Annotated in this window: 198 protein-coding genes, 1 pseudogene and 1 riboswitch; of the genes and pseudogenes, 97 read left to right on the forward strand and 102 right to left on the reverse strand. The window is 74.2% G+C overall.

Annotated features, from left to right (window positions below):
- From H505_RS0115130 to H505_RS0115140, 4 genes are all read left to right on the forward strand, one after another.
- A partial coding sequence (locus H505_RS0115130; RefSeq protein ID WP_026402678.1) for a transposase family protein occupies positions 1–311 on the forward strand: 311 nt, incomplete at its 5' end.
- Positions 312–360: 49 nt separating this feature from the next.
- Positions 361–894 (forward strand): hypothetical protein, encoded by a 534-nt coding sequence (locus tag H505_RS49845; protein WP_157433003.1) that lies wholly within the window; start codon positions 361–363, stop codon positions 892–894.
- A 171-nt stretch (positions 895–1,065) separates the two neighbouring features.
- Positions 1,066–1,416 carry a hypothetical protein gene (locus H505_RS0115135; protein WP_157433004.1) on the forward strand — a complete coding sequence of 117 codons (351 nt, stop codon included), beginning with the start codon at positions 1,066–1,068 and terminating at the stop codon, positions 1,414–1,416.
- Positions 1,417–1,622: 206 nt separating this feature from the next.
- Positions 1,623–2,168 carry a dihydrofolate reductase family protein gene (locus tag H505_RS0115140; protein WP_026402680.1) on the forward strand — a complete coding sequence of 182 codons (546 nt, stop codon included), beginning with the start codon at positions 1,623–1,625 and terminating at the stop codon, positions 2,166–2,168.
- Here H505_RS0115140 and H505_RS41965 read toward each other — a convergent pair.
- From H505_RS41965 to H505_RS41975, 6 genes are all read right to left on the reverse strand, one after another.
- Positions 2,156–3,298, reverse strand: a complete 1,143-nt coding sequence (locus H505_RS41965) for a phosphorylase family protein (protein ID WP_051300710.1) — start codon at positions 3,296–3,298, stop codon at positions 2,156–2,158. The two genes, H505_RS0115140 and H505_RS41965, sit on opposite strands and share 13 nt — an antisense overlap.
- A gap of 9 nt (positions 3,299–3,307) precedes the next feature.
- Positions 3,308–3,658, reverse strand: a complete 351-nt coding sequence (locus H505_RS0115150; RefSeq protein WP_026402681.1) for a tetratricopeptide repeat protein — start codon at positions 3,656–3,658, stop codon at positions 3,308–3,310.
- A gap of 62 nt (positions 3,659–3,720) precedes the next feature.
- Entirely contained in the window at positions 3,721–5,454 is a 1,734-nt protein-coding gene (locus H505_RS0115155) for a pyruvate dehydrogenase (protein ID WP_026402682.1), read from the reverse strand.
- A gap of 96 nt (positions 5,455–5,550) precedes the next feature.
- A complete protein-coding gene (locus H505_RS0115160) occupies positions 5,551–5,814 on the reverse strand; it encodes a hypothetical protein (protein ID WP_026402683.1) in 264 nt (87 codons plus the stop codon).
- Positions 5,815–5,838: 24 nt separating this feature from the next.
- Positions 5,839–6,504: a TetR/AcrR family transcriptional regulator gene (locus H505_RS47670; protein WP_051300711.1), complete on the reverse strand. Its 666-nt coding sequence runs from the start codon at positions 6,502–6,504 to the stop codon at positions 5,839–5,841.
- A gap of 70 nt (positions 6,505–6,574) precedes the next feature.
- Positions 6,575–8,047 carry an aminotransferase-like domain-containing protein gene (locus tag H505_RS41975; RefSeq protein ID WP_051300712.1) on the reverse strand — a complete coding sequence of 491 codons (1,473 nt, stop codon included), beginning with the start codon at positions 8,045–8,047 and terminating at the stop codon, positions 6,575–6,577.
- A gap of 119 nt (positions 8,048–8,166) precedes the next feature.
- Between H505_RS41975 and H505_RS41980 the strand changes: the two genes are divergently transcribed.
- The 5 genes from H505_RS41980 to H505_RS41990 all read left to right on the forward strand — a co-directional run bounded on the left by H505_RS41980 (position 8,167) and on the right by H505_RS41990 (position 12,771).
- Positions 8,167–9,420, forward strand: a complete 1,254-nt coding sequence (locus tag H505_RS41980; RefSeq protein WP_034518040.1) for a Tm-1-like ATP-binding domain-containing protein — start codon at positions 8,167–8,169, stop codon at positions 9,418–9,420.
- Positions 9,417–10,232 (forward strand): phosphoenolpyruvate hydrolase family protein, encoded by an 816-nt coding sequence (locus H505_RS0115180; protein ID WP_026402685.1) that lies wholly within the window; start codon positions 9,417–9,419, stop codon positions 10,230–10,232. Before H505_RS41980 ends, H505_RS0115180 begins: the two co-directional genes overlap by 4 nt.
- Before the next feature lie 24 nt (positions 10,233–10,256).
- Positions 10,257–10,685, forward strand: coding sequence for a cupin domain-containing protein (locus H505_RS0115185; RefSeq protein WP_026402686.1), 429 nt, complete (start codon positions 10,257–10,259; stop codon positions 10,683–10,685).
- Positions 10,686–10,846: 161 nt separating this feature from the next.
- Positions 10,847–11,449: an SDR family NAD(P)-dependent oxidoreductase gene (locus H505_RS48970; protein ID WP_245592536.1), complete on the forward strand. Its 603-nt coding sequence runs from the start codon at positions 10,847–10,849 to the stop codon at positions 11,447–11,449.
- A gap of 35 nt (positions 11,450–11,484) precedes the next feature.
- The gene (locus H505_RS41990) at positions 11,485–12,771 is read left to right on the forward strand and encodes an amidohydrolase family protein (protein WP_051300714.1); all 1,287 of its coding nucleotides are present in this window, start codon (positions 11,485–11,487) and stop codon (positions 12,769–12,771) included.
- Between the two features lie 39 nt (positions 12,772–12,810).
- Here H505_RS41990 and H505_RS0115205 read toward each other — a convergent pair whose 3' ends face one another.
- Complete coding sequence (locus H505_RS0115205; RefSeq protein ID WP_026402688.1) at positions 12,811–13,494, reverse strand: IclR family transcriptional regulator; 684 nt, start codon at positions 13,492–13,494, stop codon at positions 12,811–12,813.
- 129 nt (positions 13,495–13,623) lie between these two features.
- Here H505_RS0115205 and H505_RS41995 point away from each other — a divergent pair, with 129 nt between their 5' ends.
- The 9 genes from H505_RS41995 to fahA all read left to right on the forward strand — a co-directional run bounded on the left by H505_RS41995 (position 13,624) and on the right by fahA (position 22,607).
- The gene (locus tag H505_RS41995; protein ID WP_064743641.1) at positions 13,624–14,106 is read left to right on the forward strand and encodes a nuclear transport factor 2 family protein; all 483 of its coding nucleotides are present in this window, start codon (positions 13,624–13,626) and stop codon (positions 14,104–14,106) included.
- Complete coding sequence (locus H505_RS0115215) at positions 14,103–14,930, forward strand: SDR family NAD(P)-dependent oxidoreductase (RefSeq protein ID WP_026402689.1); 828 nt, start codon at positions 14,103–14,105, stop codon at positions 14,928–14,930. Before H505_RS41995 ends, H505_RS0115215 begins: the two co-directional genes overlap by 4 nt.
- Positions 14,923–15,723 carry an SDR family NAD(P)-dependent oxidoreductase gene (locus H505_RS0115220; protein WP_026402690.1) on the forward strand — a complete coding sequence of 267 codons (801 nt, stop codon included), beginning with the start codon at positions 14,923–14,925 and terminating at the stop codon, positions 15,721–15,723. The genes H505_RS0115215 and H505_RS0115220 overlap by 8 nt, the downstream gene beginning before the upstream one ends.
- Positions 15,720–17,180, forward strand: a complete 1,461-nt coding sequence (locus tag H505_RS0115225; protein WP_026402691.1) for an FAD-dependent oxidoreductase — start codon at positions 15,720–15,722, stop codon at positions 17,178–17,180. The genes H505_RS0115220 and H505_RS0115225 overlap by 4 nt, the downstream gene beginning before the upstream one ends.
- A 45-nt stretch (positions 17,181–17,225) precedes the next feature.
- Entirely contained in the window at positions 17,226–18,587 is a 1,362-nt protein-coding gene (locus H505_RS0115230; protein WP_026402692.1) for an MFS transporter, read from the forward strand.
- A gap of 40 nt (positions 18,588–18,627) precedes the next feature.
- Positions 18,628–19,224 (forward strand): MarR family winged helix-turn-helix transcriptional regulator, encoded by a 597-nt coding sequence (locus tag H505_RS42000; RefSeq protein ID WP_051300716.1) that lies wholly within the window; start codon positions 18,628–18,630, stop codon positions 19,222–19,224.
- Between the two features lie 151 nt (positions 19,225–19,375).
- Positions 19,376–20,575 (forward strand): homogentisate 1,2-dioxygenase, encoded by a 1,200-nt coding sequence (locus H505_RS0115240; protein WP_026402693.1) that lies wholly within the window; start codon positions 19,376–19,378, stop codon positions 20,573–20,575.
- Between the two features lie 5 nt (positions 20,576–20,580).
- Positions 20,581–21,438 (forward strand): hypothetical protein, encoded by an 858-nt coding sequence (locus H505_RS0115245; protein ID WP_026402694.1) that lies wholly within the window; start codon positions 20,581–20,583, stop codon positions 21,436–21,438.
- Positions 21,435–22,607: a fumarylacetoacetase gene (gene fahA / locus H505_RS0115250; RefSeq protein WP_026402695.1), complete on the forward strand. Its 1,173-nt coding sequence runs from the start codon at positions 21,435–21,437 to the stop codon at positions 22,605–22,607. The genes H505_RS0115245 and fahA overlap by 4 nt, the downstream gene beginning before the upstream one ends.
- Before the next feature lie 52 nt (positions 22,608–22,659).
- On the opposite strand, the gene fmdA is transcribed toward fahA, so the two are convergent.
- The 3 genes from fmdA to H505_RS0115265 all read right to left on the reverse strand — a co-directional run bounded on the left by fmdA (position 22,660) and on the right by H505_RS0115265 (position 25,398).
- A complete protein-coding gene (gene fmdA, locus H505_RS0115255; RefSeq protein ID WP_026402696.1) occupies positions 22,660–23,907 on the reverse strand; it encodes a formamidase in 1,248 nt (415 codons plus the stop codon).
- 15 nt (positions 23,908–23,922) lie between these two features.
- Positions 23,923–24,201 carry an FmdB family zinc ribbon protein gene (locus H505_RS0115260; protein ID WP_026402697.1) on the reverse strand — a complete coding sequence of 93 codons (279 nt, stop codon included), beginning with the start codon at positions 24,199–24,201 and terminating at the stop codon, positions 23,923–23,925.
- Positions 24,202–24,273: 72 nt separating this feature from the next.
- Positions 24,274–25,398: a CobW family GTP-binding protein gene (locus tag H505_RS0115265; protein ID WP_233617499.1), complete on the reverse strand. Its 1,125-nt coding sequence runs from the start codon at positions 25,396–25,398 to the stop codon at positions 24,274–24,276.
- A 287-nt stretch (positions 25,399–25,685) separates the two neighbouring features.
- On the opposite strand from H505_RS0115265, the gene H505_RS42005 reads away from it, so the two are divergent.
- Positions 25,686–26,906, forward strand: coding sequence for an alpha/beta hydrolase family protein (locus H505_RS42005; protein WP_034518043.1), 1,221 nt, complete (start codon positions 25,686–25,688; stop codon positions 26,904–26,906).
- Between the two features lie 181 nt (positions 26,907–27,087).
- Here the strand turns inward: H505_RS42005 and H505_RS0115275 are convergent, their stop codons facing one another.
- From H505_RS0115275 to H505_RS0115285, 3 genes are all read right to left on the reverse strand, one after another.
- Positions 27,088–28,347 (reverse strand): hypothetical protein, encoded by a 1,260-nt coding sequence (locus tag H505_RS0115275; RefSeq protein ID WP_157433005.1) that lies wholly within the window; start codon positions 28,345–28,347, stop codon positions 27,088–27,090.
- Between the two features lie 43 nt (positions 28,348–28,390).
- Positions 28,391–28,855, reverse strand: a complete 465-nt coding sequence (locus tag H505_RS0115280) for a PPOX class F420-dependent oxidoreductase (RefSeq protein WP_026402700.1) — start codon at positions 28,853–28,855, stop codon at positions 28,391–28,393.
- Between the two features lie 75 nt (positions 28,856–28,930).
- A complete protein-coding gene (locus tag H505_RS0115285; protein WP_034518044.1) occupies positions 28,931–29,392 on the reverse strand; it encodes a nuclear transport factor 2 family protein in 462 nt (153 codons plus the stop codon).
- A 154-nt stretch (positions 29,393–29,546) separates the two neighbouring features.
- Between H505_RS0115285 and H505_RS0115290 the strand changes: the two genes are divergently transcribed.
- A complete protein-coding gene (locus H505_RS0115290) occupies positions 29,547–30,344 on the forward strand; it encodes an SAM-dependent methyltransferase (protein WP_245592528.1) in 798 nt (265 codons plus the stop codon).
- A 4-nt stretch (positions 30,345–30,348) separates the two neighbouring features.
- Here H505_RS0115290 and H505_RS0115295 read toward each other — a convergent pair whose 3' ends face one another.
- Both H505_RS0115295 and H505_RS0115300 read right to left on the reverse strand, forming a co-directional pair.
- On the reverse strand, positions 30,349–31,386 hold the full coding sequence (locus tag H505_RS0115295; protein ID WP_026402703.1) for an NAD(P)-dependent alcohol dehydrogenase: 1,038 nt from the start codon (positions 31,384–31,386) through the stop codon (positions 30,349–30,351).
- A 29-nt stretch (positions 31,387–31,415) separates the two neighbouring features.
- Entirely contained in the window at positions 31,416–32,138 is a 723-nt protein-coding gene (locus tag H505_RS0115300; RefSeq protein ID WP_026402704.1) for an SDR family oxidoreductase, read from the reverse strand.
- A gap of 94 nt (positions 32,139–32,232) precedes the next feature.
- On the opposite strand from H505_RS0115300, the gene H505_RS0115305 reads away from it, so the two are divergent.
- From H505_RS0115305 to H505_RS42010, 3 genes are all read left to right on the forward strand, one after another.
- Positions 32,233–33,072, forward strand: coding sequence for a LysR family transcriptional regulator (locus tag H505_RS0115305; RefSeq protein ID WP_026402705.1), 840 nt, complete (start codon positions 32,233–32,235; stop codon positions 33,070–33,072).
- Positions 33,073–33,144: 72 nt separating this feature from the next.
- Complete coding sequence (locus H505_RS0115310) at positions 33,145–33,477, forward strand: hypothetical protein (RefSeq protein WP_026402706.1); 333 nt, start codon at positions 33,145–33,147, stop codon at positions 33,475–33,477.
- A gap of 20 nt (positions 33,478–33,497) precedes the next feature.
- Positions 33,498–33,800: a hypothetical protein gene (locus H505_RS42010; RefSeq protein WP_051300718.1), complete on the forward strand. Its 303-nt coding sequence runs from the start codon at positions 33,498–33,500 to the stop codon at positions 33,798–33,800.
- 86 nt (positions 33,801–33,886) lie between these two features.
- Here H505_RS42010 and H505_RS0115320 read toward each other — a convergent pair whose 3' ends face one another.
- The 5 genes from H505_RS0115320 to H505_RS0115340 all read right to left on the reverse strand — a co-directional run bounded on the left by H505_RS0115320 (position 33,887) and on the right by H505_RS0115340 (position 36,059).
- Entirely contained in the window at positions 33,887–34,348 is a 462-nt protein-coding gene (locus tag H505_RS0115320) for a pyridoxamine 5'-phosphate oxidase family protein (RefSeq protein WP_026402707.1), read from the reverse strand.
- Positions 34,349–34,420: 72 nt separating this feature from the next.
- The gene (locus H505_RS47680; protein ID WP_157433006.1) at positions 34,421–34,930 is read right to left on the reverse strand and encodes a hypothetical protein; all 510 of its coding nucleotides are present in this window, start codon (positions 34,928–34,930) and stop codon (positions 34,421–34,423) included.
- A 171-nt stretch (positions 34,931–35,101) separates the two neighbouring features.
- Complete coding sequence (locus H505_RS0115330) at positions 35,102–35,377, reverse strand: hypothetical protein (protein ID WP_026402708.1); 276 nt, start codon at positions 35,375–35,377, stop codon at positions 35,102–35,104.
- Positions 35,378–35,409: 32 nt separating this feature from the next.
- Positions 35,410–35,751 (reverse strand): hypothetical protein, encoded by a 342-nt coding sequence (locus H505_RS42020; RefSeq protein ID WP_034518046.1) that lies wholly within the window; start codon positions 35,749–35,751, stop codon positions 35,410–35,412.
- The gene (locus H505_RS0115340; RefSeq protein ID WP_157433007.1) at positions 35,748–36,059 is read right to left on the reverse strand and encodes a hypothetical protein; all 312 of its coding nucleotides are present in this window, start codon (positions 36,057–36,059) and stop codon (positions 35,748–35,750) included. Before H505_RS0115340 ends, H505_RS42020 begins: the two co-directional genes overlap by 4 nt.
- A 213-nt stretch (positions 36,060–36,272) precedes the next feature.
- Here H505_RS0115340 and H505_RS0115345 point away from each other — a divergent pair, with 213 nt between their 5' ends.
- The 3 genes from H505_RS0115345 (at position 36,273) to H505_RS42030 (ending at position 41,492) form a co-directional block, all read left to right on the forward strand.
- Positions 36,273–37,583, forward strand: a complete 1,311-nt coding sequence (locus H505_RS0115345; protein ID WP_026402710.1) for an NsdA family TPR-like regulatory protein — start codon at positions 36,273–36,275, stop codon at positions 37,581–37,583.
- A gap of 2 nt (positions 37,584–37,585) precedes the next feature.
- Positions 37,586–38,128 (forward strand): GNAT family N-acetyltransferase, encoded by a 543-nt coding sequence (locus tag H505_RS42025; protein WP_157433008.1) that lies wholly within the window; start codon positions 37,586–37,588, stop codon positions 38,126–38,128.
- Between the two features lie 103 nt (positions 38,129–38,231).
- Complete coding sequence (locus tag H505_RS42030; RefSeq protein ID WP_051300721.1) at positions 38,232–41,492, forward strand: S8 family serine peptidase; 3,261 nt, start codon at positions 38,232–38,234, stop codon at positions 41,490–41,492.
- Between the two features lie 25 nt (positions 41,493–41,517).
- Here the strand turns inward: H505_RS42030 and H505_RS0115360 are convergent, their stop codons facing one another.
- Genes H505_RS0115360 through H505_RS0115390 form a run of 7 tightly spaced genes read right to left on the reverse strand, consistent with a single transcriptional unit; the run spans position 41,518 to position 47,718 of the window.
- A complete protein-coding gene (locus tag H505_RS0115360) occupies positions 41,518–42,453 on the reverse strand; it encodes a hypothetical protein (protein WP_026402711.1) in 936 nt (311 codons plus the stop codon).
- Entirely contained in the window at positions 42,453–43,016 is a 564-nt protein-coding gene (locus H505_RS0115365) for a PadR family transcriptional regulator (RefSeq protein WP_026402712.1), read from the reverse strand. Before H505_RS0115365 ends, H505_RS0115360 begins: the two co-directional genes overlap by 1 nt.
- A gap of 26 nt (positions 43,017–43,042) precedes the next feature.
- Entirely contained in the window at positions 43,043–43,795 is a 753-nt protein-coding gene (locus H505_RS0115370; protein WP_026402713.1) for an HpcH/HpaI aldolase family protein, read from the reverse strand.
- Complete coding sequence (locus tag H505_RS0115375) at positions 43,792–44,568, reverse strand: SDR family NAD(P)-dependent oxidoreductase (protein WP_026402714.1); 777 nt, start codon at positions 44,566–44,568, stop codon at positions 43,792–43,794. Before H505_RS0115375 ends, H505_RS0115370 begins: the two co-directional genes overlap by 4 nt.
- Positions 44,565–45,893, reverse strand: coding sequence for a histidinol dehydrogenase (gene hisD / locus H505_RS0115380; RefSeq protein WP_026402715.1), 1,329 nt, complete (start codon positions 45,891–45,893; stop codon positions 44,565–44,567). Before hisD (H505_RS0115380) ends, H505_RS0115375 begins: the two co-directional genes overlap by 4 nt.
- On the reverse strand, positions 45,878–46,573 hold the full coding sequence (locus H505_RS0115385; protein ID WP_026402716.1) for an alpha/beta fold hydrolase: 696 nt from the start codon (positions 46,571–46,573) through the stop codon (positions 45,878–45,880). Before H505_RS0115385 ends, hisD (H505_RS0115380) begins: the two co-directional genes overlap by 16 nt.
- On the reverse strand, positions 46,570–47,718 hold the full coding sequence (locus tag H505_RS0115390; RefSeq protein ID WP_034518048.1) for a cupin domain-containing protein: 1,149 nt from the start codon (positions 47,716–47,718) through the stop codon (positions 46,570–46,572). The genes H505_RS0115385 and H505_RS0115390 overlap by 4 nt, the downstream gene beginning before the upstream one ends.
- A 91-nt stretch (positions 47,719–47,809) precedes the next feature.
- Here H505_RS0115390 and H505_RS0115395 point away from each other — a divergent pair, with 91 nt between their 5' ends.
- From H505_RS0115395 to H505_RS0115430, 8 genes are all read left to right on the forward strand, one after another.
- Positions 47,810–48,859 (forward strand): LacI family DNA-binding transcriptional regulator, encoded by a 1,050-nt coding sequence (locus tag H505_RS0115395; RefSeq protein WP_267898597.1) that lies wholly within the window; start codon positions 47,810–47,812, stop codon positions 48,857–48,859.
- 348 nt (positions 48,860–49,207) lie between these two features.
- Positions 49,208–50,173 (forward strand): carbohydrate ABC transporter permease, encoded by a 966-nt coding sequence (locus tag H505_RS0115400; RefSeq protein WP_051300722.1) that lies wholly within the window; start codon positions 49,208–49,210, stop codon positions 50,171–50,173.
- A complete protein-coding gene (locus tag H505_RS0115405) occupies positions 50,170–51,006 on the forward strand; it encodes a carbohydrate ABC transporter permease (RefSeq protein ID WP_051300723.1) in 837 nt (278 codons plus the stop codon). Before H505_RS0115400 ends, H505_RS0115405 begins: the two co-directional genes overlap by 4 nt.
- Positions 51,003–52,388 carry an ABC transporter substrate-binding protein gene (locus H505_RS0115410; protein WP_026402721.1) on the forward strand — a complete coding sequence of 462 codons (1,386 nt, stop codon included), beginning with the start codon at positions 51,003–51,005 and terminating at the stop codon, positions 52,386–52,388. The genes H505_RS0115405 and H505_RS0115410 overlap by 4 nt, the downstream gene beginning before the upstream one ends.
- Positions 52,381–53,418 (forward strand): ester cyclase, encoded by a 1,038-nt coding sequence (locus H505_RS0115415; RefSeq protein WP_245592529.1) that lies wholly within the window; start codon positions 52,381–52,383, stop codon positions 53,416–53,418. The genes H505_RS0115410 and H505_RS0115415 overlap by 8 nt, the downstream gene beginning before the upstream one ends.
- Positions 53,419–53,509: 91 nt before the next feature.
- Positions 53,510–54,826, forward strand: a complete 1,317-nt coding sequence (hisD, locus tag H505_RS0115420; protein WP_026402723.1) for a histidinol dehydrogenase — start codon at positions 53,510–53,512, stop codon at positions 54,824–54,826.
- Between the two features lie 34 nt (positions 54,827–54,860).
- The gene (locus H505_RS0115425) at positions 54,861–56,084 is read left to right on the forward strand and encodes an ester cyclase (protein ID WP_084550275.1); all 1,224 of its coding nucleotides are present in this window, start codon (positions 54,861–54,863) and stop codon (positions 56,082–56,084) included.
- A 22-nt stretch (positions 56,085–56,106) separates the two neighbouring features.
- Positions 56,107–56,901 carry a nitrilase-related carbon-nitrogen hydrolase gene (locus tag H505_RS0115430; protein WP_026402725.1) on the forward strand — a complete coding sequence of 265 codons (795 nt, stop codon included), beginning with the start codon at positions 56,107–56,109 and terminating at the stop codon, positions 56,899–56,901.
- Here the strand turns inward: H505_RS0115430 and H505_RS0115435 are convergent.
- Positions 56,895–57,587: a class I SAM-dependent methyltransferase gene (locus H505_RS0115435; RefSeq protein WP_026402726.1), complete on the reverse strand. Its 693-nt coding sequence runs from the start codon at positions 57,585–57,587 to the stop codon at positions 56,895–56,897. The two genes, H505_RS0115430 and H505_RS0115435, sit on opposite strands and share 7 nt — an antisense overlap.
- A 230-nt stretch (positions 57,588–57,817) precedes the next feature.
- On the opposite strand from H505_RS0115435, the gene H505_RS0115440 reads away from it, so the two are divergent.
- A complete protein-coding gene (locus H505_RS0115440) occupies positions 57,818–58,636 on the forward strand; it encodes a hypothetical protein (protein ID WP_026402727.1) in 819 nt (272 codons plus the stop codon).
- A gap of 73 nt (positions 58,637–58,709) precedes the next feature.
- Here H505_RS0115440 and H505_RS0115445 read toward each other — a convergent pair whose 3' ends face one another.
- Positions 58,710–58,904 carry a DUF6243 family protein gene (locus tag H505_RS0115445; protein ID WP_026402728.1) on the reverse strand — a complete coding sequence of 65 codons (195 nt, stop codon included), beginning with the start codon at positions 58,902–58,904 and terminating at the stop codon, positions 58,710–58,712.
- 230 nt (positions 58,905–59,134) lie between these two features.
- On the opposite strand from H505_RS0115445, the gene H505_RS0115455 reads away from it, so the two are divergent.
- The gene (locus H505_RS0115455) at positions 59,135–60,205 is read left to right on the forward strand and encodes a quinone-dependent dihydroorotate dehydrogenase (RefSeq protein WP_026402729.1); all 1,071 of its coding nucleotides are present in this window, start codon (positions 59,135–59,137) and stop codon (positions 60,203–60,205) included.
- Between the two features lie 39 nt (positions 60,206–60,244).
- Here H505_RS0115455 and H505_RS0115460 read toward each other — a convergent pair whose 3' ends face one another.
- From H505_RS0115460 to H505_RS0115475, 4 genes are all read right to left on the reverse strand, one after another.
- On the reverse strand, positions 60,245–61,693 hold the full coding sequence (locus H505_RS0115460) for a DUF7059 domain-containing protein (RefSeq protein ID WP_026402730.1): 1,449 nt from the start codon (positions 61,691–61,693) through the stop codon (positions 60,245–60,247).
- A gap of 129 nt (positions 61,694–61,822) precedes the next feature.
- Entirely contained in the window at positions 61,823–62,650 is an 828-nt protein-coding gene (locus tag H505_RS0115465; protein ID WP_341849562.1) for an N-acetylmuramoyl-L-alanine amidase, read from the reverse strand.
- A 97-nt stretch (positions 62,651–62,747) separates the two neighbouring features.
- Entirely contained in the window at positions 62,748–62,984 is a 237-nt protein-coding gene (locus tag H505_RS0115470) for a hypothetical protein (protein WP_026402732.1), read from the reverse strand.
- Between the two features lie 216 nt (positions 62,985–63,200).
- A complete protein-coding gene (locus H505_RS0115475; RefSeq protein ID WP_425248253.1) occupies positions 63,201–64,253 on the reverse strand; it encodes a LacI family DNA-binding transcriptional regulator in 1,053 nt (350 codons plus the stop codon).
- Between the two features lie 316 nt (positions 64,254–64,569).
- Here H505_RS0115475 and H505_RS42035 point away from each other — a divergent pair, with 316 nt between their 5' ends.
- Positions 64,570–65,502, forward strand: coding sequence for a TetR/AcrR family transcriptional regulator (locus H505_RS42035; protein WP_245592530.1), 933 nt, complete (start codon positions 64,570–64,572; stop codon positions 65,500–65,502).
- 103 nt (positions 65,503–65,605) lie between these two features.
- Here the strand turns inward: H505_RS42035 and bldC are convergent, their stop codons facing one another.
- The 3 genes from bldC to H505_RS0115490 all read right to left on the reverse strand — a co-directional run bounded on the left by bldC (position 65,606) and on the right by H505_RS0115490 (position 67,022).
- Entirely contained in the window at positions 65,606–65,809 is a 204-nt protein-coding gene (gene bldC / locus H505_RS0115485; protein ID WP_012850682.1) for a developmental transcriptional regulator BldC, read from the reverse strand.
- 99 nt (positions 65,810–65,908) lie between these two features.
- Complete coding sequence (locus H505_RS51045) at positions 65,909–66,094, reverse strand: hypothetical protein (RefSeq protein ID WP_211238474.1); 186 nt, start codon at positions 66,092–66,094, stop codon at positions 65,909–65,911.
- A gap of 22 nt (positions 66,095–66,116) precedes the next feature.
- Positions 66,117–67,022 (reverse strand): DUF8083 family protein, encoded by a 906-nt coding sequence (locus H505_RS0115490; protein ID WP_026402734.1) that lies wholly within the window; start codon positions 67,020–67,022, stop codon positions 66,117–66,119.
- 126 nt (positions 67,023–67,148) lie between these two features.
- Here H505_RS0115490 and H505_RS0115495 point away from each other — a divergent pair, with 126 nt between their 5' ends.
- Positions 67,149–68,231 (forward strand): Leu/Phe/Val dehydrogenase, encoded by a 1,083-nt coding sequence (locus tag H505_RS0115495; protein ID WP_026402735.1) that lies wholly within the window; start codon positions 67,149–67,151, stop codon positions 68,229–68,231.
- A gap of 304 nt (positions 68,232–68,535) precedes the next feature.
- On the forward strand, positions 68,536–68,742 hold the full coding sequence (locus H505_RS0115500; RefSeq protein WP_026402736.1) for a DUF3073 domain-containing protein: 207 nt from the start codon (positions 68,536–68,538) through the stop codon (positions 68,740–68,742).
- Positions 68,743–68,954: 212 nt separating this feature from the next.
- On the opposite strand, the gene purM is transcribed toward H505_RS0115500, so the two are convergent.
- Both purM and purF read right to left on the reverse strand, forming a co-directional pair.
- Positions 68,955–69,980, reverse strand: coding sequence for a phosphoribosylformylglycinamidine cyclo-ligase (gene purM, locus H505_RS0115505; RefSeq protein WP_026402737.1), 1,026 nt, complete (start codon positions 69,978–69,980; stop codon positions 68,955–68,957).
- A complete protein-coding gene (gene purF, locus H505_RS0115510; RefSeq protein WP_026402738.1) occupies positions 69,977–71,431 on the reverse strand; it encodes an amidophosphoribosyltransferase in 1,455 nt (484 codons plus the stop codon). Before purF ends, purM begins: the two co-directional genes overlap by 4 nt.
- 127 nt (positions 71,432–71,558) lie before the next feature.
- Here purF and H505_RS0115515 point away from each other — a divergent pair, with 127 nt between their 5' ends.
- Complete coding sequence (locus tag H505_RS0115515) at positions 71,559–71,939, forward strand: hypothetical protein (protein WP_034518111.1); 381 nt, start codon at positions 71,559–71,561, stop codon at positions 71,937–71,939.
- Positions 71,940–71,960: 21 nt separating this feature from the next.
- Here H505_RS0115515 and H505_RS0115520 read toward each other — a convergent pair whose 3' ends face one another.
- Positions 71,961–72,599 carry a LamG domain-containing protein gene (locus H505_RS0115520; RefSeq protein WP_026402740.1) on the reverse strand — a complete coding sequence of 213 codons (639 nt, stop codon included), beginning with the start codon at positions 72,597–72,599 and terminating at the stop codon, positions 71,961–71,963.
- 83 nt (positions 72,600–72,682) lie between these two features.
- Positions 72,683–73,117, reverse strand: a complete 435-nt coding sequence (locus tag H505_RS0115525) for a sterol carrier family protein (protein ID WP_026402741.1) — start codon at positions 73,115–73,117, stop codon at positions 72,683–72,685.
- A gap of 246 nt (positions 73,118–73,363) precedes the next feature.
- Between H505_RS0115525 and H505_RS47685 the strand changes: the two genes are divergently transcribed.
- The 3 genes from H505_RS47685 to H505_RS0115540 all read left to right on the forward strand — a co-directional run bounded on the left by H505_RS47685 (position 73,364) and on the right by H505_RS0115540 (position 77,014).
- A complete protein-coding gene (locus H505_RS47685) occupies positions 73,364–75,286 on the forward strand; it encodes a serine/threonine protein kinase (RefSeq protein WP_051300724.1) in 1,923 nt (640 codons plus the stop codon).
- 153 nt (positions 75,287–75,439) lie between these two features.
- Positions 75,440–76,402 carry a coiled-coil domain-containing protein gene (locus H505_RS0115535; RefSeq protein WP_026402742.1) on the forward strand — a complete coding sequence of 321 codons (963 nt, stop codon included), beginning with the start codon at positions 75,440–75,442 and terminating at the stop codon, positions 76,400–76,402.
- 18 nt (positions 76,403–76,420) lie between these two features.
- Complete coding sequence (locus H505_RS0115540; RefSeq protein ID WP_034518050.1) at positions 76,421–77,014, forward strand: HD domain-containing protein; 594 nt, start codon at positions 76,421–76,423, stop codon at positions 77,012–77,014.
- Positions 77,015–77,027: 13 nt separating this feature from the next.
- Here the strand turns inward: H505_RS0115540 and H505_RS0115545 are convergent, their stop codons facing one another.
- From H505_RS0115545 to purS, 6 genes are all read right to left on the reverse strand, one after another.
- Complete coding sequence (locus H505_RS0115545) at positions 77,028–77,846, reverse strand: MerR family DNA-binding transcriptional regulator (RefSeq protein WP_157433009.1); 819 nt, start codon at positions 77,844–77,846, stop codon at positions 77,028–77,030.
- A gap of 52 nt (positions 77,847–77,898) precedes the next feature.
- Entirely contained in the window at positions 77,899–78,528 is a 630-nt protein-coding gene (locus H505_RS42045) for a DUF6461 domain-containing protein (RefSeq protein ID WP_034518051.1), read from the reverse strand.
- A 78-nt stretch (positions 78,529–78,606) separates the two neighbouring features.
- On the reverse strand, positions 78,607–80,796 hold the full coding sequence (gene purL / locus H505_RS0115555; protein WP_211238478.1) for a phosphoribosylformylglycinamidine synthase subunit PurL: 2,190 nt from the start codon (positions 80,794–80,796) through the stop codon (positions 78,607–78,609).
- A gap of 1,532 nt (positions 80,797–82,328) precedes the next feature.
- Positions 82,329–83,009: a phosphoribosylformylglycinamidine synthase subunit PurQ gene (gene purQ / locus H505_RS0115560; RefSeq protein ID WP_026402746.1), complete on the reverse strand. Its 681-nt coding sequence runs from the start codon at positions 83,007–83,009 to the stop codon at positions 82,329–82,331.
- Positions 83,010–83,107: 98 nt separating this feature from the next.
- Positions 83,108–83,554 (reverse strand): ATP-binding protein, encoded by a 447-nt coding sequence (locus H505_RS0115565; protein ID WP_026402747.1) that lies wholly within the window; start codon positions 83,552–83,554, stop codon positions 83,108–83,110.
- A gap of 219 nt (positions 83,555–83,773) precedes the next feature.
- Positions 83,774–84,016 carry a phosphoribosylformylglycinamidine synthase subunit PurS gene (purS, locus tag H505_RS0115570; protein ID WP_026402748.1) on the reverse strand — a complete coding sequence of 81 codons (243 nt, stop codon included), beginning with the start codon at positions 84,014–84,016 and terminating at the stop codon, positions 83,774–83,776.
- Positions 84,017–84,117: 101 nt separating this feature from the next.
- Here purS and H505_RS0115575 point away from each other — a divergent pair, with 101 nt between their 5' ends.
- From H505_RS0115575 to H505_RS0115590, 4 genes are all read left to right on the forward strand, one after another.
- A complete protein-coding gene (locus tag H505_RS0115575) occupies positions 84,118–85,737 on the forward strand; it encodes a hypothetical protein (RefSeq protein WP_026402749.1) in 1,620 nt (539 codons plus the stop codon).
- 212 nt (positions 85,738–85,949) lie between these two features.
- Positions 85,950–87,083, forward strand: coding sequence for a pyruvate dehydrogenase (acetyl-transferring) E1 component subunit alpha (pdhA, locus tag H505_RS0115580; protein WP_026402750.1), 1,134 nt, complete (start codon positions 85,950–85,952; stop codon positions 87,081–87,083).
- Positions 87,080–88,063, forward strand: a complete 984-nt coding sequence (locus tag H505_RS0115585) for an alpha-ketoacid dehydrogenase subunit beta (protein ID WP_026402751.1) — start codon at positions 87,080–87,082, stop codon at positions 88,061–88,063. Before pdhA ends, H505_RS0115585 begins: the two co-directional genes overlap by 4 nt.
- A 5-nt stretch (positions 88,064–88,068) precedes the next feature.
- Positions 88,069–89,442, forward strand: coding sequence for a dihydrolipoamide acetyltransferase family protein (locus H505_RS0115590; protein WP_034518115.1), 1,374 nt, complete (start codon positions 88,069–88,071; stop codon positions 89,440–89,442).
- Between the two features lie 227 nt (positions 89,443–89,669).
- Here H505_RS0115590 and H505_RS0115595 read toward each other — a convergent pair whose 3' ends face one another.
- From H505_RS0115595 to H505_RS0115625, 7 genes are all read right to left on the reverse strand, one after another.
- Complete coding sequence (locus H505_RS0115595; protein WP_026402753.1) at positions 89,670–90,500, reverse strand: ABC transporter ATP-binding protein; 831 nt, start codon at positions 90,498–90,500, stop codon at positions 89,670–89,672.
- The gene (locus tag H505_RS0115600) at positions 90,497–91,555 is read right to left on the reverse strand and encodes a FecCD family ABC transporter permease (protein ID WP_026402754.1); all 1,059 of its coding nucleotides are present in this window, start codon (positions 91,553–91,555) and stop codon (positions 90,497–90,499) included. The genes H505_RS0115595 and H505_RS0115600 overlap by 4 nt, the downstream gene beginning before the upstream one ends.
- The gene (locus H505_RS0115605; RefSeq protein ID WP_026402755.1) at positions 91,552–92,595 is read right to left on the reverse strand and encodes a FecCD family ABC transporter permease; all 1,044 of its coding nucleotides are present in this window, start codon (positions 92,593–92,595) and stop codon (positions 91,552–91,554) included. Before H505_RS0115605 ends, H505_RS0115600 begins: the two co-directional genes overlap by 4 nt.
- Positions 92,592–93,623, reverse strand: a complete 1,032-nt coding sequence (locus H505_RS0115610; RefSeq protein ID WP_245592531.1) for an iron-siderophore ABC transporter substrate-binding protein — start codon at positions 93,621–93,623, stop codon at positions 92,592–92,594. Before H505_RS0115610 ends, H505_RS0115605 begins: the two co-directional genes overlap by 4 nt.
- Before the next feature lie 134 nt (positions 93,624–93,757).
- Positions 93,758–94,549 (reverse strand): AraC family transcriptional regulator, encoded by a 792-nt coding sequence (locus H505_RS0115615; protein WP_026402757.1) that lies wholly within the window; start codon positions 94,547–94,549, stop codon positions 93,758–93,760.
- A 35-nt stretch (positions 94,550–94,584) separates the two neighbouring features.
- Positions 94,585–96,042: an OmpA family protein gene (locus H505_RS47690; protein ID WP_051300725.1), complete on the reverse strand. Its 1,458-nt coding sequence runs from the start codon at positions 96,040–96,042 to the stop codon at positions 94,585–94,587.
- Between the two features lie 175 nt (positions 96,043–96,217).
- Positions 96,218–98,053 carry an acyl-CoA dehydrogenase gene (locus H505_RS0115625; RefSeq protein ID WP_026402758.1) on the reverse strand — a complete coding sequence of 612 codons (1,836 nt, stop codon included), beginning with the start codon at positions 98,051–98,053 and terminating at the stop codon, positions 96,218–96,220.
- 515 nt (positions 98,054–98,568) lie between these two features.
- On the opposite strand from H505_RS0115625, the gene H505_RS42055 reads away from it, so the two are divergent.
- The 10 genes from H505_RS42055 to H505_RS0115675 all read left to right on the forward strand — a co-directional run bounded on the left by H505_RS42055 (position 98,569) and on the right by H505_RS0115675 (position 111,912).
- A complete protein-coding gene (locus H505_RS42055; protein ID WP_211238475.1) occupies positions 98,569–99,837 on the forward strand; it encodes a glycosyltransferase family 2 protein in 1,269 nt (422 codons plus the stop codon).
- Position 99,838: 1 nt separating this feature from the next.
- Positions 99,839–102,313: a right-handed parallel beta-helix repeat-containing protein gene (locus tag H505_RS42060; protein ID WP_157433010.1), complete on the forward strand. Its 2,475-nt coding sequence runs from the start codon at positions 99,839–99,841 to the stop codon at positions 102,311–102,313.
- A gap of 7 nt (positions 102,314–102,320) precedes the next feature.
- The gene (locus H505_RS42065) at positions 102,321–104,348 is read left to right on the forward strand and encodes a right-handed parallel beta-helix repeat-containing protein (protein WP_051300727.1); all 2,028 of its coding nucleotides are present in this window, start codon (positions 102,321–102,323) and stop codon (positions 104,346–104,348) included.
- Positions 104,349–104,428: 80 nt separating this feature from the next.
- The gene (locus tag H505_RS42070) at positions 104,429–105,586 is read left to right on the forward strand and encodes a right-handed parallel beta-helix repeat-containing protein (RefSeq protein WP_084550278.1); all 1,158 of its coding nucleotides are present in this window, start codon (positions 104,429–104,431) and stop codon (positions 105,584–105,586) included.
- 39 nt (positions 105,587–105,625) lie between these two features.
- Positions 105,626–106,759, forward strand: a complete 1,134-nt coding sequence (locus tag H505_RS0115650; protein WP_157433011.1) for a right-handed parallel beta-helix repeat-containing protein — start codon at positions 105,626–105,628, stop codon at positions 106,757–106,759.
- 78 nt (positions 106,760–106,837) lie between these two features.
- The gene (locus H505_RS0115655) at positions 106,838–108,166 is read left to right on the forward strand and encodes a UDP-glucose dehydrogenase family protein (RefSeq protein ID WP_026402760.1); all 1,329 of its coding nucleotides are present in this window, start codon (positions 106,838–106,840) and stop codon (positions 108,164–108,166) included.
- An 86-nt stretch (positions 108,167–108,252) separates the two neighbouring features.
- Positions 108,253–108,321, forward strand: a riboswitch (guanidine-III (ykkC-III) riboswitch).
- Positions 108,322–108,351: 30 nt separating this feature from the next.
- Complete coding sequence (locus H505_RS0115660) at positions 108,352–108,675, forward strand: DMT family transporter (protein WP_026402761.1); 324 nt, start codon at positions 108,352–108,354, stop codon at positions 108,673–108,675.
- 145 nt (positions 108,676–108,820) lie between these two features.
- On the forward strand, positions 108,821–109,606 hold the full coding sequence (locus tag H505_RS0115665) for a sporulation protein (RefSeq protein ID WP_026402762.1): 786 nt from the start codon (positions 108,821–108,823) through the stop codon (positions 109,604–109,606).
- An 80-nt stretch (positions 109,607–109,686) separates the two neighbouring features.
- The gene (locus H505_RS0115670) at positions 109,687–111,144 is read left to right on the forward strand and encodes a hypothetical protein (protein ID WP_034518057.1); all 1,458 of its coding nucleotides are present in this window, start codon (positions 109,687–109,689) and stop codon (positions 111,142–111,144) included.
- Between the two features lie 21 nt (positions 111,145–111,165).
- A complete protein-coding gene (locus H505_RS0115675; RefSeq protein WP_026402764.1) occupies positions 111,166–111,912 on the forward strand; it encodes an SDR family oxidoreductase in 747 nt (248 codons plus the stop codon).
- Here H505_RS0115675 and H505_RS42075 read toward each other — a convergent pair.
- Together H505_RS42075 and H505_RS52385 are read right to left on the reverse strand one after the other, a co-directional pair.
- Positions 111,893–112,612 carry a response regulator gene (locus tag H505_RS42075; RefSeq protein WP_051300728.1) on the reverse strand — a complete coding sequence of 240 codons (720 nt, stop codon included), beginning with the start codon at positions 112,610–112,612 and terminating at the stop codon, positions 111,893–111,895. The genes H505_RS0115675 and H505_RS42075 overlap by 20 nt on opposite strands.
- Positions 112,609–113,871, reverse strand: a complete 1,263-nt coding sequence (locus tag H505_RS52385; RefSeq protein WP_051300729.1) for a sensor histidine kinase — start codon at positions 113,869–113,871, stop codon at positions 112,609–112,611. Before H505_RS52385 ends, H505_RS42075 begins: the two co-directional genes overlap by 4 nt.
- Before the next feature lie 798 nt (positions 113,872–114,669).
- On the opposite strand from H505_RS52385, the pseudogene H505_RS51660 reads away from it, so the two are divergent.
- A pseudogene (locus H505_RS51660) lies at positions 114,670–115,170 on the forward strand (DUF418 domain-containing protein); the annotation flags it as partial.
- 25 nt (positions 115,171–115,195) lie between these two features.
- Here H505_RS51660 and H505_RS51665 read toward each other — a convergent pair.
- Positions 115,196–115,837 (reverse strand): rhomboid family intramembrane serine protease, encoded by a 642-nt coding sequence (locus H505_RS51665; protein ID WP_034518060.1) that lies wholly within the window; start codon positions 115,835–115,837, stop codon positions 115,196–115,198.
- A 108-nt stretch (positions 115,838–115,945) separates the two neighbouring features.
- Between H505_RS51665 and H505_RS0115700 the strand changes: the two genes are divergently transcribed.
- Positions 115,946–116,872, forward strand: coding sequence for an NADPH:quinone oxidoreductase family protein (locus H505_RS0115700; RefSeq protein ID WP_026402765.1), 927 nt, complete (start codon positions 115,946–115,948; stop codon positions 116,870–116,872).
- A gap of 24 nt (positions 116,873–116,896) precedes the next feature.
- On the opposite strand, the gene H505_RS0115705 is transcribed toward H505_RS0115700, so the two are convergent.
- Positions 116,897–117,349, reverse strand: a complete 453-nt coding sequence (locus H505_RS0115705; protein WP_026402766.1) for a GNAT family N-acetyltransferase — start codon at positions 117,347–117,349, stop codon at positions 116,897–116,899.
- Between the two features lie 162 nt (positions 117,350–117,511).
- On the opposite strand from H505_RS0115705, the gene H505_RS0115710 reads away from it, so the two are divergent.
- Positions 117,512–117,841, forward strand: a complete 330-nt coding sequence (locus H505_RS0115710) for a WhiB family transcriptional regulator (protein ID WP_026402767.1) — start codon at positions 117,512–117,514, stop codon at positions 117,839–117,841.
- Between the two features lie 14 nt (positions 117,842–117,855).
- Here H505_RS0115710 and H505_RS0115715 read toward each other — a convergent pair whose 3' ends face one another.
- The 3 genes from H505_RS0115715 to H505_RS0115725 form a co-directional block, all read right to left on the reverse strand.
- Positions 117,856–118,773, reverse strand: coding sequence for a sulfite exporter TauE/SafE family protein (locus tag H505_RS0115715; RefSeq protein WP_026402768.1), 918 nt, complete (start codon positions 118,771–118,773; stop codon positions 117,856–117,858).
- Between the two features lie 105 nt (positions 118,774–118,878).
- Entirely contained in the window at positions 118,879–119,352 is a 474-nt protein-coding gene (locus H505_RS0115720; protein ID WP_051300730.1) for a hypothetical protein, read from the reverse strand.
- 49 nt (positions 119,353–119,401) lie between these two features.
- On the reverse strand, positions 119,402–119,812 hold the full coding sequence (locus H505_RS0115725; protein WP_026402770.1) for an ester cyclase: 411 nt from the start codon (positions 119,810–119,812) through the stop codon (positions 119,402–119,404).
- A gap of 163 nt (positions 119,813–119,975) precedes the next feature.
- Between H505_RS0115725 and H505_RS0115730 the strand changes: the two genes are divergently transcribed.
- Entirely contained in the window at positions 119,976–121,469 is a 1,494-nt protein-coding gene (locus H505_RS0115730) for a CYTH and CHAD domain-containing protein (RefSeq protein WP_026402771.1), read from the forward strand.
- 21 nt (positions 121,470–121,490) lie between these two features.
- Here the strand turns inward: H505_RS0115730 and H505_RS0115735 are convergent, their stop codons facing one another.
- Positions 121,491–122,480 (reverse strand): NUDIX hydrolase, encoded by a 990-nt coding sequence (locus H505_RS0115735; RefSeq protein WP_245592532.1) that lies wholly within the window; start codon positions 122,478–122,480, stop codon positions 121,491–121,493.
- Complete coding sequence (locus tag H505_RS0115740; protein WP_425248254.1) at positions 122,473–122,817, reverse strand: hypothetical protein; 345 nt, start codon at positions 122,815–122,817, stop codon at positions 122,473–122,475. Before H505_RS0115740 ends, H505_RS0115735 begins: the two co-directional genes overlap by 8 nt.
- Between H505_RS0115740 and H505_RS42095 the strand changes: the two genes are divergently transcribed.
- The 6 genes from H505_RS42095 to H505_RS0115770 all read left to right on the forward strand — a co-directional run bounded on the left by H505_RS42095 (position 122,702) and on the right by H505_RS0115770 (position 127,960).
- The gene (locus H505_RS42095; RefSeq protein ID WP_157433012.1) at positions 122,702–123,319 is read left to right on the forward strand and encodes a PP2C family protein-serine/threonine phosphatase; all 618 of its coding nucleotides are present in this window, start codon (positions 122,702–122,704) and stop codon (positions 123,317–123,319) included. The two genes, H505_RS0115740 and H505_RS42095, sit on opposite strands and share 116 nt — an antisense overlap.
- Complete coding sequence (locus tag H505_RS42100; RefSeq protein ID WP_064743643.1) at positions 123,316–125,214, forward strand: sensor histidine kinase; 1,899 nt, start codon at positions 123,316–123,318, stop codon at positions 125,212–125,214. Before H505_RS42095 ends, H505_RS42100 begins: the two co-directional genes overlap by 4 nt.
- Positions 125,207–125,644, forward strand: a complete 438-nt coding sequence (locus tag H505_RS0115755; protein ID WP_125617381.1) for a response regulator — start codon at positions 125,207–125,209, stop codon at positions 125,642–125,644. Before H505_RS42100 ends, H505_RS0115755 begins: the two co-directional genes overlap by 8 nt.
- A gap of 118 nt (positions 125,645–125,762) precedes the next feature.
- Positions 125,763–126,233, forward strand: coding sequence for a MarR family transcriptional regulator (locus H505_RS0115760; RefSeq protein WP_026402775.1), 471 nt, complete (start codon positions 125,763–125,765; stop codon positions 126,231–126,233).
- 216 nt (positions 126,234–126,449) lie between these two features.
- Positions 126,450–127,259, forward strand: coding sequence for a L,D-transpeptidase (locus H505_RS0115765; protein ID WP_084550280.1), 810 nt, complete (start codon positions 126,450–126,452; stop codon positions 127,257–127,259).
- A 29-nt stretch (positions 127,260–127,288) separates the two neighbouring features.
- Positions 127,289–127,960: a choice-of-anchor P family protein gene (locus H505_RS0115770; RefSeq protein WP_026402777.1), complete on the forward strand. Its 672-nt coding sequence runs from the start codon at positions 127,289–127,291 to the stop codon at positions 127,958–127,960.
- Between the two features lie 97 nt (positions 127,961–128,057).
- Here H505_RS0115770 and H505_RS42105 read toward each other — a convergent pair whose 3' ends face one another.
- Positions 128,058–128,492: an ATP-binding protein gene (locus H505_RS42105; RefSeq protein WP_245592533.1), complete on the reverse strand. Its 435-nt coding sequence runs from the start codon at positions 128,490–128,492 to the stop codon at positions 128,058–128,060.
- A 249-nt stretch (positions 128,493–128,741) separates the two neighbouring features.
- Here H505_RS42105 and H505_RS50605 point away from each other — a divergent pair, with 249 nt between their 5' ends.
- Positions 128,742–128,948: a cell division protein SepF gene (locus tag H505_RS50605; RefSeq protein ID WP_026402778.1), complete on the forward strand. Its 207-nt coding sequence runs from the start codon at positions 128,742–128,744 to the stop codon at positions 128,946–128,948.
- Between the two features lie 95 nt (positions 128,949–129,043).
- Here H505_RS50605 and H505_RS0115785 read toward each other — a convergent pair whose 3' ends face one another.
- The 5 genes from H505_RS0115785 to H505_RS42110 are packed head-to-tail and all read right to left on the reverse strand — an operon-like array spanning position 129,044 to position 134,012.
- Complete coding sequence (locus H505_RS0115785) at positions 129,044–130,084, reverse strand: SMP-30/gluconolactonase/LRE family protein (RefSeq protein WP_211238476.1); 1,041 nt, start codon at positions 130,082–130,084, stop codon at positions 129,044–129,046.
- Positions 130,081–131,259, reverse strand: a complete 1,179-nt coding sequence (locus H505_RS0115790; protein WP_026402780.1) for an acyl-CoA dehydrogenase family protein — start codon at positions 131,257–131,259, stop codon at positions 130,081–130,083. Before H505_RS0115790 ends, H505_RS0115785 begins: the two co-directional genes overlap by 4 nt.
- Entirely contained in the window at positions 131,259–131,900 is a 642-nt protein-coding gene (locus H505_RS0115795) for a carboxymuconolactone decarboxylase family protein (protein ID WP_026402781.1), read from the reverse strand. Before H505_RS0115795 ends, H505_RS0115790 begins: the two co-directional genes overlap by 1 nt.
- Positions 131,884–132,456 carry a VOC family protein gene (locus tag H505_RS0115800; protein WP_026402782.1) on the reverse strand — a complete coding sequence of 191 codons (573 nt, stop codon included), beginning with the start codon at positions 132,454–132,456 and terminating at the stop codon, positions 131,884–131,886. Before H505_RS0115800 ends, H505_RS0115795 begins: the two co-directional genes overlap by 17 nt.
- Positions 132,453–134,012 (reverse strand): AMP-binding protein, encoded by a 1,560-nt coding sequence (locus H505_RS42110; RefSeq protein ID WP_051300732.1) that lies wholly within the window; start codon positions 134,010–134,012, stop codon positions 132,453–132,455. The genes H505_RS0115800 and H505_RS42110 overlap by 4 nt, the downstream gene beginning before the upstream one ends.
- A gap of 138 nt (positions 134,013–134,150) precedes the next feature.
- Between H505_RS42110 and H505_RS0115810 the strand changes: the two genes are divergently transcribed.
- Genes H505_RS0115810 through H505_RS0115820 form a run of 3 tightly spaced genes read left to right on the forward strand, consistent with a single transcriptional unit; the run spans position 134,151 to position 136,558 of the window.
- A complete protein-coding gene (locus tag H505_RS0115810) occupies positions 134,151–134,786 on the forward strand; it encodes a TetR/AcrR family transcriptional regulator (RefSeq protein WP_034518070.1) in 636 nt (211 codons plus the stop codon).
- A 9-nt stretch (positions 134,787–134,795) separates the two neighbouring features.
- Positions 134,796–135,242, forward strand: a complete 447-nt coding sequence (locus H505_RS42115) for a nuclear transport factor 2 family protein (RefSeq protein ID WP_051300733.1) — start codon at positions 134,796–134,798, stop codon at positions 135,240–135,242.
- A complete protein-coding gene (locus H505_RS0115820; protein WP_026402784.1) occupies positions 135,239–136,558 on the forward strand; it encodes a phosphotransferase family protein in 1,320 nt (439 codons plus the stop codon). Before H505_RS42115 ends, H505_RS0115820 begins: the two co-directional genes overlap by 4 nt.
- A gap of 39 nt (positions 136,559–136,597) precedes the next feature.
- Here H505_RS0115820 and H505_RS0115825 read toward each other — a convergent pair whose 3' ends face one another.
- Positions 136,598–137,275: an HD domain-containing protein gene (locus H505_RS0115825; RefSeq protein WP_026402785.1), complete on the reverse strand. Its 678-nt coding sequence runs from the start codon at positions 137,273–137,275 to the stop codon at positions 136,598–136,600.
- Positions 137,276–137,404: 129 nt separating this feature from the next.
- Between H505_RS0115825 and H505_RS0115830 the strand changes: the two genes are divergently transcribed.
- From H505_RS0115830 to H505_RS42120, 4 genes are all read left to right on the forward strand, one after another.
- Entirely contained in the window at positions 137,405–137,743 is a 339-nt protein-coding gene (locus tag H505_RS0115830) for a PadR family transcriptional regulator (protein ID WP_026402786.1), read from the forward strand.
- Complete coding sequence (locus H505_RS0115835) at positions 137,740–138,666, forward strand: HAAS signaling domain-containing protein (RefSeq protein ID WP_026402787.1); 927 nt, start codon at positions 137,740–137,742, stop codon at positions 138,664–138,666. Before H505_RS0115830 ends, H505_RS0115835 begins: the two co-directional genes overlap by 4 nt.
- 215 nt (positions 138,667–138,881) lie before the next feature.
- A complete protein-coding gene (gene cynS / locus H505_RS0115840; protein ID WP_026402788.1) occupies positions 138,882–139,331 on the forward strand; it encodes a cyanase in 450 nt (149 codons plus the stop codon).
- 190 nt (positions 139,332–139,521) lie between these two features.
- A complete protein-coding gene (locus H505_RS42120) occupies positions 139,522–140,457 on the forward strand; it encodes a formate/nitrite transporter family protein (protein WP_084550283.1) in 936 nt (311 codons plus the stop codon).
- Between the two features lie 82 nt (positions 140,458–140,539).
- Here the strand turns inward: H505_RS42120 and H505_RS0115850 are convergent, their stop codons facing one another.
- Both H505_RS0115850 and H505_RS0115855 read right to left on the reverse strand, forming a co-directional pair.
- The gene (locus H505_RS0115850) at positions 140,540–140,902 is read right to left on the reverse strand and encodes a hypothetical protein (protein WP_026402789.1); all 363 of its coding nucleotides are present in this window, start codon (positions 140,900–140,902) and stop codon (positions 140,540–140,542) included.
- Positions 140,903–140,972: 70 nt separating this feature from the next.
- The gene (locus tag H505_RS0115855) at positions 140,973–143,183 is read right to left on the reverse strand and encodes an MMPL family transporter (RefSeq protein WP_084550284.1); all 2,211 of its coding nucleotides are present in this window, start codon (positions 143,181–143,183) and stop codon (positions 140,973–140,975) included.
- Positions 143,184–143,318: 135 nt separating this feature from the next.
- On the opposite strand from H505_RS0115855, the gene H505_RS42125 reads away from it, so the two are divergent.
- On the forward strand, positions 143,319–143,981 hold the full coding sequence (locus H505_RS42125) for a TetR/AcrR family transcriptional regulator (protein WP_034518072.1): 663 nt from the start codon (positions 143,319–143,321) through the stop codon (positions 143,979–143,981).
- Positions 143,982–144,013: 32 nt separating this feature from the next.
- Here the strand turns inward: H505_RS42125 and H505_RS0115865 are convergent, their stop codons facing one another.
- Positions 144,014–144,946 carry a hydroxymethylglutaryl-CoA lyase gene (locus H505_RS0115865; protein WP_051300735.1) on the reverse strand — a complete coding sequence of 311 codons (933 nt, stop codon included), beginning with the start codon at positions 144,944–144,946 and terminating at the stop codon, positions 144,014–144,016.
- A gap of 17 nt (positions 144,947–144,963) precedes the next feature.
- Here H505_RS0115865 and H505_RS0115870 point away from each other — a divergent pair, with 17 nt between their 5' ends.
- From H505_RS0115870 to H505_RS0115895, 6 genes are all read left to right on the forward strand, one after another.
- On the forward strand, positions 144,964–145,614 hold the full coding sequence (locus tag H505_RS0115870) for a GntR family transcriptional regulator (protein ID WP_026402792.1): 651 nt from the start codon (positions 144,964–144,966) through the stop codon (positions 145,612–145,614).
- Positions 145,598–146,785 carry a CaiB/BaiF CoA transferase family protein gene (locus H505_RS0115875; RefSeq protein WP_026402793.1) on the forward strand — a complete coding sequence of 396 codons (1,188 nt, stop codon included), beginning with the start codon at positions 145,598–145,600 and terminating at the stop codon, positions 146,783–146,785. The genes H505_RS0115870 and H505_RS0115875 overlap by 17 nt, the downstream gene beginning before the upstream one ends.
- 192 nt (positions 146,786–146,977) lie before the next feature.
- Positions 146,978–147,985: a DUF418 domain-containing protein gene (locus H505_RS0115880; protein ID WP_026402794.1), complete on the forward strand. Its 1,008-nt coding sequence runs from the start codon at positions 146,978–146,980 to the stop codon at positions 147,983–147,985.
- A gap of 77 nt (positions 147,986–148,062) precedes the next feature.
- A complete protein-coding gene (locus H505_RS0115885; protein ID WP_026402795.1) occupies positions 148,063–148,269 on the forward strand; it encodes a DUF4287 domain-containing protein in 207 nt (68 codons plus the stop codon).
- 45 nt (positions 148,270–148,314) lie between these two features.
- Positions 148,315–149,268: a daunorubicin resistance protein DrrA family ABC transporter ATP-binding protein gene (locus H505_RS0115890; RefSeq protein ID WP_026402796.1), complete on the forward strand. Its 954-nt coding sequence runs from the start codon at positions 148,315–148,317 to the stop codon at positions 149,266–149,268.
- On the forward strand, positions 149,265–150,080 hold the full coding sequence (locus H505_RS0115895; protein WP_026402797.1) for an ABC transporter permease: 816 nt from the start codon (positions 149,265–149,267) through the stop codon (positions 150,078–150,080). The genes H505_RS0115890 and H505_RS0115895 overlap by 4 nt, the downstream gene beginning before the upstream one ends.
- Here the strand turns inward: H505_RS0115895 and H505_RS0115900 are convergent.
- From H505_RS0115900 to H505_RS0115945, 10 genes are all read right to left on the reverse strand, one after another.
- Complete coding sequence (locus H505_RS0115900; RefSeq protein ID WP_026402798.1) at positions 150,062–153,100, reverse strand: ATP-binding protein; 3,039 nt, start codon at positions 153,098–153,100, stop codon at positions 150,062–150,064. The genes H505_RS0115895 and H505_RS0115900 overlap by 19 nt on opposite strands.
- A 128-nt stretch (positions 153,101–153,228) precedes the next feature.
- Positions 153,229–153,978 carry an ATP-binding protein gene (locus H505_RS47695; RefSeq protein WP_051300736.1) on the reverse strand — a complete coding sequence of 250 codons (750 nt, stop codon included), beginning with the start codon at positions 153,976–153,978 and terminating at the stop codon, positions 153,229–153,231.
- A 455-nt stretch (positions 153,979–154,433) separates the two neighbouring features.
- Positions 154,434–154,631 (reverse strand): DUF397 domain-containing protein, encoded by a 198-nt coding sequence (locus tag H505_RS0115910; RefSeq protein ID WP_026402799.1) that lies wholly within the window; start codon positions 154,629–154,631, stop codon positions 154,434–154,436.
- 16 nt (positions 154,632–154,647) lie between these two features.
- Positions 154,648–155,499 carry a helix-turn-helix domain-containing protein gene (locus H505_RS0115915; protein ID WP_026402800.1) on the reverse strand — a complete coding sequence of 284 codons (852 nt, stop codon included), beginning with the start codon at positions 155,497–155,499 and terminating at the stop codon, positions 154,648–154,650.
- A 71-nt stretch (positions 155,500–155,570) separates the two neighbouring features.
- Positions 155,571–155,795, reverse strand: a complete 225-nt coding sequence (locus H505_RS0115920; RefSeq protein ID WP_158642465.1) for a DUF397 domain-containing protein — start codon at positions 155,793–155,795, stop codon at positions 155,571–155,573.
- A gap of 43 nt (positions 155,796–155,838) precedes the next feature.
- A complete protein-coding gene (locus H505_RS42135; RefSeq protein WP_051300738.1) occupies positions 155,839–156,663 on the reverse strand; it encodes an SAM-dependent methyltransferase in 825 nt (274 codons plus the stop codon).
- A 362-nt stretch (positions 156,664–157,025) separates the two neighbouring features.
- Complete coding sequence (locus H505_RS0115930) at positions 157,026–158,522, reverse strand: ABC transporter ATP-binding protein (protein WP_026402802.1); 1,497 nt, start codon at positions 158,520–158,522, stop codon at positions 157,026–157,028.
- Positions 158,516–159,382: an ABC transporter permease gene (locus H505_RS0115935; RefSeq protein WP_026402803.1), complete on the reverse strand. Its 867-nt coding sequence runs from the start codon at positions 159,380–159,382 to the stop codon at positions 158,516–158,518. Before H505_RS0115935 ends, H505_RS0115930 begins: the two co-directional genes overlap by 7 nt.
- Positions 159,372–160,391, reverse strand: a complete 1,020-nt coding sequence (locus H505_RS42140) for an ABC transporter permease (protein WP_051300739.1) — start codon at positions 160,389–160,391, stop codon at positions 159,372–159,374. Before H505_RS42140 ends, H505_RS0115935 begins: the two co-directional genes overlap by 11 nt.
- Complete coding sequence (locus H505_RS0115945) at positions 160,392–161,954, reverse strand: ABC transporter substrate-binding protein (RefSeq protein ID WP_233617903.1); 1,563 nt, start codon at positions 161,952–161,954, stop codon at positions 160,392–160,394.
- A gap of 33 nt (positions 161,955–161,987) precedes the next feature.
- Here H505_RS0115945 and H505_RS42145 point away from each other — a divergent pair, with 33 nt between their 5' ends.
- On the forward strand, positions 161,988–162,704 hold the full coding sequence (locus H505_RS42145) for an LLM class flavin-dependent oxidoreductase (RefSeq protein WP_084550286.1): 717 nt from the start codon (positions 161,988–161,990) through the stop codon (positions 162,702–162,704).
- A 101-nt stretch (positions 162,705–162,805) separates the two neighbouring features.
- Here H505_RS42145 and H505_RS42150 read toward each other — a convergent pair whose 3' ends face one another.
- The gene (locus H505_RS42150; RefSeq protein WP_051300740.1) at positions 162,806–165,160 is read right to left on the reverse strand and encodes an AfsR/SARP family transcriptional regulator; all 2,355 of its coding nucleotides are present in this window, start codon (positions 165,158–165,160) and stop codon (positions 162,806–162,808) included.
- Between the two features lie 99 nt (positions 165,161–165,259).
- Here H505_RS42150 and H505_RS0115960 point away from each other — a divergent pair, with 99 nt between their 5' ends.
- From H505_RS0115960 to H505_RS42155, 3 genes are all read left to right on the forward strand, one after another.
- Positions 165,260–166,774 carry an MFS transporter gene (locus H505_RS0115960; protein ID WP_026402805.1) on the forward strand — a complete coding sequence of 505 codons (1,515 nt, stop codon included), beginning with the start codon at positions 165,260–165,262 and terminating at the stop codon, positions 166,772–166,774.
- A gap of 142 nt (positions 166,775–166,916) precedes the next feature.
- On the forward strand, positions 166,917–167,591 hold the full coding sequence (locus H505_RS0115965) for a Crp/Fnr family transcriptional regulator (RefSeq protein ID WP_026402806.1): 675 nt from the start codon (positions 166,917–166,919) through the stop codon (positions 167,589–167,591).
- Between the two features lie 23 nt (positions 167,592–167,614).
- Complete coding sequence (locus H505_RS42155; RefSeq protein ID WP_051300741.1) at positions 167,615–168,151, forward strand: hypothetical protein; 537 nt, start codon at positions 167,615–167,617, stop codon at positions 168,149–168,151.
- Between the two features lie 262 nt (positions 168,152–168,413).
- On the opposite strand, the gene H505_RS0115980 is transcribed toward H505_RS42155, so the two are convergent.
- Together H505_RS0115980 and fbaA are read right to left on the reverse strand one after the other, a co-directional pair.
- A complete protein-coding gene (locus H505_RS0115980) occupies positions 168,414–168,863 on the reverse strand; it encodes a winged helix-turn-helix transcriptional regulator (protein WP_026402807.1) in 450 nt (149 codons plus the stop codon).
- A gap of 87 nt (positions 168,864–168,950) precedes the next feature.
- Positions 168,951–169,973: a class II fructose-bisphosphate aldolase gene (gene fbaA / locus H505_RS0115985; protein WP_026402808.1), complete on the reverse strand. Its 1,023-nt coding sequence runs from the start codon at positions 169,971–169,973 to the stop codon at positions 168,951–168,953.
- A 503-nt stretch (positions 169,974–170,476) separates the two neighbouring features.
- On the opposite strand from fbaA, the gene H505_RS0115990 reads away from it, so the two are divergent.
- Positions 170,477–170,863, forward strand: coding sequence for a RodZ domain-containing protein (locus H505_RS0115990; RefSeq protein ID WP_064743648.1), 387 nt, complete (start codon positions 170,477–170,479; stop codon positions 170,861–170,863).
- Positions 170,864–170,872: 9 nt separating this feature from the next.
- On the opposite strand, the gene pyrE is transcribed toward H505_RS0115990, so the two are convergent.
- Complete coding sequence (pyrE, locus tag H505_RS0115995; protein ID WP_026402810.1) at positions 170,873–171,409, reverse strand: orotate phosphoribosyltransferase; 537 nt, start codon at positions 171,407–171,409, stop codon at positions 170,873–170,875.
- 69 nt (positions 171,410–171,478) lie between these two features.
- Between pyrE and H505_RS0116000 the strand changes: the two genes are divergently transcribed.
- Positions 171,479–172,006: a hypothetical protein gene (locus H505_RS0116000; RefSeq protein WP_026402811.1), complete on the forward strand. Its 528-nt coding sequence runs from the start codon at positions 171,479–171,481 to the stop codon at positions 172,004–172,006.
- A gap of 87 nt (positions 172,007–172,093) precedes the next feature.
- Positions 172,094–172,819, forward strand: coding sequence for a hypothetical protein (locus H505_RS0116005; protein WP_026402812.1), 726 nt, complete (start codon positions 172,094–172,096; stop codon positions 172,817–172,819).
- Between the two features lie 21 nt (positions 172,820–172,840).
- Here H505_RS0116005 and H505_RS0116010 read toward each other — a convergent pair whose 3' ends face one another.
- From H505_RS0116010 to H505_RS0116030, 5 genes are all read right to left on the reverse strand, one after another.
- Complete coding sequence (locus H505_RS0116010) at positions 172,841–173,488, reverse strand: tetratricopeptide repeat protein (protein ID WP_026402813.1); 648 nt, start codon at positions 173,486–173,488, stop codon at positions 172,841–172,843.
- A gap of 80 nt (positions 173,489–173,568) precedes the next feature.
- The gene (locus H505_RS0116015) at positions 173,569–175,176 is read right to left on the reverse strand and encodes an NYN domain-containing protein (RefSeq protein WP_026402814.1); all 1,608 of its coding nucleotides are present in this window, start codon (positions 175,174–175,176) and stop codon (positions 173,569–173,571) included.
- Between the two features lie 420 nt (positions 175,177–175,596).
- Positions 175,597–176,964, reverse strand: a complete 1,368-nt coding sequence (locus tag H505_RS42160) for a sigma-70 family RNA polymerase sigma factor (protein WP_169528830.1) — start codon at positions 176,962–176,964, stop codon at positions 175,597–175,599.
- A gap of 270 nt (positions 176,965–177,234) precedes the next feature.
- Positions 177,235–178,851, reverse strand: coding sequence for an alkaline phosphatase D family protein (locus tag H505_RS0116025; protein ID WP_026402815.1), 1,617 nt, complete (start codon positions 178,849–178,851; stop codon positions 177,235–177,237).
- Between the two features lie 129 nt (positions 178,852–178,980).
- The gene (locus tag H505_RS0116030; RefSeq protein ID WP_125613275.1) at positions 178,981–179,979 is read right to left on the reverse strand and encodes an NAD-dependent epimerase/dehydratase family protein; all 999 of its coding nucleotides are present in this window, start codon (positions 179,977–179,979) and stop codon (positions 178,981–178,983) included.
- A 98-nt stretch (positions 179,980–180,077) separates the two neighbouring features.
- On the opposite strand from H505_RS0116030, the gene H505_RS0116035 reads away from it, so the two are divergent.
- Positions 180,078–180,752 carry a hypothetical protein gene (locus tag H505_RS0116035; RefSeq protein WP_026402817.1) on the forward strand — a complete coding sequence of 225 codons (675 nt, stop codon included), beginning with the start codon at positions 180,078–180,080 and terminating at the stop codon, positions 180,750–180,752.
- Positions 180,753–180,759: 7 nt separating this feature from the next.
- Here the strand turns inward: H505_RS0116035 and H505_RS47700 are convergent, their stop codons facing one another.
- The 5 genes from H505_RS47700 to H505_RS0116060 form a co-directional block, all read right to left on the reverse strand.
- Positions 180,760–182,223 carry a DUF4303 domain-containing protein gene (locus tag H505_RS47700; RefSeq protein WP_169528831.1) on the reverse strand — a complete coding sequence of 488 codons (1,464 nt, stop codon included), beginning with the start codon at positions 182,221–182,223 and terminating at the stop codon, positions 180,760–180,762.
- A 233-nt stretch (positions 182,224–182,456) separates the two neighbouring features.
- Entirely contained in the window at positions 182,457–183,068 is a 612-nt protein-coding gene (locus tag H505_RS42170; RefSeq protein ID WP_051300747.1) for a Dps family protein, read from the reverse strand.
- Between the two features lie 156 nt (positions 183,069–183,224).
- The gene (locus tag H505_RS0116050; RefSeq protein ID WP_026402818.1) at positions 183,225–183,809 is read right to left on the reverse strand and encodes a TMEM165/GDT1 family protein; all 585 of its coding nucleotides are present in this window, start codon (positions 183,807–183,809) and stop codon (positions 183,225–183,227) included.
- A gap of 327 nt (positions 183,810–184,136) precedes the next feature.
- Positions 184,137–184,796, reverse strand: coding sequence for a response regulator (locus tag H505_RS0116055; RefSeq protein ID WP_026402819.1), 660 nt, complete (start codon positions 184,794–184,796; stop codon positions 184,137–184,139).
- Positions 184,784–186,058: a sensor histidine kinase gene (locus H505_RS0116060; RefSeq protein ID WP_034518075.1), complete on the reverse strand. Its 1,275-nt coding sequence runs from the start codon at positions 186,056–186,058 to the stop codon at positions 184,784–184,786. Before H505_RS0116060 ends, H505_RS0116055 begins: the two co-directional genes overlap by 13 nt.
- Positions 186,059–186,224: 166 nt before the next feature.
- Between H505_RS0116060 and H505_RS0116065 the strand changes: the two genes are divergently transcribed.
- The gene (locus H505_RS0116065; RefSeq protein WP_026402821.1) at positions 186,225–186,428 is read left to right on the forward strand and encodes a hypothetical protein; all 204 of its coding nucleotides are present in this window, start codon (positions 186,225–186,227) and stop codon (positions 186,426–186,428) included.
- 76 nt (positions 186,429–186,504) lie between these two features.
- On the opposite strand, the gene H505_RS52390 is transcribed toward H505_RS0116065, so the two are convergent.
- On the reverse strand, positions 186,505–191,100 hold the full coding sequence (locus H505_RS52390; RefSeq protein WP_051300748.1) for a cation-translocating P-type ATPase: 4,596 nt from the start codon (positions 191,098–191,100) through the stop codon (positions 186,505–186,507).
- Positions 191,101–191,284: 184 nt separating this feature from the next.
- Between H505_RS52390 and H505_RS0116075 the strand changes: the two genes are divergently transcribed.
- Genes H505_RS0116075 through H505_RS0116085 form a run of 3 tightly spaced genes read left to right on the forward strand, consistent with a single transcriptional unit; the run spans position 191,285 to position 194,613 of the window.
- The gene (locus H505_RS0116075) at positions 191,285–193,249 is read left to right on the forward strand and encodes an ABC transporter ATP-binding protein (protein WP_026402822.1); all 1,965 of its coding nucleotides are present in this window, start codon (positions 191,285–191,287) and stop codon (positions 193,247–193,249) included.
- 46 nt (positions 193,250–193,295) lie between these two features.
- On the forward strand, positions 193,296–194,258 hold the full coding sequence (locus H505_RS0116080; RefSeq protein ID WP_026402823.1) for a YbgA family protein: 963 nt from the start codon (positions 193,296–193,298) through the stop codon (positions 194,256–194,258).
- A 16-nt stretch (positions 194,259–194,274) separates the two neighbouring features.
- The gene (locus H505_RS0116085) at positions 194,275–194,613 is read left to right on the forward strand and encodes a hypothetical protein (RefSeq protein WP_026402824.1); all 339 of its coding nucleotides are present in this window, start codon (positions 194,275–194,277) and stop codon (positions 194,611–194,613) included.
- A gap of 7 nt (positions 194,614–194,620) precedes the next feature.
- On the opposite strand, the gene H505_RS0116090 is transcribed toward H505_RS0116085, so the two are convergent.
- The 3 genes from H505_RS0116090 to H505_RS0116100 all read right to left on the reverse strand — a co-directional run bounded on the left by H505_RS0116090 (position 194,621) and on the right by H505_RS0116100 (position 196,723).
- The gene (locus H505_RS0116090) at positions 194,621–195,121 is read right to left on the reverse strand and encodes a protein-tyrosine phosphatase family protein (protein WP_026402825.1); all 501 of its coding nucleotides are present in this window, start codon (positions 195,119–195,121) and stop codon (positions 194,621–194,623) included.
- 112 nt (positions 195,122–195,233) lie between these two features.
- Positions 195,234–196,247 carry a TY-Chap domain-containing protein gene (locus H505_RS0116095; protein WP_026402826.1) on the reverse strand — a complete coding sequence of 338 codons (1,014 nt, stop codon included), beginning with the start codon at positions 196,245–196,247 and terminating at the stop codon, positions 195,234–195,236.
- Between the two features lie 44 nt (positions 196,248–196,291).
- Positions 196,292–196,723 carry a gamma-glutamylcyclotransferase family protein gene (locus tag H505_RS0116100; protein WP_341849563.1) on the reverse strand — a complete coding sequence of 144 codons (432 nt, stop codon included), beginning with the start codon at positions 196,721–196,723 and terminating at the stop codon, positions 196,292–196,294.
- Between the two features lie 38 nt (positions 196,724–196,761).
- On the opposite strand from H505_RS0116100, the gene H505_RS49850 reads away from it, so the two are divergent.
- Positions 196,762–197,268, forward strand: a complete 507-nt coding sequence (locus tag H505_RS49850) for a hypothetical protein (RefSeq protein WP_157433014.1) — start codon at positions 196,762–196,764, stop codon at positions 197,266–197,268.
- 11 nt (positions 197,269–197,279) lie between these two features.
- Here the strand turns inward: H505_RS49850 and H505_RS49855 are convergent, their stop codons facing one another.
- Complete coding sequence (locus H505_RS49855) at positions 197,280–197,885, reverse strand: hypothetical protein (protein ID WP_157433015.1); 606 nt, start codon at positions 197,883–197,885, stop codon at positions 197,280–197,282.
- A gap of 1,476 nt (positions 197,886–199,361) precedes the next feature.
- Here H505_RS49855 and H505_RS42180 point away from each other — a divergent pair.
- Complete coding sequence (locus H505_RS42180; protein WP_051300749.1) at positions 199,362–199,580, forward strand: hypothetical protein; 219 nt, start codon at positions 199,362–199,364, stop codon at positions 199,578–199,580.
- Between the two features lie 130 nt (positions 199,581–199,710).
- On the forward strand, positions 199,711–200,505 hold the full coding sequence (locus H505_RS42185; RefSeq protein WP_245592535.1) for a hypothetical protein: 795 nt from the start codon (positions 199,711–199,713) through the stop codon (positions 200,503–200,505).
- Positions 200,506–201,125: 620 nt separating this feature from the next.
- Here the strand turns inward: H505_RS42185 and H505_RS0116125 are convergent.
- On the reverse strand, positions 201,126–201,397 hold a 272-nt coding region (locus tag H505_RS0116125), incomplete at its 5' end, for an integrase core domain-containing protein (protein WP_026402828.1).

Here is a 201,397-nt window from a genome sequence, read left to right on the forward strand (position 1 = left end):
ACGACCTGAAGGCCGCCAGGATCTGGGGCCTGGTCCGTGAACTGGCCGCCTCCGGGCTGCTGGTCCTGGCCGACAAGGGCTACGTCGGCGCCGATCCGCACATCCAGACGCCCTACAGAGGCAAGAACAAGCCCGAGCCACTCAAGGACGCCAACCGCTCCCACGCCAAGCTCCGCGGACCGGGCGAACGAGCCAACGCCCAGCTCAAGACCTGGAAGATCCTCACGAAGCTACGTTGTTGCCCCCACCGGGCCGGTCACCTCGCCAAGGCCATCCACGTCCTCCAGAACCGCGAGCTCAACGCATGTTGAAAAAGCTTCAGTATGGGCAAGGCGGAACCAACAAGAAGAGGGAGTCGTGGTGGCAAAGACTCACCTGATACTGAAGCTGGCTCTCTGCACAGTGAGCGCCCTTTCCGTGACCGCCTGCGGAACCTACTTCAATGAATACCCCACCAAAGACCCTCGTGATGTCGGCGCCAGGATGGAAGCCCTGAGCAGAGAGGTTTCAGAAGGTCTCGCAACGAAACCTGCGAGTTCGAGGAAGACCTTCGGCGATCTCTGCGGCGAGGACTGGCAAGAGGAGGAGAAAGTCAGCCCTCTGGATCAGGATCCTTGGAAGATAGATCACAGTCGCTTCAAGTTCCGCTCCGACTTCACCATTCTCCTACAGAGCGGAACGAAAGCTTCCGACATCTACACGACCCTCACGGGCCACTTGAATAAACTAGGCGGATGGAAGGTTGAAAATCAAAACCAAAATGGCCTGGCAGTGGGAGTCAGCGGCACGAAAGACGAGATCCGTCTCGACGCCTTCCAAACCCCCGACGGGAACGGCGGAACGAAGGTGTACATAGAACTGCAAAGCGAATGCTACGAGCATCCGAACGCATGACTCGGCAAGATAGGCGGAAGCTTGCGAACCGTACATCCGAAACATGCGGCAGAGCGCGTCACTCGGCTCGTCTCAGAACTCGCCGACTTCCTGGCCGTGCACGGCGATCTCAACCGTCCCCCGACGGACGTGAGTCCCCAGCCGTGCGACCAGGTCGATGAGACGGTTCCGTTGCCATCACCGGCCGATTCCGGAAGCAGCCCGTTCGCCGCCCCCTGGTACGTGGACTACAGCCCCTACACGATGATGTTCATCGGCTACGTGGACGTGCGGACGGCGATCGGGTTCGCCGAGGTCGGGGGCTCGCTCCGGGACCATGCGAGCGGGCTGGGCTGGCGGATCCGGGAGGCCGTGCTCGTGCCCCGGCACGCGAAGGACGAACCGCGGCTCGTGGTCGAGTCCGGCACCCCCGGGTACGGAGCGCGGATCGTGGACGTGCCGACCGCTTCGGTGCCGCTGAGAGTCGGCATCTTCGCGTCCTCCCCCTGCCTGCGCCATCCCGAGGCCCGCACCGACCGCTGAGGCGTCCCGCCGCCGGCCTCGGCGAGCGCACGGCGCTCGACGTTCGGCACCCGGTTCCGCGATGCCGCACCCGTTCCCCAGGAGATCCTCGTGCGGCACCGGCCGGACCGGACGCCTCGGAACGGGCGAGCCTCCAGGCCGGTGATTTCGAGCGAGGGAGGGAAGTCTGAACCCGTGAACGGCCGGCGGACGATGTGGGGGGCGGGATGCGGGACTTGGTCGTCACGGAGAACGTGACGCTCGACGGGGTGATCGACGCGGCGGGCGGGTGGTTCGACGTCGCGGACGACGCGGCGGACGCGGAGCTCGCGGAGGCGGTGCGGGCGCACGGCGCCGGGGCGGACGCGGTGGTGTTCGGGCGCAGGACGTTCGAGGACATGCGGGGCTACTGGCCGGAGCGGGCGGGCGAGCCCGGCGGCGTCGGGGAGTACCTCGACCGGGTGAAGAAGTTCGTGGTGTCGCGGACGATCGGCGACCCGGGGTGGGCGAACAGCACGGTGCTGAGCGGCGATCTCGGGGCGGAGGTGCGCGCGCTGAAGGACCGTCCGGGCAAGGACATCGTGACGACGGGCAGCATCACGCTCGTGCACGCGCTCATCGCCGAGGGGCTCGTGGACGAGTACCGCCTGTTCGTCCACCCGGTGGTGCTGGGCCGGGGCGCGCGGCTGTTCGAGGAGGCGACGCCCCGGCTGCGGCTGGTGGAGTGCCGGTCGTTCCGGTCGGGGGTGGTGCTGCTGCGCTACCGGGTCTGATCGGCGCCGAGGAGGGGTTCGTCGGCGGCGCGGAGCTCCTGGTTGGGCAGGCCGTCGGGGTAGTCGCGGCGGACGCGGTCGAGGGCGGTGAGCGCGATGTCGAGGTGGTGGCGCTTGCTGGCCTCGTAGAAGGCGCGCGCGCCGGCGGTGAGCTTGAACTCGGCGTGCAGGGGCTTGTCGGAGACGCACAGCAGCGTCGCGTTGGGGATGCGGTAGCGGAACCCGTTGGCGGCGATCGTCGCGGACTCCATGTCGACGGCGATGCAGCGGGCGCTCTTCATCATCGCGAGGGTGCGGCGCTGGTTGAACTCCCAGTTCCGGTTGTCGGTGGTGTGGACGACGCCGAGGCGGTAGCGGGCGGAGGCGGCGTCGAGGCTGTCGAGCAGGACGGTGTTGAGCCGGTGGTTCGGGATGACGGGGATGTCGAGGGGGAGGACCTCGTCGAGGACGTGGTCGGCGCGCTGGTAGGCGGTGGCGAGCACGAAGTCGCCGAGGGCCTGGTGGTTCCGCAGCCCGCCGCAGTGGCCGATCATGACCATGGTGTCGGGGCGCAGGACGGCCAGGTGGTCGGTGATGGTCTTCGCGTTGGACGGGCCGACGCCGATGTTGACGAGGCTGACGCCGGTGCCGTCGGGGGCGGCGTGGTGCCAGGCGGGCATCTGGACGCCCGGACGGGACGGCCCCTCGGCGTCGGGGAAGCGTTCGCGGAACGACTCGACGTGCATCGCGTAGTTGGTGAACAGGACGTGCCGCTGGAACCGCTCGGCGGGCGTCCCGGTGTAGTGGGCGAGGCGGTCGAGGGACAGCGCCATCCGCTCGGGGCCGAACAGGAACAGCTTCTTGGTGCGCAGGTCGACGCGGTCCTCGTCGAGGGCGTCGAAGAAGGCGGGGTCGTCGAACCGGAGGGCGGGGCGGGACGCCCGGACGGACACGTCCGCCCCGGCCTTCATGAGCGCCGCGAGTTCGCGGCGCAGGTAGGGGCGGATCGCGTCCGGCCGGGCGAACTCGCCGGTGATCTGCGGGTTGGCCGTCGACCACGGCCGCCGGACGTCGACCGCGGGGTACCAGCCGTCCGCGGCGACGGCGTCCAGGGCGTCGAGCAGGTCCTCGACGGAGGGTTCGGTTGCCACGGGGGCAGCCTAGGCCAGGTCGGCGGCGGTGAGGGAGACGCCGACGGGGGCCGCCGGGGCGACGCCCATCGCGGCGGCGAGGTTGTGGTGGACGCGCGCCTCGGCGGCCCGGCTCTGCCGTTCGAGGGTCCGGGCGAGGGCCTCGTGGGCCCACCCGTCGCTCGGGTCCAGGTCGAGCAGTCGGCGGAGCGTCCGCTCCGCGTGCCCGAGCTGCGCGCTGTGGAAGTAGGCGCGCGCCAGCAGCTCGACGGCGGACCGGTCCCGCGGGTCGGCGTCGACGATGGGCGCGAGCAGCCGCGCGGCGGTGACGAAATCCTTGGCGTCGAAGAACATCCGCGCCCGCTGGAACTCCTCGTACATCCCGTGCCCCCTTTCCTCGCCCGCCCCAACCCGGCGGGGGCGGCGTTCATTCCCGGGCGCGGTCAGGGGCGGGGGATGTTGCGGAGGTTGCTGCGGGCGAGGTCGACCATCCTGCCGACGCCGCCGGTGAGGACGGTCTTGCCCGCGGAGAGCGCGAACCCCTTGATCTGCTGCGGGGTGATGCGCGGCGGGATGGAGAGGGCGTTCGGGTCGGTGACGACGTCGAGGAGGAAGGGTCCGGGGGCGGCGAGGGCGCGTTCCAGGGCCGGACGGACGTCGGCGGGGCGCTCGACGCGGGACGCGTCGATCCCGGCCGCCGCGGCGATCGCGGCGAAGTCGACGGGTTCGTGGTCGGTCTCGTAGGAGGGGAGGCCGTCGACCATCATCTCCAGCCGCACCATGCCGAGCGACGCGTTGTTGAACACGATGATCTTCACGGGGATGCGGTGCAGCCGGACGGTGAGGAGTTCGCCCAGCAGCATGCCGAGGCCCCCGTCGCCGGCCATCGCGACCACCTGGCGTCCGGGCGCGCCGTACTGGGCGCCGATGGCGTGCGGGAGCGCGTTGGCCATGGACCCGTGGACGAACGAGCCCATGACGCGGCGGCGCCCGTTCGGGGTGATGTAGCGGGCGGCCCACACGTTGCACATGCCGGTGTCGACGGTGAAGATCGCGTCGTCGGCGGCGAGGTCGTCGAGGACGCTCGCGACGTACTCGGGGTGGATCGGCGTGTGCTTCTCGATGTCGCGCGTGTAGGCGGACACGACGTTCTCGAGCGCGCGCGCATGCTGGCGCAGCATCGCCTCCAGGTACGTCCGGTCGTGTTTCTGTTCGACGCGGTCGAGCACGAGCCGGAGGGTCTCCCCCACGTCGCCGTGGACGGCGAGGTCGAGCGGTGTGCGGCGGCCCAGGCGGGACGGCTCGTGGTCCACCTGGATCGTGTTCCGCAGGGGCAGGAAGTCGTCGTAAGGGAAGTCGGTGCCGAGCAGGAGGACGAGGTCGGCCTCCTGCATGGCGTCGTAGCAGGCGCCGTAACCGAGGAGCCCGCTCATCCCGACGTCGTAGGGGTTGTCGAACTGGATCCATTCCTTGCCGCGCAGGGCGTGCCCCACCGGGGAGAGGGTCTTGTGGGCCAGGGCCATCACTTCGGTGCGCGCGTCCCGGGTGCCCGCGCCGCAGAACAGCATGACCTTGCGTGCGTGGTTCAGCGCGCGCGCCAGCTGGTCTACCTGGTCGGCGGGAGGACGGACGGTGCCGCGGCGGACGAGGACGTCGTGGTCGCCCGTGGGGTTCGCGGTGTCGCGGCTGGCGACGTCCCCGGAGAGGGTGAGGACGGAGACGCCGCCGAGGCCGACCGCGTGCTGGATCGCCGTCCGCAGGATGCGGGGCATCTGCGCGGGACCGTTGATCGCCTCGCAGTAGTGGCTGCAGTCGGTGAACAGCCGCTCGGGGTGCGTCTCCTGGAAGTAGCCGGTGCCGATCTGGGTGCTCGGGATCTGCGACGCGAGCGCGAGGACGGGCGCGCCCGAGCGGTGCGCGTCGTACAGGCCCTGGACGAGGTGGGTGTTGCCGGGCCCGCAGCTCCCCGCGCACACCGCGAGCCGTCCGGTGGTCTGCGCCTCGGCGGCGGCCGCGAACGCCCCGGCCTCCTCGTTGCGGACGTGCACCCAGTCGAGGCCGCCGGTGCGGCGGACGGCGTCCACGACGGGGTTGAGGCTGTCGCCGACGACGCCGTAGATCCGGCGGACGCCCGCCCGGTGCAGCACCTCGATGAACTGATCCGCGACGGTCGCCATCGCACCCCCTGGCCTGTTCCGTGATGGTTGGTTCCGTGATGGTGTGGTCACGGAGATGCCCGGTGATCTGCCCCTGACACCCGCGGCGGCGCCCCGTCACGCGCCGAGCCGACGGTGCTTCAGCCCGGACGGCCGCTGGGACAGGAGCGCGGCGACCGCGCAGAGCACGGCCACCAGGAGCAGCGCGAGCCGGAGCGACGCCGCCGCGGCGACCAGTCCGAGGAGCGGCGGGCCCGCGAGGAACCCCGCGTACCCCATGGTCGCCACCGCCGACAGCGCCTGCGACGGGGGGAGGCTCGTCCGCCGCGCGGCGGCCTCGAAGGTGATCGGGGCGATGATGGACAGGCCGAGGCCGACCACGCGCGACCGGGAGGAGTCCGTTCATCAGATGTTCCCTTCGGTGAGGACGACGCTCAGGAAGAACCGCACGTGCTCGTCCACCAGCCGCCGGGCGGCGGCCAGGTCGTCCGGCGTGGCGTCGGCGTGCAGGTGCAGCAGGCGGGGCACCTGGAGCGGCGCGAACAGTTCCCACACGATCTGCCGGGCGGGCACGTCCGTGCGGACGAGCCCGGCCCGCTGCCAGTGCGCGAACGGCTCCTGGAGCCGGTCGCGGGCGGCCTCGATCGACGCGGCGAGGCCGCCCAGTCCGCCGGCGCCGCTGCCGTCGCGCAGCAGGACGCTGGCGAACCGGCGGGCCCGGGGGGCGGACCAGCCCTCCATCACCCGGGCCGCCAGCTCCGGCACGGCCTGCCGCGGCCCCGCCCGCACCAGCGCGTCCACGTCCAGCCGCAGCGCCTCGAAGGAGGCCGGACCGGCCTCGGCGAACAGCGCGTCGTAGATCGCCTGCTTGCTCGCGAAGTGACCGTAGATCGCGCTGTCGCGCACGCCGACCTCGGCCGCGATCTGCCGGACCGTGGTCGCCGCGAAGCCCTGCCGCGCGAACAGCTCCAGCGCCGCGTCCAGCAGCAGGTCGCGGGTGGCCGGGCCCGCGTTCTTCGGTGGCCGGCCCGGACGCCGGGGCGCCGGGCGGCTCGCGTGGGTTTCCGCCATGGCCGTTATTTAATGAGCGCTAATTCAATTTGTCAACGCGCGGCGGGCCGCGGGCCGAACGGCGCGGGTCTCAGCAGCAGGTGGGGTCGCGCGGCACCGGTGGGCGCGCGCCGGACGGGCGGCGGGCGCCGCGGTCGGCCCTCCAGAGCCGCACGAGGCGCGTCAGGCCGGCTTCGAGCTCGTCCGGTTCCTTCCAGAACGGGATGCGCAGGTGGTCCTGGAAGCCGTCCACCGAGGAGAACACCGGCCCCGGCACGACGCTGATGCCGTTGCGCCGGGCCACCTGGGCGAACGCCGCGGTAGCGGTTCCGGGCAGCCGGACCCACAGCGCGCTGCCGCCCGCCGGCTCCGGCCACGACCATTCCGGGGCCTCCACCTGGAGGGTCGCGACGGCCGTCCGGAGGCCGGCGCCGAGCTGCGCGCGGCGCGCCGCTCGTGCCGCCGCGATCTCCCGGAGGCAGTCGGCGGTCAGGAGCTGGCTGAGCACCGAGCTGCCCAGGTCCTCGACCGCCTTGGTGCGGGCGAGGGACTGCACCATGGCCTCGCCGGCCCGGATCCAGCCGACGCGCAGCCCGCCCCAGAAGACCTTGGACGCCGAGCCGATCGCGATCCACTGCGCGGGATCCAGGGCCGCGCCCACCGGGGGCGGCGGACCGCCGGGCGCGAAGACGAGGTCGGCGGGGGAGCCGTCCTCGACCAGCAGCGTGCCGTGGCGGCCGAGGATCTCCGCCAGGCGCCGGGCCTTGCCGCGCGACACGACGGAACCGGTGGGGTTGTGGGCCGCGGGGAGCAGGTAGACCAGGCGCGGCCGCAGGTGCTCGACCACCCGTTCCAGGACGCGGAGGTCGGGGCCGTCGGACTCGACCGGCACGGGCACGAGCCTGGCCCGCCGGGCGCGGAAGACGTCGAGCGCGCCGCGGTACGACGGGTCCTCGACGACGACCGTGTCGCCGGGGCCGACCAGGGCCTCGGCGATGAGCTTGAGCGCCTGCTGCGACCCGCTGGTCACCAGGATCTGGCCGGCCGCGGTGGGGACGCCGAGGTCGGCGTAGTAGGTGCCGAGCGCGTCGCGCAGGCAGTCCAGCCCCGTGACGTGGTAGCCGTCTCCGGCGACGAGCCGCGAGACGAGGCCGGCGTCCAGCCCCGCCATGGCGCGGGCCACCAGCGGGAGGCCGCCGGGGGCTCCGCTGGACAGGTCGACGAGCCGCTCCGGGGCCCGCCCGCCGAACGTGCTGAGCCGTGCGTCGCCGGGCACGGCGATCGCGTCCCCGCCGCGCGCCGCGGAGGCGAAGGAACCGCTTCCCGTGCGGCTGCCGATCCAGCCGTCCTCGCGCAACCGCGCGTACGCCTCCGCGACCGTCCCCCGGCTGACCGACAGCGCGGCGGCGAGGCCGCGCTCGGACGGCAGCCGCTCGCCCGCCCCGATGTCGCCGTGCTCGATGAGATCGGCGATCGCGGCGGACAGCCGCTCGCCGAGCCGTCCGGGCGCGTTCTCCCACCCCTGCAGGAGCCGGACGACGCGGGCGGCCGATGACACCGGCATAGAAACGCAACACCTTTCCAGGCCGATGGGCCAGTTCTCGCAAAATTGGCCCTTGCCGGGCCGGTGAGCGGGCCACAGTATGGCCGACGGACGCACGGCACGAGAGCCGAGGGGGGCGCATGGCGGTTCTGCTGGTGGGGACCCTCGATACCAAGGAGACCGAGTACCGGCTGGTCAGGGACCTGATCATCGAGTCCGGCCAGGACGTCGCGGTCGTCGACACGAGCGTCATGGGCGCCGCCTCGATGGCGGCCGACGTGGCCCCTTCCGAGGTGGCCGAAGCCGCGGGGACGACGCTGGAGGAGCTGCGGAGCGCGGGCGACCGCGGGGCCGCCCTGCGGGCGATGGCGGCGGGCGCCGCGGTCATCGCCGCCCGCATGCACCGGGAGGGACGCCTGAGCGGGGTGCTGGCGCTGGGCGGCAGCGGCGGCTCGTCCGTCGCGGCCGCGGTGATGCGGGCGCTGCCGGTCGGCCTGCCGAAACTGCTGGTGTCGACGATGGCCGGCGGCGACGTCTCCGCCTACGTCGGCGGGAGCGACGTGACGCTCATGTACAGCGTCGTCGACGTCGCGGGGATCAACTCGGTGTCCCGCCCGATCCTCGGCAACGCCGCGGCGGCCATCGCCGCCATGGCCGCCGCCCACGACCGGCGCCGGGACGGCGGGGACGGCGGGGACGGCGGGAAGCCCATGATCGCCGCGACCATGTTCGGTGTCACCACGCCGGCCGTGGAGGCGGCCCGGGCGCGGCTGGAGGAGCTGGGCTACGAGGTCCTCGTCTTCCACGCCACCGGCACCGGCGGACGGGCGCTGGAGACGCTCGCCGCCGAGGGCCGCTTCGCCGGTGTGCTCGACCTGACGACCACCGAACTGGCGGACGAGCTGGTCGGCGGCGTCCTGTCGGCGGGGCCGGACCGGCTGACCGCCGCCGGGGCCGCCGGCGTCCCCCAGGTCGTCAGCCTCGGCGCGGTCGACATGGTCAACTTCGGCCCCGCCGACACCGTCCCCGAGCGGTTCCGGCGGCGCCTGCTGCTCGTCCACAACGACATGGTGACGCTGATGCGCACCACGCCCGGCGAGGCCGCCGAGATCGGCCGCGCGATCGGCGCGCGGCTGGCCGCCGCGACCGGGCCCGTCACGCTCATGCTCCCGCGCGGCGGCCTGTCCGCCGTCGACGTCGAGGGAGGCCCGTTCTGGGATCCCGAGGCGGACGCCGCCTGCTTCGACGCCGTCCTGGACGCCGTGGCGGGCGGCCGCGTCGAGGTGATCGACACGGCGCACGACATCAACGCCCCCGAGTTCGCGGTGGCGGCCGCCGAGCGGCTGCACCGGCTCGTGCGGGCGTCCCGCGAACCGGAAGGACACGCGCGATGAACCGATCCGAGGCACTCGGCAGGCTGGCCGCCCGGCGGGCCGCGGGCCGCCCGATCATCGGCGCCGGGGCGGGCACGGGCCTGTCCGCCAAGGCCGCGGAGCAGGGCGGCGCCGACCTCCTCATCATCTACAACTCGGGGCGTTTCCGGATGGCCGGGCGGGGGTCCCTGGCGGGCCTCATGCCCTACGGGGACGCCAACGCGATCGTGCTGGAGATGGCGGGCGAGGTCCTCCCGGTCGTCAAGGACACCCCCGTGCTCGCCGGCGTCTGCGGCACCGACCCCTTCCGGCTCATGCCCCGGTTCCTGGACGAGCTCCGCGACGCCGGGTTCGCCGGCGTCCAGAACTTCCCGACGGTCGGCCTGATCGACGGGGTCTTCCGGGCGAACCTGGAGGAGACCGGCATGGGGTTCGACCTCGAAGTCGAGATGATCGGGCTCGCCGCCGAGCGCGACCTGCTCACCGCCCCGTACGTCTTCGACGCCCGGCAGGCCGCCGCGATGGCGCGGGCGGGCGCCGACATCGTCGTCCCGCACATGGGCCTGACGACGAAGGGCAGCATCGGCGCGCGCACCGCCATCACCCTCGACGACGCGGTGGCGCGCGTCCAGGAGATCCGGGACGCGGCCGTCGCCGTCAACCCCGACGTCATCGTCCTGTGCCACGGCGGCCCCATCGCCGAGCCCGACGACGTCCGCCGCGTGCTGGACGGGACGACCGGGATCGACGGGTTCTTCGGCGCGTCGTCGATGGAGCGGCTGCCCACCGAGCGCGCCATCGCCGAACAGGTCCGGGCGTTCCAGCAGATTTGACCGGCTCAGCGAAGGAGCAGCACCGTGCACCGCGACCCGAACTCCGTGCCCACGATGGTCTTCGACTGGGGCTCGATCAAGTGGCTCGTCGACCCGGACGGCGTGCCGGGCGCGTCCTCCACCCTCGGCGAGGTGATCATCAACCCGGACCGGGGCCACGACCGCCACGAGCATCCCGGATCCGACGAGATCCTCTACATCATCGAGGGCGAAGGGCGCCAGACCGTCGGCGACGGGCCCGAGTTCCCCGTGACGGCCGGTGACGCCGTCTGGATCCCCAGGGGGACCCTGCACTCCACCTTCAACACCGGCTGGAGGCCCCTGCGGATCCTGGCGACCTACACGCCCGGCGGCGCCGAGGCCGCCCTGCGCGAGGTGCCCGGCTTCGTCGAGCTGGCACCGGGCGCCCACCCCACCTGGGAGATGGGCGGACGGGAGGCGCCCCGTGGGTGAGTTCAGGCGCGACCGCGGCGGGCACGTGATCCCGGTCGCCGAGCCCGAGATCTTCCCCGTCCACCGGGGCAAGCGGTTCATCGTCACCGGCGGCACCGGCGGCGTCGGCGGCGCTGGCCGAGCGCCTCGGCGGGCCCGGACGCGGCGCGCACGGCATCGGCCTGGACCTGCGGGACCCCGCGTCGGTCGCCGCGGCCGCCGAACGGTCCTTCGACCTGCTCGGCGGCGTCGACGGGCTCGCCAACGCGGCCGGCGTCGTCGAGATCGCGCCCGCGCTGCGGCACGCGCGCCCGCTGTGGGAGGCGCAGTTCGGCGTCAACGTCTTCGGCCCGTTCGAGCTGTCCCGCCTGGTCGCCGAGCGGATGATCGAGCAGGGCGGGGGCGGCGGCATCGTGAACGTCGCCTCGGAGGCGGGCAAGAACGGCCACCCGGACATGGTCGCCTACAACGCCAGCAAGGCCGCGGTGATCAACTGGACCCGGGTGGCCGCCGCGGAGTGGGCCCCGTACGCGATCAACGTCAACTGCGTGTGCCCGGGCGGCGTCGCGACGCCCATGCTGCGGCAGGTCGCGGACGCGCACGCCGCCGCCGGCTCCGGCGACGCCGACGCCGACGCCGTCTTCGCCTACATGGCCAACGAGCAGCTCGGCCGCCACATCGCCCCCGTCGAGGTGGCCTGGGCCGTCTCCTTCCTCCTCGGGGACCGGGTGCAGGGGATCCGGGGCCAGAGCATCAACGTCGACGGCGGCGTCTCGCCGTACTAGTCCCGGGCGACGACCGAGCCGGAAGGCGATCAACGATGACCTCGCACGGCGGAACCGTCACCGGCCGGCTCGTCCGCCCCGGCGGCGCGGCGCGGGCGGTGCCGACCACGCTGGAGTTCTCCGCCGCCGACGGCACGATCCGGTCGGTCCGACCGTCCGGCGGCCCGTCCGACCGGGTGGTGCTCCCCGGCCTGGTCAACGCGCACGCCCATTCCGGGATGGCGGTCCTGCGCGGCCTGGGCGACGGCCTGCCGCTGGCGGACTGGCTGGCGGTCGTGATGTCCGCGGAGGACGCGCTGTCCGAGGACGACCTGCGGTGGAGCGTGTCCCTCGCCCTGTGCGAGATGATCCGCGGGGGGACGACGGCGTTCGCCGACATGTTCCACTGGACGGAGCCGCTGATCGACACCGTGGTCGAGGCGGGCCTGCGCATCTGTGCCGCACCGGCCGTCTTCGGGCCCGCGGTCCGCCCCTACCCGGCGGCCGGCGGCCGGGCCCATCCCGAGGTCCTCGACCACGTCGAGGACCTCGCCCGGCGGTACGCCGGCGAGCCGCTCGTCCGGGTCATGTACGGGCCGCACGCGATCTACACCTGCGGCGAGCCGGTCTTCGGCGAGGTCGCCCGGCGGGCCGCGGAGAGCGGCCTCGGCGTCCACGTCCACCTCTCGGAGACGGCGGCGGAGGTCGGCGCGGCGGCGGCCGAGTACGGCCGGACGCCGATCGCGGCGGCCGCGCGCGCCGGGCTGCTCGGCCCGTCGACGCTCGTGGCCCACGCCACGAAGGCCACCGCGGACGACATCCGCCTCCTCGCCGAGGCGGGCGCGACGGTGGCGCACAACCCCCGGTCGAACCTCAAGCTCGGATCCGGGATCGCTCCCGTGGCCGCGCTCCGCGAGGCGGGCGTGCGGGTGGCGATCGGCACCGACGGGCCCGCCGCCAACGACGCGCTCGACCTGCTGAGCGAGCTCCGCCTGGCGGTGTCCCTGCAGCGCGGAGCGACCGAGGACGCCGACGCCTGGCCGCTGGACGAGGCGCTGGCGGGCGCGACCGCGCACGGCGCCGCGGCCCTCGGGTTCGCGCCGACGTCGCTGGCCGTGGGCGAACCCGCCGATCTGGTCGTGCTCGACGCCTCGTCGGTGCGGGCGCAGCCGATGCATTCGGCGGCATCGTTCGTGGGGTGGGCCGCCACGGCCGCCGACGTGCGCGACGTCTACGTGGCCGGGCGTCCGCTGCTGCTGGACGGCGAGTTGCAGACCCTGGACGAGGAGCGCGTCCTGTACGAGGCGCGGCGCATCGCCGACCGCCTCGGCGCCGGCCGGTGACCGGCGGGCGGTGACCGGCGGGCGGCCGCGCCCGGGGCGTCAGCGGAGGAGTGCGCCGAGCCGGGCGGCGGCGTCGACGACGATGCGGCCCAGTTCGTCCTCGTCGGACGCCTCGAACAGCGACAGGCCCACGCTGGTCTGCGTCCGGGCGCCGGGGACGACGGCCGACACGCCGATGATCGCGGAGCGGATCTCGCCGTAGGAGACGGCGAAGCCGCGCTCGCGGGCGAGCGCGACCTCGGGGCGCTCGCCGGGGAGGGGCGGCGCGGCGGCGAGCATCGCGAGGCCGGCCGAGCCGCGGTCGACGGGGTCGAGCTGGCCGACCCGGAACGCGACGTGCATCGGGGCGCGCCGCGGCTCGACGATCATGAGCATCCGCACCCGGGTGTCGTCCTCGCGGACGACGAGGTGGGCGGTGGCCTGCGCGGCGTCGGTCATCTCCTCCAGGACGGGGCGCGCGAGGGTGCGCAGGTCCTGCTCGACGGGTTCGGCGAGTTCGACGAGGCCGGCGCCGAGCGAGATCCGCTTGAAGCGGTCGCGGCGGCAGAGCCGGTGGGCCTCCAGGGTGCGCACGAGCCGGTGCGCGACGGTGCGGTGGACGCCGACGCCCTCGGCGATCTCGGTGAGCGTGAGGCCCTGCGGGTGCCGGACCAGCAGCTCCAGGATCTGGAGGCCGTTGTGCAGCGTCTTCGACATTCCGGAGTCGATCTCGGGGGCCGCCACATCGGGGACCGTACCGCCGCCGGCCGCGCGCATGGGCCTCCTCTTGACGCATGTGAGTCACGTTACCTACGGTGTCCGTACTTCGCACGGTGCGTGCGATATTAGCACACTACACGAGAGGTTCGTTCGATGGACGCGTCGCTGCACCGCTTGTACGGGGCGCAGAGCCACCACATCGACGGCGGCCGGGCGCGCGCGTGGGCGGCGACCTTCACCCCGGACGGCGAGTTCCGCTCGCCCACGTATTCCCGTCCCGTCACCGGGACGGCCGAGCTGACGGCGTTCGCCGAGCGGTTCTTCGCCGACGCGCGGGCGCGCGGCGTCACCGTCCGGCACGTCCTGACGAACGTGTTCGCCGAGCGGGCGGACGAGCGCACCGCCCTCGTCCATGCATACCTGCAGATCGTGAGCACTCCGGACGGCGGCGAGCCGCGCCTGGACCGGATGACCGTCGTCACCGACGACCTCGTCCGGGACGGCGGCGGGTGGCTGATCCGCCGCCGCGTCGTCCACCGCGACGGCGCGCACGACGGGCCGGACCGCGCACCGAACGACGAGCCGAACGACGAGCCGAACGACCGGCCGAACGACGAGAAGGAGCAGCAGCGATGAGCGAGACCGCCGAGCGGGCCAACCCCGGGCGCGTCGTCGGGACCCCGGTGGCGGCCGTGTACCCCGAGCTGCGCGGGAAGGCCGCCGTGGTGACGGGAGCGGCGCGCGGCATGGGGGCGCGGTTCGCGGCGGCGCTCGCCGCCCGGGGCGTGGACGTCGTGGGCGCCGACATCGACGGGGACGCGATGGCGGTCACCGCGAAGGAGATCACCGCCGAGACCGCGGGCGCGGACCGGCCCGGACGGGTCGTGGCGGCGCGGGTGGACGTGGCGAAGGCGGAGGAGCACGAGTCCGTCGCGCAGGTCGCGCTCGCGGAGTTCGGGCGGCTCGACTTCTGGGTGAACAACGCGGGGGTCTTCCCGTTCGCCGAGGTCGGCGACATCACGCCCGAGCAGATCCGGACGACGCTGGCGGTGAACGTCGAGGGGGTGCTGTTCGGGGCGCAGGCGGCGGCGCGGCACATGGAGCCGGGCGGGGCGATCGTGAACATGTCGTCGGTGTCGGCGGTGCGGGTGCGGCGCGGGCGCGGGGCGTACTGCTCGTCGAAGGCGGCGGTCGCGCACCTGACGGAGTCGCTCGCGGTCGAGCTGGGCGACCGGGGCCTGCGGGTCAACGCGATCGCGCCCGGCTACATCGACACGGAGATGACCCGCTGGGTGCGGGAGGACGAGGCGGCGCTGCGGCACGCGCTGGACGCCGTCCCGCTGCACCGGCTCGGGTCGCCGGAGGAGGTCGTCGGGCCGCTGCTGTTCCTGCTGTCCGACGGCGCCCGGTACGTGACGGGGCACAGCATCGCGGTGGACGGCGGGTCCCGGCATGTCTGACGCGGTGCACGCCGACACCGTCCGCTACCCGGGGACCGTGCTGGTCACGGGCGCGGCGGCCGGCATGGGCGCGGCGCACGCGCGGGCGCTGGGCGCGCGGGGCGTGCACGTGTGCGCGGCGGACGTCGCCGACGCGGGGCCGGTCGCCGAGGAGATCCGGGCGGCCGGGGGGTCGGCGAGCGCGCACGTCCTGGACGTCGCGGACGCGGCCGCGTGGGCGCGGGTGATCGGCGAGGTGCGGGCGGAGCGGGGCGGACTGGGCGGCCTGGTGAACAACGCGGGCGTCTCGCGGCGGCTCGGGTTCATGGACACGACCGAGGAGGTGTGGGAGCGGGTCCTGCGGGTCAACCTGACGGGACCGTTCCACGGGATGCGGGCGGCGGCGCCGCTGATGCGCGACTCCGGCGGCGGCTCCATCGTGAACATCTCCTCCATCTCGGGGCAGATCGGCTACTTCTCGCCCGCGTACTCGGCGAGCAAGTGGGGGCTGACCGGGCTGTCGAAGTCGGCGGCGGGCGGCTTCGCCGCCTGGGGCATCCGGGTCAACTCGGTGCATCCCGGGCTGGTCGACACCGGCCTGCTGGACGGCGCGGACGCGTTCGTCGCCTCGGCCGTCCGGAGCATCCCCGCCGGGCGCGTGGGACGGCCCGAGGAGATCACCGACGCCGTCCTGTTCCTGCTGTCGGACCGTTCCACCTACCTCACCGGCGCCGAGCTGACGGCGGACGGCGGCCTGGTGAGCAACGGCCTCTACCACCGCATCCTCGCCGACACCGGAGGTGGCCTCGGATGAACCCGGACGTGATCGTCGTCGGCGGCGGCGGGGCCGGCCTCGCCGCCGCCGCCACCGCGGCGGAGGCCGGCGCGGCCGTCCTGCTGCTGGAGGCGGAGCGGGAGCCGGGCGGCTCCACGGAGCTGTCGGCCGGCATGTTCACCGCCGCGGGCACCAGCGTGCAGCGGGGCCTCGGAGTCGAGGACTCGCCGGAGCGGTTCTTCCAGCACTACATGGACCTCAACCACTGGATGCTCAACCCCGGCCTGATCATGGCGTTCTGCCGGAACGCCGCGCCGACGCTGGAGTGGCTGATCGGCCTCGGGGTGGACGTCCCGGCGGCCGTGTCGCACAACGCGCACATGCCCGGCCTCTGCCAGGCGGGCGTCGAGGACGTCTGGCGCGGGCACGTCCCGCGCGACCAGGGCCTCGGCATCGTCCGGGCGCTCGTGCGGGCGTGCCGCGCGCACGGCGTCGAGATCGTCGCGAACACGCGCGTGGAGCGGCTGCTCGTCGAGGACGGCCGGGTCGCCGGGGTCGTCGCGGACGGCCTGGACGTGCGGGCCCGCGCGGTCGTCGTCGCGACCGGCGGCCTCGCGCACGACCGCGGCCTGCTCGAACGGTACTTCCCGGCGGCGCTGCGGGCGGGCGACGACCTGTTCGTCGTCGCGGCGCCCGGGGCGCGCGGCGACCACCTGCGGTTCGGCCGGCAGGTCGGCGCGTCCGTGGCCGGGGACGGCCAGGGGCTGCTGCTGCCGACGGCGTACTTCCAGCGGCTGCACCACTGGCAGTCGGGCTTCCCGCCGAAGTCGCGGATCCACGTGAACGCGCACGGCCGCCGGTTCATGGACGAGGACGCCTCGTACGCGGTGTCGGGCGGGATCATCGACGCGCAGCCGGGCCCGGTGTGGGCGGTGTTCGACGAGCGCGCCCGGCTCGGGCTGCCGCCCGGCTACGCGCACTGGACGCCGGAGCACGTCGCGCGGGAGGCCGACGCCGGGCGGACGGCCCGCGCGGGCACCCTCGACGGCCTCGCGGCGGCAATCGGCGTCCCGGCGGACGCGCTCGGCGCGGCCGTCCGCCGCTGGAACGGCACGCTGCCGCACGGCCGCGACCCCGAGTTCCGGCGGCACCGCACGCTGGCGAACAAGGGCGCGGACGGGCATCCCGACCCGATCGGCCGGCCGCCGTTCTACGCCGTCCGGATCCTGCCCGCCGAGCTGGTCTGCACCCACGCCGGGCTGGAGATCGACGCGTCGGCGCGGGTGCTGGACGAGCGCGGCGAGCCCGTCCCGGGCCTGCTCGCGGCGGGCGAGGCGGGCGCGGGCGTGCTCGGCCGGCGCTACGTCGGCGGCGGCAACTCGGTGGCGGGCGCCCTCACGATGGGCCGCATCGCCGGCCGCACCGCCGCCGCGCCCGCCGCGCCCCCAGCCGCGGCCGACCCGTCCGCTCCCACCGCGCCGACGGCCGCCGGCTGACGGCCGTCCCGCACCACCCCACCCCACTCCACCGAGGAGAACGACATGGCGAACGGCACCGCCGCCCCCGGGGACGCCGACATCGGCCGGCGCACGATCCGGAAGGTGACGCTCCGGATCATGCCGATCATCGGCCTGCTCTACGTGTTCAACTACATGGACCGCGCCAACATCTCGTACGCGCAGCTCGGCATGGAGCACGAGCTCGCCGTCACGACGGCGGTGTTCGGCACCGCGTCGGCGATCTTCTTCCTCGCCTACGTCGTGTTCGAGGTGCCCAGCAACATGATCATGAAGCGGGTCGGGGCGCGGCTGTGGCTGGCCCGGATCGCGATCAGCTGGGGCATCGTGACGGCCGCGACCGGCCTCGTGCAGGACGTCACGCAGCTCTACGCCGCCCGCATCCTGCTGGGCGTCGCGGAAGCGGGCCTGTTCCCGGGCCTGCTGCTCTACCTGACGCTGTGGTACCGCACGCAGGAGCGCGGACGGGCGATCGCGGGGCTCGCGCTGGCGCAGCCGGTCGCGATGATCCTCGGCAGCCTCACCGGCGGGCTCATCCTCGACCACGTCCACTGGCTCGACATGAGCAGCTGGCGGTGGGTGTTCGTGCTGCAGGGCGTCCCCGCGGTCCTGATCGGCGTCGCCGTCCTGTTCCTGCTGCCGGACGTCCCGGGCAAGGCGCGGTTCCTCAGCCGTGCGGAGGCCGCGTGGCTGGACGGCGAGATCGCGAAGGAGTACACGCCCGAGCGGTCGCACGGGCCGCTCGCCGAACTGAAGGTCGTCCGGGACCGGAAGGTGCTGTACCTCGCGGTCGCGAACTTCTTCGCCGCGTGCGGGCTGTACGGGTTCACGTTCTTCCTGCCCAAGATCGTCGAGCAGATGGACCCGTCGTACTCGGCGACGAACATCGGGTTCCTCGGCACGATCCCGTTCCTGGTCGGCGCGGTCGGAATGGTGCTGGTCGCGCGCAACTCCGACCGGTCGGGCGAGCGCAAGTGGCACGTGATCGCGCTGATGCTGCTCGCCGCCGCGGGGCTGTTCGGGACGATCCAGTTCCGGCACCAGCCGGCGGTGGCGCTGGCGTGCCTGTCGCTCGTCGGGATCGGCGTCCTCGGCTACATGGCGCCGTACTGGGCGATGGCCGCGCGGGTGCTGTCGCGGGAGCACACGGCGGTCGGGCTGGCGGCGATCAACTCGATCGCGGCGCTGGGCGGCTTCTTCGGCCCGTACGTGATCGGGCAGAACGCGACGGCGGACGACGTGTCGGTGGGCCTGTACTTCCCGATCGGCTGCCTGGTGGTGTGCGCGGCGATGCTCGCGTTCCTGCGGGTGCCGCGGGACGAGCCGCGCCGTGCGGCGCCCGCGGGGGCGGCGCCCGCCGCGGCCGCGGAGGCCGCCGGGAAGTGATCAAACCATGAATCGCTTCGGCGCCGTTAGTGTTGCGGCCATGGAGGATCGCGACACCGCCCCGGCGGACGGCCCGGCCGGCGCGGCGGACGGCCCGGCGGACGGCCCGGCCGGCGCGGCCGGCGAGCTCGACTTCTGGTCGTTCGTCGACCTCGCCGGCGGCCGGCTGGCCGAGGAGTTCGGCTTCCCGCACCGGCTGGCGACCCGGCTGCTGCTGACCCTGAACCGGGCGTCGGCGATCGTCACCTACGACCTGGAGTCGACGGTGCACCGGCCGCGCGGGCACTCGTGGGCGGCGTTCCGGCTGCTGTTCGTCACGTGGCTGGCCGGGCCGCTGGAGCCGGGGCGGGCCGCGGCGCTGGCCGGGATGAGCCGGGCGGCGGTGTCGAACCTCGCCAAGACGCTCGTCGCGGACGGGATGCTGGAGCGGGCGCGCGGCGCGCGGGACGGCCGGTCGGTGATCCTGTCGCTGACGGAGCGGGGCCGCGCCGCGATGCTGGAGATCTTCGCGGCCCAGCACGCCCGCGAGAAGCAGTGGGCGGACGTCCTCACCGAGACCGAGCAGCAGATGCTGGTCATGCTGCTGGACAAGCTGATCGAGGGGCGCACGCAGTTCGACGTCCGCGAGCGCAGCTAGCGGCCCGGCCGGACCGGCCGGACCGGGCCGGCCCGGACCGGCCGGACCGGGCCGGCCGGGCCCGCGGGTTAGGTCTTCCCTGCGGCGGAGAAGAGCCGTAGTGTCGGCCAAAAGTAGTTAATGCATTAACCATCTTCGGGAGGCGAGGAGCATGGCGCACTACCGCCGGGTCGGCGACGTGCCGCCGAAACGCCACACCCAGCACCGGGACGGCGAGGGTCGGCTGTACTACGAGGAGCTGATGGGCGAGGAGGGCTTCTCGGCCGACTCGTCCCTGCTCTACCACCGCGAGATCCCGTCGGCGATCGTCGACGCCCGGCCGTGGGACGTCCCGGACGCCGCGACCGCGCCCAACCATCCGCTGAAGCCCCGCCACCTGCGGCTGCACGAGCTGTTCCCCGCGGACCGGTGGGCCGGGACCGACCCGGTGACCGGGCGGCGGCTCGTCCTCGGCAACGGCGACGTCCGCATCTCCTACGCCGTGTCCGCCGCCGCCTCGCCGCTGTACCGCAACGCGACCGGCGACGAGGTCGTCTACGTCGAGTCCGGCGCGGCGACCGTCGAGACCGTCTTCGGGACGCTGCGCGCCGAGCAGGGCGACTACGTGGTCGTCCCCATGTCGGCGACGCACCGCTGGCTGCCCGAGGGCGACGAGCCCCTGCGCACCTACGCGATCGAGGCGAACGGGCACATCGCGCCGCCCAAGCGGTACCTGTCGCGGTTCGGGCAGTTCCTGGAGCACGCCCCCTACTGCGAGCGCGACCTGCACGGCCCCGGCGAGCCCCTCCTGGCGGACGGCACCGACGTCGAGGTGCTCGTGAAGCACCGCACGTCCCGGGGCGTCACCGGCACCCGCATGGTGTACGCGCGGCACCCGTTCGACGTCGTCGGCTGGGACGGCTGCCTGTACCCGTACACGTTCAACATCCGCGACTTCGAGCCGATCACCGGGCGCGTCCACCAGCCGCCGCCCGTCCACCAGGTGTTCGAGGGGCCGGGCTTCGTCGTGTGCAACTTCGTGCCCCGCAAGGTCGACTACCACCCGCTGTCGATCCCGGTGCCGTACTACCACTCGAACGTCGACTCCGACGAGGTCATGTTCTACTGCGGCGGCGACTACGAGGCCCGCAAGGGCTCCGGCATCGGGCAGGGCTCGGTCTCGGTCCACCCCGGCGGCCTCGCCCACGGCCCGCAGCCGGGCGCGTACGAGCGCAGCATCGGCGCCGGGTTCTTCGACGAGCTCGCCGTCATGGTCGACACGTTCCGCCCCCTCGAACTCGGCGAGGGCGGCACCGCCTGCGAGGACGGCGGCTACGCCTGGACCTGGGCGGGCCGGGGACCGGACCGGTGACCGGCATGCCGGACCTCCCCGCCTTCGCCGTCGGGCTCTGCGACGACGCCGCCGTCTTCCCGCCGGGCCGCGCGCCGCTCGCCGACGCCGTCCCCGCGCACCGGCGCCACCGCGCCGCCCCGTACACCGCGCTCGTCGGCCCGCTGATCCTGCCCGCCACCGCGCTGGACGACCTGGCGCCGCTCCTCGACCGGGAGCCCGGCGGCCCCCTGGACCTCGCGCTGACCGCGCCCGCGGGGCCCGCGCAGGCCGCGGACGCCCTCGCCGCCGCCGCCGGCCTGCCCGTCGACCTGCGCGGGCTGGAGGTCGCCGTGCCCCCCGGGTGGACGCCGTCCGACCTGGTCCGCGCCGTGGACGGGCTGCGCACCGACGTCCCGATCCACGTCGAGGTGCCGCGGGACGAGCGCCGTCCCGCGGTCATCGCGGCGCTCGCCGCGTCCGGGCACCGCGCGAAGTTCCGCACCGGCGGCGTCACCGCCGACCTCTACCCGGACCCGGCCGAACTGGCCGCCGCGGTCGCGGCGGCCGTCGCCGCGGGCGTCCCGTTCAAGGCGACCGCCGGGCTGCACCACCCGGTCCGCAACACCGACCCCGGGACCGGCTTCGACCAGCACGGCTTCCTCAACCTGCTGCTCGCGGCGGACGCCGCGCTGGACGGCCGGCCCGCCGCCGAGCTGGCCGCGCTGCTCGCCGACCGCGACGCCGCGTCCGTCGCCGCCCGCGTCGCCGCCCTGCCGCCCGACCGGACGGCCGCGGCCCGCGCGGCGTTCGTGTCGTTCGGCACGTGCAGCATCACCGACCCCCTGACCGAACTCGCGGACCTCGGGCTCCTCCCGGCCGCGCTCACCGAGGAGTACGCATGACCCGCATCGAGGTGCCCGACGGCTCGCCGTTCGGGCTCGCCAACCTCCCCTACGGGGTGTTCTCCACGCCCGGGACGGCGCCCCGCGTCGGCGTCCGCGTCGCCGACTCCGTCGTCGACCTCGCCGCCGTCCTCCACGACGACGTGTTCGCGAACCCGACGCTGAACCCCTTCATGGCGCAGGGGCACGCCCGCTGGGTCGAGGTGCGCGAACGGATCCTGGACGCCGTCGGCGGCGACCTCCCGGCCGGCGCCGTGCACCCGGTCGGCGCCGTCGCCCTGCACATGCCGTTCGAGGTCGGCGACTACGTCGACTTCTACGCGTCCGAGCACCACGCCTCCAACCTCGGGCGGCTGTTCCGGCCCGACTCCGAGCCGCTCATGCCGAACTGGAAGCACCTGCCGGTCGGCTACCACGGCCGCGCCGGGACGGTCGTGCCGTCCGGCACCCCGATCGTGCGGCCGTCCGGGCAGCGCAAGGCGCCGGACGACGCCGCCCCCGGGTTCGGGCCGTCCCGCCGGCTCGACATCGAGGCCGAGGTCGGGTTCGTCGTCGGCACCGGCTCCCCGCTGGGCGCCCCCGTCCCGGTCGGCGAGTTCGCCGAGCGGGTCTTCGGCGCCGTCCTCGTCAACGACTGGTCGGCCCGCGACATCCAGGCGTGGGAGTACGTCCCGCTCGGCCCGTTCCTCGGGAAGAGCTTCGCGACGTCGGTCTCGTCCTGGGTCGTCCCGCTGCTCGCGCTGGAGGCGGCCCGCGTCGCGACCCCGCCGCAGGAACCCGAGCCCCTCCCCTACCTGCGGGAGAAGGACGCGTGGGGGCTCGACCTCGACCTCGCCGTCGAGTGGAACGGGCAGCTCGTCTCCCGGCCGCCGTACCGGGAGATGTACTGGTCGCCCGCGCAGATGCTCGCCCACATGACGGTGAACGGCGCCGCGACCCGCACCGGCGACCTGTTCGCGTCCGGCACCGTGTCCGGCCCCGAGAAGGACCAGCGGGGCGCGTTCATCGAGCTGTCGTGGGGCGGGCGCGAGCCGCTGGAGGTCGCGGGCGAGCCCCGCACGTTCCTGATGGACGGCGACGAGGTCGTCCTGTCGGCGACGGCCCCGGCGGCGGACGGCGGCCGCCTCGGCTTCGGCGAGGTCCGCGGCCGCGTTTACCCGGCCCGCTGACCACCGCACCGCCCGCGGCGGCCCGCGCGCACGGGCCGCCGCGGGCGGGCGCTCAGGACGTCACGGCGCACTGCCCGCGGTCGGCGCGGCGCGGCCCCTCCGCGGACGGGCGGACGTCGAAGTCGAAGATCGCCGTCGGCAGGTACAGCGAGCAGCAGGCGTTCGGGATGTCGACGACGCCGCTGAGCCGCCCGTCGATCGGCGCGGCGCAGAGCAGCAGGTACGCCTGCTCGCCGGTGTACCCGAACTTCCCCAGGTACTCGATCGCGTTCAGGCAGGCGTTGCGGTAGGCGAGCGTCGCGTCGGTGAACGCGTTGGTGTCGGTCTCGTGGTCGACCGAGATGCCGATGAACGAGATGAACTCGTCGTACCGGGGCTCGACGTTGCCGGGCAGGAAGACCGGGTTGGTCGTCACGCCGTACTTCTCCATGCCGCCCTTGATCAGGTCGATGCCGAGGTCGACGAACCCGCCCATCTCGATGGCGCCGCAGAAGGTGATCTCGCCGTCGCCCTGGCTGAAGTGCAGGTCGCCGCCGGACAGCAGCGCGCCCGGGACGAACACGGGGAAGAAGACCCGCGAGCCGCGGCTGAAGTTCTTGATGTCCTGGTTGCCGCCGTTCTCCCGGGGCGGGATGGTCCGGGCACCCTCCCGGCCGACCCGTTCGAGGTCGGCGCCGGTCAGGGTCCCCGCGAGGACGTCCCGCGGTTCGGGCGGCATCGCGAGCGGCGGCACCCGGTCGGGGTCGGTGTCGATGAGGGCCTGCTCGCGCGCGTTCCAGCGGGCCAGCATGTCGGCGGACGGCGCGGTGCCGAGCAGGCCGGGATGCGTGATGCCCGTGAACCGGACGCCGGGGATGTGGCGGGACGACGCGGTCTGCCCGCGGAAGTCCCAGATCGCCTTGTAGGCGTCGGGGAACCGGTCGGTGAGGAAGCCGCCGCCGTTGTGCCGGTCGAAGACGCCGGTGTACCCCCAGCCCTGGCCCGCGATGTCCCCGGTCTCCTGCGGGACGGGCCCGATGTCGAGGACGTCCACGACGAGCAGGTCGCCGGGCTCGGCGCCCTCCACCGCGATCGGGCCGCTCAGCATGTGGTTGACGTTCAGGTTCAGGTCGCGGATGTCGTTCGCCGAGTCGTTGTTCCCGACCTGGCCGTCCATCCACTCCCGGCTCTCGAGGCGGATCTCCGCCCCGGGGCGCACGGTGGCCGCGGGCGGGATGTCGGGATGCCACCGGTTGTGGCCGGGCACGTCCTGGTCGCGCATCGACCGCGCCTGGTCCACGCTGAACACGACTTCGGGCATGGCTTCCTCCGTAGGTCAGGGACGGGGCAACCGGTCCCGCCGCGGGTCGGCGGAGGGCGCGGGCGGGCGCGGGCGGGCGTCCCGCCGGACGACCCGCGGCTCGCCGGCGCTCGCCTCCCCGGCGTCCAGCGCCCGCGCCAGCGCCGCCGGCGTGCGGCGGACGAGCGGCGGCGTGAACACGCGGGGCGCCGCGCGGCCGCACCCCGGGCACGGCTCCGCGGCCTCGGCCGTCCCGATCGGGCGGGCGACGTCGAACGCCCCGCACTCCGAACACCGGTATCGGTAGATCGCCACGGTTGCCCCCCAATGCCTCCGTTGGCCGACTATTCCGCCAGGTAGCACACCTAAACGAGCGAACCTCGCAGGTCAGGCGGCATCGAAGAAGGCGGCGAACGGGTCGTCGAGGACCGCGCCGGACTCGTCCGGGCCCAGCAGGCACGCGTCCAGCAGCGCGTGGATGCGGTCGGCGTCGATGCCCGGCCCGGTCATCACCAGGTGCTGGACGCGGTCGCCGTGCTCGGCCGACCAGTCGAGCGCGGCGGCGACCCGGCGGGCGGGCCGCACCTCGTCCCACGCGGCCTCGGGCAGCGCGGCGAGCCACACCCCGGCGTCCGCCAGCGTGACGACGCCCGCCACCGCGTCCCACGCGAGCATCCGGTCGGGCCGGTTCGTCAGCCAGAACCGTCCCCGGCTGCGCACCGACTCGGCGGCGAGGACGTCCATGGCGGCGAAGAACCGCGCCGGGTGCAGGGGCGCGGTGCGGCGCCACACGACCGTGTCGGCGGTGGGGCTGTGCGCCGGGCAGGGCAGCAGCGCGGTGGCGGGGTCGACCCGGTCGGCGAGCTCGCGGGTGCACAGCGCGGGGCCGGTGACCTCCGGCGGCGGGTCGCCGGGCAGGACGACCGGCGTGAGCGGGGCCAGGTGCCGCAGGACGTCGCGGCACACCAGCAGATCGTCCTCGCCCGCGCCGAGGCCGGGCACGGCGAGCGCGGTCGCGTACTCGATCTGGTGGGCCAGCACCCCGGCCAGGTAGCGCCCGTCGCCGGGGGCGACCGGCGCGCCCGTCTCCGCGAGCCGCTCGCCCCGGCAGATGTCGACGGGCATCAGCTCGGCGTCCACCGCGGTCAGGACGGCCGTGAGCCGGAGCCGGTCGCGCAGCGCGGGAGCGTCGAGGGCCTCGGCGACCGTCCGCGGCTCCACGCAGTCCCACAGGTCGACCACCAGGGGCCCGGCGTGCGCGGCACGGCGCAGCAGCTCGGGGACCAGGTCCTCCCGGACCGTGCACGTCACGCACCCGTGGTCGAGCCTGACCACCGCGCGGTCGAGCACCGCGCGGCCGTCCCGGACCGTCCGCGTGACGAGCCCGCCGGGCATCGCCCGCAGGTCGTGGTGGACGGCGACGGCGCGGGGGTGCCCGCGCAGCAGCCGGTCGACGACGGCGGTCCGCGCGGCGGCGTGCACCCCGGCCACCAGCACGACGGGTACGGACATGACGACCTCCATATGAAAATGATTATCGCTATCATGCCATGTCGAACGGAGATCCGATGGCCCGCGGAGCCCGCGATCGATGCGACCGCCGCAGGCGCGTCCTCTACAGACAGGAACACCGGCCGCGCCCCCGGCATGCCGCGCGGTTCCTCGCGAGGGCAGGCGACCTCCCGCGACCGCCCCACGAGCAGGGGGGCCGGGGCGGCAGGGGGTCAAACCGCGGTAGTACCTCGGTATGGCACCGTGGTGTGTCGCCGCGGAGGCCGCCGTCCGGCGAGGATGCCCGCATGAGGACCCGCATCCAGACCGTCCTGCTCGCGCTGCTGGTGACCGCGGGGGTGCTCGCCCTGCCGCCGCTGCGGGCGTCCGCCGCGGACCCGCGGGACGCCGCGCCCGTCCGGCTGCCCGCCCCGACCGGGCCGTTCGCGGTCGGCACCGCCGCGGTGCACCTCGTCGACCGCGACCGCCCCGACCCGTGGCGGCCCGGCCGGGCCCGCGAGCTGATGGTGAGCGTCTGGTACCCGGCGGCGCCCGGCGGGCGCGGACCGGTGCCGCAGATGACGCCGAAGGCCGCGGCGCACTTCGGGTCCGCCGCGGGCGCCGGGACGCTCAACCTGGGCGTCCCCGCCGGGACCGCCGACTGGGGCGCGACCGTCGGCGCCGCCCGCGCCGGCGCCCCCGCCGACCGCCGCGCCGGGCGGCTCCCGGTCGTCCTGTACTCGCCGGGCCTCGGCGACCCGCGGACGTGGAACACCGCGCTCGTCCAGGACCTCGCGAGCCGCGGCTACGCGGTGGTGGCGATCGACCACACCTACGAGGCGTCCGAGGTCGAGTTCCCCGGCGGACGGCTCGTCCCGAGCGACCTGCTCGCCGCGCCGCCGCCCTCCGCCCCCGGGGAGATCGCCGCGCTGCTGAAGAAGGTCATGGCGGCCCGGGTCGCCGACACCCGCTTCGTCCTGGACGAGCTGCCGCGCCTCGGCCGCCGCGCCGGCGCGGATCTCGACACCCGCCGCGTCGGCATGGCCGGGCACTCGGCCGGAGGGTTCACCGCCGCGCAGGCCATGCACGACGACCGGCGCATCCGCGCGGGGATCAACATGGACGGGCAGATGGACTTCCCCGGTGAGCTGAGCGGCGTCGCTCGGAACGGGCTCGACCGGCCGCTGCTGTTCATGCAGGCGGAAGGCGACGGTGCCACCGGCCACCGCGACGTCCCGTCCTGGGCGGCGTTCTGGGGCGCGACGCGCGGCTGGACGGCGAACGTGCTGGTCCGCGGGTCGCGGCACGCGTCGTTCACGGACGCGTCGGCCGTGCTGCCCGCGCTCGCCCGCCGGGGCGCCGAGCCGACCGGGGGGCTCGCCGCCGTCCTCGGCACCGTCCCGCCGCACCGGACGACCGCCGTCCAGCGCGCCTACGCGGCCGCGTTCTTCGACCGGTGGCTGCGCGGCCGCGACGGCGCGCTGCTGGACGTCCCGTCCCCGTTCCCCGGCGTCCGCTACGAACGCTGAGGAGCGGAACGCCCGGAAGATCCTCATCTGCCGCCGCTAGCTTCGCGGCCCATGGACCACGGAACCACCGGCCTGCCGGGCACTCCGCCGCAGGCCGCCCCACGCCCCCGCTCCCCCCTCCGGCCGCCTCGCCGTCCGCCTCCGGTGAGAGCGCGATGAGAGGTTCCTCATCCGCGCGCCGTCAGTCCTGCCAGTAGAACAGCAGGTCGCGGACCCGCAGCGGCCCCCGGTCGCCGAAGAAGTAGACGTGCAGCCCCTCGACCACGGTCTCGGCGAGCGCCCCGTCCACGCACGTGAAGCCCGCCGCCCGCAGGACCTCCCGGGGACTACCGTCCCGGCACTCGGCGAACGGCCCGAGCGTGCTGACGTGGACGGTCCCGGCGGCCGTCTCCACGACGTGGAAGGTGTCGTGGCCCGTCCCCCGGACGGCCGCCTCGGGCCGCGGGTCCCCCGGCTCCAGGCCCGCGCCGGCGAGCGCCCGGACGGCGCGGCGGAGGTCCGCCTCCGCCCGCCCGTCCGGTTCCGGTTCGAGCAGCGCGGCCTCGACCAGCCACCGGGGGTCGGTGCCGCGCTGCCCGGGGACGTGGCGGCGGACGATCGCCGCGCGCACGTCCGCCGGAACCCCCGGCAGCTCCACCCGCGGCGAACCGAGCCCCTCCCAGGCCGCCCGGACGCCGTGGCCGCGCCGATGCAGCACCGCGAGCGCCCACAGGTGCCCGGGGACGCGCCGCCGCACCATCCCCCACAGCCGCTCGTCGCCGCCGTCCGCCTCGGCGAGCAGCTCGTACGCCTGCCGGGCCACCATGGTGGAGGCGTCCCCGAGGGACGCGGCGACGTCGCCGCCCTCCCGCCACCGCAGCCGCACCCCGAGCAGCCGCTCCTCCGCCGTCGCCCCGCCGGCCGCGAGGTCCGCCGCGGACGCGGCGCCGAACTCGGCGAGCACCGCCCGCAGGCCGCACACCCCGACCAGCGCGTCGAGGGCCCGCTCACCCTGCACGCGCAGATGCGTCCACGGGTCCGCGGCCAGCACCGCGAGGCGCCGCGCCGTGCCCAGCTCACCCAGCCGCGCCCGCGCCCCGGTGACCGCCGCGTCCGCCCCGTGCCAGGGCTCCCGCCCGTCCTGCTCCCGAAGCCAGGCGAGCAGCTCGTCCGAGTGCGCGCGTCCCGGCTCGCTCAGCGCCGCCAGGACCGCCGCCCGCAGCAGCCCGTGGCCGCCGTCGTCCCGGACGTACGCGAACAGCTCCGCCGCCCGCCCGTCCGGCACCCGCCCGGCCAGCGCGAGAGCGCACCCCGACCGGCGCCACCACGGCTCCGCCGGGTCGAGCACGGCGTCGGCCAGGACGTCCGCCGGGACCGACGCCGTCCGCCGCGCGAGGCTCTCCGGCGGCTCCCGCCGCACCGCGGGCGAGGGGATGAGGTCGTGTACGCGCTCCCGTGTCACGGGCGGATCGTCGCGCGCGGACGCCGCCCGGCGCAACGGCGTCTCAGGACCCGGCGACGCCCGGCGGGAAACCGCCCGTCGCGATCGGCCCCCACCCCTCGACGGTGATCCGGATCAGCGACTTGTTCTGCCGCTCCATCGCCCGGCGGTAGTCGTCCCAGTCGGGGTGCTCGCCGGCGATGCCGCGGTAGTACTCGACGAGCCCGTCGAGCGCCGCCGGCATGTCGACGACCTCCGCGCGGCCGTCCACCTGCACGTACGGGCCGTTCCAGTCGTCGGACAGCACGCAGATCGACACCCGGGGCTCGCGGCGGGCGTTGCGCGCCTTCGCGCGGTCCGGGTACGTCGACACGACGATGCGTCCGGCGCCGTCCAGCCCGCACGTCACGGGCGACATCTGCGGACCGCCGCCGCCGCGCGTCGTGACGAGCACCCCGCGATGGCGCGGGCGCAGGAACTCCAGCAGCGCGTCGCGGTCGACGCGCTCGGCGGTGGCGATACGTGGCATGACGCCCCTCTTCCGACGGTTCGGCGGAGCCGTACGGCTCCCCGCCCGACCCTAGAAGCCCGGGCGGGGAACCCGTTACTCCATTCCGATCGGGGGCCGCCCGTCGAACCACACCGGCCGGACCGCCATCCGGCGGAACCGCCAGCCGTCCGCCGTCCGCACCGCCTCCGCGTCGAACCGGCCGCCGACGTCGAAGTGCGCGCCGGGCTCCTCCCCCCGGGCCGCCGCCGTCGACGCGAGGTGGACGTGCACCATCAGCGCGTCCCACCGCACCGCCGCGCGGTCCCCGTCGAGGTCCACGATGTGGTTGGACGCGAGATGCTGCGTCCGCTCGAACCGCTCCAGGGCGACCCGCGTCGACTCCGCCAGCCCGTCCAGTCCGGCGGCCTCGCCCACCGGGGCCTCCATCGCGACGTCGGCCGTATGGAAGCGGCGCGCCCACGCGTCGTCGATGTTCCGCTCGTCCAGGCTCACCATGTACCTGCCGACCAGCTCGATGATGTCCATCCGGTCGATCAGTTCGCTCATCGTTGTCATGCCACGACGCTACGAACCGGCCGGGTCCCCGGGCATCGGTCAGGTGACTGGCGTCCCGACAGTGTTCCGCCCGGCATGCCCGAAACGGAGCAGCGGGGCCCCGCGGCCGGGCAAGATGAAGATCGACAACCGGCATCGCGGCATGGAGCGGCTCGTGAACGACATTCCCGGCATCGACACGACCGTGCCGAGTTCGGCGCGGATCACCAACTACTGGCTCGGCGGCAAGGACAACTACCCCGTCGACCGCGAGGTCGGCGACGCGATCGCCCGCGTCCACCCCGACATCGTCACGATGGCGCGGCACGACCGCGCGTTCATCGGCCGCTCCGTCCGGTACCTGGCGGGCGAGGCCGGCGTCCGCCAGTTCCTCGACATCGGCACCGGCCTGCCCACGCAGGACAACACCCACGAGGTCGCGCAGCGCGTCGCCCCCGACTCCCGCATCGTCTACGTCGACAACGACCCGATGGTCCTCGCGCACGCCCGCGCCCTGCTCACCTCGACGCCCGAGGGCACGACCGCCTACATCGACGCCGACCTGCGCGAACCCGAGGCCATCCTCGAGAAGGCCCGCGAGAACCTCGACTTCGACCGGCCGATCGCCGTCATGCTCATCGGCATCCTGCAGCACATCGTCGACGACGCCGAAGCCGAGTCGATCGTCCGGCGGCTCCTCGACCCCCTGCCGTCCGGCAGCCACTTCGTCCTCGTGCACGACACCGCCGACTTCCACGGCCAGTCCGTCCTGGACGCCATGGACACCTTCATGGCCGAGGGCGGCCTGCCGATCTGCGCCCGCGACCACGCGCAGATGAAGTGGCTGATGGACGGCCTCGACCTCGTCGAGCCCGGCATCGTGTCGACCGCCCGCTGGCGCGTCGGCCTCGACAGCCCGTGGGGCGAAGCCGAGAACGTCGCCCAGTACAGCGCCGTGGGCCGCAAGCCCTGACCCGTCAGGCGGCCATGTCGAGCACGAACCGGTAGCGGACGTCGTTGCGCGCCAGCCGCCCCAGCGCGGCGTCCGCCTCCCGCGCCGGGACGACCTCGGTCTCGGCGACGATGCCGTGCCGGGCGCAGAAGTCCAGCATCTCCCGGGTCTCGCGGACGCCCCCGCTGCCCGCCCCCGCCAGGTTCCTCGCCCCGACGATCAGGCTCATCGGGTCCACCCGGAGGTCCCCGCCGGGGATGCCGACCATGCACAGCGTCCCGTCCACGGCCAGCGCCGCCAGGTACGGCTCCAGCGCGTGCGGCGCCCCGACCGTGTCGATGATCAGGTCGCAGCGGCCCGCCTGCGCCGCCATCCGCCGCCCGTCCGACGCGAGGACGGCGTCGTCCGCGCCCAGCCGGCGCGCCTCGGCGACCTTCGCGGGCGACGACGTGAACTGGACGGTCTCGGCCCCCAGGGCACGCGCGAGCTTGAGCGCGACGTGCCCGAGCCCGCCCATGCCGACGACGCCGACCGTCCGTCCGGGCCCGGCGCCCCAGCGGCGCAGCGGCACCCACGTGGTGACGCCCGCGCACATCAGCGGCGCCGCGCCCGCCGGGTCCAGCCCGTCCGGCAGCGCGTGCACGAAGTGCTCGTCCGCGACGTACTCCGACGAGAAGCCGCCCCGGGTCGGCGAATCGTCGACCCGGTCGACGCCCCCGTAGGTGAGGGTGACGCCCTCCTCGCACCAGTTCTCCCGCCCCGCCCGGCAGGGCCCGCAGGCGCGGCACGAGTCGACGATGTTGCCCACCGCCACCCGGTCGCCGACCGCGAACCGCGTCACCCCGGACCCCGTCTCCGCGACCTCCCCCACGATCTCGTGGCCCGGCACGAGCGGGAACCCGGCGGGATCGCCGCCGCGCACCGCCGCCAGGTCGCTCGCGCACACCCCGCAGTACAGGACCCGCACCGCCACGTCCGTCCGCCGCAGCTCCCGCCGCTCGAACACCCACGGTTCGAGCCCCGCACCCGGTTCGCGGGCGGCCCATCCACTGACCTCACGCATGGCACCACTCCGATCTCGCAGCCCGGACGTCACCAAGGCAGTTCGCCCTCGTCGTTGAAGAAGCCGCCGGACGGTCCGCCGTCGGGGAGGGTCGCGAGGCGGATCGCGATCGCCGCGCCCTGCTCGGGCGTCCGGACGCCGCGGAAGCCGTTGAGGTCGGTCGCCGTGAAACCGGGGCAGCCCGCGTTGACCAGGATGCCCGTGTCCCGCAACTCCTTGGCGTACTGGACGGTCACGGCGTTCAGGAACGACTTCGACGGGGCGTACGCGGCGGAGATCGGGCCTGTGGCGTCGCCGCGCGCGCTCTGCAGCGTCAGCGAACCGACCATGCTCGACATGTTCACGATCCGCGGCGACGCCGAGCGGCGCAGCAGCGGAAGCATCGCGTTCGTGACGCGGATGACGCCGATGACGTTCGTCTCCACGGCCGCCCGCACCGTCGCGGGATCGACCGCCGTGGGCTCCTGCGGCCCGCCGCCGGTGATCGCGGCGTTGTTGACGAGCACGTCCAGGCCCCCGCGTCCGCCGACCAGCCCGGCGGCGGCCGTCACGCTCGCGTCGTCCGTCACGTCGAGGGGCACGCCGAACGCGTCGACGCCGTCCGCCCGCAGCTTCGCGACCGCGGCCTCGCGGCGCCCCGCGTCCCGGGCGCCGACCCCGACGGCCCAGCCGAGGGCGCCCAGCCCCGCCGCGATCTCGTACCCGATGCCCTTGTTCGCGCCGGTCACCAGCGCGGTCGTCCGTTCGCTCATGTCGTCGATCCTCGCTCCGGAACCGGCGGAACCTCCAACACCGATCGGGTGCGCATCGATACTCCGCGGGTATGGATGCGGGTACCGTGGCAGCGTGGAGACACGGGAGCTGCGGTACTTCGTCGCCGTCGCGGAGGAGCTGCACTTCGGACGGGCGGCGCAGCGGCTCGGCATCGCGCAGCCGCCGCTCTCCCGCGCGATCCACCGGCTCGAACGCCGCCTCGGCGCCACCCTGCTGGAGCGCACCAGCCGCTCCGTCGCGCTCACCGAGGCGGGCCGGGTGCTCCTGCGGGAGGCCCGCGCGGCGCTGCACGCGGTCGACGCCGCCGAGCGCCGCACCCGCCGCGCCGCCGCGTCCCCCGGCGGGATCGTCCTCGCCACCAAGGCGGGCGCGAACGGCGAACTGCTCGCCAAGCTGCTCGACGCCTACGCCGCCGAACCGGACGCCGTCCCCGTCGAGGTGCTCCTGTCCGGCATCGGCGAGCAGGAGCGGGTGCTGCGCGACGGCCGCGCCGACGTGGCCCTGCTGCACCGCCCGTTCGACGACACGGCGGGCTTCGACACCGAGGACCTCGGCACCGAAGGCCAGGTCGTCCTCCTGCCCGCCGGGCACCCCCTCGCCGCCCGCCCCCGCGTCCGGATGGCCGAGGTCGCCGACCTGCCCGGCCTCCCCGTGCCCCGCTGGCCGAACCTCGACGGGACGTACCCGGACGGCCCGGGCCCCGAGGTCCGCGACCACACGCAGCTCACGCAGCTGATCGCGCTCGGCCGCGCGTCCGCGGTCGCCCCGGAGTCGTGCCGCTCCCACCTGCACACCGACGTCGCCACCGTCCCGGTCCTGGACGCCCCGCCGGTCACCACCGTCATCGCGTGGCCCCCGCACAGCCGCTCGAAAGCCGTCGCCGACCTCGTCCGAACCGCCACCCGCCTCTAGGACGGCGTGACCGGCGCGTGACCGGGGCGACAGCGCGCGGGCGGAGCATGGCGATGTCCGGAAGGGAGCGCCATGCACACCACCCTGAGCAAGCTCACCGCGACGGCCGCGGCCGCGGTCGCGCTCACGTCCCTGTACCCCGCCGCCGCGCACGCGGGGCAGGCCGTCCGCTCGTTCGTCTACAAGGGGCAGACGTGCGAGGACCACAGCTACGACCGCACCGCGAGCTACCACTGCTGGGCGGGACCGCCCGACGCGCAGATGTACCAGACGCAGGCCAGGTGCAGCGACGGCTCCTACAAGCACGGCAACTACGAGTGGTACACCTCCAAGTACTTCTCGCTCGTGTCCTGCCCGCCGGGCACGTCCGTGACCTGGTCGCGTCCCGAACCCCAGTACGACTGACACCGAGAAGGGACGATCCCGTGAAGGCACACGCACGAGCCGCCGCGGTCGCGGTCGCGGCCGCCTGCACTACGGGCCTCACCGCCCTCCCCGCCCACGCCGCCCCGGCCGTCGAGAAGGCCACCTGCTCGACCTACCGGTCGTCGGACGGCAAGAGCATCGGCGTCAGCTGCGACGCGGGCCGCTACTACGTCGTCGGCACGGCGTGCGGCCCGGGCCACTGCACCACCATCGGCGGCCCCATCGTGGACGCGCCCGCCATCTCCTGGGCGCACGCCGGCAGCGGCTACTTCGGCGGCCCCATCCGAGCGGTCTTCGTCTGAGCCGTCCCGGTCACGGGCGCTCAAGCCGCTGGACGAGCCCCCTCGACCCCACAACCGGGATCGAGGGGGCTTTGTCGTGCCGCCCACTATTCGAGCCACGTCCCGTCGCGCATGATGACTCTGCCTCGGAGTTCCGGCTCACCACGCCAGGCGCGCACGGTCTCCGGCACCACGCGCACATACGAAAAGGGATCGCCTTCCGTACGCGGGTCCCACCCGAACTTGGCGGCGAAGGCATCCGCCGCTTCTCCGGGCACGTCCCGGTCCGGGAAGCACTCCGCCTCCCCCTGGAGAAGCACCACGTCGAAGGAATCCGGTAGCGCCAGGCGCACGCGCGGCTCCTCCCGGACGTTCCGCGCGGTCGCGGAAGCCGCACCGGTGCACATCCACACCGCTCGCCCGTCCCACAGGAACCACAGCGGCACCTGGTGCGGGCCGTGATCAGGATGCGCCGTCGACACCCACATGTCCCGCTCGGCGCCGAGCCGTTCCAGAGTGTCGCGCCTACGCTCCGCCGTCAGGCGGCGAGCACTGCCCGTGGTCTGCATGACGATCGACCTTAACCAGCGGACTCACAAAGGCGCATGAGGCGAGAGACCTACGCCCGGCGACCGATGAACTCATTCCAGCGCTCCCCGGTACGCCGCCCAGCGCCGCACGTCGGCGAGGTAGGGCTTGATCCACGCCGCGGCGACGCGCTCGGAACGGAGCGTCCACACGGCGGTGTGCAGCCTGGCGTAGTGGTCGATCGCCTCCGGGTCGGCCGCCCGCCAGGCGGCGAAGCGGGCCAGCCACGCGGGCGAGTAGTCCGGGTGACGTCCTGGGACGTGCTCGAACGCCAGGACGAGCCACCCCTCGGCCTCCGCGCTCCACAGGAGCCGAGGGGCGAGCTCGCCGACGAACGCGTTGACCCGCGCCTCCCACCGGAGCGACATGACCTCGGGGCCGTCTCGGTCCGGGAGCTTGCGCGCCGCCTTGACGAACACGGTCGCGCGCTCGCCGGTCACCGTTGACGCGATGTCCGCGTGGTTGCCGGAGTCGGCGGGCCGGACGTCCCGGATCGGGCCGGTGCGCTCGGCGACGGCCTCCCGCACAACCGCAGGCAGGTCACCCCAGTCGCTTCGTGTCATGCGTCCCCGCTACGCATCGGTGACGACGGCCGGCGACCCGCGCGTCTCCCGCGTGGTCGGCGGGCCGGCCGCCGGTCGGCTTCCTGCAGCATGGCCGGTCGCCGAGGTCAGGTCCAGGAAGGCGTGCAGGACGGCGATTTCCGGGTGGCCCACACCGGCGAGCGTGCGCGGTCATGACGGCTTCACCGCCGCGCCCATCTCCCGGGCGATCTCGACCGCCGCCTTTTCGGCGTCTTCGGGCAGGCGCCGTCCTGCGGCGGGCCCGGTGCGCCATCGGTAGGTGCCGCCGTCCCAGGACACGAACCGGGGCCCGTTCTCCCGGTAGGTGACGCGCACGTGCGGCAGGTCCCGGTCGTCACGGTCGAGGGACGCCGTCATCTGGGGCGCGCACCGGCGGAGCGCCGCGTGCAGTTGCGCGTCCCGGCCGAACATCTCGATGCTCTCCATCTCCCCTCACGGAAGTCGCGGCGGACCGGGGATCAGGGGGCGACGAGGCCGCCGAGTGCGGTCCGCAGCCGTCCCCGGCGCGGCGCACGATGGCGGCGTTCAGGCCGGGGAGGTGCGAGGACGGTGCGGACGGGCGCGGCGGCGCGCGGGTGCCTCGGTTCGGGCGATGGCGTGGCGCGGCGGACGTCCAGGGCGTTCAGGCGGCGGGCCAGTTCGGCGGGCGTCGCCGCTTCGACCAGGTGGCAGGTGCCCGCGCGGTCGCGGGCCAGCGCCCACCAGCTCCCGGTGGCCTCGCCGAGCCAGGCGGACGTCCCGGGGAACCGGCGCGCCACCTCGGCGGCCACCCGTGCCTGCGGCGTTCGGAAGGCGGTCACCGGGCCGTCTCCGTCCCGACCTGGTCGGACGCCAGGCGGCCGAGGGCCCACGTCACCGCGTTCATGATCTGGTCGGCCTCGGCGACCGGCTCGTGGCCGGGGCCGAAGAACCACATCCGGCCGCCGTCGTCGGTGCGCGGACGGCACGTGACGGTGACGGTCGCGGGGCTCGCCTCGGGGCCGCAGCCGGGGACGTCGGGGTTCTCGATGCGCAGCCCCCTCGCGGTCAACTCGACCTGGAGGCGACGCGCGGACAGGTGCGCGGCGAGCGCCGCGAGATGGTGTTGCGGGGTCGTACGATCTGCCATGGGTCGGACCTCGTTTCCGGCCAAGGCCCCGGATCCCCCCGCTGTTCGCCCAGCGGGCCGGGGCCGCCTTGCATTCCGGCTGAACACGCGCCCCCGGCAGTCGGGGGTGTGTTCCGGAATCCAGTGAAGCGGTGTCGCAGGTCACATATGCAGAGGCAAAATGGGGTGCATCTGTGAGCACGCAGGTGGCACGGCGACACGCGAGGTGCACCCATGACCCCGGAAGAGCGTCAGGCGTTCGGTCGCAGGCTCGCCGCCGAGCGCGCCGCGAGGGGGCTGACGCAGCGTGCGCTCGCGGTCCGCGTGTGCGCCGCACTGCCCGACGCCCAGCGGCCCGACCTGGCCACGGTGGAGGGCTACGTCAAGCGCTGGGAGGCCGGACGGGCGGGCATCGGCGAGCGTAACCGCCTCGCCCTCGCGGAGGCCCTCGGCATCGAGGACGCCGATCTCTTCGGCGGACGGTCGGGGCCGCCGCGTCGGGAGACGGACGAGGAACGCCGCCGCCTGCTCGCCTGTCTGGGCCTCTTGGGAGTGGACGCCGGCGTCGCCGACGAACCTCTCGAACCGATTCGGCAGGCGCTCGCCGACGCCATCCCCGGCGGGCCGCGAGATCGGCTGATCGCCGACTGGGAGGAGGTCGCGTTCGAGTACGGGCACGCGTTCCTCACCGCGCCGCCCGGGGCTCTCCTGCCCGACCTCGCGCACGACCTCGTGCGGCTGCAGCGGATCGTCCGCGCCGTCGATGACGCCGGGGCGCGGCGCGGCCTGTGCGCCCCCGCCGGGAAGCTCGCCGCGCTCGTCGCGATGACGGTGGCGACGCTCGGGCACGCGCGCCAGGCGCGGGATTGGTGGAAGACCGCGCGCCACACCGCCGACGCCTCCGCCGACCGGAACCTGCGGGTGTGGGTTCGCGGGTACGAGTCCATGAGCGCCCTGTACGCGGGGCGGCCGCTCGCGCCGGTGCTGAGGCTCGCCGACGAGGCGATCGCCATCGCGGGGTCGTCCTCGGGCGCCGCGGTGCTGGAGGCGATGGCCGCCCGCGCGCAGGCCCTGGCCCTGCTCGGGCGTACCGGCGACGCCGCGGGAGCCGTCCGCGCCATGGAGGACAGGTTCGAGCGGCTGCCTCAGGCGCCCGCCGACGAGCGCCTGTCCACCGGGGCGTGGCCGGAGACGGCGCTGCGGCACACTGCGGCGTTCACCTACACCTGTGTCCGCGACGCCGCCCGGGCCGAACGCGCCCAGGCCGACGCCCTGCGGCTTTATCCGGAGGGCATGAAGCGGCAGCGTGCGCAGATCGAGTTGCTTCGCGCGACGTGCCTCGTCCAGGCGGGCGACGTCGCCGCGGGCGTCGCCCATGCCTCCCGCGCCGTGGGGTCCCTCAGCCGCTCCCAGCGCACCGCCACGGTCGCGCGCGGCGCGCGGATGGTCCTCGACGCCGTGCCGGAGGAGCGGCGGGAGCAGTCCTGCGTGCGCGAACCTCGCGAACTGGCGTCGCCGGGACCGCGCGGTCGCGTGGCGGGGTGATCGTGGCCGGCATCGAGCTCCGCGCCCATGACGGCCGCGCGGCGTCGGCGATGCTGGAGGAGCTGGCCGACCTGTACAAGCGGGTCTATGCCGAGCCGCCGTACGACTCCGCCCCGAAGTTCTCCCGCGCCCGGTTCTTGGAGCGGACGCGCGATCAGGCGGCGTCGTCGGGGTTCACGCTGGTCACGGCGCGGCGAGACACGGGGCTCTCGGGGTTCGCGTTCGGGTTCTCCATGGCGGCGGGCGGCTGGTGGGCCGCGGCGTCCCTACCGTCCTGGGACGTGGTGGACGCGTCGAAGTTCGCGGTCGTCGAACTGATCGTCGATCGAGCGGAGCGCGGGCGGGGGCTGGGGCGGCGGCTCCTGGATGCGCTTCTGGAGTCGCGGCCCGAGCCGTACGCCACGCTCGCCGCTGTGGTCGATGCGGACGCCTACGGCTGGTACCTGCGCCACGGATGGCGCAAGGTCGCCGAGTTCCGGGCCGAGCCGCCCCATTCCGACGCGCTCGTCCTCTCCCTGCCCCGGCGCGGTGGCGAGCCGCGCTGATCAGGCGTTTCCTCCCGTGGTCGGCCGGGTTCGGTCATGGGGGGTGGGCGGGGTGACCTTGCCAGCATATGGTGGCGGAGTTGCCTCGTCGAGGAGTGGTCGCGTGGTTCGAGGACGGGAACGACTGCATCGCCGGACGGTCCGGGCCGCGGTCGCCGCGGCGGCTTCGCTCGCCTGCGCGGCGGCGCTCGCGGGCGCCGCGGCGCCGGGCGGGGCGCCGGGCGGGGCGCCGGGCGGGGCGGCCGCCGCGCCGGGCGGGGTGTCCCGCTCCGTCACGCTCGTGACCGGGGACCGGGTGGCGGTCACCGCGCGGGACGGACGGGCGCCGCTCGTCGACGTCGAGCCGGGGCCGGGGCGCGAACGCATCGGGTTCTCCGTGCACGCGACGGCGCACGAGGTGACCGTGACGCCGATGGACGCCGTGCCGCTGCTCGCGGAGGGGCGGCTCGACCGGCGGCTGTTCGAGGTCCACCGGCTGCTCGCGTCCGGGTACGGGGACGAGCGGGACGACCTGCCGCTGATCGCGGCGCGTCCGGTCGGGGCCCTCAAGGCCGGACGGACGATCGCCGCGGGCGGGCTCACGGCGGTGCGGGCGGACAAGGACGGGCTGTCGGAGGCGTGGCGGGAGTTCGTCGGCGCTCCGTCGGCGCGGCTGTGGCTGGACGGGAAGGTGCGGGCGAGCCTGGACGGCAGCGTCCCGCAGATCGGCGCACCGGCCGCGTGGGAGGCGGGGCTGACGGGCGAGGGCGTCACGGTGGCGGTGCTCGACTCGGGCGTCGACGGGGAGCACCCCGACCTGGAGGTGGCGGAGGCGGCGAACTTCACGCCGACCGCGTCGGCCGGTGACGCGTTCGGGCACGGGACGCACGTCGCGTCGGTGATCGCGGGGTCGGGCGCGGCGTCGGGCGGGACGTACCGGGGGGTCGCGCCGGACGCGCGGATCGTCAGCGGCAAGGTGCTGGACGACACCGGGCAGGGGCGGGAGTCGTGGCTGATCGCCGGGATGACGTGGGCGGCGGAGGAGGCGAAGGCCGACGTCGTGAACCTGAGCATGAGCTGCTTCTGCGACTCGCCGGCGGTCGACCCGGTGGAGGAGGCGGTGAACCGGCTGTCGAAGGAGACGGGCACGCTGTTCGTCGCGGCGGCCGGTGACCTGTCGTGGCCGTACCCCGGGGTGATCGCGCTTCCGGCGGCGGCGGAGTCGGCGCTCGCGGTGAGCAGCGTCGACCGGCAGGACCGTCTCGCGTCGATGGTGCAGGGCCCGCGGATGTGGGACAACCTGATCAAGCCCGAGATCCTGGCGCCCGGCGTGGGGGTCGTCGCGGCGCGGGCGGGCGGCACGTCGGTGGGGGCGCCGGTGGACGGCTCCTACACCCGGCTGTCGGGGACGTCGGTGGCGACGCCGCACGTGGCGGGCGCGGCGGCGCTCGTGGCGCAGCGGCATCCGGGGTGGGACGGCGCGCGGATCAAGTCGATGCTGATGGGTTCGGCGAAGCGGCTGCCCGTGGCGGCGGGGTCGCAGGGCGCCGGACGGGTCGACGCGGGCGCGGCCGTCGCGCGGGGCGTCGCGGCGTCGCCGTCGAGCCTGCACGTGGACGCGAAGTGGCCCGACTCGGGGACGTCCGAGGTGAGGCGGACGGTGACGTACGCGAACGCGTCGGACGCGCCGGTCGAGCTGGAGCTCGAGATCGGCCTGGAGGGGCCGGACGGGGCGCCGCCGCCGGACGGGGCGGTGTCGCTGGACGCGCCGCGGGTGACGGTGCCCGCGAACGGCGAGGCGACCGCGGTCGTCGTGTTCCGGGGGGTCGACGGTGTCGCGGCGGGCGTCTACCAGGGCACGCTGACCGCCACCGGGGCGGACGGCGCGGTGGTGACGCCGGTCGTGGCGTACATGGAGCCGCCGACGAGCGTCGTCACGGTCACGGGGACCGACCGTGACGGGAAGCCCGTCCCGTACTTCTGGCCGACCCTCACGAACATGGAGACGGGCCGGTCGTACGACGCGCTGCCGAACGGCGACGGGACGGCCACGGCGCGGGTGCCGGTCGGGACGTACGACGTCGCGGGGCAGTTCGCGACCGGTTCGTCGTGGACGAGCGGGTTCCGGAAGGTCTACGCGCTGGAGGCGGGCGCGAACGCGGTCCCGATGGACGCGCGGCGGACCACGCCCGTCGAGTTCACCAACGACACGGCGGGCGCGGAGCTGACGGGGGCGACCGTGACGCTGAACCGGGTCGCCGAGCCCGGCTACTCGATCATGTACCTGTACGGGGACGCGCGGCGGCGGGTGTCGGTGCAGACGGGCGCGGACGGGCGGCTCGGCTACACGGCGCTGGCCACGTGGGAGAAGGCGGGCGCGGAGACCAGCCCGTACGTGTTCCACGACTTCCGGGCGGAGAGGGGGATCCCGGACGATCCGTCGCTGCGCACGCGGCGCGCGGACATGGCCGGGATCCGGACGTCGGTGCGGGCGTTCGGCGGCGCCGAGAGCGGGTCGCTGCGGTCGTACGCGACCGCGGCGGACGGGACCCTCGCGACGAACGTGACCCGTCCCGTGCCCGGCGACTTCACGCTGTACCTGCGGGCCGGCGGGGGGATCGCGTGGAGCCAGGAGCTGCGGCTGAACGACGGGAGCGGGGAGAACGTCGCCCGGATGCACAAGGGCGAGCGGTCGTACCGGCCGGGCCCGCAGGCGGACGCGTGGAACGCGGCCGTCCTCGGCCCGGTGCCCGCGGACTGGAGCAACCGGCGGGACGGCAACGTGCTGGAGGTCGCGTCGAGCTGCGCGGCGACGGGTGCGCTGGAGTCGTGCGGGCGGGCGTTCACCGGCACGGGCACGCTGACGCTCGCCCGGGACGGCGCGGTCCTCGCGGAGAAGGAGATCGACGGGTGGGACACGCCCGACATCGAGGCGACCGTCCCGGCCGGGGCGGCGGCGTACACGCTTCGGGAGTCGATCGCGTGGCCCGACGGGTCCGTCCCGGCCCGGCAGGACACCGTGTGGACGTTCCGGTCGGCCGAGACGGACGCGGCGGCGAAGCTGCCGCTGCTGGTCGCGCGGTTCCTGCCCGCCGGACTGGACGAGCGCAACCGGGCGCCCGGCGACCGGGCGACGCTCGTCCCGTACTGGGTCGAGCGCCTCCCCGGCGCCGCGGCGGTGCCGGTCGCGTCGATCACGGTGGAGGCGTCGTTCGACGACGGCGCGACGTGGCGGGAGCTGCGGGCCGCCGGGGGCGCCGCGCTGGGCGTCGTCCGCGTCGACCCGCCGGACGGCGCCGCGTTCGTGTCGCTGCGGGCGACGGTGCGGGACCGCGACGGCAACGCGGTGACGCAGACGGTCGTCCGCGCCTACGGCCTGTCGTGAGGGCCGCCGGCCGGTGGCCGCGGGGTCACCGGCCGGCGGTGTATCCGCGGTAGGTCTCGAACGCGGGCTTCGGGGTGTAGTCGTCGTGGAGCAGGCCGAAGCGGTGGAACAGGCCGTCGCGGGACGAGTCGGCGTCGCGGAGCGCGAAGTGCAGGTAGGCGCCGACGCCGAGGTCGCCGCTCAGGCGGACGACGGTGCCGAGGACGGCGTCCAGGACCTCGGCCTGCCGTTCGGGGGTGCGGTCGGGGCCGGTGGGCCAGCCGTTCTCGGTGAGGTGCAGCGGGACGGAGGAGGGGATTCCCGCCGACGTCATGAGGTCACGGTGCATCTCGAGGAGTCCGGCGGTGGCGGCGCCGGGGTCGGGGGCGGGCATGAACACGTCGGGGAAGAAGTCGAGGCCGACGTAGCCGAGGGCGTCGAGGAACGGCTGCCCGCCGAGTTCGGTGAGGCCGGCGAGGAACCCGGCGGCGGGGCCGAACATCAGCGTGGTGTTGAAGCCGACGCGCAGGCCGTCCAGGCCGAGGCGGTCGGCCTCGGCGCGGGCGGCGACGACGCCTTCGACGAGGGCGCGGCGGACGTCGGGGTAGTGGCCGTCGAGCGTGGGGATCCCGGCGACGTTCGGCTCCTCGGTGATCTGGAGCGTCGCGATGTGCGGGCCGTGGCGGCGCAGGGTGTCGCGGACGAAGTCCAGGTAGCCGGGCACGTCGCCGGACGCCGACTGGTACTGGACGACGAGGTCGAGGCGGCGCCCCTCGCCCGCGTACTGCTCGACGTCCTGCGGGGCCTCCGGGCGGGGGCGTCCGGGGTCGGTGAAGCCGCGGTAGCCCCGGACCAGGAACGGGCCGTCGCCCTGGAGGTCGCGGAGGGCCGCGAGAATCTTCGCGGGGTCGTCGGCGGGTCCGGTGGCGAGGCTGCCCTCGTCGTCTCCGGTGACCCCGCCCGGGTAGATGCCGTACTCCATCAGTCCTCCTCGCTGTCGGGCCAGGCGAGCGAGCCGTCGGCGATCTCCGTGAGGACTTGCTCGACCCACGCCAGCTCGGCCTGGACGAGCGCGCGCGCGTACTCGGCCTCGATGACGTACAGGCGCGGGACGTCCGCTTCGGCGAGCCCGGTGTCGATGCGGGCGAGGTCGTCGCGGAGCCGTCCGGCCCGGTCGGCGAGGGCGTCCGCCGCCCCCTCGGGGCCCAGCGCCCCGAGGTAGGCGACGGCCGTGAGGAACACCGGGTACTCCCGCCGCGGCGCCCGGATCAGCTCGTCGAGCCGCCGGACGAACGCGTCGCGGCCGTCGCCGGTCAGCTCGTAGACGGTCCGGGCGGGGCGGGTCCCGTCCTGGACGGTCTCGCGGGCGCGGGCCCAGCCCTCGCGTTCGAGCGCCGCGACGACGTCGTACAGCGAGCCCCGGTTCGTCCGGACGTTCGTGCCGCGCTCGCGCAGCACGACGCCCATCTCGTACGGGTGCATCGGGCGTTCCATCAGCAGGCCCAGCACCGCGAGGGCCAGCGGGTTGTCCACACTTCGTGCCATAGTCGCTCCCTGATATCAGGAACCGACTATAGCGCGGTGAGGGACCGGAACGTCCGCAGGAGGACGTGCGCGAGGTTGTAGACGACGAGCCCCGGCGGCGCGGCGGCCGCCTGCGCCGGATCGTTGACGATCGTCGTCATCGCCTTGCCCGCCCCGGCCGCCGCCGCGCGGACGGCCTCGGTCGCGGCCCGCACGTCCGGTTCGGCGGCGCCGCCGGTCAGGCCCATCGCCACCGACAGGTCGGCGGGCCCGACCATGACCGAGTCCACCCCCTCGACGGCGGCGATCTCGGCCGCGTTCGCGCACGCCCGCGGCGTCTCGGCCATCACCACGACGACCGTCCGCTCGGCGGACCGCCGCAGGTGGTCGGCGATCGACGCCGCGCCGAACCCGCCCGCGCGGCTGTAGGTGGCGAACCCCCGGGCGCCGAGCGGCGGGTAGTGCGCGGCGGCGACGGCGGCGCGGGCGTCCGCGGCGGTGTCCACGTGCGGGACGACGATCCCGGTGGCGCCGAGGTCGAGCACCCGCAGCACCAGCCCCGGATCCCCGGCCCCGACCCGGACCAGGACGTCCAGCCCGTGGGCCTCGGCCGCCGCGATGTGGTGCTGGAGCGCGACGAGGTCGGCGGGACCGTGCTCCAGGTCGATCAGCACGTGGTCGAAGCCGGCGACCCCGGCGAGCTCCACGAGGAACTCGCCGGGGAGCCGCAGCAGGCCGCCGAGCGTCTTCTCCCCGGCCCGGATCCGCTGCTTGAGGCCGGCCGCCCCCGGTCCGGTCACCGCGCCACCATCCCGGCGGACAGGTCGATGTCGGCCGCGCACAGCCCCGGCATGCCCAGCATCGCCACGAGCGCCGTCGCGACCTCGTCCGCGGTGACCATCCGGCCGAGCGCGGCGCGGGACACGAACGCGCGCTCCGCGTCCGCCGGGTCGGTGCCGGTGCGCTCCGCCTCCAGCCGGAAGTTGCGCTCCATCCGCGGGCCCGCGACCGGCCCCGGCGACAGCGCGTTGACGTTCACGCCGAGCGGCCCGACCTCCGCGGCGAGCGTGGTGGTCAGCCCGAGCACCGCCGTCTTCGACGCGCAGTACGGGGTGCGGGCGGCGAGGGGGCGCTTGCCGCTGACGGACGCGACGTTGACGACGTCCCCCGACCCCCGCTCGACCATCGCCGGGAGGAACGCCCGGCACATCAGGTAGACGCCGCGCACGTTCACGTCGAACACCGCGTCCCACTCGTCGGGCTCGATGTCGACCAGCGGCTTCACCGGGCCCGGGACGCCCGCGTTGTTCACCAGGACCGACACCGCCTCGTCCGCGAGCTCCGCCGCGAGCGCCGCGACGCTCGCCGGATCCGACACGTCGCAGGTCGCGGCGCGCCCGGGGACGGGCAGCCCGGCGGCGACCGCGGCGACCTTCGACCGGTCGCGCCCGACGACGACCACCCGGGCGCCGGCGCGGGCGAGGGCGTCCGCCATCGCCGCGCCGAGCCCGTTGCCGCCGCCCGTGACCAGCGCCGTCCGCCCCGCCACCGCGCCGCCGGGACCGGCGGTCACGACGGGTCCCCGCTGAGCGCCCGCGCCTCGTCCATCCACGGGAACGACGCGTCGCCGAACCGCGCCGCGCGGACGTCCCCGGACCGGGCGTGGCCCTCGAACAGCTCGACGCGCGCCGCGCGGCCGCACACCTCGCCGAGGCGGGCGCTCGCCGCCGGGTCCGTGACCTCCTGGTACGTCACGGTCTTCAGGTACTTCCCGACCCACAGGCCGCCGGTGTAGCGGGCGGCGCCCCGCGTCGGCAGGACGTGGTTCGTGCCGATGACCTTGTCGCCGTACGACACGCACGTCCCCTCGCCGAGGAACAGCGCGCCGTAGTTCCGCATCCGGTCGAGGGCGCGGCGCGGGTCGGCGGTCAGCACCTCGACGTGCTCGGACGCGTACCCGTCGGCGACCTCGAACGCCTCGTCCACGGAGTCGACGACGACGATCTCGCCGTGGTCGCGCCAGGCCGGCCCGGCGAAGTCGCGGGTGGGCATGCCGGGGAGCAGCCGGTCGACGTGCGCCGCCACCTCGCGCCCGAGGGCGGCGGAGGTGGTGACCAGGACGGCCGGGGAGTCGGGGCCGTGCTCGGCCTGCGACAGCAGGTCGACGGCGACGGTGAACGGGTCGGCGGTCTCGTCGGCGATCACCAGGATCTCCGTCGGGCCCGCGAACAGGTCGATGCCGACCTCGCCGAACAGCTGCCGCTTCGCCTCCGCGACGTACGCGTTGCCCGGCCCGGCGATCAGATCGACGCGCCCGATCGTCTCGGTGCCGACCGCCATCGCCGCGACCGCCTGGACGCCGCCCAGCAGGTGGATCTCGTCCGCGCCCGCGAGGTGCATCGCCGCGACCGTCGCCGCCGGGACCTCGCCGCGGATCGGCGGCGTGCACGCGACGACGCGCGGCACCCCCGCGACCTTCGCGGTCACGATCGTCATGTGCGCGGACGCCGTCAGCGGGTACCGGCCGCCCGGCACGTAGGCGCCCGCGGCGGACACCGGCACGTGGCGCTGCCCGAGCCGGACGCCCGGCAGCGTCTCCGCCTCGAAGTCGGTCATCGAGTCGCGCTGCAACCGCGCGAACCCGCGGACCTGCTCCTGCACGAACTCGATGTCCTCGATGACCTGCCGGGGAACGCCCGCGACGATCTTCTCGACCTCGGCGTCCGACAGCGTGAACGACGGCGGCGTCCAGCGGTCGAACTTCTCCGAGTAGTCCCGGACGGCGGCGTCGCCGCGCTCCCGGACGTCCGCGATGATCTCCTCGACGCGGGCGCGGACCTCGCCGAGGTCGCGCGCGACGCGCTCCTGCGGCACCGGCTCCTTCAGCACGTGGGGCACGACGTCCTCCTGTTCGTTGTGGGTTGGTGGTCCAGCCATTCGCGAACGACCCCGGCGAGGACGCGGGGGCGTTCGACGGGCAGCAGGTGGCCCGCGCCGGGCAGCACGCGCAGGCTCCCGGAGGGCGCGGTCTCGGCGATGCGCCGGTGGAACCCGACCGGGCACAGCGCGTCCGCGCCGCCGCACACGGCGAGCACCGGGCAGGGCGCGGCGGCGAGCGGCGCGGACGCGTCCCGGCGGGTCGCCTGCGCGGCGAGCTGCGCGCGGAACACGTCGGGGCCGATCCGGTGCGCCATGCCGAGGAACCGCTCGTCGTGCCCGGGCTCGGCGAACATCGTCGGGAGGATGCCGCGGACGACGTCGTCGAACGCGCCGCGCTCCGTCCGGTCGGCCATGTCGCGCCAGCCCGCGAGCTGCGCCGGGGTCGGGGCGCCCGCGTTGGTGGAGATCGCGCAGAACGCGGCGACCCGCTCGGGCGCGAGGCGCAGCACCTCGAACCCGACGATCGCGCCGAGGCTCAGCCCGACGAGGACGAACGGGCCGTCCGCGGCGGCGAGCACCTGGCGGGCCATCCCGGTGACCGTCGGCTCGGTGATCGCGACGGGCGTCCCGGGGAGGTCCGCGCCCGACCACAGGTCGGCGTCGCAGAGCATCCCCGGCACGAGCAGCGTCGGGATCATCGCGGGACCAGGTCGGCGGGCGCGAGGTAGCCGCCCGGGTCGAGGGCGGTGCCCGCGTCGGCGGCGGCCTTGACGACGTCGTCGTCCCACTCCAGCCGGACGCGGCCGTCGCCGCCGTTCACCACGACCATGGACGCCTCGCCGTCCCCGGCGTTGCGGACCGAGCGCCAGGCGTGCGCGGGGACGGACAGCATGTCCCACGGGCCGAGCCGCACGGCCAGCTCCTCGCCCGGCCCGTTCAGCACGACCTCCCACTCGCCGTCCTTGACCATCAGCACCTGCGACTCGCCGTGCCGGTGCCGGTTGAGGCCCTCGCCGGGCCGCGCCTTCAGCCACGCCACGTTGTGCCCGTGCGGGTTGTGGACGACCGGCTCCTGGAAGCGGTCCTCGGTCATGCCGTAGCCGATGACGGCCGCGAGCCGCGCCCCGCCGCCGGGCAGGCGGGAGTCGAGGAACGGCGCGTCGCTCCAGCTCAGGTCGTCCGGGGCGGCGACGCGGCGGCGCAGGTCGTCGGCCGTGTAGGTGCGCAGCCCCGCGATCTGCTCGGCCGAGACCGGACGGACCGTGCGCGCGCCCTCGGGGACCGCCTCGCCCGCGACCGTGTCGACCAGCTCGCCGGCCTCGGTGAGGAACAACCCGTGGTCGGCGGCCTCGCGGAGCACCGACGGGCCCCAGATGATGCCGCCCGTGTCGTCCTCGCCGAGGGTGGTGAAGAGCCAGCCGTCGTCGGGTCCCACGTTGGTGAACCCGCGGAAGATCCACGTCGGGATGGACGCGATGTCGCCCTCGCGGAGCAGCAGCTCGCCGTCCGTCCCGTCCGCGCCCCACCGCAGGAGGAACTCGCCGCGGAAGCACAGGAACACCTCGGCGGTGAAATGCAGGTGCAGGCTGTTCGTCACGCCGTTCGGCATCGCCGCCGCGCCGATGTTGTAGCCGTGCGGCTCGCGCAGGTTGATCACCTGGCCGGGGCTCTGGCTCACCCCGGGGCCGATCATCGCGTAGTTCTCCTTGCGGTCCGATCCGGGCGTGCGGCAGTCGATGAACGCCTGGTCGCAGGAGACGAAGTCGTCCCGCCGGATCGTCCGCCGGGCCAGTTCGGCGGCCGTCACCGGGACCCGCCGCGGGTCCGCGTCCTGAGTATTCATACGTATGCACACTACGCGCAGCGGGTGCGGTGTTGTCAATCGCAGTCCCGCTGAACGGCTTCGGACAGCGGGTGAATAGACGTATGCTTGCCTGCGTCGATCGAGAGGCCGCCGTCGCGGCGCGCAGGCGTGGAGGCAGCAGGTGGGGATCACGAGCCGCGACGTCGCCCGGCTGGCCGGCGTCTCCCAGCCCACGGTGTCGCGCGCGCTCCGGGGCGACGAGCGGGTGTCCGCCGCGACCCGCGCCAAGGTGCGCGAGGCCGCCCAGGCCCTCGGCTACGTGCCGAGCGAGGCGGGCCGCAGCCTGTCCACCCGCACGTCCCGGCGCATCGGCGTGCTGGTCACCGACCTCACCAACCCGTTCTACCCGCACCTCGTAGGCCCCCTCCACGACGAGCTGGGCCGGCTCGACTACCGCATGATGCTGTTCACCGAGCGCTCCGACGAGGCTCTCGCCTACGAGCGGCTCCTCGACCGCTCGATCGACGGCGTCGTCCTCGCCACCACCACGCTCGGCTCCGGGCTGCCCGCCGAGCTGCGCCGCCGCGGGCTCCCGTTCGTCTACCTCAACCGCGAGGGCGGCACCCCCGGCGACGCCGTCGTCGTCGACAACCGGCGCGGCGCCGGGTTCGCCGCGCGCGAGCTCGTCGGGCTCGGGCACGAGCGGATCGCCGGCATCTTCGGGCCCGAGGACACCAGCACCGGGCGCGACCGCGAGTACGGCCTGCGGCTCGCGCTCGCCGAGGCCGGGATCGGGCTCCCCGAGTCGCGCGTCCGGCGCGGCCCCTTCGAGTTCGACACCGGGTACGCGGGCCTGACCGGGCTGCTCGCCTCCGAAGCGCCCCCGACCGCCGTGTTCTGCGGCAACGACGTCATCGCGATCGGCGCGCTGGACGCCGCGCGCCGCTTCGGCGTCCGGGTCCCGGACGACCTCACGGTCATCGGCTTCGACGACATCCCGATGGCGTCGTGGGCGTCCTTCGAGCTGACGACCGTCCGGTACGACCTCGGGGAGATGGCGGCCACGGCCGTGCGGCTGCTGATCGACCGGATCGGCGGCAAGGCCGGGGACGAGCCGGCCCGCGTGGTGCTCGACCCCGAGTTCGTCCCGCGCCACACGCACGCCGCCCCGCCCGCCTGACGCCCGCCCCGCCCCTTCCCGCGCTCCGCCGCCCCTCTCCGCCCGCCTCTCCGCCCGCTTCGCGCGCCCGCGGATCGACCCGCGGCGCCGGTCGCCCACCGAGCGATGCATACGGATATGCATAACGCCGGACGCCGAGGTCACCCCCGCACGACGGCCGTCACATGATGTTGAGCTGCGTGAACACCGCAAGTCCACCCACCGTCGATCTTCTCGAAAAGTCGGCGACCAGGTGTTGAATCGTCGTTGTGAATACGCATACACTGCCCGGACCTGAGACCCCCGTCACCCCACGGCGAAGGAGCCCGCAGTGAAACCGAGGTCCCCAGCCCCCGCCTGGACCGTGCCATGGTGACGGCGACGGCCGAGCGCTCCGCCGCGTCCGGCGCCGCCCCGGCCGGGCGGCCGCCCGGGTCCGGCGCGGGGCGCGGGCGGCGGATGCGCCGCGCGGCACAGCCGTACCTGCACCTCGCCCCCGCCCTCGCCGCGGTCCTGCTCACCACTGTCTACCCGCTGGTCTCGGCGCTCGTGACCAGCTTCCGGCACTGGCGGCTGAACGAGTCCACGGCGCCCGGCGGGTTCGTCGGACTGGAGCAGTACCAGCGGGCCTTCCAGGACGACACGTTCTTCAACAGCGTCATGGTCACGCTGTGGTTCACGTTCGTGTCGGTGGTGCTGTCGGTCGGGATCGGGCTCGCGATGGCCCTGGTCCTCAACCGGCGCGGCCCGCTCACCGGGCTGACGAAGGCGCTGCTGATCCTGCCGTTCGCGGTGGCGCCCGCGCTCAAGGGCTTCTCGTGGCGGTTCATGATGAACCCCGACCACGGCGTCTACGACAAGATGATCGACGCCGTGTTCCCGTTCGCCGCCGACGTGAACTGGCTGGGGGAGCCGTTCTGGGCGCAGATGGTGCTGGTCCTGACCGAGGTGTGGGGCTGGGCGCCGCTGATCGCGCTGATGCTGCTCGGCGGGCTCGCGTCCGTCCCGGGCGAGGTCAACGAGGCCGCGCGGGTGGACGGCTGCTCGGCGTGGCAGCGGTTCCGGTACGTGACGTTCCCGCTGCTGCGGCCGCTGCTGCTGATCGTCGTCTTCCTCAAGGCGGTCTTCTCGCTGAAGCTGTTCGACCAGGTCGTCACCATCACCGGCGGCGGGCCGGGCCGGGCGACCGAGACCCTCAACTACTACGCCTACACGCAGGGCTTCACGTTCCTCGACATCGGCTACGCCTCGGCCGTCTCGTGGATCCTCGTCGTCGCCCTCGGCGTCCTCGCGACGGGCTACCTGATCGCCATGAACCGGCAGGAGGCGAAATGACCACCCGTGACCTGACCGCGCGGAAGGCGCTGGGCGGCGGGGCGCATCTGGCCGCCGTGCTGGCGATCCTGTTCTTCGTCCTGTTCCCCATCGTGTGGCTCGCGCTCACCGCGTTCCGCCCGGCGGCGGAGGCGTTCTCGACCTCCCCGCTCTTCGCGCCGACGCTGGAGAACTTCCGCGCGATCATCGGCGGGGAGAACGACCTCACCGCCGCCGCCGTGAACAGCGTCGTGGTGGGCACCGCGACGACGCTGATCTCGCTGCCGATGGCGCTGCTCGCCGCGTACGCGTTCTCCCGGCACCGGTTCCCCGGGCACCGGTCGATGCTGCTCGCGATGGTCGCGACCCAGTTCATCCCGGGCGTCGCGATCGCGCTGCCGTTCCTGACGCTGTTCCACGACCTCGGCCTGCTAGACACCCGCACGTCGCTGGTGGTCGTGAACCTGTCGCTCGTCGTCCCCTACATCACCTGGCTGCTGAAGGGGTTCGTGGACGGGCTGCCGATCGAGATCGAGGAGGCCGCGCGGCTCGACGGCTGCGGCCAGGTCCGGCTGCTGTGGCGGGTGGTGACGCCGCTGGCCGCGCCCGGCCTGTTCGTCTGCGCGGTGTTCTCGTTCCTGCTGTCGTGGAACGAGTTCCTGTTCCCGACGTTCCTGGCCAAGGAGAACGCGACGACGCTGCCCGTCGGGCTGATGACGCTCGTCCGCCCGGAAGGCGTCGCGTGGGGGCAGATGGCCGCCGCCGGCCTGCTGGTGATGGTGCCGATGCTGGTGATGTCGCTGTTCGTCCGCAAGCACTTCGCGCAGGGCATGACGATGGGAGCGATCAAGTGAAGCGAGGGTTCCTGCGCCGGCGGGCGTCCCGCCCCGCCGCGGCCGCGCTCGCGGCCGTCCTGCTCGCCGCCGGGTGCGGGACGGACGCCGAACGGCACGAGCTGGCGGACGTCGTCCGCGCCGGCCCCGTCGACGACCTCGGGCTGCGCACCGGCAAGCCGTACGACGGGACGAAGATCCGGCTGCTGATCTGCTGCAACACCGCCGCCCAGTTCCTCGCCATGCAGGACCGGACGGGCACGGAGTTCACGAAGCGGACCGGCATCGAGGTCGAGTGGGCGAACATCCCGTACGAGTCGTTCCTGCAGAAGATCGTCGCCGAGAGCGCGCTCGGCACCGGCACCTACGACCTGGTCGCCTGGACGGACGCGTTCGGCGCGTCCGTCCGGCTCGGCGTGCAGCCGCTCGACGGGGTGATGGAGCGGGCGGGCATGACGCTCGAGGACTACCCGCCGCCGTTCCGGGAGGCCGCCACCGCCGGGGACCCGGGGACGACGTACGGGCTGCCGGTCCGCGGGTACGCGTACTCGCTGTACTACCGGCAGGACGTCTACGAGAAGTTCGGGTTCGAGCCGCCGGAGACCTGGAACGAGTACCTCGGGCAGCTCGACGAGCTGAAGGAGTCGAGCCCGCGGCACCCGATCGCCGGGCAGTACGGGCGCGGCAGCGGCCAGAACCTGTTCACGTGGCTGTCGATGCTGTGGAGCAACGGCGGCGAGCTGTTCGACGAGGACGGGAACGTGGCGTTCACGAGCCCGCAGGGCGTCCAGGCCACCGAGAAGTACATCGAGATGATCCGCAAGGGGTACAGCCCGCCCGCGTCGGCGAACTGGACCGAGACCGAGGCCACGCAGTCGATGGAGCAGGGCCACGCGGACACCGTCCTGACCTGGACCTGGCAGTACGACGACTTCACGAACCCGGAGAAGGTGAAGCCGGAGGTCGCGGAGAACATCCGGGCCGCGCAGCTCCCCGGCTGGGAGGGCAAGGAGCGCGCGTCCTACGGCATGACGTGGCTGATGGGCGTGCTGCGCAGCTCCGAGAAGCAGGGCGCGGCGTGGGAGTACCTCAAGTGGGTCTCCAACGCGAAGACCGAGCGGGCCATCGCGCTCGACAAGTCGAAGCCCGAGCAGGCCACGGGCATCACCGTCCACACCTCGAACATGCTCGACCCCGAGGTCAACGAGGTGAACGGCGGCATCCCGAAGCTCCAGTACGAGGCGCTGCGCACCGGCCGCGTCATCCCGACCTCGATCAACTGGCCGCAGATCCAGGACACCATCGAGGTCGCGATCAACAAGATGGCGCACGGCGCCGACGTCCGGTCCGAGCTGCGGAGCGCCGCCGCCCGCATCAAGAAGATCGAGGAGACCGGTGGCTGACACGCCGACCCCGAACGAGACCGGCCTGCAGGAGGTCGCGTACGCGCCGTACCGCGACCCCGAGGAGTTCATCACCGAGTGGACCGACCGCATCTGGGTGCGGCGCGGCGTCGGGCTGATCCGCGAGAACTACGCGGCCGACTCGGTCGTCCACGGCGCCTACGGGACCGTGCGCGGCGTCGAGCCCGTCGTGGCGTCCACCCTGCAGAAGATCAGCGCGTTCCCCGACCGGGTCGGGCAGGCCGACGACGTCGTGTGGGAGGCGCGCGGCGACGACGCGTTCGTCAGCTCGCACCGCGTGTTCAGCGCGGGCACCCACACGGGCGTCTCGCCCTACGGCCCGCCGACGCACCGCCCGTTCGTCTCCCGCACGATCGCCACCTGCCTGTACCGGCGCGGCGTGATGGAGGAGGAGTGGGTCGTGCGGGACGAGCTCGCGGTCGTCCGGCAGCTCGGCCTCGACCCGGACGCCGTCGCGCGGGGCGTCGCGTTCCCGGCGGGCGGCGGGCGCATCCTCGGCGACCCGCCCGCCGACCCGCTGGCGTGCGGCGACTCGGGGCCGCGCCCGGCTGGCGGGGCGCGGCGCGGCGAGTGCGAGCACGTCCTCGGGCTGATCGAGGACGTGTGGAACGGGCGGCGGCTCGACCGCGTCACCGACTTCGTCGCCCGCGACGTCACCTGCCACACCACCGGGCACCGCGACGTGATCCGCCCGGACGGCTACCAGCGCGCGCTCCTCGGCCTGCTCGCGCCCTTCCCGGACGCCCGGGTGGAGGTGCGGGACGTCGCCGCGCACGACTCGGCGGCGCACGGCGGCGTGCGGGTCGGCGTCGTGTGGTTCCTGCGCGGCACGTACGGCGGGACGCCCGCGTACGGGGCGCCGACGGGCTCGCCCGTCGAGGTGCTCGGCGCGTCCCAGTTCCTGTTCCGCGGCGGACGGATCGTCCGGGAATGGCGGATCTACGACGAGATATCCGTGCGCGCGCAGATCGCGCACGCCCGCGGCGACGAACCGTCCCCGGCGAACTGACCCGCACCGCTTCCTGCCCGCTCCCTGCCCGCTTCCTGCCCGCTTTCTGCCCGCTTTCTGCTTCGTCCCCTTCTTTCCGAAAGGTTGATCCATGCGTTTCTCTCCCGCCCGGCTCGCCGAGCTCGAAGGGTCCTACCGGATCCTCAAGGCGCCGGGCTCCACGCGTCCGGCGGCGCAGACCGACCCGGCCGTCGCCGAACGGGTGTCGTCGATGCTCGCCGACATCGAGGCCGGCGGCCTGGACGCCGTCCTGCGGTACGCGCGGGAGCTGGACGGCTGGGACCGGCCGGACGTCGAGGTGTCCGGCGCCGACCTCGCCCGCAGCGGCGACGCGCTCCCGCCCGGGCTGCGGGACGCGCTGGCGCTCGGCGTCGAGCGGACCGCGGCGTTCGCCCGGGAGCAGCGCGCCCGGCTGACCGACTTCGAGACCGAGCTGGCGCCCGGCCTGGTCGCCGGGCAGCGGTACGTGCCGGTGCAGCGCGTCGGCGCGTACCTGCCCGCGGGCCGGTTCCCGCTGCTGGCCGGGGCCTGCATGACGGTCGGCGTCGCCAAGACCGCCGGCGTCGGGACGGTCGTGGCGTGCACCCCGCCGCGCCCGGACGGCAGCGCGGACCCGGCCGTCCTGTACGCGGCGCACCTGTCGGGCGCCGACCGCGTGTTCGTGCTCGGCGGCGTCCAGGCGCTCGCCGCGATGGCGTTCGGGCTGCTCGGCGAGGCGCCCGTCGACATGCTCGTCGGCCCCGGCAACGCGTACGTGGCGGAGGCGAAGCGGCAGCTGTTCGGGACGGTCGCGATCGACCTGCTCGCCGGGCCGTCCGAGGTCGCGGTGCTCGCCGACGACACCGCCGACGCCGAGCTCGTCGCCGCCGACCTGCTCGGGCAGGCCGAGCACGGCACCGAGTCCCCGGCGGCGCTCGTCACGACGTCCGAGCGGCTCGGGCTGGCGGTCGTCGCGGAGGCGGAGCGGCAGCTCGCGGCGCTGAAGACCCGCGACATCGCCGGGCCCGCCTGGCGCGACTTCGGGTCGGTGACCTGGGCCGCGGACGAGGCGACCGCGGTGGCGCTGATGGACGACCTCGCCCCCGAGCACCTCGAGATCCTCACCGCCGACGACGACCGGTACCTGGACGCCCTGCACAACTACGGGTCGGCGTTCCTCGGGCCGTGGAGCACCGTCGCGTACTCCGACAAGGGCATGGCGGGCACCAACCACGTGCTGCCGACGGCGGGCGGTGCGCGGCACAGCGCCGGGCTGTCGGTGTCGCGGTTCCTCAAGCCGCTGACCTACCAGCGCGCCGCGCGCGAGGCGACCCCGCTGCTGGCCGAGGCCGTCGAGGTGATCTCCTCGTACGAGGGGATGGCCGCGCACGGCGCGACCGCGACGCTCCGGCTCGCCCGGTACCGCTGAACCCGTCCTCGAACGACACGAAAGGCAGACGAACATGGCGGACGACGAGCGCCGCGACGAACGGAACGACGAACAGGCCGGCGGCGGGCCGGCGCCGGCGGGCTCCGGCGGGCGGATCCCCGACCGGGCGCCGGGCGCGGCGGTGGCGATGTCCGCGCCGGTCCCGCGGACCATGCCGTCCGACTTCCGCATCTCGCTGCGGCCCGGCCACGGCGCGGACGTCCCGGGGACGGTGCACGGCGCGCGGCGGCAGCCGCTGCGCGGGTTCGAGGACGCCTACACCGACATCGTCGACTACATCGTGCGGATCACCCACCGCATCTGGGAGGACCAGGACGTCGGCTACATCTACGACACCTACAGCCCCGGCTGCCGCCTCTACGACGACACCGGGTTCAAGTACGGCGTCGAGCAGCTGGTGACGGGAACGATCCAGAGCATCAACGCCTTCCCCGACTGCCGGCACTACGCCGACGACGTGATCTGGGCGGGCGACGAGGACCACGGGTTCGTCACGTCGCACCGCGCGATCAACATCGGGCACCACACCGGCCCGTGGCGCTGGAGCCCGCCGACCGGGCGCCGCATGGAGACGTGGGTGATCGCGAACTGCGTCGTCCGGGAGAACGAGATCTACGAGGAGTGGGTCCTCTACAACACGGCCGCGAAGCTCGCGCAGCTCGGCATCGACGTGCGGGAGGCCGCCCGGATCTACGGCAACGAGGGCGGCGTCGCGCCGCTCGGCGAGCGCGGCGTCACCGAGGTCGAGCGCCTGGCGGGCGGCCGCCGCCCGCAGCCGTACCCGGCGGCGGACCCGCGCGCCGGGTTCGACCTGGAGCACACCGTCCGCGCCCTGTTCCACGACACCTACAACCGGCGCGACCTCAGCGCGGTCGACCGCGCGTACGCGCCGAACGTCCGCTGGCACGGGGCGTCGAACCGGTCCGGGTACGGGCGCGCGGACGTCCGCGGGATGGCGCGGAACCTGCTCGCCACGTTCCCCGACCTGGGGATGCAGGTCGACGAGGTGTACTGGATGGGCAACGACCGCGACGGGTACGCGGCGTCCGTCCGGTGGACGGCGGCGGGCACGCACCGCGGCCACGGCCTGTACGGGCGCCCGACCGGACGGCGCGTCCACCTGTGGGGCATCTCGCAGCTGTACTTCTCCGGCGGCCGCATCGTCGAGGAGTGGACGCTGTTCAACGAGTTCGACGTCCTCGCGCAGCTCCTGCGCGACGACCCGCCCGCGGCCTGACCGCCGTGCACCGGTGCCGGACATGACGCGGATCGTCTGCGCGCAGCTCGCCCCGGTCGTCGGCGACCTGCGCGGCAACCGGGCGCGGTCGGCGGCGGCGGTGCGGGACGCCGCCGCGCTCGGCGCGCACGTCATCGTGCTGCCCGAGCTGGTGACCTCCGGGTACGTGTTCGCGTCCGCCGCCGAGGCCGCGTCCGTCGCGATCACCCCGGCCGACCCGGTCTTCGGGGCGTGGGCGGACGCGGCGGGCGGCGCCGTGGTCGTCGGCGGGTTCTGCGAGCGGGGCCCGGACGGGCGCCTGTACAACAGCGCCGCCGTCGTCGACCGCGGCGCGGTCGCCGCCGTCTACCGCAAGACGCACCTGTGGGACACCGAGCAGCGGGTGTTCGCGGCGGGCGACCGCCCGGTCCCGGTCGTCCGGACGTCGGCCGGGCCGATCGGCGTCCCGATCTGCTACGACCTGGAGTTCCCGGAGGTGGTGCGGGCGCTCGCGCTCGGCGGGGCGCGGCTGCTCGCGGCGCCGGTGAACTGGCCGCTGGTGGACCGCCCGGCGGGCGAGCGGCCGCCGGAGGCGGTGATCGCGATGGCCGCCGCCCGCGTCAACCGGGTGTTCGTCGCGTGCTGCGACCGGACGGGCGACGAGCGCGGCGTCGCCTGGACGGGCGGCACCGTGATCGTCGGCGCGGACGGCTGGCCGCTCGCGACGCCCGGCCCGTCCGGGTTCGCGGTCGCGGACGTCGACCTGGCGGACGCGGCCGACAAGACCGCGAGCCCCCGCAACGACCTGCTGGGCGACCGGCGCCCCGAGCTCTACTGACCGCGCGGGTCGGGGATGATCCGGAACGCGACGAACGCCGGGAAGGTGCTCAGGGACGCGTGGTCGTCCGGGTGGCTCTCGGCCATCTCCGGGACGGGCCGCGGTTCGAGCAGTTCCTCGATGAGGAACCCGGCCCGCCGGAACACGGCGCCGAGGTCGGTGAGGGGCCGCCGCCACGCGCGGATCGGCCAGTCGTGGCCGTCGCTGAGCGACTCCTCGACCGCCTCGACGTCGAAGTAGGAGCCGCCGCGCCGCCACCACGACATCGCCGGGTGCTCGGTGGACAGGACGACCGCGCCCGCGGGCGCCAGCACCCGGCGGAACTCGCGGAGCAGCGCGACCGGGTCGTCCAGGTAGTGGACGGCGAGGGCGAGGACGACGAGGTCCACCGAGCCGTCCGGCACCCAGGCCAGCGGGTCGGCGAGGTCGTGCACCCGCAGGTCGGCGCGGCCGCCCGTCCGCTCCCGGGCCAGCTCGACGAACGTGGGGCTGGCGTCGCAGCCGAGGACCCGCGCGCCCCGCTCCAGCAGCTCCGCCGCGTACAGGCCGGGGCCGCACGCCGCGTCGAACACCGTCGCGCCCGCGACGTCGCCCGCGAGCCCGAGCACGGCCGGCCGGTCGTACAGGGCGTTGTAGGCGCTGGTCTCGGCGTGCGCGGCGTATTCGCGGGCGAAGCGTTCGTACATGCCCCGATCATCCCAGACAAGATCAACCGCACTGTTCGCGCAGGTGGGCCGCGGTACGCGCGCCCCGTGCCCCCGGCGTCGGCACGGCCGCCGCCGCGGCCTCGCCGGACGGGCGCCGCGGCAGTACGGTGATCGCCGGGAATCCGGGAGAACCGGATGAAACCGTCCGGGCTCGCCGCGGGTCAGATCTCCTGACGCGCGCAGGCGGCGGTCGGAGGGAGAAGAGAACCGTGAGCAGTGCCGACGACCCCACCGACCGGACGTCCACGCCCGGGCCGTACGCCGACCTGTCGCGCGCGCCCCGCCCGCAGCCGCCCCGCCCCCACCCGAACCGCCCGCACGCCGACCGGGCGGGCGCGCCCCGGCCGTCCGGCGGCGAGTACGCGGGCCCCGCGTGGATCGTCGTCCCGCTGCGCGCCGTCGCGTTCGTGATCGTCCTGCCGTTCCGGCTGCTGTACGACCTGATCCGGGTGATCGGCAAGGGGCTCGGGTGGGTGCTCGGCGGCATCTGGAACGCCCTGTACAGGTGGGTCCTCGCCCCCGTGGGCCGCGCCGTCGCCACGACGCTGCACTACCTGCTCGTCGTCCCGGCGCGGTGGATCTACCGCGCCCTGCTGACCCCGCTGGGGCACGCGATCGTCGCGGTCCTGAAGTGGATCGGGTGGCTGCTCGACCTGGTGCTGCTGAAGCCGCTCGTCTGGCTGCTGAACGTGCTGGTCGTGATCCCGGCCGTCTGGCTGTGGAAGTACGTCCTCTACCCGCCGCTCGTGTGGATCGGGAAGGGGTTCCGGGCCCTGGGGCGCGGCATCGCCTGGATGTGGAACGTCCTGGTCGTGACGCCCTGGGGCTACGCCGCGCGGTTCCTCAAGTGGACGTGGCGGGTGTTCGTCGCGACCCCGTGCTCGTGGCTGTGGAGGAACGTGCTCAGCCCGGTCGGGCGCGCCGTCGGCGCCGTGCTGAACGTGGTCGTGGGCATTCCGTACCGGGCCGTCCGGCAGGCGCTCCGCGACGTCCGGCTCTCGCTCCGCCGCATGTTCCGCGGCGTGTAGGACGCTTCCGGGCGCCCTCCGCCGCCGGGCACGGGAAGCGCGCCGGCTCCCGGAGGAACCGGCGCGCGCCCGATCACTTCTCGGTCTGGTCGGCCTCCGCGCCGCGCCGCTCGTTGCGCTCCCGCATCTTCGCGAGCAGCTCGCGCTTCGCCGCGGCGGCGTCGTCGCGGTCGCCGGACGTCCGCGCCGCCTCGCCGCGCAGCGCGCGCCGCGAGACGTTGCCGCGCTGGCCGCCGACACCCAGCATGTTGTTGCGCTTCTTGGCCATGGTCACTCCCGTGGTTCGTGCTCTGGACAGTGCTGCACGTCCGGCCCCGGGAGCACGGCGGGTCTCAGCCGCCGATCACGCTCCGCCCGGACGGGTCGGCGCGGCGGGGGCGGTACGCCCGGATCGGAAGCGGCCACCATCCGGTGGCCACGGCATTGATCAGCATGGGGCCAGGTTATGCGGCGGCACCCTGAATCGTCGACACGAAATCCCTGGGATACTGGCGGGCGATGTACCGACTCCTGTTCGCACTGGTCATCGCCCGGGTCCCGGCGGAGACCGTGCACCACCTGACGATGCGGGCGCTGCGGGCGGTCCAGTCCGTGCCGGGACTCGCGCCGCTGCTGCGCCGCCTGCTGGTCCCCCGCGACCCGGCCCTGGCCGTCCGCGCGCTCGGGCTCGACTTCCCGAGCCCGCTCGGCCTCGCCGCCGGGTTCGACAAGGACGCCGTCGCCTACGAGGCGCTCGGCGCCTTCGGGTTCGGGCACGTCGAGATCGGCACGGTGACCGGGCGCCCGCAGCCCGGCAACCCGCGGCCGCGGCTGTTCCGGCTCCCCCTCGACCGGGCCGTCGTCAACCGGATGGGGTTCAACAACGCGGGCTCCGAGGCCGCCGCCGAGCGGCTGCGCGGGCGCGGCTCCGGCACGGTCGTCGGGGTCAACATCGGCAAGACGAAGGCCGTGCCGGAGGCCGAGGCCGCCGCCGACTACGTCGCGAGCGCCCGGCGGCTCGCCCCCCACGCCGACTACCTCGTCGTCAACGTCAGCTCGCCGAACACCCCCGGCCTGCGGAACCTCCAGGCCGTCGAGCACCTGCGCCCGCTGCTCCGCACGGTGCGCGAGGCCGCCGACGGCGCCGCGGGCCGGCACGTCCCGCTGCTGGTCAAGATCGCCCCGGACCTCGCGGACGCCGACGTGGACGCCGTCGCCGACCTCGCCCTCGAACTCGGTCTGGACGGCGTCATCGCCACCAACACCACCATCGGCCGCGACGGGCTGCGCAGCGCGCCCGAGCTGGCCGCCGAGACCGGCGGCCTGTCCGGCGCGCCGCTCAAGGACCGCTCGGTCGAGGTGCTGCGCCGCCTCCGCGCCCGCGCCGGCGACCGGCTCGTCCTCGTGTCCGTCGGCGGCGTCGAGACCGCCGACGACGTGTGGGAGCGCGTGCGCGCGGGCGCCACGCTCGTCCAGGGGTACACGGGGATGATCTACGGCGGGCCGCTGTGGGCGCGCCGCGTCCAGCGCGACCTGGCCCGCCGCCTGCACGGCAGCGCCTTCGCCACCATCGAGGACGCCCGCGGCTGACCCGCCCGGCAGGCCGCGCGGGTTCGGTGGAAGCGGACGTCAGTGGAAGAAGCCGTCGGCGATGAGTTCCGGCAGGACGGCGTCCGCGTGCGCGCGCACACTGCCGGCGTCCATTCCGGTGAGGCGCGCGATGGCGTCGAGGAGCGGTTCCAGGGGCAGCGAGCCGTCGCAGACGCCCGCGAGCCCGGCCTCGACCGTCCCGACGCCCGCCGCCCGGCGGAGCCGGCCGGTCTGGCGCAGCACGATCCGCTCCGGGTCCTCGGCGCCGGGCGGGCCGATCTGCTCCTGCACCAGACCGGGCGCCGCGCGCAGCGTTCGTCCACAGGCTGTGGAAAACTCGGCGCCCGCCCGGAACCCGTCGAGGACCTCGTCCACGTAGGCGCCGACGGGCTCCTCGACCGCGTGCCGCAGCTCCTCGACCCGCACCGGCCCGCCGCCGCGCCGCAGCGTGATCCACCCGAATCCGACGCCCGTCACCCGGTGCCGCTCGAAGTGCTCCAGCCACGCGTCGTACCGCGCGCGGTACTCGGGCGTGCCCGCCTCGCACGAGTCCCGCAGCCACAGTTCCGCGTACTCCGCCGGGTCCTGGACGTCCCGCTGGACGACCCACGCCGCGCACCCGGACGCCTCGGCCCAGCCGCCGACGCGCTCGTCCCACGGGACCCCGTCGACGTGCAGCCAATTGGCCAGGAGCTGGCAATATCCCCCGTCGTTCAGCATTTCCGCGGACTCCGTGACGAGCCGCCTGCAGAAGTCGTCGCCCGGCATTCCGGACTCGCGGTAGGTGAACGTGCGGTCGCCGGGCGGCGCGATGACGAACGGCGGGTTCGACACGATCAGGTCGAAGCGCCGTCCCCGCACGGGCTCGAACAGCGGCCCCCGGAGCGTCTCGGCGTTCCCGGTCCCGGACAGCGCGAAGCTCATCTCCGCGAGGTCGAGCGCCCGCGCGTTGACGTCCGTCGCGGTGATGCGCCGCGCCTGCCCGCGCGCCCCGAGATGCACCGCCTGCACGCCGCATCCGGTCCCGAGGTCGAGCACGTTATCCACAGGGCTGTGGACAACCAGGCGCGCCAGGCTCCCGGACGCCCCGCCCGCGCCGACCACGTGATCGGGCGCCGGGACCCCGTCGCCCGGCCGCACCTTCCGGTCCGACACGACGTACCCGGCGTGGCCGTCCCCGCCGACGGCCTCCAGCGGCTCGACATGGAACAGCCCCCGGACCTCGCCGGCCGACTCCTCCGCGAGCCCCGCGCGGACGAGCTCGTCCGTCGTCCCGTCCGGGGGCACCGGCACCTGGAGCCACAGCAGCCGGGTCAGCACCTCCAGCGCCGACCCGCCCCGGGTCGCCCGCAGCGCGGGCACGATCTCGTCCCGCGCCAGCGCCCCGCCCGCCACCGGCCCCAGCAGCGCGCGCACACCGGCGACGGTGTACCCGGCCTCTCGCAGGACGTCACGGACACGGCTCAGCGGCACAGCAAGATCGGACATCCCCCCATCCTGCCCGCCGCCCCGCCCCCGCACCGCCGAACACCCCGGACGGGCGCGGGCGGGCGGGCGCGGACGGGCGGGTCAGGCGCGCCGCTGGTCGGGCATCCTGCGGGTCGGGCGTCCTGCGGGTTACGCGAAGTAGCGCTCGAAGCCCTGGGCGAGGGAGTCGGCGATGCGCTCGCGGAACCGCGGGTCCTTCATCTTGGCCGCCTCGTCCGCGTTGCGCATGTTGCCGGCCTCCAGGAAGACCTTCGGGACGGTCGACATGTTCAGGCCGCCGAGGTCGTCGCGGAAGTCCATCCCCTTCTCGCCCAGGTAGTTCGAGTAGGGGACGCCGGTGCCCTCCTTGAAGGCGTCGCGGAGGGCGAGGCCCAGGTCGCGGGACGCGGGCACCACCGCGGCGTTCCGGCCGATCGACTCGGGCGCGATGATGTGGAAGCCGTGCCCGGACGCCGACGTGCCGTCCGCGTGGACGGACAGGGCCGCGTCGGCCTTCAGCTTGTTGGCGATCCCGGCGCGCTCGGTGATGCACGGGCCGACGCCGTCGTCGCTGTCGCGGGTCAGGGTCACCTCGGCGCCCTCGGCCTCCAGGGCCTTCTCGAGCCGCTTGGAGACGTCCCAGGTGAACGCGTGCTCGCTGTAGCCGTCGTCGGTGCTGGTGCCGGTCGTGTCGCACGCCTTGCTGCCGTTGCCGATCTTGACCTGCTTGTTGATCTCGTCCGGGTGGTCGGCGTTGCCGCCGTTGTGCCCCGGGTCGATCACGATCACCTTGCCGTCCAGCGGGGACGACGCGTCGGGCGACGCGGAACGCTGCTGTTCGGCGCCCGCGGGGGACGTGGCGCCCGCCGTCGGAGGCTGCGCCGCGTCACCGGACCCGCCGCCCGTGCCGCAGGCGACGAGGGCGCCGAGGCTCAGCGCGAGGCCGGCGACCGCAGGGCCGCCTCGTTTGATGCGCACAGGCAGATTCCTCCGTGATGGGTTCGTTATCGCCGATGCCAGTCTGCACCGGGCATCGAGTTCGTCAAACGAAAGTCACGGGGAAAGGCATTCCCGATCAGCGGAAAGGATCTTCCCGGCCGAGCAGCGCGGCGAGCGCCCGCGCCTCCTCCGCGTCCAGGCCGAGCACCACGCGGGGACGTCCCCACGGGTGGTCGATGGAGTGCGCCACGTAACTCGCGACGGACTCCGACACCTGCTCGGTGAGGCCGCGCGCGTGCCTCCACCGCGACCAGGCCCGTTCCAACTCGCTCGCGGCGCGCTGCGCGCACGACACCAGCTCCGGATCACGCACGGCTGACCCCCCGATCGTCCACGACCCTTCCGTGCCGCCCCGGCGCGCGGGTCCGGGCCGGACGGCCGCGCCGGCGCCCGGCCGGGGGCCGTCCGGCCCGCCTGACCCCGGCCCGCCGAACGGTGAGTCCATTAACCCCCCGGCGGCCGTCCGGAGTCCGGCGAATGCCCCGGCCTTGGCCCGCCCGTTACCCGATGCGGACCGGTTCGGGAGACGTCAGGCGGGGACCGGGCCCGTGGTCGAGCGGACCACCAGGTGCGGGACGACGAGGTTCTGCCGGGCGGCGCGGGAGGGGTCGCCGATGCGGGCGGTGAGCATCTCGGCCGCGAGGCGGCCCATGTCGCGGCGCGGCTGGTCGACGCTCGTGAGGGAGATGTGCCGGATCGCCGCGAGATGGGTGTTGTCGTAGCCGATGACCGACAGGTCGGCGGGGACCCGCAGGTCGAGCTCCACCGCCGCCGAGAGCGCCCCGGTCGCGACGAGGTCGTTCGGCGCGAAGATCGCGGTGGGGCGGCGGTCGCGGCGCAGCAGGCCGCGCGCGGCCCGGTAGCCGCCCTCCTCGGTGAAGTCGCCCGGCTGCACGGCGATCTCGTCTTCCAGCCCGTGCCGCCGCATCGCCCTCTCGTAGCCGATGCGCCGGTACCGGGCGGCGGTCGAGCGGGTGCCCTCGATGTGGGCGATGCGCCGGTGGCCGAGCGACACCAGGTGGTCGACGGCGAGGCTGGCGCCGAGCTCGTCGTCGTCCACGACGATGTCGACGCCCTTGACGTCCCGCTCGCCGACCACGACGACGGGGACGCTCGCCGCCGCGTCCTTCAGCGAGTCGGGGACGACGCTGAGGAGCACCAGCCCGTCCACCCGCATCTCGAGGAACGCCTCGACGGCCTCGGCCTCGAACATCGGATCCCAGCGGCCGCTGCCGACGAGCATGCGGAGCCCGGCGCCGTGCAGGCTCTCCTGCAGCCCGTCGAGGAACTCCGCGAAGAACGGGTTGTGCAGGTCGGCGACGATCGCGCCGATGAGGCGCGTGCGTCCCTCGACGAGGCTGCGGGCCACGGCGTTGGGCCGGTAGCCGAGTTCCCGCGCGGCCTGCAGGACGGCCTGCCGGCGGCGCTCGCTGACGTGCGGGGAGCCGCGCATCACCAGGGAGACGAGGGATTTGGAGACCCCGGCCCGCTCGGCGACGTTGCGGATCGTCGGCTTCGGCGCGGGCACGGACCTCCCCTCGTCGCGGGCGGCCGACGAGGGGCGCCGCGGCCTGGGCACCACGACGTCCCTCTGCGTCTTGTGCGGGGGGTCTACTTCACCAGACATGGCACTCCGTCCAGGGGGCCTGCGGGACCTGCCGTCACGGCGCGCCTGGGGCCGCGGCGCGCCTCCTCCGCGCGGGAGGAGATGCCATGATGCCTTGGCTTCCCCACAAATCGTCGCAACAGGGAGTAACGGTCCGCCGCCAAACCGGGTTCGGGTCTGTGGTGTCCCGGATCACATCGCGGCCCGGAGCGGGTCGCGCGAGGGGAACGGGACGCCCCGCGGCCGGCTCGGTACGGCGTGCCCCGGGCGGCGCCTCGGATACCCTGCGCAGGTGGCAGAACGTGCGGTGACCGGTGACAGGGCGCGGAGCCGGCAGCGCGGCGGGCAGGGACGTCGCAGGCTCAGCGTGGACGAACGACGGGAAGAACTGATCGAGGCCGCCCTGCAGCTGTTCAGCACGCGGTCGCCGGAGGACGTCTCCATCGACGACGTCGCGGCGGCGGCGGGCGCGTCCCGGGCGCTCGTCTACCACTACTTCGGCGGCAAGTACGAGCTGTACATCGCGGCGCTCGGCAGCGCGGCGAAGAAGCTGTCGGTGCTGCTGGAGCCGCCGACCGAGGGCAAGCCGCTGGAGCGGCTCGGCGTCTCGCTCGAACGGTACTTCGACTTCGTGGAGAGCCACGCGGCCGGCTACACGGCCCTGCTGCGCGGCGGCCCGGCCGACCGGTCGGGCGAGGTCGGCGAGATCGTCGACGGCATCCGCCAGCTCCTGCTGGACCGGATCCTGCACTCGCTGGCCGTGGACGTCCCGGAGCCGACGCTGCGGATCACGCTGCGCGCGTGGATGGCGGCCGTCGAGACGGCGGGGCTCGACTGGCTCGAGAACCGCGACGTCGCGCGGGCCGACCTCGAACGGCTCCTCGTCGACCACCTGGTCGTGATGCTGCACGTCGCGGGCCGGCACGACCCCGGCACCGGGGCCCTGTTCGACCGTCTCGCGCACGAGGAGCTCACCCCGGGGCAGGCGGCCGGGCCGCTGTCCGGGCAGGCGGGAGGTCCGGCCGGGCGGCCGGCTGAGCACCGCCGGGCCGGCGGGCCCCGCCGGGGCGATCGGTCCACTCGGGACGGGTGTGACCGCCGTGACTCGGGTGACCACTATCGGCCACCCCCTTGCCGCGCGCGCCCGCCGTGGTTCCGTCCATGTTCCGGGCATGCCGGAGTCCCGCCCGGCGAGTCGCGGGCGGGACGTCCGATCGAACCGTGAGCGGGCCGGGACCGCGATTCTCGGATGACCGTGGTCCCGGGCCGTTCCCGGCCCCCCTGTGATGCGTCCGGCGTGCCGGTGCGGGGCGCGCCGGCCGGAGCGGCTACTCCGAGCGCTGCTGCGGGATTCCCGCCAGCAGCGCCCGCACCTCCGCCTCGCGGTAGCGCCGGTGCCCCCCGAGCGTCCGGATGGACGTGAGCTTGCCCGCCTTCGCCCAGCGCGTGACGGTCTTGGGGTCGACGCGGAACATCGTCGCCACCTCCGCCGGCGTCAGCAGGGGCTCGGCCTCTGGCGTACGTGCTGACATGTTTGCGGCCTCTCCTCCGTGGACCGATGACAGCGATCCTGCGATTGATCCTCGCGCGGTCACTGATGTCCCCTATGGCCCGAAAGAGCCACTATGACATCACAACGTGTAACCTTGCCACCACTGAGCGCAACAAGCAAGTTCCTGGCGTACGTTGCGGGCAAACATCCCCTCGAACGCCACGAGCTGCGCATCGGCGATGAACATCGGGTCACGCTGCGTGATTCTAGCGACACGTATAGTCGTATCGCGCGCAGATTCGGGAATTTTGTTCAGTACGTCCACGGGACCGGCATCCCGACGGGCTTCAGTTGGCGGACTCCAGAGCCCGGACGGGCCGCCAGCGGGCCAGGAGCCGCTTGTACATCGCGACGGTCAGCTCCGCCTCACCGCGCTCCATCCCGGTGAGGGCCACCGACATCTCCGCGACCGACTCGTCCGCCCGCAGCGCCTCGTCGTCCAGGAGACGGACGAGCCCGCCGTAGTCGAGCTCGACGAGCGCGCGGGGATGGAACTCGCCCAGCCACCGGGACAGCGTCTCCAAGCGCCCGGCGGAGAGCAGGTACACGTCGCCCGAGCCGTCCCCCAGGGTCTCCCGGACGATCGGCAGCGCGTGGTCCACGCGGCGGCGGGCCTCGCCCATCGACGTGACGTAGAGCAGCGTGCGCGGGGGCGCGGCCGTCGCGGGCCCCTGCCCCGCGAGCTCGCACGCGGCGCCGCCGTCCGGTCCGGGGGCGCCCAGGGTCAGCGAGCGCTCGGTGCGGACGAACGGCACGAACCAGTCCAGCGGGACGTGCCACGTGCTCGTCAGGATGTGCGGGCGCATCGGGCGCCCGGCCCGCTTCCAGCGCTCGAACGCCTGCGCGATGCGCTCGGACTGCGGCGGCGGGACGAACGCGGCGGCGACCCCCGCCGGGTGCTCGTCGCGGAACCGCTCGAACGCGATCCACGAGCGCAGCCGCGTCTCCCACGGGCACACGTAGATCATGTCGTCGGTGCGGCGCACGTAGGCGTCGCGGCTCTCCCGGTCCGGGACGGCCTCCGGCGGGACGGCGGCGAGCCGGTGGGCCGCGTCGCGCTGCTCGGCGCCGAGCGCGTGGATCCGTCGCGGGCGCCGCCGGGACTCGGCATAGGCCGTCCACAACGTCCGCGCCGGTTCCTGGAAGGCGGTCACCGGTTCGTATACCCGTAGGTACGCGGCGTACGGAAACACGAACGCATCGTGGCACGAGACCCGCCCGGCGGTCGCGGCGACGGGCCCGGCGAGACGCCCGCGTTACCTCCCGGTGGGGCTGCGCGCGCCCTAGGCTGATCAGTGGACAGGAAGGAGGGCACTACCGTGCCTAACGTCTTCGGGTCGCCCCACAAGGGCTCGGAACCCCGCCACGAGCAGGTCGTCTTCTGCCAGGACGAGGCCAGCGGCCTGCGCGCCATCATCGCGATCTACTCCACCGCCCTCGGGCCGTCCCTGGGCGGCACCCGCTTCTACCCGTACGGGTCGGAGGAGGAGGCGCTCGCCGACGTGCTGAACCTCTCCCGGGGCATGGCGTACAAGAACGCCCTCGCCGGGCTGGACCACGGCGGCGGCAAGGCCGTCATCCTCGGCGACCCCTCCAAGGACAAGACCGAGGCGCTCCTGCGCGCCTACGGGCGGTTCGTCGGCTCCCTCGGCGGCCGCTACTACACCGCGTGCGACGTCGGCACGTTCAGCGAGGACATGGACCTCGTCGCCCGCGAGTGCGAGTTCGTCACCGGGCGGACCGTCGCGAACGGCGGCGCGGGCGACTCGTCCATCCTGACGGCCTACGGCGTGTTCCAGGGGATGCGCGCCGCCGCCGAGACGGTGTGGGGAGCCCCCACCCTGCGCGGCCGGCGGGTCGGCGTGGAGGGCGTCGGGAAGGTCGGCCACCGCCTCGTCGAGCACCTGCGCGAGGACGGCGCGGACGTCGTCGTCTGCGATGTGAGCGAGGCCGCCGTCGAACGCGTCCGGGCGCTGCACCCCGAGATCGAGGTCGTCGCGGACGGCGACGCGATGATCCGCGCGGACCTCGACGTGTACGCCCCGTGCGCGCTCGGCGGGTCCCTGAACGACGACACGGTGCCCGCCCTCGGCGCCCGGGTCGTCTGCGGCGCCGCCAACAACCAGCTCGCGCACCCCGGCGTGGAGAAGAACCTCGCCGACCGGGACGTCCTGTACGCGCCCGACTACGTGGTGAACTCGGGCGGTGTGATCCAGGTCGCGGACGAGATCACCGGGTTCGACTTCGAACGCGCCAAGTCGCGGGCGTCCGGCATCTACGACACGACCCGGAAGATCTTCGAGCTCGCCGCCGACGAGGGGGTCCCCCCGGCGGTGGCCGCCGACCGCCTCGCCGAGCGCCGGATGTCCGAGATCGGCCGTCTGCGCGGCATTTTCGTCTGACGCCGCACCGGCCGTCGTGGGTCGCCGTACGCGCGTCCCACGACGGTCGCCGGGCTCTTGACGTTCCGTTCGGCCCGGTGTGACCAGCGCTCACATGACGTCAAGTCGGTCCACTGGCACCTACCGGATACACTGGAGTTCCCGAACAAGAGCGCCGCCACGTACCGCCGAAGTACCGAGCCGGGCGCAAAACGGGTACGGTTGTACTCGTGACTGACGCATGGCTCATCAGGCATCGGTTCGTGTGGTACACGCGCGCGTTGATGGGCCCACGAAAGCCCTGACCATCGAGGGGGTCGAGCCAATGGGTCGCGGCCGAGCCAAGGCCAAGCAGGTGAAGGTTGCCCGCCAGCTCAAGTACAACAGCGGCAACACGGACCTCGACCGCCTGAAGAGCGAACTCGGAGTCAAGGACTCCGCCGGCGACGACTACGACGAGCTCGCCGAGAAGTACGCCGACTATGCCGATGACTACGGCACCGAGGACCGCAAGGACCAATCCTCGGGTTGATGTCTGACACCAGCGCCATCCCCCGCGTCGCGGGGGGTGGCGCTGGTGTTTGTTCACCCTGTTCTCTTGCGTCGCCCTGGGCGCGCTTCGGCCTGGGCGCGTTCGTACGGCCCTGAGAGCGCCGTGAGGCGTCCGGGGTTACCCGGTTTTGCCCAGGAACGCTCCAAAGGCCCTACGAGGCTTCTGGGGCCTTCTGGGGCCTTCGGGGGCGGTCAGGTGAAGATGGCCTGGCCGGTGCCCTCGGTGGTCTCCCCGAGGATCCAGGACGGGACGCCGCGCTCGGCGAGCAGACGCAGCGCCGCGTCGGCCCTGTCGGGCGCGACGATCGCGGCCATGCCCACACCGAGGTTGAACGTCTTGTCCATCTCGGCCTGGGGCACGTCGCCGTGGCTCTGCAGCACGCGGAACAGGGGCGGGACCTCCCAGGAACCGCGGTCGAGGACGGCGTCCACGTTCGCGGGCAGGGAGCGGGCGAGGTTCGCGGCGAGGCCGCCCCCGGTGATGTGCGCGAACGCGTGGACGCCCCCGGCCGCGGTCAGGGCGAGGCAGTCCTTGGCGTAGATCCGCGTCGGGGTGAGGAGCTCCTCGCCGAGAGTGCGGTCGAGGTCGCCGGGGCGGGAGCCGAGGGCCAGGTCCGTCGTGGCGAGGATGTGCCGGACGAGCGAGTAGCCGTTCGCGTGCACGCCCGACGAGGCCATCGCGATGACGGCGTCGCCCGCGCGGACGCGTTCGGGGCCGAGGATGTCGTCCGCCTCGACGACGCCCGTTCCGGCGCCCGCGATGTCGAACTCGTCCGGTCCGAGGAGGCCGGGGTGCTCGGCGGTCTCGCCGCCGACGAGGGCGCAGCCCGCGAGGGCGCACGCGTCGGCGATGCCGCCGACGATGTCGGCGATGCGCTCGGGGACGACCTTGCCGCAGGCGATGTAGTCGGTCATGAACAGCGGCTCGGCGCCGCACACCGCGAGGTCGTCGATGACCATGCCGACGAGGTCGTGGCCCACGGTGTCGTAGACGCCGAGGCGGCGGGCGAGGTCGACCTTGGTGCCGACGCCGTCGGTGGAGGTGGCGAGCAGCGGGCGCTTGTAGCGCTGGAACGCGGAGGCGTCGAAGAGCCCCGCGAAGCCGCTGGCGTCGTCCACGACCTCGGGACGGCGGGAGCGGGCCACCCGGGACTTCATCAGCTCGACGGCGCGCTCGCCGGCCGCGATGTCCACCCCGGCGGCCTCGTACGAGGTCATCGTCCGGCCTCCAGCAGGTGCTTGCCGCGCTCGGACCGCTCGACCTCGATGGGGTAGACCCCGTCGAAGCAGGCGCGGCAGAGGCGGTCCTTGGCGATGTGCGACGCGGAGATCAGCTCGTCCAGCGAGATGAAGCCGAGGCTGTCGGCGCCGATGGAGTCGCGGATCTCCTCCACCGACAGGTTCCCGGCGATCAGCTCGGCGCGGGTGGCGAAGTCGATGCCGTAGAAGCAGGGCCACGCGACGGGCGGGCTGGAGATGCGGACGTGCACCTCGGCGGCGCCCGCGTCGCGCAGCATCCCGACGATCGCGCGCTGCGTGTTGCCGCGGACGATCGAGTCGTCGACGACGACGAGGCGCTTGCCCTCGATGGCCTCGCGCAGCGGGTTCAGCTTCAGCCGGATGCCGAGCTGCCGGATCGTCTGGGACGGCTGGATGAACGTCCGTCCGACGTAGGAGTTCTTGACGAGCCCCTGCCCGTAGGGGATGCCGGACGCCTCTGCGTAGCCGATCGCTGCCGGGGTGCCCGACTCGGGCGTCGGGATGACCATGTCGGCCTCGACGGGGTGCTCGCGGGCCAGGCGGCGCCCCACCTCGACGCGGGTGGCCTGGACGCTGCGCCCGGCGATGGTCGTGTCGGGGCGGGCGAGGTACACGTACTCGAACAGGCAGCCCTTGGGGCGGGCCTCGGCGAACCGCTCGGAGCGGACGCCGTCCGCGTCGATCGCGATCATCTCGCCGGGCTCGATCTCCCGGACGAACCGGGCGCCGACGATGTCGAGGCCGGCGGTCTCGGACGCGACGACCCAGCCGCCGTGGCCCTCCAGGGAGCCGAGAACGAGCGGGCGGATGCCCTCCGGGTCGCGGGCGGCGTACAGGGTGTGCTCGTCCATGAAGACCAGCGAGTACGCGCCGCGGGTGGCGGGCAGGACGTGCCGCGCCGCCTGCAGCGGGCCGCCCTCGCGGGCGCACAGCAGGGCGGTGAGGACCTCGGTGTCGGTGGTCGCGGTGAGGGTGCCCGCGGGCAGCTCCTCGGCGAGTTCGCGGGTGTTGATCAGGTTGCCGTTGTGGACGAGCGCGAGCCCGCCCGCGTCGGTCGGGCGGAACGTGGGCTGCGCGTTCTCCCACGTCGGCGAGCCCGTCGTGGAGTAGCGGCAGTGGCCCACGGCGATGTGGCCGCGCAGGGTGTTCAGGACGGACTCGTCGAAGACCTGGGCGACGAGGCCCATGTCCTTGAAGACGACGATACGGTCGCCGTCGCTCACGGCGATGCCCGCGGACTCCTGCCCGCGGTGCTGGAGCGCGTACAGGCCGTAGTAGGTGAGCTTGCTCACCTCCGCCTTGGCCGCCTGGTCCCCGGGGACCCAGACGCCGAACACCCCGCAGGCGTCCTGCGGGGGGCGGTCGGTGGGATCGATGTCGTGGCTCAGACGTCCATCACGGAGAGGCACGCCCGTCAGTCTAGATGCCACCTTCACCTGCTCGGATCGGTGGATCTCATTAAGCGACCTTTACCCCCTGCTACCACGGGCTTCAGGCGCGGCACGGAAATGTATGGCCCGAGACGGGGAGGACTGGATGACGCTGCCTGGGTACCACACCTACACACCCCCCGCCCCGCGCCCGCGCAGCGGGCTGGCGCGGGCGTCCCTGGTGCTCGGGATCGTCGGGCTCCTGGGGCTGGCGGTGTGCCTGCTGGGCGTGGTGCCCGCGCTCGTGGGACTCGTCCTCGGCGCCGTCTCGCTGGCCCGGCACGACGCCGACCGCTGGCCCGCCGTGGCGGGGGTCGCGTGCGCCGCGGTGGCGCTCGTCCTCGGCGGCGTGGCGCTGTTCGTCCTGCTGAGCAAGGCGGCGGAGTGCGGCGACGAGAGCCGGTACCCCAGCGCGGACGAGCGCCGCGGCTGCGTCGAGCGCGAGTTCCCCTTCGCGCGCTCCAGCCTGGCGCCCATCTCCAGGTGACGCCCGCTCCACCGACCGGCGCTAGGACGGCCCTCGGTCGGCCAGGATCCGGACGGCTTCGGCGTCGAGCGCGGACGCGTACACGCGGAGGTCGTCGATCAGGCCGCCGAACCCCGGTTTCGTCTGCTCGCTGCCGAGCAGGATGGGGCCCGCGGGCGGGACGACGGGCTCGTCCAGTCCCTCGGCCACGTCCTGCACACCGTCGACGTACAGGACCATCCCCTGGGCGTTCACGACGAACGCGATGTGGGTCCACTCCCCGACGGTGAGGCGCGCGTGGGTGTCCATGTAGTCGGGGCCCTTGACGGTAAACAGCTGGAGCCGGAGACGCATAGCGTCCGGGTAAAGCCACAGGCCCAGACCTCGCGCGTCGTTCTCCCCGACCGGCTTGTACAGGAGGCTGCGCCACTCCCCGGTGGGTTCCTCGGTCACGTTCACGGAGAACGCCACCGTGAAACCGAAGATCTGGCTGAAGACGAGCTGGGGCGCGGCGGGGATCACGGCGCGCGCGTGTGCGCCGAGAGCGAGCGCCTCCCCGGCGCGTCCGGGGACGATCTCGGCGACCTCGTCCAGTTCGGCGTCCGGTGCGGCGCCGGACGCGACGTGCACCCGGCGGCCCTCCACGGTCGCGACGTCGAACGTCCAGTGCGCGACGAGCATGGCGTCACCTCCATGCCCCCGATCGGCCGGTGGTGACCACGCTCCCAGCGCGGGGGCGCGGTGGCAAGACCCGAATCCGGGCCCTACTCCAGGGGGAGGTAGGGCGACAGGTCCGCGCGCGCGCCGCTCGCCCGGACGCGGCCGTCCGCGACGGCGTCCGCCCATGCGAGGCGTCCGGTCGCGAGGGCGATCCACGTGGCCGCGTCCGTCTCGACGACGTTCGGCGGGGTGCCGCGCTTGTGGTGCGGCCCCTCGATGCACTGCACGGCCGCGTGCGGCGGGACCCGCACCTCCACCGACCGTCCGGGCGCCCGCCCGGCGAGGTCGTCCAGCAGGTGCCGCACCGCGCCCCGCACGACCGGGCGGGCCGCGCCCGCCCCGGCGTCCCCCATGGCCGCGACGGTCTCGAAGGCGGCGCGCCGCAGGTCCGCGGCGTCGTCCCCGCCGGTGTACGGCGGCAGGCCGAGCGCGGCGCGCTGCTCGTTCAGGACGGCGGCGGTCAACGGTTTCCGGGGCACGCACCGAAGCTACCGCGTCGGCGCCCCGCCGCCTCCGCCCGCGACCGGAGGCGGCGGGCGCGTTTTTGCGCGGCACGCCCCATGCGCCTACGCTCCGGGCGGCTGGCGCGCTCACCCGGGCGGTCGTCCCCCCCAAAAGGCACGAGCCGCCGGAAATGACGGTAAAAAAGGACCGATGCCAGGCGGGGAGTGAACAGGACGGGGAGGCGGCGAACTCGCTCCCCGGAGGACACGGAGGTTCGTCAGATGCCCGAGGCGCTGCCCCTGCAGCCTGGTGACCCGCGAAGACTCGGCGCGTACGGGATCACGGGCCGGCTCGGCGTCGGTGAGCAGGGCGCCGTCTTCCTCGGCGCGGACCCCGCCGGGCGCACGGTCGCGGTCAAGCTGCTGCACGTGCGGCTGAGCGGCGAGCCCGCCGCCCGGGGCCGGTTCACCGCGGCGTTCGAGGCCGCCCGCCGGATCTCCGGGTTCTGCACCGCCGCGGTGCTGGACGCCGACGTGCAGGACGACCGCGCCTACGTCGTCTCCGAGTGCGTGGACGGCCCGTCCCTCCAGCAGCTCGTCGACGAGGAGGGCCCGCGCGGCGCCGCCGTCGTGGAACGCCTGGCCGTGGGCCTGGCGGTCGCGCTGGCGGCCGTGCACCGCGCCGGCGCGGTGCACCACGACCTGAAGCCCGCGAACGTCCTGCTGGGGCGGGACGGCCCCAAGATGTGCGACATCGGCGTGCACGGCGCGCTCGACGCGGTGCTCGGCGACACCCGCTGGGACCCCGACGCGAGCGACCCGTCCCACCTGCTCTACCGGGCACCCGAGCAGCTCAGCGGCCTGCGCGCGGACCCGCCCGCGGACGTCTTCGCCTGGGCCTCGACGCTGCTGTTCGCCGCGACGGGGGCGCCCCCCTTCGGCGACGGCTCGCCGTCCGAGACCGTCCAGCAAATCATGTACGACGACCCGGACCTGTCCGCGGCGCCCGACGCGCTCCGCGAGGTGCTGGCGGCCGCGCTCGCCAAGGACCCCGCCGCGCGCCCCACCGCCAAGGGCCTGCTCGAACGCCTCCTCGACGAGGGCGGCCCCCTCGCCGCCCGGATGCCCGCCTCGCTCGTCGCCGAGGGCCGCGCGCTCGCCGCCGGGGCCGTCCCGGCGCCGAAGCCCCCGCCGCCCGCGCAGGCGCCCGCCCCGCAGCCGCCCGCGCCCCAGCCGCAGGGCGTCCCGCAACCGCCGCCGCCCGCGGCCCCGGCGGGCACGCCCATGGGCGCGCCTCCCGCCCCGCGCGCGCTTGCACCGCTCCAGGGGCCGCAGGGACAAGCCGTCCCGCCGCCTGTCGCGCCGCCGCCCCCGGCCGAGGCGACCCGCCCGGAGCAGACGCCCGGCAAGACGCTGCTGGGCAAGCTGGCGCGCGGCCGCGACCGCCCCGAACCGCCGCCCCCGCCCGCCGTGGAGCTCGACCCCGGCGCGTTCGAGGCGACCACCACGTTCGGCGCCGTCGCCGACGACCGGACGACCACCATGGGCGCCGTCACCGACGACCGGACGGCCGTGATCGGCGCGCTGCCGGCCGGGGACGGCGAGACCCGCACGTTCGACGCGGTCCCCGAGACCCGCGACCCGACCGCCCCCCACCTCATCCCCGGGCTGCGGGCGGTCGACGACGACGAGCCGCCGCGGCGCCCGCCGTCCTTCCCGTCGCTCCGCGGGATGCGCCGCCCCGGCAACCACGTGCTGGGCGTGGCGCTGTCGCTGCTGATCGGCGTCGGCGTCGGCATCGCGATCATCGCGCTCGTGCTGTGGCCGCAGCTCAAGGGCGACGACACCGCGGAGCCGCCCGCGGGCGCCGGCGACACCCGTCCCGTGTCGGTCGTCCCCAAGTCGTTCGCGGGGACCTGGACCGGCACGATGGTCAACAACAACAGCCAGGCGTCCTTCCCCCTCGAAGTCACGTTCGAGGAGGGCGCCACCACGGCGCGCGTCGTCTACCCGAAGGAGAAGTGCAATGGCACCCTCACGTTCGAGAGCGGCACCAACAGCAGCCTGAAACTCGCCCTGGAGGTCCCCCGGCCGTGCACCCCTGGAGCCGTGGAAGCCACCCTCCAGCCCGACGGCACCATCCGGTACGCCTGGACCCGGCCCGGCACGAATCTCGGCTACCAGGGCGCCCTCAGCCGCCGCTGACGCGCCCGCCCGTGAACCCGGTCACGTAAGATGGCCCGGCTCCCAGCATGACGCCGGGCGTCACGGGTCCCGGACCGTCCCACCCGCCACTTGGGTCTAGCCTTGGCCGTGCGGCAGACGGTTCTTTACTGTTCATTGACCTGAGGAGAGGACGTGGAGACCCCCACCTCCACCGCCCTTCGGCGCGGCGGACGCCGTGCCGCCGTGGCCGTGCTCGCCATCGCGACCGCCCTGCCCCTGCTGGGCACGTCGGCACCGACCGCGGCCGCCGCACCCGTCGCCGCCCCCATGGCCGACCCGGGCGACTCGGAGAAGTTCAGGCAGCTCAGCAACCAGATCGAGAAGCTGGAGAACGAGTACGGCGGCGACCTGGCGAAGCTGAAGGACACCCGGTACGCCGTCACCGAGGCCATGAAGAAGGCCAAGGTGCTGGAGAAGGACCTGGTGGCCGCCCGCGAGGTCGTCGCCCGCCTCGCCGCGACCCGCTACATGACCGGCGGCGAGGACCCGACCGTCCAGTTCCTGGCGGCCGCCGAGCCCACCGACCTGCTCAGCAACGCCAGCCTCATCAGCCACCTCGCGCAGAACAAGGCGGGCAAGGTCGAGCAGATCCAGACGCTGATCGACGAGCAGAACCAGGCGCGCAAGAAGGCCGAAGAGAAGATCGACGCCCTGGAGAAGGAGATCAAGGAGCTGAAGGGCCGCCAGGCGCAGATCAAGCAGCTCGTCAAGAAGTACAAGCCCGAGTCGCCGAGCACCGGCATGGGCGGCGTCACGTCCCGCATGCTCAACGTCAAGAACACCATGGACGTCGAGTTCGGACCGTTCCCGACCATCGGCTGCGTCCGCTACGCGGGCGACCCGCAGGACCACGCCACCGGCCGCGCCTGCGACTTCATGGTCACGACCGGCGGCGCCGTCGCGTCCGGCAGCGCCAAGTCCCAGGGCGACCAGGTCGCCGACTACGCCATCTCCCACGCCAGCCAGCTCGGCATCAAGTACGTCATCTGGCGGCAGCGCATCTACGACATGCGCAGCCCCGGCTGGCGCACGATGGAGAACCGCGGCGGCGCCACCGCCAACCACTACGACCACGTCCACATCTCAGTCTTCTGATCCCCTCCGGGAGGGCGCGTGGGTTCCTCTGCCGCGCTGGCGCGCGTGCTGGACGGGGCGGGCGGGCCGCCGCTGCGGCCGCTGCCGGACGAGGTCGCCGGGCTGCTGCGGTCGCTGGAGTGCCCGCCGCGGCTGGCCGCCCACCTCCGCCTCGTCCACGACGTCGCCGCGCGGCTCGCCGACTGGGTCGCGGAGCGGCACCCGGACGTCCGGTTCGACCGGCGGGCCGTGCTCGTCGGCGCCGCCACCCACGACATCGGCAAGACCCTGCACGTCGCCGAGCTCTCCGGGCCCGGCTCGTCCCACGAGGCGGCCGGGCGGGACCTGCTGCTGCGGCACGGCTTCGACGCCGGCCTCGCCCGCTTCGCGGCCACCCACGCGTCCTGGACCGACCCGGGCGTCACCTTGGAGGACCTGCTGGTGAGCGTGGCCGACAAGGTGTGGAAGGGCAAGCGGGTCCCGGAGCTCGAAGACCTGCTCGTCGGCCGGCTCGCGCGGGCGGCGGGCCGGGAGCCCTGGGAGGAGTTCGCCGCCCTCGACGACTTCCTCACCGCCGTCGCCGACGCCGCCGACGAGCGCCTCGCCTACCAGAACGCCCACCCGGTCCGCTGAGGGACCGGGCCCGTCACGGCTGTTCGATCGTGACGGACACCTCCACCGAGTGGTCGTGCTCGTCCCGGCCCAGGACCGCCTGGCGCACCTCGTCGTGGGACACGGCGACGCCGCGGGCGGCGACGGCGTCGAACAGGGCGACCACCGCCGGGTGCACCGAGCCCTCCGGGAGCGGCCCGCCGGTGGCCGAGCGCCAGGTCGCGACGAGCTCGCGGCGCTCGGGCAGGACGCCGACGACCGTGCCGGGGCCGCCCCACCCGTCGGGCGCGGGCTCCGCCGTCGGCCAGCAGCACACGACTTCCGCGCGGTCCGGGGCGTCGCCCTCCCGCACGGCCGTCCAGAACTGCCCGGACGGGCCGAGGCCGTCGCTCCGCAAGTCGGCGAGCAGCCCCATCAGCAGGTCGTTCGCCGCCTCGTCGTCGGTCTCGTGGTCGCCGTCCGTCCGCACGGCGAGGGCGCGGGCCACGTAGGGGCGGGCGGGGCTCTCGCGCTCGGTCACCTCGACGGGGGCCGCGAAGGACGACACGACGAGCCGGGCGTTCTCGAACGCCGCGTCCTCGCGGGCGCGGTCGGCGAGGACACGCTGCCGGTGCTCGTCCAGCGCGGACGCCGCGTCGCCGTCCCGGACCGCCGCCGCGACCGCCGGCAGCGGCAGCCCGGCGTCGCGCATCGCCCGGACCAGCGCGCCCGACCGCACCTGGCCCTCCGAATAGCGCCGGTACCCCGTCGCGGCGTCGACCTCCGCGGGGGAGAGGACGCCCTTCTCGTCGTAGTGGCGCAGCGCCTTCACGCTGAGGCCCGTCATGTTCGCGAACTCACCGATGCTCAACACGAATCCAGTGTCGAACCTCCCCTTACAGGAGGGTCAAACGCGCACTGCGGGGCTAGTAGGCACCTTTCGCGACAAGGCCGGTCGAAAAAGTCGCATCGCTGAGGACGTCGGCGGTGAGCCGGACTCCGGTGAGCCGTTCCGCCAGAGCGAAAGCGCATGCGGTCGGGTCGAAGTCGACCTGTTCCCTGTGCTCATCGAGGTCGAATCCCACTTCCGCCATGAGGGGGACCAGTTCGTCCGGAGCGGCGCCGCCCCTCTGGGTGGGGAAGAGCGGCTCGAACTCGGTCCGCAGCTCGCCGTCCTCCCACCGGTTGAAGTCGCCTACGGCGTTCACGTTGCGGAAGTGGGAGATCAGGCGGGTTCCGCGCGACACCGGCTCCACCAGACGCCGCTGAATGCCCAGATAGCCGTTGATCTCCAGCCCCAGCACCCAGTCGCCCCCGTCGCCCGGGACGACGGTCGCGCCGATGAGGAGCCGATCGTCCTCGAACTCGTCCCAGCAGGCCCACGTCCGGTTCGAAAGCTCGGCGTACCCGCGCAGGTCGCCGTCGGCCTCGGCCCGCATCGCCCGGAGGAAGTCCTGCGGGGTCATGCCGCGCACCAGGGTCGCGCAGTAGCCCTCGATCAGTTCGCCGAACGGTTTCTCATAAATCCATCGGTAGTCGTCCGCTGCAGCCGGCATGCGGGCAGTCTGCCGGCCGCCTCCGACAGGCACGCGAAAAGGCGCCCTCCGGTCGGGAGGGCGCCTTTCGCCGCGTCGTCAGTCCGCGTAGCTCGGAAGCATGCGCTCGTGGGACTCGCGCAGTTCGTGCAGCGGGATGCTGAACAGCTCGTCCTGCCCCGCGACCGTCACGGACAGCGCGTCGCCGCCCGCCACGCCGAGCTGGGCCACCGGGACGCCGTGCGCCTCGCACAGCGCGGCGACCTTCGCCTCCGCACCCGGCAGGATCGCGACCATCGCCCGCGCCACCGACTCGCTGAACAGCTGGACGAACGGGTCGCCGTGCAGGGTGACCCGGGCGCCGAGGCCGCCGCGCAGGCACGACTCGACCAGCGCCTGCGACAGGCCGCCGTCCGACAGGTCGTGCACCGTCGTCACCAGCCCGTCCCGGACGGCCAGCTGCAGGACGTTCGCGAGGGCGCGCTCCGCCGCCAGGTCGACCAGCGGCGGCAGCCCGCCCAGGTGCCCGTAGACGACGTGCGCCCACTCGGACCCGCCGAACTCCTCGCGGGTCTCGCCGAGCAGCGCGATCGTCGCGCCGTCCGTCGTCAGCGACATGTTCACCCGCCGCCGGACGTCCTCGTGGACGCCCAGCACGCCGATGACCGGCGTCGGGTTGATCGGCGTCGAGCCGGTCTGGTTGTAGAAGCTGACGTTGCCGCCCGTGACGGGGACGCCGAGGTACTCGCAGGCGTCCGCGAGGCCGGTCACGGCCTGCTGGAACTGCCACATGACGCCCGGGTCCTCCGGGGAGCCGAAGTTGAGGCAGTTCGTCACGGCGAGGGGGCGGGCGCCGGTCGCGGCGACGTTCCGGTACGCCTCCGACAGCGCGAGCTGCGCGCCCGAGTACGGGTCGAGGCGCGTGTACCGGCCGTTGCCGTCCAGCGACAGCGCGATGCCCAGGCCCGACTCGTCGTCGATCCGCACCACGCCCGCGTTCTCCGGCTGCGCCAGGACCGTGTTGCCGAGGACGTACCGGTCGTACTGGGACGTCACCCACGTCTTGCCCGCCAGGTTCGGCGACCCGGCCAGCCACAGGACGGTCCGGCGCAGCTCGTCGCCCGTGGACGGGCGGGTCAGCCGGCCCGGCGTGTCCGCCTGGAGGGCGCCGAGGTCGTGCGGCGGCTCCAGCGGACGCCGGTAGACCGGGCCCTCGTCGGCGGCGGTGCCCGGCGGGATGTCGACGATCGTCTCGCCCTGCCAGCGCATCACCAGCCGGCCCGTGTCGGTGACCGTGCCGATCACCGTGGCGGGGATCTCCCAGCGGGCGCAGATCTGCATGAAGCGGTCGACGTTCTCCGGGGTGACGACCGCCATCATGCGCTCCTGCGACTCGCTCATGAGGATCTCCTCAGGGCGCAGCGTCGCGTCGCGGAGCGGGACGGCGTCGAGCTCGACGTCCATGCCGCCGGTGCCGGCGGCCGCCAGCTCGGTCGTCGCGCACGACACCCCGGCGGCGCCGAGGTCCTGCACGCCGACCACGAGGTCCTCGCGGAACAGCTCCAGGCAGCACTCGATCAGGAGCTTCTCCATGAACGGGTCGCCGACCTGCACGGACGGGCGCTTCTGCTGCGACTCGTCGTCGAACGTCGCCGACGCCAGGACGGACGCGCCGCCGATGCCGTCCGGGCCCGTCCCGGCCCCGAACAGGATCACCTTGTTGCCCGGGCCGGGCGCCACCGCGCGCTGGATGTCGTCGTGCTTCATCACGCCGACGCACAGCGCGTTGACCAGCGGGTTCTGGGCGTAGCACGCGTCGAAGACGGTCTCGCCGCCGATGTTGGGCAGGCCCAGCGAGTTGCCGTAGCCGCCGACGCCCGCGACCACGCCGGGCAGCACCCGCTGCGTGTCGGGCGCGTCCGCCGGGCCGAACCGCAGCGAGTCCATCACCGCGATCGGGCGGGCGCCCATCGACATGATGTCGCGCACGATGCCGCCGACGCCCGTCGCGGCGCCCTGGTAGGGCTCCACGTAGGACGGGTGGTTGTGCGACTCGACCTTGAACGTGACCGCCCAGCCCTGGCCGACGTCCACGACGCCCGCGTTCTCGCCCATCCCGACGAGCAGCGCGTCCGTCTGCGGCGCCTTGTCGCCGAACTGGCGCAGGTGCACCTTCGAGCTCTTGTAGGAGCAGTGCTCGCTCCACATGACCGAGTAGATCGCCAGCTCGGCCGACGTGGGGCGGCGGCCGAGGATCTCGCGGACCCGCCGGTACTCGTCGTCCTTCATGCCGAGTTCGACGTACGGCTGCGGCCGGTCCGGGGTGGCCGCCGCGACCGCGACCGTGTCCGTCCCCTGGGGGATCTCGGGCCGCGGGCCGGCGCCGAGCGCCGGCTGGAGGCCCGTCCCGGGGCCCGGCTCGACGGCCGGGAACGGTTCGCCGCCCTCGCCCGGGGCGGGCGCCGGCTCCGGGGAGACCGCGTCCTGCGGGCCCGTGCCGCCGCCGGCGGCGGGCTGCGGGCCGGTGCCGCTCTGCCCGAGCGGCGGGAACGGGTCGCTGTCCGGGTTCAGGGATGCCTGCGGCCCCGTGCCCGTCCCGATCGCCGGGAACGACCCGGTCGTCGGGCTGGCCGGGTACCGGGGGGCCTCGTCGGGCTCGTCGAAGCCGCCGCCGGACGTCCCGGCGCCGCGGCCCATGACGACGCCCTGCAGGCCCGTCCCCGGGGGGAACTCCACGTGCGGGAGGCCGTCGCCGGACGGCGAGGCGCCCGTCCCCATCGCGAACAGGGCGTCGGCGCCCGAGTACTGCTGCTCCGGCCCCGGGCCCACGGCGGGCTGCGGACCGGTGCCCGGCCCCACGGCCGGGAAGCCGCCGGTGCCGGGGCCGACCGCCGGGAAACCGCCGGTGCCGTGGCCGGGGCCCTGGCCCGCGGCGGGCTGGGGACCGGTGCCGGGGCCGACGGCCGGGAAACCGCCCGTGTTCGGGCTCACCGGCGGCTGCGGGCCCGTACCGGGACCGACCGCCGGGAAACCGCCCGTCCCAGGGCTGTGCTCACCGAACGGGCCGTGGCCTTGGCCGACGGCGGGCTGCGGGCCGGTGCCCGGGCCGACCGCCGGGAAACCGCCCGTGTTCGGACCCACCGGCGGCTGCGGGCCCGTGCCCGGGCCCCCGTCGAACGGGCCGGGACCCTGCCCCACGGCGGGCTGCGGGCCGGTGCCCGGGCCGACCGCCGGGAAACCGCCCGTGTTCGGGCCCACCGGCGGCTGCGGGCCCGTGCCCGGGCCGCCGTCGAACGGGCCGGGGCCCTGCCCCACGGCGGGCTGCGGGCCGGTGCCCGGGCCCACGGCCGGGAAGCCGCCGGTGGCGGGGGCCACGCGCGGGAGCGGGCCGGTGCCGAGGGCCGGGAAGCCGCCGGTGCGGCTGCTGACCGGGGCGCCGTTCGGGTCGGGCATCGTGACGGTCGGGTCGGCGCCGACCGTGCCCGGAACGGCGCCCGACTGCTCCTCGGCGAGCGCGCGCGCGAACTCCCCGGCGGCCGGGTCGCCGCCCGGTACGGGCGCGGGGCCCTGGGCGGGGCCGGCCGGCGGGACGGGCGCGGGGCCGGACGGCTCGGCGGCCGCGGGCGCCGGTGGTTCGGCGGGGTCCTGCGGGGCGTCGTCGTCCTCTTCGAGGATGGCGGCGAACCCCTGGGTGACCGACGGGTCGACCGGCTGGAGCTCGGGGTCGTCGGCGTCGGAGCTCAGCTCGGCGAGCCACTCGAGGGAGGGCTCGTCGGAGTTGTCCCGGGCCCTGCGCTCGGATACGTCGTGCCGTTGCTCGCTCATGCGTTGACCAGTCTCTTGACGATCGAGGTGAAGAAGCCGAGCCCGTCGGTGGACGGGCCGGTCAGGGACTCCACGGCGTGTTCGGGGTGCGGCATGAGCCCCACCACGTTGCCGGCCTCGTTGGTGATCCCGGCGATGTCGTCGAGGGAGCCGTTGGGGTTCAGGTCGACGTACCGGGCGACGATGCGGCCGGATTCGGCCAGCTCGTTCAGCGTCTCCCGGTCGGCGGTGTACCGTCCGTCGGCGTTCTTGATCGGGATGACCAGTTCCTGGCCCTCGCGGTACTCGCTCGTCCAGGCGGTGCCGGCGTTCTCGAGCCGGAGCCGCTGGTCGCGGCACACGAAGTGCAGGCCCGCGTTGGGCAGCAGCGCACCCGGCAGCAGGTGCGACTCGCAGAGCACCTGGAAGCCGTTGCAGATGCCGAGCACGGGCAGGCCCGCGCCCGCCGCCGCGACCACCTCGGTCATCAGCGGCGCGAAGCGGGCGATCGCCCCGGCCCGCAGGTAGTCCCCGTAGGAGAACCCCCCGGGCAGCACGACGGCGTCCACGCCCCGGAGGTCGTGGTCGCCGTGCCACAGGGCGACCGGCTCGGCTCCCGCGAGCCGGATCGCGCGTGCTGCGTCTTTGTCGTCAAGGGAACCTGGGAAGGTGATGACCCCAACCCGGGCAGCGTCCATCTGTTCTGTTCCTCCGAAATGAGGTGCGGCCGCGGACGGTCGGGTGGTCTCCGTCGATCACCGCTGCGCGTCGCATATCCCCCCGCGCGCGTACCAATCTACCCGGCACTCGTGATGAGCCGGTCGTCCGGGCGGCGAACCAGTGCCCCGTCTCGCCAGGTCAGCCGCTTCCGCAGGTGGACGACGGTGCCCCGGTCGGGCGCGTGGTCGATGTCGAGGTCGTCCACCAGTGCGCGCATGATTTTAAGCCCGCGCCCCGATTCGCTCAAAACCCCGCGTTCCGCGGGGGCCGGTCGCGGTCCGCGGCCCCGGTCGGCGATCTCCAGCTCGCAGACGGACTCGTCGACCCGCGCGGCGACCCGGTAGTCGCCGGTCGCGCGGGAGTGCCGGATCACGTTCGTGCAGGCTTCGGAGGCGGCGACGAGGACGTCGTCGACGCAGTCCTCGGTGGCGCCGAGGCCGCGCAGGGCGTCGCCGATGAGCCGCCGGATCAGCGGGACGGTCGGCGCCTCGCGGGGCAGCGCGAGGGTGAAGGTGACATCCACCGTGACACCTCGTGTCATGCCCCGGCTCGCTCGGACGTCCCCCGTCCCCGGAGCGTGTTCGAAGACTCGGCCGCAGGTAAGGCTTCCCCGGCGGAAACACGCGTAATCGCCACACTGTCGGGTCTTTACGTGAATCCTCGGTGACGTGGTCAACGTTTCACGGAAAGGGGACCGCGCCGGAACGCGCGGATCACCGGTTCGGCATTTCCGCCATTCCGGTCAGAGCACCCGGACCTCGAAGTTCTCGATCACCGGGTTCGCCAGCAGCGTCTCGGCGATCTTGCGGACCCGCTCCAGTGCCGCCTCGTCGGCCTCGCCCTCGAGCTCGACCTCGAACCGCTTGCCCTGGCGGACCGCGACGACGCCCTCGAACCCGAGCTGCGGCAGCTTCCGGGCGATCGCCTGCCCCTGCGGGTCGAGGATCTCCGGCTTGAGCATGACGTCGACGACGACACGCGCCACGACCGCCCCCTCACTGATCTGCGATTTTCCTGACGACCTGAAGCGTACGGCACCATTGACGAAAGCAGCCCACCGTCCCCCCGGACCACCGGAGCCGATACATGAACATCGAGGACCTGTCGCCGTCCGAACGCCGCCTGTGGGAGGCGTTCCCGAAGGGCGAGCTCGTCGACCTGTCCTCCGGGGACCCCGCGCTGGACGATCCGAGCCAGGCCGGCCGCTGGGGCCACGACCGGCTGATCCGCGCGGAGGTGCTGGTCGCGCTGCTGGCCGGGGCGGTCGAGCGCGCGCCGGGCCACGTCGCGGCCGTCCGGCTGAACGGCGCCCGCGTCTTCGGTTCGCTGAACCTGGGGCACGCGGCCGTCGAGGTCCCGCTGGCGCTGACCGGCTGCGCGTTCGACGAGGCCCCGCACCTGTACTGGGCGAGCATGAACAGCGTCCACCTGATGCGCTGCCGGCTGCCCGGGCTGGTGGCGTCCGGCACCCGCGTCGACGGGCACCTGTGGCTGGAGGGCAGCCACATCTTCGGCGGCCTGTGGCTGGACGGCGCGAACGTGACGGGCATCCTGAACATGTCGGGCGTCCAGCTGTCCAACCCGGACGGCGACGCGCTGCTGGCCGACCGGCTGACGGTCGAGGCGAACGTGTACTGCGACCAGGGCTTCGCCGCGACCGGCGAGGTGCGGCTCCCGGGCGCGCGCATCGGCGGGCAGCTGATCTTCCGGAAGGCGCGGCTGCACAACCCGGGCGGCGCCGCGCTGACCGCGAGCCGGCTGGACGTCGCCGCGAACGTGTTCTGCGACGGCGGGTTCACCGCCGAGGGCGAGGTGCGGCTGCGCGGCGCCCGCGTCGGCGGCTACCTGTCGTTCGTCGGCGCGCGCCTGGTCAACCAGGGCCGGACGGCGCTCAACTGCGACGACCTGGGCGTGGAGAACGACGTGTACTGCTCGGACGGCTTCGTCGCCGAGGGCGCGGCGTCGTTCGCGGGGGCGCGCGTCACCGGGCAGCTCAGCTTCAGCGAGGCCCGGCTGTTCAACCCGGACGGGACGGCGCTGAGCCTGCAGCGCGTCCAGGCGGAGGAGGTGCTGCTGCGTCCCGCCGAGCCGATCCGGGGCGTCGCGGACCTGTCGTACGCCCGCATCAACCTGCTGCGGGACGCGGCCGACACGTGGGCGGAGCGTTTCCAGCTCGACGGCCTCCAGTACGAGACGCTCGACCCGCCGATGACGGCGAAGGAGCGGCTCGGCTGGCTGCGCCGCGACACCGATGGGTACGCGCCGCAGCCGTACGAGCGGCTCGCGCAGACGTACCGGGCGCTGGGGCTGGACGCGGACGGGCGGTCGGTGCTGCTCGCGAAGGCCCGCGACCGCCGCAAGACGCAGGGGATCCTCCGCAAGGTCATCGGCTTGATGCAGGACGGGCTCGTCGGCTACGGCTACCGCCCGTTCCGGGCGGCGACCTGGCTGATCGGGCTGCTGGCGTTCGGGACGATCGTGTTCTCGATCGACAAGCCCGACGTCCTGAACAGCGACGACAGCCCGCACTTCAACGCGTTCTTCTACACGCTCGACCTGATCCTCCCGATCGGCACCCTCGGCCAGGAGGGGCTCTTCGCCCCGAAGGGCGTCTCGCAGTGGATCGCGAACTTCATCGTCGCGGCGGGCCTGGTCCTCGGCCTGACGGTCGCGGCCGGGGTCACCCGGGTCCTGTCCCGCGAGTGACGGGCCGGTGACGGACGGCGGCGGCCGCGGCGCGTCCGGGGATCGGCGGCGCCGATCGGGGTAGGGAACCCGTCAGGCGGGACTTGCACAGCACGGTGTGACGTCTGCCACGATGGCATAAGCGGCCTTCGTCCCTTACCGGGTACAAGGTCACTGACCCCGGCCGGCGTGCGGCGATCCCGTGTTCCGGCCCCGAACGAGGAGTGTCATCGATGACGATCGACTCCGTGCGAGGCGCGCCGGCCACCGCCGCGACGGCCGAGCCAGAGCCCGTCCAGCTGCTCACCCCCGAGGGCGAGCGCGTCGAGCATCCCGACTACCCCCTCGAGCTGTCCGCGGACGACGTCCGCGCGCTCTACCGCGACCTGGTGATCACCCGGCGGATCGACCGGGAGGCCGTGGCGCTGACCCGGCAGGGCGAGCTGGGCCTGTGGGCGTCGCTGCTCGGCCAGGAGGCGGCGCAGATCGGCTCCGGCCGGGCGCTCTCCGAGCACGACATGGTGTTCCCGACGTACCGGGAGCACGGCGTCGCGTGGTGCCGCGACGTGGACCCGCTGAACCTGCTGGGGCTGTTTCGGGGCGTCAACCACGGCGGCTGGGACCCGGCCGAGCACGGCTTCCACCTGTACACGATCGTGATCGGCAGCCAGACGCTGCACGCCACCGGGTACGCGATGGGCATCCAGCGGGACGGCGTCCTCGGCTCGCCGTCGGCGGGCGCGGCGATCGCCTACTTCGGCGACGGCGCGACCTCGCAGGGCGACGTGAACGAGGCGTTCGTGTTCGCGTCGGTGTTCAACGCGCCGATCGTGTTCTTCTGCCAGAACAACCAGTGGGCCATCTCCGAGCCGCTGGAGAAGCAGACGCGCATCCCCCTCTACAAGCGCGCGCAGGGCTACGGGTTCCCGGGCGTGCGGGTGGACGGCAACGACGTGTTCGCGTGCCTCGCCGTCACGCGCAAGGCCCTGGAGGCCGCCCGCACCGGGCAGGGCCCGATGCTCATCGAGGCGTACACGTACCGGATGGGCGCCCACACCACGACGGACGACCCGACCCGCTACCGGATGAAGGCGGAAGAGGAGTCCTGGAAGCTCAAGGACCCGATCGAGCGCGTCAAGGCGTACCTGACCCGCGGCGACCTGGCGGACGCCGCGTTCTTCGACGGGGTCGAGGACGAGGCGAAGACCGTCGCCGCCGACCTGCGCAAGGGCTGCCTGGCCCTGCCGGACCCGCGGCCCGAGGCGCTGTTCGAGCACGTGTACGCCGAGCGCCACCCGCTGATGACCGAGGAGCAGGAGCAGTTCGCCGCCTACCTGGCGTCGTTCGAGGAAGAGGTCGCGTCATGACCGCGGAGACCCTGACGCTGGGGAAGGCCATTAACACCGGCCTGCGCAAGGCCATGGAGAACGACCCGAAGGTCCTCATCATGGGCGAGGACGTCGGGAAGCTCGGCGGCGTGTTCCGCATCACCGACGGGCTGCAGAAGGACTTCGGCGAGGAGCGGGTGATCGACACCCCGCTCGCCGAGTCGGGCATCGTCGGCACCGCGATCGGCCTGGCCCTGCGCGGCTACCGGCCGGTCGTCGAGATCCAGTTCGACGGGTTCGTGTTCCCCGCCGCCGACCAGATCATCACGCAGCTCGCGAAGATGCGGATGCGCTCGCTCGGCGCGCTCGACCTGCCCGTCGTCGTCCGGATCCCGTGCGGCGGCGGCATCGGCGCGGTCGAGCACCACTCGGAGTCGCCCGAGGCGTACTTCACGCACACCGCCGGGCTCCGCGTCGTCGCCTGCTCCAACCCGGCGGACGCGTTCGCGATGATCCAGCAGTCGGTCGCCTGCCCCGACCCGGTGATCTTCTTCGAGCCGAAGCGCCGGTACTGGGACAAGGCCGAGGTCGACGTCGACTCCGCCGACTGGACGGCGTTCGACGCGGCGCGCGTCGTCCGTCCGGGCGAGCACGTCACCGTGCTGGCCTACGGGCCGTCGGTGAAGACGTGCCTGGAGGCGGCGGCCGCCGCCGCGGGCGAGGGCCGGTCCCTGGAGGTGATCGACCTGCGGTCGCTGAACCCCCTCGACATGGACACCGTCGCCGACTCGGTGAACCGGACGGGACGCTGCGTCGTCGTCCACGAGGCGCCCGTCTTCAGCGGGTACGGCGCCGAGCTGGCCGCGCGCGTCACCGAGCGCTGCTTCTACCGGCTGGAGTCGCCGGTGCTCCGGGTGGGCGGGTTCTCCACGCCCTACCCGCCGTCCCGCCTCGAGGACCACTACCTGCCCGACCTCGACCGCATCCTCGACGCGGTCGACCGGACCTTCGCGTGGTGACGCCGGTGACCGACACGAACCTGTTCAAGCTTCCCGACGTCGGCGAGGGCCTCACCGAGGCCGAGATCGTCAAGTGGCACGTCCAGCCGGGCGACACCGTCGAGATCAACCAGACGATCGTCGAGATCGAGACGGCCAAGGCCATCGTCGAGCTGCCCTGCCCGTTCGAGGGCGTGGTGGCCGAACTGCTGGTCTCCGAGGGCGAGACGGTGGACGTCGGCACGCCGATCATCGCGGTGGGCGCGGCGGGCGGCGCCGTCGCGACCCCGGTGTCCGAGCCCCCCGCGCAGGCGGCGGCGCTCAGCGAGACCGACGCCGTCCCGACGGCGGACGAGCCGGGCATGACGGCGCCCGACAAGCCGAAGCGCACGCCCGTCCTCGTGGGCTACGGGGTGAAGGAGGGCACGACCCGCCGCCGCCCCCGCAAGGCGAACGGCGCCGCGCCCCCGCCCGCGCCCGCCCCGGCCGCCCCGGCGGCGCCCGTCCGTCCACAGCCTGTGGACGGACGCCGCCTGCCCCTCGCCAAGCCGCCGGTCCGCAAGCTCGCGAAGGACCTCGGCGTCGACCTGGCGGCGATCACCGGCTCGGGCCCGAACGGCTCGATCACCCGGGACGACGTCCGCGCCGCCCGGTCCGCGGCCGAGGCCCCGGCGCCCCGCGCCGCGGCGGGCCCGCGCGAGGAGCGGATCCCGGTGAAGGGCGTCCGCAAGGCGACCGCCGCCGCCATGACCGACTCCGCGTTCACCGCCCCGCACGTGACCGAGTTCCTCCAGGTCGACGTCACGCGCACCATGGAGGCGGTCAAGCGCATCCGCGAGCTCCCAGAGTTCGCGGACGTGAAGGTGTCGCCGCTCCTCCTGGTGGCGCGCGCGCTGCTCACGGCCGTGGCGCGGCACCCGATGGTGAACGCGACGTGGGAGGACGGCCCGTCCGGCGCGGAGATCGTCGTCAAGCGCTACGTGAACCTCGGCATCGCCGCCGCGACCGACCGCGGCCTCATCGTGCCGAAGATCAAGGAAGCGCAGGACCTCGACCTGCCCGGCCTCGCGCGCGCGCTGAACGACCTCGCCGCGAAGGCCCGCGCGGGCAAGGCGTCCCCCGCGGACCTCTCGGACGGGACGATCACCATCACCAACGTCGGCGTGTTCGGCGTCGACACCGGCACCCCGATCATCACGCCCGGCGAGGCGGCGATCCTGGCCTTCGGCCAGATCCGCGACATGCCGTGGGTGCACGAGGGCGAGCTGGCGGTCCGCAAGGTCACCACGCTGGCCCTCTCGTTCGACCACCGCATGGTCGACGGCGAACTGGGGTCCCGCGTCCTCCGGGACGTCGGCGACATGCTGGAGGACCCCCTCCGCATGCTCGCCTGGAGCTAGCACCGCGACCGGCCGGGGAGCCCGCTCCCCGGCCGGTCCGACAAGGCCGCGTCAGATCGACCGTGCCGAACGGCCTGGCCGGCGCCGCCTCGTCGATGACGACCCACCTGTTCAGCGGGTCATGATGTGGTGCCATCGGATGACCGGGTCGTCGAACCGGCGGCAAGGTTTTGAACGTGGTGTCCTTCAAGCCCGTCTGGCATGCCATGCGGCGGGTGACGGCGGGCTCAGCGGGACGTGGACGGCGCCTCGGGCTTCGTGCGGATGTGGTGGCGGCCGATGGGGAGCATGAGGGGGCGGCCGGAGACGGGGTCCTCGATGATGCGGCTGTCGAGGTCGAAGACGGTGCGGACGGTGTCCTCGGTGAGGACGTCGCCGGGAGCGCCGGACGCGTGGACGCGGCCGCCCGCGAGGGCGATCAGGTGGTCGGCGTAGCGGGCGGCGAGGTTGAGGTCGTGCAGGACCATGACGATCGTCGTGCCGCGGGACCGGTTCAGGTCGGTGAGCAGGTCGAGGACGTCGACCTGGTGGCTCGGGTCGAGGAACGTGGTGGGCTCGTCGAGCAGGAGCAGGTCGGTCTGCTGGGCGAGGGCCATCGCGATCCACACCCGCTGGCGCTGCCCGCCGGAGAGTTCGTCGACGGCGCGGTCCGCGAGGCCGGTGGTGCGGGTCGCTTCGAGGGCGGCCGCGACCGCCGCGTCGTCCTCGCCGTTCCAGCGGGCGAAGAGGCCCTGGTGGGGGTGGCGGCCGCGGGACACCAGGTCGAGGACGGTGATGCCCTCGGGCGCGATCGGCGACTGGGGCAGGAGGCCGAGGGTGCGGGCCAGTTCCTTCGCGGGCATCCGGTGCACCTCGCGGCCGTCCAGGACGACCCGTCCGCCGCGGGGCGCGAGGAGGCGGGAGAGGGAGCGCAGCAGCGTCGACTTGCCGCAGGCGTTCGCGCCGACGATGACCGTGACCGCGCCGGGCGGCACCGTCATGTCGAGGGACTCGACGACGGTGCGGTCGCCGTAGCCGAGCGTGAGGCTTTCGGCCACGAGGGTGTGGGACGCGGTCATAGGGAGCCTCCGGCCCGGTGCGTGCGGACGATCAGGTACATGAGGTAGGGGGCGCCGAGGACGCCGGTGACGACGCCGACCGGGTAGCGCAGGTCGAACGCGAACTGCCCGGCGAAGTCGGCGACGAGGACCAGCAGGGCGCCGACGAGCCCGGCGGGCAGCAGCAGGGAGCCGCCCGTGCCGATCAGGCGGGCCGCGATGGGGCCGGACAGGAACGCGACGAACGCGATCGGTCCCGCGGCCGACGTGGCGAACGCGATCAGCCCGACCGCGGCGACGACCACCGCGATGCGGGTGCGCTCGACGCGGACGCCGAGGGCCGACGCGGTGTCGTCCCCGAGTTGCAGCGCCGACAGGTCGCGCGCCAGGAACAGCAGGACGGGCGCGAGGACGAGCAGCGCGACGAGGGTCGGCACGACCTCGGTCCAGGTGGTGCCGTTGAGGCTGCCGGTCAGCCAGCGGGTGGCCTCCTGGAGGTCCCACTCGCCGGCGCGGGACAGGACGTAGGAGGTGACGCTGTCGCCGATCGCGGCGGTGCCGATGCCGATCAGGATGAGCCGCATGCCGGCGACGCCGTCCCGGAACGCCAGGACGTACATCAGCAGGGCGACGGCGAGGGACGCGACGATCGCGAAGACCGACACCTGGGTGCCGCCGAGGCCGAACACGACGATCGCGACGGCCGCGGCCGCGCTCGCGCTCGAACTGATACCGATGATGTCGGGGCTGGCGAGGGGGTTGCGCAGCATCGTCTGGAACGTGACACCGCCCAGCCCGAACGCGAACCCGGCGGCGACCGCGAGGACGGCCCGGGGCAGCCGGAGCCGGCCGACCGTGAAGGACGCGCCGGGCACCTGCTCGCCGAGGACCACCCGGACGACGTCGCCGGGCGGGTAGAACGACCGGCCGACCATCAGCGAGACGGCGAACCCGGCGAGCACGAGCACGGCGAGCGTCCCGAGGACGGCGCGGCGCCGGGCGGCGCGCCGGCGGCGGCCGCGGGCGACGGCCTGGACGGCGGACGGCCGGACGGCGGCGGGGGCCGGGGCGCTCACAGCTCACGCACCTTCTGACGGCGGACGATGTGGATGAGGAACGGCGCGCCGATGATCGCCGTGATGATGCCGACCTCGATGTCCTCGGGCCGTGCGATCACGCGGCCGACGACGTCGGAGAGGGTGAGCAGCGACGCGCCGACGAGGACCGTGGACGGCAGCAGCCACCGGTGGTCGACGCCGACGAGCAGCCGGCAGGCGTGCGGGACGAGCAGCCCGACGAAGGCGATCGGCCCGGCGACGGCGGTCGCCGCGCCGCACAGGACGACCGCGCCGAGGGCCGCCGCCGCGCGGATGAGGGCGACGCGCTCGCCGAGCCCGGCCGCGACGTCGTCGCCGAGCGCGAGCGAGTTCAGGCCCCGCGCGGACAGCAGGCAGATCGCGAAGCCGGCGGCGAGGAACGGCAGGACCTGCCCGATGCGCTCGTAGGATCCGCCGCCGACGCCGCCGATCTGCCAGAGCCGGAAGCCCCCGGCGATGTCGTTGCGGGGCAGCACGACGGCGCTGACCAGGGACGCGAACGCCGCCGACGCCGCGGCGCCCGCGAGCGCGACCTTGAGCGGGGTGGCGCCGCCGCGGCCGAGGGAGCCGACGGTGTAGACGAACACGGCGGACACCGCGGCCCCGGCCATCGCGACCCAGATGTAGGCGGTGGGCGACGACAGCCCGAGGAACGCGACGCCGCAGACGACGGCGAGCGACGCGCCCATGTTGACGCCCAGGATCCCCGGGTCGGCGAGGGGGTTGCGGGTCACGCCCTGCATGACGGCGCCGGACAGGGCGAGCGCCGCGCCGATCAGCACCGCGAGCAGGGTGCGCGGGATGCGCTTGGCGACGGCCGCCTGCCCGATGGTGTCCTGCGCGCCGCCGAGCGCGGCCCAGACGTCCGCCCAGGCGACGTTCCGCGAGCCGAGCACGACGGACGCGAGCATCGCCGCGGCCAGGACGGCGACCGCGGCGAGCAGCCACAGCACGCGCACGCGCGCCGGACGCCGCACGAGGGCGGCGTCCGGCGGGCGTTCGGTGTCGGCCGTCGTCACTTGACTTTGGCGGCCGCTTCGGCGAGAGCCTTGACGTAGTCCTCCAGGACCCACGAGATCGCCAGCGGAGTCGGGTTGGCGGCGGTGCCCGCCGGGGTGGTGCCGGACATCAGGTAGACCGAGCCGCGCTCGATGGCGGGGACCTTCGACAGCAGCGGGTCGTCGCTGATCTGCTCGCGCAGCTCGGCGTCGCCGTAGCCGACGATGATGTCGACGTCGTCGAACATGTCAATCCGCTCGGAGCTGACGGTCTGGGAGAACTTGTCCGATTCCTTGGACGCCTCGGCGATGCTGCCGGGGGTCGTCATCCCGAGGTCCTCGAAGAACAGCGTGCGGGTGTCGTGGGTCGTGTAGAAGCCGACCTCGCTGACGTCGTTGGGGTCCATGTGCGTCATGAACATCGCCGACTTGCCCTTGAGCCCCGGGTGCTTCGCGACGGCCGCGGAGATGTCGCCCTCGATGTCCTCGATCAGCTTCTCGGCCTCGGCGTCGAGCCCGATCGCCTTGGCGTTGACCCGGATGACCTCGCGCCACGGCGTCGCCCAGGGCGCGTCGGGGTAGGCCACGACGGGGGCGATCTCGCTGAGGGTCGCGTAGTCCTCCTTGGTGAGGCCCGAGTACCCGGCGAGGATCACGTCCGGCTCGGTGTCGGCGACGGCCTCGAAGTCGATGCCGTCGGTCTCGTCGAACAGGACGGGGCGTTCCGCGTTGAGCTCCTTGAGCTTCTCGTCCACCCACGGCAGGACGCCGTCGCCGTCGTCGTCGCCGAAGTTGGCGGCGGCCATGCCGACCGGGACGACGCCGAGGGCCAGCGGCACCTCGTGGTTGGCCCAGTTGACGGTGGCGACCCGTTCCGGTTTCTTCTCGACGGTGGTGGTGCCGAGCGCGTGCTCGATCGTCACGGGGAACGTTCCCGCGCCGCCGCCGGCGCTCTGTTCCGTGCTTTCCGACGAGTCGCCGCAGGCCGTGATGGTGCCCAGCAGAAGGGTCGCCGCCGCGATGAGGTGCAGGCCACGTGGACGTTTCAAACCGCTCTCCACCTTTGGAATCCGCCGCAAGCGCCAACCGACTTAGGTAAGGCTTGCCTTCGTGCGCACCTTAGGAGAAATGACCGACTTGTCGCAATCACCTCTTTGGGACAGCCGTTATCGCGATCGGGACGTCAACGTCCCCGGAACGCCCCCGGCGTCAGCCCGGTCGTGCGCCGGAACGCCGCGCCGAACGCGCTCGCCGAGCGGTAACCGACCTCCTCGGCCACGGCGTCGATCTCCCAGCCGCGTGTGAGCAGCGTCACCGCGTGCTGCGCGCGCGCCGCCGCGACCCACCGCGCGAAGCTCGTGCCCGTCTCCGCGTGGAAGGCGCGGGTGATCGTGCGGGCGCTCACGCCGAGGTGCGCCGCCCAGTCCGCGAGCGTGCGCCGGTCGGCCGGGTCCGCCAGGACGGCGTCCGCGATCGGGCGCAGCAGGGCGGACGACGGCACCTGCAGGAGCAGCTCGCGCGGCGAGGGGACGAGCACGTCCAGCACCATCGCCTCGGTCAGCGCCCGCGACCCGGCGGACAGGCCCGTGCCGGAGAGCCGCTCCAGCAGCAGCCGGAGCAGCGGGGTGATCTCGACGCCGACGGACGACGGGGAGATCGGGTTCACGGCGCCGAACCCGAAGAACGCGGCGCGGCACCACGTGCCCGCGGGCGCCGAGCCGGAGTGCGGCGTGCCCGCCGGCATCCACAGGCCGAGCGCGGGCGTGATCGTCCACACCCGCGACCCCACGGCGGCCGTGGACGCGCCCCGTTCGTTCCACAGCAGCTCGTGGAAGGGGTGCGAGTGCTCGTTCCAGGTGGTGTCCCGGGCGAAGGACTCGTCCCAGTGCAGGATCGTGAACGGCACCTCGGCGGCCTCCGCCGCGTAGGACGGCAGGACGCGCGTCTCCCGGCCCGCCGCTCGGGCGCCGCTCACGCCACGGCCCGCTTTCCCAGGTTCACGGCACCGGCTCACTGCACGGGCACGTTGTCCACGTTGCCGAAGGGGCCGCCGACGAACGTCACCGTGGAGACGTTGCCGGGCGGGGCCGGGATGTAGGCGAAGCCCCGGACGGGCTCCTCCACGCCGGTGCGGAACGCGGCGCCGGTGGAGCCGACGTACGGGGCGGGCTTGCCGGGGGCGGCCTTGCCGACCCGGACGGCCCGGTAGGTGTCGGTGCTCCCGGGGACCTGGATCGCCATCGAGGTGAACACGCCGCCCGGGTAGTCGCGGTGCGGGTACGCCGCGTTCGGGGGCGTGGTGCCGGGCCCCTCGTTCACGATCTCGAAGACGGCGACGATGTAGGCACCGTCCCGGTAGAACGGCTTGACGTCGAGGCGGCGCTTCTGCTCGCCGAACCGGGCGTAGCGGCTGGCGACCTTCGCGCCGTCGGACGCGCGGAACGCGGCGGGCGGGACGGCGGCGCCGCGGCCGTCAGCCGACGCGGTGGTGGAGCCGTTCACGCCCTCGGTGACCTCGCGGACCTCGTACTGGATCTCGACGCGGCGGTTGCGGGCGCGGGCCTTCTCGTCGTCCTTGCCGCCCTCCTTGGCGATGGGCTCGGTCTCGCCCTTGCCGTGCGCGGAGTACTTGAACGCCCCGCCGAGCCGCTTCTCCAGCTCGGCCATGACCGCCTCGGCGCGCTGCCGCGACAGCTTGAGGTTGTAGCCGTCGCTCCCCTTGCTGTCGGTGTGCCCGTTGAAGGTGAGGGGCCGCTTGTTCGGGTCGGCCTTCGCCTTGATCTCCTGGGCGGCCTCGTCGAGGACCTGCTTGGCGCGGCCGGACAGCTTCGCGGAGTCGAACGCGAACAGGACGTCCGTCCGGAGGTTGACGGTGACGTCGGAGCCGCTGGACGTGACGTCCTTGATCTCGCCCTCGGTGATGTCGTACAGGTACGCGGGGTTGCCGCCGTCGCCCTGGCCGCCGTTCGCGGGCGCGCCGCCGGTCCCGGTGACGGGGACGCCCGCGAACTCGCCCGCGGTGCCGGGCGTGATGGCGGTGAGCCGCTGGACGTTCTGCGGGATCGCCGGGTAGGCGGCGGTGAGCCGCTGCGGGGTGTTCGGCGCGAAGTTCTGCGGGGCGGGCGGCGCCGTCGGCTTGTAGAGCCTGCGGCCGACCGGGTCCAGCAGGTCGACGGCGAACGCGACGCTCTTCGGCGCCTGCTCCATCGACGTCACCGTGTAGGTGAGGACGGACGTGGCGCCCTGCCGCTGGACGCCGGTGATCTGGACGCGGGCGTGCAGGGCGGCGTCGCCGAACCAGCCCTCCCTGGCCAGTTCGCCCGGCTGGGCCGCCGGCGTGCTCGCCGTTCCGCTCGACGCGGCCGCCGAGGGCTCGCTCCCCTCCGCGTCGCCGGAGTCGGAGCACCCGGTCGCGAGCAGCAGCCCGGCGAGGAACGCGGCGAGGGGGACGCTCGATGAGGGGCGCATCGGCTCTCCGGTCGGTCGGGGGAGCGGGAGGTCGAGGCTTACGGTAGCGGTCCGGGCACCGGGAGCGCAGCGGCCCCCGCCGCGGTGCGGCGGGGGCCGTGTGCCGGAGGCGGGAGGCGGGCCCGGTCGGGGTGCGAGGTCGAGGGGGCCTCCCCGGCACGTGCGGGACGGCGCGTCAGAACGCCTCTTCGGGCAGCTCCATGGCGTCCAGGGTGGTGGCCTCGGTGACCGCGCGGTCGGCGGCCAGGCGCGGCAGGACGGTCTGGCAGAAGAACTGCGCGGCGGCGACCTTGCCGGTGTAGAACGCCCGGTCGGAGTCGGAGACGTCCCCGCCGCCGAGGGCGGTCAGCGCGACCTCGGCCTGGCGGCAGAGCAGCCAGCCGACGATCAGGTCGCCGAGGGCGAGCAGGAGGCGGCTGCTGTTCAGCCCGACCTTGTACAGCTCCTTCGGGTTCTCCATGGAGGAGAGCGCCCACCCGACCATCGGGTCGAGGATGCCCTGGACGTCGTCGAGGGCGCGGGCGAGGGCGGCGCGCTCGTTCTTGAGGCGGCCGTTGCCGGCGTCGCTCTCGGTGAACGCCTTGACCTCGCCGGCGAGCACCTTCAGCGCCGCCCCGTTGTCCCGGAGGATCTTCCGGAAGAACAGGTCCTGGCCCTGGATGGCGGTGGTGCCCTCGTACAGGGTGTCGATCTTGGAGTCGCGGATGTACTGCTCGATCGGGTACTCCTGCAGGAAGCCGGAGCCGCCGAGGGTCTGCAGCGACTCGGCGCCGAGCAGGGCGTACGCGCGCTCGGACCCGAAGCCCTTGACGATCGGGAGCAGCAGGTCGTTGAGCTTCTCGGCCTGCTCGTCCTTGCGGCCCTCGTGCTCGGCGATCTGCACGGCGTCCTGGTAGGAGGCGGTGAGCAGGACGAGCGCCCGCATGCCCTCGGCGTACGCCTTCTGCGTGAGGAGGCTGCGCCGGACGTCCGGGTGGTGCGTGATCGTGACGCGCGGGGCCGTCTTGTCGGTCATCTGCGTCATGTCGGCGCCCTGGACGCGCTCCTTGGCGTACTCGAGCGCGTTGAGGTAGCCGGTGGAGAGGGTGGCGATCGCCTTGGTGCCGACCATCATGCGGGCGTACTCGATGACGAGGAACATCTGCTTGATGCCCTCGTGCACGTCGCCGACGAGGTAGCCGACGGCCGGGTGCTTCTCACCGAAGGTGAGCTCGCAGGTCGTGGAGACCTTGAGGCCCATCTTCTTCTCGACGTTGGTGACGTAGGCGCCGTTGCGCTCGCCGAGCTCGCCGGTCTCGAGGTCGACCATGTACTTGGGCACGAGGAACATCGACAGGCCCTTGGTGCCGGGGCCGGCGCCCTCGGGGCGGGCCAGCACCAGGTGGAACACGTTCTCGGACATGTCGTGCTCGGCCGAGGTGATGAACCGCTTCACGCCCTCGATGTGCCACGTCCCGTCCGGCTGCTCGACGGCCTTGGTGCGGCCCGCGCCGACGTCGGAGCCCGCGTCCGGCTCGGTCAGCACCATCGTCGCGCCCCACTGCCGCTCCCGGGCCAGCTCGGCGAAGCGCTTCTGCTCGGGGGTGCCGATCTGCCACAGGATCTGGGCGAAGCCGGGGCCGGAGGAGAACATGTAGACGGCCGGGTTGGCGCCGAGGACCTGCTCGGCCACGGCCCAGGTGAGCGAGCGGGGAGCGCCGCTGCCGCCGAACGCGGGGACGAGGTCGAGGCGGTACCACTCGGCGTCCATCCACGCCTGGTAGCTCTTCTTGAAGCTCTCCGGCATGGTGACGCTGCCGTCGGCCGGGTCGAAGACCGGCGGGTTCCGGTCGGCGTCCTCGAACGAGTCGGCGAGCGGCCCCTCGGCGAGGCGGTTCACCTCGTCGAGGATGCTGCGCACGGTGTCCTCGTCCAGCTCCGCGTACGGGCCGCTTCCGAGGAGGTCCTGGCGCCTGAACACCTCGAAGAGGTTGAACTCCAGGTCACGGAGGTTGCTCTTGTAGTGCCCCATTCGAGACTCCGTTCGGCTCGGCGGGCTGCCGACGGCCCCGCACTGCGTACTGGTCAGTAACTCAACGACATGCTACCCGCTGGTAACCAGCGAGAACCACCAGGAAGGCGGCATTCGTCGGGACCCGGGCCACACATGCCTTACCATCGGGCCTACAAAGTGACGCAACTCACATGTACGGCGCAACTCCGTTACCGGTTGGTACACACAAACGAACATTAAGTGACAAACAGGACATTTCGCCCTCAACAGGCTGGTCAACTCATGGTTGGGCGTTTCAGAATCATGTCCCCCGGCCTACGCATCGATTGCCGGGACATCGCTTTCGGAACGATCCTCGCCTAACCCTTGACAAAGCACGGTCTCATCGCTAGCTCTCTCACGTTTCCGGGCGCCATGACCGGATCTGGCAAACGTGAACCAATGGGGGAGCTCGTCCCTCTTACTTGAGGTGGCACGGGGTCGCAAGGGTCTGCGGGTTCTCCCCCGGAGCCCGAGGAGAGGAAGGACTTGAATTGTCGTCTGTCACGGGGTGGCTCGATGATGCCTGGAGTTCGGTGACGGGGGCGTTCTCCAGCGGCGACTGGCGGGACTTCATCCCGCTGGGGTTCGCGGGACTGCTGGTCTGGGGGCTCTGGCTCTACCGGGTGATCCTCTCCCGCATGGACAAGCCGGTCGTGAACAACTTCCGCACGACCGTTTCGGTGGTGGTCCCCTCGTACCGCGAGGACCCCGAGATCATGATGCGCTGCCTGGACAGCTGGCTCGCCCAGAACCCCAGCGAGATCATCATCGTGATCGACGTCGCCGACACCGAGGGGCACCGGCGGCTGGCGCAGGTCACCGACCCGCGCGTGCACGTCCTCGTCTACGAGCACTCGGGCAAGCGGTCGGCGCTCGGCGTCGGCATCCGCGCGGCCCGCGGCGAGATCATCGTGTTCGCCGACTCCGACACCTGGTGGCAGCCCGGCCTGCTGGACGCCGTCCAGATGCCCTTCGAGGACCCCCAGGTCGGCGGCGTCGGCACCCAGCAGAACGTCTACCAGCGCGAGACGAGCGTGTGGCGCCGGATCGCCGACTGGCTCGTCAACCTGCGCTACTACGACTACGTCCCGGCGATGGGCTCCAAGGGCGGCGTCGCCTGCCTGTCGGGCCGGACGGCCGCGTACCGCCGCTCCGTCATCCTCCCCGTGGTGGAGAACCTGGAGAACGAGTTCTTCCTCGGCCGCCGCTGCATCGCCGGCGACGACGGGCGCCTCACCTGGCTGACGCTGTCGCAGGGCTACAAGACGGTGCACCAGTCGTCCGCGCGCGCCATCTCCATGTTCCCCGACTCGTTCCGCGCCTTCTTCAAGCAGCGCATCCGATGGAGCCGCAACTCCTACCGCTGCTACCTCACCGCCCTGTGGAAGGGCTGGCTGTGGAAGACCCCGTTCGTCACCAAGGTCACCGTCCTGCAGATCCTGCTGACCCCCGTGACGATGGGCGTCACGCTCGGCTACCTGATCTTCAGCCGCATCCTCGACAACCTCACCCCGCTCGGCATCACGCTGGCCATCGGCTGGGTGCTGTTCGGCCGCGGCGTGCGCGGCTGGTCGCACCTCAAGCGCCACCCGAAGGAGATCCTGCTGCTGCCGCTGACCGCCCTCGTGATCATCATGATCTCGCTGCCGATCAAGCTGTACGCGTTCATCACCATGAACAAGCAGGGCTGGCTGACCCGCTCCGCCGACCAGGTCGGCGGCGCCGGGCAGAGCGCCAGCTCGCTGCAGGGAGTTGGCTGAGGTGACCTTTCCCACCCCCCTGACGCGGACGCGCGCGATGCGCCCGCCCGGCCCGCTCCGGCGCGGCCCGCGGACGGCGGCGGCCGCCGGGCTCGCGCTCGGCATCGGCCTCCTCCCGGTGGTCGCGCTGCTGCCCGCTCCCCCGGCGCACGCGGCGCCGACCCCCCAGCCCACCCAGGGCGGCCAGCCCACCCAGGGCGGCCAGCCGTCCGGGCAGCCCACGGGCCAGCCGTCCGGACAGCCCTCCGGACAGCCCCAGAACGGTCAACCCCAGAACGGCCAGCCCCAGAACGGGCAACCCCAGAACGGGCAGCAGCAGAACGGGCAGCAGCAGGGCGCGCAGCAGCAGGGCGCCCAGCAGCCCGGGCAGCCGGCCGGTGAGGCGGACACGCAGGCGGCGCTCGTCGACCAGGAGGACCAGCGGATCCTGCAGATCCGGTCCGTCCTGACCGCGATCCTGCAGATCGGCGGGCAGGCGACGGGGCAGTGGAAGCAGCCGCAGATCTTCGGCTCCAGCCACGGCAAGACGCTCGTACTGCCCAACACCGGCCAGGCGTACACGGTCGCCGACCTCGCCAAGTACGGCGGCAAGTACTTCAAGCGGCTGCCGGACGGCTCCTTCCTGCTCGGCATCCCGGTGTACGTCGCCGACGGGGCGGAGCTGACGCTGAAGAACCCCGACGGCCCGCTGGTCCTGCGGATGGGCAGCCTGCCGGGCGCGTTCGCCTCGATCGTCAGCTTCGGCGGCAAGATCGACATCGAGGGCACCGCGCGGAACCCGGTGCAGGTCATCAGCTGGGACCCCCGGACGAACCGCCCCGACACCGAGACCGCGGACGGCCGCGCCTACATCCGCGCGGTCGGCGGCGAGTTCCACGCGAAGCACGCCAAGTTCGCCCAGCTCGGCTTCTGGAGCGGGCGGACCGGCGGCATCGCGCTGACCGGCACCGACCGGCCCCAGAGCGAGTACAAGCGCTACACCAAGGAAGAGCGGCACCAGCGCAAGCAGGAGCGCCTCGAGGCCAACAAGAACCGCGGCGGGGGCGGCGGCCCCGGCGACATCGAGATCCAGGAGCCGGGCGGCACCGCGACCCACGTGCCGGCCGCCGACCTGGTGACCGGTTCCATCGACAACACCACGATCACCGGGAACGCGTTCGGGCTGTTCGTCTCCGGCTCGAACCAGTCGCAGATCACCAACAACCGGATCGAGAACAGCCTGGTGGACGGGCTGGTCATGCACCGGTTCGCCAAGAACGCCAACATCTCGAACACGACGGTGACCGGCAGCCGCGGCGACGGGTTCGTCCTCGCCCGGGCCACCGAGAAGATCCGCGTCACCAACAGCACCGCCGAGGGGAACGGCCAGAACGGCTTCACGGTCAACGGCGCGGCCCTGGCCGAGGGGCCGTCGGCGTCCGGCGAGTCGCTGCAGACGTTCGGCGGCAGCTCGATCAGCAACAGCGTCGCCCGCGGCAACGGCCACTACGGCGTGGAGCTGCTCGGCGGGCACAAGCTGTCGGTGCAGAACAGCAAGATCATCGGCGGTGACATGGGCATCGTCGTGCGGGAGGGCGCCACCGAGGTGCAGATCTCCGGCAACCAGCTCACCGAGCAGGTGCGGCAGGGGATCTCGGTCCGGGACGGCGTCGTGGACGCCAGCCTCGCGGGCAACACGATCGTCGGCGCCCGCACCGGCATCTACCTGCGCGACTCGTCCGGCACGATGACCGGGAACGTGATCAAGGGCGCGGCGGCGCACGGCATCACGTTCGTCGGGGACGCCGACGGCTCGGAGGTCCGCAACAACACCCTGCAGGGCCGGGGGACGAGCGCGGTCAGCACGTCCCGGTCGAGCGGCGACATCGCCGAGGACGACAACAACACCGACGGCTGGACCGACACGGCGTCGCTGTGGATGAAGGCGCGGCGCTACCTGACCCCGATGAACCTGATCTGGGCGGGCGTGTTCTTCATGGTGCTGTTCTCGATGCTGCGGGCGCGCAACGGCGGCCTGCGCATCGGCCGCACCGGCCTGCACCCGTACGAGTTGCAGCAGCCGATGGAGAAGCGGCAGGTGTGGAGCCTGCCGCGCCGCCCCGCCGGCCCCCCGCCCGCCGGTCCGGCCGCCCCGGCGGCCGCGCCCGCGGGCGTCCCGGTCGGCGCCGCCCCGGCGGGCGTCCCCGCCGGGCAGCCCGTCGCGGGACGGCACGCCGCCCCGCCCGGCGGGCCGGTGCCCGTCCCGCAGCCGATCCCGACCGCGGCCGGGCGCCGCGGCGGGAACACGGCGCCGCCGTGGCAGACGGGGCCGAACGGCCCGCAGCCGTCCGGTCCGCGCCCGCAGCCCGCGCCGCCCGCCGCGCGGCCCGCGGCGCCGAACGGCGCGACGACGACCGGGCCGCTGCCGGTGCAGCCGCCCCAGACGCCCCCGCACCCGACGCCGCGCAGCGGCGTCCCGCAGCCGGAACGGAGCTGAGACCGCGATGAACGCACCCGCGAACGCGCCCGGTCCGTCCCGCCCCCCGGGTCCGGCGGCCCCGCCCGCGCCCCCGGCCCCCGTCCCGTCCGGACCGGCGCACGCCGCCCCGCCCCCGAAGAAGGGGCGCGGCAGCAAAATCCTGACGACCGTCCTGGTGCTCGGCCTGGCGGGCGGCGGGACGTACGCGTACCGCGTCTACGCGGACCGCCCGCCGGAGATGCCGGGGGTGAACGACGTGACCTCGACGGCCGCGCAGCAGCAGTCGACGCTGGTCGACCAGGAGGACCTGCGGGTCATGCAGACCCGCGCCCAGCAGGAGTCGGACATCGCGGGCGGCGGGGCGACGGCCGTCCAGGCGCGGCAGCCGCGGCTGATGAGCTCCGCCAACGGCCGGACCCTGATGCTGCCGCAGCGCCGCGAGCCCTACTACGTGTCGGAGCTGCAGAAGCTCGCCGGGGAGGACTTCCAGCAGCTCGGCGACGGGTCGTACCTGCTGAACGTCAGCATCATGGTGGCGGCGGGCGGCAAGCTGGTCCTGCAGAGCTCGACCGGGCCGCTGACGATCCGGATGCGCAGCGTGCCCGGCTCGTTCGCGTCGATCGTGAGCGCGGGCGGGAGCGTCCGGATCAACGGCTCGGCGCAGAACCCCGTCAACATCACGAGCTGGAACGAGGAGACCCGCTCGCCGGACACGAAGGTGAGCGACGGCCGCGCCTACATCCGGGCGATCGGCGGCTCGTTCAGCATGACCTACACGAACGTGAAGCACCTCGGCTTCTGGAGCGGCCGCACCGGCGGCGTCTCGCTGACGGGCTCGGACCGTCCGGACTCCTCCGCCGAGCAGGCCCAGCCGGGGGCGCCGCACCAGGTGCGGATGCCGGACGGCTCGCGCGAGCAGACCCGCGGCAACCAGGACCAGATCGAGGTGCAGGCCGCGAACGGGGCGGGCGGGGCGACCTCCTTCCACGTGCCGCAGGCGAGCCTGGTCAGCGGGACGATCGAGAACTCGACGTTCGACGGCAACGCCTACGGGATCTTCGTGACGGCGTCGAACCAGACGCGGCTCGCGAACAACGAGATCACCGGCAGCCTCGTGAACGGGGTGCTGCTGCACCGGTTCGCGAAGAACGCGACGATCGAGAACACCACGGTGTCGCGGAGCCGCGGCGACGGGTTCGTCCTGTCGCGCGGCACCGAGGGCGTGCGGATCACGAACTGCAACTCCCGGGACAACGGCGGGAACGGCTACACGCTCAACGGGCAGCCGCTCGCGGAGGGCCCGTCCGCGTCCGGTGAGGGGACGACGGCGTTCGGCCAGAACCTCATCAGCGGGAGCGCCGCCGAGAACAACGAGCGGTACGGGTTCGAGATCCTCGGCGGCGACAACGTCGCCGTGCAGAACAGCCGGGTGACCGGCGGCGACATGGGCATCGTGGCCCGCGAGATGGCGACCCAGGTGCAGATCTCGGGGAACCAGATCCGGGGGCCGGAGCGGCAGGGCATCGTGCTGCGGGACGGCGTCGAGGGCGGCAGCGTCGCGGGGAACGTCATCCACGGCACCCAGACCGCCCTGTACGTTCGAGACTCGTCGGTGACGCTGCAGGGCAACACCGTCCAGTCGGCGTCCCGGCACGGCGTCACGCTGAAGGGCGACGTCTCCGCGACGGTCATCGCCGGGAACACCATCAGCGGGTCCGGGTCGAGCGCGCTCGACTACGACCGCGCCAAAGGCCAGTACAAGAACACCGGCAACAACATCAAGGGCTGGAACAAGACCGCCGGTTTCTGGACCTGGGTCAAGCGCGTGTTCAAGCCCATGAACGTCATCTGGGCGGGCGTCTTCCTGCTGGTCGCCGTCTCCATGTTCCGTTCGCGGGGCGCGGGGATGCGGATCGGCCGGCGCGGCGCCCACCCGTACGAGCACCAGACCAAACTCGAGGAGCGCCCCGTGCGCCTGCTCCGCCGTACCGCTCCCGCGGCGCCGCCGCACCAGCAGCGACGGCAGCCCGCGGGGACACGCGTCGACCACTAGGCCCGGCCCATCGGGCCGGTCGGCGCACGGCACGGCACGGCAATGACGCACCAGAGCGGATCCAAGGAGTAGACCGTCCGATGACAGTCAAAATCGATATCAAGTTCCTCGCGGGCCTGCTGATCGGCGCCGTCGTGGTCGGCTCGCTGGTGATCCTTTTCACCGGCGACGACGACGCCGAACCCGGCAACGCGTCGCAGAACTCGTCGCTGGAGCCGGTCGCTCCCGCACCGGGCGCGACCGAGCCGGGCGAGGAGGAGAGCGAGGGCGGCGACGGCGGCGACGAGGGGAACGGCGGCGCGGCCGGACCGGCGCTGACGCTGCCCGTCCCCGAGGGCGAGGGCAAGATCGACTGCCCGTCGCCCACCACGACGGTGAGCGACGCCGCGAGCCTGGAGACGGCCCTGCGGAGCGCCAAGGCCGGCGACGTCATCAAGATGAACCCCGGCACCTACCAGGGCAAGTTCGTCGCGAAGACGGACGGCACCCAGCAGCAGCCGATCTACCTGTGCGGCGACGCGAAGGCGGTCCTGGACGGCGGCGGCGTCGACGAGGGCTACGGCCTGCACCTGGACGGCGCGAACTACTGGCGGCTGATCGGGTTCACCGTCAGCAACAGCCAGAAGGGCGTGATGGGCGACGGCACCAACGGGTCGTACATCCAGGGGCTGACCGTCCACCAGATCGGCGACGAGGCCATCCACCTGCGGAAGTTCTCCACCGGCAACACCGTCCAGTACAACAAGATCTACAACACCGGGATGCGCCGCGAGAAGTTCGGCGAGGGCGTCTACCTGGGCAGCGCCGAGTCCAACTTCAAGAAGATCACCGGCGGGCAGCCCGACAAGAGCGACAACAACGTCGTGCGCGGCAACGTCATCCGGGCCACCGCCGAGGCGGTCGACATCAAGGAGGGCACGTCCGGCGGCAAGATCCTGAACAACGTGTTCGACGGGACGAAGACCGGCGGCAGCAAGCACAACGACTCGTGGATCGACGTCAAGGGCAACAACTACCTGATCCAGGGCAACAAGGGCACCGGGACCCCGCTGGACGGCTTCCAGACCCACGAGATCATCGACGGCTGGGGCAAGAACAACACGTTCACCGGCAACACCATCGACCTGGGCGGCGGCAACGGCGTCGGGATCGCCGACACCAAGGGCGGCAACATCGTCAAGTGCGACAACAAGATGGTGAACGGCGGCAAGCTCACCAAGGACGGGAAGTGCTCCTGACGCGCGGAACGCGCGCGACCGGGGCGAAACTGGTGCATCGTGAAGATCGATCTGAAGTTCACCGGGATCCTGGTGGCCGGGGCGGTCGCCACCAGCGCGCTCGTCGTGCTCGCCACCGGATCCGGCGACGACCCGGAGGACGTCCCGTCCGGCGGTGACGTCGTGGCGGGGCCGTCGGCGGACGTGCCCGCCCCGAACGGGACGGGCCCCGCCGGCGCGGGCGGCGGGGCGGGCGCGGGCGAGCCGGGCGGCGCGCAGCGGTTCCCGCTGCCCACCTCGACCGAGCGGATCTCCTGCCCGGAGCCGACCGTCACCGTGACGGACGCCGTCAAGCTGCAGGAAGCGCTCAACGTCGCCGAGCCGGGGACCGTCATCCAGTTGGCCCCCGGCACGTTCCGGGGGCGGTTCCTGAGCCAGAAGTCCGGCGCGCGGGACCGGCCGATCTTCGTGTGCGGGACGCCGGAGTCGGTCCTGGACGGCGGCGGCACCGGCGAGGGGTACGGCTTCCACCTCCAGGACGCGGCGCACTGGCGGCTGATCGGCTTCACGTTGCAGAACAGCCAGAAGGGCGTCATGTTCGACGGGACGGAAGCGTCGGTCGTCCAGGAACTGACGATCCGCAACATCGGGGACGAGGCCGTCCATCTGCGGCGGTTCAGCACGGGCAACTCCGTGCAGTACAACTCCATATCGCGCACGGGCCGCGAGAACCCCCGCTTCGGCGAGGGCGTCTACCTCGGCTCGTCCCACAACAACTGGGGCACGCTGACCGGCGGGCAGCCGGACCGCAGCGACAACAACCTCGTCGCCGGCAACAAGATCAGGTCCACCGCCGAGGCGGTGGACGTCAAGGAGGGCACGTCCGGCGGGCGCATCGCGGGGAACGCGTTCGACGGGACGGAGCTGTCCGGCGGGTTCAACGACTCGTGGGTCGACGTCAAGGGCAACGGCTACGTCGTCGAGGACAACCGCGGCGCGAAGACCGGCGCCGACGGGTTCCAGACGCACGAGGAGTACAAGGGCTGGGGCACGCGGAACGTCTTCCGCCGCAACGTGATCGCCCTCGGGGACGCCAAGGGCGTGGGCATCAGGCTCGACTCGGCCGGCAACGCGGTCGCCTGCGACAACAGGGTCTCGGGCGGCGAACTGCTCAACACGGGGCAGTGCTCCTGACACAGGGGGCAGTGCCAGCGACACGGGGAAGCGCTCTTAGGGGCTCTACCGTCACCATCATCGAGAAGGAGAAGTGCCATGAACCAGGCGGAGGCCCCGAGGCTCACCGTCATCGGGACCGGTTACCTCGGTGCGACGCACGCCATCTGCATGGCGGTGCTGGGCTTCGAGGTGCTCGGCGTGGACGTCGACGAGCGCAAGATCGGCAAACTCGCGGCCGGCGAGGTCCCCTTCTTCGAGCCCGGCCTGCCGGAGCTGCTCACCAAGGCGCTCGAGTCGGGCCGGCTGCGCTTCACCACCTCGTTCGAGGAGGCGGGCGAGTTCGGCGACGTGCACTTCGTCTGCGTCGGGACCCCGCAGCAGCCCGGTTCGGACGCGGCCGACCTCACCTACGTCGACGCGGCCGTGCGGAGCCTCGCCCCGCACCTGCACCGCCGCGCGCTGGTCGTCGGCAAGTCGACCGTCCCGGTCGGGACCGCGAAGCGGCTCACGGGCATCGTGCACGAGCTGGCGCCCGCCGGGACCGAGGTCGAGCTGGCGTGGAACCCCGAGTTCCTCCGCGAGGGCTTCGCCGTGGACGACACGATGCGCCCCGACCGGCTCGTGTTCGGCGTAGCGTCCGACTGGGCCCACGAGCGGCTGGAGGCGGCGTTCCGCCCGGTCCTCGACCTCGGCACCCCGGTCGTGCGCACCGACCTCGCCACGGCCGAGCTGGTGAAGGTCGCGGCGAACTCGTTCCTCGCCACCAAGATCTCCTACATCAACGCGATGGCGGAGGTCTGCGAGGCCGTCGGCGCCGACATCAAGGACCTCGCCGACTCGCTCGCCCTCGACGACCGCATCGGCGGCAAGTTCCTCAAGCCGGGCCTCGGCTTCGGCGGCGGCTGCCTGCCGAAGGACATCCGCGCGTTCGCGCACCGCGCCGAGGAGATCGGCGTCGGGCAGGCGGTGTCGTTCCTGCGCGAGGTCGACGACATCAACCGCCGCCGCCGCGCCCGCACCGTCGACCTCGTCCGGGAGATGCTCGGCGGGATCTCCGGCAAGCGCATCGCGGCGTGGGGCGCGGCGTTCAAGCCGAACTCCGACGACATCCGGGACGCCCCCGCCCTGGACGTCGCCCGCACCATGCACGGGCTCGGCGGGCACGTGCGCGTGTTCGACCCGGCCGCGCTCGACAACGCGCGCCGCGCGTTCCCCGAGCTGCGCTACGGCGAGAGCGCGTTCGACGTCGCCAAGGACGCCGACGTCGTCGTGCTGCTCACCGAGTGGTCCGACTTCCGCGAGGTCGACCCCGACGCGCTCGCCGAGGTCGTCCGGCACAAGCGGATCGTCGACGGCCGGCACGCCCTCGACGCCGACCGCTGGCGCGCCGCGGGCTGGGAGTACCGGGCGCTCGGCAGGAGCTGAGCCGGCCGGGCCGGTGGTCCCGCCGGTGATGCTGCCCACCGGCGGGAACACCGGGGCGGGGCGGGCCGTTGGACGGGGACGAGGGCCCGGCGGGACGCACGTCCGGCCCCTCCCGGACGAGGTGCGCCGTACCCGGTAGGACAAGACGACGCGGACCGCAGCCGTCTCGTCCACGGGAGCAGAACATGGCTTGGATCCTCGTCATCGTCGCCGGCCTCTTCGAAGTGGCCATGGCCCTGTGCCTGAAGGCCAGCAAGGGCTTCACCGAGCCGTGGCCGTCCGTCGGCTTCCTCGTCTTCGCCGTGACCAGTTTCGGTCTCCTCAACATGGCGCTCCGCACGCTCGACGTCGGGACGGCGTACGCCGTCTGGGTCGGGATCGGCGCCGTCGGCACCGCCGCGCTCGGCATGCTGCTGATGGGCGACCAGGTGTCCGCGTTGAAGATCGGGGCGCTGACCTGCATCATCGTCGGCGTCATCGGCCTCAACCTGGCGGGCGGGGGCCACTGAGCGACCCCAGCCGGGGCGCTGTCCGGCGGCCGTCCGGACGGCGCCCCGGCCGCTCTTCCCGCAGGGTGGAACGCGAACCCCGACATGTGCGTCTATGTGTCGAGAGCGCCAGGGGGCGTTCGGCACCACCACGGGAGGAAGAACCTTGGTCTTCAAGAAGCTCCGCCAGGCCATGGGCATCGGCGGCCCCCAGATCGAGACGACCCTGCAGGACCCGAACACCCAGCCGGGCGGCGTCGTCCGCGGCGAGGTCACGCTGATCGGAGGCCAGCACGACTCCGACATCAAGTCGCTGAACCTGGCGCTGCGCAGCCGGGTCGAGGTCGAGTCGGGCGACTCGGAGCACGTCACGAACCTCGAGTACGCGAAGGTGTCGCTCGCCGGGGGCTTCGAGCTGGACGACGGCTCGCGCCACACCATCCCCTTCGAGTTCGCCATCCCGTGGGAGGCGCCCCTGACGCACATGTACGGGCGCCCGCTGGTCGGCACCACCGTCGGCCTCGCCACCGAGCTGGAGGTCGCCGGCGCGATCGACCCGGGCGACCTCGACCCGATCGCGGTGCATCCGCTGCCCGCGCAGGCGCGCATCCTGGAGGCGTTCGGCAACCTCGGCTTCCGCTTCCGCAACGCCGACTGCGAGCGGGGCCGCATCTACGGCGTCAACCAGACGCTGCCGTTCTACCAGGAGATCGAGTTCACCCCGCCGCCGCAGTACGCGGGCGGCATCAAGCAGCTCGAGGTGACGTTCGTCTCCTACCCGACCTCCATGGACGTCGTCCTGGAGCTCGACAAGCGCGGCGGCATCTTCACCGAGGGCCACGACTCGTTCAGCCGCTTCAAGGTCGACTACGCGACCGTCGGCAACACCGACTGGGAGTCCCAGCTGAACGGCTTCCTCCAGGACGCGGGCCGCCGGAAGGGCTTCTTCTAGCCGCCGCCCGCCCCCGCCGTGCCGCCGATCCCCTCCCCGACCTTGATCGTGGAGGGGATCGCCGCGTAGAAAGGGTTCCCGTGACCCCGCCCCCCGGCTTGACCCACGCGGAGGAACGCCTGTGGGCCGCGTTCCCCTCCGGCACGACCGTCGTCCTCGGCGACGACCTCCCCGAGGGCCCGCTGCCCGACCGGACCGTCCGCGCGGACGTCCTCACCCGGCTGCTGCTCGGGGCCTGCGAGCCCCGGCCCGGCGCCGTCGCGGCCCTGCGGCTGCGCGGCGCCTACATCATCGGGCGCCTGGACGTGTCGGGCGGCACGGTCGGGCACGAGCTGCGCCTCGAACGCTGCCGGCTCGTCGAGGAGCCCGACTTCTCCAACGCCGACACCCGCCAGCTCCGGTTCGCCGAATGCCGGATGCCCGGCTTCGACGGCGGCGGGCTGCGCGCGGACGGCTACCTCAGCCTGTCCGGGTCGACGATCGAGGGGCAGGTGCGGCTGCCGCGCGCCCAGCTGTCCGGCGGGTTCCGCATGAACGGGACGCGCATCACCGCCGACGACCCCGCCAAGTGGGCGCTGTTCAGCGGCGGGCTCGTCGTGGAGGTCGGCACGTTCATCCGCGACGCCGAGATCACCGGCGGCGTCCGGTTCGTCGGGGCCCGCATGAACGGCGGGCTGTTCATGGAGCGGACCGTCCTGTCCAACCCGGGGCGCATCGCCCTGGACGCGCAGAACATGGTCGTCGAGGACGCCGCCGAGTTCAGCGCCGGGTTCCGGGCCGTCGGGACCGTCCGGCTCCGCAACGCCCGCTTCAACGGCATCCTCTCCTTCTCGCGGGGGACCCTCGACTCGGGCGACCCGGAGCGCATGTCGCTGCACGCGTCCCATATGTACGCCGACGAGCTGCTGCTCCTGCCGTCCGAGCGGATCAAGGGCAGGGTCAGCCTGTCGTACTCGCGGATCGGCGTCCTCTACGACCTCCCGCAGTGGTGGCCGGACGAGATGCTGCTCAACGGGCTCGTCTACGAGACGCTGCGCGGCGCCGGGTTCAAGGAGCGCCTCGACTGGGTGTCCCGCGACCCGGACTTCCACCTCCAGCCGTACGAGCAGCTCGCCGCCTGGTACCACGGCACCGGCGCCGACGACCTCGCCCGCAAGGTGCAGCTCGCCAAGCTGCGCGCGCGCCGCCGCAAGCTGCACGTCGTCGGCCGCGCCTGGAACCACCTGCTGGACTGGACGGTCGGCTACGGGTACCGCCCGTGGCTCGCGTTCGCGTGGTTCGCGTTCCTCCTCGCCGTCGGCACCACGGTGTTCTCGAACGAGAAGCCGCACGCCATCCGGCCCCCGGACGAGCTGCCCGACTTCCACGCGCTCGTCTACTCCCTCGACCTCCTCATCCCCCTCGACACGTTCGGGCAGCAGCTCGCCTACGACGCGGTCGGCTGGTCCCGGTGGGTCGCCTACCTGCTCGTCGCGACCGGCTGGGTGCTGGCCACCGCGCTGATCGCCGGGGCCACGCGCGTCCTGCGGCCCAACTGACGCCCGGCACAATGGGGTGCCATGGGCACGTATCTGATCACGGGGGCGACCGGCGGAATCGGCACGGCGGTCGCGGAACTGCTTCGGGGCCGCGGGCACGACCTCGTCCTGACCGGCCGCTCCGCCGACCGCCTCGAGGCGCTCACCGCCGCGCTGCGGACCGGCGCCCATGCCAACACCCAGGTCTTCTCGCCGCACGAGGCGGCGGCGCAGAGCCCCGGCGCGTCGATCACCACGGTCCCGCTCGACCTCGCCGAACCCCGCAGGCTGGAGGCGTCGCTGGCGCCCGCGCACGTCCCCGGACGGCTGGACGGCCTGATCCACGCGGCCGGGACCGTGCGGCTGTCGCCCGTCGCCGACCTCGACGTCGACACCTGGCTGGAGCACCTGTCGACGAACCTGGTGTCCGCGGCGGAGCTGACGCGCCTGCTGCTGCCGGCGCTGCGCGCCGCGCGGGGGCACGTCGTCTTCGTCAACTCGACCGCCGGGCTGCGCGCCAACCCCGACTGGGCCGCGTACGCGGCGAGCAAGTACGGGATGCGCGCGCTGGCCGACTCGCTGCGCGCCGAGGAGCCGTCGCTGCGCGTCACGACGGTGTTCCCGGGGCGCACCGCGACCGGCATGCAGCAGCGGGTGCGCGCGCAGGAGGGCCGCCCCTACGACGCGGACGAGTTCGCCTCCCCGGCGACGGTCGCCCGCGTCCTCGTCGCGGCCCTCGAGACGCCCCGCGACGCGGTGGTGTCCGAGGTCACGGTGCGTCCCCGGTAGGGCCCTCGCCCGGCCGGGCCGGACGGCGCCCGCCGCGGCCGGGCAGCAGCCCGCGGTCGCCGGCCGCGACCGCGGCGGCCGTCCGGTCGGACACGCCGAGCTTGGCGAAGATCCGCACCAGGTGGGTCTTCACGGTGGCCTGGCTGAGGAACAGCGCGGCGGCGACCTCGCGGTTGCTGGCGCCTTCGGCGACGAGCGACAGCACCTCGACCTCCCGCTCGCTCAGCGCGCCCGCCGGGGGCCGCGCCGGCGCCCGGACCCGGTCGATGAGCCGGGCCGCCGCCGTCGGGGCCAGCACGCTCCGCCCGCGGGCGGCCGCCCGCAGCCCGCGGAACAGCTCCTCGCGCGGCGAGTCCTTCAGCAGGTAGCCGACCGCGCCCGCGTCGATCGCCGGGACGACGTCGGCCGCCCCGTCGTAGGTGGTGAGCACCAGGACCCGCGTCCGCGGCGCCGCCGCGGCGAGCCGCGCGATCAGCTCGGCGCCGTCCGGGCCGGGCATCCGCAGGTCGCTCAGCACGACGTCGGGGCGCGCCCGCGCGACGACGGCGAGCGCCTCCGCCCCGTCCGCGGCCTCCCCCACCACCTCGATGTCGGGCCGCCCGCCGAGGATGGCGAGCAGCCCCGCGCGGACCACCGGGTGGTCGTCGACGACGACCACCCGGACGACGTCCGGCCCGCCGGGTCCGTCCGGGTCGGTCACTCCCGCTCCCCCTCCTCCTGTTCGGGCCGCAGCGCCGGGACGGTCACGCTCAGCGCCGTGCCGCGCCCCGGCGCCGACTCGACGGTCAGCGTCCCGGCGACGCGGGTGACGCGGTGCCGCATCGCCGACAGGCCGAACCCGCCGTGCCCGGACGGCCCGGGCGGCGCGTCCGGGTCGAAGCCGACGCCGTCGTCGAGCACGTCGAGCGCGACCACGTCGTCCATGAACGACAGCGTGACGCGGACCCGCCGGGCCCGCGCGTGCCGCGCCACGTTCGCCAGCGCCTCCTGCGCCGCGCGCAGGATCGTCTCCTCGGCGTCCGGGCGCAGCCGCACCGGGGTGCCGGTGGCGGTCACGGTGGCGCGGGCGCCGTTGTCGGCCGCCCAGCGCTCCGCCACCACCCCGATCGTCTCCGCCAGCGTGCCGCCGTCCAGCGGGGCGGGCCGCAGTGCCAGCATCCAGCGGCGCGCCTCGGCGAGGTTCTCCCGGGCGGTGCGGCGCGCGACGCCGACGTGGCCGTGGGCGGGGTGGCCCGGCGGGACGTGCCCGTCCGCGGCCTCGAGGTGGGTGAGGATCCCGGCGAGCCCCTGGGCGAGGGTGTCGTGCAGTTCCCGCGCCATGCGGGTGCGCTCGGTGAGGACGCCCGCCTCCCTGGCGCGGTCCAGCAGCCGCTCCTGGAGCCCCTCGTTGTGCCGGGCGAGCTCGGACAGGCGCGCGTGGGCGGCGGCGAGCTCGTCGTACGCCAGGCGGCGGCGGCGCGCCTCCGACTCCACGGCCCGCAGGGCCCCGCCCACCGCGCAGACCAGGACGGTGCTGCCGCAGGCCGTCGCGAGCGGCCCCGGCGACGCCCACCAGTCCGCGGCGAGCGCGGACGGCAGGGCGAGCGCCGCGCTCGTGGCCAGCACGCCCGCGTAGGCCGACCGGCCCGGCAGGGTCACGAACGCGGTCGGGTAGCAGGCGGCCAGCAGGACGACGTAGACGGGCTCGCGCACGTACAGCACCCACGCGAGGCCGAGCTGCACGGTGAAGTACAGCGCCATCGGCGCGGCGCGGCGCTCCGGCCACTGCGGATGCGCCGTCACCATCCACCAGTGCCAGCCCGCGACCAGCGCCGACAGGCCCAGCGTCAGTGCCAGCGCCGGCGGCGCCGGCCGCTGCAGGACGGTGATCAGCGCCGCGACCGCCGCCGCCGGGTAGGGCGCCAGCAGCCAGCCGCGGTCCCACCGGCTCTGCGGGCTGCGATCGGCGCGGGCGTCCACCTGTTCCCTCGTTCCGGAGCGCGGTTCGGTTCCGCCTGCAGTATCGCCGCCCCGCACGGCCGCCGGGGCGCCGCGCGGCGCGATTCAACCGGTTGAATCCGCGATGGCCCGTTCGGCGGATACGCCGCCGCGCCGGCCGCGTCCAGACTCGCCGCCATGACCGACACGAGACCGCACGCCCGGCCGGCCCCCGCGCCGCCCGCCCCCACGCCCGAACCGGAACGGTCGCTCGCACCCGACCTGGCGCGCGGTGCGGCGCTCCTCGGCATCGCCCTCGCCAACTCCGTCTACTACGTGGACGCCGCCGAGTACGGGGCGCGCTCCCGCCCGCTCGGCGGCTCGCCCGCGGACCAGGCGGCGGACCTGCTGCTCGTGGCGCTGGTGGACGCCCGGTGGCTGCCGCTGTTCGCGGCCCTGTTCGGCTACGGCGCCATGCGGACGGTGGGGCGCGCGGGCGCGCGGGGAGTGCTGCGGCGGCGGAGCCTGTGGCTCGCCGTGTTCGGGCTGCTGCACGTGCTGCTGCTCTTCGGCGGCGACATCCTCGCGATCTACGGCCTCCTCGGCTTCGGGCTCGTCTTCGCGGTGCGGGCCGGCGACCGGTTCCTGCTGGGCGCGGCGGGCGCCGTCCTGGTCGCCGCCGTGCCGCTGGGCGCCGTCGTGGGCCTGCCGCCGGTCGGCGGCGCCGTCCGCAACGGCGTCCCGTCGCTGCTGGCCGACGGGCCGTGGGACGCGCTCGTCCTGCGGGTCGCCGCGTGGCCGCTCGACTTCCTCCTGCTCGCGCCGTCCTCGCTCGCGCCGATGCTGCTCGGGATCTGGGTCGCGCGGCGCGGCGTCCTCGACGAGCCGCACCGGCACCGGCGCGCGCTGCGCCGCACCGCCCTGGCCGGGATCCCGCTCGGCGCGGCGGGCGGCCTCCCCCTCGCGCTCATCGCCGCCGAACTGTGGGACACCGGCGCCGCGGCGACGTTCGGGGCCTCGCTGCTGCACGTCCTCACCGGTTTCGCCGGGGCGGCGGGCGCCGGTGCCGCGTTCGCCCTCGCGGCGTCCCGGCCCGGCGGACGGCGCGGCCCGGCCGTGCGGGCGCTCGCCGCGACCGGGCGCCGCTCGCTGTCGTGCTACCTCGCCCAGTCGGTCGTGTTCGTCGCGCTGTTCGCACCGTACGCGGGCGGCCTCGGGGACGGCGTCGGGACCGCCGCGATGGCCGGCGCCGCCGCCGCGACCTGGCTGGCGACCGTGGCCGCCGCCGGCCTCGCGGCCCGGCGCGGGCGCCGCGGCCCGGCCGAGACGGCCCTGCGCCGCCTCGTCTACCGGCCCGCCCCCGCGGTCACGGCACGTCCGCGATGGCGCGCTTGTCCGGACGGCGCCGCAGCGCCCACGCCCCGAGCACGCCGCCGATCAGCCCGAACAGGTGCCCCTGCCACGAGACGGCCGGGTCGCTCGGGATGACGCCGAACAGCATCGTCCCGTAGACGGCGACGACGCCGACGGCGATCGCGACGTCGACGAGCCGGCGCTCGAACAGCCCGCGCCCCAGCAGGTACCCGAAGAACCCGAAGATCAGGATGCTGGAGCCGAGGGTGTTCGCCGAGCTGGTGAACCACACGCCGAGCCCGCCGACCACGATCACGATCAGGCTCGCGGCGAGGAACTTCGCGATCCCCCGCGTCGCGGCGATGAACCCGAGGATCAGGAACGGCACCGTGTTGGCGATCAGGTGCCCGAACCCGGCGTGCATGAACGGCGCGGTGAAGATGTCCGGCAGGTCGTCGACGTTCCAGGGGTCGATCCCGAACCGGTCGAACCACCCGTTCGCCACGTAGTCGACGGTCTCCAGCACCCACATCACCGCGGTGACGGACAGCACCAGGACGGCCGACCCGAGCGCGCGCGCCCCGTGCTTGGCGAGGCCGCCGGAGCGATGCCGCTGGGCCGGGCCCTCGGCGGGCCGGTCGGGTGGAAAGCTCATGTAAGCCACCGTAAGGTCGAGAACCCGTCATCAGGTCAACGATCGGTACCCGCGAACGGTTTCCACCCGCCCCTCGGTGCAAGAAGTCACTTACGCCATAGTGGGCGGATGCGTGCGATGGTCTGCGAGGAACTCGGTTCGCTCGCCCTCAAGGAGATGCCGGACCCCGAGCCGGCGGACGGCCAGGTGGCGATCGCGGTGGAGGCGGCGGGCGTCAACTACGTGGACGCCCTGTTCGTCCAGGGCCGGTACCAGATCAAGCCGCCGCTGCCGTTCGTCCCGGGCAGCGAGGTCGCGGGGACGCTGCCGTCCGGGGAGCGGGTGCTGGCGATGTGCGGGCTCGGCGGGTTCGCGTCGCGCGCGGTCGTGCCGGAGGCGTCGGCGGTGCCGATCCCGGACGCGCTCGGCGCCGCGGAGGCGGCGACGTTCACCCAGAGCCACTGCACGGCGCTGTTCGGGCTGCGCGACCGGGCGGGGCTGCGGGCGGGCGAGACGGTGCTGGTGCTGGGCGCCGGCGGCGGGACGGGCCTCGCGGCGGTGCGGGTCGCGACGGCGCTCGGGGCGCGGGTGCTGGCGGCGGCGTCGTCCGGTCCGAAGCGGGACGCGGCGGTCGCGGCGGGCGCGGAGGCGGCGATCGACCTGGCGGACGTGAAGGCCGGGGCGCGCGGCTGGTCGGAGGGCGGCGTGGACGTCGTGTACGACCCGGTGGGCGGCGCGCTGGCCGATCCGGCGCTGCGGGCGCTGCGCGAGGGCGGACGGCACGTGGTGATCGGCTTCGCGTCGGGGGACATCCCGTCGCTGCCGCTCAACCAGGTGCTGCTGCGGAACCGGACGGTCGTCGGCGTCGACTGGGGCGCGTGGTCGATGGCGCACCCGCTGGAGCAGCGGGCCCTGCTGGACGAGCTGCTGGCCCTGGTCGCGCAGGGGGCGCTGGTGCCGGAGGCGGCGCGGACGGAGCCGCTGTCGGCGGCGCCGCGGGTCCTGGACGACCTGCTCGGCCGCCGGATCGTGGGGAAGGTCGCGCTCGTCCCCTGATCGGGCCGGTGATCACACCGGTGATCAGGACAGGTGGTACTTCATGCCCATGTGGGACGGGCGGAAGCCCATCTTCTGGTAGAAGCGGATGGCGTCGGGGCGCTGCCGGTCGGTGGTGAGCTGCACCAGCCGGCAGCCCCGGGCGCGGGCCCGGTCGACGGCCCGGTCGATGAGGGCCTGGCCGACGCCGTGGCCGCGCTGGTCGGACGCGACGCGGACGCCCTCGATCTGGGCGCGCTCGCCGCCGCCGTAGGTGAGGCCCGGGATGAAGGTGAGCTGGAGCGTGCCGATGACCTCGCCGCCGCGCTCGGCGACGACGACCGTGTTGTTCGCGTCCTTCTCGATGGCGGCGAACGCGGTGTAGTAAGCCTCTGGGACGTCGTCGCCCGGTGTTTCGCGGGTCGCGCCGAGGGGATCGTCGGCCAGAAGCCGGACGATCTGCGGCAGATCGGCCGCCGTCGCCTCGCGGAAGGTCACTTCTTGATCACGCTGCACACCGACCAGGTTATCCGAGCGCTAAGTTGCAGTGTTCCCGCAACGACTTGTAGTACTACGAGTTGTAGTACTACGTTGGGTGGAAGACACCGTCACCTCGACCCGCCAAGCCGGCGGCGTGCCGCACCGCCGCAGGGAGAAGACATGCACAGCAACGACAACGAGGAACACTGGACCGACCACGCGATCTGCCGCGGCGCCGACCCCGACCTGTTCTTCCCGATCGGCTACTCGGCGGAGGTGCTGCGGGAGCAGGAGCTGGCCGCGAAGCAGATCTGCGGCAACTGCCCCGTGCAGGTCGACTGCCTGACCTGGGCGCTGCGCGTCGGCGAGCCCGACGGGATCTGGGGCGGGACGACCCCGGAGGAGCGCCGCTACCTGCGCCGCACCTCCGAGGCCCCCGCGCGCCGGCCGCTGCCGGTCATCGTCGTCCGCGGCGACGCCTCGACGTCCGAGCACGCCTCCGCGGCCTGACCGGCCCGGCCTGATCAGGCCGTCGTCTCCGGGACGGCGGCGTCCTCGGCGGCTCCGGCGGCCCGGCGGCGCTCGTCGCGGTGCCGCCGGACGGAGTACGCGAGGGCGGCCGCCCAGACGGCGTAGAGGACGGCGTAGACGGAGTACCGGACGGGCGCGGCGGCGTCGATCCAGTCGCTGTTCAGCAGCGTCCGGGAGTTCGTGAGGATGATCAGGCCGCCGACGGCCGCGCCGAGGACGGCCGGCGGCAGGTGCCGCACCAGCCAGGCCGCGATCGGCGCGGCGATCAGCCCGCCGAGCAGCAGCGCGGCGGCCCAGCCCGCGTTGACCCCGGCGGTGCCGAGCCCGGTCAGGAAGCCGAGGCTCGCGGCGACCGCGACGAGGAACTCGCTGGTGTCGATGGTCCCGATGACCTTGCGGGGCTCCATCCGCCCGGACGCGAGCAGCGCGGGCGTGCCGACCGGGCCCCAGCCCCCGCCGCCGGACGCGTCCACGAAGCCGGCCACGACGCCGAGCGGGGCGAGGAAGCGGCGGCGCAGCGGCTTGCCCAGGTTCGCCGTGGACGGGCCGCGTCGGGTGAAGCGGACGAGCACGTAGACGCCGAGCGACAGCAGGATCAGCGACATCACCGGGGCGGCGGCCTCGGTGGACAGCCAGGACAGGAACGTCGCGCCGGCGAACGCGCCCACGGCGCCGGGGATGCCGACCTTGGCGACGACCTTCCAGTCGACGTTGCCGAACCGCCAGTGCGCGGCGCCGGACGCCAGCGTCGTCCCGATCTCGGACAGGTGCACGGTGGCCGAGGCGGCCGCCGGGCTCGTGCCCGCCGCGAGGAGCAGCGTCGTCGACGTCACCCCGTAGGCCATTCCCAGGCTCCCGTCCACCAGCTGGGCGCCGAGTCCCACCAGTGCGAGCACCACGAACGAGCGCATGGCCACCTTCCCTACATGTTAGGTCGGAATAGAGGCCATTAAGCCACCGAAGGATGTCCCAGGTCAACCGGACTTATCGGTGAGCTTCGCCTGCCCGCGCGCCGCTCAGCCGAGCGCGTCCACGAAGCGCCCGGCCTCCTCGGCCGTCATCCCCGTCTCCGCCCGGACGAGCGCGACGGCCGACGCGCGGTCGTCCGCGTCGACGAACTCGCGCGCCCGGTCCGCCACGGTGCCCGCGCCGCCCGCGGTCGCGCGGCCGCGCCGCCAGCCGGCCTGCAGCGCCTTCACGAAGTCCTTGCCCTCGCTCCGCCCGAGGCCGCCCGCCTCCCGGACGAGCTTCACCGCGTCCTTCGCCCGCCCCTCCGCCAGCAGCGCGCGGGCCTTCTCCTCGGCCTCGACGGGGACCTGCGCGCCGACCCACTCCAGCCGCATCCCGTCGATGTACGCCTTGGCGTCCACGAGGTCCATCCCGGTGGCCTTGCGCACCTCGGCGACGGCCTTGATCACCTGCCCCTTGGAGAGCAGCTCCACCACGCGGGTCCCGACCTCCGGCGGCACGTACGGCTGCTGGACGGACATCGCACTCCCTCTCCGATGAAATCGGACCGTTCCGACTCTAGTCGGACGCTCAGGAGTCGCCGAACGCTCCCAGCGCCGTCATCAGGCCCACCCCGTCCGACACCACCCAGTACTCGGCGAGCAGCCCGTCCGCGACGCGGAAGATGTCGTGCCCGACGAACGACACGCGCGTCCCGGGCGACGCCGTCGCGCCGGGCACGCCGCCCTGGTACGTCCCGTGGAACGTCCACCGCGCCGCGACCGTGTCGCCGCCCACCACGGGCCCGACGTCCAGGGTGTTCACGATGTCGGAGAACAGGTGGCGCGAGTGCCGGATCTGGTCGGCGGCCTCCCTCCGCCCGCGCACCTGCATCGCGGGCCAGTGCCCCACGAAGTCCGCCGCCATGATCTCGTCGAGGACGCCGTAGTCGCCCGCCCACGCGTCGAACAGCCACCGCCGGTAAAGTTCGTCCGCATCCATGGCCCCATTGTTCGCACGCGTCCCCCGTCCGTGCCAAGGGGCGACGGGCCCCCGGCGGCGGCGAAGGGCCGCGCGGGCCGCGTCCACCGGCGTTCTACCGCTGCTCAACTTCCCGTGAAATGCTGGTCACGTGGGCTTTACCTCGGCGTAGAGGGGACGCACCGTGGCCGACCGGCACTTGGAGATCGAGCAGAAGTACGACGCGGAGGCGGGGTTCGTGCTCCCGCCGCTGGACGGTCTTCCGGGGGTGTCGGCGGCCGCGGAGCCGCGCGTCCACGAGCTGCACGCGACCTACTTCGACACCGCCGACCTGCGGCTGGCGGCGCACGGGATCACGCTGCGGCGCCGCCGCGGCGGCGACGACTCCGGCTGGCACCTGAAGGTCCCGGCGGGGCCGGACGGCAAGCAGGAGCACCGCGCGCCGCTGGGCCGCCCGCGCGCCGTCCCGGCGCGGCTCGCCGGGCTGGTCGCCGTCCACACGCGCGGCGCGGAGCTGGCGCCCGTCGCGACGCTGGAGACCCGCCGGACGGTCGTGGTCCTGCGGGACGCGGACGGCGCGGCCCTCGCCGAGGTCGCCGACGACCTGGTGTCGGCGTACCGCGAGGAGGGCGACGAGCCGCGCCGGTGGCGGGAGATCGAGGTGGAGCTCGGCGGCGGCGGGCCGGAGCTGCTGAAGGCGGCGGGCAAGCGGCTCCGCAAGGCGGGCGCGCGGCGGGCGAAGTCGGCGTCGAAGCTGGGCCGGCTGCTCGGCGCGGACGTCCCGGCGGCGCCCGGCGCCGACGCGCGCGCCGCGACGCGGGCGCGGCTGCGGGAGCTGACCGCCAACGGGAAGCTGCCGACGGTGACGGCGGGCGACGCGGTCATGGGGTACCTGGCGGCGCAGCTGGAGAGCCTGATCGGGTACGACCCGCGGGCGCGGCTGGGCGAGGACGACGCCGTCCACCGGATGCGGGTCGCGACGCGGCGGCTGCGCAGCACGATGCAGGCGTACCGGCCGGTGCTCGACCCGGCCCGGACCGAGCCGGTGCAGGCGGAGCTGCGGTGGCTCGCGGCGGTGCTGGGCGAGGTCCGCGACCTGGAGGTGCTGCGCATGCGGTTCGCGGACGGCCCCCCGTACCTGCTGGACGACCTGGCCCGGCGGGAGCGCGGCGCGTACCGGCGGCTGAACCTGGCGCTGAAGGAGCCGCGGTACTTCGCGCTGCTCGACGCGCTCGACGGGCTGATCGCCGTCCCGCCGCTGGGCGGGCGCGCGGACCGCAAGGCCCGCAAGGAGCTGCCGGTGCTGGTGTCGCGGGTGTGGGAGCGGATGGCGCGCCAGTACCGGACGATCGCGACCGCCGAGGACCCGGACGTCGCGCGGCACGAGACCCGCAAGGCCGCCAAGCGCGCGCGCTACGCGGCGGAGCTGGCGACGCCCGTGCTGGGCGCGGCGGCGAAGCGCGCCGCGAAGGACGCCAAGCGCATCCAGGAGGTGCTCGGCGAGCACCAGGACGGCGTGCTCGCCATGGAGCGGCTCCGGACCTACCGGGGCCGCGCCCGGACGCCGCAGGACGCGTTCGCGCTCGGCGTCCTGTACGGGCGGGAGGAGTGCCGCGCGGAGACCGCCCGCGACCGGCTCGCCGTGACCTGGTCGCGCACCCTGGGGCCGTCCTTCTAGGGGCGTCCTTCCAGGGAGCGTCTAGGGGGCGTGCCGCTCCAGGGCGGGCATGGCGTCCCCGGCGATGTGCGCGACCCAGAACTCGCCCTTGGCCAGGCACGGGTCGTCGGGGACCTTCTCGCCGAGTTCCCGGCACAGCCCGGTCACCAGCTCCTCGACGATCTCGCCGTGCGTGCAGACGAGCGCGGGGGCGCCCTCCGCGACGAGTTCGAGGAGCCGCTCGACGGCCTGCCCGGGCCCCGTCTCCCCGACGGTGAACGCGCCGTCCGTCGTGACGGGCGCGCGGGTGCGGCGGGCGTGCGGCAGGACGGTCTCGACGCAGCGGGCCGTCGCGGAGCTGACCAGCCGGGCGGGCCCGAACGCGTCCAGCAGCGGCGACAGCCGGGCCGCCTCCGCGCGCCCCCGCGCGTCGAGGGGGCGCAGCTCGTCGGCGTCCCGCCAGTCCGCCTTCGGGTGGGCGGCGGCGTGCCGCAGGACCACCAGCGGACGGGTGGCGGGCGGGCCCGCGAGGAACTCCTCCAGCAGCTCGGCGTCGTGCCGGTAGGACAGCCGGGCGGCGGCCCGCTCGGCGGGCAGCCATTCGAGCCGGTCGACCTCCTCGTTCGGGACGAACGCCGCGTCGGCGACCGGCCGCGCCGCCCACCAGTCGACCCGCTTCGCCCGGCCCCCCACCCGGTAGGTGCTCGTCGGGAGGCGGCGGCCGAGCCGCGGCACGATGCCGGTCTCCTCCTCGACCTCCCGGACGGCGGCGCGCAGCACGTGCTCGCCCGGGTCGACCTTCCCCTTCGGGAGCGACCAGTCGTCGTAGCGGGGGCGGTGGACGACGGCGAACTCGGGGCCGTCCCGCCAGAGGAGGGCCCCGGCGGCATGGATGGTCCGGGAGTCGCCGGTGTCCGTGCTCATGGTGTCCGTGCCCGTGTCCGTGATGTCGGTGTCCGTGATGTCGGTGTCCGTGATGTCGGTGTCTGTGATGTCCGTGTCCGTGCTCTTGGTGTCACCGGCCTCAGCCATCGACCGTCCTCCAGCGGCGGCTCCGTACCAGATGCGTCTGGATGTCCTGCAAGGTCCCGCCCGGCGGGGGCGTGTTGCGCGTCCAGGTGCCGTCGCCGTCCAGGCACCAGGCGTGCGCTCCTTCGTCCATGGCCATGTCGATGAGCTCGATCAGCCGGTCGCGCTGCGCCCGGTCGGTGACGGTGACGAGCGCCTCGACGCGGCGGTCGAGGTTGCGGTGCATGAGGTCGGCGCTGCCGATCCACACCTCGGGGTCGCCGCCGTTCTCGAACGCGAAGACACGCGAGTGCTCCAGGAAGCGGCCGAGGACGCTGCGGACCCGGATCGTCTCCGACAGCCCCGTCCTCGCGGGGCACCAGGGGCAGCGGCTCCTGGAGACGCTGGACGCGGTGCTGGAGCACGAGAGGTGGGGTGACGAGATCTTCACCACGGTGTGCATGCTGGCGATCTCGCCGGACCGCCGCACGGCGCGCGTCCACCGGGCCGGGCACCCGCGCCCGCTGCTGTTCGGCCCGGACGGCGTCCGCGCGCTCCCGGAGGAGCCGCGCGGCCCCGCGCTGGGGCTGCTGCCCGGCCTGGAGTGGCCCGCGCAGGACGTCGAGCTCGGGGACGCCTGGGGGCTCATGCTCTACACCGACGGGCTGATCGAGGGCTGCGTCGGGGACGGCGGCGAACGGCTCGACCTCGAAGGGCTGCTGGAGCTGGCGGCCGCCGCGCACGCGCGCGGCGAGCGCGGCGAAGCGCTGATCGCGGGACTGGCCGCCGAGGCCGAGCGGCTGAACGGCGACGTCCTGTCCGACGACCTCGCGGTGCTGCTGCTCAGCCGCGGAGAGCTGTGACCGGCCTGCCGGCGCCCCGCCCGGACGACGGCACGACGGCGGACGCCCCCAAGAACGCCCCAACGAACGACACGACCGAGGACGGCACCACGAAGAACGGCACCGGGAACGACGCGACCACCGCAGACACCACCGAATCCGCCGACGCCGCGGCGGGCGGCGACGAGCGGGCCGCCGAGGCGCGGACGTCCGAGGGCTTCGGCCCCCCGGTCGTCCTGCCCGAGGCCGAGTACCCGGAGCCGCACGGGCTGAGCCGGGTGAGCCTGCGCAACCTGTACCGGACGGGCTCGCTGGTCCTCGCGCTCCTGCTGGCGGGCGCGTTCGCCCTGGCCGGGGCGGCGCTCTACCAGAACGACGGGGCCCGCGAGGAGCTCGTCCGCCAGGTGTCGCAGGCGACCCTCGAGCAGTTCGAGGTCACGTCGTCGCTGAACGCGCAGGACACCGCGATCCGGTCGTTCGCGAAGGACGGCGGCGCCGAGGCGCTCGCCGAGTTCCGCGCGGCGGTCGAGCGGGAGACCGCGGCGGCGGCCCGGATGCGGCGGCTGCTGGCCGGGGTGTCGGGCGGCGAGGAGGTCGTGGCGCTCCTGGACCGGACCGAGGCGGACGCCGCGGCGTGGCGGGCCGCGTTCGCCGAGCCGATGATCGCCCGCGGGGCGGGGACCGGGCTGACGGAGGAGCAGGACGACCGCGGCCGGCGGCTGTACGACACCGTCCGCGGCGGCGTCCAGCGGCTGCAGGGCGCCATCACGACCCTGCACGAGGACGCCGCCGACCGGCTGGAGGCCCGCGGCCGCGCGACGCTGTGGGGGACGGGCTTCGCGCTCGGGCTCGTGGCCGCGGCGGTCATCGCGATGGCGGTGCTGATCCGGCGGACGGTGCTGAAGCCCGTGTCGTCCATGACCGACCGGGTCCGCGCGGTGGCGCAGGGGGACTTCGCGCACCCGCTGGACGTGTCGGGCCCGGCGGAGCTGCACGAGCTCGCCGCGATCATCGACGCGATGCGGCGGCGCATCATCGACGAGTGGGGCGCCAGCGTCCGGGCGGCGGGGCAGCTCACCGAGCAGGCCGAGGAGCTGCGCCGCTCGAACGCCGAGCTGGAGCAGTTCGCGTACGTGGCGAGCCACGACCTCCAGGAGCCGCTGCGGAAGGTCGCGAGCTTCTGCCAGATGATCGAGCGCCGGTACGGGGACCAGCTCGACGACCGGGGCCGCCAGTACATCGAGTTCGCGGTGGACGGCGCGAAGCGCATGCAGGCCCTCATCAACGACCTGCTGCAGTTCTCGCGGGTGGGCCGGATGTCGCGGATCGAGGACGCGGTCGACCTGAACGAGGTGGCCCGGCAGGCGGTGTCGAACCTGGACGCGCTGATCGAGGAGACGGGCGCGACCGTGGACGTCGGCGAGCTGCCGGCCGTCCCCGGGGACCGCAGCCAGCTCACGCAGCTGTTCCAGAACCTCGTCGGGAACGCGATCAAGTTCCGCCGCGAGGGCGTGGCGCCGCGCGTCGCCCTCGGCGCCGCCCGCCGGGACGGCGAGTGGGAGTTCCACTGCTCCGACAACGGCATCGGCATCGAACCCCGGTACGCCGACCGCATCTTCCTCATCTTCCAGCGGCTGCACCAGCGCGACGAGTACTCCGGCACCGGCATCGGCCTGGCGCTGTGCAAGAAGATCGTGGAATACCACGGCGGCCGCATCTGGCTGGCCGCAGAAGAACCCGACACAGAAGAACCCGACACAGAAGAAACGGATACGGAAGAACCGGCCGGAGCGGAGCGGGGCGACGGCGAGACCGGCACCGACGCCGGCACGGACGCCGACACCGCGCCCGGTTCCGGCACCACGTTCCGCTGGACCCTTCCCGAGAGAGAGACCGATGACCGACGGCATGACTGACGGACCCCGCCCCATCGAGGTGCTGCTGGTCGAGGACGATCCCGGGGACGTCCTGCTCACCACGGAGGCGTTCGAGCACAACAAGGTGCAGAACTTCCTGCACGTGGTCGAGGACGGCGAGAAGGCGATGGCGTTCCTGCGCCGCGAGGGCGAGTACGCCGGCAAGCCGCGCCCCGACCTGGTCCTGCTCGACCTGAACCTGCCGCGCAAGGACGGCCGCGAGGTGCTGAGCGAGATCAAGGACGACGAGGAGCTGCGCAGCATCCCGGTCGTGGTGCTGACGACGTCCGAGGCCGACGAGGACATCCTGCGCAGCTACCGCCTGCACGCCAACGCCTACGTGACCAAGCCGGTCGACTTCGAGCGGTTCGTGTCGGTCGTCCGGCAGATCGACGACTTCTTCGTGTCGGTCGTCAAGCTCCCCCGCTGACGCCCCGCCCGGCCCGCCCGGCGCGGGCCGCGGCGGCGGCGGCCGGACGACCTCGGTGAATCCGCCGGGGCGGGAGCTGGCTCTCGCGATCGTCCGCCGGGCGCCTACAGTGGAGTACATGGTCGGCACGCCGGGTGATGGGGCCGCAGAGGAAGCGGCCGCCCTCGATGACGCCGCGGCCGTGCTCATGACCGTGTGGTCACGTGCGCACAACGCCCCGGACGTCCCGATTCCGGCGACGCAGCTGCGCGCGCTGCTCGCCCTGGAGGAGCGCCCGCTGAACGTCAGCAGCCTGGCCGAGCGGCTCGGCGCGCTGGTGTCGTCGGCGAGCCGGCTGTGCGACCGGCTGGAGGCGTCCGGGCTGCTGATGCGCGACCCCGGCCGGGACCGGCGGGAGGTCACGGTGCGGCTCACCGCGGACGGCCTCGACCTGCTCGACCGGCTGCGCCTGCGGCGCCGCGAGGAGCTGGCGCGGGTGCTGGCGTCGATGCCGACGTCCGCGCGGACGGCGCTGCTGTGGGGGCTGGCGGAGTTCCACGAGGCGGCGTCGAAGGCCGGGCCGGACGGCTCGTTCTCGCTGCCCGCCTGACCCCGGGACGCCCGCCTGACCCCGGGACGACCACCTTGCCCGCCCTTGCCCGCGGCATCCCCCGCACTCCTCGCGATGCCCGCGTTTCTCCCTTAGCCGCATTGCCTCCGACAAACCAGAAATAGGCGCATCAATGCGAGCGGAATAGCCGCCCCCGGCGTGGCATTTTCCGAATTCCCGCTACGCACGCCCTTCCCACCACTAGCATCCCGCACCATGGCGACGATAACTGCGCTACGGAATCGAGCGATCACGGTGAGTGCGCTCGTCCCGGCCGCGGCGCTGCTGCTGACCGGCTGCGGGGGCGGCCCCGGACGGGGATCCGCCGCGGAGCCGTCCGGCGGACCGTCCACCGGGGCGGCGGCGAAGGCGGCCGCCGACGACGCGGCCGTGCCGGAGGCGACCACGTTCACCACCGTCGAGGGCGCGCCCGCCGACGCCGGACGGGACGCGGCCGACGGCCTCGTCGTGCACCCGCCGAAGCCGCTGCCGGTGCACGACCGGCCCGGCGGGCGCCGCGTCGCCACGCTCCCCACGGAACAGCTCGGCGGCCCCACCTGGGTCCCGGTCGTGGAGAGCTCCGGCGGCTGGCTGCGCGTCCTGCTGCCCAGCCGCCCCAACCGGGCGTCCGGGTGGATCCCCGGCGACGGGCTGCGCACCGCGCGCACGCCCTACCTCGTCACCGTCGACCTCGGCGACCGGCGGCTCACGCTGCACGAGTCGGGCAAGGCGGTCGGACGCTGGCGGGTCGCCATCGGTGCGGCCGCCACGCCCACGCCCACCGGCCGCACGTTCGTCATGGCGCAGCTCGCGCCGAAGGACAAGAAGCTGGTGCTGCCGCTCGGCGCGCACTCCGACACGCTCGACACGTTCGGCGGCGGACCGGGCACCGTGGCGCTGCACGGCTGGCACGACCCGTCGGTCTTCGGCCGGGCCGCCACGCACGGCTGCGTGCGGGTGCCGGACGACGCGCTGCGGAAGCTGTCCCGGGTGCCGCTCGGGACGCTCGTCCTCATCAACGACTGATCACCCGCTCCCACGAATCGGAGTCTTCCATGCGAGTTTCCCTCAGACGCCTGACCACCGCGGGCCTGCTGGCCACCGGCCTCGCCGCGGCCCTCGCCCCGGCGCTGGCCGACCCGGCGCTGGCCGAGCCCGGCTCCGGCGGCGCCGCCGGGTCCGCCTACGGGCTCACCCTCACCGGGCCGCTCGACATCGCGCCGGTGCCCGCCGTGTCGTCCGGCGGCGAGCAGGTCGAGAAGAGCCTGCTGCGCGAGAAGGGCACGAAGTTCGTGCGGGCCGAGGCGCTGGACGTCCGCGCGTCGGCGTCCCGCGCCCGCTCGAAGGTCGCCCGCCTGAGCGTCCCGTCCGCCGACCTGCTGGCCAGCGCGGTCGCGGCCAAGTGCGACGGCGGCCGCGGCTCGGCGCACCTCGCCGACGCCCGCATCGCGGGCCGCCGCCTCGACGCGGCCCCGCCGCCCAACACCCGCATCCCGGTGCGGATCGAGGGCGTCGGCGACGCGACCCTGACGCTCAACAAGCAGCGCCGGATGCCGGACGGGCGGATGAACGTCACCGCGATGGAGCTGACGCTGCCGCTGACGGAGCCGACGACGCTGAGCGTCGCGTCCGCCACGTGCGGCCGCCCGGCGCCGGCCGTCCACAAGAAGCAGCCCAAGGCCCCCGCGCCCACCCCGGTGCGGCGCGACCTGCCGGTCACGGGCTGACCCGACGCCGGCCCGGCGGCGCGCGGCGCGTCCGCCGCCGGGCCGGACCAACCCGTCCGGCCCCGCCATTCCACCGGTCCTTTCCGGCGGCGATTCCTCAGCTCGCCGGGACCTCTTCGGCGGCCCCTTCCACGGCCTCTCCGACCGTCCCGTACAGCGACTTCTCGAAGTGCACGACCGCGCCGTCGCGATGGATGCGGTCACTGATCCGGACGTCCTCGGTGAAGGCCCGCATCAACTGCAGGCCCCGCCCGGATTCGGCGAGCGGCGGTGTCGGTGCGCCGCCCCACTGCGCGGGATCCGCCGCCCCGCCCTCGTCGACGACCTCCACGATGCACCGGTACCCGTCCATCCGGGCCCTGACCTCGTATTCCCTGCCCGCCGCCGCGTGCTGCACCACGTTCGCGCACGCCTCCCCGACCGCGAGCGCGATGTCGGCGCGTATCTCGGAGGTGACCCCGAGGCCGCGGAGCGAGGCGTCGAGCGTCCGCCGCACGAGAGGCGCGCTCTCCGCGCTCCTCGGCAACGTCATTTCGAGGACGACCTCCATGGCCAACCGCCTCCGTTCTCTCTAACCTCCAGATTTCCCACCGCCACCAACGGGAAACTCCCGTCCCTCCCGCGACCTGCGTCTCGCCCCGATTAGCGCGGGCGCCGACAAATCTTTTTCCACTCCCCTTCCCTCTCCGTGAATGAGCCCGCCAATCGCGCCCCGGAGGTTCCGCGCCCGCCCGGACGTCCTCGCCTGGCGGGCGCGGAACCGCCGGGGCAGACTGGGGGCGTGGTGAAGACGCTGCGTCCGCAGAACTACAACGAGGTGCTTTACGTCGGGCACTACTTCCGCAAGGGAGTCACCGTGCTCATGGATCTGACCGATCTCCCCGAAGAGGAGGCCAAGCAGCTCGTGGACTTCGCGACCGGCCTGGTCTTCGCCCGGCGCGGCTCCCTCGACCGCGTCGACCGCAGGCTGTTCCTCCTCCAGCCCTGACGGGGCCGAGGGGGCGCGTCAGTGTGCAGAGCGAAAGGCGGCGGCGGTCGGGCGGCGGCTCGCCGCCGCCCGACCGCCGCCGCCCGCCCCCGCCGTCAGCCCGCGTAGTTGAGCTTCAGGCCGGGGCGGGGCCAGTCCTCGATCTTGAGGAGCCGCCCCGTGCTGGACGCCGTGACGTACGCGGTGCGCATGCCGTCGCCGCCCCAGCAGATGTTCGTGATGCCGGGGTCGCCGTCGACGTCGATGTCCACGAAGTCGACCAGCCGGCCGCGCGGGCTCACCACCGAGATGCCCGCGTGGACCATGGACGCGACGCAGACGTTGCCGTGCGCGTCCACGCCGAGCGAGTCGAAGTTGGTGTAGTCGGGCGCCGTGTAGAGGAAGTTGCCGCCGCCCGAGCCGCCGAGCGACCGGCCGCCCTCGATCCGCCCCGGCGCCGTGACGTCCCACCACCAGACGCGGGCCGTGTAGGTCTCGCTGACGTACAGCCGGTCGCCCCCGGGCGACAGGCCGATGCCGTTCGGGCCCTCCAGCCCGGCGGCGATCATCGTGATCGCCGAGCCGTCCGCCTTCGCGTAGAACAGCCGGCCCTTGTCGCCGGTGACGCCGTCGCTCTTGCCGTAGTCGGTGAAGTAGATCCCGCCGTGCGCGTCGAACACCAGGTCGTTCGGGCCGCGCAGCGGCGCCCCGTCCGCCTCGGTGTAGAGCGTCTCGACGGCCCCGGTGGCGAGGTCGACCGCCTGGACGCTGCCGGTCTCGTAGTCGTCCGGGATGCCGCCCGCGAACACGAACCCGCCGACCTCGAAGCGGCGCAGCCCGCCGCAGTTCGCGATGTAGACGCGGCCGTCCGGGCCGAGCGCCGCGCCGTTGGGGCCGCCGCCCGTCTCGGCGGCGACCGCGGTCGTGCCGTCCGGGCGGACGCGGGTCAGCGTGCCCCGGTGGATCTCGACGACGAGGACGTCGCCGTCCGGGAGCGCGACCGGCCCCTCGGGGAACAGCAGCCCCTCCGCCAGCGTGGTGATCTTCATTTTCCTGCCTTTCCTGCGGGGTCGCGCCGCGGCCGGGCCGCCGGCGCCGAGGACGGCCCCGGCGGCGGCGGCCCCGGCCAGCCCGGACAGCAGGGTCCGGCGTCTCACCGCATCGCCTTGAGGATGCGGCGGGCGGTGCTCTGGATGTGGACCTCGTCGGGCCCGTCGTAGATGCGCGCCTCGCGGGCGTGCCGGTACATGCGCGACAGCGGGAAGTCGTCGGTCAGCCCGGCCGCCCCGTGCACCTGGACGGCGCGGTCGACCACGTTGTGCAGCATCGCCGCCCCGACGACCTTGATCGCGCCGATCTCGATCCGCGCCTGCGAGCCCGCGTCGATCTGCTCGGCGGCCTGGAGCGTCAGCATCCGGGCGGCCTGGATCTCGGTGTAGGAGTCGAAGACGTGCTTCTGCATGAGCTGCTTGGCCGCGAGGGGCTCCCCGAACGCGACGCGGGAGTCCAGGCGGGCGCACATCAGCTCGAACGCGCGCTGCGCCTGGCCGAGCCAGCGCATGCAGTGGAAGATCCGGCCGGGACCGAGCCGGTCCTGCGCGATGACGAACCCGTGCCCGCGCGGGCCCAGCAGGTTGTCGGCGGGGACGCGGACGTCGTCGTAGGCGACCTCGTAGTGCCCGCCGTGCCCGGTGCCGCCGCCCAGCCCGAGGACGGGCGTGTCCCGGACGATCCGGTACCCGGGGGTGTCCGTCGGCACGATGATCATGCTGAACGCCCGGTGCGGCGACGCGGCGTCCGGCTCGGTGCGGCACATGACGGTCGTGTACGCGGCCGCGGCGGCGTTCGTCGTGAACCACTTGCGGCCGCGGACCACCCAGTGGTCGCCGTCGAGTTCGGCCGTCGTCTCCATGCCGGTCGGGTCGGACCCCGCGACGTCCGGTTCGGTCATCGCGAAGCTCGGCGACAGCTCCCCGGCCACCATCGGCGCCAGGTAGCGGTCGCGCCAGCGGGGGCTCGCGTACTTGTGCAGCATCAGCGAGTCCTGGAGCGTGTACGTGCCGAGGGCGATCTGCCCCCACTCGCTGCGGCCCTGCACCTCGTTGACGTACACGTAGTCGAGGAACGGCAGCCCGCCGCCGCCCAGCTCCGCCGGGTGCCCGAGCGCCCACAGCCCGGCGTCCTTCGCCTCCCGCTGGAGCCCCGCGATCGCCGCGCGGGCCGCGTCGCCGCCCGCGTTCAGGACGTCCTCGGCCGGCTCGACCCGCTCGGTCATGAACGCGTGCACCGCGTCCCGGACGTCCCGGACCCGGTCCGGCACGGCGAACAGCATCAGCCGTTCCCGGCGAGGTCGTCGGAGATGTCCCGGTCGCCGTACCCCTCGGGCGCGGCGATCTCGACGATCGGCTCCGGCCGGTTGTCGTACTCGACCCGCAGCGCCTTCGACATCACGGCGTGCATGTCGTACATGCAGGTGATGTAGGTGAACTGCAGGATCTCGCGGTCCGACAGGTGCTCCTTGAGGACCTCGAACACCCGGTCGGGGACGCGGCCGCCGTCCAGGACGAGCCCGTCGGTGTAGGCGAGCAGGGCCCGTTCGAGCGGCGAGTAGCAGTCGGCCGTCTGCCAGTGCGGGATCGCCTCGATCTTCTCCTCGGGCATCTTCAGCGCCCGCATCTGCTTGCAGTGCTGCGAGAAGACGAACTGGCTGCCGCGCGCCCACCCCGCCCGGCACTGCCCCAGCTCCCGCAACCGCGGGTCCAGGGACGCGCCGCGGTACAGCGCGAAGCCGCGGACGGCGTGCCGGAAGACGTCCGGGTCCTGCGCGAACACGGTCCACCAGTCGCCGGGCGTGCCGGTGGCGGTGCCGTGGTCGACGGCCGGGTCGCGGTCGGGGGCGAACAGCCGGTCGTAGAAGAACAGGATCCGTTCGTCGGTGACTTCGGCTCGGGGGACTTCACGCAGGCGCGGCATTGCTCTCCTTCGCGGGCCGCCGGTCGGCGGCCGTCTTCGGGGTGTGGGAGACGTCGGCGTCGGTGAACTCGCGCGTCCAGCACGCGAACTCCAGGAGGATGCCGTCCGGGTCCTGGAAGTAGAACGAGCGGACGAACACCCCCTCCTGCATCTTCGGGGCGACGCCGAACTCGCTGTCGTCGTGGTTGAGGACCGGGCTGACCTTGACGCCCTTCTCCTTCAGCCGCGTCCGGTACTCGTCGAACCTCTCGACCGGCACGTGGAACGCGACGTGGTTCATCGACCCGACGGCGCTGAGCAGCTCGCCCTGCTCCGGACGGGTCTTCGGCGCGGAGATCCCGGGGACGGCGTCGGGCGCGTCCGGGAACCAGAAGAACGCGACGCAGTCGCCGCCTCCGCAGTCGAAGAAGAAGTGCTGGCCCATGCCGCCCGGCAGGTCCAGCGTCTTGATCAGCGGCATGCCGAGCACGCCGGAGTAGAAGTCGATGGTGCGCTGCATGTCCGAGCACACCAGCGCCAGATGGTTGATTCCGCCCAGCTCGAACTCGCGGTTCATGACACCTCCTGCACTGTGGGAGCCGCGGGGGCCGCGGCGCCGCCGTCGTGGCGGGCGCGCAGGTCCCGCTTGAGGACCTTGCCCGCGACGTTGCGCGGAAGTTCGGGCACGAACTCGACCTTCCGCGGGACCTTGTAGCCGCCGAGGTGCTCGCGGACGAACGCGATGACGTCCTCGGCGGCGAGCGCCCGTCCGGGGCGGGTGACGACGGCGGCGGCGACGGCCTCGCCCCAGCGTGCGTCCGGGACGCCGAACACGGCCGCGTCGGCGATCGCGGGGTGCCGGTACAGCACCTCCTCGACCTCGCGGGACGCGACGTTCTCCCCGCCCGTGACGATCATGTCCTTGATCCGGTCGACGATGGAGACCATGCCGTCGGCGTCGCGGCGGACGACGTCGCCGGTGCGGAACCAGCCGTCCCGGAACGACGCGGCCGTCAGCTCCGGCTCCCGCCAGTACCCGGCCATGACCTGGTCGCAGCGGACGACCATCTCGCCGGGCTCGCCGTCCGGCACGTCCGCGAACGCGTCGTCGACGATGCGGACGTCGGCGGTGTCCATCACGCGCCCGGCGGCGGCGAGCAGGCGCGTCTCGCCGGCGGCGGCCCGGCGGTGCTCGGCCGTCCCGAAGTACAGGATGTTGCCGCCGGTCTCGCTCATCCCGAACCCCTGGTAGAAGTCGCAGCCCAGGACGTCCATGCCGCGCCGCAGCACCTCGGCCGGGATCGCGGACGCGCCGTACCCGATCGCCTGGAGCGTGCCGAGGTCGTGCTCCTCGATGCCGGGATGGCCCAGCAGGAACGCGATCATCGTGGGGGCGAGGCCCGTCTGCGTGACCTTCCACTCGGCGACCAGCCGCAGGAACGTCTCGTTGTCGTAGGAGCGGAGGATCCCCACCGTGCAGGCCCGCAGGTGGTTGACCAGGACCGCGTAGCCGCCGACGTGGCACAGCGGGAAGCAGAACAGGAACACCGACCCGTCCGGGATCTCCCAGGCCGCCGCCGAGCCCGCGACGCCCGCGACCAGGTTCCGGTGGGTGAGCATCACGCCCTTGGGACGTCCGGTGGTGCCGCTCGTGTAGACGAGCCAGCCCACGGAGTCCTCGTCGGGCCGCGGCGGTTCGGTGGCGGGCGCGTCCGCGACCAGGTCGGCGTACGAGCGGTCGCCGCCGCCGTCGAGGCCGACGACGAGCCGCACGCTCGGCATCGCGTCCCGCAGCCCGGCCATCGCGTCCAGGTACTCGCCGCTCACCACCAGGACCGACGCCTCCGCGTGGGCGACCAGCGACGCGATCTCCGCCGGGTGCAGCCGGTGGTTCAGGAACGTCAGCGCCATGCCGGCCGCCGGGACGGCGTAGTACAGCTCGACGTACTCGGGGCGGTTCCCGGACAGGACCGCGACGCGGTCGCCCGGCTCGGCGACGGCCCGCAGCGCGTTCGCGGCCCGCCGGACGCGGTCGCGCAGTCCGGCGAACGTGAGCGTCTCGTCCTCGAAGCGGAGCGCGAGCCGGTCGGGGCGCTTGCGCGCGGCGTACTCGACGATGTCGCTGATCAGCATGGGCTTCCCGGCGCGGCAGCGGCCATGGCGGCCTCCCAAAAACTTGACTTGACAGTCATGTCATCTTCGTTCGATGCTCGGATCCTGAACCTGAGAGCATGCGGATGTCAAGAGTCCGGGCGAACGGGAAGAAGGACCATGGCGAGCGAGACGCAGGCGCGGGGCGAGAGCGCGACCGGCGCGGCCGGGCCGCTGACCGAGCGCGGCGTCCGCACCCGCGAACGCCTCCTCACCGCCGCCCGCGAGGTCTTCGAGGAGCGCGGCTTCCTCGACACCCGGGTCGCGCACATCACCCGGCACGCCAAGGTCGCGTACGGCTCCTTCTACACGTACTTCCCGTCCAAGGAGGCCGTGTTCCTGGAGGTCGCCGACCGGCTCTTCGCCGACATGACGCAGCACGACCTCGTCCCGCTGGAGGGCCCGTCGCCCGCCGCGCGCGTCCGCCGCGCCAACCGCGCCTACTACGAGGCGTACCAGCGCAACGCCAAGATGATGGCCATCATCGAGCAGGTCTCCACGTTCAACGTCGAGTTCCAGGAGATGCGCCGCAAGCACCGCGCCAGCGCCGTCGCCCGCTCCGCCAAGGCCATCCGCCGCTGGCAGGCCGCCGGCATCGCTCCCTCCGACCTCGATCCCGAGATGGCGTCCCGCGCCCTCGCCGCCATGGTCGACCACTCCCTCTACCTGTGGCTCGTCCAGGGCGAAGGGCCCAACGACCGCCTCCTCGACACCCTCGACACCCTCTCCATCCGCGCCCTCGGCCTCGACCCCTAGGAGCCCCCCTTGGACCTCGCGGACCGCTTCCTCACCGCCATCACCTCGGGCGACACCGACGCGCTCCGGGCGATGTACGCCCCCGGCGCGACGATCTGGCACGCCGGCGCCGGCGTGCAGGCCGTGGACGACAACCTGCGCACGCTCCGCTGGCTGTCCCGCACCCTGCGGGACATGCGGTACGAGGACGTCCGCCGCGACCCCCTGCCCGACGGCTACGCCCAGCGGCACGTCCTGCGCGGCTCCCTCCCCGACGGGAGCCCCTTCGAACTGGACGCCTGCCTGTTCGTCACCGTCCGGGACGGCCGGATCGCCCGGCTGGAGGAGTACGCCGACAGCCGCGGCAGCGACCCCCTCCGCGAGCTGGCCGCCGCGCAGCGCGCCGCCCGCACGGACGCCAGCGCGGACGCCCGCACGGACGCCCGCACGGACGCCCGCACGGACGCCCGCGCATGAGCGGCCCCGGCGACGCGCTCGCCGCCCGCCTCGGCGCCGGCGTCGCGGACCTGCACCGGCTGTCCGGCGGCGCCAGCCGCGAGACCTGGTCGTTCACCGCCGGCGGCCGCGCCCTCGTGCTGCGCCGCGACCCGCCCGCCGCCCCCGACCCGGCGGCGATGGCGCGCGAGGCCGCGCTGCTGTCGTCCGCCGCCGACGCCGGCGTCCCCGTCCCGACCCTCGTCGACCACGGCCCCGACCTCGACGGCGTCCCGTTCATGATCATGGAGCGGCTGGCGGGCGAGACGATCCCCCGGCGGCTGCTGCGCACCCCGCGCCCCGGGCTCGCCCGCGAGCTCGGCGCGATCCTCGCCCGCCTGCACACGATGGCGCCCGTCGACGGCCTGCCCGACGCCGACCCCCTCGACGCGCTCGCCGAGTACTACGACGCGTTCGACGAGCCGCGGCCCGCCGTCGAGCTCGCGTTCCGCTGGCTGCGCGAGCACCGGCCCGCCCCGACCGGCCGCACCGTGGTGCACGGCGACTTCCGCAACGGCAACCTGATGATCGACGGCCCGGCCGTCACGGGCGTCCTCGACTGGGAGCTGGCGCACCTCGGCGACCCCGCCGAGGACCTCGGGTGGCTGTGCGTGAAGGCGTGGCGGTTCGGGTCCCCGCACCCCGTCGGCGGCTTCGGCCCCCGCGCCGACCTCCTCGCCGGCTACGCCGACGCCGGCGGCGCCCCGCCCGACCCGGCCGTCCTGCACTGGTGGGAGGTCTACGGCACCCTCCGCTGGACGATCCTGTGCCGCCACCAGGCCGAGCGCCACCTCAGCGGCGCCGACCCGTCGATCGAGTACGCCGTCCTCGGCCGCAAGGTCTGCGAGCAGGAGCACGACCTGCTCCTCGCCCTCGGCCGCACCGAGCCCGTCACCGTCGCCGACCCGCTCGACACCGCGGACGGCGCGGCGGGCGGCACGGCGGGCGGCGCGGCGTCGCCGCCGCACGACCGGCCGTCCGGACCGGCCCTGCTCGAAGCCGTCGAGCGGTTCGTCCTCGAGACCGACCACGCCGACGACCGGCTCCGCTTCCACGCGCGCGTCGCCGCGTCCGCCCTCCGCATCGCGCGCCGCGAACTCCTCCTCGGCGACGCCCACCGGACGGCCCACGCCGCGCGGCTCGCGTCCCTCGGGTGCGCCGACGACGCCGAGCTGGCCCGCGGCGTCCGCGACGGCCGCTTCGACGACCGGGCGGACGAGGTCGTCGCGGCCGTCCGCGCGTCCGTCGTCGACAAGCTCACCGTCGCGAACCCCCGCCACCTCGCGACCCCGCCCTGACCGGGCGGTCCGGGCCCGCCGACCGGGGCCGCCGGGGGCTCAGCCGCCCGCGGCGGCCCCGTCGCCGTCCGCGGCGGGGACCCAGCCGCGGCGGGCGCCCTCGTCGATGAGCGTCCGGGCGTAGGCCCACAAATCGGCGGAGGCGTCGCCGATGACGGCCTTGCGGCGGCGCACGTCGGCGTCGGTGACGCCCGGGGTGCGCCAGGTCCCGCCCCGGTTGTTGTAGTTCAGCAGCAGGGGCTGGAGCCGGTCCATCGCCTTCGCGAACCGCGCCTCCGGGGTCCGCCGCTCCTCGAACTCGTCCCACAGGGCGCGGAACTCGACCGCCTGGTCGTCCGGCAGCAGGGCGAACAGCCGGTCGGCCGCCTCCCGCTCGCGGCGCTCCTGCGTCGCCGCGCCCTCCGCGTCGTACAGGAACGTGTCCCCCGCGTAGATCTCCACGAGGTCGTGCAGCAGGACGAGCTTCAGCGTGCGGCCCACGTCGACCGGCTCGTCGGCGTGCTCGGCGAGGACCGCCACCATCAGCGCCAGGTGCCACGAGTGCTCGGCGTCGTTCTCCCTGCGGTCGTCCGCGACGAGGACGCTGCGGCGCAGCACGGTCTTGAGCCGGTCCACCTCGACGATGAACGCGACCTGGGCGGCGAGCCGGGACGGGACGTCCGGCGGCTGCGGCACGCGGTCGATCAGGCGGTCGATCAGGCGGTCTTCGGCGGTCATCGCACCCTCCGGAGGTCGTCGGCAGAGCGACCGTACCCGCCCGCCCCGACGCGTGCGGCGCCCACCGGCGTGTCCCGCACGGCAACTCGCTATGGACATTAGTGTGTGCCGCACACTATGGTGTGACACGTGACCGCAGACGAGTTGATCCTCACCCAGGCCCAGGAGCTCCGCCGCGGCACGGTCGTCCTGGCCTGCCTGGCGCTGCTCGAGGACGCGCAGTACGGCTACGCGCTCTTGGAGACGCTCAATGAGGCCGGGGTCACGGTCGACGGCAACACCCTCTACCCCCTGCTGCGCCGGCTGGAGAAGCAAGGACTGCTCACCAGCGAGTGGAACACCGACGAATCCCGGCCGCGCAAGTTCTACCGGGTGAGCCCCCAGGGCGCGCTCGTACGCGAAGGACTGATGCACGAATGGCAAAGCCTGGTGACCTCGATGTCGCGACTGACGAAGGAGATCCGGTGAGCGCGCTGACCGACGGCTACGTGCAGGAGGTCGTCCGCCGGGTCCCCGCCGACCAGCGCGACGACATCGCCGGCGAGCTCCGCGCCACCATCGCGGACGCCGTCGACGCGCGCGGCGAGTCCGACCGGGCGGCCGCGGAGCGGGCCGTCCTCACCGAGATGGGCGACCCGATCCGGCTCGCCGCCCGGTACGCCGACCGCCCGCTCACCCTGATCGGGCCCGACCTGTACCCGACGTACGTCCGGGTGCTCACGGTGCTGCTGGGCGTGGCGCTGCCCGCCGTGACGATCGCCATGATGGTGCTGGACGTCCTCGACGGCGCGGGCGTCGGCGCGGCGATCGGCACCGGCGTCGGCACGGTCGTCACCGTCGGCGCGCAGATGGTCGCGTGGCTCACCCTCGTGTTCGCCGCCGTCGAGCGGTTCGCGCCGCGGTCGCTGCCCCGCACGTGGACGCCCGACGACCTGACCGCGCCGCGCCGCCCGGACGACGGCGGCCGCGCGGCGATCGCGGTCGTGGTGTGGGACGCGCTGCTGCTCGGGCTGATCGTCTGGCAGCGGACCGCCGAGCCGTACCGCGCGGACGGCGAGCGCATGCAGGTGCTCGCTCCGGACCTGTGGTCCTTCTGGATGTGGCCGATCGTCGCCGGGCTCGTCGCCCTCATCGCGGTGAACCTGGTGCGGGTCGCGCGCCGCGGCTGGACCGTCCCGCTGGCGGGCTGGCACGCCGCCGCGCAGGCCCTGGTCACGCTGCCGCTCGCGTGGGTCGTGTACCGGCAGGACATCCTGAACCCCGAGTTCCTCGACGCCGTCAACGGCGACGACTGGACGACCCCCGGCTCCTTCTACACCGCCGCCACGCTGGTCATCCTGGCGATCGGCGCGAGCGACACCTACGGGGCCTTCCGCAAGGCCCTCCGCTGAACCGCCGGGAGGCCCGCACACGGGCCTCCCGGCCTTTCGCGTCCCCGCGGGCGGGGACGCGTTTCGGGTGTGTTGCCCGGCGGTAACCGCGGTACGGCCCGTCAAAAGGATCCATTTCCCCGGAGTTAAGAGTTGATTTCGGCCCCGGTGAACAATTGCCGGGCGCTTGCGGAGGCGGCAGCCTGACGGCACCCGACCGCCTTCGAGGAGCACGCATGGAACCGATCATGAGCAAGTCCGACGCCGCCGCACTCGTCACCGCCGCGAAGGTGCGGCGCGGCCTCACCTGGACGCGGATCGCCGAGGAGATCGGCGCCCCGGCCGTGTGGGCGACCGCGGCGCTGCTCGGGCAGCACCCGATGCCCCGCGAGCAGGCCGAACGGGTGTGCGCGTTCCTCGAACTGGACGCGGCCGTCGCGGAGAGCCTGGCGCTCCAGCCCACCCGGGGCACCGATCCGGCCGTGATGAGCGACCCCACGATCTACCGCTTCGCCGAGGCGCTGTCCGTCTACGGGCCCGCCCTCAAAGAACTCATCCACGACGAATTCGGCGACGGCATCATGAGCGCCATCAACTTCCGGGTCGACTTCGCCCGCCGCCCCGACCCGGACGGCGACCGCGTCGTCATCACCTTCGACGGCAAATTCCTCGACTACCGCTGGTGATCGGCCCCCGGGCCGAGCCGCCGGTGCTGATCTGACAGCGCCGCGCCGGGCGTGTGAGGCGAACGTAACGCGCCCAACTCCGAGCCGTCATACGGCGGGCATCAACGCTGCCGAGACTCTCCTGGTCGGTCCGAATACCCCGGAATGGGTCGGTGCTCTTCCGGTCCGTCCACGGCAGAGGAGTGGCCTCGTGTCCTATGTGAACCCGCCCGATCTCGTCAGGAAGATGGTCGACGCCGGCGAGGCGAAGACCTTCCTGTCCGCGCGCGACACGCTCATCCGCGCGTTCATGGCCGCCGCGCTCCTCACGCTCGGCGCGGCGTTCGCGGTCACGGTCACCGTGCAGACCGGGGAGCCGCTGCTCGGCGCGCTGCTGTTCCCGGCCGGGTTCTGCCTCGTGTACTTGATGGGGTACGACCTGCTGACCGGCGTGTTCACGCTCGTCCCGCTCGCCCTGCTCGACAAGCGGCGCGGGGTGACGCCGCGCGCGATGCTGCGCAACTGGGGCCTGGTGTTCGTCGGCAACCTCGGCGGTGCGCTGACCGTCGCGGTCATGATGGCGGTGATCTTCACCTACGGGTTCTCGACGCCGCCGGACGCGGTCGGGCAGCAGCTCGGGACGATCGGCGAGGGCCGGACGGTCGGGTACGCCGAGCACGGCGCGGCCGGGATGCTGACGCTGTTCATCCGCGGGGTCATGTGCAACTGGATGGTGTCCACCGGCATCGTCGCGGCGATGATGTCGACGTCCGTGCCCGGCAAGGTGATCGGCATGTGGCTGCCGATCATGATGTTCTTCTACATGGGTTTCGAGCACTCGATCGTCAACATGTTCCTGTTCCCGTCCGGCCTGATGCTCGGCGGCGACTTCTCGGTCATGGACTACATCGTGTGGAACGAGATCCCGACCATCGTCGGGAACCTCATCGGCGGCATCACGTTCGTCGGGCTCACCCTCTACGCGACCCACGGCCGCACCGGCCGGGGCCGCCCCCGCCCGGCCGTCCCCGCCGGGCCCGCCGGCGACGAGCCCGCCGGGCCCGCCGCCGAGCCCGCCACCGCCACGCCGGCCGCCGGGAAGCCGGCCGCCGAGGAGACCGGCGTCCCCGTCAGCGTCGACGCGTAGGACGCCCGTCCCGAGCCGTGCGGGCGCCCGCTCCCGGCGTCCGCACGGCTCGGCCTTTCCCGGCCCCGCCCGTCCCGGCGGGTCAGTGGTTCTCGGGAAGCCAGCCGCCGTCGAGCGTGCTCGCGGACGCGCCGTACACGCAGACGAACGCGAACAGCAGCAGCGGCACGACCATGAGGAGCGCCGCGGCGCCCGCCGCCCACAGGCCGCGGTGCCCCGGGCGGCGCCGCGCCCGCCGGACGGACCCGCCGGCGAGGGCCGCGGCGCCGCCCGCCAGCATCAGCACGGGCGGCACCCAGTACAGCGGGACGAGGCCCGGGTTCGTGCGGAGCGTGATGTGCTCGGGCCCGAGCATCCGCAGCATGCCGGCGAGGACCGGCGGCGGCAGCAGGACCAGGACGGCGACGGCGGCGGGGTGCACCGCCCGGCGGGTGTTCGTGTCCATGCCTCCACCCAACCGGTGCGGACGGCCGCGGCGGATCCGTTCGGGTACTCAGGCCGCCGCGCGCGGCTACTCACCCCCGCGCCTCCTCGGCGACCGGCACGGGCACCGGCGCGGGCGCGGGGGACGGCGCCTCGGTCAGCCCGACGCGGCGGTGCAGGCGGCGGAGCGGGCCCGGGGCCCACCAGTTGGCGCGGCCCGCGAGCCGCATGAACGCGGGGAGCAGCACGCCGCGGATGAGGGTGGCGTCGACGAGGACGGCGAGGGCCATCCCGATGCCGAGCTGCTGCAGGAAGACGACGTCGCCGGTGGCGTAGGTCGCGAACGAGACGGCGAGGATCAGCGCGGCGGCCGTGACGAGGGGGCCGCTGCGCGCGATGCCGAGCGGGACCGAGGCCGCGGCGTCGCCCGTCCGGTCGTACTCCTCCTTGATGCGCGAGAGGAGGAACACCTCGTAGTCCATGGAGAGCCCGTAGGCGATGCAGAACATCAGGATCGGGATGCTCGGTTCGATGGAGCCGGTCGGGGTGAAGCCGAGGAGGCCGGACAGGTTGCCCTCCTGGAAGACCCAGACGAGCGCGCCGAACATGACGGACAGGCTCAGCAGGTTCAGCACGGTCGCCTTGAGCGGGGCGAGGACGCTGCCGGTCATCAGGAACAGGACGACGACGGTGACGGCGACGATCAGTCCCGCGACGACCGGGAGCCGGGCGGTGACGGCGTCGCGGTAGTCGGCGAGTTCGGCCGGGTAGCCGCCGACGAGGGCGGGGCCCGGGGCGGGCACGGCGCGGACGTCCTCGACGAGCCCGACGGCGTCGGCTCCGAGCCGCTCGGACGACGGGACGGCGACGACGCGGACGCCGCCGCCGGACGCGTACCCGGCCCCGGCGGGCGCCGGGACGGGGGCGCCGTCCGCGAACGACCCGGCGGGCGAGTCGACCCGGACGATCCCGTCGACCCGCGACAGTTCGGCCGCGTAGGGGCCCGCGCCCGCGGCATCCCGCAGGACGATCTGCAGGGCGTCGGCCTCCTCGACGGGGAACGAGGCGCGGATCTCGTCGTACATCTGCCGGACGGGCGCCGCGGTGTTCAGCACGCGGTCGTCCGGGAGTCCGAACCGGACGCCGAGGAACGGGGCGCCGAGCAGCAGGACGAGCGCGAGCGCGGTGCCGCCGAGGACGAGCGGGCGGCGCATGACGGCGGCCGCGAAGCCGTGCCAGCGGGCGGCGGTGCGGGGGGCCGGGGCGCGGCGGGCGACGCGGCGGCCGAGCAGGGTGAGGGCGGCGGGGAGCAGGACGGTCGCGCCGACGACGGCCGCGGCGACGACGGCGACGCCCGCGTAGGCGAACGACGCGAGGAACGGGAACGGGAAGACGAGCAGGACGGCGAGGGCCGCGGCGACCGTGGCGCCGCTGAACAGGACCGTCCGTCCGGCGCCCCGGACGGTCGCGACGACCGCCTCCCGCACGTCGTCGCCGCCTCCGTCGCGGGCGGCGAGTTCCTCCCGGAAGCGGAAGATCATGAACAGCCCGTAGTCGACGCCGAGGCCGATGCCCATGACGAGGGCGATGTTGGACGCGAACGTGGAGATCTCGGTGAAGGCGAGCGGGATCCGCAGCAGGGCGAGGGAGCCGAGGACGGCGAACAGGCCGGTGGCGAGGGTGACGAGCGCGGCGGCGAACCGCCGGTAGACGAGCCAGAGGAGCAGCAGCGTCAGCGGCAGGATGATCAGTTCGGCGCGGACGAAGTCGGCGCGGGCCTGCTCCATGACCGTGCGGAACACCTCGTCGCCGCCGCCGACGGTCACCGCGACGGCCGCGTCCGTGCGGGTGAGGTCGGCCGCGAGGTCGGGCAGGACGCCCGTCCGGACGTGGTCGGCGTCGCCCGGCACCCACGCGAGGACGAGCGCGTGCCGCGCGTCCTCGCTGCGGAGCGTCTCGGTGCCGCCGCGGCTCCAGTAGGACCAGGCGTCGCCGACGCCGTCGCGGGCGGCGAGCTCGGCGGTCAGCGCCCGTCCGGCGGCCGCGGCGGCGGGGTCGTCGACGGTGCCGGTGCGGGCCGTGACGAGGAGCGCGACGTTGGGGCTGCCGGTGCCGTGGTCGCGGGCGAGGGCGTCGCGGGCGCGCATCGACTCGGAGCCGGGCGCCTCGAAGCGGTTGAGCGACAGGGCGCCGATCGTGCCGGCGCCGACGATGCCGACGAGGACGAGCGCGACGGCGCCGAGCGCGCTGATCAGCCGGGGCCTTCGGGTGACGAACCGGCCGAGGCCGTGCGGTGTGGACACGTGCTCCCCCAGGGGCGACGATGATCACGGCGGTCATATACGAGCAGATACTCGTAATTACCGCCGGATAATACGAGCGGATGCTCGTATTTGCAATACTCGACGGGTCGCAGGCGGTACGGCGGGAGGACGGCGATGGACGGGGACGGCGGGTCCGGGGCGGGCGCGCGGCCGGTGCGGCGGCAGGCGCGCGGGGAGCGCCGCATCGCGCAGATCCTGGACGCGGCCGCCGGGGTGCTCGCCGAGTCCGGCTACGAGGCCGCGACGACGAACCGGATCGCGGCGGCGGCGGGCATCTCGCCCGGCTCGCTCTACCAGTTCTTCCCGAACAAGGAGGCGATCGCGAGGGCCCTCGCCGACCGGTTCGCGGCGGGGATGGGCGGCGCCCACCGCAGCGCGTTCGAGGCCGCCGACCCGGCCGCGGTGCCGCTCGCGGAGCTGATCGACGGGATCGTCGACCCGCTGATGGCCTTCAACCTCGCCAACCCGGGCTTCAAGGCGCTGTTCGCGCGCCCCGACATGCCGGCCGAGCTCTCCGCCGCCACGCGTCCGATCCAGGACGCGGTGCTCGGACGCGTCGCCGGCATCCTCGCCGCGCGCGCCCCGGGCCTCCCGGAGGACGACCGGACGCGCGGCGCCCGCGTCCTGATCCAGGTGTTCAAGGCGCTCGTCCCCCTGGTGGCGGAGGCCGCGTCGCAGGACGAGCGGGACGCGCTGATGGCCGAGCTGAAGCACGTCCTCGCCGGGTACATGACCGCCCTCGAAGCCCGCGGCGCCGCCCGGACCGGCGGCGCCTGACGGCCGCCGTCAGGCCCGGCCGCGGGGATCCCCTACCGGCCCGGGAAGCCCCCGGCACGCCCGAGGAGCGCGGGCACGGGCTCGCCGAGCAGCCCGCCCAGCCAGGCCCCGGTCGCCGCGACCCGCTCCATGTCGATCCCGGTCTCGACGCCGCCGCGGTGCAGCGCGTACAGCAGGTCCTCGGTGGCGATGTTGCCGGTGGCGGCGGGCGCGAACGGGCAGCCGCCGAACCCGCCCGCCGACGCGTCCAGCGTCGTCACGCCCTCGTCGACCGCCGCCAGCGCGTTCGCGTACCCGGTGTTGCGCGTGTTGTGGAAGTGGAACCGCAAGGGGATCCCCGGGGCGGCCTCGCGCACGCGCCGCGCCAGGTCGCGGACCTGCGCCGGAACGCCCACCCCGACGGTGTCGGCGAGGGCGATCTCGGACGCCGCGTGCGCCCGGCGCGCGAGCTCCGCGACCCGCTCGGGCGGCGTCTCGCCCTCGAACGGGCAGCCGAACGCCACCGCGATCGTCAGGGTCGCGGGCACCCCCGCCTCCGCCGCCGCGGCGGCGATGCCGTCCCACGCGTCCATCATCTCGGCGACGGTCGCGCCCTGGTTGCGGACGCAGAACGCGTCGGACGCCGGGACGGCCACGTTCACCTCGTCGACCCCCGCGGCCAGCGCCCGGTCGAGCCCCCGCCGGTTCAGGACGAGCCCGCTGTAGCGCACGTCCCCCCGGGGCACCCCCGCCATGACCTCCTCGGCGCCCGCCATCTGCGGGACGCGCTTCGGGTGCACGAACGAGACGGCCTCGATCCGGCGCGTCCCGGCCTCCGCGCAGCGCGCGATGAAGGCGATCCGGTCGTCCGGGGTGAGCACGCGGGCCTCGTTCTGGAGACCGTCCCGCGGGCCGACCTCCACCACCGTTGTATGCAATGTGCCTCCAGACTTGCCACCTTCGCGTCGAATGTGACTATATTGCATGCAATCGAGGAGGTGCCATGGCGCGTGCGGCGGACGTCGCGTACGACGCGGTGCGGCGGATGATCCTGTCCGGGGACGCCGCCGCCGGATCGCGGCTCGGCGAGTCGGAACTCGCCGAGACCCTCGGGCTGTCCCGCACCCCGGTGCGCGAGGCCCTGCAGCGGCTCGGCTCGGACGGCCTGGTGGAGGTGCTGCCGCACCGCGGCGCCCGCGTCGTCGCATGGACCCGCGAGGACCTCGCGGAGATCTTCGAGCTCCGCGCGCTCCTCGAGCCCTACGCCGCCGCCCGCGCCGCGCGCATCGGCCGGGACGCGGCCGTCCTCGCCGACCTGGCCGCGCTCTGCGACGCCATGGAGGCCGCCGCGGCCGACCGCGACCTCGGCGCGCTCGCCCGCCTGAACTCCGGCTTCCACGCCGCGGTGATCGACGCGTCGCGGAACCGGCGGCTGCCCGGGATGCTCGCGTCCGTCGTGCACGCCCCGCTGATCGTCGGCACGTTCCGCCGCTACGACGCCGCCGAACTGGACCGCTCCATGAACCACCACCGGGAGATCGTCGCCGCCATCGCCGCGGGCGACCCCGACTGGGCCGAAGCGGTGATGCGCGCCCACATCCGCGCCGCCGCCGCCAACCTGAACCGGAAGGACGACGATGAACGCACTCGGTGACCTGCGGGTCGTGGAGATGGGCCAGCTCCTCGCCGGCCCGTTCTGCGGGCAGCTCCTCGGCGACTTCGGCGCCGAGGTCATCAAGATCGAACCGCCGGGCGCCGGGGACCCGATGCGCGAGTGGGGCCGCGAGAAGCCGCACGGCAAGTCCCTCTGGTGGCCGATCCTCGCGCGCAACAAGAAGTCGGTCACGCTGAACCTGCGCACGTCCGAGGGCCAGGCCCTCGCCCGCCGCGTCATCGCGCAAGCCGATGTCCTCGTGGAGAACTTCCGCCCCGGCACCCTCGAACGCTGGGGCCTCTCCCCGGACGAGCTCCGCGCCGAGAACCCCCGCCTCATCGTCACCCGCGTCACCGGCTACGGCCAGGACGGCCCCTACGCCCCCCGTGCCGGGTTCGGCTCCATCGGCGAGGCGATGGGCGGCATCCGCTACGTCACCGGCGACCCCGACAAGCCCCCGTCCCGGGCCGGCATCTCCCTCGGCGACGAACTCGCCGGGACGTTCGCCGCGCTCGGCACCCTCGTCGCCCTGCACGCCCGGCACCGCACCGGCCGCGGCCAGATCGTCGACTCCGCCCTCTACGAGGCCGTCCTCGCGATGATGGAGTCCCTCGTCCCCGAATGGGACATCGCGGGCTACCAGCGCGAACGCACCGGCTCCGTCCTCCCGAACGTCGCCCCCAGCAACGTCTACCCGACCAAGGACGGCCCCGTCCTCATCGCCGCCAACCGGGACACGATCTGGCGCCGGCTGGCCGCGCTGATGGGACGTCCCGAACTCGCCGACGACGAGCGGTTCGCCACCCACGGCGCCCGCGGCGCGAACGCCGACGAACTCGACGGCCTCATCGGCGACTGGACGTCCGCCCGGGACTCGGCCGAACTCCTCGACCTCCTGCACGAGAACGGCATCCCCGCGGGCCTCACCTACCGCGCGAAGGACATGCTCGCCGACCCGCACTACCGCGCCCGCGAGGCGATCATCCGGATGGCGCACCCCGAGTTCGGCGAGTTCCCGATGCAGAACGTCTTCCCGAAGCTCTCCGACACCCCCGGCGAGGTCCGCGCCCTCGGCCCGTCCCTGGGCGAGCACAACCCCGAGGTCTACGGCGCCCTCCTCGGCCTCACCCCCGCCGACCTCGAAGCCCTGACGGCGGCCGGCACGATCTGACCCCGACCCCGCGGCCTTCCGGCAGACGCGGAGCGCCGCCCCGGCCGGGGCGGCGCGCTCGCCGCGCAGCTCCTCGGGCGGCATGAGGCCGGGGGTGCCGACGACCATCCCGGTCCGGGTGAGGCCCCCGCCGCCGCTGGCCATGGCCGGGAGGCTGCGCCATGGTGGGCGGAGGACGACACCGGGAGGGGCATGGCGCCGCGATCATCCCCCGGAGCACCGCCCGGGCCGCGCCCGCGCGTCGCCGAGGTCGACGTCCTCCGCGGGTTCGCCCTGTCCGGCGTCGTGATCGTGAACACCGTGCAGCTCACCGGGGTGCCCGTCCCGGATCCGGGCGATGGTCGCGGGCCCGGCTACTGGGCGTACGAGACGCTGCTCCACCAGCGGTTCTTCCCGATCTTCTCGCTGCTGTTCGGCGTGAGCTTCGGCCTGTTCCTGGACGCGGTCCGGGACCGGACGCCGCACCCGCGGGTGCTGATGCTCGCGCGGCTGGGCTTCCTGATCCCCATCGGCGCGCTCCACCGGATGCTGCACCCCCGCGAGGTGCTGCTGACGTACGCGGTGGTCGGGATCGCCGTCCTGCTGCCCGCGTCGTTCCTCCCCGGGTGGCGGACGCTCCTGGCGCTGGGCCTCGCCGCCGCGGGCGCGGCGGCGTCGACGGCGGGCGGCAGCGCGCTCGTCCCCGGGTTGTTCCTCGTGGGGTACGCGGTCCACAGGTACGGCGTCGGGCGGATCCTGGACGCGCCGGCGGCCCGGGTGTCGGCGTTCCTCCTGTGCTGCGCCGTCCTCGCCGCCGGGCTGAACGCCTGGCAGGTCGCGGCGGCGGCCGGTCCGAGTTCCGCACCCGCGACCTGGGCGGGTCTGGCCACCGCCGCGGTCTACATTGCGGCGGTCGTGCGGCTGTCGCGCACGCGGGCGGCACGGCTCCTGGGCGGGCTCGTCCCGCCGGGGAGGGCGGCGCTGACCGTCTACGTCGGCGCGACGGTCGCGATCGTCGCGGCCGACCGCGCCGTCCGTCCGGCCGCGCCTCCCGACCTTCCGGTCGCCGTCGCCGCGGGCGCGTCCGTCTTCTGCCTCGGGCTCGCCTTCAGCCGCCTGTGGCTCCGCCGCGCCCGCCACGGGCCGCTGGAATGGGTGTGGCGGCGCCTCACCTGGTGGGGGCCGGTTCCGCCGGGCGCCGACCGCGCCGACACGGGGTGAGGGGCGAGGGTTCGCACTTCGCTTGACAAAGCGTACTTGCAAAAGACAAGCTACGCTCGATCGAGAGGAGATCGGACATGAGCACATCGGCGAACGGCCCGGCGAGCTACTTCCCGGCGATCGAGAAGAAGTACGGGCGGCCCGTCCGGGAATGGGTCGACCTCATCCGCGCGTCGCCGCTGACCAAGCACATGGAGCTCGTCGCCTGGCTCAAGGACGAGCACGGGCTGGGGCACGGGCACGCGAACGCCCTCGTCGCCCACACCCTCGGCGAAGGGCGGTAGGGCCGTGTGAGCGGTTTGTGAGGGGGGCGGGCGAGGCTCGGCGGCATGGAAAATGCCATCCGGGCCGAGGGCCTGGTCAAACGATTCGGGAAGACGGTCGCGCTGGACGGCGTCGGGCTGAGCGCGCGGCGCGGCACCGTGCTCGGGCTGCTCGGGCCGAACGGCGCCGGGAAGACGACGGCCGTGCGGATCCTCGCGACGCTGCTGCGGCCGGACGCCGGGACGGCGCGCGTGGGCGGGCTCGACGTCGTCCGCGACGAGGCGCGGGTGCGGCGGGCGATCGGGCTGACGGGGCAGTACGCGTCGGTCGACGAGGACCTGACGGCGGCGGAGAACCTCGTGCTCATCGGGCGGCTGCTCGACCTGCGCAAGGGCGACGCGCGCGCCCGCGCGGCGGAGCTGCTGGAGCGGTTCGAGCTGGCGGACGACGCGGGCCGGCGGGTGTCGGCGTTCTCGGGCGGGATGCGCCGCCGGCTCGACCTCGCGGCCTGCATGGTGGGGCGTCCGGCGGTGACGTTCCTGGACGAGCCGACGACCGGGCTCGATCCGGGCCGCCGCGAGGACGTGTGGCGGATGATCCGGGCGATGACGGCGGACGGCGGGACGGTGCTGCTCACGACGCAGTACCTGGAGGAGGCGGACGCGCTCGCCGACGCCATCGTCGTGATCGACCGGGGCCGGGTGATCGCGGAGGGCACGCCCGCGGAGCTGAAGCGGGTCGCGGGCGGGCAGGCGATCACGGTGCGGCCGCGGGACCCCGGGCGGCTGGTGGAGGTCGCGGCGATCCTGAACGCGGTGTCGGGGCGGGCGGCCGAGTCGCCGCGCCGGGACGTCCTGACGGTGCCGGTGGACGGCGAGGACGCGCTCGCCGAGACGGTCCGGCGGCTGGACGCGGCGGGCATCGCCGTCGTCGAGCTGTCGCTGCGGCTGCCGAGCCTGGACGAGGTGTTCTTCACCCTGACCGGCCACGGCGTGCTGAAGGAGGAGGCGGCGGTATGACCGACACCCTCGTCGGCCCGAGGACCCGCACGGCGGAACCGGGGGCGCGGCCGTTCGCACTGGCCCGGCACAGCCTGCTGCTCGCCGGGCGGAGCCTGACCAAGACGCGGCGCAACCCGGGCATCCTGCTGGACGCGCTGTTCATGCCGATCATGTTCCTGCTGCTGTTCGTGTACCTGTTCGGCGGCGCAGTGTCCGGCTCCACCCGGGAGTACCTGCAGTACATCTTCCCGGGCGTCCTGGTGATGACGATGGTCCTCGCCGGGATGGTGTCGGTCGGCGTCGCCATCAACGTGGACGTCAAGAAGGGCGTGTTCGACCGGTTCCGGAGCCTGCCGATCGGACGGTCCGCGCCGCTGGTCGGGCTCGTCGTCAGCGACGGCCCCCGGTACGTCGTCACCGGCACCGTCCTGTTCGCGACCGGCTACCTGATGGGGTTCCGGGTCGAGACGAACGCCGCGGCGGCGCTCGCGGCGGCGGGGCTCAGTGCGGCGCTCGGGTTCGCGCTGAGCTGGGTGAACGTGCTGGTCGGGGTGCTGATCAAGGAGGAGACCGTCGTGCAGACGGTGGCGTTCCTCGGCATCTTCCCGCTGACGTTCGGGACGAGCATGGCGGTGCCGACCGAGACGCTGCCGGGCTGGCTGCAGGCGTGGGTGGAGGTCAACCCGGTCGACAACGCGGTCGACGCCTGCCGCGGACTGCTCGTCGGCGGCCCGGTCGCGGACGCGGCGACCGCGACGCTGCTGTGGGCGGCGGGCTTCCTCGCGGTGTTCGCGCCGCTGGCCGTGTACGCCTACCGGCGGCGGAGCTGATCCTCCAGGAGGGCGAGCGCGCCGGGGAGGTCGAGCGCCGCGCCGCGCGCGCGGGCGTCCTCGAAGGCGCGCTCGCCCAGCGCGTCCCGCAGGCCGCGGGCGACGTGCGCGACATCGGGGTCGGCCTCGTCCGCGCCGCCGCGGAGGACGGACGCGGCGCCGAGCGCGGCCGCGGCGTCCGCGGGGCGGTCGGCGGCGCGCAGCCGGGCGACGCCGACCCCGGCGGACGCGGCGACGGGCATGTCGGGGCCCGCGACGGCCCCGGCGAGCGCGGCCCGCAGGTGGCGGCGGGCCGCGGCGCGTTCGCCGGCGCCGATCGCGAGGTGCGCGCGCGCCGTCGCCAGCAGGGACGGGTACTGCGGCCCTGAGGGCGCGCGTTCCAGTTCCCGTTCCGCGGCGGCGTAGTGCCGCTCGGCCTCGGCGGGGTCGCCGCCGTGCCGGGCCAGGTCGCCGAGCGCCAGCCGCGCGCCGACCAGGTGCCGGGCGGGCGTCGCGGCCTCCGGCGCGAGCAGGGCGGCCAGTTCGCGGCGCGCCCGGCCGGCGTCGCCCGACCGGGCGAGCACGACCGCCAGCATCACCCGCTGCCGTGCCGCCTCGCGCTCCTGCCCGAGCTCGCGCAGCAGCCCGATCGACTCCTCCAGCGCCGCGACGGCCGCGTCGTGGTCGCCGCCGCTCAGCTCCGTCGACGACGCGAACAGCAGCGCCATCGCGAGGCCGGCCCGCTCGCCGCTCTCCCGGTACGCGGCGACGGCGGCGGCCAGGTCGCGGTGCGCGGCGGCCAGGTCGCCCGCGTTCCCGTCGAGCATCGCGGCCATGACGTGGAGCGTCCCGCGCGTCCAGGCGTCCCGGCCGGGCAGCAGGCGGTCGACGGCGGCGCGGCCGCCCGCCGCGTCGTCGCGCAGCAGCGCGACCCCCGGCTCGACCAGCACCGCGAGCGGGCGCGCGTCCGGCCCCGGCGCCCGCGCCTCGATCAGCGGGTCGTCGCGCGCGGCGCCGCCCGCCAGCACGACGTTCAGCACGTACCCGCCGAGCGCCGCCGCCTCGGCGCCGTCCGGGACGGGCGTGCGGCGCGGGGTCTCCAGCGCGCCCTTGAGCCGCCGCGCGGCCTCGGCGTGGTCGCCCTGAATGGTCCAGAACACCGCGAGCGCCGCCGCCAGCCGGACGGCCGAGCCCGCGTCGCCGCGCTCCTCCGCGAACCGGAGGGCGGCGTGGACGTCGTCCTGCGCCTCGGTCAGCCGGGGGAGCCACGCGACCTGCCCGGCCCCGAGCAGGTGGGGCGCGGCCCGCTCGGCCGCCTCGACGACGTACGCGAGGTGCGCCGCCCGGACGGCGGCGGACTCGCCGCGCTCGGCCAGCCGCTCCCGCGCGTACTCCCGGATCGTCTCCAGCATCCGGAACCGCGGCTCGCCGCCGTCCACCGGCTGGAGCAGCGACCGGTCGGCGAGCGCGTCCAGGTCCTCCAGCGTCCCGCCGCCGACCCGCGCGGCCGCGTCCGGGACGATCACGCCGGGGAACACCGCGAGCCGTTCGGCGAACGCCCGCTCCCGCTCGTCCAGCAGGTCCCAGCTCCAGGCGACGACGGCGCGCAGCGTGCGGTGCCGGGGGGCGGCGCGGCCCCCGGTGAGCAGCCGGAACCGCTCGCCGAGCCGGTGCACGAGCTGCTCGGGCGTCATCGCGCGCAGCCGCGCCGCGGCCAGCTCGATCGCGAGCGGCAGCCCGTCCAGCCGCCGGCAGATCTCCGCGACGGCCGCCGCGCTCTCCGCCGCGTCGAACCCGGGGCGGACGGCCGCCGCGCGCTCCGCGAACAGCCGCGCCGCGTCGGGCCCGTCCAGCGGCGGCACCGGGCACAGCGCCTCGCCGTCGATGCCGAGCCGCTCCCGGCCCGTCGCCAGCACCCGCAGCTCCGGGCACGCGCCGAGCAGCCCGCCCGCCAGGTCGGCCGCCGCGTCCAGCACGTGCTCGCAGTTGTCGAGGACGAGCAGCGCCGCCGCGCCCGCGAGCGCCTCGGCGACCCGCTCCGGCCCCCGCACCCCGAGCGCGGCCGCGACCGCCCCGGGGACCTCGCCGCCCGCGGCGACCGCCGCCAGCTCCACGACCCACACCCCGCCCGGGAACCGCTCCGCGACCCGCTCCGCGACCGTCGTCGCCAACCGCGTCTTGCCCGCACCGCCCGGCCCGACGAGCGTGACGAGCCGTCCGTCCCACAGCCGCCGGGCGATCCACGCGCACTCGTCCTCCCGGCCGACGAACCCCGTCGCGGGCGCCCGCAGGTTGCCGCGCGGACGGGCCCGCGGCACCCGCAGGACGTCGAGGTACGCGGCCCGCGCCTCGTCGCCGGGATCCGCGCCCAGCTCGTCGGCCAGCACCCGCCGGAACTCCTCGTACACCGCGAGCGCCTCCGCCGGACGCCCGTCGCGGTGCAGCGCACGCACCAGCAGCGCCCGCACCCGCTCCCGCAGCGGATGCCGCGCCGCGAGCCCCTCCAGCTCGGCCGCGAGCGCGCCCGGGCCGGCGCCCGCGGCCAGCTCGGCGGCGATCCGGTCCTCGGTCGCGGCGAGCCGCAGCTCGCGGAGCCGGACGGCCTCGGCCGCGGCGAACGGGGCGTCCCCGGCGTCGGCGAGCGGGTCGCCGCGCCACAGGCCGAGCGCCTCGCCGAGCAGCGTCGCCGCCCGGCCGCCGTCCCCGCCGCGCAGCGCCCGCGCGCCCTCTCGCGCGAGCCGCTCGAACCGGTGCGCGTCCACCGCGTCCGGCGCGACGTCCAGCAGGTACCCGCCCGGCTCCGACCGCACCCGGCCGTCCGGCAGGGACCGCCGGAGCCGCGACACGAGCGCCTGCAGGGCGTGCGCGGGGTCGCCGGGGCCGCCGTCCGGCCACACGGCCCGGACGAGCGCGTCGCCCGTCACCGTCCGTCCGGGCTCCAGCGCAAGCCGCGCCACCAGCGCCCGCAGCCGCGCCCCGCCGACGGGCACCGCCGCCCCGCCGTCCGTGACCACCAGCGGCCCGAGGATCCCGACGAACATGCCCCCATTCTGGGCCGAGCCGCCCCCGGCCGCGCGCCCGTCCACGGCCTGTGGACGGGCGGGGGCCGGGGCCCCCGCGGCCCGGACGAACGGCCCGTCTCCCCCCTCCTGGAGACGGGACGTGCGGGTCAGGCGCCCTCGCGGGCGGCCTCGTGGAGCAGGACGAGCTGCTCGCAGACCTCGGTGATGTCGGCGACGGGCATGCGGACGAGTGCGCCGTCGCGGCCGCACCAGTGGAAGGCGGCGCGCTCGCACCAGACCGCGCGGCCGCCGACGGCGAGCCCTGCGGGGGCGGCCGGGGACGCGGTGAGGCCGCGGTCGGCGAGGAGGGCGCCCAGTTCCTCGACGGCGTGCGCGGGGTCGGCCGAGATGGGGCGGACGTGGCCGCCGCGGACCGGGACGGCGAACCAGGTGGCCTTGCCGGAGACCTGCGGGGAGCGCAGCCGGGAGCGGGACGCGTGGTGGCCCCAGCGGCCGCCGGAGAGCATGTCGATGATGTCGAGGCCGCGGCCGTGCTCGGGCATCGGACCGGCGGACGTGCGGCGCCGCCAGCAGCGCAGCTCGTCGAAGATCTTGACGACGAGTTCCTGGCGGCCGCGGCCGTCGCCGCGGCGGTAGACCCAGAGTTCGGCGCCCGCGGACGGCTTGCGGCTGCCGTCGGCGGAGCGCGGGGTGCCGTGCAGGAGCGCGTTGGTGGCGAGTTCGCTGACCATCAGGGTGACGTCGTCCGCGTCCCGGACGCCGGCTTTCGGGAGCAGGTTCGCGACGTGCGCGCGCGCGACACCGGCGATCGTCTCGTCCGGGGGCAGGGGCAGGGCCGTGCAGCCGCCGTTCTCGAGGGTCCAGGGGACCCCGCACAGCGTCGCCGCCTTCGTCATGGTCGCCACCTCGGTGAAGTCGATTGAGTTCTTCCGTGGCTACCGCCCACCGGCGCGTGGGAGCGGTAGGCGTTCCGGAGACGGCGGAGCCGAAATGCCTCTGACAATCTCGACATATGGCCCGCAGTTCCCGACTCGCTACCTGTGAATCGCAGATTCAGTGTCGCACATGCGACCGAACAAGGAGCCGAACATGAGCAAGGAATTCTGTTGACGAGCGAGATGTTCACTGATCCGGACCCCGGCCGTCATAATTCGCGCGGCCGTGATCGGACGGGCGCGTAACGGCGGGCGCCCGGGAGGCGCGGTGCACGCGCTGTAGCGTGGAGGACGCCTGAGAGGGGCCGCACACGGAAGATCCCCCAGGGGTGCAGCCCTGGGGGATCTCGTGTGCGGCTTCGGGGCGGCCTCCGCGCGGGAGCGCCCGCGCCGCGGGTCCGTGCCGGCGGCCGCGGCTACCGGTCGTACCGGCCCGCCTTCACGTCGGCGAGGAACGCGGCGAACACCGGACGGGCGACGACGTGCGCGCCCGCCTCGGGCGCCGTGCTGTCGCGCACCCCGGTGGCCGCGTCGAGGTCGGCGACCTCGACGCAGGCGCCGTTGCTGCTGGCGCTCGCCGAAGCCTTGAACCACCGTGCCTGAGAGAGGTCCATCGCTGTCTCCTCGAGATCACTCAAGTGTTGCCATGAGCTTGCTGATGTACGCGGCGCTGTCGGCCGGGCCGAGCGCCGACCGCTTGATCTGCTCGTAGATCAGCTCATACGCCTCCACGTTGTCGGCGGGATCGATGTGCTGGATGGCGGCGTCGGTCTCGAGGTAGGCCATGGGCGGCTCCCCGCCGGGGAACCGGAAGATGTGGAAGACCATCGCCATGCCGGGGTGCAGGCCGTCCTCGAAGCGGAGCAGCCGCAGCTCGACGTTGGGGCGCTCCGCCATCTTGAGCAGGTGCGCGAGCTGGGCGCGCCGCTCGTCGCCGTGCCCCCACTCGTACAGCAGCGCCGCCTCGGTGACGAGGGCCGTGAGCCGGGGCGCGGTGTCGCCGTCGCGCTCCAGGATCTGCTGGCGGCGCAGCCGGGCGCGCAGGGCGACCTCCCGCCATTCGGGCGGCTTCGACCCGTACGACAGGAGCGTCTGCATGTACGGGACGGTCTGGAGCAGTCCGGGGACGAGCAGCGGCGTGTAGACGAGGATCTCGGAGGCGTCGTTCTCGAACCCGGGGAACTCGACGCTCCCGTACACCTCGCCGTACTCGCGCCACCAGGCCCGGCGGCGGGCGCTGCGCGCGAGCTCCTGGAGCCGGTCGACGGTCTCGTCGTCGGCGCCGTAGAGGCGGGCGAGGTCGCGGATGTCGCTGAGCTCCGGACGGACCCACGTGTTCGCCTCGAACCGGCCGACCTTGCCGCGCCCCCAGCTGAGGCGGTCGCAGACCTGGTTGGCGGTGTAGCCGGACGCCTCGCGCAGCTCCTTCAGCCGCCGCGCCAGCGTCCACTTGGCGATGGTGGCCCCGTACGCGTCGCTCACGGGCGCCGCCTCCCTCCGCATGCCCGCGCCCGGCCGTCCGGGTCGCACCTGTGGATCACGATCGCGCGGGTTCAGTCCGCGACCCGGTCGAACTCTCCCTTCTTCGCACCGTCAAGGAAGCACGCCCACTCGCGCTCGTCGAACACTGACACGAGCCCGCCGGGCGCGCCGGTGCTGCGCAGCAGGGTCCACTCGCCCGCGAAGGCGACCTCTATGGCGCCGTCGGGCGTCGCGGAGCGCCGCCAGTCGAGGGCGTCGAGGTCGACGCCCAGCTCGGCCGCGGAAGGTTTGCGCACGTCCATCTCCTGTCTGGGGGCGGGGGGCGGGCGGTCCGGACGGCTAGGGCACGCGGGCGACCGCGCAGTAGCTCCACCGGGACCCGTCGCTGTCGGCCTCCTCGGCGTCCTCGGCGCCCCAGAAGCCGACGTAGGTGACCTCGGCCTTCGCCCCGTCGTACGGCGGGACGATCTCCAGGCCGTCGAAGTACCGCTCGATCTGCTCCCGGGTGCGGGTGTGCACGCCGGTGGGCGTCCCGGAGTAGATCTCCTGCACCGCCCGGACCCGCCATTCGGGCTGGAAGTCCTGGGTTCCGGCGGACAGGACCAGGTAGCTGCCGGGCACCAGCCGCCGCATGTAGCGGGCGACGATGTCCCAGGGGTCCTCCTCGTCGGAGAGGAAGTGGGTGACCGCGACCAGCATCATCGCGACCGGCCGCGAGAAGTCGATCAGCCGCCGCGTGTCGGGGTCGTCCAGGACGGCCTCGGGGTCGCGCAGGTCGCGCAGGACGACCGCGGTCTGCTCGTCGCCCTCCAGCAGCGCGTTCGCGTGGATCCGGACGATCGGGTCGTGGTCGACGTAGACGACCCGGGCGTCGGGGCGGACGGCGCGCGCGACCTGGTGCGTGTTGTTCTGCGTGGGGAGCCCGGCGCCGACGTCGACGAACTGGCGGACGCCCTGCTCGGCGACCCAGCGGACGGCGCGCTGCAGGAAGCCGCGGTTGGACCACGCGACGTCCCGGATCTCCGGCACCTTCCGGTTGACCTCGGCTCCGGCCGCCCGGTCGGCCGCGTAGTTGAGCTCGCCGCCGAGGTAGTAGTCGTACAGCCGGGCTGCGCTCGGGACCGAGACGTCCACGCCCGGCGGCGCCTCCTCGGTGTCGCTCATCGCATCGCCTCCGGCTCCCTGCCACTCACGGTTCGTCCGATATGTCACAACTTGTGATGCACAAATTATGAAGCATGAATCGGCCTTCTGTGCAGTGTCCGCGCGCATCTCTTTACACGCGCGCCGCCGATGCAACTTACCGCTCGGCGACTATTGCATGGCCTATCGGGAACCCGTCCATGGACTATCGAATTTCTGTGCGAAGAAAATTGCGGACGGACCGAAAACGCGGATGCCGCGGCCTTCTCCCGCCTTTTGCTGACCCACCATGATCGGTCGGCGGACAATTCGGCGCGCCGACTCGTCCCGTTCCGACGTCCCCGCGGCGGCCTTCCGGAGACCGCCGTGGATACGGCGCCGGCCTAGCCGGCGGCGGGCACCGGGACGGTCGCGTCCAGCAGGCGGCGGGTCTGCGGGTGCCCGGCGCCGTCGAGCCCCGCGGCCGGGACGTCCTCGACGACGCGGCCCTCGTGCAGGACGACCACGCGGTCGGCGACCCGGCGCGCGACGCGGAGGTCGTGGGTGACGAGGACGATCGTCAGCCCGTCGTCGCGGCGCAGCGCGGTGAGCAGGTCGAGGATGCGGTCCCGGGTGAGGACGTCGAGGCCGCTGGTGGGCTCGTCCGCGAGCAGGACGCGGGGCCGCTGCGCGAGGGCGCGGGCGATCGCGACGCGCTGGCATTCGCCGCCGGAGAGGGTCGCGGGGCGGCGCCCGGCCACGGCCGGGTCGAGCCCGGCGCGGCGCAGCAGGTCGTCGTCGTACGGGCCCGCCTCGGCGACGACCTGCCGGACGGTGTGCCGGGGGTCGAACGACGCGAGCGGGTTCTGGAAGATCAGCCCGGTGCCGCGGCGGACGCCGCGCCGGTCGCGGTCGCGCAGCCGCCACACGTCCCGGCCGTCGCGCAGGACGGTCCCGGCGGCGGGCCGGTCGAGGGCGGCGAGCGCACCGATCAGGGTGGACTTGCCGGAGCCGCTCGCGCCGACGACCGCGACGGCCTCGCCGGGCGCGACGTCGAGGTCGACGCCGTCCAGCGCGACCGTCGCGCGGCGGCGGGACCGCAGCACCCGGGTCGTCCCGCGCAGCGCCATGCTCCCGTCGGGCGGGCGGGCGGCGGGCGGGGGCGGCGGGTCGGCCGCGGCGGCCGCGGCGGCGGCGAGGTCGCGGGCGAGGTCCGTCCGGGGGCCGGTGAGGACCCGCGCGGCGGGGCCGTGCTCGACGATCCGGCCGTCGCGCATGACGGCGATGTCGTCGGCCCAGCGGGCGGCGGCGGCCAGGTCGTGGGTGATGAGCAGGACCGCCCGCTCCCGGCCCGCCGTGCGGGCCTCGGCGCGGACCAGGTCGAGGACGGCGGCCTGCGCGACCGGGTCGAGCGCGCTGGTGACCTCGTCGGCGATCAGGACGGGCGGTTCGTGCACGGTCGCGAGGGCGAGCGCGACGCGCTGCGCCTGCCCGCCGGACAGCTCGAACGGGTACGCGGCGGCGAGGGACGGGTCGAGGCCGACGCGGGCGAGGGCGGCGCCGGGGTCGCCGGCGCCGTGCGCCCGGACGGTCTCGGTGAGGTGGCGGCGGACGGTGACGGTCGGGTTGAGGGACGCGAGCGCGTCCTGGAACGCGTACCCGACGTCGCGCCCGCGCTCCGGGGCGCGCCCGCCCACCCGGACCGTCCCGCCGTGCGGGTGGAGCCCGGCGATCGCGCGGGCGGTGAGGGTCTTGCCGCTGCCGCTGGGGCCGACGAGCGCGAGCACGCGCCCGGCGGGGACGTCCAGGTCGAGGCCGTGCACGACGCGGCGGCCGGGCACGTCGACGGTCAGCCCCGCGACGGTCAGCCCCGGGGCGGTCGGTCCTGCGGGCTTCACCATGAACCGCCTTCGTCGGACGGGCCGGCGATCGCGCCGGCGACGACGTTCACCGCGATGATCGTGGCGACGACGGCCGCCGCCGGGACCGCGACCGTGTACCAGGCGCCGGTCAGCAGGTGCGACTGCGCCTCGGTGAGCAGGTTGCCCCAGCTCGGGTTGTTCGGCGGGACGCCGAGGCCGAGGAAGCTGAGCGTCGACTCGGCGAGGATCGCGTGCCCCACCTCGAACGCGGCGACGGACGCGACGGGCGGCAGCGCGCCCGGCAGCAGGTGCCGCCACAGCACCTGCCGGCGCGACAGCCCGAGCCCGTACGCGGCCCGCACGTACAGCCGTTCGCGGCGGCCGCGCAGCTCGGCGCGGACGATCAGCGCGACCGGCATCCAGCTCGACACCGCGATGGCGACGATCACCGTGCCGAGGGACGGCCCGGCGACGGCGGCGAACGCGAGGACGATCACCAGCAGCGGCAGCGACAGCAGCACGTCGGCGGTGCGGGCGATCAGCGCGTCCAGCCAGCGGGGCGCGACGGCGGCGAGCCCGCCGAGCAGCATCCCGGCCCCGACGGTGATCGCGGCGGCGGTGAGCCCGACCAGCAGCGACGTCCGGGCGCCGTGGAGCATGCGGGCGAGCAGGTCGCGGCCGAGCTGGTCGGTGCCGAGCGGGTGCCCGGGCGAGCCGGGCGGCAGCGACGTCGCGGACGTGTCGGTCGCGAGCGGGTCGAGCGGCGACAGCCAGGGCGCGAGCAGCGCGGCGAGGCCGAGCGCGGCGAGCACCGCGACGGCGGCGGCGAGGGCGGGCCGCCGGGGCCGCAGCCGGACGGCGAGGAGGCCGCGCGGCGCGCGGGTCGTCTCAGCCCGCACCGGTCGCCCCCTTCTCCGCCGCGCCCGGCCCGCGCGCCGCGCCGCCGCGCCGGGCGCGCGGGTCGAGGGCCGCGACGGCCAGCTCGGCGAGCAGGTTCGCGGCGACCACCAGCAGCCCGGTGACCAGCACGATCGCGACGAGCAGCGGGTAGTCCTGGGCGCGCGCGGCCGCGATCGCCTCGCGGCCCATGCCGGGCCACGAGAAGATCACCTCGGTGGCGTAGACGCCCGCGACGAGCGTCCCGACGCCGACGCCGAGCCGCGCGGTGAACGGGACGAGCCCGGGCCGCATCAGGTGCCGCGCGACGACCGTCCGGCGCGGCAGCCCCCGGACGCGCGCGTTCTGCACGTGCGGCGCGTCCCGGAGCCGTCCGACGCCGTTCTCGACGAGCCGGACGTAGATGCCGAAGTGGTGCCCGAACGCGAGCGCGCACGCGGGCAGCGTCAGGTGCGCGAGCAGCCCGTACGCGGTGACGGGCTCGCCGGGCCTGCTCACGCCGCCGGACGGCATGAGCTGCGTCGACGCGGCGAACACGTAGAGCAGCAGCAGCGCGACGACGAATCCGGGCATCCCGCCCATCACGAACAGGGCGAGGTCGATGCCGCGGCGCAGCCACGCGCGCCGGGTGAGCGCCGCGACGAGCCCGACCGCGAGGGCGGCGGAGAAGCTGAGGACGGTCGCGGCGGCGGCGAGCAGCAGCGTCCACGGCACGGTGTCGCCGAGGATGTCGGTCACCGGCATGCCGGACATGTACGAGGTGCCGAGGTCGCCGTGCAGGGCGTCCGACACCCACCGCGCGTACCGGACGTGCACGGGGTCGTCCAGGCCCATCTCCGCGCGCAGCTCCGCGACCGCCGCCGGGGAGGGCGGCCGTCCGCCCGACCGCGCCTCCAGGATCGACGCCGCCGGGTCGCCGGGCGCCGCGTCCAGCAGCCCGAAGCACACCGCCGACAGGGCGGCGACGACCAGCACGGCCGTCGCCGCCCGCCGGGCGATCCGCAGGGCCATCTACGCGTAGCGCCAGGTCTGCGCGTTCCAGAAGAAGCCGTAGCCGTGGTGCCCCATGGTGCGCTGCTGCGGCCCCTCCAGGTTCTCCGGAACGGCGTTGATGGCCTTCAGGTACCCGATCCACGCGAACGGCGGGTCGTCCTGGAGCGCCTTCTGGAAGTCGGTGTAGGCGGTCTTGCGCCCGTCCGGGTCGAGCGTGGTGCGGCCCTTGTCCAGGGCCTTGTCCGCTTCCTCGTTGCTGTACGAGCCGAGGTTGGACCCGCCTTCGCCGATCGCCTCGTCGGTGTGGAACACCCCGTACACCGACGAGTCCGGGTCGTACGGCGTGCCCCAGCCGACCACGGCCGCGTCCAGGTCGCCCCAGTGCTTGCGCACCCAGTCGCTGGAGCGCGGGGCGGGCGTCACGTCGAAGCCCGCCTCCTTGAGCTGGGTCGCGGCGACGTTCAGCATGGCGACGCGCAGCGAGTCCTCGGCGAACGTGGTCAGCTCGAACGCGACCGTCGTCCCGCCCTTCGCCCACAGGCCGTCGCCGTTCTTCGCGTACCCGGCCTCCTTCATCAGCGACTCGGTCTTCGCCGGGTCGAACGCGAAGCCCTCGGCGGCGGCGAACTCGCTCATGTCGAGCGGCCCCTTCGCCGGGGCGCCGTAGCCGACGACGACGCTGTCCATGATCGCCTTGCTGTCGATCGCGTGGTTCATCGCCTTGCGCACCCGGGCGTCCGCGAACACCGGCTTCTTCATGTTGAAGCCGATCGCCCGGTAGTCGGCCGTCGGGTACACCTCCAGCCGGTGCCCCTTCACCTGCTCCGCCTGCTTCGGCCGGACGAACGCGCCGTCGACCTCGCCGCCGTTCAGCTGGATCAGCCGCGCCGAGTCGTCCGGCACGTACTTGATGACGATCTTCTTCAGGCCCGGCTCGCCCTCGTAGTACCGCTCGTGCGCCGCCAGCTCCGCGTACTGCCCGTGCTTGTACTCCGCGATCTTGAACGGGCCGGTGCCGATCGGGTTCCGCCCGAACTCCGGGTCGGTGATCTCCTTGCCGTCCAGCACGTGCTTCGGCAGCATCCCCATCGACAGGGCCCCGAGCATCGGCGCGAACGGCTCGTCCAGCTCCAGCCGGACGGTGTGCGCGTCGGGCGTCGCGATCTCCTTCACCATCGCGAAGTTGCGCGACAGCGGCGCGTCGGCCCCCGCGTCCCGCACGGTCTCGATGGTGAACCTGACGTCGTCCGAGGTGAACGGCTTCCCGTCGTGCCACGTCGCGCCCTCGCGGAGCTCGAACGTGTACGACGTCCCGTCCTCGGACACCTTCCACGACTCCGCGAGCGCCGGGACGATCTTGTTGTCGGCGTCGTGCCCGGTCAGGCCGCGGAAGACCAGCTCGGTGACGGGGTCGGTGTGCCCGTCCTGGAGGCCGGGGTTGAACGTCTCGGGTTCGTCCCCGACCGCGTAGGTGAACACGCCGTCCTTGCCGGAGGCGGACGTGCCGCCCTGCCCGCAGGCGGAGGCGAGCGCGGCGGCGAGGACCACGGCCAGCATGGCCAGAACCGGACGTTTCAACATGAAGCACAGTATTGCAAACGTTTCGCAATAACTATGCCACCGCACCTACCGGACGGCGCTCACCCCGACCGGCGGATCCGGGTCGCCACCGGCGTACTGAACTCGATCTTCGAGTCGCCGGTCGCGCTGGCCCGCCGGCTCGCCACCCTGGACCGGCTGTCGCGCGGACGCCTCGACGCGGGCATCGGGCAGGGCGGCGGCACCCGGCTGCCGCCGCACTACATCCCCGAGGAGTTCGCGGCGGCCGGGGTGTCCCCCGCGCGGCGCGGCGCCGGGTTCGCCGAGCACGTCGCCGCGATGCGCGCCTGCTGGGGGCCCGACCCCGTCGAGTTCCGCGGCGAGCGCTACCGCGTCCCCCGGTCGAAGATCGGCCCGAAGCCGTGGGGCGACCGGATCCCGCTGCGCTTCGGCGCCACCGCCCGTCCCGCGATCGAGCGCGCGGCCCGCATCGGCGACGGGTTCGTCACCGTCGCCGCGCACTGGGACGACGCCCGCACGCAGGTCGGCTGGTACCGGGCCGCGGGCGGCACCGGCGACGTCGTCGTCAACGTCCTGCCCGCCCCGCCCGGCACGGACGTGTCGTCCGCCGACTTCACCGCCGCGGCGGTCGCGGCCCTCGACCGGGCCGCCGCCCTCGGCGCCGACGAGGTCCACGTCGTGACCGCGCTCCTGGGCGTCCCGGCGCAGCGCCAGGTCGAGCTCCTGGAAGCACTCGCCACCGAACTGGCCCTACCCGCCCGCCACTCATGACCCCGGCGGGACGTCAGCCGGGGCCCGCCTCCCGCCGCCCTCGGCGGCGGTCCCGAACGTCCCGGCGCCGCGCGGGCGCCGTCGGCCCGCCGGACCCGACGTCAGTGTTCGGGGGCGGGGGCGTCGGTGCGGCCTGCGGCGTAGGCGGCGGGGAAGGCGGTGCCGAGGGCCGCGCGGGCGGCGGCGAGGAGGCGGGCGGTCTCCCGGGGCGGGACGGCCGCGGCCGGATCGGCGGCGCGGACAGCCGCGGCGGCGCCGAGCAGCCGGGCCGCGCGGTCGTCGCGGCCCGCGAGCAGTTCGGCGCCCGCGAGGCCGTCGAGCGCGGACGCGACGGCGGGCGCGTCGCCGAGGGCGCGGGCGGCGGCGAGCCCGCCGAGATGGTGCGGGCGGGCCGCGGCGGCGAGGGCGGCGCCGAGCGCGCGGCCCGCGTGCCCGGCCCGCCCCCGCTCGATCCAGTACCAGGCCAGCGACGCCGTGAGCCGCAGCGCGAGGTGCGCGTCCCGGCGGCCGACGGCGCTCTCCAGGGCGCGGCGCAGGTTCGCGGCCTCGGCGTCGAGGCGGGCGAGCCAGCGGAGCCGGGCGGGTCCGGCACGGTAGGCGTCGGCGCACTCCGCGACGCGGGCGTAGTACTCGTCGTGGCGCCCCTGGACGTCGCCGGTCTCGCCCGCGTCGGCGAGGCGGTCGAGCGCGTAGGCGGCCACCGACTCCAGGAGCCGGTACCGGACGCCGCCGGGATCGTCCGCCGGCAGGACGAGCGAGCGGTCGACGAGCCGCACGACGACGTCCAGGATCTCGGCGCGGTCGACGTCGCCGCCCGCGCAGGTCTCCTCGGCCGCCTCCAGGGTGCAGCCGCCGGTGTGGACGGCGAGGCGGCGCAGGACGGCGCGTTCGGCGGGCGGGAGCGGCTCCCAGCTCCACGCGATCGCGGCGTGCAGGGTCCGCTGCCGGGGCGGGACGTCGCGGCGGTCGGAGCGCAGCACCCGGAAGCGGTCGTCGAGCCGTGCGGCGAGCGTCGCGGGGCCGAGCGCGCGGACGCGGGCGGCGGCGAGTTCGAGGGCCAGCGGCAGCCCGTCGAGGCGGCGGCAGACGGCGGCGACGGCGGCCGCGTTGGACGCGTCGAGCGCGAACCCCGGGTCCGCCGCCGCCGCGCGCGCGACGAACAGCCGCACCGCCGGGACCTCCGCCAGCTCGCGCGGGCCGCCCTCCGGGGCGGCGGGCGGGACGGGGAGGGGGGACACGGGGTGCAGGTGCTCGCCGGAGATGCCGAGGGGTTCGCGGGCGGTGGCGAGGATGCGCAGGCCGGTGCCCGTGGCGAGGAGCGCGTCCGCGAGTTTCGCGACGGGTTCGATGACGTGCTCGCAGTTGTCGAGGACGAGCAGCGCGCGGCGTCCGGCGAGTCCCTCCGCCGGGTCGGCGGCGTGCGTCCCGGCGGGGTCGGGGAGGCCGGCGGCGGCGGTGACGGCCTCGGCGACCCGGGCGGGGGCGACGCCCGCGAGTTCGACGAGCACGACGCCTTCGGGGAAGGCGGCGCCCGCGCGGGCGGCGGCCTCCAGCGCGAGGCGCGTCTTGCCCACGCCGCCCGGGCCCGTGACGGTCACCAGGCGGGACGCGCGCAGGGCGGCGAGGATCGCGTCCGGTTCGCCGTCGCGGCCGACCAGCTCGGTGCGGGGGACGGGGAGGCGCGCGGGCGCGAGGGGCGCGGACGCGGGGACGTCCAGGGACGGGTCCTGCCGGAGGATCGCCTGGTGGAGGGCGGCGAGTTCGGGTCCGGGGTCGAGGCCGAGCTCGTCGCGGAGCCGGTTCCGGACGCGTTCGTAGCACTGCAGGGCCTCGTGCTGGCGCCCGGAACCGTACAGGGCGCGCATGAGGGCGGCCTGGAGGCGCTCGCGCAGCGGGTGGCGGCCGGCGAGGTCGGTGAGGTCGGCGACGAGGGCGCGGTGCTCGCCGAGCGCGAGGCGGGCCTCGGCCAGGTCCTCGCGGGCGGTGAGGCGGCGCTCTTCGAGACGGTCGGCGGCGGCGACGGCGAACGGGGCGTCGGCGAAGTCGGCGAAGGCGGGGCCGCGCCAGAGGGCGAGCGCCTCGGTCAGGACGGACGCGCGAGCCCGGGCGTCCGGGGCGGGCGCGGCGGCGAGGGACGCGAAGCGGGACGCGTCGACCGCGCCGGGCGCGGCGGCCAGCGCGTATCCGGGGGGCCGCGCGGCCACCAGCGCGCGGCCGCCGGGTTCGGCGTCGTCGAGGGCCCGGCGGAGCTGGGAGACCTTCGCGCGGAGCGCGGCGGCCGGCCGGGCGGGGAGGTCGTCGCCCCACAGGTCCCGGATGAGCCGCTCGGCCGACACCGGCCGCCCGCCGGCGGCCAGCAGCGCCGCGAGCAGGAGCCGGACCTTCAGTTCCGGCACCCGGACGGGGCGGTCGTCGTCCGTCCGGACCTCCAGCGGGCCCAGCACCCCGAAGCGCATGCGTTCACCGTAACCGGACCCGAACCGGGCCGGAATCCCGCCCGAACCCCGGCGGCGCAGGGTGTGCGCGTCACCTTCGCAACGAGACGGGGAGAGATCATGACCGCTACCGCCGCGCCCGCGGCCCCCGCCCGGGCGGGGGCGCGCGAATGGCTCGGACTGGCCGTGCTGGCGCTGCCCACCCTCCTGCTGTCCATCGACAACACGGTGCTGTTCCTGGCGATGCCGCACCTCGCCGCCGACCTGGCCCCCGGGCCCGTCCAGCTCCTCTGGATCATGGACGTGTACGGGTTCGTGATCGCGGGCTTCCTGGTCACGATGGGGGCGCTCGGCGACCGCGTCGGCCGGCGCCGGCTGCTGCTGTGCGGGGCGGTGGCGTTCGGCGCGGCCTCGGCCCTCGCCGCGTACGCGACCAGCCCCGGGATGCTGATCGCCGCCCGGATCCTGCTGGGGCTCGGCGGCGCGACGCTGATGCCGGCGTCGCTGGCGCTGATCGGCACGATGTTCCGGGACGCGCGGCAGCGCGCCCTCGCGATCGGCGTGTTCACCGGCTGCTTCATGGGCGGCGCGGCGCTCGGCCCGGTGGTCGGCGGCGCGCTGCTGGAGCGTTTCTGGTGGGGCTCGGTGTTCCTGGTCGGCGTCCCGGTCATGGGGCTGCTGCTGGCCGCCGCGCCGCTGCTGCCGGAGTCGCGGGGGCCGCGCGGCGGGCGCATCGACCTCGCGAGCGTCGCGCTGTCGATGGCGGCGGCGTTCCCGGTCGTGTACGGGCTGAAGGAGGTCGCCGAGGACCCGGCGCGGCCGGCCGCGTACGCCGGGCTCGCCGCCGGGGCCGCCTTCGGGTACCTGTTCGTCCGGCGGCAGCGCACCGTCGCCGACCCGCTGCTGGACCTGCGGCTGCTGCGGTCCCGGACGTTCTCGGTGGCGCTCGGCCTGCTGCTGGCGACGAACGTCCTGTCGGGCGGCCTGTACCTGTTCGCCAGCCGCTTCCTGCAGACGGCCGAGGGGCTGTCGCCGCTGGACTCCGGGCTGTGGATGACGCTGCCGGCGCTCGCGATGGTCGCGGGCTCGCTGCTGGCGCCGCTCGCCGCGCGGCGCGTCCGTCCGGGCACGCTGATCGCGGGCGGGATGGTCCCGGCGGCGGTCGCGTTCCTCGTCGCCGGGTTCGCGGACGGCACCGGGGTGCTGATGGCGGGGCTGACGGTCGGGTTCCTGTGCCTGTCGCCCGTCGCCGCCCTCGGCATCGCGCTGGTCGTCGGCGCGGCGCCGGACGAGCGCGCCGGCGCGGCGTCCGCGATCGCCGAGACGTCCGGGGAGTTCGGGATCGCGTTCGGCATCGCCTCCCTCGGCAGCGTCGGCGGCGCCGCCTACGCTGCGCTGGTCGCGCTGCCGCCGGGCGCCCCGGACGCCGCCGGGGAGTCGCTGGAGGACGCCGCCGCGGCCGCGGAGGGGCTCCCGCCGGAGTCCGCGGCCGCGCTGCTGGAGGCCGCCCGGGACGCGTTCCTCGGCGGGTTCGGCGTCGTCACGGTCGTCGCGGCCGTGCTGCTCGCCGGGCTGGCCGTCCTGACCGCGACCGCCATGCGGCACCTGCCGCCGATCGGCGCCGACGACGCGTGACCGCGCGACCCGCCGCCGGGCTCGCCGGGCCCGGTCGTCCGCTTGCGGGACGGCCGGGCCCGGCGGCGGCACGAGGGCGGGCGGACGGCACTTGGCAGAATGCTCTTGCACGGATGTTAAGTGCATTAGTACACTCAAAGGCATGTCGGAGCAGCGCTACAAAGTGGGCGATCCGCTTCTCATCGAAGCGGAGCACGACGCGTTGAAGCTGTCGGGCCAGCTGATCCAGCGGCCCGCCGGCACGGTGTTCATGAACGAGGGCGAGCAGACCGACTTCGTCATGCTCATCGAGAAGGGCGTCGTCAAGATCAAGGTCGGGCAGCCCGCCCGCACCGTCGCGCTGCGCCGGGCCGGCGAGATCGTGGGCGAGATGGCCCCCATCCGCGGCACCCCCCGCTCGGCGACCGTCGAGGCCGCCACCGACGTCTCGGTCCTGTGGATCTCCGCCGCGCAGTGGCTGGACTTCCTCGACGCCCACCCGCGCGCGGCCATCGCGCTGATCGCGGCCACCGACGAGCGCCTCGACCAGGCCACCCAGAAGATCAAGGACTCGGAGTTCTCCGTCGAGCGGCGGCTCGCCGGCGCCCTGCTCGACCTCGTCGAGGCCGGGATCGGGCGGCGGCTGGACGACGGCGTCGAGGTCGCGATCAGCCAGCAGGAGCTCGCGTCCCTGGCGGGCGCCCGCATCGACTCCATCAAGAAGGTCCTGCGCATCTTCAAGGACCACGGCCTCATCCGGACGGGCCGGCAGCGGCTGACCCTCGTCGAACTCGATCGGCTTTCGGCGATCGCCACGGGAAGCATGACCGCCCCGTAGCGGCGGCGGCAAGGGAGAGCACGATGACCGGCAGACTGTCCGACCACCCGCTGATCAAGGCGCTGCTCGGCTTCCGGCTGCCCGCGGAGGACTACGTCGTCCACGGCAGCGGGCCGCTGCTCGCCCGCGGCCTGCGGCCGGTCGACGAGCTCGACATCGTCGCCCGCGGCGCCGCCTGGCGCGCGGCGGCGCGGCTCGGCCGCCCGATCCGCGGCGCCGTCAGCGGCGCCCCGATGTACGAACTCGGAGGCGGCCGCGTGCACGTCTCCCGGCACTGGTTCCTGCCGCCCGCCGACACCGACGCCGGCGTCGACGCGCTCATCGCGGACGCCGACCTGTTCGAGGGCATCCGGTTCGCGCGCCTCGACGAGGTCCGCGCCTACAAGCGGCACCTGGGACGCGCCAAGGACCACGCCGACCTGCGGCTCCTCGCGCGCCGCTCTCCCCGACCGGGCCCCGGCCCCGGCGCGCCCGCGCCGGGCGGCGCGGCCCCGCCCGTTCTCGGTCCGCTACCCGAAGGAGAGGAGGTGATGACCCATGTGGTCGCAGGCTGTCACTGAGACGGCGCGGACGGTGCGGCTGGCCCTGGCAAGCTGGAGCCACACCGCCCGCGGGGCGATCCTGCTCGTGGTGCTTGCAGGATGCCTGTTGTTCCTCATGCACCAGGGTATGCCGCTCATCACCTGGTGAACAAGCGGCCCCGGGGCCGTGCCGCGCCCGTTCCGGCGGGGGCGGCGCGGCCCGCCCGCACGTCCGCGCGCATGCTCGCCCGGACGTCCGGGCGGTGACGCTCGGTGAGCGGCGGACGGGCGCGGACGGGCGTCAGGCGCCGGGACCGGGGCGGGGTTCGACGTCGGTCGGGCCGAGGGGGGCGCCGCACGCGTCGCACGTGAAGCGGGGCGTGAGCGTCCCGGCGCAGCCGCGGTGCCCGACGATCACCGGGGCGCCGTCCGGAGCGTAGTGGCGGTCGCCCCACAGCAGCAGCGTCATCATCGCGGGCCACAGCTCGACGCCCTTGCGGGTGAGCCGGTACTCGTGGCGCTCCGGGCGCTCCTGGTACGGGACGCGGCGCATGATGCCCTCGTCGCACAGCCGGGTGAGCCGGTCGGTGAGGATGTTGCGGGCGACGCCGAGCACGTCCTGGAAGTCGTCGAACCGGCGGTACCCGTCGAACGCGCTGCGGATGATCAGCAGCGTCCAGCGGTCGCCGACGACCTCCAGCGAGCGGGCGATCGAGCAGTTCTGCGACTCGTAGGTGCGGGGCAGGGCCACGCTTCGAGAGTAGCGGAGCATTGCGGTGAAACGTCGGGCCCGGGACGGCGCATGCCGTCCCGGGCCCGGAAGCACCGGAGCCGCCGGCTACTTCAGCTTCTTGCCCGCCGACTGCAGGCTCTCGCACGCCTCGACGACGCGGGCGGCCATGTTCGCCTCGGCGGCCTTGCCCCACGAGCGCGGGTCGTACTGCTTCTTGTTGCCGACCTCGCCGTCCACCTTCAGGACGCCGTCGTAGTTGCGGAACATGTGCTCCGCGACCGGGCGGGTGAACGCGTACTGGGTGTCGGTGTCGATGTTCATCTTGATGACGCCGTAGGAGACGGCCTCGCGGATCTCCTCGAGCGTGGAGCCCGACCCGCCGTGGAACACCAGGTCGAACGGCTTGTCTTTGCCGTGCTTCGCGCCGACGGCGTCCTGGATCTCCTTGAGGACCTCCGGCCGCAGCTTCACCGAGCCCGGCTTGTAGACGCCGTGCACGTTGCCGAACGTCGCCGCGAGGATGTAGCGGCCCTTCTCGCCGACGCCGACGGCCTCGGCGGTGGCGAGCGCGTCGCCCGGGGTCGTGTACAGCTTCTCGTTGATCTCGTTGGCGACGCCGTCCTCCTCGCCGCCGACGACGCCGATCTCCATCTCCATGATGATGCGGGCCTTGGCGCACTCCTCCAGGAGCTCCTCGGCGATCCGCAGGTTCTCGTGCAGCTCGACCGCGGACCCGTCCCACATGTGCGACTGGAACAGCGGCTCCTCGCCGCGCGCCACCCGCTCCTGCGAGATCTTGATGAGCGGGCGCATGAACCCGTCCAGCTTGTCCTTCGGGCAGTGGTCGGTGTGCAGCGCGATGTTCACCGGGTACTTGGCGGCGACGACCTTGGCGTACTCGGCGAGGGCGGTCGAGCCCGTCACCATGTCCTTCACCGACGGGCCGGACAGGTACTCCGCGCCGCCCGTCGAGACCTGGACGATCCCGTCGCTCTCGGCCTCGGCGAAGCCGCGCAGCGCCGCGTTCAGCGTCTGGCTCGAGGTCACGTTGATGGCGGGGAAGGCGAAGCCGTCCCGCTTCGCACGGTCGAGCATCTCCGCGTAGGTCTCGGGCGTTGCGATGGGCATTTCAGCGTCCTTTCATACGCAGCGGTGCCGCCGGGCATCCGGCCGGGCGGTAGCACCCGGGCACCCGCCGGACGGGCGGGGACGCCGGGTCGGGCATGCCGTCCACGGTCAGTATCGCGGTCGCGGCCCCCGCCCAGCTCACCAGGGGGCGCCGCGGGTGCCAGTATCCCGGATTTCGCGTCCGGAGCCAGTGGGGACGCGCGCCGCGCGGCACCCGATCGCGGCGCGCTTCCGGACGTCCGAAACGTCCCCCCGCGGCCCGGTGCGGACGGCCGCGGCCGCGGCGCGCGGACGCCCGCCGCCGCGGCGCCCGCGGCCGGTTCGGCCCCGCCGGCCACGAGATCCGGAGCCAAGGGAACAAAACGGACAGCGGCGCGAAGAAGAATGTCCCTGAAGAGTCACGTCCGTCGCTCAGCGGTGACAGTTATCGCTAACCTCCCCATGTGGGACGTCATCGGTCGGACCCCAGGGGTCTCGCACGCATATTGATCGCGGCTTTGGCCGTGGCCGCCGTCTTGGCTCTGCTCGTCGTCGGCGGCATGGCTCTGGTGAACGCGGTCTCGGGCGACGCCGATCCCAAGGGACCCTCCGCCACCGTCTCCTCGGACGGTGGCGGAGGGTCCCCCTCCCCATCCGCGGACTCCCCGTCCCAGGCACCCGCCCTGCTGATCCGCGTGGTCGGCGCGCCCACCAAGGTCGTGGTCCGGGTGCCCGACGGGGAGATCTTCTTCACCGGTGTCATGAACACCGGCGAGACCTACCACTACAACGAGACGCCGCTGTCGGTCGTCGCCGACAACGGCTCCTCCCTCGAGGTGACCATCCACGGCGAGGAGCAGGACCCGGCGTCCGCCCAGCGCACCGTGTGGTCGGTGCCCCAGCGGTCCTGACCGGCGGCGTCAGCCCAGCCCCAGATCCGCCACCTCGAACGGGTGCCGGTACTCCAGTCCCTCCGCGGCGATCCGCGCCGCGGCCCCCCGCTCCAGGATCGTCGCGACGGCCACGACGTGCGCCCCCGCCTCCCGCAGCGCCTCCACCGCGGTCAGCACCGAACCGCCCGTGGTGGAGGTGTCCTCGACGGCGAGCACCCGCCGGCCCGCCACGTCCGGGCCCTCGATCCGGCGCTGCAGGCCGTGCGCCTTGCCCGCCTTCCGCACCACGAACGCGTCCAGCGTCCGCCCACGGGCCGCCGCCGCGTGCAGCATCGCGGCCGCCACCGGGTCGGCGCCCAGCGTCAGGCCCCCGACCGCCTCGTAGTCCAGGTCGTCCGTCGCGTCCAGCATCACCGACCCGACGAGCGGCGCGGTGGCGCCGTCCAGCGTCACCCGGCGCAGGTCCACGTACCAGGACGCGCGCTTGCCCGACGACAGCACGAAGTCCCCGTGCACCACCGCCTTGGCCTTGATCTGTTCCAGCAGCTCATCACGATCGCTCACGGGGAAACCCTATTCACCCCGCCCGCGCGCGCCGCGCCCGCCATGTACGGTGCCGGAGAGGAGGACGCCATGACACCCGGATCCCTCGTGCTCCTGCACGCGCCGAACACCGGCTCCGCCGCCTGGGGCGACCTCCCCGAGACGCTCCGCTCCTACGGGCTGGACGTCATCGCCCCGGACGTCGCCGAGGGCGCCGGCTCCCGCTACGTCGCCCGCGCGTCGCTCATCATCGCCGCGACCGCCCCCGCGACCCCGCTCGTCCTCGCCGCGCACGGCGCCGCCGGGCCGCTGCTCCCTGCCGTCGCCCTAGCGCAGCGCGCCGCCCACCGCGCCGTCGGCGGCTACCTCTTCGTCGACGCCGACCTGCCGCGCCCGGCGCACGCGCACGACCACGACGGCGGCGGCGAGCACGTCCCCTCGCCCCCGGACTGGCCGGACGCCCCCTGCGCGTACCTCCGCACCCACGCCGACCGGTCCGCGTCCCCGGGGCACGACCGGGCCGTCCGAGAGGCCCGCCTGCGCGGCTGGCCCGTCGCCGAGCACGAACCCCCGGCGGCCGTGGCGCAGTCCCTCAGCGAACTCCTCACGACCCTGTAGCCGCATCCGGCGGGCGGGCCGCGGGAACCGGCCCGGCCGCTCCGCCGTCCCATCGTCGATCGTCCGGAACCGGCGGAAGGCGGGCCCATGCGCGGACGGAAGGCGGCCACCGCCGTCCTCGCGTCCCTGACGCTCCTCACGGCCTGCACGGACGACGGCGAAGGGCACGTCGAGACCGGTCCGCCCCGGCCGGACGGCCGGAAGATCGCCGTCGAGGCCGCCGCCGGACGCCTCACCCCGCTCGACCGCTGGCCGGACGCCTGCTCGCTGCTCACCGCGGACGAGGTGCGCGCCGTCGTCCCGTCCGCCGACGACATCGGGGCGCGGTCCGCGCCGGCGGTGCCGCGGATCCCGCCGTCCTTCCCCGGCGCGGACGCGGGGCCGCCGCGCGAGGTTCCCCGGGGGCGGTGCGCCTTCACGATGAGACTCCCGGTGTACCGGCAGGAGTTCACCGGGGCCGACCGCGGCTCCGGCGGGTTCGGCGTCGCCCTCGACGCCGTCGCCGGTCCCGACGCGGCCGCGGCGATCCACCGGGAGCGGAAGGCGCGCGCCGACCGCGCCTCCGGGGCGGAGGAGGTCCGTGTCGGGGGCGCCGAGTGCTACGCGTACCCGCCGTCGGGGGCGCCCTCGATCCCCTACCTCTCGTGCCGCCGGGGGCCCGTGGTGTTCACCGTCGAGCGGGCGTCCTTCGAGAGCGTCTCCTTCGAGGGCGTCGGCCGCCGCGACGGCGGCGCGGAGTTCGACCGGGCCGTCCTGGAGCGGATCCTCGTGCCGCTGGCCGAGACCGTCGCGGCCGACCTCCCGAGCGGCTGACGCCCGGACCGCGCGGTCGGCTCAGGCGTTCTTGAGGAGGTCGTCGAGGAGGGCGTCGTAGTCGTCCTCGCCGCGGCCCAGGTCGATGCGGGCGCGGTAGCGGAGGCGCAGGAGGGCTTCGAGGCTGTCCTCGGCGATCGCGACGTCGTCGGGGCCCGGGGTCAGCGACGCGGCGGGGGCGGGCTCGCCGGGCTCGCCGGGGCCGCCGACGCCCGTGCCGACGGCGTTGTCGCGCAGCGCGAGGACGACGTCGGCGCCGTTCGTGGCCCAGTCGTGCGCGCCGGACGCGTCGCCCTGGGCGTACAGCACCTCGGCGACCGCCCGGTACACCTCGGGGTCGCGGGGCCGGTCGGCGCGGATCTGGTCGACGAGGGCGCGGGCCTCGTCGGCGCGGCCGAGCTCGAACAGCGCGTCGGCGAGGTAGGCGCGCGGGTCGCCGTAGGTCTCGCCGCCGTCCTCCAGGGCGCGGCGGTAGAAGTCGGCGGCCTTGCCGTGGTCGCCGGCGTGCTGCCACTGCTCGCCCGCGCGCAGCAGGACGTTCGCGCGGGACACCCCGCCGGACACCGTTTCGGCCAGTTCGGCCAGGCGCCGCGCGGCCGCGATGTGATCGCCCGTGCGCAGGGTGTCGAACTCCAGGTCGTCGAGGTCGTCTTCCGTCACATGCGTCACGGTTCAACGCTACCCGGCGGCGCCCGACCGAAGCGGGCGATTCTGGGATGTCGGTGAATACCGGCGCGTACCCGTCAGCCTCACCTGCGGGAACGTTCGAGGGCGTCCCAGAAGCCGCGGCGCAGCGCGTGCCGGACCTCGTCGTGCAGCAGGAAGTCGATCGGCAGCGACGAGCCCTGCAGCAGGCGGGCCTCCAGGTCGGAGGGCATCCGGGGCTTGCGGGCGAGCACCGCCTCCAGCCACAGCGCGGGCGCGTCCCGGGCGACGGACTCGCCGAAGTCCTGCCCCTCCTGGTGCGCGGACTTGACGGCGTCCGCCAGCGACGGCGCGTTCTGCTGGGCGGGCACCGGGGAAAGCTGCTGCGGCCCGGTGTAGGGGCCGGGCGGCCGGGTCGCGGGGAGCGACTGCGGCGGGGACGGCGGCGACGGCGCGGGGACCGGCGGTGCGGTGTACTGCTGCGCCGGGGCGGCGTGCGAGCCGGTCGGTGCGGGCGCGGCGGGCTGCGGCGTGCCGCCGCTGAACGACGCGCCGAACCCGCCGGACCCGGACGTCCCGGACGTCCCGGCACCGGACGTCCCGGACCCGAGCGTGGTCGAGCCGAGCACGCCGGCGCCCGAGGAGCCGCCGAGCGGGCCGGAGTTCGGCCCGGTGTCGAGGACGCTCGACCCGTACCCGCCGGACGCGGGCGACGGCGTCGGGCCCGTGGACGTCTGCGGGGACGGCGACGGCAGCACCGGCGGGCCCGTGGGCGCCGGGGCGGGCGGGGGGCTCGGCGGCGCGGACGGCATCGGGGGCGGCGGGGGCGCGGCCGGCGTGCCGGTGATCGGCGACGACGGCGGCGGGCCGTGGTGCGGGGCGGGCTGCAGGGACCCGAGGGACGCTCCGTTGCCGTGCCCGTTCGACAGCGGGCTCGCCCCGGACGACGCGGACGCCCCCGACGGCGCGGACCGCGCGGACGGCACGGGGGACGCCCCGGACGACACGGACGACGCGGCGGACGAGCCGATCGGCACGCCGGGCAGGACGGAACCGGACGGCGGCGAGCTGATCGACGGCGCGGCCGAGGCGCCGGACGTACCGCTGCCGGACGTACTCGCGCCGGACGACCCCCCACCGGACGAGTGCGCGCCGGACGAGTGCGCGGAATCCATGCCCGTCAGGAGGTTCACGTAGGGGCGCAGGTCGCCGGCGCCGATCTCGATGAGGTCGTCGCACTCCTGCCGCAGCACCCGCGAGATCGTCCAGTTGCCGTCGACGGCGACGTGCACGACGGTGACGCGGACGCCGAGGTCCTGCGCGTCGGCGACGACCTGGGCGAGGTCCTCGTCGCCGCTGACCAGGACGGCCTCGGCGAGGGCGGCGTTGCGGGCGAGGGTCATGAGGTCGCGGTGGATCTCGGTGTCGACGCCCTCGCGGCGGCCGGGGCGGATGCGGCCGAGCCGGAGTTTGAGGCCGGGCAGGTCGGCGAGCGCGTCGTGCTCGGGGGCGCGGCGGCCCTCGACGGTGGCCTCGTACCAGTAGCAGCGCAGCAGCGGCAGGCCGGTGCGCTCCCGGGAGAGGTTGTTCAGCAGTTGCAGGAGGCCGCTGAAGTCCCAAGCCACGGCGTCGCGATGGCGGGTGCCGTGCACCGCCATGGCACCGTCGCCCAGCAGGTAGCCGGCGTCTACGAACAGCGCGCAGCGATCCATGCGACACCGCCCTTCCTCTGGCACGGGAGCTCACGGGGTGCCCAGCCCGCGGTCAGGCCGGCGAGCGTGACCATCTTCGGCGCCTGCCCTTCCTGCTGTAGGGGACGTGGGCGGCGTAATGACCTAGGGCCTTCCATAGCGTAGTGAAGCCCGTCAGCCTCGTAGGCCAATACGGCGATTCGCCACTCTTTCACGGGGTCCGGCCGGTACGCGACTCTCCGGTAACAACGAATTGGAGACTTCGGCGGACGCTACCAGCCGTTCCGGTCCGCCCCCCGGCTTCCGGCCGATCTTTACGGGAACGGGCAGGTGAACGGTTCGGGCGGGGCACTGCGCGACCTCGTCTTCACGCTCACATGGCGACGGCGCCCTCACGCCCGCACGGCGGCCCCCGCGCACCCGGGGTCAGGCAGGTGTGGCCTACAGGTCAGTTTGGACGTCGATCTCCGCACGGATCTGCGTCTCCTCGCCGACCCGGACGCCCACCCGGACGCCGCCCGCCGCGGCCGCGCGCACCGGAACGTCCACCTCGACCGCCGCGCCGACGTGCACCCGCGTCCGGACGACCGCGCCGACCTCGACATCGACGTCGACATCCCCATCCACGTCGACATCCCCATCCACGTCGGCCTCGACGACCGGCGGCGCGGGCTCCGGCTCGGCGGGGGCAGGGCGTTCGGGCGGCGGCGAGGGCGCCTCCTCTTGGGACGGGACGGGCCCGGCGGTGCGGGCGGCGGCCGGGACGGGCGCGAACGGACGGGCGGCGGGCGCCGGGGCGGCCGGGGCCGGGGCCGCCGGACCGGCGGGCGCGCGGGCGGGCGGGGCCGCCGGGGCGGGCGGCCCCGCGACGGCCGGCGGTGCGGGCCGCAGCTCCCGCGCGGGCTCGTCGTTCGCGACCAGGACCAGCGCGAGCGCGGCGGCGCACGCGGTCGCGGTGGCGCCGAGCGCGTGCTGCCACGCCCGGGGCAGGTGCCCCAGCCAGCCGAACAGCCAGCCGAACAGGCCGCCGCCCGCCGCCAGGTAGGCGGTCGCCGCCCCGCCCAGCACCAGCGGGCCGAGGACCTCGCGGAGCGCGCCGTTCAGCTCGGCGAGTTCGGCGTGGACGGCCGTGCAGCCGGCGCAGCCGTCGAGGTGGCCGCGGACGCGGCGGGTGTCGCGGCGGGCGAGGCCGTCCCGCACGTAGGCGCCGAGCTTGCCGACCGCCTCGCGGCAGGCGCCGCGCTCGGCGGGCAGCGCCGCCAGGTGCATCTGCAGGTACGCCTGCCGCAGCCCCTCGCGGGCCCGGTAGGCGAGCGCGGCGGCGCCGTTGGCGGTGAGGCCGAGCAGCGGGGCGACCTCGGCGGGCCGGGCGCCCTCGATCTCGGTGTGCCACAGGACGGTCTGCCAGCGCTCGGGCAGCGACTGGAACGCGCCGAGGACCATCGAGCGCTCCAGTTCGCGCAGCGCGGGGTCCTCGAAGGGGGTGCCGCGGTCGAGGTCGTCGATCCGGTCGGTGGGGTCGACCCGGCGGTCGGCGCGGTACCGGTCGTACACGGCGCGCCGCACGGCGGTGAGGAGGTAGGGGCGGAACCCGGAGTCGGGGCCGCCGCCGCGCCGCAACAGGTCGAGGATCCTGGCGAGCGCCTCCTGGACGGCGTCCTCGGCGGTGTCGCCGTCGGCGAGGTGCCGGGCCAGGCCGCGCGCGGCCGGGACGTGCCGTTCGCAGAGCGCGCCGTAGGCGTCGGTGTCGCCGGCGCGGACCCGGGAGATGAGCGCCGCGTCGCCGGCCTCGGGCTCCTCCTGGTGCACACCGGCCCCCTCGCGCCGCACGCCTCCCGCCGCGCCGCGGTGGCGCCCGCGCGCCCCGCGACGGCCTTGCTCGCTCATTGTGACGGCTTGGCGACCGTTTGTCGTTCGATTCGGGGAGACCGGATTTTTTCGCGGAGTCGCGTCATGGACGCGCCGCGATGCCGTTGGATGAGGCGCGGGCGATGTCGGAGGGGGCTTCGGCCGCTACCGGGGGGTGTGCTCGCTCCGGCGAGGGGGCGGAGCGAGCACACCGTTCCCGGTTCCGCCGGGTCAGCCGGTGATGTCGGCGCTGCCCAGCTCGACGAGCGCGCCCGAGGTGCGGGGCGACTCCCAGGTGACGTCGCAGTCGCGGCCCGCCAGCGTCACGGTCGCGATGGCGTTGTCGAACCAGGGCCCCTCGGTGACGCGCCACTTCATCGGCGGCGGGGGGACCTTCGCGAGCTTCCCGAGCCAGCGGAACGGCGTCGCGGTCTCCCACATGCAGGCGAGCCGCTGCGCGACGCGGATCTTGCCGTCTAGCGGGTTGCGGAACGGCGAGCAGACGATCTGCGCGATCTTCGTCTCGATGTCGGGCTCGTCGACCCGCGCCAGGTAGGAGAAGTGCACGTCGCCGGACAGGAACGTGATGCTCCCCGGGACGGATCCGCGCTCGCCCCGCCCGATCGCGAGGACGTGCGAGGCGACCTCGCGGAACGACCGGTCGAACGCCGCCCAGTGCTCCAGGTCGACGGCCTGCCGCATCTTCTCGCCGAGGGCCGCGCCGGGCCGCCCCCACGCCCCTTCGGAGATGGCCTCGTTCCAGTTCTCGGCGTCGTGGATGGCGCGGGGCAGCAGGAACGGCAGGGAGCTGGCGATGACGAGGTGCTCGACGTCGCCCTGGCACTGCTCGCCCAGCCACGCGAACTCGCGGTCGTCCAGCATGCCGCGCCGCTCGGGGGTGAGCAGGCGGGAGCAGCGGCTGTCGACGACGATGAAGCGGACGCCGCCGAAGTCGTGCGCGTAGCTCCACCGCATGCTCTCGGGCTCGCGGTCGGCGCGCTCGGTGAACGCGTCCAGGACGTCCGCGGCGTCGCCGGTCGCGTCGGACGCGGCCCGCACCTGCGCGAAGATCGGGTCGTCGGCGCGTTCCTCCGGCGACAGGTTGCCGAGGTGCTGGTACACCCAGTACGACCCGATGCCGCCGGTGATGCGCGCCCGCCACCAGGGCTGCGCCCACATCTCCTCGCGCCACGCGTAGGAGGTGTTCCAGTCGTCGCGGATGTCGTGGTCGTCGAAGACCGTGAAGGTGGGCACGGTCGACAGCAGCCACCGCACCTCCGCGTCGTCGCGCCAGGCCAGCTCGTAGAGCCGGACGTACTCCTCGTAGTCGGCGACCTCGCCGACCGGCGGTTCGTCGCCGCGCCGCTCCCGGATGTACTCGAGCATCTCCTCGCCCAGCTCGTCCGCGTACACCTGGTCGCCGACCATGAGCAGGACGTCCGGCCAGTCGACGCCGTCGCCGAACGCGCGCAGGCGGCGGGCGAACGCGGTGAGGGCGTCGTGCCCGAACTGCTCGACGGTGCCGGGGGAGCGGCGGCAGGAGCCGAACGCGATGCGCAGCGGGCCGCCGTCCGGGAGCGTCCGGATGAGGCTCGGGGGGAACTCGGTGCCGAGCGGCCAGACGGTCTCGCCGTCCGCGACGACCTCGTAGGGGACGCGGGCGCCCGCGGGGAGGCCGGCGACGTCGACGACGGCGTAGTGGTGGCCGTGCACGGTGAACGTGCGCGCCGCCGCGTCCACCCCGTCGCCCACGACGCGGACCTCGCAGGGGCGGTCGGTCTCCACGAAGATCGTCGCCGTGTGGGAGCTCACGTGCCGGAGGTGGGGGCCGAGTACCAAAGCGGTCATATGTGCTCTCTACCGGGCCGGGGGCCGCCGCGTCCACTGGAACGGCGGCCCCCGGTGCAAGATCACGGGAGGTCCGGGCCCCGGCGGCGCGGGCTCCGGGGGCCGCGGAGCGGTGCCGGGCGCGGGCCCTCAGCCGTCCAGGACCAGCGCCTCCTTCTCCCGCGGCAGCCCCGGGGACGGACGGTCGGGGCGCTGCGGCGCGCGTCCCCCGATCGTCCGCAGCCACGCCCAGGTGTCGGCGGCGGTGTCGTCCACGGGACGGCAGTGCAGCCCGGTGGACAGGGCGCGGTCGACGTTCGCGAGGTGCAGGGTCCGGTAGAGGTCGCCGCCGGGCGGCAGCCAGACGGGGAGTTCGTTCCACGGCTCGATGCCCGCCGCGAGGACGCGCTCCGGGTCCGTCCAGACGAGCCGCGCGTCGGAGCCCGTCGCGCGGACGCAGGCGTCGAGCAGCCCGCCCATCGTCGTGTGCCCGGGGGCGCTCACCACGTTGAACGGGCCGGACAGCCGCTTCTCGATCGCGTCGAGGGTCCAGGCGGCGAGGTCGCGGACGTCGATGTACTGCAGGGCGAGGTCGCGGGGGCCGGGCGCGAGGACGCGGCCGCCCTCGGCGATCCGGGTGAGCCACCACGGCAGCCGTCCGATGTTCTCGTACGGTCCGAGGATCAGGCCCGCGCGCACCAGGACGGTCCGGTCCGCGCCGAACGCGCCGAGCGCCGCGAGTTCCCCGCCGCGCTTCGCCCGCGCGTAGTCGTCGGACGCCTCGTCGTCCGGGGAGCCCTCCACGGCGGGCGCGTCCTCGCCGAGTTCCGGCGAGGTGGGGAACGGGTACACGGACCGGCTCGACACGTAGACGAACCGCCCGGCGCGTCCGGCGAGGAGGCGCGCGGCGTCGCGCACGGCGGACGGCGCCCACGACCAGGCGTCGACGACCGCGTCCCACTCGCCGCGGGCGGCGGCGAGCGCGGCGAGGCCGCCGGGCGCCGTCCGGTCGCCGCGCAGGACCGCCGCGCCCGGCGGCGGCGCGTTCCGGCCCCGGTTGAAGACGGTCACGTCCCAGCCGCGCGCGAGGGCGTCCTCGACGACGGCCCGGCCCACGAACTCGGTCCCTCCGAGCATCAGCAATCGCATGAGCCAACTGTACGCTCTGTACGTTCGGTACAGAACGCTCGCCCCCCGCTGAGCGGACGGACGGTCAGGAGGGTCCCGGTACCGGTAGGTTCGCGCCCGTGACCGGTTTCGACATCGTCCGCGACCTCCCCGCCGCCCTCCACGACCGGGAGGCCGCGTGGACGTACGTCCGGGGCTTCGCCGCGCACTGGGGCGTCCCGCTCGGCCCCGGCGACGGCACGCCCGCCGCCGACCTGGACGCCGCCGAGACGGCCCTCGGCGTCACGCTCCCCGCCGCGCTGCGGGAGGCGTACGCGCTCTTCGGCCGCCGCCCCGACCTGCACACCAACCTGCACGGCCTGCTGGCGCCCGAGGACTTCTACCTGCACGCGGGCGGCGTCGTGTTCCGCGAGGAGAACCAGGGCGTCGCGACCTGGGGCGTCCTCGTCACCGACATGGACGCCGCCGACCCGCCCGTCCGGATGAGCGTCGACGACGGCCCCTGGGAGCCCTGGTACGACACGTTCTCCGTCGCCTGCCTGGAGATCCTGCTGACGGAGTCCACGCAGGCGGAGGAGGTCTGCGACCACCGCGACCTCGACGACGGCGACGACGATCTCGGCCGGAGCTTCACCCGCGTGCCGCTGCCCGTCCCCGACGATGGAGTGTCCTTCTACGCGGGCCCCGGCGTGCTCCTGTGCGACGACGGCGCCATGCTCTCCGTCCGCGCCCGCGACCCCGAGGCCCTCGACCGCTTCCGCGACGCCCACCCGGGCGACTGGCTGAACGGCTGACCGGCGGTCACACCGTCCAGACGCGGACCGGCGGGCCCGCGTCGACGTCGCGGCCGGCCGCCGCCAGCCGCGCGCCGTCCAGCCAGACCACCGCGGTCATCGCCTCCTGCGTCCCGCGCAGCCACCGCACGTGCCGTCCGGTGCCGGCGTCCCACACGTGGACGCCGCCGTCCTCGTGCGCCGTCGCCAGGACCGTTCCATCCGGTGAGAAGGCCAGGTCGGCGGGCTGCCCGGCGTGCGGCGCGAACGCGATGGCGCGGCCCGTGCCGAACGACCGCCCGTCCCGGTGCCACAGCCGCGCCGCCTCCGCGTCGGCGACCGCGAGCAGCCCGCCGTCCGGCGACCACGCCGCGCGGTGCCGCACCGGCGGACCCGTCCGGACCAGCTCCCGCACCACCGCGCCGTCCGCCGCGTCCAGCACCGCGACGCCCCTCTCCGGGCCGTCGGCGACCACCGCCAGCAGCGCCCCGTCCGGGGAGAACCGCACCGCCGACGCCGGGCGCTCCGCCCGCCACAGCTCCCGCCCGCCCGCGAACGCCCGGACGGTCATCCCCGCGGCGGCCGCGACCGACCCGTCCGGCGACACCGCGACGTCCCACGCGTCGCGGAAGCCCGCCTCCCGGCGCTCCCCGCCCGGCAGCCCGGCCCGCACCGCCTCCTGCCCGTCCCGCAGCACCAGCACCCGGCCGCCCGCCGACACCGCCGCCCGCCAGTACGCCGCGCGGTGCCGCACCGCGAGGACCTCCCGGCCGCCGTCCGCCTCCCACGCGAACAGCTCGCCGCCCGACCCGCACGCCACGAGCAGCCTCGCCTCCGCCGCGAACGCGAGCGCCGTCACCTGGTACGTCCCCGGCGAGCCGAGCGCCGCGGACGCGCCCTCCGGCTCCGGGACGTCCAGGTCCGCCGCCAGCCGCGCCGCGGCCGCCGCCGGGTTCAGCCGCCGCGCGCCCTCCAGCAGGCTCCGGTCGCTCTGGTCGCCTCGCAGCACCGCGACCACCACCCGGTCGCGCTCGTCCCCGCGCCCGAAGAACCCCTCGTCGTCCAGCCCGGCCAGCGCCCGGAAGCACGCCTCCCGGCGCAGCTCCGCCTCGGCGCCGTCGACCTCCCCGCCGGCGGCCCGGCCGTCCAGCCACTCCTGGACGGCGGCGAAATGGTGCTCGCCGAGCATGTGGTGCGGCGAATCGGCCGGGCTCCACCGCAGCTCCGCGGCGTGCTCCTCCGCCGTCCGCCCGAACTCGCCCGCGTACACGCGCGCCACCGCCCGCAGCCCCTCCTCCGAACCGCACGTCGGCAGGACGTACTCGCAGAGCGGGCCGGTGAAGAGCCCGAAGCAGTAGAACGCCTCCCCGGGATGCGCCTCCCGCGCCTGCGCGAACGCCGCGCGCGCCGCGGCGGCCAGCCGTCCCGCCAGCTCCTCGACCGCCGCCCGGCGGGCCCGGTCCGCGCCCATCGGGACGCCCCCGAACCTCACCCCGCGTCCCGCGCCGGGCCGTGCACGTCCGTCCGCGTCCTCATCCGAACCCCCTCGCCGCCGCCCGCCGACATCTGACTTACCACCGTCCGCGGACGGTTCGGGAGCGCCCCGGCGCATCCGCCCGCCCTCCGTCCGCATCCGGCCGCGCCGGGCCGTCCGCGGACGCGGCGCGGCCCGCACGCGCGGGCGTGCGGGCCGGTGGAGAGGGTCGGGAGGCGGCGGCGCCGGAGTCAGTTGTGCGTGTGGGACGGGCGCTGCGGGCGCTCGACGAGCGGGGTGTCGACGAGGTGCTCGATCAGGAACCACGCCTGGAGCTCGTTCGGGCCGATCACCTCGGAGACGATCAGGTCGTTCGTCCCGTCGTCGCCCATCTCCTGGGTGCGGGCCGCCGCGTCGTGGCAGGCGACGAGGATCGTCTCGTGCGCCTCGATCAGGCGGGACAGCATCGCGGGGACCTCCTCGACGCCGTTCGGCGGCCGCGGGATCACGGTGATCTCCGCGACGTGCCGCGGGTCGCCGACCGCGACGCCGCCGAGGGTCTGGACGCGCTCCGCGATCGTGTCGATGATCTCGAGCTGCTCGCCGGCGTGCTTGTCCAGCAGCAGGTGCAGTTGGTAGAAGGTCGGGCCGCGCATCAGCCAGTGGTGCTTCTTGTAGAGGGCGTAGAGGATCTGGGAGTCCGCCAGGATCTGGTTGAGCCGCTGGCAGGAGTACTCCCGCGCGTCCCGGGAGAGGCCCAGCGGGAACATCCGCATGGTCCCGAACTCCTGGATCTCCGTCCCGTCCACGTGCAGCCACGGCTGGCTGGACCGGGTGGTGTTCGTCGAGCGATCGGCCGCCATGCACAACTCCTCGGTAAGTAGGCGTTCGAGTACAACCGCCCGTAACCTCCCCCGAGCCGCACCAAGAGCACCGCAGAGCGTTCAAAGTGGACACAAAGCCTCACGGCCCGCGCGCCGGCCGGTGCACGCTGCGCGTCAGCCGGCGAACGCTTCGCGTCAGCCGGTGAACGCTTCGACGAGCGTCCAGATCGCCAGGCCCGCCATGCACAGGGCGCCGACGCGCTGGACGGTCCGCAGCGGGACCCGCTTCGCGATGAGCCGGCCCGCGAGCAGCGCCAGCGCCGACACCGACATCAGCGCCGCGGCCGACCCGACCGCCGTCGGCAGCCAGCCGTTCGTCGCGGCCAGGTTCGCGGTGGTGATCTGCGTCAGGTCGCCCCACTCGCTGACGAACACGGCCGTGAACGCGGTCGTGTAGACGGGCCAGAAGGACGTGACGGTCTTCCCGGCCGCGTCCTCCTCGTCCTCGTCGCCGCCGCCCCGCCACAGCATGACGGCGCCGAAGGCGAACAGCGCGGCCGACACCAGCTTCACGGCCGTCCCCGGCAGCAGGCTCAGCAGGCTTCCGGCGCCCACCGCCAGCGCCACGTGCACCGCGAACGCGGTCGACGTGCCGATCCAGACGTACAGGGGCCGCATCCGCGTGCCCATGGCCAGGGACGCGAACATCGTCTTGTCGGGAAGCTCGGCGAGGAAGATCAGACCGAAGGCGGTGAGGACCGCCAGCAGGTCGAAGTGCATTGCGGGCGCTTTCTGCTGGGGCCGGGCAGAGCGCTCCGCACCCCGGGAGGAGGACCACTCGGCCCGGCACGACGGAACGCCCCGCACGGTGCCGTGCGGGCCGCTTCATGCCAAGCCGAAGGTCTCGTCCGCCCGCGCCGCCGCGGGCCCGATGGCCGGGACGCCCGAAGACGTCCAGTATGTCGACCAGCGGTGTTGCAGGACTACTCCCCTTCGCTGCATCCCATTCATACCCGCTCGTCCCCCTCCGCTTCAAGGGCCGGGCGCCACGGGGCCCTGGCGCGGGCCCTGGCGCGGGCCCGGCCGCGGACGCGCGGGAGATCCGCGTCAGACGCGCTGCCCCGTCTCGTCCAGGTAGCGCAGGACGGCCGCGACCCGGCGGTCCGCGCGGTCGGTCGGCGCCAGGTCGAGCTTCGCGAAGATGTTGCGGATGTGCTTGTGCACGGCGCCCTCGGTGACGACCAGCCGCTCGGCGATCGCGGCGTTGCCGAGCCCCTCCGCCATCAGCGCGAGCACGTCCCGCTCCCGCGCCGTCAGCCGCTCCAGCCCGCTGCCCGGACGGCTCCGCCGGAGCAGCTGCGTGACGACGTCCGGGTCGATCGCCGTGCCGCCCCCGGCCACCCGGTACAGCGCGTCCAGGAACTGCTCGACCCGGCCCACCCGCTCCTTCAGCAGGTACCCGAGCCGTTCCGCGCCGCCCGCCAGCAGCTCGTTCGCGAACGACTGCTCGACGTACGCGGACAGCACCAGCACCGCCAGGCCCGGGTGCCGCCGCCGCGCCTCGACCGCGGCCTTGATGCCCTCGTCGGTGTGGGTCGGCGGCATCCGGACGTCGACGATCGCGACGTCCGGCTCGTGCTCGTCCACGGCCGCGAGGAACGCGTCGGCGTCCTCGGTGGTGGCGACCACGTCCAGGGACTCGGCGCGCAGCAGCAGGGCGACGCCCTCGCGCAGCAGGACGTCGTCCTCGGCGGTCACAATCCGCACGGCAGCTCCACTTCGATGATCGTCGGCCCGCCGGGCGGGCTGGTCACGGCGAGGCGTCCGTCGAGCGCCGCGACCCGGCTGCGGATCCCGGTCAGCCCGCTGCCGCCGCGGCCGTCCGCGCCGCCGACGCCGTCGTCCTCGATCCGCAGGGCCAGGACGTCCGCGTCGCGGCGCGCGGTCACGCTCGCGCGCCGCGCCCGGCTGTGCTTGGCGATGTTGGTGAGCGCCTCCGCCGTCACGAAGTACGCGGTGGCCTCGACGGACACGGGGCAGCGGCCCGGGACGTCGATGTCCGCGTCGCACTGGACGGCGCAGTCCGCGGCGAGCCCGGCCAGCGCGCCCGCGAGCCCCCGGCCCTCCAGCACCGGCGGCAGGATGCCGCGGACGACCGTGCGCAGTTCGCCGAGCGCCCGCTCGGCGGCGTCCTGCGCCTGGTCGAGCAGCTCCTCCGCCTTCGCCGGGTCGCGGGCCAGCGCCCGCCGGGTCGCGCCGAGCAGCACGGTCACGGCGACGAGCCGGTTCTGCGCGCCGTCGTGCAGGGAGCGCTCGATCCGCCGCAGCTCCGTCGCGTGCGCGTCCAGCGCCGCCGCGCGGGTCGACGACAGGTGCGCGATCCGCAGCGACAAGTCCATGTCGGCGGGCGGCGCCAGCAGCCGCCGCCCCGGCCGCGCCTGCAACCGCGCCAGCGCCGGGCCGACCGCCACGAACAGGACGGCGAGGCCGACGCCGAAGAACCCGACGCCGACGGCGTCCCCCTCGCTCTGCACCGTCCAGGGCACGAGCGTCGGCGTGGCGTCGTCCGCCGGCAGGATCCGCCACCACACCGGGTACGTGATGTCCTGCACGGCGTGCAGCGCGAACGTCAGCCCGAGGAGCCCGACGACCCAGCCGAACGTGGCGTGGACGGCGAGCCAGCGCAGCTCCCGCCGGACGACCGGGTCGGCGAGCGCGGCGCGCAGCCCGTCCGCCGGGCGGCCCGCGCCGAACAGCTCGTCCGGGCCCCACCGCGACAGCCGTCCGCGCTCGCGTTCCGCGACGATCCGGACGACCCGGGGGACGGTGCGCGTCAGCAGCAGGCCCGCGCCGACGAGGCACAGGAGCCCGACGAGGACCAGCCACGCCAGCGCGGCCAGCGCCAGCACCGCCGTGCCGACCCCGCCGGCGAGGTGCTCGACCGCGTCGAACACCGCGCGGGCACGCCGGACCAGCGGTCCGCGCCGCCCGCGGCCGGACACGGCCGCGCCGCGCTCGCTCACCGTCATCGATACCTCACGGTATGAAGATCGTAGAGTGCGAGCGGAGAGTTGTCAGATGTTTCGGAGTACAGCCTGCTGTACCCGAATGCGACGCGATGGCTGGATCGTCCCCGGGCGGCGGCGTCCCTAGCGTGGCAAGCACCGCGAACGACGACCTTCCGAGGAGCCCGCGATGACGAATTCCGGCGACGCCCGCGACGGATACCTGCGCCCGGCACTGTGGATGGCGCTCGCCATCGGCCTGGTCGGCAACGTCCTGTTCTCGACCACCGGCATGTCCCTCATCGGCAACGCCGTGTTCAGCCTGATCAGCTTCGCCGCCGTCGTCGGGCTGATCGTCCACCACTACCGGAACCGCCGCCCCGCCCGCCCCTGACCGCCGCACGGCCGGCCGCGCCGATCGGGCCCGCCGATCGGGCCCGCCGATCGGGCCCGCCGATCGGGCCCGCCGGTCAGGCCGCCGGGGACGGCTCCTCGCCGGCGGGCGGCAGCAGCCGCGGCGCCGCGGCGGCGCCCAGGGTCGCGCCCGCCGCCGCCAGCAGGACGACCGTCCACGCCCCGGCGCCCAGCGGTGTGCAGCCGAAGAACCCGCTGATCCCGGGCGTCTCGACGATCGCGAACAGCGCGGCGGCCGACGCCGCGCAGGTCGCGAGGACGAGCGGGCTGTGCCAGCGCGCGATGAGCGTCTGGCCGAGCTGCGCGCCGACGAGCGCGGCCAGCCCCATCGTGGACGCGCGCCGCGCCCCGCGCGGCAGGAACCCGGCGAGCCGTCCGGCCTGCCAGGACACCAGGGCGGCCGCGGCGGTCGCGGTGCCGCGCACGGCGAGCACCTGCCGCATCTCCCGGCCGGTGAACCCGCGCACGGGCCCGCCGAGCGGCTCCGCCGGGTCGGCGCCGGGCCCGGCGGGGGGGAGGGCGACGGCGAGCGACGGCAGCATGTCGGTGAGCATGTTGACGACGAGCACCTGCCGGGGGCTCAGCGGGGCGTTCCCCTGGAGGGCCGTCCCGAGGACGGTGAACGCCACCTCGCCCGCGTTGCCGCCGACGAGGATCGCCGCGGCGTCGCGGACGCTGCGCCACAGCGCGCGCCCCTCCCGCAGGGCGTCCAGGATCAGCGCGGTGTCGGGCGCGGTGAGCACCAGGTCCGCCGCGCTGCGCGCCGCGCCGGACCCGCGGCCCGCGACGGCGATGCCGACGTCCGCGCGGTGGATGGCGGCGGCGTCGTTCGCGCCGTCGCCGGTCATCGCCACCACCCGCCCGGCCCGGTGCAGGTCCTTGACGATGCGGACCTTCTGCGCGGGCGAGACGCGCGCGAAGACCGACGCGGCCTCGACCGCCTTCACCCGCGCCCCGACCGGCATGGCGTCCATCTCGGCGCCGGTGAGGACGCGGTCGGCGCCGGGGATGCCGAGTTCGGCGGCGACGGCCGCGGCGGTGTCCGGATGGTCCCCGGTGATCATGGTGACCCGGACGCCGGCGTCGCGGAGCCGCTGCACGGCCTCCTCGGCGGTCGGCCGCGGGGTGTCGGCGATGCCGATGAAGCCGAGCAGGGTGAGGTCCTCGACGTGCTCGGCGATCTCCCCGCGCACCCGGTCGGCGTCCGGGACGGTCCGCTCCGCGATGGCGAGCACCCGCAGGCCCTGCCCGGCCAGCCGGTGCACGGTCGCGGCGGCCGCCCGGCGGCGCGCGGCGGTGAGCGGCGCGTCCTCCTCCGCGCCGTCCGCGGCCCCGCGGCCGGCGCCCTTGCGCGCGGCGTTCTTCAGGTCGGGGCGCCGCCGGCCGCCGTGCACGCGGCCGCACTTCGCCAGCAGCATCTCCGGGGCGCCCTTCACCGCGACGACCGCCCGGTCGCCGTCGTGCCCGAGGGACGCCGAGAAGCCCCGGGTCGTCTCGAACGGCAGCTCCTCCGCCAGCCGCCACCCGGTGTCGGGCGGCAGGCTCTCCGCCCGCTCCAGCACGGCCCGGTCGGTGGCGTGCGGCGCCCGCTCGCCGCCCGGCGGCGGGCACGCGCGCGCCGCGACCCGCAGGATCCGCCGCCCGTCGTCCCCGGTCAGCGGCAGCGGACGGCCGGGGCCCGACGCCCGGACGACGTGCAGCCGCCCCTCGGTGAGCGTCCCCGTCTTGTCGAAGCACAGCGTGTCGACCCGGCCGAGCGCCTCCAGCGCCCGCGTGGAGCGGACCAGCACGCCGAGCCGCGACAGCCGCCGCGCCGCCGCGAGCTGCGACACCGTCGCGACCAGCGGCAGCCCCTCCGGGACGGCCGCGACCGCGATCGCGACGCCCGACCCGAGCGCGCGCCGCAGGTCCAGGCCGTGCAGCAGGCCGAGCGCGGTGACGGCCGCGCCGCCGAGCGCCGTCGCGGGCAGCGCGCGGTGCGTCAGCTCCGCCAGCCGCGCCTGCATGCTGGACGACGGGTCCGCGCCGCCCGCCAGCGCGGCGGCCCGGCCCGCCTCCGTCGCCTCGGCGGTCGCGACGACCGCGGCGACCGCCGTGCCCGCGCTGACCGTCGTCCCCTCGTAGACCATGCAGTGCCGGTCGGCCGGGTCGTCGCCCGGCGACGGCTCGACGCTCTTGCCGACCGGGACCGACTCGCCGGTCAGCGCCGCCTCGTCCACCTCGAACGACTCCGCCCACAGCAGCCGGGCGTCCGCGGGCACGACGTCCTCCGCGTTCAGCAGGATCGCGTCCCCGGCGCGCAGCCGGTCGGCCGTGACCCGGTCGCCGCGGGCGCCGCGCAGCGCCTCGAACCCGCCGGGCGCGCCGGGCGCGACGCGCAGCCGGCGGGCGTGGATCCGCTGCCCCAGCATCAGGTCCTCCAGGGCGCGCTCCGCCCGCGTCCGCTGCGCCGCGCCGATCAGGGCGTTGCCGGTCATCACCCCGGCGACCAGCAGCGCGTCCACGCTGGAGCCCACCACCGCCGACGCCGCCGCGCCGAGCGCGAGGACCGGCGTCAGCGGGTCGTCGAGCTCCTGCCGGACGGCGGCGGCGAACCGCAGCCCCGCCCCGACGGGCCGCGCGACCGCGCGCCGCTCCCCGCGCTCGCGCCGGTGCCCGCGCCCGTGCCCGGCCGCGGGCTCGTCCGTCCGGCCGGACGCGGTGCGCGCCAGGCGGCGCCACGCCTCCTCGGCGGTCAGCGCGTGCCACGCGTCCCGGACGACCGGGGGCGGCAGCTCGCGGTGGTTCAGCCGCCGCGCGGCCACCGCGTTCGCGAGCATCGCCGACAGCGACGCCACGTAGATCGGCGGGACGTCCCGCCACGAGCCGGCCGCGCGGCGCAGCGGGCCCGCCGCGGCGCGGCTCCGCGGCCGCCGCCCCACCAGCAGCAGCGCGCCCAGCGCCGACGCGCTCAGCGAGAGCTGCGCGGCCCGCTCGCTGGCCCGCCGCGCGGGCCGCACCGCCGCCAGCAGCCGCCACGCCTCCGCGAGCCCCGGCCCGCACACCAGGTCCGCGCGCCAGTCGGCGGGCGCGTCCCCGCGCAGCACGCCGACACCGACGTCGGCCGCGTCCAGCGCCGCGCCGTCCCCGGCCGCGACGACCAGCACGCAGCGCCCGTCGCGCTGCAGGTCGCGGACGCACCCGGCCGCCTCGCCCGCCGCCACCGGGGAGTCGTCCCCCCAGGCCAGTAGCTCCCGGGTGCTGGCGTGCTCGGTCAGGACGACGACGTCCGCGGCCTCGTGCGCGGCGGCGAGCAGGCCCTCGGCGAGCGGGTCGAGCGTCGACCCGACCCGCACCCGGCCGCGCGCGCGTCCGGCGCCGTCGAGGAGGTCGAGGGCGACGCCGTCCGGGTCGGCGGGGCCGCCCGGCGGCGCGTCCGCCGCGCGCGCCAGCCGCCACCCGTCCGCGCCGTCCGCGCCGTCCGCGTCGGGCCACGGCCCCGGTCCGCGCAGGTCGTCGTGGCCGTGCCCGGCGAGGAGCGCGTCGGCCGTCCGCCACACGCCCGCGTCGTCCAGCGCCCCGTCCGCCGCGCCGGTCGCGACCGCCGACAGCAGCCGCAGCTCCCCGTCGCACAGCACCGCCGAGTCGATCACCACCGCGCCGACCCGGTCCAGCCGCCGCAGCGCCCCCGGGTCGAGCTGCACCACGCCGCGCCGCGCGAGGTCGTGCGCCAGCACCGCCGCGAACGCCTCCCGGCCGTGCCGCGCCGCCTTCGGGACGGTCGCCATCAGCAGCTCGGCGGCGGCCGACGCGTCGCGCGTCCCGGCCAGCACCCCGGCGCCGCCGAGCAGGCTCCCGAGCGCCGTCCGGTCCGCGGCCCGCTCCACCGGCCCGTCCGGCAGCGGGCACGGCCGGGCGGCGCGGGCGCCGCAGTCGCCCGGCTGCCCCGGCGCCCCCAGCCGCGGCTCCCGGGCCCGCCACGCCTCCCGGCGCGCCGCGATCTCGTACAGCTGGAACACCCGGTGGGCGGCGTCGACCGCGACCGGCGCGAGCCCCTGCCCGGCGCCCTGCGCGACGGCGTTCGCCACCCCGAGCAGCGCGTCCGCGCGGAGCACGCCCAGCCGCCGCTCCACCAGCCGCCGCACCTGCGGGACCGCGTCCGCCGCCGACACCGCGGCCCGCACCGGGCTCGGCACCGGCGGCAGGAGCAGCAACCGCCCGGCGACCGCGCCCGCGAACCCCGCGCAGTCCGCCGCCAGCGCGGACACCGCCGCCGCCCACGCCGTCCCGTCGTCCGGCGGCACGCTGTGCGCGGACGCGCCGGCGGCCTCCCGCGCCGGGGCGTGCGCGGCCTCGGCGTCCTCGACCGCCGCCACGAGGTCCGGCACGTCCACCGCGCCCTCCGCGTACGCCACCAGGACGTGCCCGGTGACCGCGTTGACCTCCGCCCAGTCGACGCCCTCCAGCCGCCGCAGCGCCCCGGTCAGCGCCGCCACGTACCGGCGGTGCCCCTCCCCGGCGCCCGACAGGCCCCGCGCCTGGATGTGCGCGCGTCCGTCCGCCGCCCACACCCGGCGGCGCGGGCCCCCGGCGGCGAGCTCCGCCGCCCGCCGCGCCCCCGTGCCCGCCGCGGCGAGGACCGTCCCGACGACGGACGCTCCCGGGATCCGCACGCCCGCCCCCTCCCCTCGATGATCCGCGAACGACTACCCCGCGTGACGGAACACAAACAGGCCGTCCGGTCGCTTACCGGTCCGGCGGAGAACTGTGGCGTCCGGGACGGGGACGATCCCCCTCCTCCCGGCGCGGACCCGGCACGAAGGTGGATCCGGTCCCCCCGAGTGCTGGAGGTCGCCCATGCGCATCCGACCGTCCCGGCGGCGGCGCCGCACCGCGCCGCCGCCCGCCGGACCGGAACTCGCCGAGCACGCCTGGTCCGTGAAGGGCGCCGAGCTGTCCCGGACCGGGACGCTCACCATGGCCCGGCGGCTCCCGGTGCTCATCGGCCAGGTCATGCGGCTCGCGTGGGGAGCCGCGCGCCGCGACCTGGTCGCCACGGTCGCCCTCAACGTCGTCGCCGGGATCTTCACCGCGTTCGGGCTGCTCGCCACCACGGGCGTCCTCACCGCGCTGCTGTCGGCCGGCCCCACCCCCGACCGGGTCCGCGCCGCCGCCCCGCAGCTCCTGCTGGTCGGCGCGGCCGTCACCGCGCGGGCCGCGTGCGCGGCGGCCGCGCAGTGGGCGCAGTCCCGGCTGCGGCCCCAGGTCCTGCGACTCGTCGAAGAGCGCCTGTACACGCTGACCACCGCGATCGACCTCACCGCGTTCGACGACGCCGCGTTCCAGGACGACCTGCACCGCGCCAAGCTGCGCGGCGTCGACTCGGCCCCCTCCATGGTCGACAACGCCGTCGACCTGCTCACCGCCGCGGTCGGCGTCGCCGCCGCCGCCGGCGCCCTCGGCGTCCTGCACCCGCTGCTGCTGCCGCTGCTCCTGCTCACCGCGCTCCCCGAAGGGTGGGCCGCGGTCCGCGCCGCCCGGCTCGGCTACCTCACCCAGCTCAGCCTCGTGGAGACCCGGCGGCGCGGCTGGATCCTCACCGACCTGATGACCGGCCGCGAGCACGCCGCCGAGGTCCGCTCCTTCACCGTCCGCGACTTCCTGCTGCGCCGCCACGCCGTCGTCGCCGCCCACATCCGCGACGTCCTCCTCGGCCTGGCCCGCAGCCAGACCGTCGCGCAGGTCCACGGCGACGTCCTCAAGGGCGTCGCGACCGCCTTCATGTACGGCGCGCTCGGCGCCCTGCTGTGGCGGGGCGTCATGCCGCTCGCCGTCGCCGGGACGGCCGTCCTCGCGATCCGCGCCGGCCAGACGTCCCTCATCCGGCTCGTCTACTCGCTGAACCGCTGCTACGAGGACGGCCTGTACTTCGGCGACTACACCGCCTTCTGCGAGAACGCCGAACGGCACCTGCACGCCCGCGCCGCCGCCCCGCCCCCGGAGGGGGACGGCGGCCTCCGCGGCTTCCGGGAGATCACCGCCGACGACGTCACCTTCACCTACCCCGACGGCGACGCGCCCGCGCTCCACAAGGTCTCCGTCCGGCTCCGCCGCGGCGAGATCGTCGCGCTCGTCGGGGAGAACGGCTCCGGCAAGACGACGCTCGCGAAGATCCTCGCGGGCCTGTACACCCCGCAGGAAGGGGCCGTCCACTGGGACGACGTCCGCGCCGCCGACCTGCACCCCGAGGTCCTGCGCCGCGCCATCGCCGTCGTCGCCCAGGACCACACGCACTGGCCGATGACCGCCGCCGAGAACGTCACCATGGGCGACGACCTCGCCGCCCCGGGCGTCCGCGAGGCCGTCGGCCGCGCCACCGCCGCGTCCGGCGCCGCCGACGTCGTCGCCGCGCTCCCGCACGGGCTCGACACCCTCCTCGACAAGCGGTTCGCGGACGGCCACGAGCTGTCCGGCGGGCAGTGGCAGCGGCTCGCGGCCGCCCGCGGCTTCTACCGCGACGCCCCCCTGCTGATCTGCGACGAGCCGACCGCCGCGCTCGACGCCCGCGCCGAGCACCACCTCTTCGAGCAGATGCGCGAGCACGCCGTCCGGCACGACCGCACCGTCCTGCTGATCACGCACCGGCTCGCGAGCGTCCGGCACGCCGACCGCATCTACGTCCTCACCGGCGGCCGGGTCACCGAGCAGGGCACCCACCGCGAACTCATGGCCGAAGGCGGGCTCTACGCCGAGCTGTACGGGCTCCAGGCGTCCGCCTACCGGCTCGACCCCGCCCACGACGACGCCGCGCGCCCCACCTGACGGCCCGGGGTACACCGCCGCCCCACCGGGTAGGGCGACCTGCGGAATGAACACGCACCCGCGCCCGCGCATCGCGGTCTCCAGCTGCCTCCTCGGCGCGCCCGTCCGCTACAACGGCGCCCACAGCCGCGACCGGTTCCTCACCGGCGCCCTGTCCCCCCATGTCGACTGGGTGCCGGTCTGCCCCGAGATGGAGATCGGCCTCGGCGCGCCCCGCCCCACCCTGCGCCTGCACACCGACGGCCGCATCCGCACCAAGGACGGCGCCGACCCCACCGCCGACATGACCGCGCTCGCCGACCGCCGCGTCCCCGACCTCGACGACCTCGACGGCTACGTGTTCAAGGCCCGGTCGCCCAGCTGCGGCCTGCGGAACCTCCCCCGCTACGCGTCCGGCCTCCCCGGCGAGCGCACCGACGGCCAGCCCGTCGACCGCGGCGGCACCGGCGTGTTCGCCGCCCGCGTCCGCGCCGCCCTCCCCGACCTCCCCGCCGAAGAGGACGGACGCCTCAACGACCCCGTCCTCCGCGAGCACTTCGTCGAACGCGTCTTCGCCCACGCGCGCCTCCGCGAGTTCTTCGCCGCCGACTGGCGCCCCCGCGACCTCGTCGCCTTCCACGCCCGCCACAAGATGCAGCTCCTCGCGCACGACCCCGAGGGCTACCGCGCGACCGGCCGCGTCGTCGCCCGCGCCGGCTCCCGCGACCCCGCCGACGTCGAGGCCGACTACCGCCGCGCCTTCACCGCCGCCCTCGCCGTCCGCGCGAGCCGCGGCCGCCACACCAACGCGCTCCAGCACGTCCTCGGCTTCCTCGGCGACCGCCTCGACACCACCCGCCGCGACGACGTCCGCACCGCCATCGAGTCCTACCGCGACGGCACCGCCCCGCTCAGCGTCCCCATCGCCCTCCTCCGCCACCACGCCGAAGGCCAGCGGTACCGCTACATGGCCGACCAGACCTACCTCGACCCGTTCCCCGAAGCCCTCGTGCTCCGCCACCACCTGTGACCGTAGGCTCCCGGCCATGCACCGCACGCTGACGGACCACGCCCGATGCCTCTACGGCGACGAGTACCGGCCCGCGCCCCCGTGCGACCGCGAGCACCGGGAGCACTACTTCATCGAGGAACTGACGTTCGCCGACGCCGACGCCATCGTCGCGATGCTCGACGAGCTCTCCCCCCACATCGCCGACGGCCGCCTCCCCGTCTGGGTGCGCAACCTCGCCTACCGCCTCGCCGTCCTGCAGCGCCCCGACGATCCCGTGCTGCTGCGCCGCGCCGCCGACAACCTGTGGCTGCACGGCCCCGACTGGGACCACATCGCCGCCGACCTCGCCCGCCGCGCCGGACGTCCCGGCTGACGCCGCCTCAGGCGTCCAGCCCCGTCAGCAGCCGCGCGACGTCCAGCCCGGTGCCCAGGTAGTCGACGAACAGCGGATTGTTCAGCGCCCACCTCGACCGCCGGTACCGCACCAGGAAGATCGCGTCATCGACGCCGTACCCCAGCCCGACGAGCGCCTGCACGACGACCAGACCGGACCGGTTGTACCCCGAATGGCAGCGGACCAGCACGCGGCGACCGTCCCGCACCGCCTCCGCGACGCCCTCCGCCGCCCGGCACACCGCCTCGAGCTGCGCCGCGGTCAACGGCCCGTCCGGGATCGCCACGCGCCGGTGCTCGACCCCGGCGCCCGGGCCGTGCCCGTCCCGCACGTAGAGGCTGACCACCAGGTCGAACTCGCCGCGCACCACGGCCGGCACCCGCGCGCCCCCGGCCTCCCGGTAGTGGTGCCCGCCCATCCACAGCAGGGGGACGATCTCGTTCCACGGCGACCCGGCATCGGGTGCCGGACGGCCTTTGGTCCGCATGCGCGCTCCCCGGCGACGCACCCGGCCGCGGGCCGGGCGGAGATCATTCGGTCACGCGCCCACCGTACCGACCCGACCGCCCCGCCCCCGCCCGTCCGTCCGGAACCGGCCGTCAGAAGCGGCCCCCCTCACGGTCGGGGAGCCCGATCGTGAGCAGCCAGATGTCCGGGGAGATCACCTGGTGCCAGAGGTCCTCGAAGTCCCCGCCGTAGGACCGCAGCGCCCCGACCAGCATGCGCGCCGCGGTCTTGGCCTCCTGCCACCCGACCGTCGGGAACTCGCGGACCAGCAGCAACGAGAGGTCCTCCTCCCACGGCCGCCAACCCAGTTCGGCCATCTCCTCCGCCCAGCCGGGGCGGGGCGATGGACGAGGGACGGACGCCTCAATCCTCAGCGTCCAGTCGTCGTAGGTGGTCCACTGCACGAACCCGACTTCGTTCGGGAGGTGCACGACCACGGTGAAGTGTTGGGACACGCCCAGGAGGGGGAGTTCCTCGACGACCGACTGCAGGATCACCGCCAGCCGGTTTTCGAACTGGCCCCAGTCGTCCTCCTCCGACCAGAAGCCGCCCGGAAACCACTCCGCGCCCGGCCCGACCATCTGCCACGAGCCCAGCAGCTCGAGCCCGGTATCCTCATCGGCCCACTTCGATGTGCGCCACTCCTCCAGGTCGACGGCCTCGGTCGGGACCACCCTCAACGTCGAGTGCTCGCCGCAGCGATCGACCTCCAGCATCCGCAGCGGATCGCGCCAGCGCAGCAGCGGACCGGGCCCCCGGGTGATCGACGGCGGCCCGAGAAAGTCCACGAGAGCCTCCCGCACCAGGCCGAAGACGTCGTCGCCCTTCCCCACCCCGACGGAGATCTCGGAGCCGTACTCGCCCCCGTGCCGGGCCACCTCCCCGGGCCCGAGGCCGGTGTCGTACATCTCGTGGGTCTCCCCGTGGCACCCCGCCGCGTAGTCCTCGTAGCAGTACGACACGGGGTACCCGCGGACTTTGCCCTGCGCTCGCCGCCAGCCGAGGAAGGCGAGCGCCTGGTCGATCTCGGCGTCGTCCCACTTCCTCAAATCGAGCGCGACGAACTTCTTAACGAGCCCTTGGATCTGCTCATCGGTAGGTGGCATAGACGGACCCTAGGGCCCACCCCTGTCAATCCGCCGACGATCTCTCACGTCGCCTCAAAGCCCCGGCGCCACTCCAAGCACTGCACCGCATAAACCGCCAGCTCATGGGCCTCGAACTCCTCCGCGGACCAGTCGCCGTCCCCGGCCTCAGAGGGCCACACGTACGCCCAGCCGCAACGGCCGTCCGTCAACTCGATCCGGACGAGTTCGTAGCCGGGCCCCTCGAAGGCGTCCAGCAGGCGCCATTCCTCCGCATCGAGCCCGGTGATCAGGTAGCCGCGCACAATCGTGTCACCTGGGACGATGCCCGGGTACGGCCGTCCGGGCAAAGCAGCGACCCGCCACCCCTCCGCCCCCACCGCCTCACGCTCGGGAACCCGCCCGATCAGCGCGGTCAGAACCTCAGGAAACTGGAGAGTCCCGTAGACGAACAGAGCATCCGCCCCCACACGGACCACCCGAGACAAGCGCCCCACAGAGCACCTCCACCGAACACAACTCGGCTTCGAGATCAATGGCAATCATATTCGAACTAGTAATCAACTACGGCCTCAACAAACGAGCGGCAAACGAAGCCGCCGACCTGGTCGAGGCCCACCCCGCACTACCAGTCGGCCCGCACCTGATCCCGCTCCACAAACCCCTGCTCGGCACGGTGAGCGACACCGCCGGTCACCCCTACCTGGCGATGTCCGTCATCCCAGCCCGCGTGGGCTGGGGCGTACCCCTGGACAGAGGCAGCCCCCACCTCCCGCTGACCGCCACAGAACTAACCGAACTGGCAACGAACCTGTACGAACTTCTGGCAACACTCACCGACTACCAGGCCGCCATAGTCGGCTGGGACCCAGAGTCACTAGTAGACCCACTCGAACTACGCCAACACTGGTCCGAAGAACTCGCAACCGGTGAACTGCCCGGCCTAGTAGTCGCCAACCACATCCACCTGCCCCCAACAACCACCTTCGAACGATTCACCGACACCCACAAATGGATTCCCTACAAAGGCAGCACCCCGTAGCAAATCCGTCCTCAAACTCGCGAGCCACCGACCCCGGCCGCCGAGACAATCCCGACACCACAGGAACCGCCTCTCGCCCACAGACCATGTAGAGCACATCGATCCGAATTTACCCCGGCGGCGCCACACGACCTGCTCCACGAGTTCATGCTGCCTCCGAGTTTCACATCGGCATACAGGTACTGCCAGCCGTGAACTCCCTTGGTCAGAGACAGCGCCTCGAGATAACCGAGGTAGTCCAACTCCAGCGGACCTATACGCGGGTCGTACACCCAAAGTTCCGGGGAGTTCACATCCGGACTGAGTCGAATAGCGACGAACGTGCCGATGCCGGAACGCGGAGCGCCATCGATGATCCGGAAATCCTCGAACAGGCGCACCTCTTCCTCCGGAGCACCGTCCCAGACACGGGGCGCCTCATTGGAAAGAGCACGATAGAAGTAAGGCAGCCTGAACTCACCGTCCAGCCCCTTGACTTCACCCGTCCCACGCCAGTGACTCACCAACCTGCGATAACGCGGGACGTTCTCCGCGATACCGCTGTCAATCGTGATGCCGTCCGAAAGAACCTCGGCTCCCGCCTCCTCAACCTCGACCGCATCCCGCGAGACAGCCACAGAAGGACAGTCCCGAAGCTCACCGATAGCACGCAGGAGAAGCCGCTCGTATTCTTAATCCCTAATCCCGTCTCGAAGCCCAGTGGAAGACAAGCCCATAAAGCAGCACAGAGAGTACCCGAGAGCGTCACTTAACCTCGAGTTAGCTAGAGATTCTAGCGTGGAGGTCATCAGCTCCCAATGAGGAACGATATTGAACTCCACCGACGCCGAACTCGCAGCCCAGCCTGTCGGCTACTGGACAGGAATCACCTCGCATAAAGGCGTCGGCTATCTGCGTGCGGAACTGGACAGGATCGGGATCACCCAGCTCGAATACCTGTTTTCCCGCCACGTCGCCGGCGCTGCGGCCGCTTGCGGTGAAGGACCGACTCTCGCGGAGGTAGCCGACTCCGTGAACGCGGCCTACTTCAGAGCGATCCCGCGGGACGCCTATCGGTCACCGAGGTGGGCCTGGCGGCGAAGGGCCGGGTCGACGAGGTGGCCTCTTCCCTACGAGACCGCATCCACGAGGGTGTCGACGACGCCATGTACGTGCGCATGCTCCGGATACTGCAGGCGCATGATCGACAACGTGGAACGGTCGGCCGCGCCCACCACCCACGAACGGGGGTCGTCCGTTCCAAGACGGGCCTTGACCGGCTGACGACCTCGCTACCAGCGTTCACTTCGTGATCCTGGCGAGGGGCGGCTACTCACGGCTTCTGGCGCTGCTGGGCCCACCTCCCTACGCTGGTGCAATGGAGCGCAATGGCATTGCCTGGGTATTGATCGCCAGCTACCCCAACACCGCAGGTCGCCCGCGAGCTACTGAGGTTGTACGGCATTGACTGCGTGAGCGTGGTGTCGACTACCCGTTCGCGGTGCGCGACGAGGAAGTACGGATCGACCTCGCTCGCGTGAGCCGACCGGACGGCACGATCGGGTGCAACGCCAGCATTTACGTCCATCCGGAACCACTCCGAAGGCTCGGGCTGCATCCGGAACAACCCTCGTCTTGGCTGATCAAGCCTTATCTGTCCCCACGGGAAGCACGCCGCAGGACTCCCCCGGCCTGATCTCCCCCTCTGCCGCCAACAATCTGACCGCACAAGTCTCCCTGCCGGAAAGCCTCGCCGGGAGAGGTTCGCGCCTTGACCGAAGCGCCGGCTGATGGTCGGGCAGCGGCGCCCCTGACGGGCGTGAGCCGGAGAGCCGGGCAGCGTCCGTGCGCCGCACCTGGACGAGCGCGCCCGACCGAACCCGAACGGGTTCACCGACGTCCAGGGCAACCGGCTCCGGCGGAGCGATTCAAGGGGTGGGCCGTGCTCTGGAGCGGGCGGACCTTCCGGTCGGGCAAGCCCGCGTTCACGATCTCCGGCACGGGCAACCCCTACGCGGCCGAGTTGGGGCCCTTGCCATTGGAGCTGATAAACCGCAACACACCTCTGCCTCTTCCGCCCAGCCGGCATCTCACTCCGGCGGCCCCTGACAGTAGTGATCGTCCCGGCGGCGCTCGGCGGACCGGTCATGACCGCCGTCTCGGTGATGACGGCGCTCACCTGGATCGGCGTCATCAATGGAACCGGCTACGAGAACGGCTGGTGGGAAGCACTGGCGAAGGTCTGCATTAGCCCGATCGGCTTGTGGGGCACGCTGACCCTTGCTCAGACGTACGCCTACTACGTGCGCCGCCGCCCGACGAGCACCGCATGATCTCTCCCGAAGTCACCATCACCTGCGGCGAGGAGCAGCCGTGGTCAGGCTGCGGGACGCTACCGGACGGAACAGGCCCCATGCCCGGCTCCCAAAGCCGGGCGCCGTGAAGACGTGAAGACGTGAAGACGTGAAGATCGTCCATCTCCGGCAAGGCGGACGCGGCATGATGGCCTTCGTGATGGACAGCCCCGAGACAAACCATGCTCACATACCCGACTACGACGGCGGCCCGTTCGCCCACAAACCTGAACTTTTGCGCGAGCGCCTGTTCTGGCTGGCGCATCTGCACGAATACTTCGCCCAGAGCGAGGAGTCTGAGCAGCTCATAGCGGGCACGGACATGCAGCAAGCGGGAGACCTGCAAACCGCATTGTTCAGAGGCACGACGTGGCCCCTCTTCACTGTTCCACTCGCCGGTGGTCATCGTATCTACGTGGTTTATCGCGCGTTCGAAGAGGATATGGGCGTCGACTATCTTCTGCACCACCCTGACTGGGATGCGGCCGAATATCTTGCACAAGATGATGGGCACTTCATGGGCCCTGGCCTAACCTGGACCGAGCTCCTAGCGGCGGCGGACAACGGTCTCCCAGGAGGCACCACCACGGATCCGCATGCTCGACTGCTGCTCCTGCTACCCGCGTTCGGCGACGATGCGGTGCCAGCCAGCGCCGTCGGCCGTCTGACAGCAGCGCTCCATGCCCACGCCCAGGTCGAAGCCGCTGAGCCACTCGCCGCGGCGGTCCTGAGGGATCAGGGGCCATGCGGTCCCGCAACATGGGTCACGGTGGAAGGAAGCTACCGGATCAACGACGGTGACCATTCCGTCCGTAATCCCTGCAACCATTTTGCCTTGCCGGCGTCCCGCCTTGCCCGCATCGACCGCGCCCTGGTCCCCCGATCTACCAGAACGACTAGCTAACCTGCTCGCGATTTCCGTAGTGCCGGCGCCACGCGGAGCAGCACTCCACCGAGTAGCTCACGAGCCTCGAACCCCTCGGCGAACCAGTCGTCTCCCCGACTTCGGTGCCGGGTTTGCATGCGTACATCCAGCAGTGGCGGCCGCCGGTGAGGGCGACTCAGACGCGTACGTAAACGGGTCTTCGAACGCGTCCACGAGTCGCCACTCCTCCAGACTCAAGCCGGTAAGCAGGTGGCCGTGAGCCGCCTTGCCACCGGGAAGTATGCCGGGTTATGGGCGTCCGGGCAGGTTGGCGATTCGCCATTCCCTCGGCACTCACCAGCTCGTGGTCGGGACCTCGGTCTATGAGGGCGAGCAGGACCTCATGAAACTGGAGACCGCCGTAGACGAACAGGACTACCGGGTTCCCCGTTAAGCTTTCTGGCTTCGCCACCGGGCCAAGAGCGGCACGATGCGGCATCACCCCGCCGCCTTCGCCACGCGTCCCCGATGCCGAACGGGCACTGTGGGAGCTGCCGGAAGACAGGCACGCCGACATCGTTCAGGACGACCGGCTCCGGGCGTTCTGAGGGGCCACGCGTTTTCCGGACAGCTTCTTCATGGGTGATCTGCGGGCAGATCTACGCTGCTTGCTGCCGATCCAGGTACTCGGTGTAGACCTCCATAGGGGTCCGGTACCCGTTCGCGGAATGAAGCCTGCGTCGATTATAGAAGCCCTCGATGTACTGCACAACCGCGCGGCGGGCCTTGGCTCGTGTGGCAAATACCATACGGTTGAGCCACTCGTTCTTCAATGCCCCGAAGAACGACTCGGCCATGGCGTTGTCCCAGCACACACCGGTTCTGCCGACCGAACGCCGCATCTTGTACTTCTCGGTCAGGTGCCGGCCGA

Origin of the sequence: Actinomadura rifamycini DSM 43936 (assembly GCF_000425065.1) — a bacterium.
Classification (GTDB): Bacteria; Actinomycetota; Actinomycetes; order Streptosporangiales; family Streptosporangiaceae; genus Spirillospora; species Spirillospora rifamycini.

Excerpts from the sequence above, each read along its gene's own strand:
- H505_RS0115140 (WP_026402680.1), top strand. The coding sequence starts at position 1,623 with ATGCGGGACTTGGTCGTCACGGAGAACGTGACGCTCGACGGGGTGATC.
- H505_RS0115150 (WP_026402681.1), bottom strand. The coding sequence starts at position 3,658 with ATGTACGAGGAGTTCCAGCGGGCGCGGATGTTCTTCGACGCCAAGGAT.
- H505_RS0115155 (WP_026402682.1), bottom strand. The coding sequence starts at position 5,454 with ATGGCGACCGTCGCGGATCAGTTCATCGAGGTGCTGCACCGGGCGGGC.
- H505_RS47670 (WP_051300711.1), bottom strand. The coding sequence starts at position 6,504 with ATGGCGGAAACCCACGCGAGCCGCCCGGCGCCCCGGCGTCCGGGCCGG.
- H505_RS41975 (WP_051300712.1), bottom strand. The coding sequence starts at position 8,047 with ATGCCGGTGTCATCGGCCGCCCGCGTCGTCCGGCTCCTGCAGGGGTGG.
- H505_RS41980 (WP_034518040.1), top strand. The coding sequence starts at position 8,167 with ATGGCGGTTCTGCTGGTGGGGACCCTCGATACCAAGGAGACCGAGTAC.
- H505_RS0115180 (WP_026402685.1), top strand. The coding sequence starts at position 9,417 with ATGAACCGATCCGAGGCACTCGGCAGGCTGGCCGCCCGGCGGGCCGCG.
- H505_RS41990 (WP_051300714.1), top strand. The coding sequence starts at position 11,485 with ATGACCTCGCACGGCGGAACCGTCACCGGCCGGCTCGTCCGCCCCGGC.
- H505_RS41995 (WP_064743641.1), top strand. The coding sequence starts at position 13,624 with ATGGACGCGTCGCTGCACCGCTTGTACGGGGCGCAGAGCCACCACATC.
- H505_RS0115215 (WP_026402689.1), top strand. The coding sequence starts at position 14,103 with ATGAGCGAGACCGCCGAGCGGGCCAACCCCGGGCGCGTCGTCGGGACC.
- H505_RS0115220 (WP_026402690.1), top strand. The coding sequence starts at position 14,923 with ATGTCTGACGCGGTGCACGCCGACACCGTCCGCTACCCGGGGACCGTG.
- H505_RS0115225 (WP_026402691.1), top strand. The coding sequence starts at position 15,720 with ATGAACCCGGACGTGATCGTCGTCGGCGGCGGCGGGGCCGGCCTCGCC.
- H505_RS0115230 (WP_026402692.1), top strand. The coding sequence starts at position 17,226 with ATGGCGAACGGCACCGCCGCCCCCGGGGACGCCGACATCGGCCGGCGC.
- H505_RS42000 (WP_051300716.1), top strand. The coding sequence starts at position 18,628 with ATGGAGGATCGCGACACCGCCCCGGCGGACGGCCCGGCCGGCGCGGCG.
- H505_RS0115240 (WP_026402693.1), top strand. The coding sequence starts at position 19,376 with ATGGCGCACTACCGCCGGGTCGGCGACGTGCCGCCGAAACGCCACACC.
- H505_RS0115245 (WP_026402694.1), top strand. The coding sequence starts at position 20,581 with ATGCCGGACCTCCCCGCCTTCGCCGTCGGGCTCTGCGACGACGCCGCC.
- fahA (WP_026402695.1), top strand. The coding sequence starts at position 21,435 with ATGACCCGCATCGAGGTGCCCGACGGCTCGCCGTTCGGGCTCGCCAAC.
- fmdA (WP_026402696.1), bottom strand. The coding sequence starts at position 23,907 with ATGCCCGAAGTCGTGTTCAGCGTGGACCAGGCGCGGTCGATGCGCGAC.
- H505_RS0115265 (WP_233617499.1), bottom strand. The coding sequence starts at position 25,398 with ATGTCCGTACCCGTCGTGCTGGTGGCCGGGGTGCACGCCGCCGCGCGG.
- H505_RS42005 (WP_034518043.1), top strand. The coding sequence starts at position 25,686 with ATGAGGACCCGCATCCAGACCGTCCTGCTCGCGCTGCTGGTGACCGCG.
- H505_RS0115280 (WP_026402700.1), bottom strand. The coding sequence starts at position 28,855 with ATGCCACGTATCGCCACCGCCGAGCGCGTCGACCGCGACGCGCTGCTG.
- H505_RS0115285 (WP_034518044.1), bottom strand. The coding sequence starts at position 29,392 with ATGACAACGATGAGCGAACTGATCGACCGGATGGACATCATCGAGCTG.
- H505_RS0115295 (WP_026402703.1), bottom strand. The coding sequence starts at position 31,386 with ATGCGTGAGGTCAGTGGATGGGCCGCCCGCGAACCGGGTGCGGGGCTC.
- H505_RS0115300 (WP_026402704.1), bottom strand. The coding sequence starts at position 32,138 with ATGAGCGAACGGACGACCGCGCTGGTGACCGGCGCGAACAAGGGCATC.
- H505_RS0115310 (WP_026402706.1), top strand. The coding sequence starts at position 33,145 with ATGCACACCACCCTGAGCAAGCTCACCGCGACGGCCGCGGCCGCGGTC.
- H505_RS0115320 (WP_026402707.1), bottom strand. The coding sequence starts at position 34,348 with ATGCAGACCACGGGCAGTGCTCGCCGCCTGACGGCGGAGCGTAGGCGC.
- H505_RS47680 (WP_157433006.1), bottom strand. The coding sequence starts at position 34,930 with ATGACACGAAGCGACTGGGGTGACCTGCCTGCGGTTGTGCGGGAGGCC.
- H505_RS0115330 (WP_026402708.1), bottom strand. The coding sequence starts at position 35,377 with ATGGAGAGCATCGAGATGTTCGGCCGGGACGCGCAACTGCACGCGGCG.
- H505_RS0115340 (WP_157433007.1), bottom strand. The coding sequence starts at position 36,059 with ATGGCAGATCGTACGACCCCGCAACACCATCTCGCGGCGCTCGCCGCG.
- H505_RS0115345 (WP_026402710.1), top strand. The coding sequence starts at position 36,273 with ATGACCCCGGAAGAGCGTCAGGCGTTCGGTCGCAGGCTCGCCGCCGAG.
- H505_RS0115360 (WP_026402711.1), bottom strand. The coding sequence starts at position 42,453 with ATGGAGTACGGCATCTACCCGGGCGGGGTCACCGGAGACGACGAGGGC.
- H505_RS0115365 (WP_026402712.1), bottom strand. The coding sequence starts at position 43,016 with ATGGCACGAAGTGTGGACAACCCGCTGGCCCTCGCGGTGCTGGGCCTG.
- H505_RS0115385 (WP_026402716.1), bottom strand. The coding sequence starts at position 46,573 with ATGATCCCGACGCTGCTCGTGCCGGGGATGCTCTGCGACGCCGACCTG.
- H505_RS0115390 (WP_034518048.1), bottom strand. The coding sequence starts at position 47,718 with ATGAATACTCAGGACGCGGACCCGCGGCGGGTCCCGGTGACGGCCGCC.
- H505_RS0115400 (WP_051300722.1), top strand. The coding sequence starts at position 49,208 with ATGGTGACGGCGACGGCCGAGCGCTCCGCCGCGTCCGGCGCCGCCCCG.
- H505_RS0115405 (WP_051300723.1), top strand. The coding sequence starts at position 50,170 with ATGACCACCCGTGACCTGACCGCGCGGAAGGCGCTGGGCGGCGGGGCG.
- hisD (WP_026402723.1), top strand. The coding sequence starts at position 53,510 with ATGCGTTTCTCTCCCGCCCGGCTCGCCGAGCTCGAAGGGTCCTACCGG.
- H505_RS0115425 (WP_084550275.1), top strand. The coding sequence starts at position 54,861 with ATGGCGGACGACGAGCGCCGCGACGAACGGAACGACGAACAGGCCGGC.
- H505_RS0115430 (WP_026402725.1), top strand. The coding sequence starts at position 56,107 with ATGACGCGGATCGTCTGCGCGCAGCTCGCCCCGGTCGTCGGCGACCTG.
- H505_RS0115435 (WP_026402726.1), bottom strand. The coding sequence starts at position 57,587 with ATGTACGAACGCTTCGCCCGCGAATACGCCGCGCACGCCGAGACCAGC.
- H505_RS0115445 (WP_026402728.1), bottom strand. The coding sequence starts at position 58,904 with ATGGCCAAGAAGCGCAACAACATGCTGGGTGTCGGCGGCCAGCGCGGC.
- H505_RS0115455 (WP_026402729.1), top strand. The coding sequence starts at position 59,135 with ATGTACCGACTCCTGTTCGCACTGGTCATCGCCCGGGTCCCGGCGGAG.
- H505_RS0115460 (WP_026402730.1), bottom strand. The coding sequence starts at position 61,693 with ATGTCCGATCTTGCTGTGCCGCTGAGCCGTGTCCGTGACGTCCTGCGA.
- bldC (WP_012850682.1), bottom strand. The coding sequence starts at position 65,809 with ATGTCAGCACGTACGCCAGAGGCCGAGCCCCTGCTGACGCCGGCGGAG.
- H505_RS0115500 (WP_026402736.1), top strand. The coding sequence starts at position 68,536 with ATGGGTCGCGGCCGAGCCAAGGCCAAGCAGGTGAAGGTTGCCCGCCAG.
- purM (WP_026402737.1), bottom strand. The coding sequence starts at position 69,980 with ATGACCTCGTACGAGGCCGCCGGGGTGGACATCGCGGCCGGCGAGCGC.
- H505_RS0115515 (WP_034518111.1), top strand. The coding sequence starts at position 71,559 with ATGACGCTGCCTGGGTACCACACCTACACACCCCCCGCCCCGCGCCCG.
- H505_RS0115520 (WP_026402740.1), bottom strand. The coding sequence starts at position 72,599 with ATGCTCGTCGCGCACTGGACGTTCGACGTCGCGACCGTGGAGGGCCGC.
- H505_RS47685 (WP_051300724.1), top strand. The coding sequence starts at position 73,364 with ATGCCCGAGGCGCTGCCCCTGCAGCCTGGTGACCCGCGAAGACTCGGC.
- H505_RS42045 (WP_034518051.1), bottom strand. The coding sequence starts at position 78,528 with ATGCCGGCTGCAGCGGACGACTACCGATGGATTTATGAGAAACCGTTC.
- purL (WP_211238478.1), bottom strand. The coding sequence starts at position 80,796 with ATGAAGGACGACGAGTACCGGCGGGTCCGCGAGATCCTCGGCCGCCGC.
- purQ (WP_026402746.1), bottom strand. The coding sequence starts at position 83,009 with ATGGACGCTGCCCGGGTTGGGGTCATCACCTTCCCAGGTTCCCTTGAC.
- H505_RS0115575 (WP_026402749.1), top strand. The coding sequence starts at position 84,118 with ATGAACATCGAGGACCTGTCGCCGTCCGAACGCCGCCTGTGGGAGGCG.
- pdhA (WP_026402750.1), top strand. The coding sequence starts at position 85,950 with ATGACGATCGACTCCGTGCGAGGCGCGCCGGCCACCGCCGCGACGGCC.
- H505_RS0115585 (WP_026402751.1), top strand. The coding sequence starts at position 87,080 with ATGACCGCGGAGACCCTGACGCTGGGGAAGGCCATTAACACCGGCCTG.
- H505_RS0115595 (WP_026402753.1), bottom strand. The coding sequence starts at position 90,500 with ATGACCGCGTCCCACACCCTCGTGGCCGAAAGCCTCACGCTCGGCTAC.
- H505_RS47690 (WP_051300725.1), bottom strand. The coding sequence starts at position 96,042 with ATGCGCCCCTCATCGAGCGTCCCCCTCGCCGCGTTCCTCGCCGGGCTG.
- H505_RS0115625 (WP_026402758.1), bottom strand. The coding sequence starts at position 98,053 with ATGGGGCACTACAAGAGCAACCTCCGTGACCTGGAGTTCAACCTCTTC.
- H505_RS42065 (WP_051300727.1), top strand. The coding sequence starts at position 102,321 with ATGAACGCACCCGCGAACGCGCCCGGTCCGTCCCGCCCCCCGGGTCCG.
- H505_RS42070 (WP_084550278.1), top strand. The coding sequence starts at position 104,429 with ATGACAGTCAAAATCGATATCAAGTTCCTCGCGGGCCTGCTGATCGGC.
- H505_RS0115655 (WP_026402760.1), top strand. The coding sequence starts at position 106,838 with ATGAACCAGGCGGAGGCCCCGAGGCTCACCGTCATCGGGACCGGTTAC.
- H505_RS0115660 (WP_026402761.1), top strand. The coding sequence starts at position 108,352 with ATGGCTTGGATCCTCGTCATCGTCGCCGGCCTCTTCGAAGTGGCCATG.
- H505_RS0115675 (WP_026402764.1), top strand. The coding sequence starts at position 111,166 with ATGGGCACGTATCTGATCACGGGGGCGACCGGCGGAATCGGCACGGCG.
- H505_RS51665 (WP_034518060.1), bottom strand. The coding sequence starts at position 115,837 with ATGAGCTTTCCACCCGACCGGCCCGCCGAGGGCCCGGCCCAGCGGCAT.
- H505_RS0115700 (WP_026402765.1), top strand. The coding sequence starts at position 115,946 with ATGCGTGCGATGGTCTGCGAGGAACTCGGTTCGCTCGCCCTCAAGGAG.
- H505_RS0115710 (WP_026402767.1), top strand. The coding sequence starts at position 117,512 with ATGCACAGCAACGACAACGAGGAACACTGGACCGACCACGCGATCTGC.
- H505_RS0115715 (WP_026402768.1), bottom strand. The coding sequence starts at position 118,773 with ATGCGCTCGTTCGTGGTGCTCGCACTGGTGGGACTCGGCGCCCAGCTG.
- H505_RS0115720 (WP_051300730.1), bottom strand. The coding sequence starts at position 119,352 with ATGTCCGTCCAGCAGCCGTACGTGCCGCCGGAGGTCGGGACCCGCGTG.
- H505_RS0115725 (WP_026402770.1), bottom strand. The coding sequence starts at position 119,812 with ATGGATGCGGACGAACTTTACCGGCGGTGGCTGTTCGACGCGTGGGCG.
- H505_RS0115735 (WP_245592532.1), bottom strand. The coding sequence starts at position 122,480 with ATGGCTGAGGCCGGTGACACCAAGAGCACGGACACGGACATCACAGAC.
- H505_RS42095 (WP_157433012.1), top strand. The coding sequence starts at position 122,702 with ATGAGGTCGGCGCTGCCGATCCACACCTCGGGGTCGCCGCCGTTCTCG.
- H505_RS0115755 (WP_125617381.1), top strand. The coding sequence starts at position 125,207 with ATGACTGACGGACCCCGCCCCATCGAGGTGCTGCTGGTCGAGGACGAT.
- H505_RS0115760 (WP_026402775.1), top strand. The coding sequence starts at position 125,763 with ATGGTCGGCACGCCGGGTGATGGGGCCGCAGAGGAAGCGGCCGCCCTC.
- H505_RS0115765 (WP_084550280.1), top strand. The coding sequence starts at position 126,450 with ATGGCGACGATAACTGCGCTACGGAATCGAGCGATCACGGTGAGTGCG.
- H505_RS0115770 (WP_026402777.1), top strand. The coding sequence starts at position 127,289 with ATGCGAGTTTCCCTCAGACGCCTGACCACCGCGGGCCTGCTGGCCACC.
- H505_RS42105 (WP_245592533.1), bottom strand. The coding sequence starts at position 128,492 with ATGACGTTGCCGAGGAGCGCGGAGAGCGCGCCTCTCGTGCGGCGGACG.
- H505_RS0115790 (WP_026402780.1), bottom strand. The coding sequence starts at position 131,259 with ATGCTGTTCGCCGTGCCGGACCGGGTCCGGGACGTCCGGGACGCGGTG.
- H505_RS0115795 (WP_026402781.1), bottom strand. The coding sequence starts at position 131,900 with ATGCCGCGCCTGCGTGAAGTCCCCCGAGCCGAAGTCACCGACGAACGG.
- H505_RS0115800 (WP_026402782.1), bottom strand. The coding sequence starts at position 132,456 with ATGAACCGCGAGTTCGAGCTGGGCGGAATCAACCATCTGGCGCTGGTG.
- H505_RS42110 (WP_051300732.1), bottom strand. The coding sequence starts at position 134,012 with ATGCTGATCAGCGACATCGTCGAGTACGCCGCGCGCAAGCGCCCCGAC.
- H505_RS0115810 (WP_034518070.1), top strand. The coding sequence starts at position 134,151 with ATGGCGAGCGAGACGCAGGCGCGGGGCGAGAGCGCGACCGGCGCGGCC.
- H505_RS0115820 (WP_026402784.1), top strand. The coding sequence starts at position 135,239 with ATGAGCGGCCCCGGCGACGCGCTCGCCGCCCGCCTCGGCGCCGGCGTC.
- H505_RS0115825 (WP_026402785.1), bottom strand. The coding sequence starts at position 137,275 with ATGACCGCCGAAGACCGCCTGATCGACCGCCTGATCGACCGCGTGCCG.
- cynS (WP_026402788.1), top strand. The coding sequence starts at position 138,882 with ATGGAACCGATCATGAGCAAGTCCGACGCCGCCGCACTCGTCACCGCC.
- H505_RS0115850 (WP_026402789.1), bottom strand. The coding sequence starts at position 140,902 with ATGGACACGAACACCCGCCGGGCGGTGCACCCCGCCGCCGTCGCCGTC.
- H505_RS42125 (WP_034518072.1), top strand. The coding sequence starts at position 143,319 with ATGGACGGGGACGGCGGGTCCGGGGCGGGCGCGCGGCCGGTGCGGCGG.
- H505_RS0115865 (WP_051300735.1), bottom strand. The coding sequence starts at position 144,946 with ATGCAATATAGTCACATTCGACGCGAAGGTGGCAAGTCTGGAGGCACA.
- H505_RS0115870 (WP_026402792.1), top strand. The coding sequence starts at position 144,964 with ATGGCGCGTGCGGCGGACGTCGCGTACGACGCGGTGCGGCGGATGATC.
- H505_RS0115875 (WP_026402793.1), top strand. The coding sequence starts at position 145,598 with ATGAACGCACTCGGTGACCTGCGGGTCGTGGAGATGGGCCAGCTCCTC.
- H505_RS0115880 (WP_026402794.1), top strand. The coding sequence starts at position 146,978 with ATGGCGCCGCGATCATCCCCCGGAGCACCGCCCGGGCCGCGCCCGCGC.
- H505_RS0115885 (WP_026402795.1), top strand. The coding sequence starts at position 148,063 with ATGAGCACATCGGCGAACGGCCCGGCGAGCTACTTCCCGGCGATCGAG.
- H505_RS0115890 (WP_026402796.1), top strand. The coding sequence starts at position 148,315 with ATGGAAAATGCCATCCGGGCCGAGGGCCTGGTCAAACGATTCGGGAAG.
- H505_RS0115895 (WP_026402797.1), top strand. The coding sequence starts at position 149,265 with ATGACCGACACCCTCGTCGGCCCGAGGACCCGCACGGCGGAACCGGGG.
- H505_RS0115900 (WP_026402798.1), bottom strand. The coding sequence starts at position 153,100 with ATGTTCGTCGGGATCCTCGGGCCGCTGGTGGTCACGGACGGCGGGGCG.
- H505_RS47695 (WP_051300736.1), bottom strand. The coding sequence starts at position 153,978 with ATGACGAAGGCGGCGACGCTGTGCGGGGTCCCCTGGACCCTCGAGAAC.
- H505_RS0115910 (WP_026402799.1), bottom strand. The coding sequence starts at position 154,631 with ATGGACCTCTCTCAGGCACGGTGGTTCAAGGCTTCGGCGAGCGCCAGC.
- H505_RS42135 (WP_051300738.1), bottom strand. The coding sequence starts at position 156,663 with ATGAGCGACACCGAGGAGGCGCCGCCGGGCGTGGACGTCTCGGTCCCG.
- H505_RS0115930 (WP_026402802.1), bottom strand. The coding sequence starts at position 158,522 with ATGGTGAAGCCCGCAGGACCGACCGCCCCGGGGCTGACCGTCGCGGGG.
- H505_RS42140 (WP_051300739.1), bottom strand. The coding sequence starts at position 160,391 with ATGGCCCTGCGGATCGCCCGGCGGGCGGCGACGGCCGTGCTGGTCGTC.
- H505_RS0115945 (WP_233617903.1), bottom strand. The coding sequence starts at position 161,954 with ATGTTGAAACGTCCGGTTCTGGCCATGCTGGCCGTGGTCCTCGCCGCC.
- H505_RS42145 (WP_084550286.1), top strand. The coding sequence starts at position 161,988 with ATGCCACCGCACCTACCGGACGGCGCTCACCCCGACCGGCGGATCCGG.
- H505_RS42150 (WP_051300740.1), bottom strand. The coding sequence starts at position 165,160 with ATGCGCTTCGGGGTGCTGGGCCCGCTGGAGGTCCGGACGGACGACGAC.
- H505_RS0115960 (WP_026402805.1), top strand. The coding sequence starts at position 165,260 with ATGACCGCTACCGCCGCGCCCGCGGCCCCCGCCCGGGCGGGGGCGCGC.
- H505_RS0115965 (WP_026402806.1), top strand. The coding sequence starts at position 166,917 with ATGTCGGAGCAGCGCTACAAAGTGGGCGATCCGCTTCTCATCGAAGCG.
- H505_RS42155 (WP_051300741.1), top strand. The coding sequence starts at position 167,615 with ATGACCGGCAGACTGTCCGACCACCCGCTGATCAAGGCGCTGCTCGGC.
- fbaA (WP_026402808.1), bottom strand. The coding sequence starts at position 169,973 with ATGCCCATCGCAACGCCCGAGACCTACGCGGAGATGCTCGACCGTGCG.
- H505_RS0116000 (WP_026402811.1), top strand. The coding sequence starts at position 171,479 with ATGACACCCGGATCCCTCGTGCTCCTGCACGCGCCGAACACCGGCTCC.
- H505_RS0116005 (WP_026402812.1), top strand. The coding sequence starts at position 172,094 with ATGCGCGGACGGAAGGCGGCCACCGCCGTCCTCGCGTCCCTGACGCTC.
- H505_RS0116015 (WP_026402814.1), bottom strand. The coding sequence starts at position 175,176 with ATGGATCGCTGCGCGCTGTTCGTAGACGCCGGCTACCTGCTGGGCGAC.
- H505_RS0116025 (WP_026402815.1), bottom strand. The coding sequence starts at position 178,851 with ATGACCGCTTTGGTACTCGGCCCCCACCTCCGGCACGTGAGCTCCCAC.
- H505_RS0116030 (WP_125613275.1), bottom strand. The coding sequence starts at position 179,979 with ATGCGATTGCTGATGCTCGGAGGGACCGAGTTCGTGGGCCGGGCCGTC.
- H505_RS42170 (WP_051300747.1), bottom strand. The coding sequence starts at position 183,068 with ATGGCGGCCGATCGCTCGACGAACACCACCCGGTCCAGCCAGCCGTGG.
- H505_RS0116050 (WP_026402818.1), bottom strand. The coding sequence starts at position 183,809 with ATGCACTTCGACCTGCTGGCGGTCCTCACCGCCTTCGGTCTGATCTTC.
- H505_RS0116060 (WP_034518075.1), bottom strand. The coding sequence starts at position 186,058 with ATGACGGTGAGCGAGCGCGGCGCGGCCGTGTCCGGCCGCGGGCGGCGC.
- H505_RS0116065 (WP_026402821.1), top strand. The coding sequence starts at position 186,225 with ATGACGAATTCCGGCGACGCCCGCGACGGATACCTGCGCCCGGCACTG.
- H505_RS0116075 (WP_026402822.1), top strand. The coding sequence starts at position 191,285 with ATGCGCATCCGACCGTCCCGGCGGCGGCGCCGCACCGCGCCGCCGCCC.
- H505_RS0116080 (WP_026402823.1), top strand. The coding sequence starts at position 193,296 with ATGAACACGCACCCGCGCCCGCGCATCGCGGTCTCCAGCTGCCTCCTC.
- H505_RS0116085 (WP_026402824.1), top strand. The coding sequence starts at position 194,275 with ATGCACCGCACGCTGACGGACCACGCCCGATGCCTCTACGGCGACGAG.
- H505_RS0116090 (WP_026402825.1), bottom strand. The coding sequence starts at position 195,121 with ATGCGGACCAAAGGCCGTCCGGCACCCGATGCCGGGTCGCCGTGGAAC.
- H505_RS0116095 (WP_026402826.1), bottom strand. The coding sequence starts at position 196,247 with ATGCCACCTACCGATGAGCAGATCCAAGGGCTCGTTAAGAAGTTCGTC.
- H505_RS49850 (WP_157433014.1), top strand. The coding sequence starts at position 196,762 with ATGGCAATCATATTCGAACTAGTAATCAACTACGGCCTCAACAAACGA.